The organism is Pseudomonas spartinae (assembly GCF_965197125.1).
Lineage (GTDB): Bacteria > Pseudomonadota > Gammaproteobacteria > Pseudomonadales > Pseudomonadaceae > Aquipseudomonas > Aquipseudomonas composti_A.
This window is the reverse complement of record NZ_CBDAMB010000001.1, coordinates 112534-333835: the sequence shown is the minus strand read 5'-3', so window position 1 is coordinate 333835 and position 221302 is coordinate 112534. Positions and strand designations below refer to the sequence as shown.

The following is a 221302-nucleotide window of genomic DNA, read 5'->3' as shown; positions in this document are numbered from 1 at the left end:
AAGCCGGCTGACGCCGATGACGTGCTGACCGCATTGCTCTCCGAACATGCTGACCTCGACAGCCTGGTGCCGGAAAACCCGATGTCGGTTGATCGCCTGCAGTGGGAGCATATTCAGCGCGTGCTGGCCGAACATGAGGGCAACATCTCTGCGACGGCCCGCGCTCTGGGCATGCACCGCCGAACCCTGCAGCGCAAGCTGCAGAAGCGCCCGGTTCGCCGCTGAATCTCTGCGCGGGGCTTTGTCGCAGCCGACAGAAGCCCCGCACTTGACCCGCCTGCTTTGCCCGTAGCCGGGAAATGCTTAGCCAGCTAACATAGGTCGTCAGACAACCTGCTGGTGTCGCCATGTTCGCCGTCGCTGCACAAACCCTCGCCATCACCGCGCCCGTATTCGCCATGCTGTTTCTCGGTGTGGCACTCAAGCGTGTGCGCTGGATCGATACGCCCTTCATCGATACCGCATCGAGCCTGGTGTTTCGCGGCACCATGCCTACCCTGCTGTTTCTTGGCGTGGTCAAGGCCGACCTGGATTCGGCCATGCAGCCGCAGCTGCTCAGCTACTTCTTTCTGGCCACCGTGGCTTCGTTCTTCGTCGCCTGGGCCTGGGCGATCTGGCGCGTGCCGTTCGAAGATCGCGGCATCTACACCCAGGGCGCCTTTCGCGGCAACAACGGTATCGTCGGTCTGGCTCTGGCCACCAGCCTGTACGGCGACTACGGCCTGTCGGTCGGCTCGTTGCTCGCCGCCTTGGTGATCCTTTGCTACAACGCGCTCTCGGCTGTGGTGCTGGCCATCTACAGCCCGGGGGTGAAGCCTGGTGCCAAAGCCATCGCGCGCAGCATCGTGACCAACCCGATGATCATTGGCGTGCTGCTGGCGGTTCCGGTTGCCTACTGGAAAATCCCGCTGCCGCAGTGGTTTCTCACCTCGGCTGAGTACTTCGCGCAGATGACGCTGCCGCTGGCACTGATCTGCATCGGTGGCACGCTGAGCCTGGCGTCGCTGCGGCGCAGCAGCGGCACGGCGATCGGCTCGGGCATGATGAAAATGATCTGGTTGCCGCTGCTGAGCACCTCTGGCGCCTGGCTATTGGGCTTTCGCGGTGCGGATCTGGCGATCCTGTTTCTGTACTTCGCCAGCCCGACCGCGGCAGCCAGCTTCGTCATGGCCCGCGCGGTAGGGGCCAACCATGAGCTGGCGGCGGCGATCATCGTCATCACCACCCTGGCGGCCGTGGTCACCACCAACATCGGCCTGCTGTTGCTGCAATGGGGCGGCTGGATCTAGGACCGCCGCCCCAGGCTTCATTCGCTCTGGCTCTGATACTCGTCGATCACTTCCTGGGCTGCGCGGAAGGCCTGCATGCACGCCGGTGCACCGGCGTACACCGCGCAGTGCAGCAGGGTTTCGCGGATTTCCTCGACGGTGCAGCCATTGTTCAGGGCCCCGCGCACATGGCCTTTGAGTTCATGCGGGCACTTGAGGGCCGTCAGCGCCGCCAGGGTAATCAGGCTGCGGGTCGCGCGCGGCAAGCCGTCGCGCGTCCACACGCCGCCCCAGGCATGCTCGTTGATGAAGGCCTGCATTGGCTGGCTGAATTCGGGGGCTTCGTTCAGGGCGCGGTCGACGAATGCCTCGCCCATCACCTCACGGCGTACCTGCAAGCCGCTCTCGTGGTTATCGCTCATGTTCAGGCCTCCTGGCCGTGTTGTTTGCGCCAGGCGCGCACGCCGATGATCACCAGGGTGATGGCGGTCAGTGGCAGGGCGTAGCCGATCATTGCGTCACCGAAGCTCTGCGCCAGCGGGCGACCAGTGCTGAACAGCACCAGATAGAGGGTGTAGGCCACGTAGTAGGCGAGAAACAGCAGGCCTTCCCAGCGATTGATGCGGTAGCCGCTGAAGAAGATCGGTAGGCAGGCCACGGCCACCGCGATCATCACCGGGAAGTCGAAGGCCAGCGCATTGGCCGCTACCGGGATGACGGTTGGCGATACCAGCGAAGCCAGGCCCAGCACGCAGAGCAGGTTGAAGATGTTGCTGCCGACGATATTGCCGACGGCGATATCGCGCTCACCCTTGAAGGCCGCGATGATCGAGGTGGCCAGCTCCGGCAGCGAGGTGCCGATGGCGATGACGGTCAGGCCGATAACCAGCTCCGACAGACCCAGCGCACGCGCCAGTTGTACGGCGCCTTCGACCAGAAAGTTGGAGCCCGCCACCAGCAGGACCAGGCCGGCGATGACCAGGCCCAGGTTGATCGCCCAGGCGTAGGGCTTGGGTTGCTCGTCGAGGCCGAATTCCTTGGCGAACTCGTCATCGCCACCCCCCTTGTCCTTGCGCGAGCTGTAGATCAGGAAACCGGTGTAGCTCAGTACGCCGGCGAACAGCAGGGCACCGTCGAGGCGGCTCAAGGCGCCATCCGAGGCCAGTGCATAAACCACCAGGCTGGCGCCGATCATGATCGGCACGTCGAGACGGATCAGCTGGCGCGAGACGATCAGTGGCGCGACCAGGGCGGTCACGCCGAGGATCAGCAGGACGTTGGCGATGTTGCTGCCGATGACGTTACCGATGGCCAGGTCGCCGCTGCCGTTGAACGCCGATTGCACGCTGACTGCGGTTTCCGGCGCGCTGGTGCCGAAGGCTACGACAGTCAGGCCGATTACCAGAGGCGGAATGCCGAACTGTGCGGCCAGTTTGGCGGCACCGCGCACCAGCACTTCGGCGCCGGCGACCAGCAGCACCAGGCCGGCGATCAGGTAGACATAGGTCATCAGGGTCATTGCAAGGTAGCTCCAGAAAAAGTGCGGCTAGTGTAGCGATGGCATTCCTGCCTGCCAGGGGCGTCGGAAAGATTTTGTTGCCAATTGTTCCTCAGTCCAGCGCCTCGACTCGAACCGGCACCACACCTGCGCGCAGCATGTCCAGGCGCACGGCGGCGGCGCGCGAGACGTCGATGACGCGGCCGCGCACGAAGGGGCCGCGATCGTTGATGCGCAGCACCACGCTGCGGTCATTGTTCAGGTTGGTCACCCGCACCCGCGTACCGAAGGGCAGGGTGCGATGCGCGGCGGTCAGTGCGTTCTGATCGAAACGCTCGCCGCTGGCGGTGCGCTTGCCGTGGTGCGCCTGGCCGTAATAGGAGGCCTTGCCGGTCTCGCTGCCGCCGCCACCGCCGAAGGTGGAGCAACCACCGAGCAGGGCGAGCGCGCCGAACAGAGCAAACACCGGCAGCCCGGAGGCAATTCGGGGCGTTGCAGATTCGCGGATTGCATCCAGGCTACGGCTAATCATCGCGGGTTCTCCAGATAGAAAGACGCCGGGCAAGCCCGGCGTCGTTTCGTTGGCTCGAGGTTTCAGCCTTCGAGCTTCTTCTTCAGCAGTTCGTTCACTTGCCCCGGGTTGGCCTTGCCCTTGGAGGCTTTCATGGCCTGACCAACGAAGAAACCGAACATCTTGCCGCGCTTGGCTTCATCGCTGGCGCGGTATTGCTCGACCTGCTCTGCGTTGGCGGCCAGCACTTCGTCGAGCATCTTCTCGATGGCACCGGAGTCGGTGACCTGCTTGAGGCCCTTCTTCTCGATCACTTCATCAGCCGTCGCACCTTCACCGGCAGCCAGGGCTTCGAAGACCATCTTGGCGATCTTGCCGCTGATGGTGTTGTCCTTGATGCGCAGGATCATGCCGCCCAGTTGCTCGGCAGACACTGGCGACTGCTCGATCTCCAGGTTGTCCTTGTTGAGCAGGCTGGACAGCTCGCCCATCACCCAGTTGGCCGCCAGTTTGGCGTCGCCACACACGGCATTGACTGCCTCGAAGTAGTCGGCCAGTTCGCGGCTCGCGGACAGGACGCTGGCATCGTAGGTGGACAGGCCGAACTGGCTCTCGAAACGCTCGCGCTTCTGCGGCGGCAGCTCGGGCAGGCCGGCGCGCAGCTCGTCGAGGAAGCTGCGTTCGATGACCACCGGCAGCAGGTCAGGGCAGGGGAAGTAACGGTAGTCGTTGGCTTCTTCCTTGCTGCGCATGGAGCGGGTCTGATCCTTGTTCGGATCGTACAGGCGGGTTTCCTGCACCACCTTGCCGCCGTCCTCGATCAGCTCGATCTGGCGCTGCACTTCATGGTTGATGGCTTTTTCGATGAAACGGAACGAGTTGACGTTCTTGATCTCGGCGCGCGTGCCGAACTCGGCCTGGCCCTTCGGGCGTACCGAGACGTTGCAGTCGCAACGCAGCGAGCCTTCGGCCATGTTGCCGTCGCAGATGCCCAGGTAACGCACCAGCGCGTGGATCGCCTTCACATAGGCCACGGCTTCCTTGGCCGAACGAATGTCCGGTTCGGAGACGATCTCCAGCAGCGGCGTGCCGGCGCGGTTGAGGTCGATGCCGCTCATGCCCTGGAAGTCTTCGTGCAGGCTCTTGCCGGCGTCTTCTTCCAGGTGCGCACGGGTGATGCCGATGCGCTTGACGGTGCCGTCTTCCAGGGTGATGTCGAGGAAGCCCTTGCCGACGATGGGGTGATCCATCTGGCTGGTCTGGTAGCCCTTGGGCAGGTCCGGGTAGAAGTAGTTCTTGCGCGCGAAAACGTTACGCTCGGCGATCTCGGCGTCGATGGCCAGGCCGAACTGGCAGGCCATGCGCACGGCTTCGGCGTTGAGCACCGGCAGGGTGCCGGGCATGCCGAGGTCGACCAGGCTGGCCTGGGTGTTGGGCTCGGCGCCGAAGGTGGTGGCGCTGGCCGAGAAAATCTTCGATTGGGTGCTGAGCTGAGCGTGAATCTCGAGCCCGATGACGGTTTCCCATTGCATGTTTAGTGTTCCTCGATCCTGTATGGCATGGGCAAGCCCTCTCCCGGCGCTACGCGCCACCCTCTCCCATGAATGGGAGAGGGGAAAAGGCCGCATGGCTGCGCCATGGCCTAGAAGCTGCTCGGTGCTTGTTTGTGCCAGTCGCTGAACTGCTGGTACTGGTGCGCGATGTTGAGCAGACGACCTTCCTGGAAGTAGTTGCCGAGCAACTGCACGCCCACCGGCAGGCCATCGACGAAGCCGGCCGGCATCGACAGGCCGGGGATGCCGGCCAGGTTGGCGGTGATGGTGTAGATGTCTTCCAGGTAGGCGGATACCGGGTCGGCGTTCTTCTCGCCGAGTTTCCAGGCCAGGTTCGGCGTGGTCGGGCCGAGGATCACGTCGACGTCCTTGAAGGCGGCGACGAAGTCGTTCTTGATCAGCCGGCGGATCTGCTGGGCCTTGATGTAGTAGGCATCGTAATAACCAGCCGACAGCGCGTAGGTGCCGACCATGATGCGGCGCTTGACCTCGGCACCGAAGCCTTCGCCACGCGAGCGCTTGTACAGGTCCTGCAGGTCTTTCGGGTTTTCGCAGCGGTAGCCGAAGCGCACGCCGTCGAAACGCGACAGGTTGGAGCTGGCCTCGGCCGGCGCGATCACGTAGTAGGCGGGGATCGCATGCTGCATGTTCGGCAGCGAGATGTCTTTGACGGTGGCGCCGAGCTTTTTCAGCTCCTCGACCACGGCCATGATTTTCTCGCCGATGCGCGCGTCCAGGCCGGCGCCGAAGTATTCCTTGGGCAGGCCGATGCGCAGGCCGGCCAGCGGCTGAGCCAGCGCTGCCAGGTAATCATCGACCGGCTGGTCGACGCTGGTGGAATCCTTGGCGTCGAAGCCGGCCATGGCGCCGAGCAGCAGGGCGCAGTCCTCGGCGGTACGGGCCAGCGGGCCGCCCTGATCGAGACTGGAAGCGTAGGCGATCATGCCCCAACGCGAGACGCGGCCGTAGGTGGGCTTGATGCCGGTGAGGTTGGTCAGCGCGGCCGGCTGGCGGATCGAGCCGCCGGTGTCGGTGCCGGTGGCGGCCGGAATCAGCCGCGCGGCCACGGCTGCAGCGGAACCGCCCGAGGAGCCGCCAGGTACCCGGCTGGTGTCCCAGGGGTTCTTCACCGGGCCGTAGTGGCTGGACTCGTTGGCCGAACCCATGGCGAACTCGTCCATGTTCAGCTTGCCGAGGCTGACGGTGCCGGCGCTCTTGAGCTTGTCGACCACGGTGGCGTCGTAGGGCGCCTTGAAGCCGGTGAGGATCTTCGAGCCGCAGCTGGTCAGCACGCCCTGGGTGCAGAACAGGTCCTTGTGGGCGATCGGTGCGCCGAGCAGCGGGCTGCTTTCGCCAGCGGCGCGGCGCGCGTCGGCGGCCTTGGCCTGCTCCAGGGCCTGCTCGGCGGTGACGGTGATGAAGCTGTTGAGCTGCGGGTCGAGCTGTTCGATGCGGCTCAGCAGACTCTGGGTCAGCTCGGCAGATGAGAATTGCTTGTCGGCGAGTGCGCGGGCGATCTCGGCCAGGGTCATGTGATGCATGGCGGAAGGCTTTCCTTACTCGATGACTTTGGGAACCAGGTACAGGCCACTTTCGACGGCCGGGGCGATGGCCTGATAGGCATCGCGCTGGTTGCTCTCGTTGACCACGTCGGCGCGCAGGCGCTGGGTCGCTTCCAGCGGGTGAGCCAGGGGCTCGATGCCCTGGGTGTCGACGGCCTGCATCTGGTCGATCAGGCCGAGGATGTTGTTCAGGGTCTCGGTGGTTTGCGGAATATCGCCTTCGTTCAGACCCAGGCGGGCCAGGTGGGCGATTTTTTCCACCTCGGAGCGTTCAAGCGCCATCGGGGGTTCTCCAGTGGAAGTGTGACAGAGAGGGCATGGGTGAGCGGCTGCAGGGAACGGATGTCGCGAGCCAGCGGTCAAAGGCCGCGATGTGCAGCTACAAGGCCCGGAAAAACAGGCAATCTACCATATTGCCGCCTTGCTCAAAATCCCTGCCGTTGTTAGAGTTTGCCGCACTTTTTACCTGCGCGTTTTCCGCGCCTGGCCTTCACCCACGCGTTGCCTAGGGTCCCTTCCGAATGTTCAAGAAACTGCGTGGCATGTTTTCCAGCGATCTGTCGATCGACCTGGGCACTGCCAATACCCTTATTTATGTGCGCGAGCGCGGTATCGTCCTGAATGAGCCGTCCGTGGTCGCCATCCGTACCCACGGTAACCAGAAAAGTGTCGTGGCCGTAGGTACCGAAGCCAAACGCATGCTCGGTCGTACGCCTGGCAACATCTCCGCCATTCGCCCGATGAAGGACGGCGTGATCGCCGACTTCAGCGTCTGCGAGAAGATGCTGCAGTACTTCATCAACAAGGTTCACGAGAACAGCTTCCTGCAGCCGTCGCCGCGCGTGCTGATCTGCGTGCCGTGCAAATCGACCCAGGTTGAACGTCGCGCCATTCGCGAATCCGCACTGGGCGCCGGCGCCCGTGAAGTGTTCCTGATCGAAGAGCCGATGGCCGCTGCCATCGGTGCCGGCCTGCCGGTCGAAGAAGCCCGCGGTTCGATGGTCGTCGATATCGGTGGTGGTACCACCGAAATCGCGCTGATCTCCCTGAACGGCGTGGTCTATGCCGAATCCGTCCGCGTTGGCGGCGACCGCTTCGATGAAGCCATCATCACCTACGTGCGCCGCAACTACGGTTCGCTGATCGGTGAAGGCACCGCCGAGCGTATCAAGCAGGAAATCGGCACCGCCTACCCGGGTGGCGAGATTCGCGAAGTCGACGTGCGTGGCCGTAATCTGGCCGAGGGCGTACCGCGCAGCTTCACCCTGAACTCCAACGAAGTGCTCGAAGCGCTGCAGGAATCCCTGGCGACCATCGTCCAGGCGGTCAAAAGCGCTCTGGAGCAGTCGCCGCCCGAGCTGGCCTCGGACATCGCCGAGCGCGGCCTGGTGCTGACCGGTGGTGGTGCACTGCTGCGTGACCTGGACAAGCTGCTGAGCCAGGAAACCGGTCTGCCGGTGATCGTCGCCGAAGACCCGCTGACCTGTGTTGCCCGTGGCGGCGGCAAGGCCCTGGAAATGATGGATCGCCACGCCATGGACCTGCTCTCCACCGAGTAAGGTTGACCTCGCTTGCCTGCCGTGCCGCCTCCGGGCGGCACGCGCATATTCGAGCATTGCAGTACACTCGGCCCAACCTTCGCCTTACCGGTTCGCCTTTCGCATGAATTCGCGTGCTTTTCGCCCCTGTGGCGCACGAGGAGCAGACCATTAAGCCGCTCTTCGCCAAAGGTCCCTCGCTGGGCATTCGTCTGCTGGTATTCACCGTGTTGTCGGTGGTGCTGATGGTGGTCGACGCCCGCTTCGAGACGCTCAAGCCGATGCGCAGCCAGATGGGGCTGGTGCTCACGCCCTTCTATTGGCTGGCGGATGTGCCTGTGCGCTTGTGGGACGGTGCGACCCAGCAGATCTCGTCGCGCAACGAGCTGATGGCCGAGAACGAGAAACTCAAGGCCGAAGCCCTGTTGTTACAGCGTCGCCTGCAGAAGCTGGCAGCGCTGACCGAGCAGAACGTGCGCTTGCGTGAGCTGCTCAACTCCGCCGCGCTGGTGGACGACGAAGTGCTGGTCGGCGAGCTGATCGGCGTCGACCCGAACCCCTATACCCACCGTATTCTGATCGACAAGGGTGAGAAGGACGGCGTGTTCCTCGGTCAGCCGGTGCTCGATGCCCGTGGCCTGATGGGGCAGGTGGTCGAGATCATGCCCTACACCTCGCGCGTGCTACTGCTCACCGACACCACCCACAGCATTCCGGTGCAGGTCAATCGCAACGGTCTGCGTGCCATCGCCGTGGGTACCGGTAATCCGGAGCGCCTGGAGCTGCGTCATGTGGCCGATACCGCCGATATCAAGGAAGGCGACCTGCTGGTCAGCTCCGGCATGGGCCAGCGCTTCCCGGCGGGCTACCCGGTTGCCACGGTCAAGGAAGTGATTCACGACTCCGGCCAGCCCTTCGCCATCGTTCGTGCCGTACCCACCGCCGCCCTCAATCGCAGCCGTTACCTGTTGCTGGTGTTCTCCGACCGGCGCACCCCGGAGCAGCGTGCCAATGACTCCGCCGAGGCCCAGGAAGCTGCCGATCGCGAAGCCGAGCAGGCGCGTGCGAATGCTGAGCAGGTGCCGGCGCAGAATGAGGCGCCGACTGCGGACGCCCCCGCACAGGAGACGAACTGATGGTTGGCGTACAGCCCCGGAACGGCTGGGTGGTCTGGCTGAGCCTGGCGCTCGGCCTGTTGCTCAGTGTTTCGCCGCTGCCCGAGTTCATGCAGGTCGGCCGTCCGCTATGGGTTGCCTTGATCCTCACCTATTGGGTGCTCGCGCTGCCGCACCGCGTCGGCATGACCACCGCCTGGATTCTGGGCCTGGCGCAGGACGTGCTGTTTGGTACGTTGCTGGGGCAGAATGCCCTGATCCTTACCCTGATCACCTTTCTGGTGCTAAGCCTGCATCAGCGCCTGCGCATGTTCCCCATGTGGCAGCAGAGCATGGTGCTGATGGTGGTATTCGGCCTGGCTCAGCTGGTGCAGCTGTGGCTCAATGCGCTGACCGGCAGTCGTCCGCCGACCCTGGCATTCATCCTGCCGGCGTTGGTCAGTGCCTTGCTCTGGCCGTGGATCTGCACCTTCCTGCGCGCGCTTCACCGTCGCCTCAACGTCAACTGAGAACGGCCACGCTTGACGCTTGGCCGGGATTCGTCCGATAGGGAGAATACTCATGGCCACGCTTTTCCTGGCCTCCGCTTCGCCCCGTCGCCGTGAGCTTCTGGCCCAGATCGCTGTGCCCTGTGTCACGCAAATCGCCGCCATAGACGAAACCCCGTTGCCAGGCGAGCGGCCGGACGCTTATGTAGAGCGTCTGGCGCGCGGCAAGGCGCACGCCGGCTTGGCGGCGCTGTCGGATAGTACGGATGGCGTGGTGTTGGGCGCCGATACCGCCGTGGTGCTCGACGGCCAGATTCTTGGTAAACCGCTCGATTTCGAGGATTTTCGCCGCATGCTGGCCGGCCTTTCCGGTCGCAGCCATCAGGTGATGACGGCGGTGGCGCTGGTCAGTCGCCAGGCCGAGGCTGCGCAGGTGGTATGCAGCGATGTGACGTTTCGCCATCTGAGCGAGGCGGAAATTCGCACGTACTGGGCCAGCGGAGAACCCTGCGACAAGGCGGGCGGTTATGGTATTCAGGGGTTGGCGGCGGTGTTCGTCAGCCGTATCGAGGGCAGCTATTCGGCCGTGGTCGGTCTGCCCTTGTGCGAAACGGCGCAGATGCTGGGTGACTTCGGCATTGCCTGTTGGCAGTCGAACGCCGCGCCATAAATTGAAATGGCCGCCGAGGGCGGGCAGCGAATCCATCAGGACGGATGCATGAGCGAAGAGATTCTGATCAATATCACGCCGATGGAATCGCGTGTGGCAGTGGTGGAAAACGGCGTCCTGCAGGAAGTGCATGTGGAGCGCACGCAGAAGCGCGGTATCGTCGGCAACATCTACAAAGGCAAGGTGGTACGCGTACTGCCAGGCATGCAGGCGGCATTCGTCGACATTGGTCTGGAGCGTGCGGCGTTCATCCATGCCTCGGAAATCTCCAGCCGTGAGGGCGCGGCGGTCGAGCCGATCAGCGCCCTGGTCCACGAAGGGCAGAGCCTGGTGGTGCAGGTCACCAAGGACCCCATCGGCAGCAAGGGCGCGCGCCTGACCACGCAGTTGTCCATCCCCTCGCGGTATCTGGTGTACATGCCGCGCACCAGTCACGTCGGCATATCGCTGAAGATCGAAGATGAAGCCGAGCGTGAGCGCCTCAAACAGGTGGTGGCCGATTGCGTCGCCACCGAGGGCATCGAAGAGGCGGGTGGCTTCATCCTGCGCACGGCGGCCGAGGGCGCTGGTGCCGACGAGATCCTGATCGATATCCGCTACCTGCGTCGCCTCTGGGACCAGATCGGCGCGCAGATCCAGAATGCCAAGGCGCCGACGGTGATCTACGAGGATCTGTCCCTGGCGCTGCGGACCCTGCGTGACCTGGTCAGCCCGCGCACCGAGAAGATTCGCGTGGACTCGCGGGAAACCTTCCAGAAGATCACCCAGTTCGTCGCCGAATTGATGCCGGAGATTGCCGACCGCCTGGAGCATTACCCGGGCGAACGGCCGATTTTCGACCTTTATGGCGTCGAGGACGAAATCCAGCGCGCCCTGGAGCGCAAGGTGCCGCTCAAGTCCGGCGGTTACCTGGTGGTCGACCCGGCCGAGGCGATGAGCACCATCGACGTCAATACCGGTGCCTTCGTCGGCCATCGCACCCTCGAGGAAACTATCTTCAAGACCAATCTTGAAGCGGCCACGGCCATTGCCCGGCAACTGCGCCTGCGCAACCTGGGCGGCATCATCATCATTGACTTCATCGACATGGAAGACGAAGAGCACCAGCGCCAGGTGCTGCGTACCCTGGAGAAGCAGCTCGAACGTGACCATGCCAAGACCAACATCATCGGCATCACCGAACTGGGCCTGGTGCAGATGACCCGCAAGCGCACGCGCGAAAGCCTCGAACAGATTCTCTGCGAGCCCTGCAGCGCTTGTCAGGGGCGCGGCAAGCTGAAGACGCCGGAAACCACCTGCTACGAAATCTTCCGCGAAATTCTGCGTGAAGCCCGTGCCTATCAGGCGGAAAGCTATCGTGTGTTGGCCAACCAGAAGGTGGTCGATCGCCTGCTCGACGAAGAGTCGGGCAACGTCGCCGATCTGGAAGCCTTCATCGGACGTACCATTAAATTCCAGGTGGAAACCATGTATTCCCAGGAACAGTACGACGTGGTGCTGCTCTGAGCACGGTCAGCAATGAGGTGAACGTCCTGGCGCGCCTGTTCTCGGTGCTGCTGCGCTGGGGGCTGGGTCTTTGCGCCGCGATGCTGGTGCTGGCCGCGCTGTATGTCAGTCTCGGCCGTGAGCTGGTGCCGCTGGTGGCGGAATATCGGCTCGAACTGGAAGACCGCGCCAGCGCGCAGCTGGGCATGCCGGTGCGCATCGGTCGTCTCGAAGGGCGCTGGCAGGGATTTGCCCCGGTGCTGGTGGCCCATGACGTACGCCTGGGCAAGGAGGGTGAAGGCCTGAGCCTGGAGCGTGTGCAACTGGTGCCGGATGTCGCTGCCAGTCTGCTGGCACGCCAGCCGCGTATCGCCCGCCTGCAGTTCGATGGTTTGCAACTGAACGTGCGGCAGAGCGCCGAGGGTGCCTGGCAGTTGCAGGGTTTACCGCAGCGCAGTGGCCCGGAGCTGGACGTTGGGCGTCTGCTCGAGCAGCTGCAGATGGTGCATCGCATCAGCCTGCTCGATAGCCGTGTGGTGGTGCAGCCCTACGATCAGGAGCCGTTGCTGCTCAGTTACGTCAACTTCAGCCTGCGCTATGGCAATAACAGTCAGCGCCTCGATGGTCGCCTGCTCCTGCCTGATGGTCAACCGGTCGCCCTGCGCCTGCGCACACGCATGCAACCCGAGACCTGGCGCGAGGCGAAGTCCGAGCTCTATCTGAGCCTGCCGCAAAGCGACTGGGCGGCCTGGCTGCCGAAATCGCTGCTTGGTGACTGGCAGGTACAGCGTCTGCAGGCCGGTGGCGAGCTTTGGCTGCAAGGCCACGGCCTGTTCCTGGACAAGGGCGCCCTGCGTCTGCACGCGCCCGAGTTGGTCGGTGGGCAGGCCAAGCAAAAGGTAGTGACGTTCAAGGACCTGGCCTTCAATGCCTTTTTCGCTCAGGACAAGCAGGGCGTGCGGGCGCAGATCGACTCCCTGGCCCTGACCCACGGTGAGCAGCGCATCGGTGAAGTGCACCTGAACCTGAAGCAGAATGACGTGGGCGAAGCTGACGAGCGCTGGGCTCTGAGTACCGACCGCCTCGACCTCGCGGCCTGGGCACCGCTGGTCAAGGCGCTGGTGCCGATGCCCGAGAATGCCCGGGAGGTTCTTGTCGCCCTGGCGCCGCAAGGGGCGGTGAACAACCTGCTGCTCGATTACTACCCGCAGCGTGAAGGCGCCGAACGCCTGCAGTTCGCTGCCAACCTGGACAAGGTCGGCATCCAGGCCTACCACGGTGCGCCGGCTGCCGAGAATGTCAGTGGCAGTGTGTCGGGCAACCTGTTTCAGGGCGAGCTGCGGCTGAACAGCGAGAATTTCGCCCTGCATCTGGACCAACTGTTCCCCAAACCCTGGCACTACCGCCATGCCCAGGCGCGCTTGAGCTGGGACTGGAGCGAAACCGGTCTGACGTTGTACAGCCCCTACATGCGTGTAGAGGGTGAGGAGGGGCAAGTCGCTGGTGACATGCTGATCCGCCTGCTGCGCGACCCTGAAGCCGAAGATTACATGGACCTGCGCGTCGGCATGCGCGACGGCGATGCGTCCTACACCGAGAAGTATCTGCCGAGCCGCGCGCCCGGCATGAGCGCTGAACTCGATCACTGGCTGAAGACGGCGATCCGCGCGGGTCACGTCGAAGAAGGCTATTTCCAGTACCAGGGCTCACTGCACAAGGGGGCAGCACTGGGCGCTCGTAGCATCAGCCTGTTCTTCAAGGTCAAGGATGCCGAGCTGGCCTTCCAGCCAGGCTGGCCTGCGCTACGCGAGGGCGTGGGTGAGGTGTTGATCGAGGACGACGCGGTGCGCGTGCGCTTGCAGAGCGGCCGCTTGCAGGAAAGCCAGGTCAGTGACGTCGTGGCCAATATTCCTCTGCTGCACGACGGCAAACCGCCACGCCTACACCTCGACGGCAAGGTGCAGAGCAGTCTGGGCGATGCCATCAAGCTGCTGCAGGAGGCGCCACTGGGCACTTCGGAGATATTTGCCGGTTGGCAGGGCGAGGGGCCTCTGACCGGTCGCCTGCAACTGGATATTCCGTTGCACAAGGGAGACAAACCCGGTGTCGTGGTGGACTTCGCCACCGAAGGTGCCAGCCTCAAGCTGGCCAACCCCGATCTGCAGTTGCGTAAGGTGCAGGGGGCATTTCGCTTCGACAGCGCCGCCGGGCTGAGCGCGCCGGACGTTCGCGGCGAGGTCTTCGGCCGCCAGGTGCGCGGCAAGATCAGCGCCGAGGGTGCACGCGGCCAGGCGCGTACACTGTTCGATCTGCGTGGACAGGTTCCGGTCGATACCCTCAGCCAGTGGCTGGGTGGGCCGCAGAAACTGCCGGTCAGCGGGTTGCTTCCCTATCGTCTGCGTCTGACGCTCGATGGCGATGACAGCAAGCTGCGCGTCGACTCCGCCTTGCGCGGCGTGGCGGTCAACCTGCCGGCCCCCTTTGGCAAGACGGCGGAGCAGGAGCGCGATACCAGCTGGCGCATGACCCTTTCCGGGCGTGAGCGCCGCTATTGGGCCGATTATGCTGATCTGGCCAGCTTGAGTCTGGCCGCGCCTCCGGGGGCGCTGGCAGATGGCCGTGGCGAATTGTTGCTGGGTGGTGGCGCGGCAGGTTTGCCGCCAGGGCAGGGGCTGCGCGTGCGCGGACACCTGGATGAACTGGACCTGGACGCCTGGAAAAAACTGGCTGCGAAGCATCCGGTCAAGGTGGATGCCGACAGCCAGCGCCTGTTCAAGAGCGCCCGCCTGGATATCGGACGCTTTCGCGGTTTCGGTCAGGAGATCGAGCAACTGACGCTTGGCCTGGCGCGTGAAGGGCAGGCCTGGTCCCTGCAACTCGACAGCGAGCTGGCTGCCGGGCGAGTGCTGCTGGCCGATGCTGACTCTGTGCCCATTCGCATCGAACTGCAGCATGTGCGATTGCCAGCGCCCGATCCTGGGGCCGTGAAGGACGAGGAGGCGCCAGACCCGCTGGCCGATTTCGACCCCAGGCAGATTCCTCCGCTGGATATCAGCATCGAGCGCGTACTGCGCGGTGAAAAGCTACTGGGCAGGTGGTCGCTCAAGGTGCGCCCGGAGGAGCAGGGCGTGCGCTTCGATGAGCTCGATCTCGATCTTCAGGGCCTGAAGATCGGTGGCAGTGCCGGTTGGCGTGGTACCCCAGGCCATATGCGCAGCTGGTACAAGGGGCGTCTGCAGGGCAAGAACCTCAGCGATATTCTCAAGGCCTGGGATTTCGCTCCCAGCGTTACCAGTGAAAGTTTCCGGGTGGACGCCGATGGCGACTGGCCGGGCTCGCCTGCCTGGTTTTCGCTCAAGCGCTTTTCCGGCAATCTCGACCCCTCGTTGCGCAAGGGCCAGTTCGTCGAGGTGCAGGGCTCGGCCCAGGCGCTGCGCGTATTCGGCCTGCTCAACTTCAACTCGATCGGTCGCCGCTTGCGTCTGGACTTCTCCGACCTGCTCGACAAGGGGCTCAGTTATGACCGGGTCAAGGGCAACCTGCAGGCCACCAATGGTCTGTTCGTCACTCGCGAGCCGATCACCCTGACCGGGCCTTCGAGCAATCTGGAGCTCAACGGCAATCTGGACATGCGCAACGAGCGCATCGATGCCAAGTTGCTGGTGACCCTGCCGGTGACCAACAACCTGCCGCTGGCAGCGTTGATCGTCGGGGCTCCGGCAATCGGCGGGGCGCTGTTCGTGGTGGACAAGCTGCTCGGTGACAAGGTCGCACGCTTCGCCAGTGTGCAGTACGACGTCAAGGGGTCGCTGCAGGATCCTGAGCTCAGCTTCGACAAGCCTTTCGAAAAACCGCAATGAGGTTACGTCTTGGCGTAGGCTGTTACACCAAGCCGCAAAGAGTGTCGCCATGAATCTCGCTGTAATCCAGATGGTCAGCCAGGATGACGTGCAAGCCAATCTGCGCCTGGCTCGGCGTCTGCTGGAGCGCGCTGCGCAGGGTGGCGCGCGTCTCGCCGTGTTGCCGGAGAACTTCGCGGCCATGGGCCGCCGGGATCTGGCCGCCATCGGCCGTGCCGAAGCCCTGGGCGAAGGGCCGATCTTGCCCTGGTTGAAAAGAGTCGCGCGTGACCTCAGTTTATGGGTAGTGGCCGGTACCTTGCCGCTGCCGCCGGACGATGATGTCGAGGGCAAGCCGCGCGCCTGTTCGCTGTTGATCGACGATCAGGGAGAGCGTGCCGCCCGTTACGACAAGCTGCACCTGTTCGATGTCGACGTGGCCGACAACCGTGGCCGGTATCGTGAGTCGGACGACTTTGCCCATGGCCAGCGCATCGTGGTGGCGGATACGCCGGTAGGGCGTCTGGGTCTGAGCGTGTGCTACGACCTGCGCTTCCCCGAGTTATTCGGTGCGCTGCGTGAAGCAGGGGCCGAGCTGATCAGCGTACCGGCCGCGTTCACGGCGGTGACTGGCGCCGCTCACTGGCAGGTGCTGACGCGTGCTCGGGCCATCGAAACCCAGTGCTATGTGCTGGCGGCCGGGCAGGGTGGTGAGCACCCGGGGCAGCGCATGACCTTCGGCCATTCGGCGATCATCGACCCCTGGGGCAGCGTCCTGACCGAGCAGGATCAGGGCGAAGCTGCGCTGCTGGCGTCTCGCGATGCCACCGAGCAGGCAGCCATTCGCCAGCGTATGCCGGTGCAGCAGCACCGCCGATTCTTTTTATCGGACGTAGCACGTCCGATCGTTGTGGAGTGACCATGAATACGATGTTGCAATCCGTCAGCGAGCATCTGCTTGCGCCCGGCAACCTGACCCTCGACAGCCTGAGCTCCGTTCTGGGCGAAGTGGCGGGGCCGGGTATTGACGCCGCCGACCTGTACTTTCAGAGCCAGGTCTCGGAAACCTGGGTGCTGGAGGACGGCATCGTCAAGGAAGGCAGTTTCAACCTCGACCAGGGCGTTGGCGTGCGTGCCCAGTCCGGTGAAAAAACCGGTTTCGCCTACAGCAATGCGATCAGCCTCGATGCGCTGACGCAAGCCGCTCAGGCCGCGCGTTCGATCTCACGGGCCGGTCAGCAGGGGCGTGTGCAGGCGTTCGTCAGCCCGCAGGTCACTCAGCTGTATGCCGAGGGCAACCCGCTGGATGTCATGAGCCGCGCCGAGAAGGTCGAGCTGCTGCAGCGCGTCGATCGCGCCACGCGCGCACTGGATCCGCGCATCAAGCAGGTCACCGTGAGTCTGGCCGGTGTCTGGGACCGCATTCTGGTGGCGGCGCACGATGGCAGTCTGAGCGCCGATATCCGTCCGCTGGTGCGCTTCAACGTCAGCGTCATCGTCGAACAGAATGGTCGTCGCGAGCGCGGCGGTCATGGCGGTGGCGGGCGCACCGACTACAGCTATTTCCTCGATGAAGACCGCGCCATGGGCTACGCCCGTGAAGCGCTGCGCCAGGCGCTGGTCAATCTGGAAGCCATCGCGGCCCCGGCTGGCAGCATGCCGGTGGTGATGGGCGCGGGCTGGTCCGGCGTACTCCTGCACGAAGCGGTCGGCCATGGCCTGGAGGGCGACTTCAACCGCAAGGGCAGTTCCGCCTACAGCGGCAAGGTCGGCGAGAAGGTCGCGTCCAGTCTCTGCACCATCGTCGATGACGGCACCCTGGCCGGGCGTCGGGGTTCGCTCAGTGTCGACGACGAAGGCACGCCGACCCAGTGCACCACGCTGATCGAAAACGGCGTGCTCAAGGGCTACATGCAGGACAAGCTCAACGCGCGCCTGATGGGCGTGGCCGCCACCGGCAACGGCCGTCGTGAGTCCTATGCGCACCTGCCGATGCCGCGCATGACCAACACCTACATGCTGGCCGGTGAGAGCGACCCGGAGGAAATCATTCGTTCGGTGAAGAAGGGCATCTACTGCGCCAATCTCGGCGGCGGCCAGGTGGATATCACCAGCGGCAAGTTCGTCTTCTCCACCAGCGAGGCGTACCTGATCGAGGACGGCAAGATCACCGCCCCGGTCAAGGGGGCGACCCTGATCGGCAACGGGCCGGAGGCCATGAGCCGGGTGTCCATGGTCGGCAACGACCTGGCGCTGGACAGTGGTGTCGGCACGTGCGGCAAGGATGGTCAGTCGGTGCCTGTGGGCGTCGGTCAGCCGACGCTGAAGATCGACGCGATCACCGTCGGCGGCACCGGTGCGTGATGCACTGCTGAGTCAGCGCAGGCCGCGCTGGATCTCGTCGAGCTCGCGGATGTACTTGAACACCTTGCGCGCCGCGGCTGGTGGCTTGTTGCGTGCGGCCTCGTGCTGAGCATGACGAACCAGCCCGCGCAGATGCTGGACGTCGGCTTCGGGGTAGAGTTCGACGAAGCTCTCCAGCGCGCTGTCGCCTTCGGCGATCAGACGGTCGCGCCAGCGCTCGAGGGCATGAAAGCGCTCGTTGTACTCGCGGGTGGAGCTGTCCACCTGGTCGAGCATGGCGATGATCGCTTCGACATCCTGTTCACGCATCAGCTTGCCGATGAACTGGATGTGGCGTTTGCGCGCGGCATTGGCGGTATGTTTCGGCGCATCGGTGAGGGCGCGGCGTAGGGCATCGGTCAGCGGCATCTTGGCCAGCAGATCCGCCTTGAGCGTGGTCAGTCGCTCGCCAAGCTCCTGCAGGGCATGCAGTTCGCGTTTGACCTGGGATTTGCTCTTCTCCAGGGAGAAGTCGTCGTAGGAATCAGACATGGGGTGGGTCCAGAGGGAAACGCCGCCATGATAGCAGTAACCGTGACTGCCGGCCTGTGGGCGGGCAGTCGAGAGCAGGCCTTGAGTGTGCGAATGCTGGGCCTGCGCCAAGAGAATCGGGAGTGGTTATGAGTGAAGTAGAACGCATCGGGCCGCAGGCCTTGCCGGCACTGCAGGAGCAGGTTGAGGCCATTCTCGCCGAGGCCAAGCGCCAGGGCGCCAGTGCCTGTGAAGTGGCCGTCTCGGCCGGCCAGGGGCTGTCCACCACGGTGCGCCAGCGTGAGGTGGAAACCGTCGAGTTCAATCGTGACCAGGGTTTTGGTATCACGCTCTACGTCGGTCAGCGCAAGGGCTCGGCCAGTACCTCGGCCACTGGCGCCGAGGCCATTCGCGAAACCGTGGCAGCGGCCCTGGCGATTGCCAAGCATGCGTCCGAGGACGAGTGCGCCGGCCTGGCTGATGCGGCGCTGATGGCGCGCGAGTTACCTGAGCTGGATCTCTATCACCCTTGGTCAATCACTCCAGAGCAGGCCGTCGAGCAGGCGCTGGTGTGTGAGGCGGCGGCTTTCGCTGCCGATCCGCGGATCAAGAACGCCGATGGCACCAGTCTCAATACCCATCAGGGCTGCCGTGTGTATGGCAACAGCCACGGCTTCATCGGCGGTTATGCCAGCACCCGGCACAGCCTGAGCTGCGTGATGATCGCCGAGGGCGAGGGGCAGATGCAGCGCGACTACTGGTACGACGTCAATCGCCAGGGCGAGCTGCTCGCAGGTGCTGAAGGTATCGGCCAGCGCGCCGCCGAGCGTGCGGTCAGTCGCCTCGGGGCGCGTCCGGTGCCGACCTGCGAAGTCCCCGTGCTGTTCGCCGCCGAGCTGGCCGGCGGCCTGTTCAGTCACCTGCTGGCGGCGATCTCTGGCGGTAACCTGTACCGTCAGTCCTCGTTCCTTGAGGGGGCGCTCGGTCAGCGTCTGTTCCCCGAATGGTTGAGCCTCGACGAACGTCCGCATCTGCCGCGCGCACTGGGCAGTGCGACCTTCGATGGTGACGGCCTGGCCACATACGCCAAGCCGTTCGTGGAGAAGGGGGAGCTGGTCTCCTATGTGCTCGGCACCTATTCCGGCCGTAAGCTGGGCCTGCCGAGCACGGCCAACTCCGGCGGCGTGCACAACCTGTTCGTCACCCATGGCGATGAGGACCAGCACGCGCTGATTCGACGCATGGGGCGCGGCTTGCTGGTCACCGAGCTGATGGGCCAGGGGCTGAACCTGGTGACCGGCGATTACTCGCGCGGCGCGGCGGGTTTCTGGGTCGAGAACGGCGAGATCCAGTTCCCGGTGCAGGAAGTCACCATCGCCGGCAATCTGCGCGACATGTTCCGTCAGATCGTCGCGGTCGGTCGTGACCTCGAGCGCCGCGGCAATATCTGCACCGGTTCGGTGCTGATCGAGAAGATGACCGTCGCCGGCAGTTGAGCACGGCGGAACCGGCAGAAACGACAAGGCCACCCGCGGGTGGCCTTGTCGTTTGTCGGGAGGGCTTACTCGCCTTCGTCGAAGTAGTTTTCGATCAGCTCGACCAGGGCGTTCATCGCCTGATCGTCCTGTTCTCCTTCGGTCGCCAGGTGCACGTTGGTGCCCTTGCCGGCAGCCAGCATCATCACCGCCATGATGCTCTTGCCGTCTACCAGGCTTTCGGCGCTGCGCCCGATACGGACCTGGCACGGGTAGGTGCTCGCCACACCGACGAATTTCGCTGCAGCGCGGGCATGCAGGCCGAGTTTGTTGATGATGGTGATTTCACGTGCTGGCATCGCGGCAGGGTTCCTTAGCTGAGGTCGCGGTGACGCACCTGGACGTTCTTCAGCGAATGTTTGAGCGCCTGGCTGAGGCGGTTGGCCAGGTAAACCGAGCGGTGGTGGCCGCCGGTGCAGCCAACTGCAACGGTGACGTAGGCGCGGTTGCTGGCGGCAAAACGTGGCAGCCATTTCTCCAGATAGGCGAGGATGTCCTGATACATTTCCTCGACCTCCGGCTGCGCAGCCAGATAGTCGATCACCGGCTGGTCCTGGCCCGAGTAATCACGCAGCTCCGGCTTCCAGTAGGGGTTGGGCAGGCAGCGTGCATCGAAGACCAGATCGGCATCCACCGGCATGCCACGTTTGAAGCCGAAAGACTCGACGAGAAAGGCGGTGCCAGTCTGAGTCTGGCCTAGCAGGCGTAGCTTGAGTGTGTCGCGCAGTTGATAGAGATTCAGGCGGGTGGTGTCTATCTTGAGGTCTGCACGATCGGTGATCGGCGCCAGAAGCTGGCTCTCATAAGCGATGGCTTCTGCGAGCGAGCGATTGTCGTTGGTCAGCGGATGACGCCTGCGCGTCTCCGAGAAGCGCTTGAGCAGCGTCTCGTCTTCGGCATCCAGATAAAGCACGTCGCAACGAATATTGCGCTTGCGCACTTCATCGAGCAATTCAGGGAAGCGCTTGAGCTGACTCAGCAGATTGCGCGCATCGATGGAGACGGCAACCTGCGGCAGCAGCATGTCGCTGTGCGGCAGGAAGCGCTCGGCCAGGTCCGGCAACAGGCCGGCCGGCAGGTTGTCGATGCAATAGAAGCCGTTGTCCTCAAGTACATCGAGGGCGGTGCTCTTGCCCGAGCCCGAGCGACCGCTGACGATGATCAGGCGCATGTTCAGTGACCGTTCTGAATGTCCACGACAACCTGGTAGAGATCTTCGCCGCTGCTGGCATGGCGTAGACGTTCACGTACATCCTGGCGGTCGAGCATGCTGGCGATCTGGCGCAGGAGCTCCAGGTGCGCATCGGTTGCTGCCTCCGGTACCAGGAGTACGAACAGCAGGTCGACAGGTGCGCCGTCGATGGCGTCGAAGTCGACGGCAGTTTCCAGGTGCAATACAGCGCTGATCGGTGTACTGCAGCCGGCCAGGCGGCAGTGCGGAATGGCGATGCCGTTGCCGAAGCCGGTGGAACCGAGCTTCTCGCGGGCGATAAGGCTTTCGAAGATGTCCTGGGCATCCAGGTCGGGCAGGTCGCGCGCAACCAGATTGGCGATCTGTTCGAGCACGCGCTTCTTACTGCCGCCCGGCACGTTCACCAGGGAACGGCCGGGGGTCAGGATATTTTCAAGTCGGATCATGGATGGGGAATGTTAGCGGGCCGTGGCGCCTTGCAGGCGTTCGAGCTGCTTTTCCTTGTGCTTGATAAGTTGACGGTCGAGTTTGTCGGCCAAGAGGTCGATGGCAGCGTACATATCCTGATGTTCGGCGTTGGCGACGACTTCGCCGCCGGCGACATGCAGGGTGGCTTCGATCTTCTGCTTGAGTTTTTCGACCTCCATGGTCACCTGTACGTTGGTGATCTTGTCGAAGTGGCGTTCCAGTCGGCCGAGTTTCTCGCCGATATAGTCACGCAGGGCGTCGGTCACATCCAGCTGATGTCCACTGATGTTGACTTGCATACCGCTTTCTCCTTGTTGCCTTGTGTAAGAGACGGGTCTGGTTCGACCCGCCACCGGAACACTTTGGCCTGAAGGCTCGAGGCCTTCAGTCGATCTGGCCTACATCAGTCGCTTGCGCTCACTGGAGGGCGCTATGCCGAGGGACTCACGATACTTGGCGACTGTCCGACGGGCGACTTGGATGCCTTGTGCCTCCAGTAAACCAGCGATCTTGCTGTCGCTCAACGGCTTTTTCGCGTTTTCTGCTGCAACCAGTTTTTTGATGATCGCGCGGATCGCGGTGGACGAGCATTCACCGCCTTCGGAGGTGCTGACGTGGCTGGAGAAGAAGTATTTCAGCTCGTAAATACCGCGCGGCGTGTGCATGAACTTTTGCGTGGTGACGCGCGAGATGGTCGACTCGTGCATGCCTACCGCTTCGGCGATGTCGTGCAGCACCAGAGGCTTCATCGCCTCGTCGCCATAGTCGAGAAAGCCGCGTTGATGTTCGACGATCTGCGTTGCCACCTTCATCAGCGTTTCGTTGCGGCTTTGCAGGCTCTTGATGAACCAGCGCGCTTCCTGCAACTGATTGCGCATGAAGGTGTTGTCGGCACTGGAGTCTGCACGTTTGACGAAGCCGGCATACTGCGGGTTGACCCTCAGGCGCGGCATGGCTTCCTGGTTGAGCTCGACCAGCCAGCGGTCGTTGTGCTTGCGCACGATCACGTCGGGTACGACGTATTCCGGTTCGCTGGATTCGATCTGTGAGCCCGGGCGCGGATTCAGACGCTGGATCAGGTCGATGACCTGGCGCAGCTCGTCTTCCTTGAGTTTGGTGCGCCGCATCAGCTGGGCGTAATCGCGGCTGCCGAGCAGCTCCAGGTAGTCGCCCACCACGCGCTGGGTTTCGTTCAGCCAGGGGGTGTTGGCTGGCAACTGGCGCAGTTGCAGCAGCAGGCACTCGCGCAAATCACGGGCACCGATGCCGGCCGGCTCGAACTGCTGGATGCGGTGCAGCACCACTTCCACTTCGTCCTGCTCGATGTCCAGTTCGGGGTCGAAAGACTCGGTCACTTCCTCGAGGGTTTCTTCGAGGTAGCCATCGTTGTTGATGCAGTCGATCAGGGTGGCGGCGATCAGGCGATCCTTGTCCGACATGGGCGCAAGGTTCAGTTGCCAGAGCAGATGGCTGTGCAGGCTCTCGCCAGTCGAGGTGCGGGTGGTGAAGTCCCACTCGTCATCGTCGTTGCTTGGCAGGCTGCTGGCGCTGGTCTGGTAGACGTCCTCCCAGGCGGTATCCACGGGGAGCTCGTTGGGAATGCGTTCGCCCCACTCGCCTTCCTCGAGGTTGTCGACCGTCGGGGTGGTTTCCTGGTAAGTCTCTTCCTTGCTCGGCGCGGGGGCGGCGCTTTCGGCGCCATCGGCCATCGGGTCGCTGTTGTCGAAGTCGTCGCCATCTTCCTGGCGTTCGAGCATGGGATTGGATTCCAGTGCCTCCTGGATCTCCTGCTGCAGGTCCAGGGTCGACAGTTGGAGGAGGCGGATAGCCTGTTGCAGCTGCGGGGTCATCGTCAGCTGCTGGCCCATCTTGAGGACTAGCGATGGTTTCATTGCAGACCTTAATTTACTGGCGAGTTACGCCTTCCACATCAGGGCGCCGAAGCGCCGCCAGGAAGCAAATTATATGCCTGAATTTCTTGTTTTTGCCTAGGGGTTGCAATATTTCTGTAGCGAAATAACAGGCGACCTACAGGCGGAATTCATGGCCAAGGTATACCTCTTTCACCGTCTGGTTGGCGAGGATGGTCTCGGCGTCACCTTCTGCGATCAGCTGCCCGTCGTTGACGATGTAGGCGGTTTCGCAGATGTCCAGGGTTTCACGCACGTTGTGATCGGTGATCAGGATGCCGATGCCCTTGGTCTTGAGGTGATGGATGATCTGCTTGATGTCGCCAACCGAGATCGGGTCGACGCCGGCGAAAGGTTCGTCGAGCAGGATGAACTTGGGGTTGGTCGCCAGGGCGCGGGCAATCTCCACGCGGCGTCGCTCGCCACCGGACAGGCTCATACCGAGGCTGTCGGCGATATGGTGGATATGGAATTCCTGCAGCAGGTTTTCCAGCTCCGCCTGGCGTCCGGCACGGTCCAGATCCTTGCGCGTTTCGAGGATGGCCATGATGTTGTCCGACACCGACAGCTTGCGGAAAATCGAGGCTTCCTGCGGCAGGTAGCCGATGCCGGCGCGCGCGCGACCGTGCATGGGCTGGTGGCTGACGTCCAGGTCGTCGATCAGTACGCGTCCCTGATCGGCGCGCACCAGGCCGACGATCATGTAGAAGCAGGTGGTCTTGCCGGCGCCGTTGGGACCGAGCAGGCCGACGATCTGGCCGCTTTCGATGCTCAGGCTGACGTCACGCACGACCTGGCGGCTCTTGTAGCTTTTCGCCAGATGTTGGGCTTTGAGAGTGGCCATTACTGCTGTTGATCCGCGGGTTTGTTCTTCGGTTGGATGATCATGTCGATACGCGGGCGCGGCGTGCTGACATTGCCACCTGTGGCGCGACCTGCGTTGACGATCTGGCGGCGGGTGTCATAGACGATCTTCTCGCCTTCGAAGGTGTTGCCTTCCTGAATCACCTTGGCCTGGTCGATCAGCACGATACGCTCGTTGCTGGCGAAGTACTGGATGGTCTTGCCGTAGGCCTTGACGATGTCCTTGTCCACGGCAGGCTTCTGCTCGTAGTAGGCCAGGTTGCCGACCGAGGTGAAGACATCGATATCGCCGCTGCTGGTCTGAGTGATGGTCACGGTATCGCCCGTGATCTTCAGAGTGCCCTGGGTGATGACTACATCACCGCGGTAGACGGCTACACCTTGGTTGTCATCCAGTTCTGCACTGTCGGCCTGGATGCGGATCGGTTGATCGCGATCCGATGGCAGTGCCCAGGCAGCCGCGCTTCCCAATGCGGCGCCGAGGCTGAGAATCAGGGGGAGGGTATTAACGAACCTCATGCTGGCCTCTTACGTTGGACTGCAGGAGCATCCTGCCGTCATTCAAGTACGCTTTCATTCCTTGTGCCGTGGTCACCCCGTTGGCCGCGACGATTCTAACGGCTTGCTCGGTCTGCGCATATTCCTTGTCGGGAATAACGGTCATGCGGCTGCTGGTGATGATAGTTGGACGGTTCTTGGCATCGGTGCGGGCGATGCGCACGTCGTCGATCAGTTCTACCTCGACGCCGCCAGGGGAGACTTCGGCACGCTGGCTGGTGACCTTCCATGGCAGCTCGGTGCCGCGATAGAGGTCCAGCTTGGGGGTGTCGATCAGGGTGATGTCGGTGCTCTTGACGTGCTCGAGCTTGTCCGCGGTCATGCGGTAATGCAGTTTGCCGTCATCCTGAAACTGCACGGTGCGCGCGCCGACAGCGTAGAAGTCGACGACATTGTCATTGCTGGCCTGCTGGGTCTGGCGGCCGCTGTCCGGTGCAAGGTTCCAGTAGCCCAGCGCAGCCACTACGACTGCAATCAGGGCAAAGATCAGGGTGTTGAGAAATTTACGCAGCATGCTGTTCTCTACAGATAGGCGGCTTGGGCCGCATCCAGTGTGCCTTGGGCACGCATGATCAGTTCGCAGAACTCCCGTGCCGCGCCGTCACCGCCGCGCGCCTGGGTTACCCCATGCGCGTGCTGGCGGACGAATCCGTCGGCGCTGGCGACGGCCATGCCCAGCCCGACGCGGCGAATGACCGGAAGGTCCGGCAGGTCGTCACCGAGGTAGGCGACCTGCTCATAGCTTAGGCCGAGTTCGGCGAGCAGGCCGCCGAGTACCACGAGTTTGTCCTCGCGGCCCTGAAACAGGTGCTGGATGCCGAGGTTGTTGGCGCGACGCTCGACGACCGGCGTCTTGCGTCCGCTGATGATGGCCGTGCGCACGCCCGAGTTGATCAGCATCTTGATGCCGTGGCCGTCGAGCGTATTGAAAGTCTTGAATTCGCTGCCGTCTTCGAGGAAGTAAAGGCGGCCATCGGTAAGCACGCCATCGACGTCGAAAATCGCCAGTTTCACGGCGCGAGCGCGTTGCAGCAGGTCGTTCATCACATCACTCCTGCGCGCAGCAGGTCGCCGAGGTTGAACGCGCCGACCGGGCGATCATCTCCGTCGACCACCACCAGCGCGCTGATCTTGTTGTCTTCCATGATCTTCAAGGCCTCGGCGGCGAGCATTTCGGCGCGTACGGTCTTGCCATGCAGCGTCATCACTTCGTCGATCTGGGCGTGGCGTACGTCGATGCCCTTGTCCAGTGCGCGGCGAAGGTCACCGTCGGTGAATATCCCGGCCAGATGCCCGTTGTTCTCTATTACCGTTGTCATGCCCAGGCCCTTCTGGGTCATTTCCAGCAGCGCGTCGCGCAGGCTGGTGCCGCGTGTGACCTGGGGCAGGCTTGCGCCGCTGTGCATCACGTTCTCGACCTTGAGCAGCAGGCGGCGGCCCAGCGCGCCACCGGGATGGGAGAAGGCGAAGTCTTCGGCGGTGAAGCCGCGCGCTTCGAGCAGGGCGATGGCCAGGGCGTCGCCGAGCACCAGGCTGGCAGTGGTCGAAGAGGTCGGGGCCAGGTTCAGTGGGCAGGCTTCCTGGGATACGCGTGCATCGAGGTTGACCTCCGCAGCCTTGGCCAGCGTCGACTCGGGGTTGCCGGTCATGCTGATCAGGCGAATGCCCAGGCGTTTGATCAGTGGCAGCAGCGTGACGATCTCGGCGGTGGTGCCGGAGTTGGACAGGGCCAGGACAATGTCATCCTGGGTGATCATGCCCATGTCGCCATGGCTGGCCTCGGCCGGATGTACGAAGAATGCCGTGGTGCCGGTGCTGGCCAGGGTGGCGGCAATCTTGTTGCCGATATGTCCGGACTTGCCCATGCCGACCACCACGACGCGCCCCTTGCAGCCGAGAATCAGCTCGCAGGCCTTGATGAAATCGGCATCGATGCGGGGCAAGAGCTCCTGCACCGCTTCGAGTTCGAGGCGGATCGTGCGCTGTGCGGAGTCAATCAGGTCGCGGGTCTGGTTCATGCTGGGCGGGGCTGTCGGGCCAAAAGACGAGGATTATAAACGTAAAAGGTCCCCGCGCTCACCCTCGCTGCAACGAGGCACTGTCGAAGCTGTCGCAAGTCTGAACGCCGCGCCGCGGTGCTATTGGGCGGCAAGTGTGGCAAATGCTATAGTTCGCGGCCATTTTGGCTCCCTCTGGCTGGCGCGTGTCTTCGCTTCTGGAGGCGGCGTCTGCCAGGAAGGCCTGATTTTCAAGGAGTTCAGATGAGCGCCGAGCACGAGTACGCGATCGAGTTGCAGGGCGTCAGCTTTCAGCGTGGCGCGCGGTCGATTTTCGACAAGGTCGACATCCGCATTCCGCGCGGCAAGGTGACCGGCATCATGGGACCATCCGGTTGTGGCAAGACGACCTTGCTGCGCCTGATCGCCGCCGAGTTGCGTCCGGCGCTGGGCAAGGTCCTGGTCAACGGCGTCAACCTGCCGGAGCTGTCGCGTGACGCGCTGTTCGACATGCGCAAGCAGATGGGCGTGCTGTTTCAGAGTGGAGCGCTGTTCACCGATCTCGATGTGTTCGAGAACGTCGCGTTTCCCTTGCGAGTGCACACCCAACTGCCTGAAGAAATGATTCGTGACATTGTCCTGCTCAAGCTGCAGGCAGTGGGCTTGCGTGGCGCCATCGAACTGATGCCCGATGAGCTGTCCGGTGGCATGAAGCGCCGTGTGGCGCTTGCGCGCGCCATCGCCCTGGATCCCCAGATACTGCTGTACGACGAGCCATTCGTGGGTCAGGACCCCATTGCCATGGGAGTTCTGGTGCGGCTGATCCGTCTGCTCAACGATGCGCTGGGTATTACCAGTGTGCTGGTGTCTCATGACCTGGCGGAAACCGCCAGCATCGCCGATTACCTCTATGTCGTCGGTGATGCGCAAGTGTTGGGGCAGGGCACGCCGGCGGAGTTGATGGAGTCGGATAATCCGCGCATTCGCCAGTTCATGAAAGGCATTCCGGATGGCCCGGTGCCTTTCCATTTTCCAGCGCCGGACTACCGCGAAGATCTGTTGGGGAGAGGTTGATGCGCAGAATTTCACCGCTCGAACGGCTGCGCCTGTTCGGTCGTGCGGGTATCGATGTGGTAGCAACCTTGGGCCGCTCCGTGCTGTTCCTGCTGGGCGCGCTGTTCGGGCGCAGCCGCGCCGGCAAGCCTATGCAACTGCTGATCAAGCAATTGTTCGCCGTCGGGGTCATGTCGCTGGCGATCATCGTCGTGTCCGGCGTCTTTATTGGCATGGTGCTGGCGCTGCAGGGCTACAACATCCTGGTCAGCTACGGCTCCGAGCAGGCGGTCGGGCAGATGGTCGCGCTGACCCTGTTGCGTGAGCTGGGGCCGGTGGTGACCGCTCTGTTGTTCGCGGGGCGCGCCGGCTCTGCGCTGACGGCCGAGATCGGCAACATGAAGTCCACCGAGCAGCTGTCCAGTCTGGAAATGATTGGCGTCGACCCGCTCAAGTACATCGTCGCGCCACGCTTGTGGGCGGGTTTCATTTCGATGCCGCTGCTGTCGATGATCTTCTGCGTGGTCGGTATCTGGGGTGGCGCCATGGTCGCGGTCGACTGGCTGGGTGTCTACGAGGGCTCGTTCTGGGCCAATATGCAGAACAGTGTTTCCTTTCACGACGATGTGCTCAACGGGGTGATCAAGAGCGTCGTCTTCGCCTTCGTGGTGACCTGGATCGCCGTGTTCCAGGGCTATGACTGCGAGCCCACGTCCGAAGGCATCAGTCGTGCGACCACCCGCACCGTGGTGTATGCCTCGCTGGCCGTGCTCGGCCTGGATTTCATTCTGACCGCTTTGATGTTTGGAGACTTCTGATGCAAAACCGCACGCTGGAGATTGGTGTCGGCCTGTTTCTCATGGCCGGTGTACTGGCCCTGCTGCTGCTGGCACTGCGGGTCAGTGGCCTGAGCGTCGGCAGCGCTGGCGACACCTACAAGGTCTACGCCTATTTCGACAATATTGCCGGACTCACCGTGCGCTCCAAGGTGACCATGGCCGGGGTGACCATTGGCAAGGTCACGGCCATCGACCTGGATCGCGACAGCTACATGGGGCGGGTGACTCTGGAGCTCGAGGGTGGCGTCAATAACCTGCCTGAAGATTCCACCGCGTCGATCCTGACCGCTGGCTTGCTCGGCGAAAAATACATCGGTATCAGCGTTGGTGGTGACGAGCAGGTGCTCAAGGACGGCAGTACCATCCACGACACGCAGTCCTCGCTGGTGCTGGAAGACCTGATTGGCAAATTCCTGCTCAATTCGGTCAATAAAGATGAAGCCAATTGATGAGGGCTCCTGACATGTTCAAGACCGTGCGTAATTCCCTGTTGGTGTTGCTGGCTGCCATGCCGCTGCTGGCTGTTGCTGCGCCAAGCGCCCATGAAGTGGTGAAGCAGACCACCGATACTCTGCTGGCTGATCTCAAAGCCAACAAGGACCAGTACCGCAGTGATCCCAATGCGTTCTACGACTCGCTCAACGAGATTCTCGGCCCGGTGGTCGATGTCGAGGGCATCGCCCGCGGCGTGATGACGGTCCGTTACTCGCGCCAGGCCTCGCCCGAGCAGATGACGCGCTTCGAGGAGAACTTCAAGCGCAGTTTGATGCAGTTCTATGGCAATGCCCTGCTCGAATACAACAACCAGGACATTCGCGTGCTGCCGGACAGCGGCAGGGCTGAAGGCGAGCGTACGTCGGTCGGCATGGAAATTCGTGACGGCAAAGGCGTGGTTTACCCGCTGTCCTACACCATGGTGTCGATGAATGGCGTGTGGAAGCTGCGTAATGTGGTGATCAACGGCATCAACGTCGGCAAGCTGTTCCGTGACCAGTTCGCTCAGTCGATGCAGAACAATCGCAATGACCTGGACAAGGTCATCGACACTTGGGCTGATACCGTGGCGCGTGCCCGCCAGGCTCGGGGTAATTCGTGAGTCAGGCAAGCATTACCGAGGGTGCCGCTGGGCGATTGCAGCTCAGCGGTGTGCTGGACTACAGCACCGGCCCGCTGCTGCGCGAGCAGGGCGCACGCCTGATCGCGGGCAGCGGCACGAAGTCTCTGACGCTCGACTGCAGCGCGGTGGAAAAGTCCAGCAGCGTTGGTTTGGCGCTGTTGCTGGCGTTCATGCGCGATGCGCGCAAGGCGGGGCGCGAGCTGTCGATCAGTGCGCTGCCTGACGACATGCGCGAGATCGCCCAGGTCAGCGGTCTGCTGGAGTTGTTGCCGCTGCAAGCGTGACGCACTTCCTGTCGTTCCGTCAGCACCGTCACGGGCGGGGTTCGCAGGCAGGAGGCTTTTTTTGTATGATGGCCGACCCGCGGGCTCAGGTGCCCGAATGCGTCAGTCGAGGTCGAGCATGCAGGCTGCAGAAGTAAAAAGCCTCCTAGAGGAAAAACTCCCGAACACCCAGGTGGAAGTCGAAGGCGAAGGCTGCAACTTCCAGCTCAACCTGATCAGCGACGACTTGGCCGCTCTCAGCCCGGTCAAGCGTCAGCAGCAGATCTATGCCCACCTCAATGCCTGGATCGCCGATGGCAGCATCCACGCCGTGACCATGAAATTCTTCAGCCAGGCCGATTGGGCCGCGCGTTCCTGAGCCTGCGGGCGACGAGATTCCTATGGATAAACTGATCATTACCGGCGGTGCTCGCCTCGATGGCGAAATCCGCATTTCCGGTGCGAAGAACTCTGCTCTGCCGATTCTTGCAGCGACCCTGCTGGGCGACGAGCCTGTCACCATCTGCAACCTGCCGCACCTGCACGACATCACCACCATGATCGAACTGTTCGGTCGCATGGGCATCGAGCCGGTGATCGACGAGAAGCTGGCGGTGGAAGTCGATGCTCGGGCGATCAAGACCCTGATCGCACCCTATGAGCTGGTGAAAACCATGCGCGCCTCGATCCTGGTGCTCGGCCCCATGGTCGCGCGCTTCGGTGAGGCCGAAGTGGCGCTGCCTGGCGGTTGCGCCATCGGTTCGCGTCCGGTCGACCTGCACATCCGTGGCCTCGAGGCCATGGGCGCGATCATCGATGTCGAAGGCGGCTACATCAAGGCCAAGGCGCCGGAAGGCGGCCTGCGCGGTGCGCACTTCTTCTTCGATGTGGTCAGCGTGACCGGCACCGAGAACATCATGATGGCCGCGACCCTGGCCAAGGGCCGCAGCGTGCTGGAAAACGCCGCGCGTGAGCCTGAGGTGGTCGACCTGGCCAACTGCCTGATCGCCATGGGCGCGAAGATCCAGGGCGCTGGTACCGACACCATCATCATCGATGGCGTGGAGCGTCTGCATGGCGCGCGTTTCAACGTCATGCCCGACCGTATCGAAACCGGCACCTACTTGGTTGCCGCCGCCGTCACCGGTGGTCGCGTCAAGGTCAAGGATGCCGATCCTTCGACTCTGGAAGCCGTGCTGGCCAAACTCCAGGAGGCCGGTGCCGAAATCACCACCGGTCCGGACTGGATCGAGCTGGATATGAAGGGCAAGCGTCCGAAGGCGGTCAATCTGCGTACCGCACCCTATCCGGCGTTCCCCACCGACATGCAGGCGCAGTTCATCGCCCTGAACGCGGTGGCCGAAGGTACCGGCACCATCATCGAGACGGTGTTCGAGAACCGCTTCATGCACGTCTACGAGATGCTGCGCATGGGTGCCAACATCCTGGTCGAAGGCAATACCGCCGTCGTCACCGGTGTCGAGGCACTCAAGGGCGCGCCTGTAATGGCCACCGACCTGCGCGCTTCGGCGAGCCTGGTGCTGGCTGCACTGGTGGCCGATGGCGATACGCTGATCGACCGCATCTACCACATCGACCGTGGTTACGAGTGCATCGAAGAAAAGCTGCAGCTGTTGGGCGCCAAGATCCGCCGCGTTCCGGGCTGATCGCCCGCGTCCATTGTCGTAGGGCCGCTCCCTGTCGGAGCGGCCGCTTCCGTTCAAGGAAACCGTTTCATGCTGACCATCGCCCTGTCCAAAGGCCGCATTCTCGATGACACCCTGCCGTTGCTGGCTGCTGCGGGCATCGAGCCGACCGAGAATCCGGACAAGAGCCGCAAGCTGATCATCCCTACCACCCAGGATGACGTGCGCCTGCTGATCGTGCGTGCCACCGATGTGCCGACCTACGTCGAGCATGGCGCAGCCGACCTCGGCGTGGCCGGCAAGGACGTGTTGATGGAGTACGGCGGCCAGGGCATCTACGAGCCGCTGGATCTGCAGATCGCCAAGTGCAAGCTGATGACCGCCGGCAAGGTCGGTGCGCCGGAGCCGAAAGGGCGTCTGCGCGTGGCCACCAAGTTCGTCAACGTCGCCAAGCGTTACTACGCCGAGCAAGGGCGTCAGGTCGACATCATCAAGCTGTACGGCTCGATGGAGCTGGCGCCGTTGGTGGGCCTGGCCGACAAGATCATCGACGTAGTCGACACCGGCAATACCCTGCGTGCCAACGGTCTGGAACCGCAGGAAATGATCGCCACCATCAGCTCGCGGCTGATCGTCAACAAGGCGTCGATGAAGATGCAGCATGCGCGCATCCAGGCCCTGATCGAAACCCTGCGCGGCGCCGTCGAGGCGCGACACCAGGGCTGATTTCTCACCGCGACTTCTGGTCGCGGCAGCCTATCCGTGTCATAGCCAAATTCTCAGGTGCCCGCACGGTGGGCTTGCTACTCTAGCGGCGCCTGAGATTTGCCATTACACGAGGCTTTGCCATGACCGCTCCCATCGCTGTTCGCCGACTCAACGCTGCTGACCAGGACTTCGCCCGACACCTGGATCATCTGCTGAGCTGGGAGAGTGTGTCCGACGATGGCGTCAACCAGCGCGTGCTGGAAATCATCCAGGCCGTGCGCGAGCGCGGCGATGCCGCCCTGGTCGAGTACACCCAGCGTTTCGATGGCCTGAAGGTCGCCTCGATGGCCGAACTGATCCTGCCGCGCGAGCGTCTGGAACTGGCCCTGACCCGCATCAGCGCCGAACAGCGCCAGGCGCTGGAAGTCGCCGCCGAGCGCGTGCGCAGCTACCACGAGAAGCAGAAGCAGGATTCCTGGCGCTACACCGAGGCCGACGGCACGGTGTTGGGGCAAAAGGTCACCCCGCTGGATCGCGCCGGCCTGTACGTGCCAGGCGGCAAGGCATCGTACCCATCCTCGGTGCTGATGAACGCGATTCCGGCCAAGGTCGCCGGTGTGCCGGAAGTGGTGATGGTGGTGCCGACGCCGCGTGGCGAGATCAACGAGATCGTCCTGGCTGCCGCCGCCATCGCCGGTGTCGACCGCGTATTCACCATCGGTGGCGCCCAGGCTGTCGCTGCGCTGGCCTATGGCACCGAGAGCGTGCCGCCGGTGGACAAGATCGTCGGCCCTGGCAACATCTACGTTGCCACAGCCAAACGCCATGTATTCGGCAAGGTCGGCATCGACATGATCGCCGGCCCGTCGGAAATCCTCGTGGTCTGCGACGGCCAGACCGATCCGGACTGGATCGCCATGGACCTGTTTTCCCAGGCCGAGCACGACGAAGATGCCCAGTCGATTCTGGTCAGCCCGGATGCCGACTTCCTCGACCGCGTGGCTGAAAGCATCGCCAAGCTGCTGCCGACCATGGAGCGTGCCGAGATCATCCGCACCTCGCTGGAAGGCCGTGGTGCGCTGATCCAGGTAGCGGACATGGCCCAGGCCATCGAAGTGGCCAACCACATCGCCCCAGAGCACCTGGAGCTGTCGGTGGCCGACCCGGAAGCCTGGCTGCCGCAGATTCGTCATGCCGGTGCGATCTTCATGGGTCGCTACACCGCAGAGGCCCTGGGCGACTACGTGGCTGGCCCGAACCATGTGCTGCCCACTTCCGGCACCGCGCGCTTTTCCTCGCCGCTGGGGGTGTACGACTTCCAGAAGCGTTCGTCGATCATCTTCTGCTCGCCGGATGGCGCGTCGGAGCTGGGCAAGAGCGCTTCGGTGCTGGCCCGTGGCGAGTCGCTGACCGCGCACGCACGCAGCGCCGAGTACCGCATCAAGAGCTAGCGCTTATGTAGGGTGGACAACGTTTTGCTTGTCCACTGCTTTGTCTGGTGGACAGCGCTGCGCGGTTTCCACCCTAAGAGAATCCAAGCATTCGAGGAGAGAAGGGCAGATGAGCAAATTCTGGAGCCCCTTCGTCAAAGACCTGGTGCCCTACGTGCCGGGTGAGCAGCCCAAGCTGAGCAAGCTGGTCAAGCTGAACACCAACGAGAACCCCTACGGCCCGTCGCCCAAGGCCATTGCCGCGATGCAGGCCGAGGTCAACGACAACCTGCGCCTGTACCCCGACCCCAACAGCGATCGCCTGAAGCAGGCGGTGGCTGACTATTACGGCGTGCAGACGGCTCAGGTATTCGTCGGCAACGGCTCCGACGAGGTGCTGGCGCACGCTTTCCATGGCCTGTTCCAGCATGACGCGCCGCTGCTGTTCCCAGACATCAGCTACAGCTTCTATCCGGTCTATTGCGGCCTGTACGGCATCGACCACGAGCAGGTGGCGCTGGACGAGCAGTTCCAGATCCGCGTCGAAGACTATGCCCGGCCCAATGGCGGCATCATCTTCCCCAACCCCAATGCGCCGACTGGCTGCCTGCTGCCGCTCGAGGCCATCGAGCGTCTGCTGCTGGGCAGTCCTGACTCGGTGGTGCTGGTGGACGAGGCCTATATCGACTTCGGTGGCCAGACGGCCATTGCTCTGGTCGACAAGTACCCGAACCTGCTGGTGACCCAGACGCTATCCAAGTCGCGCTCGCTGGCGGGGCTGCGCGTCGGCATCGCGGTCGGCCACCCGGATCTGATCGAGGCGCTGGAGCGGATCAAGAACAGCTTCAACTCCTATCCGCTCGATCGCATGGCCATCGCCGGTGCGGCGGCAGCCTTCGAAGATCGTGCCTACTTCGAGCAGACCTGCCAGCAGGTGATCGACAGTCGCGAGGCGGTGGTCGCTGGCCTGCAGGGGCTGGGCTTCGAGGTACTGCCGTCGGCAGCCAACTTCGTCTTCGCCCGTCATCCGGGCAAGGATGCCGCGACCCTGGCTGCAGGCCTGCGTGAGCAGGGGGTGATCGTGCGTCACTTCAAGCAAGCGCGTATCGCCCAGTTCCTGCGCATCACCATCGGTACGCCGGAGCAGAACCAGGCGTTGCTGGACGCTCTGCAGAGCTTGTGACGGCTTGCTGCAGGCGCGCTCAAAGTCGCGCCTGCAGGGCTCGATCAGTGGTGATGGCCCTGGCCGACGAAGGTCAGGGAGGTGAACAGGCCGCGTGTTTCGATATCGGCATCGTCCTTGACCGGCAGATCGACCTCGGCGGCGATGATGTTGAGGCCCTGGTTGCGCACCATCACCTTGGCGCGGCCCTCTGCATCGGTGGTGGCGCTGACCTCGTCCGGCGCACCCCGGTAGTCGCCTATCAGCTTGACCCCAGCCATCGGCTTGCCGTCTACCAGCACGCGCACCGGCAGAGGTTTCCCCGGGCCAACTTCCAGCGGATCGACCTCCGGCACGATCACCATCTTCAGTTGCTTGAGCTCCGGCAGTTTGGCGCCTTCTTCATAGATCGCCAGGCTGTACTTGTAGGTGTGCAGTGATTGCGTGGAGTTCGGCACCTGGCTGCGCCCCTGGTTGATCCATTGACCGTCCGGGGTCTTCGACCAGGCGCCATTATCCAGCGCGACGGCCATCACTGCCGGCGGCTTGAGCGGTTGCAGGCGAGCGTGGTCGGCCAGCCGCTCGACGGTCACCGGGATCATCTTGCCGGCCGTGTTATAGGCCCAGGCGCCACTGATCTTCTTGGCGTCGAAGGCGTTGTCCTCCTCGCCATGCCCATAGACGACCTCGACATTGCCGCGGCGCTCTTCCGTCCACAGCCCATGGGCCAGGGCGTAGGGGCTAGCGAACAAACTGGTAAGCAACACGCAGGTACTCAGACGCATGAACAATCTCCTTGAAGTCGTGGCACCAATCCCTTGGTGGGTTGGTTGATTTATATGTAATAACGTTTCATTTGTAATTTCAAGCGAACTGGCAGGAACCAGGTCGCAGGATGTCAGTTGGTGGTAACGGGTGGGCGGATACCGATTTCGGCGGTCAGCTCGAGGGGCTCGCCGTTGCGCATCACTTCGATACGGATCTTGTCGCCGGGCTTGGTGCGTGCCACCTGATTCATCGAGCGCCGGCCGTCGCTGGCCGCTTCACCGTCGATGCTGAGAATCAGATCGCCTGGCTGCAGGCCGGCTTTCTGCGCCGGGCCATCGCGATAGACGCCAGCGACGACGATGCCGGGCCGGCCATCGAGGCCGAAGGACTCGGCCAGCTCCGGTGTCAGTGGTTGCACCTCGACGCCGAGGTAGCCGCGAATCACCTGGCCGTGCTCGATGATCGCCTGCATCACTTCCATCGCCAGCTTCACCGGGATGGCGAAGCCGATGCCCTGCGAGCCGCCGGACTTGGAGAAGATCGCGGTGTTGATGCCGACCAGGTTGCCGTGGGCATCGACCAGAGCGCCGCCAGAGTTGCCGGGGTTGATCGCGGCATCGGTCTGGATGAAGTCTTCGTAGGTGTTGAGGCCCAGCTGGTTACGCCCGGTGGCGCTGATGATGCCCATGGTCACGGTCTGGCCGACGCCGAACGGGTTGCCGATGGCCAGGCTGACATCGCCGATGCGGATTCTGTCGGACTGCCCAAGGGTGATCGCCGGGAGATTGGGCAGGTCGATCTTCAATACCGCCAGGTCGGTCTCCGGGTCGCTTCCGATTACCCGCGCCAGGGTTTCACGGCCGTCCTTGAGGGCCACGACGATCTGGTCGGCGCCGCTGACCACATGATTGTTGGTCAGCAGGTAGCCTTCGCGGCTCATCAGCACGGCCGAACCCAGGCTCGACTCCATGCGCTGTTGGCGGGGCAGGTTGTCGCCGAAGAAGCGGCGGAAGGTCGGGTCTTCGAACAGTGGGTGGGCCGGTTTGCTCACCAGCTTGGTGGTGTACAGGTTGGCCACGGCAGGCGAGGCGGTATCGACGGCCTCGGCGTAGGAGACCGGGCCTTCCTGTGCGCGACTGTAGAGCGGTGCCTGCACCAGTTGCACTTCCTGGCGTGGCAAACCGACCCATTGCGGGTAGCGCTGGATCAGCAGGAGTGCGAGCAGCACACCGACCAGCAGGGGCCAACCGAGAAAACGCAGTGCCTGGGGCATCGAGACAATCCTGAGGGTTGCGGGGGCCAAATTCGGCCCTTAAGGTGGCGCATTATAAAGAGGTGCTCGCCAATTAGGCAGCGGCCCGCAACAGCTTGTGAGGAATCTTGATGGCCATTGCCCTGACCACGTTAGTGGAAGAAGCTGACGCCTTTCTTAATGCAGCGCGTATCAGCGATTACTGCCCCAATGGCTTGCAGGTCGAGGGACGCCCGCACGTACGCCGCATCGTCAGCGGTGTGACCGCCAGCCAGGCGCTTATCGAGGCCGCGATCGAGGCCGAGGCCGACGTGCTGCTGGTGCATCATGGTTATTTCTGGAAGGGCGAGAATCCCTGCGTCACCGGCATGAAGCAGCGTCGCCTGAAAGCCTTGCTGGCGCATGACATCAGTCTGCTGGCCTACCACCTGCCGCTGGACGTGCATCCCGAGGTGGGCAACAACGTACAGCTCGCCCGGCAGCTGGGCATCGTCGTCGAGGGACCGCTGGAGCCTGACAACCCGCGCACCGTCGGGTTGGTCGGTTCGTTGGCGGAGGCGATGAGTGCTGCCGACTTTGCTCGTCACGTGCAGCAGGTGCTCGGTCGCGAGCCGCTGCTTGTCGAAGGGCAGGGGCTGATTCGCCGGGTTGGCTGGTGCACCGGTGGCGGGCAGGGCTACATCGATCAGGCGGTAGCCGCCGGCGTCGATCTGTACCTGACCGGCGAAGCCTCCGAGCAGACCTTCCACAGCGCTCGCGAAAATGCCCTGAGCTTCATCGCAGCCGGACACCATGCCACGGAGCGCTACGGCGTGCAGGCGCTGGGCGACTATCTGGCGCGTCGCTTCGCCCTCGAACACCTGTTCATCGACTGCCCCAATCCGATCTGAATCGCCCGTACGGGCAGGTATAACGCTAGATCGTTTCGGTCTAAATGGCGTCCTGAGTATAAGCAGACGCTGTGGTAGAGTGCGCGCTCGTCCACGGCCCGCCGGCCCCATAACAGCAAACCGTGAGTAGCCATGCTCGACAAATTGACCCATCTCAAGCAGCTGGAGGCGGAAAGCATCCACATCATTCGTGAAGTGGCCGCCGAATTCGACAACCCGGTGATGCTCTATTCCATCGGCAAGGATTCAGCCGTGATGCTGCATCTGGCTCGCAAGGCATTCTTCCCTGGCAAGCTGCCATTTCCTGTGATGCACGTCGATACTCGCTGGAAGTTCCAGGAGATGTATCGCTTTCGCGAGAAGATGGTCAGCGAAATGGGCCTGGACCTGATCACCCACATCAACCCCGATGGTGTGGCGCAGGACATGAACCCCTTCACCTACGGCAGTGCCAAGCACACCGACGTGATGAAGACCGAGGGCCTCAAGCAGGCGCTGGACAAGTACGGCTTCGATGCCGCCTTCGGTGGCGCGCGTCGCGACGAAGAGAAGTCGCGTGCCAAGGAGCGCGTGTACTCCTTCCGCGACAGCAAGCACCGCTGGGATCCGAAGAACCAGCGTCCCGAGCTGTGGAACGTGTACAACGGCAAGGTCAAGAAGGGCGAATCGATCCGCGTCTTCCCGCTGTCGAACTGGACCGAACTGGACATCTGGCAGTACATCTATCTGGAGCAGATCCCGATCGTACCGCTGTACTTCGCCGCCGAGCGCGAGGTGATCGAGAAGAACGGCACGCTGATCATGATCGACGACGAGCGCATCCTCGAGCACCTGTCCGATGAAGAGAAGGCGCGCATCACCAAGAAGATGGTGCGTTTCCGTACCCTCGGCTGCTATCCGCTGACCGGGGCCGTGGAGTCCACCGCCACCTCGCTGCCGGAAATCATCCAGGAGATGCTCCTGACCAAGACCAGCGAACGCCAGGGCCGGGTCATCGACCACGACCAGGCTGGTTCGATGGAAGAGAAGAAACGTCAGGGCTATTTCTGAGGATCGCGCACCATGAGTCACCAATCCGATTTGATCAGCCAGGACATTCTCGCGTACCTGGCCCAGCATGAGCGCAAGGAACTGCTGCGCTTTCTCACCTGCGGCAACGTCGATGACGGCAAGAGCACGCTGATCGGCCGCCTGCTGCACGACTCCAAGATGATCTACGAAGATCACCTGGAAGCCATTACCAAGGATTCGAAGAAGGTCGGCACCACCGGCGACGACATCGACCTGGCGCTGCTGGTCGACGGCCTGCAGGCCGAGCGCGAGCAGGGCATCACCATCGATGTGGCCTATCGCTACTTCTCCACCGCCAAGCGCAAGTTCATCATCGCCGACACCCCCGGTCATGAGCAGTACACGCGCAACATGGCCACCGGGGCCTCCACCTGCGACCTGGCGATCATCCTGATCGACGCCCGCTATGGCGTGCAGACCCAGACCCGTCGGCACAGCTTCATTGCCTCCTTGCTGGGCATCAAGCACATCGTCGTCGCCGTCAACAAGATGGATCTGAAGGACTTCGATCAGGGCGTGTTCGAGCAGATCAAGGCCGACTACCTGGCCTTCGCCGAGAAGATCAACCTGCGCCCGACCACCCTGGAGTTCGTGCCGATGTCGGCGCTCAAGGGCGACAACGTGGTCAACAAGTCCGAGCGCTCGCCGTGGTACACCGGCCAGTCGCTGATGGAGATTCTCGAGACCGTCGAAGTCGCCGGCGACCGCAATTTCGACGACCTGCGCTTCCCGGTGCAGTACGTCAACCGCCCGAACCTGAACTTCCGAGGCTTCGCCGGCACCCTGGCCAGCGGCATCGTGCGCAAGGGCGACGAGGTCATGGCGCTGCCCTCGGGCAAGAGCAGCCGGGTCAAGTCCATCGTCACCTTCGAGGGCGAGCTGGAGCATGCCGGCCCGGGCCAGGCCATCACCCTGACCCTGGAAGACGAGATCGACGTGTCGCGCGGCGACATGCTGGTGCATGCCGACAGTCGTCCGCAGGTCACCGACAGCTTCGAGGCCATGCTGGTGTGGATGGGCGAAGAGCCGATGCTGCCGGGCAAGAAGTACGACATCAAGCGCGCCACCAGCTACGTGCCGGGTTCGATCCCGAGCATCGTCCATCGCGTTGACGTGAACACCCTGGAACAGGGCGCGGCCAGCGAGCTGAAGCTCAACGAGATCGGTCGGGTCAAGGTGGCGCTGGATGCCTCGATTGCCCTGGATGGCTACGAGCACAACCGCACCACCGGCTCGTTCATCGTTGTCGACCGTCTGACCAATGGCACCGTAGGTGCCGGCATGATCATCGCTGACCCGGTCAGCCATGGCGGCGGGCAGCATGGTCGTCTGGCGCACGTGTCGACCGAGGAGCGTGCTTCGCGCTTCGGTCAGCAGCCGGCCACCGTGCTGTTCAGCGGCCTGTCCGGTGCTGGCAAGAGCACCCTGGCCTATGCCGTGGAGCGCAAGCTGTTCGATATGGGCCGTGCGGTCTATGTGCTCGACGGACAGAACCTGCGTCACGACCTGAATAAAGGCCTGCCGCAGGATCGCGCCGGGCGTGCCGAGAACTGGCGCCGCGCCGCGCATGTGGCGCGTCAGTTCAACGAGGCGGGGATGATCGCGCTGGCCGCCTTCGTCGCCCCGGATGCCGAAGGCCGCGAGCAGGCCAAGGCGCTGATCGGCAGCGAGCGTGCGTTGACCGTCTACGTCCAGGCCTCGCCGCAGGTCTGCCAGGCGCGTGATCCGCAGGGGCTGTATGCCGCGGCTGGTGACAACATCCCGGGCGAGTCCTTCCCCTACGACGTGCCGCTGGATGCCGATCTGGTGATCGACACCCAGGCGCAGTCGGTCGAGGAGGGCGTCAAGGCGGTGCTGGATCTGCTGCGTAGTCGCGGCGCGATCTAACATTCGCGATGCTGCATGATGAGCCTCGCTTATTAGCGGGGCTTTTTTATTCCCGGCTGCGGGTGGAGTCGACGATCTTTACCTAATAAAAAGGTTCTCCGCATTTTCGCGACGAGGATACGCTTGACGCCGGGCTGGCAAGTTTGTGTGAGCTTTCGATGACTTGGCACTATCCATTACCGCGTCTCCTGAACGTTTGGGTTGCGCCCCTTACGGGCGCCACACCTTTCTTGCTTGCCCAAGAAAGGTGTGCCAAAGAAGGGCACCCCGACATCCGGGTTTCGCTACGCGAAACTCCCCTCGCTCTGGCGCTGCTCCGGTGGCCGGCTTACATGGGCCGTCCCTGGCCCATTAAGCCTCTCGCCGCATCCATGCGGCTCGCTCCCCTACGCAACACCTCTGCTCGGCCTTCTGAAGGGGACCGGGGCGCGAGCTTGCAAGATTTCCACAGGCTCAAGCTCGATGGCGTCTGTTTTTGCTTTTGCTCTTAGGCAGCGATCATGCAGGCGACGCCCAAATTCCCTTCAGGAGGCCGAGTGGAATCACCGTGGAAGGGGTTGAGCGACATGGATGTCGCGAGAGCTGCGATGGGCCAGGGATGGCCCTTCGTGGCGCGCCCCTGGAGCGGTGATGGAACGAGGGAACCCCGGCGTAGCCGGGGCCGGATGTCGGGGTGCCCTTCTCTTTGGTTACTTTCTCTTGGGCAAGCAAGAGAAAGTGACTCGCCCGTAAGGGGCGAAACCCATCAGACCGGGCGGCGTGTGAATGGATAGTGCCAAGTCATCGAAAGCTCACACAAACTTGCCAGTCTGGTATGTCAACCCGCACGTTCTCCAAACTATGCGAGGAAGCATAAAAAAGCCCCGCAATCGCGGGGCTCGGTGTTTCTGGCTAGCGGGTTACTTCTTCAGCCCGTAGCTCTCGTCCAGCATGCCGGGGCCATCGCTTTTCGGCGCATAGTCCTTGGGCATTTCGTGGTTCTTCGGCGGCGTCAGACGCTCGCGCTTTTCGCCAGTTTCGCTGCTGTTCAGAGTGGCCAGCAGGCGCTGACGAGTCAGCTCGTCCAGGGCCAGGCGGTTGGCGCCGTCGGACAGGTGCTCCTGCACGTCCTGATAGCTCTGGGTGAGTTTCTTCACCAGGCTGGCGGTGGTGTTGAAGTGGGTCACCACTTCACTCTGGTAGGCCTCGAAGCGTGCCTGCATTTCATCCATCTGCCGCTGCGTACGGCCCGGTGCAGCATTGGGGGCCAGGCGGGCGAGCACAAAGCCCACGGCGATGCCGACCACCAGGGTCAGGGCGGGTATCAACCAGGCTGTAACGGTCTGTTCCACGAGTCCTTCCTCTCAAAACGGCTTTGCTTTACGTTAGCGGCTTGAGCCTGTGCTGTATACGACCATAGCCTGCTCGGAGTCTACTGCGCGTCGGCGCTGCTGGGTTAAAAACAGGTTCGGAATGCGCATGTACGACAGTACACTTCGCTTTCTCTCCTGTTTTTGCCTTGCATTGCGCGAGCTCTCGAGACGCTGAACAGGTTCATTTGCCACACAGGCAGTTTGCTAGACGAGTCGACCCGTTGCGGGGTCACGGAGTTCAGTGTTGCTCAGTCGCGAAACCCCTCTTTTCATTCAAGGCCCGGTGGGCCAACTCGAATCCCTCCTGCTGGAAGTGCCGGATGCCCGTGGCGTGGCGCTGGTCTGCCACCCCAATCCGGTGCAAGGCGGCACCATGCTCAACAAGGTGGTGAGCACCTTGCAGCGTACCGCACGTGACAGTGGCTACCACACCTTGCGTTTCAATTATCGAGGCGTTGGAGCCAGTGCCGGCAGCCATGACATGGGCACCGGCGAAGTCGACGATGCTGAGGCCGTCGCTGCCTGGCTCAAGCAACAGTACCCGAGCCTGCCGGTCACGCTACTGGGTTTTTCCTTCGGCGGCTTCGTCGCCGCGGCGCTGGGTGCGCGCCTGGAAGCGCAGGGGCAGGTGCCGAGCAAGCTGTTCATGGTCGCTCCGGCGGTGCATCGCCTGACGGCCGATACGCCACCGGCCAGCCAGTGCCCGCTGGTGGTGATCCAGCCCGATGCCGACGAAGTGGTCGAGCCGCAGGCGGTGTACGACTGGTCGGCCAACCTTGGGCGTGCCCACGAGCTGCTGAAAGTGGCAGAATGCGGTCACTTTTTTCACGGCAAGCTGACGGATCTCAAGGATCTGCTGTTACCTCGCCTGTAAGTTTTTCAGCCATTTCTAAGCGAACGCCATGACCACCCGTATCCTTACCGGTATCACCACCACCGGCACGCCGCACCTGGGCAACTATGCCGGCGCCATCCGTCCGGCCATCGCGGCCAGCCGCGACCCGCAGATGGACTCCTTCTATTTTCTCGCTGACTACCATGCGCTGATCAAGTGCGATGATCCGGCGCGCATCCAGCGTTCGCGCCTGGAAATCGCTGCTACCTGGCTGGCGCTGGGTCTGGATACCGACAAGGCGACCTTCTACCGTCAGTCCGATATCCCCGAGATTCCCGAGCTGTGCTGGCTGCTGACTTGCGTCGCTGGCAAGGGCCTGCTCAACCGTGCCCACGCCTACAAGGCCTCGGTGGACAAGAACGTCGAGGCCGGTGAGGACCCGGATGCCGGCGTGAGCATGGGCCTGTTCAGCTACCCGGTGCTGATGGCTGCGGACATCCTCATGTTCAACGCGCAGAAGGTGCCGGTCGGCCGTGACCAGATCCAGCACGTGGAAATGGCCCGCGACATCGGCCAGCGCTTCAATCACCTGTTCGGTAAGGGCAAGGACCTGTTCCTTCTGCCTGAGGTGGTGATCGAGGAAGAAGTGGCGACGCTGCCCGGCCTCGACGGGCGCAAGATGAGCAAGAGCTACGACAACACCATCCCGCTGTTCGGCACGGCCAAGCAGCTCAAGGACGCCGTGGCGCGCATCGTCACCGACTCCAGGTTGCCGGGTGAAGCCAAGGATGTCGAAGGTTCACACCTGTTCACCCTGTACCAGGCCTTTGCCAGCCACGCGCAGCAGGCCGAGTTCCGTGCTGAGCTCGAAGGCGGCCTGGCCTGGGGCGAGGCGAAGAATCGTCTTTACCAGTTGCTCGAAGAGACCCTGGGCGAGGCGCGCGAGCGCTACAACGCGCTGATCGCCAAGCCGGCCGATCTGGAGGACATCCTCCTTGCCGGTGCCACCAAGGCGCGCAAGATCGCTACGCCGTTCCTCGGTGAGCTGCGTGAGGCCGTGGGCCTGCGCTCGTTCCGCGAGCAGGTGCAGGTCGCCGCTGGCGAGAAGAAGAAAACCGCCAAGAGCGCGCGTTTCGTCAGCTTCCGCGATGACGACGGCAGCTTCCGCTTCCGCCTGCTGGATGCCGACGGCGAGCAACTGCTGCTGTCGAAGTCCTTCGCCGATGGCAAGTCGGCCGGCATGATCAACAAGCGCCTGCAGTCTGGCGAACCGCTGGATGTGCGCGCCGAAGGTCTGGCATTCGCGGTCTGGATCGACGGTGAAAACGTGGCGAGCAGCCCCGAGTTCGCTGACGGCCAGGCGCTGGAAGCGGCCATTGCCCGTCTGCGTGAGGCCCTGGCGCCGCAGGAGTGAAGTAGCCCGGATGCAATCCGGGACGAGCATCGCCAGCATTCCCCGATTACATCCGGGCTACGGGCAGATTGCCAATCAACGGGGGCGTCGCTAAAGTGACGCCCCCGTTTTTACTTGCCCGGCTAACGAATCATGACCCCCTTAGAGCGTTATCAGGCCGACCTCAAGCGGCCCGACTTCTTCCATGATGCGGCCCAGGAAAATGCCGTCCGCCATTTGCAGCGTCTATATGACGATCTGATCGCGCGCGATCAGGGCAAATCCGGGCTGATGGGCAAGCTGTTCGGCAAGAAGCCGCAGGCGCCGGTCAAGGGGCTGTATTTCTGGGGCGGCGTCGGGCGCGGCAAGACCTATCTGGTCGACACCTTCTTCGATGCGCTGCCGTTCGAGCAGAAAGTGCGTACTCACTTTCACCGCTTCATGAAGCGCGTGCACGAGGAGATGAAGACCCTCAAGGGTGAGAAGAACCCGCTGACCATCATAGGCAAGCGTTTCGCCGACGAGGCTCGGGTGATCTGCTTCGATGAATTCTTCGTCAGCGACATCACCGACGCGATGATTCTCGCCACCCTGCTCGAAGAGCTGTTCAAGAACGGCGTGTCGCTGGTGGCCACCTCCAACATCGTGCCGGACGGTCTGTACAAGGACGGCCTGCAGCGTGCGCGCTTCCTGCCAGCCATCGCCCTGCTCAAGCAGCACACCGATATCGTCAACGTCGACAGCGGCGTCGACTATCGTCTGCGTGCGCTGGAGCAGGCCGAACTGTTCCACTTCCCGCTCGGCCCGGCTGCGGAAGACAGCCTGCGCAAGAGTTTCCAGAGCCTGCTGCCGGACTGCACCCACATGGTGGAGAACGAGGCGCTGATGATCGAAAATCGTGCCATCAACGCCGTGCGGGTGTGCGAGGACGTGGCCTGGTTCGAGTTTCGCGAACTGTGCGACGGCCCGCGCAGTCAGAACGACTACATCGAGCTGGGCAAGGTCTTCCACGCGGTGATTCTGGCCAACGTCGAGCAGATGAGCGTGGCCAAGGACGATATGGCGCGGCGTTTCATCAACCTGGTGGACGAGTTCTATGATCGCAACGTCAAGCTGATCATCTCCGCCGAGGTGGAGCTCAAGGATCTCTACACCGGCGGCCGTCTGAGCTTCGAGTTCCAGCGTACGCTGAGTCGTCTGCTGGAAATGCAATCGCACGAATTCCTCTCGCGCCCACACCGGCCCTGACGGAAAGCGATATGAAAAAGGCGACCCACAAGGTCGCCTTTTTCATTGGTGCGCGGGCATGCGCTCGGCCTTCAGTGCTGCGCCAGCTTCTGCTGATACTGGCTTAGCAGTTTTCGCGCATGGGCCACTTCCAGTGCCTCCATGGCGCTGATGGGTTTGATCGCAGCGGCGCGCTCGAGGTGGTCGATCACCTTGTTTTCTTCGTCGTCACCGTATACGTAGGTCAGCGCGTTGGCGTATTCGTAATGGCCGATGGGCAGGTCGTCGCGGGCCCGGAAGCTGCGCTGAAAGTAGGTCTCCATCTTGTCGGCGCTGACGCCGTAGGTCATCCGGCCCACCAGTTTGCCGACCTTGCGAATCACCCCCGCTTCGTAGCCGCCGTAGAGCGCCAGAGCGAACGGCTGCTTCGGCTGTTTGGCCAGTAGTTCGTCCAGCTCCTGGGGGATTTGCGAGGTGTAGCCACGCTTGAGCACCACCGGCACCGACAGTTCCTCGCCGAGGCGCGCCTTGGCATAGACGCGGCCGAACTGCGCAACGGTGTCCGCTTGCACCAGTTCACCGGCCTCGTCGGTGTAGGCAATCACTTCCTCGAGCAGGCGATGTTTTTCTGATTGGTCCGGCACCAGAAACATGGCGTAGATCACCTGGGCGAACATCGCCGGGATCTGTCCGCCGACGCCTAGCGCGAGCCCCTGTTCCTTGGCCTGGGCGAAGTCACCCCGGAACATCAGGCGCCAGACGTCTTGCAGTTTCTGCGCGTAAAGCTCGGCTTCTTCCGGCTTGCCGGTAAAGCCGGTGCCGGCGGCGACGGTCTTCTCCAGGGCCTGTGGATGGCTGCTGGCCATGCTCACCACCCAGTCGGCATCGGGGAAGGGGTAGTCGCCGAAGCCGCGCGTCAGTTGCGGCCAGGCCTGGCGCAGCTTGTCGCCGCTGTAGTCATAGGCGCTCTGGTCGAGGGGGAAGGGTTTCCAGTTATCGGCGGCGGCAGCACCGAGGCTGCAGGTGGCAAGCAGGGCAAGCAAGAGACGGCGCATGGCGGTGAACCTGTTGTTGTTATCTTCGTTCACCGATCATAGGGCGCTGCCGTTAGGCGCCAACCTAACCAAGGGTGGGCTGGCTATTTGCCTGAGGCTCGCCGCAACCCGCCCTGATCGGCCGGCGTGCCCGTTCAGGCGTGCGCGTCTTTCTGCTGGAACTGGCGGCGGTACTGGTTCGGCGACAGCTCGGTGTGCTGGCGAAACAGTCGGGCGAAGAAGCTGGCGTCGTCGTAGCCCACTTCGTAGCTGATGGTCTTGATGCTCTTGCGGGTGGAGGAGAGCAGGCTCTTGGCGGTCTCGATGCGCAAGCGTTGCAGGTAGTGCAGGGGCTTGTCGCCGGTAGCGCCCTGAAAGCGGCGCATGAAGTTGCGGATGCTCATGCCGTGCTCACGCGCCACGTCCTCGAAGCGAAACTTGTCGGCGTAGTGCTCCTCGAGCCAGTGCTGGATCTGCAGCACGGTGACGTCCTGATGCAGCTTCTGCCCGCCGAAGCCGATGCGGCCCGGTGTGTAGCTGCGCTGCACCTCGTAGAGGATGTCACGTGCTACGCCCTGGGCCACGCCGGCGCCGCAGTAGCGCTCGATCAGATAGATGTAGAGGTCGCAGGCCGAGGTGGTGCCGCCTGCGCAGTAAAGGTTGTCGGCATCGGACAGGTGCTTGTCCTGGTTCAGTTGCACCTTGGGGAAGCGCTCGGCGAATTCGCGGAAGAAGCGCCAGTAGGTGGTTGCCTCCTTGCCGTCGAGCAGGCCGGCTTCCGCCATCCAGAACACGCCGCTGGCCTCGCCGCAGATCGCCGCGCCGTTGGCATGCTGGCGTTTGAGCCAGTCCAGAACCTGTGGATAGCGGCGACTGAGCGCATCAAAGTCGTCCCAGAAGGCCGGCAGGATGATCACGTCGCAAGCGTCCAGGCCGCTGTCTACTGGCACCCTGACCTTGCTGAAGCTGTTCACCGGCAGCCCGTCGGGGCTGACCAGGTGGATTTCGAACGGTGGCTCGAGACCCAGCCCCTGCTGCTTGGCATAGCGAATGCCGGCCATGTGGAAGAAGTCCTTGGCCTGCAGCAGGGTAGAGGCGAAGACGCCATCGGTGGCGAGGATGCTGACACGGCGCAAGGCTGCGCGCGGCTCTGGGATAACCATGGGTATTTATTCTTGTTCAAGGCTAAGTGGTCATGCAGCGGCTGGATCGTCTTATTTTTTGGCGGTTGTGTCCAGTGTAACCAAGCGTTTGCTTGGCTAAAGTCGAGGCCACGCTTTTTCCCGTCTCGGATACAGGTAACGCCATGATCCCCAGAACGATATTCAGCTCCGACCATGAACTGTTCCGCGACAGCGTGCGCAAGTTTCTCGAGCAGGAGGCGGTGCCTTTCCATCATCAGTGGGAGAAGGATGGGCATATCGACCGGGCTCTGTGGAACAAGGCGGGCGAGGCGGGGATGCTGTGTTCGCATCTCCCTGAAGAATACGGCGGCATGGCGGCCGACTTCCTCTACAGCACCGTGGTGATCGAGGAAATTGGGCGTCTGGGGCTGACCGGCATTGGTTTCTCCCTGCACTCCGATATCGTCGCGCCTTATATCCTGCATTACGGCAGCGAAGCGCAGAAGCAGCATTACCTGCCCAAGCTGGCCAGCGGCGAGATGGTCACCGCCATCGCCATGACCGAGCCGGGTGCTGGCTCCGACCTGCAGGGCGTGAAGACCACCGCGGTGCTCGATGGCGACGAGTACGTGATCAACGGCTCGAAGACCTTCATCACCAACGGTTGGCTGGCCGATCTGGTCGTCGTGGTGGCCAAGACCGATCCGAAGGCCGGCGCCAAGGGCACCAGTCTGTTGCTGGTCGAGGCCAATACACCCGGGTTCTCCAGGGGCAAGCGCCTGGAGAAGGTCGGCATGAAGGCGCAGGACACCTCCGAGCTGTTCTTCCAGGACGTGCGTGTGCCCAAGGAGAACCTGCTGGGGCAGCCGGGCATGGGCTTCGCCTACCTCATGCAGGAGCTGCCGCAGGAGCGCCTGACCGTGGGCGTCGGCGCCCTGGCTTCGGCCGAGGCGGCGCTGCAGTGGACGCTGGACTACACCCGTGAGCGCAAGGCCTTTGGCAAGGCCGTCGCCGACTTCCAGAACACCCGCTTCAAGCTCGCCGAGATGGCGACGGAGATTCAGGTCGGCCGGGTATTCATCGACCGCTGCCTGGAGTTGCACCTCGAGGGCAAGCTGGATGTGCCAACCGCGGCGATGCTCAAGTACTGGGGCACCGACCTGCAGTGCAAGGTGCTCGACGAGTGTGTGCAGTTGCACGGCGGCTACGGTTACATGTGGGAATACCCGGTGGCCCGGGCGTGGGCCGATGCACGGGTGCAGCGCATCTACGCCGGCACCAACGAGATCATGAAGGAGATCATCGCTCGCTCGTTGACCTGACAACCGCGCGGCCAGAAAAAAGCCCGGCATTGCCGGGCTTTTGTGTTTCGCAGCGGATCAGGGCGCCGGGTTGGGTTGCGCCTTGTGGATCGCCTCGATGCCCGCAAGCACTTCTTCGGAAAGCTTCAGCTCGGCGCTGGCCAGGTTGCTGTCCAGCTGCTCCAGGTTGGTGGCGCCGATGATGTTGCTGGTCACGAAAGGCTGCGCCGTAACGAAGGCCAGGGCCATCTGCGCGGGATCCAGGCCGTGTTCGCGGGCCAGGGCAACGTAGCGCGAGCAGGCTGCTTCCGACTGCGGGTTGCTGTAGCGGGCGAAGCGGCTGAACAGGCTGATGCGCGCGCCTGCCGGGCGTGCGCCGCCTTCGTACTTGCCGCTGAGCATGCCGAACGCCAGGGGCGAGTAAGCCAGCAGACCGCACTGTTCGCGAATCGCCACTTCCGCCAGGCCCACTTCGAAGCTGCGGTTGAGCAGGTTGTAGGGGTTCTGGATCGATACGGCGCGCGGCCAGCCACGGCTTTCCGCCAGTTGCAGGAACTTCATGGTGCCCCACGGGGTTTCGTTGGACAGGCCGATATGGCGGATCTTGCCAGCCTTGACCTGCTCGTCGAGCACTTCGAGGGTTTCTTCCAGTGGCGTGAACTCATTGTCCTTGTGCTTGTAATCGAGTTGGCCGAAGAAGTTGGTCGGCCGCTCCGGCCAGTGCAGTTGATACAGGTCGATCCAGTCGGTCTGCAGGCGCTTCAGGCTGGCATCCAGGGCCGCGACGATATGCTGGCGGTTGAATTTCAGCTGGCCGTCACGGATATGGCTGATGCCGTTGCCAGGGCCGGCGATCTTGCTGGCCAGGATCCAGTCGGCGCGATCGCCGTGCTGCTTGAAGTAGCTGCCGATGATCTGCTCGGTCTTGCTGTAGGTTTCGGCGCGCGGCGGTACCGGGTACATCTCCGCGGTATCGATGAAATTGATGCCGCTGGCCTTGGCCCGCTCGATCTGGGCATGGCCTTCGCTCTCGCTGTTCTGCTCGCCCCAGGTCATGGTGCCCAGGCACAGAGCGCTGACGTCGAGATCGGTTCGGCCTAGCTTGCGGTATTCCATGAGGTACTCCTTCGGCAAAAGAGTCATACAAGCAGGTTGAAATTTTTTTCGCAATCAGGATAATTCGGCACCTCTTTCTGCGGTGGAAGTGATGCGCCGCCTGCCGAAGAATCTTGCCGTATTGTGGACGCGCTGACCCGAGCCCCCGATAGCGTCCGTATGCGGCTGCCTTTGACTTGTCAAAGTACGCACTATCCAGTAAGATCCGCCGTCTATTTTTGCTGGGCGGCCCCTGAGGCTATAAAGAATGAAAACTTTTACTGCTAAACCAGAAACAGTAAAACGCGACTGGTTCGTCGTTGATGCTGCTGGTCAGACCCTGGGTCGTCTGGCCACCGAAATCGCGAGCCGTCTGCGTGGCAAGCACAAGCCTGAGTACACCCCGCACGTTGACACCGGCGACTACATCGTCGTTATCAACGCTGAGCAGGTGCGTGTAACTGGTGCCAAAGCCAGCGACAAGAAGTACTACTCCCACTCCGGTTTCCCGGGCGGCATCAAAGAGATCAACTTCGAGAAGCTGATCGCTCGTGCTCCTGAGCGCGTGATCGAGACCGCGGTCAAAGGCATGCTGCCGAAGAACCCGCTGGGTCGCGACATGTACCGTAAGCTGAAGGTGTACAAGGGTGCCGCTCACCCGCACACCGCTCAGCAGCCCCAAGAACTGAAGATTTAACGGAATAGTTCATTATGTCGGCGACTCAAAATTACGGCACTGGCCGTCGCAAGACCGCAACCGCGCGCGTTTTCCTGCGTCCGGGTACTGGTAACATCTCGATCAACAATCGCACCCTGGACACCTTCTTCGGTCGCGAAACCGCTCGCATGGTCGTGCGTCAGCCGCTGGAGCTGACCGAGACCGTCGAGAAGTTCGACATCTTCGTCACCGTTGCTGGTGGTGGTGTCAGTGGTCAAGCTGGTGCCATCCGTCACGGTATCACCCGCGCTCTGATCGAGTATGACGAGACCCTGCGCAGCCCGCTGCGTAAAGCTGGTTACGTCACTCGCGACGCCCGTGAAGTCGAGCGTAAGAAAGTCGGTCTGCGCAAAGCGCGTAAGCGTCCGCAGTACTCGAAGCGTTAATCGCGACTACGCTTCCAAAAGCGCCCAGTTTCCTTACGGAGCTGGGCGTTTTTTATGGGCATGGCAAAATGCTGCGACAACGTGCCGCATACCCGTAAGCCGCAGCCGCCAAGGCTTTCGCCCTTCTCTTCGGGGGTAATTACCTTGTCAGAAAAGGGGCTTTTCTTTACCATTTGGCGAATTTTTTGCGCGGCCCGATTTTTACTTAGTAGAGGCCTGAACAACAGGCCACAAAGCTGATGGGAGACGACTGAATGAGCAATGACGGCGTGAATGCAGGCCGGCGTCGCTTCCTGGTTGCAGCCACCTCCGTGGTGGGTGCTGCAGGGGCGGTAGGTGCTGCGACTCCGTTCGTGGGGTCATGGTTCCCCAGTGCAAGGGCCAAGGCGGCCGGTGCACCGGTGAAGGTGAACGTCAGCAAGATCGAGGCGGGTCAGCAGATGGTTGCTGAGTGGCGCGGCCAGCCGGTGTTCATCGTGCACCGTACTGAGGAGATCCTGGCCAACCTGACCAAGATCGCGGATCGCATGGCCGATCCCGACTCCGCTGCCTCCGTGCAGCCGGAGTACGTGAACAAGGAGAACCGCTCGATCAAGCCCGAGTTGCTGGTGCTGGTTGGTCTGTGCACCCACCTGGGTTGTTCGCCGACCTTCCGTCCGGAAGTGGCGCCGGCCGATCTGGGGCCTGACTGGGTGGGCGGCTACTTCTGCCCTTGCCACGGTTCCCGCTATGACCTCGCTGGGCGTGTCTACAAGGCGCAGCCGGCGCCGTTGAACCTGCCGGTGCCGCCGTACAGCTACGAGACGGATGAGATCATCGTCATCGGTGTGGACCAGGAGAAGGCCTGATGAGTAAATTCATGGAATGGGTGGATGCGCGCTTCCCCGCCACCAAGATGTGGGAAGATCATCTCTCCAAGTACTACGCACCGAAGAACTTCAACTTCTTCTACTTCTTTGGCTCTCTGGCGCTGCTGGTGCTGGTCAATCAGATCGTGACCGGTATCTGGCTGACCATGAGCTTCGAGCCTTCGGCCGAGGGCGCTTTCGCCTCCGTCGAATACATCATGCGTGACGTCGAGTACGGCTGGATCCTGCGCTACCTGCACTCCACCGGCGCTTCCGCGTTCTTCGTGGTGGTCTACCTGCACATGTTCCGCGGTCTGCTCTACGGCTCCTATCAGAAGCCGCGCGAGCTGGTGTGGATCTTCGGCATGCTGATCTACCTGTGCCTGATGGCAGAAGCCTTCATGGGCTACCTGCTGCCGTGGGGCCAGATGTCCTACTGGGGCGCCCAGGTGATCATCTCGCTGTTCGGTGCCATTCCGGTAATCGGCGATGACCTGACTCAGTGGATTCGTGGTGACTACCTGATTTCCGGTATCACCCTGAACCGCTTCTTCGCTCTGCACGTGATCGCGCTGCCGATCGTGCTGCTCGGCCTGGTCGTGCTGCACATCCTGGCGCTGCACGAAGTCGGTTCGAACAACCCGGACGGCGTGGACATCAAGAAGAAGAAGGACGAGAACGGTGTGCCGCTCGACGGTATCGCGTTCCACCCTTACTACACCGTGAAAGACATCGTCGGCGTAGTGGTCTTCCTGTTCGTGTTCTGCTTCGTGGTGTTCTTCTTCCCGGAAATGGGCGGTTACTTCCTCGAGAAGCCGAACTTCGAAGCGGCCAACCCGTTCAAGACGCCTGATCACATCGCTCCGGTTTGGTACTTCACTCCGTTCTACGCGATTCTGCGTGCGGTACCGGACAAGCTGATGGGCGTAATCGCCATGGGCGCTGCCATCGCTGTGCTGTTCGTCCTGCCGTGGCTGGACCGTAGCCCGGTCAAGTCGATGCGCTACAAGGGTTGGTTGAGCAAGATCTGGCTGGTGATCTTCTGCATCTCCTTCGTCATCCTGGGTGTGCTGGGTGTGCTGGCGCCGACTCCGGGTCGTACCCTGCTGTCGCAGGTGTGCACCATCCTGTACTTCGCGTACTTCATCCTGATGCCGTTCTACACCAGGATGGAGAAGACCAAACCGGTTCCGGAAAGGGTGACTGGCTGATGAAAAAGCTCTTTGCTGCATTTGTTTTCGCTGCGCTGCCGGCCCTCAGCTTTGCCGCCGGTGGTCATGATGTGCAACTGGACAAGGTCGACATCGACCTGACCGACAAGGCCGCCATGCAGGACGGCGCGCGTACCTTCGCCAACTACTGCATGGGCTGCCACTCGGCCCAGTACCAGCGTTACGAGCGTGTTGCCGATGACCTCGGCATCCCGCACGAAATCATGCTGGAGAACCTGGTGTTCAACGATGCCAAGATCGGCGACCACATGAAGATCGGCATGAAGCCGGAGGATGCCAAGGCCTGGTTCGGTGCTGCTCCGCCTGATCTGACCCTGGTTGCTCGTGTGCGTGGCAACGACTGGTTGTACACCTACCTGCGTACCTTCTACGCCGACCCGACCCGTCCGCTGGGCGCCAACAACAAGGTGTTCCCGAACGTCGGCATGCCGAACGTACTGGTCGGCCTGCAGGGTAACCAGGTCATCGGTTGCAAGCAGGTTCAGGTGGTCACCGATGGCAAGAAGCAATTCGACCCGCTAACCGGTGCGCCGATCACTCACGAAGCCTGCGACCAGCTCACCATCGAGCCGAACACCGGCAAGCTGAGCGAGGCCGAGTTCGACGAGAAGATCAAGAACCTGGTGACCTTCCTGGCCTATTCGGCCAACCCGGTCAAGCTGAAGTCCCAGCGTATCGGCACCTACGTGCTGCTCTACCTGGCGTTCTTCTTCGTGTTCGCCTACCTGCTCAAGCGTGAGTACTGGAAGGACGTGCATTAAGTCGTTGTCGTTCTCTGCATGCACCTGCGCGCCCTTATGGGCGCGCAGGTTTTTGTGCCCTGCCATTTCAGGTGGCCACCTTGTGGTGCCGTCGCCTGCACATTCAAGAATTGCTCCTGGCAATTTTTCGTGTTTCTGGAAAATCAAAACAAGCGAGGAGGATCGCCATGGCGGTAACCAATAGGTTGACCTGCTACTCCGACCCCGCCGACCACTATTCCCATCGCGTGCGTCTGGTGCTCGCCGAGAAAGGTGTCAGCGTCGAGATCATCGATGTCGAGCAGGGCCGGTGTCCGGCCAGGCTCGCCGAGGTCAATCCCTATGGCAGTGTGCCGACGCTGGTCGATCGCGATCTGGCGTTGTATGAAGCGTCCGTGGTGATGGAGTATCTGGACGAGCGCTACCCGCATCCGCCGTTGTTGCCGGTGTATCCGGTGGCTCGGGCCAATAGTCGTCTGCTGATGCATCGTATTCAGCGTGACTGGTGCGTGCTGGTCGATCGTATTCTCGACAAGCGCAGCAAGGAGGCCGAGCGTCAGTTGGCGCGCAAGGAGTTGCGCGAAAGCCTGACCGGCGTATCACCGCTGTTCGCTGACAAGGCATTCTTTCTCAGTGAGGAGCTGAGTCTGGTGGATTGCTGTTTGCTGCCCATTCTCTGGCGTCTGCCGGTTCTGGGTATCGAGTTGCCACGTCCGGCCAAGCCGCTGCTCGACTACATGGAGCGCCAGTTCGCTCGTGAGGCCTTTCAGGCCAGTCTTTCCGCTGCCGAACGCATGATGCGCTAAGAAGGAGGAAATCATGAATTCCAGTCGTCCCTATCTGGTTCGCGCGCTCTATGAGTGGATCGTCGACAACGATTGCACGCCGCATCTGCTGGTCAATGCCGAGTTCCCTGGCGTGCAGGTGCCGCCAGGCTTCGCCAGTGACGGTCAGATCGTGCTCAACGCCTCGCCCAGTGCGGTGCGTCATCTGCACATGGACAACCAGGCAGTGAGCTTCGAAGGGCGCTTCGGCGGCGTTGCGCACAGTCTGCACATTCCGGCGGCAGCGATCCTGGCGATCTATGCGCGGGAAAACGGCCAGGGCATGGTCTTCGACATGGAGCCGCCGGTTGCGGGCAGCCCTGAAGAGCCGGGGCCGGACGATGATGGTCCGTCTGATGACGAACCGCCGCGTCCGAGCGGCCGACCAAGTCTGAAAGTGGTCAAGTAAGCAATGAAAAGGGCGCCCATGGGCGCCCTTGTCGTTTCTGCGTTCGCAATCAGTTGGTGTATTCGAACAGGCGCACGACCCGCTGTACGCCCGATACGCTCTGTACCACGCGAGTGGCGGCGTTGGCTTCTTCGCGAGTGACCAGGCCAAGCATGTAGACGATGCCGTTCTCGGTGACGACCTTGACGCGTGCGCTGGGGACGCTGCTATCAGCCAGCATCTGCGCCTTGATCTTGGTGGTCAGCAACGAGTCGTTGCTGCGCGCCAGCAGGGATGCAGGCTGTTGCACCTGCAGTTCGTTGTAGACCTTCTTCACGCCCTGCACGCCACGGGCGGTCTGGGCGGCGCGATCCTTGAGCTCGCTGCGCGGGGTCTGGCCGGCCAGCAGAATCACGCCGTTATAGCTGGTGACCACGATGCGCGAGGTCGGGCTGGACAGGTCGGCGTGCGCATTGCTGATGCGCGAGGCGACTTCCGGGCCGAGGAACTGGTCATCGATCTTGTTGCCGATGCTGCGACTGCCGCAGCCTGCGAGGGTCAGGGTAACGGCCAGGGCGGCCAGAATCAGGGCGGAACGCTTCATTCTTCACTCCCAAACAATTGACTATCGATCAGGTCGCACAGGCAGTGGATCGTCAGTAGGTGGACTTCCTGAATGCGTGCGGTGACTTTGGCTGGAACGCGGATCTCGACGTCTTCCGGCAGCAGCAGTGAGGCCATGCCGCCGCCATCGCGACCGGTGAGGGCGACTACGGTCATCTCGCGATCATGTGCAGCCTGAATGGCCTGGATGACATTCGCTGAGTTGCCGCTGGTGGAAATTGCCAGCAGCACGTCGCCAGGCTGGCCGAGTGCGCGGATCTGCTTGGAGAATATTTCGTTGTAGCTGTAGTCGTTGGCGATCGAGGTGATGGTGGAGCTGTCGGTGGTCAGGGCGATGGCCGGCAGGCTCGGACGTTCACGTTCGAAACGATTGAGCAACTCGGAGGAGAAATGCTGGGCGTCGCCGGCGGAGCCGCCGTTGCCGCAGGTGAGAATCTTGCCCTCGTTGAGCAGGGACTGGACCATCACCAGGCTGGCGTGCTCGATGTAGGGTGTCAGGACGTCCATGGCCTGCTGCTTGGTGTCGATGCTGGCTTGGAAGAGCTGGCGGATTCGGGATTGCATGTCCATCGGTTAAACCTTGAATGTACGGCCGTCAGGCATCGAAGGCGTTTTTGATCCAGTCGAGGCGAGTGGTGCCGCCAGTACTGATGGCGACCACGTCGAAGCGGCAGGGGTAGCGGGTCCAGCGTGAGTGTTGCTGGAGGAAGAGTTCGGCGGCGATGACCAGCTTGCCACGCTTGCGCGCATCGATGCTCTCCAGGGCGCCGCCCCAGGCGCTGTGGCGGCGGGCGCGGACTTCGACGAATACTACTGTATCGCCGTCGAGCATGACCAGATCAAGCTCGCCACGCCGACAGCTCCAGTTCTGTTCGATCAGCTGCAGGCCGTTACGTTCCAGATGCTGCCGAGCTGCCTGTTCGGCAGCCCGACCCAGATCGTTGTGTGTGCTCAATTGATGCTGTCAGGGAGGCGTTGAACCTGGCCGTCACGGAACTCGGCCCAGGGCAGCTGACGCTCGATGCGCTGGCTGGCGTTCAGGCTGAGGCTGCCCGACAGGCCGTCGATGCGCGACTCCGGCAGTGCCTTGAGCTGACCCAGGCGTGGTGCCAGGCGGTAGGCGTCGACGCCCATGGCATACAGACGGCCGAGACTGCCACCGGCCTGCGGCCACTGATTGCTGACTTCCTGGCGCAGTGGTGCGTGAGCATCGAGCAGCCAAGGCGTTTCGCAGAAGCGGATGCCTTCGAGATCCTGATACTGGGCCTGGCTGTGGGCGCCGGTGAACAGGTGCGAGGTGGCGTAGACCGGCACGTCGCCGGCGTACTGGAAGGCCAGGGTCGGTTTGATCTGCTGGGCCTGTTGCGGTGTGGCTGCGAGGAAGATGAAGTCGATGTCCTGACGGCGCGCCGGCTGTGCATCCAGATTGGTGCCCAGCGTGCTCTGCAGGCGGCGGGCGCGGGTTTCGCTCTCGCGCAGCTGGAACAGGTCGGCGATCTGGCGAGCCAGCTCTACCGGCTGGTCGACATGCTCGGCGGCGATCAAGGTGCCGCCCTGGGCTTGCCAGCTCTGGCGGAAGGCGTCCAGTACGCGGTCGCCCCAGTCTCCGCGTGGCACCAGGGCCACGGCGCGGCGCATGCCGTCGCTCCAGGCGCGCCGGGCCACTTCCCGAGCTTCGTCCTCGGCGGCCAGGCCAAACTGGAACAGCTGAGCCGGGCCTTCCTGGCCTGCATCGCTGTAATTCAGGGCAAGGGTGGTGATGGGCAGTTGCTCGCGATCACTCAGTTGCTTGACCAGTGGTTTTTCCAGCGGGCCGACCACCAGTTGCACACCGTCGGCCTGGGCTTGCTGGTAGAAGGCGTCCAGCGAGCCGATGCGCGAGCTGTCGTAGAGTTTGATGTCCGGTGGGTTCTGCCCGGCTTGCTGTGCTTCGTAATGTGCGGCGAGGAAGCCATCGCGCAATGCGCGGGCGACATTGGCCAGTTGGCCTTCCTGCGGCAGCAGCAGTGCGACGCGAGTCAGTGGCTGGCTGGCCAGCTCACGCAGCTTTTCCAGCGCTTCGGGCAGCTGTGCGGCGGCCGGGTGCTGCGGGTTCTGGGCGACCCACTGGTCGATGGCGGCCTGCTGCTGCTCCAGCGTGGCGCTGCTTTTGGTCACCTGCGCCAGCGCCAGCCAGCCGGCTAGATCGCTGTCGGCGCCGGCGGAGGTTTGCGCCGGCAGGGTGGAAACCAGTGCCCAGATGTTCTCGTGGTTGTCGTGGGCGGCCTGGCCGCTTAGCAGCGGCGCGATGAACACGCGCTCCCGGGCTGCAGCCAGGGTTTGGCCGTCGGCCTCCAGGGCGCGGGCGCGAACCAGTTGGGTGCGGATCTGTTGCTCGACCGGCAGTTCGCCCAGGCGTTCGAGGCTCGGGTGCTGCAGGGCTTTCAGGGCGCTCTTGGGCTGCTTGCGGGCCATCGCCAGCTCAGCCTTGAGGGTGCTGGCGAAAATCTGCTGGGCGGGCTTCAGGCTGGCGATGTCGACCTGCTCGAGAATGCGGGTGGCGCGGGCCACGTCGTTCTGCTGGTAGCTCTGGTCGGCTGCCGACAGGCGCAGCAGGGCGGCCTGCTCCGGTTTGCTCTCGGTAGCTTGCTGCAGCATCTGCTCGATGCTGGCTTGTGGTGTGCGCGGCAACTGGCCCAGGTTGTTGGAGGGCGAGCTGGCGCAGGCGGCAAGCAGGCCGGCCAGGAAAAGAGCGGAAAGAGGGCGCAGGCTAGCGATCATCGGGTCATCCTGATACTTGAGCAAATCAAGCGGCGATTGTACCCAAGCCCCGAGATCGGTGCGATGCCGCTGGGGCGGAACCGGCTAGAATGAGCGCTCATTCATTTAATGAGGTGTTTCCAGTGAGTCAGCCCGCCGTCGCAAGCGTCCAGCCAGGCACCCTTTATGTGGTCGCCACGCCCATTGGCAATCTGGACGACATCAGTGCGCGGGCTCTGCGAATTCTGCGCGAGGTGGCGCTGATCGCTGCAGAAGACACCCGTCATTCGGCGCGGCTGCTGCAGCATTTTGGCATCCAGACGCCGCTGGCGGCTTGCCATGAGCACAACGAGCGCGATCAGGGCGGGCGCTTTCTCGCCAGGTTGCAGGCGGGTGAGGATGTCGCGTTGATTTCCGATGCGGGCACGCCGTTGATCTCCGATCCCGGTTATCACCTGGTGCGCCAGGCGCGGGCCGCAGGTTTTGCAGTGGTGCCGGTGCCTGGCGCCTGCGCTCTGATCGCCGCGCTGTCGGCGGCCGGGCTGCCGTCGGATCGCTTTATCTTCGAGGGCTTTCTGCCGGCCAAGGCGGCGGGGCGCCGCGCGCGTCTGGAGCAGGTGCGCGAAGAGCCGCGCACGCTGATCTTCTATGAAGCGCCGCACCGTATCCTCGAATGCCTGCAGGACATGCGCGAAGTGTTTGGTGCTGATCGCCCCGCATTGCTGGCGCGTGAGCTGACCAAGACCTTCGAGACTCTGCAGGGGCTGCCGCTGGCCGAGTTGTGTGAGTGGGTGGCCGCAGACAGCAATCAGCAGCGCGGCGAATGTGTGGTGCTGGTGGCGGGCTGGCAGGCGCCGGAAGGTGAGGAGGCTGTCAGTGTCGAAGCCTTGCGCGTGCTCGATCTGTTGTTGGCGGAGATGCCGCTCAAGCGGGCGGCGGCGCTGGCGGCGGAGATCACCGGGGTGCGCAAGAACCTGCTGTACCAGGTCGCGTTGGAGCGCAAGGGCTAACCGGCTGTGGCGATGTGCCTGCGCTGGCATGCTTCTTTCTATGCGTGCACTCGTTCGATGCCGGTGCTGCGGAAAGGCTGTGTTGGTTGGGCCTCCAGAGGTCTGCTGGTCGCCGTGATAGCGCTCTAGCTTGCAGCTTGCCATCACGCCCGGTACCCTTGCAGGCGGAGAGTCGATCGGACAGTCGCTGCCTTCGCAAGAAGGGGGAGGAAAGTCCGGGCTCCATAGGGCGGAGTGCCAGGTAATGCCTGGGAGGCGTGAGCCTACGGAAAGTGCCACAGAAAATAACCGCCTAAGCGTTTCGGCGCCGGTAAGGGTGAAAAGGTGCGGTAAGAGCGCACCGCGCGGCTGGCAACAGTCCGTGGCTAGGTAAACCCCACTCGGAGCAAGACCAAATAGGGTTCCATTGGCGTGGCCCGCGCTGGAACCGGGTAGGTTGCTAAAGGCGTGCAGTGATGTACGCCGTAGAGGAATGACTGTCCTCGACAGAACCCGGCTTACAGATCGACTCTCCTCCCTCCTTTCTCGTTTTTACGCTTCTATTCCCCGCTCGTCTGATACCGAAAAAATCTTACTCTTAACAAATTACTTTAAGTTCGAATTTCAGTTGCCTGGAATGGCTGAAATTTATCCTCCAAAAGCCGGCTCCGGCATCCCTTTTCCCCTCGCTTTTGTGCGCTAAATCTCCGTCCTGTAAGGATTTTTCCTTTCTGGCGCGCCTTGACGGTGGGGCGTACGCGTTCCTATAGTGTGCGCGAGTGGTAAAAAGTGGCATGAAGTGGGTTTTTATGGGCATGGAAAGCTAATTACAGGGGAAGCGCAGCCGTGTTTCGCGGAGCTAACGCCATCAGTCTCGACGCCAAAGGGCGCCTCGCGATGCCGAGTCGGTATCGTGACGAGCTCGTTGCGCGTTGCAGTGGCCAGCTCATCGTGACCATCGACGCCGTCGACCCCTGTCTTTGCGTTTATCCCCTGGCCGAGTGGGAGCTGATCGAAAACAAGTTGCGCGAGCTGGCTTCCTTTCGTGAAGAGAACCGCCGCCTGCAGCGCCTGTTGATCGGTAATGCCGTCGATCTCGAGCTGGATGCCAGTGGCCGCTTCCTGGTGCCGCCGCGCTTGCGCGAATACGCCAAGCTGGACAAGCGAGCGATGCTCGTTGGTCAGCTGAACAAGTTTCAACTCTGGGATGAAGATTCCTGGAATGCCGTAGCCGAAGCCGACCTCGCTGCCATCAAGCAGCCTGGAGCCCTTTCCGATGACCTGCGTGACCTGATCCTGTGACCATGACCGATAGCACCTTCCGCCATATCACCGTGCTGCTCGACGAGGCTGTCGAGGGGCTGGCTGTGCGCGGCGATGGTCGCTACATGGATGGCACCTTCGGGCGCGGTGGACATAGTCGACTCATCTTGCAGCAGCTCGGGCCAGACGGGCGGCTGCTGGGGTTCGACAAAGATCCCCTGGCGATAGCCACCGGGGAAGCATTGGCGGCCGAAGACGGCCGCTTTGTCGTTGTGCAGCGCAGTTTTGCGGAACTTGGTGAGGAAGCTGTTGTCCGCGGCATTTCTGGCCAGGTTTCCGGCATCCTGCTGGACCTTGGTGTGTCCTCGCCGCAGTTGGACGACCCGCAGCGCGGCTTCAGTTTCCTCAATGATGGCCCGCTGGACATGCGCATGAATCCGGATGTCGGCGTCAGTGCTGCTGACTGGATCGCCACGGCGGACGAGGATGAAATCGCGCGCGTGCTCAAGGATTACGGCGAGGAGCGTTTCGCCAAGCGCATGGCGCGAGCCGTGGTGCAGCGCCGTGCCGAACAGCCGTTCACGCGCACTGCCGACCTGGCGAAAGTTCTGACCGAGGCCAACCCGGCCTGGGAAAAGGGCAAGAACCCAGCGACCCGTGCCTTCCAGGGCATCCGTATTTACGTCAACAACGAACTCGGCGATCTCGAGCGCGGCCTCGAAGCGGCGCTGGAGACCCTCGAGGTTGGCGGTCGTCTGGTGGTGATCAGCTTCCACTCGCTGGAAGACCGTATCGTCAAACAGTTCATGAAGCGTCAGGCCAAGGGCGAGGCGGACAAGCTGCCGCGCGACCTGCCGATCATTCCAAAGGCCTTCGAGCCGCGTCTCAAGCTGATCGGCAAGCCGGTCTATGCTGGCGATGCCGAGCTCAAGGTCAACCCGCGCTCGCGCAGCGCGGTGATGCGCATCGCGGAGAAGTTGCGATGAGCCGCCGGCTGATCAAATCCATGCCCGGCGGCAGCTTCCTGATGCTGCTGCTGTTCGTCGCCATTCTGGTCTCGGCCGTGGCGGTGTCCTACAGCGCGCACTGGAATCGTCAACTGCTCAACGAGCTGTATGGCGAACTGAGCGTGCGTGACAAGGCGCAGGCTGAGTGGGGCCGACTGATTCTCGAGCAGAGTACCTGGACTGCGCACAATCGCATCGAAGCGCTAGCCAGCGAACAGCTGAAAATGCATATCCCCGATCCCGCCGCCGTGCGCATGGTGCGTCCATGATCGGTCTCGAAGGCGCACTCTACCCCTGGCGTTTCCGTCTGGTGCTGGCGCTGCTGGCACTGATGGTCGGCGCCATCGCCTGGCGCATGCTCGACCTGCAGGTGCTCGACCATGATTTCCTCAAGGCGCATGGCGACGCACGTAGCGTGCGACATATCCCGATCCCGGCGCACCGTGGCCTGATCACTGATCGTAACGGCGAGCCACTGGCGGTCAGTACGCCGGTGACCACCTTGTGGGCCAACGGCAAGGAACTGCAGGCCGGTCGCGAGCAGTGGCCGGCACTGGCGGCGGCTCTGGGTCAGGAGCCGAAGAGCTTCACCGAGCGTCTGGAGCAGAACAAGGAGCGCGAGTTCATGTATCTGGTGCGCGGCCTGACCCCGGAGAACGGTCAGCGTGTGCTGGATCTGAAAGTGCCGGGCGTCTACGCCATCGAAGAATTCCGTCGTTTCTACCCGGCGGGCGAAGTGGCTGCTCATGTCGTTGGCTTCACCGATATCGACGACCGTGGTCGCGAGGGTATGGAGCTGGCCTACGAAGACTGGCTGGCCGGCGTGCCGGGCAAGCGTCAGGTGCTCAAGGATCGCCGCGGCAAGCTGATCAAGGATGTGCAGGTTGCGCAGAACGCCAAGGCCGGCAAGTCCTTGGCGTTGTCGATTGACCTGCGCCTGCAGTACCTGGCTCATCGTGAGCTGCGCAATGCGCTGCTGGAAAACGATGCCAAGGCCGGTAGCCTGGTGATGGTCGACGTGAAAACCGGCGAAGTGCTGGCGATGGTCAACCATCCCACCTACAACCCCAACAATCGCCGCAACCTGACGCCGGCGGCCATGCGTAACCGCGCGATGATCGATGTGTTCGAGCCTGGCTCGACCATCAAGCCGCTGTCGATGGCTGCTGCCCTGGAAACCGGTCGCTGGAAGCCCAGCGATGTGGTGCAGGTCGGTAATGGCACGCTGCAGATCGGTCGCTACACCATTCGTGACGTGTCCCATACGCAGGGTCCAGCGCTGGATCTGACCGGCATCCTAATCAACTCCAGTAACGTCGGCATGAGCAAGGTCGCCTTCGATGTCGGCGGCGAGCAGCTGCATCAGGTATTCAGCAGTCTGGGCTTTGGCCGTGATACCGGGCTGGGCTTCCCGGGTGAGCGGGTCGGCAACCTGCCCAATCATCGCAAGTGGCGCGAGGCCGAAACGGCCACGCTGTCCTACGGCTACGGTCTCTCGGTAACCGCCGTGCAGCTGGCGCACGCCTATGCGGCGCTGGCCAATGGCGGCAGCATGACGCCGCTGTCGATGATTCGCGTGGATGAGAAGCCTGGTGCGATGCAGGTGGTTCCAGCCGACGTGGCCAAGACCGTGCAAGGCATGCTGCAGCAGGTTATCGAGGCGCCGCGTGGCGTGTTCCGCGCCCAGGTGCCGGGTTACCACGTCGCGGGCAAGAGCGGCACTGCGCGCAAGACCAATGCCGGGGCCAAAGGCTACCGGACCAACGCCTATCGTTCCCTGTTCGCTGGCTTCGCTCCGGCCCAGGACCCGCGTATCGCGCTGGTGGTGGTCATCGACGAGCCAGGCAAGGGCGCCTATTACGGCGGCCTGATTTCCGCGCCGGTGTTCAGCCGTGTGATGGCCGGCTCGCTGCGCTTGATGAATATCGCGCCAGACAATCTGCCGCCGCCCGAGCCGAAAGTGGCTGCCGTCGGTCAGGGAGGGCGTAACTGATGCCCATGTCGCTCAATCAATTACTGCCCGCTGCCGAAGGCGGTGTGCTGATTCGTGAGTTGACCCTCGACAGCCGCAAGGTGCGTCCGGGGGATCTGTTCCTGGCCGTACCTGGCACCCTGCAGGACGGCCGCGTGCATATCGCCGACGCCATCGCCCGCGGTGCGGCGGCGGTCGCCTTCGAGGCCCAGGACGCTCCGCCCATGCACGCAGAGAGTGCCGTGCTGGTTCCGGTAAAAGGTCTGGCCAAGCAGCTTTCCGCCATTGCCGGGCGTTTCTATGGTGAGCCGAGCCGCGCTCTGCATCTGGTCGGGATCACTGGCACCAATGGCAAGACCAGCGTCAGCCAGCTACTGGCGCAGGCGCTGGATCTGCTCGGCCAGCCTTGCGGCATCGTTGGCACGCTGGGCAACGGTTTCCACGGCGCGCTGGAACAGGGCAAGCACACCACGCCCGATCCGGTTGGCGTGCAGGCGACCCTGGCCTCGCTCAAGCAGGCCGGTGCCCGTGCGGTGGCCATGGAGGTTTCTTCCCATGGTCTGGACCAGGGCCGTGTCGCGGCGCTGGAATTCGATATTGCGGTGTTCACCAACCTGTCGCGTGATCACCTCGACTACCACGGCAGCATGGAAGCCTATGGTGCGGCCAAGGCCAAGCTGTTCGCCTGGCCGAATCTGCGCGGCCGGGTGATCAACCTCGATGACGCCTTCGGTCGTGAGCTGGCCGCGCAGAGGCATGAGTCGCGCCTGATCGGTTACAGCCTGAACGACGCCAGCGCCTTCCTTTATTGCAGCGAAGCGCACTTCGACGATCACGGCGTGCGTGCACGCCTGGTCACGCCGCGTGGCGAAGGCATGCTGCGCAGCAATCTGCTCGGCCGCTTCAACCTCAGCAACCTGCTGGCGGTGGTCGGTGCGCTGCTGGGGCTGGACTACGGCCTCGACGAGATTCTCAAGGTGCTGCCACAACTGCAGGGGCCGGCTGGCCGCATGCAGCGCCTCGGTGGCGGCGACAAGCCGCTGTTGGTGGTCGATTACGCACACACCCCAGATGCGCTGGAGAAGGTTCTCGAGGCCATGCGCCCGCACGTCGAAGGACGCCTGCTTTGCCTGTTCGGTTGCGGCGGCGACCGTGATCGCGGCAAGCGCCCGCTGATGGCGGCGGTAGCCGAGCGCCTGGCCGATGCGGTGTGGGTCACCGATGACAACCCTCGCAGCGAGGCGCCGGAGCAGATCGTTGCCGATATCCGCGCTGGCTTCGTAGCGCCGGAGCAGGTGCAGTTCATTCATGGCCGTGGCGATGCCATCGTGCGGCTGGTCGCCCAGGCCGAGGCCGCCGACGTGCTGGTGCTGGCTGGCAAGGGGCATGAGGATTACCAGGAAATCATGGGTGTGCGTCAGCCGTTCTCCGACCTGATCGAAGCGAGCAAGGCCCTGGCGGCCTGGGAGGCGGCTCATGCTTAAGCCCTGGTTGCTCAGCGACGTAGCCGCTGACCTGAACGCCCGCGTGATTGGCGCCGATGTGGCGTTCTCCGCCGTGGGCAGCGACAGCCGCACTATCGCCGCGGGCCAGTTGTTCGTGGCGCTGACCGGGCCGCGTTTCGACGGTCATGACTACCTGGCCGAGGTCGCCGCCAAGGGCGCCGTAGCGGCGCTGGTCGAGCGCGAAGTGGCGAATGCGCCGCTGCCGCAGTTGCTGGTGGCCGACACCCGCATGGCGCTTGGTCAGCTGGGCGCACTGAATCGCCAGGCCTTCAGCGGCCCGCTGGCTGCCGTGACCGGCTCCAGTGGCAAGACCAGCGTCAAGGAAATGCTTGCCGCGATCCTGCGCGCTGGTTTGAACGGCGCGGTACTGGCCACCCGTGGCAACCTCAACAACGATCTCGGTGCGCCACTGACCCTGCTGGAACTGGCGCCGGAGCATCGCGCCGGGGTGATCGAGCTGGGGGCCAACCATGTTGGCGAGATCGCCTACACCGTCAGCCTGACCCGGCCGCAGGTGGCGATCATCACCAATGCCGGTAACGCCCACGTCGGTGAATTCGGTGGTCCGGAAAAGATTGTCGAGGCCAAGGGCGAGATTCTCGAGGGGCTGCCGCATGAGGGTGTGGCCGTGCTCAACCTGGATGACAAGGCCTTCGTCACCTGGCAGCGCCGTGTTGATGGGCGCAAGGTGAGCAGCTTCGCCCTGCGCGATACCCGCGCTGACTTCCATGGCAGCGATCTGGCTCGCGACGAGCGCGGCTGTCAGGGCTTCACCCTGCGCAGCCCGATGGGTAGCGCGCGCATTCAGCTCAATCTGCTGGGCGAGCACAACGTGGCCAATGCACTGGCTGCCTGCGCGGCGGCTCATGCCCTGGGCATGCCGTTGGTCGCCATGGTGCAGGGGCTGGAAAACCTGCAGCCGGTCAAGGGCCGCGCCGTAGCGCAGCTGACGGGCAATGGCGTGCGGGTCATCGATGACAGTTACAACGCCAACCCCGTGTCCATGTGTGCGGCGGTGGATATACTCGCCGGCTTCTCCGGTCGCACCGTTCTGGTGCTGGGGGACATGGGCGAGCTGGGCGAATGGGCCGAACAGGGCCACCGTGATGTCGGCCGCCACGCGGCAGGCAAGGTGGACGCGCTGTATGCCGTTGGCCCGCTTATGCAGCATGCGGTCGAGGAGTTCGGCTCAAAAGGCCGTCACTTTGCCGACCAGGCCGAGCTGATCGAAGCGCTTCGCGCCGAGCAGGCCGGCAGCACACTACTAATCAAGGGTTCACGCAGCGCTGCCATGGACAAGGTCGTGGCGGCGCTGTGCGGCGTATCTGGGGAGAAACACTAAAATGCTGCTGCTGCTGGCGGAGTACCTGCAACAGTTCCACAAGGGCTTCGCGGTCTTTCAGTACCTGACCCTGCGCGGCATCCTCGGCGTGCTCACCGCCCTGGCGCTGTCGCTGTGGCTCGGGCCGTGGATGATCCGCACCCTGCAGATACGTCAGATCGGCCAGTCCGTGCGCAACGATGGTCCGCAGTCGCACCTGTCGAAGAAAGGCACGCCGACCATGGGCGGTGCGCTGATTCTCACCGCCATCGCCGTCAGCACCCTGCTCTGGGCCGACCTGTCCAATCGTTACGTCTGGGTGGTGCTGGCCGTGACCCTGGCATTCGGCGCCATCGGCTGGGTCGATGACTACCGCAAGGTGATCGAGAAGAACTCGCGTGGTCTGCCGAGCCGCTGGAAGTACTTCTGGCAGTCGGTATTCGGTCTGGGCGCCGCCTTCTTCCTTTATATGACTGCGCAAAGCCCGGTGGAGACCACCCTGATCCTGCCGTTGCTCAAGGACGTGAGCATCCCGCTGGGCATCGGCTTCGTGGTGCTGACCTACTTCGTCATCGTCGGCTCGAGCAACGCGGTCAACCTCACCGACGGCCTCGACGGTCTGGCCATTCTGCCGACCGTGATGGTCGGGGGCGCGCTGGGCATCTTCTGCTACCTGTCGGGCAACGTGAATTTCGCCGAGTACCTGCTGATCCCCTACGTGCCGGGCGCCGGTGAGCTGATCGTGTTCTGCGCCGCGCTGGTCGGTGCCGGTCTGGGCTTTCTCTGGTTCAACACCTATCCGGCGCAGGTATTCATGGGGGATGTCGGCGCGCTGGCGCTGGGCGCCGCGCTGGGCACCATCGCCGTGATCGTCCGTCAGGAAATCGTGCTGTTCATCATGGGCGGCGTCTTCGTCATGGAAACCCTGTCGGTGATCATCCAGGTCGCCAGCTTCAAGCTGACCGGCAAGCGCGTGTTCCGCATGGCGCCGATCCACCACCACTTCGAACTCAAGGGCTGGCCCGAGCCGCGCGTGATCGTCCGTTTCTGGATCATCACCGTGATTCTCGTGTTGATCGGCCTTGCCACCCTGAAACTGAGGTAATTGCGCGTGTCGTTGATCGCTTCCGACCAGTTCCGCATCGTTGTCGGCCTCGGCAAGAGCGGCATGTCCCTGGTGCGCTTTCTGGCGCGCCAGGGCGTGCGCTTTGCCGTGGCCGATACGCGCGCGAACCCGCCGGAGCTGGAAACGCTGGCGCGCGAGTACCCGCAGGTGGAAGTACGCTGCGGCGAGCTGGACGTGGATTTCCTCTGTCGCGCCTCGGAGCTGCACGTGAGCCCTGGCCTGGCCGTGGCCACGCCGGCGCTGGCTGAAGCCGCTGCGCGCGGGGTGAAGCTGTCCGGTGATATCGACCTGTTCGCGCGCCATGCCAAGGCGCCGATCATTGCCATTACCGGCTCCAACGCCAAGAGCACCGTCACCACCCTGGTGGGCGAGATGGCTGCTGCGGCCGGCAAGCGCGTCGCCGTCGGTGGCAACCTCGGTACCCCGGCGCTGGATCTGTTGGCCGACGATGTCGAGCTGTACGTGTTGGAACTGTCCAGCTTCCAGCTGGAAACCACTGACCAGCTCAACGCTGAAGTGGCCACCTGCCTGAACATCAGCGAAGACCACATGGACCGCTACAGCGGCCTGCCGGCCTATCATCTGGCCAAGCACCGGATCTTCCGCGGTGCCCGTCAGGTGGTGATCAACCGTGATGACGCACTGTCGCGTCCGCTGATCGCCGACCAGGTGACCAGCTGGGAGTTCGGCCTGGGCAAACCTGATTTCAAGCGCTTCGGCCTGCTCGACGAGAACGCTGAGAAGTCCCTGGCGTTTCGCTTCGAGGCATTGCTGCCGGTGAGCGAGCTGAAGATTCGCGGTGCGCACAACCAGTCCAACGCTCTGGCGGCGCTGGCGCTCGGTCACGCCGTCGGCCTGCCGATGGAGGCCATGCTCGCCACCCTGCGTCAGTTCACCGGTTTGCCGCATCGCTGCCAGTGGGTCGGCGAGCGCGCCGGCGTGAACTATTACGATGATTCCAAGGCCACCAACGTCGGTGCCGCGCTGGCCGCCATCGAAGGCCTCGGCGCGGATATCGCCGGCAAGCTGGTGCTGATCGCCGGCGGCGATGGCAAGGGTGCCGACTTCTCTGCACTTAAGGCTCCGGTCGCACGATTCTGCCGCGCCGTGGTGCTGCTCGGTCGAGATGCCGAGCGCCTGGCCGAGGCTCTGGGCGATGCCACGCCGCTGGTGCGGGTGGCAACGCTCGATGAAGCCGTGCAGCGTTGCAGCGAACTGGCCGAGAGCGGTGATGCCGTCCTGTTGTCGCCAGCGTGCGCCAGTCTCGACATGTTCAAGAACTTCGAAGAGCGCGGGCGCCTGTTCGCCCAGGCTGTGGGAGGGCTGAACTGATGCTGGCCTTCTTGCGCGTTCGCCCCTCGCCGTTGTTCGGTCGCGGCCTGGATCTCGACTTCCCGATGCTCGCTGGCTGCCTGGGCCTGCTTGGTCTGGGGCTGGTGATGATCACCTCGGCGTCGTCGGAAGTGGCTGCGGCGCTGTCCGGCAACCCGCTGTATCACATGATCCGCCATCTGATTTACTTGGTCATCGGTCTGGGCGCAGCCGGCGTGGTGCTGATGATTCCGATGAGCTTCTGGCAGCGCTACGGCTGGATCCTGTTGCTGGCGGCCATCGGCTTGCTGGTGCTGGTGCTGATTCCCGGTATTGGCCGCGAGGTCAACGGTGCGCGACGCTGGATCGGCTTCGGCGCCTTCAACGTACAGCCATCGGAGATCGCCAAGGTCTTCGTGGTGGTTTATCTGGCTGGCTACCTGGTGCGTCGCCAGGAGGAAGTGCGCGAGAGCTGGATGGGCTTCTTCAAACCGTTCGTGGTGTTGCTGCCAATGGCCGGCCTGCTGCTGCTGGAGCCGGACTTCGGTGCCACCGTGGTGATGATGGGCTCGGCCATGGCCATGCTGTTCCTCGGTGGCGTTGGCATGCTGCGTTTCGGCCTGATGGTGGCGCTGGCAGTCGGTGCGGTGTTCGTGCTGGTGCAGACCCAGGAGTATCGCCTGCAGCGTCTGATCACCTTCACCGACCCCTGGGCCGACCAGTACGGTTCCGGCTACCAGTTGACCCAGGCGTTGATCGCCTTCGGCCGTGGCGAATGGTTCGGTGTTGGCCTGGGCAACAGCATCCAGAAGCAGTTCTACCTGCCCGAGGCGCACACCGACTTCGTCTTCTCGGTATTGGCCGAGGAGCTGGGGCTGGTCGGCTCGCTGGCGACCCTGGCGCTGTTCGTGTTCGTCTGCGTGCGCGGCCTGTACATCGGTTTGTGGGCCGAGAAGGCCAAGCAGTACTTCTCCGCCTACGTGGCGTACGGGCTGTCGTTCCTGTGGATTGGCCAGTTCTTGATCAATATCGGCGTGAACACCGGCCTGCTGCCGACCAAGGGCCTGACCTTGCCGTTCCTCAGCTATGGCGGTTCGTCGCTGGTGATCTGCTGCGTCAGTCTGGCAGTGCTGCTGCGTATCGAGTGGGAGCAGCGCAACGTCTTGGGCAACGAGGACATCGAGTTCAGCGAAGACGACTTCGTCGAGCCGAGCCAGGAGGTCGCCCATGCGCGGTAACGTCCTGATCATGGCGGGCGGCACTGGCGGGCACGTGTTCCCGGCGCTGGCCTGCGCGCGCGAATTCCAGGCGCGCGGTTACAGCGTGCACTGGCTGGGGACGCCGCGTGGTATCGAGAACGAGCTGGTGCCGCAAGCCGGCTTGCCTCTGCACCTGATCAACGTCAGCGGTCTGCGCGGCAAGAGCAAGCTGTCGCTGCTCAAGGCGCCGTTCCAGCTGCTGCGTTCGCTGCTGCAGGCACGGCGCATCGTGCGTGAGCTGCAGCCGGTCTGTGTGCTCGGCATGGGCGGTTACGTCACTGGTCCGGGCGGGCTGGCTGCTCACCTGGCGGGTGTGCCGCTGGTGATCCATGAGCAGAACGCCGTCGCCGGCACCGCCAATCGCCTGTTGTCGCGTATCGCCGCGCGCATCTGCGAGGCCTTCCCGAACACCTTCGCCGCGTCCGACAAGCGGCGCACTACCGGTAACCCGGTGCGTGAGGAGTTGTTCCTGGAAACGCCGCGCGAACCGCTGGTTGGCCGCAAGCCGAAATTGCTGGTGCTGGGCGGCAGCCTGGGAGCCGAGCCGCTGAACAAATTGCTTCCGGCCGCACTGGGGAAAATTCCCGCTGACATACGTCCGCAAGTGTTTCATCAGGCCGGTAAGCAGCATGCCGAAATCACTGCGGAGCGTTATCGCGATGTCGCGGTCGAAGCCGAGGTCGCGCCCTTCATCAAGGACATGGCGCGCGCTTATGGCTGGGCCGATCTGGTGGTTTGCCGCGCTGGCGCGCTGACTGTCAGCGAACTGGCCGCAGCGGGTCTGCCATCGTTTCTCGTGCCGTTGCCGCACGCGATCGACGACCACCAGAGCCGCAATGCCGAATATCTGGCGAAGGAGGGCGCAGCTGTCCTTCTTACGCAACATGCCACTGACGCGGACACGCTTGCCGCGCAGCTCACCGAGGTTCTGATGCACCTGGAAAAACTCAATGTCATGGGCGCCACCGCGCGTCGCCTGGCCAAGCCCGATGCAACCCGCACGGTGGTCGACATCTGCCAGGAGGTGGTGCGTGGCTAAGTCTCCTGCTGCGGTCAAGGCTGAAGTGCGGCGCATGCGCCGTATCCGCCGTATCCACTTCGTCGGTATCGGCGGTGTGGGCATGTGCGGTATCGCCGAGGTACTGCTGAACCTGGGTTACGAAGTCTCCGGCTCCGACCTCAAGGCCTCGGCCGTGACCGAGCGCCTGAAGAGCTTCGGCGCGCAGATCTTCATCGGCCACGCGGCCGAGAATGCCGAGAATGCCGACGTGCTGGTGGTCTCCAGTGCGGTCAACACCAGCAACCCGGAAGTCGCCACCGCACTGGAACGCCGTATTCCGGTGGTGCCGCGCGCCGAGATGCTCGCCGAGCTGATGCGCTACCGCCACGGCATCGCCGTGGCCGGTACTCACGGCAAGACCACCACCACCAGCCTGCTGGCCTCGGTATTCGCCGCCGGCGGTCTCGATCCGACCTTCGTCATCGGCGGTCGTCTGAATGCCGCCGGCACCAATGCCCAGCTTGGCTCCAGCCGCTTCCTGATTGCCGAAGCCGACGAGAGTGACGCCAGCTTCCTGCATCTGCAGCCGATGGTTTCGGTGGTCACCAATATCGACGCCGACCATATGAGCACCTACGGCGGCGACTTCAACAAGCTGAAGAAGACCTTCGTCGAATTCCTGCACAACCTGCCTTTCTACGGCCTGGCCGTGCTCTGCGTGGACGACCCGGTGGTGCGCGAGCTGCTGCCGCAGGTAGGCCGGCCTACCATGACCTACGGTTTTGCCGAAGACGCCGACGTGCGTGCGATCAACGTTCGTCAGGAAGGCATGCGTACCCATTTCACCGTGCTGCGCCCTGACTGCGAGCCGCTGGATGTGTCGGTGAACATGCCGGGCAATCACAACGTACTCAACGCGCTGGCGACCATCGCCATCGCCACCGACGAAGGCATCGATGACGCTGCCATCGTAGCCGGCCTGTCGGGCTTCCAGGGCGTTGGCCGGCGCTTCCAGGTGTATGGCGAGCTGCCGGTGGACGGTGGCAGCGTGATGCTGGTCGACGACTACGGTCATCATCCGCGTGAAGTCGCCGCCGTGGTCAAGGCCGTGCGCGGTGGCTGGCCGGAGCGTCGTCTGGTGATGGTCTACCAGCCGCACCGCTACAGCCGCACCCGTGATCTGTACGACGACTTCGTGCAGGTGCTCGGTGAGGCCAATGTGCTGCTGCTGGTGGAGGTCTACCCGGCCGGTGAAGAACCGATTCCGGGTGCCGACAGCCGTCAGCTGTGCCACAGCATCCGTCAACGCGGCCAGCTCGATCCGATCTATGTCGAACGGGGTGTCGACCTGGCGCCGCTGCTGCGGCCGCTGCTGCGTGCCGGCGACATTCTGCTGTGCCAGGGCGCGGGCGATATCGGCTCGGTGGCGCCGCAACTGATCAAGCACCCGCTGTTCGTGGGGGAGTCGAAATGAGTTTGCACAGTACCCTCGATCCCAAGACCTTCGGTCGCGTCGTCGTGCTGTTCGGCGGCAAGAGTGCCGAGCGCGAAGTGTCGCTGAAGTCCGGCAACGCCGTGCTCGGCGCCCTGCAGGCTGCGGGTGTTGACGCCTTCGGCATCGACGTCGGCGACGATTTCCTGGCCCGTTTGAACAGCGAGAAGATCGACCGCGCCTTTATCGTGCTGCACGGGCGCGGTGGCGAGGATGGCTCCATGCAGGGCCTGCTCGAATGCGCCGGCATTCCCTACACCGGCAGCGGCATCCTCGCCTCTGCACTGGCCATGGACAAGCTGCGCACCAAGCAGGTCTGGCACAGCCTCGGCCTGCCGACGCCGCGTCACGCCGTGCTGACTTCGCAGGCCGACTGCCAGGCAGCTGCCACCGAGCTGGGCTTCCCGCTGATCGTCAAACCGGCCCATGAAGGCTCCAGCATCGGCATGGCCAAGGTGGAAAACGTCGAGGCGCTGATCGCTGCCTGGCAGGACGCCGCACGCTACGACAGCCAGGTGCTGGTCGAGCAGTGGATCGCCGGCCCCGAATACACCATCGCCGTGCTGCGTGGCGAAGTGCTGCCGCCCATTGGGCTCGGCACCCCGCACACCTTTTACGACTACGACGCCAAGTACCTGGCCGATGACACCCAGTACCGCATTCCCTGCGGCCTGTCTGCTGACAAGGAAGCCGAGCTGAAGACCCTGACTGCACGCGCCTGCGAGGCCGTGGGCACCCAGGGTTGGGCGCGCGCCGATGTGATGCAGGATGCCAGCGGCCAGTTCTGGTTGCTGGAAGTGAACACCGTACCGGGCATGACCGATCACAGCCTGGTACCGATGGCCGCGCGTGCTGCCGGTCTGGATTTCCAGCAACTGGTGCTGGCGATCCTGGCTGACAGCGTCGAGGCGAGGGGTTAAGCGATGAGCATCGCGCTTCGTCATCAGGACTCGCTGAGGGCTCCGCAACGCGGCAAGCCCGCGCCGCGTGGCGCCAGCCGTCTGGTGGCCAAGGAGCCGATGCGCCTGCGCCTGCCCAAGGCGGATTTCTCTTGGGTCGGTCGCTTGCTCTGGCCGCTGCTGCTGGTCGGTCTGGGCTTTGCCGCCTACGAAGGCGCGCAGCGTCTGTTGCCTTACGCCGATCGCCCGATTGCGCGCATCAGCGTGCAGGGGGATCTGGCTTACGTCAGTCAGCAGGCGGTGCAGCGGCGGATCGCCCCATTTATCGAGGCGAGTTTCTTCAGCGTCGATCTGCGCGGCATGCGCGAAGAGCTGGAGCGCATGCCCTGGATCGCTCACGCCGAAGTGCGTCGCGTCTGGCCGGACCAGATCGACGTGAGCCTGGAAGAACAGCTGCCCATCGCCCGTTGGGGTGACGAGGCTCTGCTCAACAACCAGGGTCAGGCCTTTGCGCCGCAGGAGGTCGACAACTACCAGCATCTGCCGCAGCTGTCCGGTCCCAAGCGTGCGCAGCCCAAGGTGATGCAGCAATACCAGATGCTCAGCCAGTTGCTGCGGCCGATGGGTTTTACCGTGGTCGGCTTGGAGTTGCGTGAGCGCGGCAGCTGGTTCCTCTCGGCGACCGAGAATGCCAGCGGCCAGCGCATCGACATCCTGCTGGGGCGTGATCACGTGGTGGAAAAAATGCGTCGCTTCGCCGCGATCTACGAGCGGGAACTGAAAGAACAGAGCGCGAATATCGCGCGCATCGACCTGCGTTATGCCAACGGCCTGGCCGTGGGCTGGCGTGAGCCGGTGGAGCCGGCTGCGGCCGAGCAGAAAGTGAATTGAGAAGAGGCAGGATGAAATGAGTAGCGCGCAGAGCGGCAAGATGATCGTTGGCCTGGACATCGGCACCTCCAAGGTGGTGGCGCTGGTGGGCGAGGTGACGGCCGACGGCCAGCTGGAAATCGTCGGCATCGGCACCCATCCGTCGCGCGGGCTGAAGAAGGGCGTGGTGGTCAATATCGAGTCGACCGTGGCGTCGATTCAGCGCGCCGTGGAAGAGGCGCAGCTGATGGCCGGTTGCCGTATCCACTCGGCGTTCGTCGGCGTGGCCGGCAATCACATCCGCAGCCTGAACAGCCATGGCATCGTCGCCATTCGTGACCGCGAAGTGAGCCCGGCCGATATCGAGCGCGTGCTCGATGCCGCGCAGGCTGTGGCCATTCCGGCGGATCAACGGGTGCTGCACACCCTGGCGCAGGATTACGTGATCGACAACCAGGAAGGTGTACGCGAGCCGCTGGGCATGTCTGGCGTGCGCCTGGAGGCCAAGGTGCACGTGGTCACCTGCGCGGTGAACGCCGCGCAGAACATCGAAAAATGCGTTCGCCGCTGCGGTCTGGAAGTCGACGACATCATCCTCGAGCAGCTTGCATCCGCGTACTCGGTGCTGACCGAAGACGAGAAGGAATTGGGCGTGTGCCTGGTGGACATCGGCGGTGGCACCACCGATATCGCCATCTTCACCGAGGGTGCGATTCGTCACACCGCGGTGATCCCGATTGCCGGTGACCAGGTTACCAACGACATCGCCATGGCCCTGCGCACGCCGACCCAGTACGCCGAGGAAATCAAGATCCGCTACGCCTGTGCCCTGGCCAAGCTGGCCGGTGCCGGCGAAACCATCAAGGTACCGAGCGTCGGTGATCGCCCGCCGCGCGACCTGTCGCGCCAGTCGCTGGCCGAAGTGGTCGAGCCGCGTTACGACGAGTTGTTCACTCTGGTGCAGGCCGAACTGCGCCGCAGTGGCTACGAAGACCTGATTCCTGCCGGCATCGTCATGACCGGCGGTACGGCGAAGATGGAAGGTGCGGTCGAGCTGGCCGAGGAAATCTTCCATATGCCGGTACGTCTCGGCGTGCCGCATAGCGTCAAGGGCATGGCTGACGTCGTGCGCAACCCGATTTATTCCACCGGTGTGGGCTTGCTGTTGTACGGGCTGCAGAAGCAGAACGACGGCATTTCCATGTCGGTGGGCAGTCCTTACCAGGACGAGAGCAAAACCCCGGTACTCGAACGCATCAAGCGTTGGGTGCAAGGCAATTTCTAAATTTGCAGTAGGCGTTACAACTAGAAAGGAAGGAGAGGGATCATGTTCGAACTAGTAGATAACATTCCGCAAAGCGCGGTCATCAAAGTAATCGGTGTCGGTGGTGGCGGCGGCAACGCAGTCAATCACATGGCGGTCAGCAACATTGAAGGCGTCGAGTTCATCTGCGCCAACACCGATGCGCAGGCGCTGAAGAACATCGGCGCACGTACCGTGCTGCAGCTCGGCCCAGGCGTGACCAAGGGCCTGGGCGCTGGCGCCAATCCGGAAGTCGGTCGTCAGGCCGCGCTGGAAGATCGCGAGCGCATCGCTGAAGTGCTGGCCGGCACTGACATGGTGTTCATCACCACCGGCATGGGCGGTGGTACCGGTACCGGTGCCGCACCGGTCATCGCCGAAGTGGCCAAGGAGCTGGGCATCCTGACCGTGGCCGTGGTCACTCGCCCGTTCCCGTTCGAAGGCAAGAAGCGCATGGTCATCGCCGATGAGGGTATCCGCGCGCTGTCCGAGAGTGTCGACTCGCTGATCACCATTCCCAACGAAAAACTGCTGACCATCCTCGGCAAGGACGCCAGCCTGCTGTCCGCCTTCGCCAAGGCTGACGACGTGCTGGCCGGTGCCGTGCGCGGTATCTCCGACATCATCAAGCGTCCGGGCATGATCAACGTCGACTTCGCCGACGTGAAAACCGTGATGAGCGAAATGGGTATGGCGATGATGGGCACTGGCTGCGCCAGCGGTCCGAACCGTGCACGTGAAGCCACCGAGGCGGCCATCCGCAACCCGCTGCTCGAAGACGTCAACCTGCAGGGCGCCCGTGGCATCCTGGTGAACATCACTGCCGGTCCTGACCTGTCCCTGGGTGAGTACTCCGACGTGGGTAACATCATCGAGCAGTTCGCCTCCGAGCACGCGACCGTCAAGGTCGGCACCGTGATCGACGCCGACATGCGCGACGAGCTGCACGTGACTGTCGTCGCCACCGGTCTCGGCGCGCGCATGGAGAAACCGGTCAAGGTGGTCGACAACACCGTTCAGGTCGCCGTCAGCCAGCCAGTTGCCCAGCAGCCTGCCGCGCAGCCGCGCAGCGAGCAGTCGGTCAACTACAAGGACTACGAGCGTCCGACCGTACAGCGTCAGAGCCACAGCGGCGCGGCCACTGCAGCCAAGCTCAATACCCAGGACGATCTCGATTACCTGGATATTCCGGCTTTCCTGCGTCGCCAGGCCGATTGATGGAATGTATCAGGAGTATATGGGTGATTGGTGTTCAGCAAAGGTCGGTTCTGCTATCATTCCCGACCATTGTTGAAAACAGTTCGCAACTAGCGATATAGCGGCCAAGCCATGATCAGACAACGCACCCTGAAGAACATCATCCGTGCCACCGGCGTTGGCCTGCATTCGGGGGAAAAGGTTTACCTGACCCTGAAGCCGGCTCCGGTGGACACTGGTATCGTGTTTCGTCGTACCGATCTCGACCCTGTCGTGGAAATCCGCGCCTCGGCCGGGAATGTCGGTGAAACCACCATGTCGACTACGTTGATCAATGGTGATGTCAAGGTGGACACGGTAGAGCATCTGCTTTCGGCCATGGCAGGCCTGGGCATCGATAACGCCTACGTCGAGCTCTCCGCGTCCGAAGTGCCGATCATGGATGGCAGTGCCGGTCCCTTCGTATTCCTGATTCAATCCGCTGGCCTGCAGGAGCAGGACGCGCCGAAGAAGTTCATCCGCATCCTGCGTGAGGTGACCGTGGAGGAGGGCGACAAGCGCGCCACCTTCGTGCCTTTCGACGGTTTCAAGGTGAGCTTCGAAATCGACTTCGATCACCCCGTATTCCGCAATCGCACGCAGAGCGCCAGTGTGGATTTCTCCAGCACGTCTTTCGTCAAGGAAGTCAGCCGGGCCCGCACCTTCGGCTTCATGCGTGACATCGAGTTCCTGCGTTCGCAGAACCTGGCGCTCGGTGGCAGTGTGGAAAACGCCATCGTGGTCGACGAATATCGTGTGCTCAATGAAGACGGCCTGCGTTACGAGGACGAATTCGTCAAACACAAGATTCTCGATGCCATCGGCGACCTGTACCTGCTGGGTAACAGCCTGATCGGCGAGTTCAAGGGCTTCAAGTCGGGTCACGCACTGAACAATCGTTTGCTGCGTACGCTGATCGAGCAGACCGATGCCTGGGAAATGGTGACCTTCGAGGACGCCACGCTCGCGCCGATCTCTTACATGCGCCCGGTTGCGGCGGTGTAAGCGAACTCTCTTTCCAGCTTCAATTGAGGCCACCTTCGGGTGGCCTTTTTTATGGCGTGTCGCCCAGTTGCGGGGTGAGTATCTGGAAGATTTCTGACGCCATTTGTCTGGCGAGTGCGAAAAAATGAAGTTTGCCGACGAACGGAGCGAGGGCTTACTCGTCCTTCTGCGTATGACTGGCCAAACGCTTCAGTGCCGCGCGTAGCCTGGGGTCGCTGATGCCTTCGGCCGTCGCCTGGATGCTTTGAGCGGCGCTATTGGACAAGTGCAGGGTGCGACCGGTTCCGCGATTCTGGCCGGCTTGAGGTTGCACCTTGAACAGGATTTTCGTTAAGGTCGCGAATTCTTCGAGTGCCTGCAGTTGGCGTTGCAGTCTTCTTTGCTGATAACGCAGGCGTGTTGCCCAGTGGCCATCGGTCACGATCAATAGCAGACAGCCTTCACGCCAGGACGCTACATGACAGTGTTCTCGGGCGGCAGGTTGTAGCTGGCTTTCTACAAGACGCTGCAGGTGGGTAAGGCGTTGCGCCTGACCGAACAGCGCTTTCAGGGGCTTTGCTTCGCGTAACAGCTTAGCGGGTGCCTGGGCCGGCAAGGGACGAAACGTCATGGCAGGAAGCCTTAAGTTGCAGAGCCGTCATGGTAGCAGAGCGTGCTGCCGGCCTGTGTTCTGCGAAAAGGGGAAGCCATGCATATCATCTTGCTCAATAGTCGTCACGGTTCGGCGCGAACGATCCATCTGGACCTGCGTTGGCTGCTGCTGTCGGCGGCCCTGCTGCTGGTTCTGAGTCTCGGCGCCGGCGCCGCGCTGGGCGCCAAGTGGCTGACCACCGAACCTGTGCTCGACACCTCGCTGGTGAAGGCGCTGGACCAGCAGCGCGAACAGGTCGGTGTGGTACGCCAGGACGCTCAGCGTCAGCTCGACGCCTTCGCCGTGCACGTCGCGGAGTTGCAGGCGCGTCTGACCCGGCTCGATGCCCTGGGTGAGCGTCTCACCGAACTGGCGGAGCTGGATGCGGGCGAATTCGATTTTTCCCTCGGGGTCGGCCAGGGCGGTGCGGAAGACGCGCTGGGTGCTTCGGCCTATGCGCCGCCACCTTTCATGAGTGCGCTTGACGATCTGGCGCTGCGAGTGGACAGCCGCGAGCAGCAGTTGGAAGTGCTGGAGCAGTTGCTTGGCGAGCGTCGCCTGAGCGAGGCTGAAACACTTTCCGGTCGTCCGGTTTTGCAGGGCTATGTGTCGTCACCTTTCGGCCGTCGGGTACACCCGCTGACCGGTCGCGTCAGCGTCCACAAGGGCATCGATTTTGCCTCCAAGCCCGGTAGCGATGTGGTGTCGGTGGCCGCCGGTGTGGTCACGTTTTCTGGCAAGAAGAATGGCTATGGCAACGTGGTGGAAATCAGCCATGCCGACGGTTACGTCACCCTCTACGCCCACAACCAGAGCAACATCGTGCAGATCGGTGATCTGGTGCAGCGCGGCCAGACCATCGCCAAGGTCGGTCGCAGTGGTCGCTCCACCGGTTATCACGTGCATTTCGAAGTCAGCAAGGATGGCCGTCAGGTCAATCCAGCGTTGTACATCGCGCGTGCCAACGGCGTCGAGTAAGCATGCCGCTTTCGTGCTGCCCTTGAATTGCCAGCATGCGACCCTCATATAACGTTTCACGCCGCGCTCCTGATTTGCCGGGGATGCGTGGCCTGCGCCATCACGCGGCAGCAATGGGCTGACAACGTCACTTTCCTCCTCGGTTTTTCCGAGTAGAATGCCCCCTTCGCCCGCAGCCATGCTGGCTGCCAGGTCGCGATTTGCGCCGACCTCCATCCATTCGCCGGAAGATCCTGTCGATATGTTTGCGCCTCTGTTTAAAAAACTTTTCGGAAGCAAGAATGAGCGTGAAGTCAAACGCATGCTCAAGGCGGTGCAGTCCGTCAACGTCCTCGAAGAGCAGATGATCGCCCTCTCGGACGAGCAACTGCGTGGCAAGACCGAAGAGTTCAAGGGCCGTCTGGCCAAGGGCGAAACGCTCGACAAGCTACTTCCCGAAGCCTTTGCCGTGGCCCGTGAGGCCGGCAAGCGGGTGATGGGCATGCGCCATTTCGATGTGCAGCTGATCGGTGGCATGACCCTGCACGAAGGCAAGATTGCCGAGATGCGTACCGGTGAGGGCAAGACGCTGGTCGGTACCCTGGCGGTCTACCTCAATGCACTGTCCGGCAAGGGCGTACACGTGGTCACGGTCAACGAATACCTGGCCCGCCGTGATGCCAACTGGATGCGTCCGCTGTATGAGTTCCTCGGTCTGTCCGTCGGCATCGTCACGCCCTTCCAGCCGCCGGAAGAAAAGCGCGCGGCCTACGCTGCCGACATCACCTACGGTACCAACAACGAATTCGGGTTCGACTACCTGCGCGACAACATGGCCTTCAGCCTGGAAGACAAGTTCCAGCGCGAGCTGAATTTTGCCGTGATCGACGAAGTCGACTCCATCCTCATCGACGAAGCGCGTACCCCGCTGATCATTTCCGGTCAGGCCGAAGACAGCTCCAAGCTGTACATCGAGATCAACAAGCTGATCCCGCGCCTCAAGCAGCACATCGAGGAAGAGGAAGGCGTGGTGACTCAGGAAGGTCACTACAAGGTCGACGAGAAAACCCGTCAGGTCGAACTCAACGAGGCTGGCCACCAGTACGTCGAAGAGATGCTCACTGCTGTCGGCCTGCTGGCCGAAGGTGAAAGCCTCTACTCCGCACACAACCTCGGTCTGCTGACGCATGTGTACGCCGGTCTGCGCGCGCACAAGCTGTTCCATCGCAATGTCGAGTACATCGTGCAGAACGGCCAGGTGATCCTGATCGACGAGCACACCGGGCGCACCATGCCGGGTCGCCGCCTCTCCGAGGGTCTGCATCAGGCCATCGAGGCCAAGGAAGGGGTGAACATCCAGGCCGAGAGCCAGACGCTGGCCTCGACCACCTTCCAGAACTATTTCCGTCTCTACAACAAGCTGTCCGGCATGACCGGTACCGCTGATACCGAGGCCTTCGAATTCCGTCAGATCTATGGTCTGGACGTCATGGTCATCCCGACCAACAAGCCGGTTGCGCGCAAGGACTTCAACGACCTGGTCTACCTGACCCAGGAAGAGAAGTACCAGGCGATCATCGCCGACATCAAGGATTGCCAGGCTCAGGGCCGACCGATCCTGGTGGGTACCGCGACTATCGAAACGTCCGAGTACGTCAGCCAGTTGCTGGACAAGGAAGGCATCGAGCACAAGGTGCTCAACGCCAAGTTCCATGACAAGGAAGCCGAGATCATCGCCCAGGCCGGTCGTCCGGGTGCGCTGACCATCGCCACCAACATGGCCGGTCGTGGTACCGACATCCTGCTGGGCGGTAACTGGGAAGTGGAAGTCGCGGCGCTGGAAAACCCCACCGATGAACAGATCGCGCAGATCAAGACCGAGTGGCAGAAGCGTCACCAGCAGGTGATCGAAGCCGGCGGCCTGCACGTGATTGCCTCCGAGCGCCACGAATCGCGTCGTATCGACAACCAGCTGCGTGGTCGTTCCGGTCGTCAGGGCGACCCGGGTTCCAGCCGTTTCTACCTGTCGCTGGAAGACAACCTGATGCGCATCTTCGCCTCCGATCGGGTGAAGAACTTCATGAAGGCGCTCGGCATGCAATCCGGCGAGGCCATCGAGCACCGCATGGTCACCAACGCCATCGAGAAGGCCCAGCGCAAGGTCGAGGGCCGCAACTTCGACATGCGTAAGCAACTGCTCGAATTCGACGACGTGGCCAACGAGCAGCGCAAGGTGATCTACCACATGCGCAACAGCCTGCTGGCTTCGGAGAACGTCGGCGACACCATCGCCGAGTTCCGCGAAGAGGTGCTGACCGCCGCCATCAACAGCCATATTCCGCCGCAGTCGATGCCGGAACAGTGGGATGTGTCGGGTCTGGAGTCCGCTCTGCAGACTGATTTCGGCATCAATCTGCCGGTCCAGCAATGGCTGGACGAAGACGACAAGCTGTACGAGGAAACCCTGCGCGAGCGCATCCTCGCCGAGCTGCTGGCGGCGTACAACGAGAAGGAAACCCAGGCCAGCGCCGAGGCTCTGCGTACCTTCGAGAAGCAGATTCTGCTGCGCGTGCTGGACGACCTGTGGAAAGACCACCTGTCGACCATGGATCACCTGCGTCACGGTATTCACCTGCGCGGCTATGCGCAGAAGAACCCGAAGCAGGAGTACAAGCGCGAGTCCTTCGCCCTGTTCCAGGAACTGCTGGAGTCGATCAAGCGCGACACCATCCGCGTACTCGGTCATGTGCAGGTTCGCCGCGAAGACCCGGTCGAAGAAGAAGCCCGTCTGCGCCGCGAAGCCGAGGCCTTGGCCGAGCGCATGGAGTTCCAGCACGCTGACGCGTCGGCCTTGGCTGCTGAAGAGGGCAAGGCCGAAGAGGGCGACGTCGCTGTTGCCGCTGCGCCGGTGCGTGCCGAGCAGAAGGTCGGACGTAACGAGCCGTGCCCTTGTGGCTCGGGCAAGAAGTACAAGCACTGCCACGGTCAGATCGGCTGATAGCAGGCGGCGTCCGGCACGGGCGCTTGCAGTAAGGAGGGCTTCGGCTATTCTGTTGCCGCCCTCGATGACGCCGCGACGGCTTTGCCGCTCGCGGCGTTTTACCATCTCATTTCGGTCGCCCGAGGCGATCACCGCATACTTCAAGGAGCGCATCTCATGGCTGTTGGTCTTGGCCCGCTGTCTACCCTGCACCCGGTTCCCGGTTTCGAGCTGGGCATCGCCTCGGCCGGCATCAAGCGCCCGGGGCGCAAGGATGTGGTAGTGATGCGCTGTGCCGAAGGTTCGCGCATCGCCGGTGTGACCACCACCAATGCCTTCTGCGCGGCTCCTGTGCTGATCACCCGCGAGCGCCTGGGCGGCGAAGTGCGCTATCTGCTGACCAACACCGGCAATGCCAACGCCGGCACCGGTGCCGACGGCCTGGCGCGTGCGCGTCGTGCCTGTGCGCGTCTGGCCGAGCTGACCGGCGTAACCGAGGGCGCCGTGCTGCCGTTTTCCACTGGTGTGATCGGCGAGCCGCTGCCGGTGGAGAAGATCGAGTCCGCGCTGCAGGCTGCGCTGGATGATCTGAAGGAAGACAACTGGGTCACCGCCGCCACCGGCATCATGACCACCGACACTCTGCCCAAGGGCGCCAGCCGTCAGTTCCAGCACGACGGCGTGACCATCACCGTCACCGGTATCTCCAAGGGGGCCGGCATGATCCGGCCGAACATGGCCACCATGCTCGGCTACATCGCCACCGACGCCACGGTCGCTCAGGGTGTGCTGCAGGATCTGGTGCGTGATGCGGCGAACAAGTCGTTCAACCGCATCACCATCGACGGCGACACCTCCACCAACGACTGCTGCATGCTGATTGCCACCGGCCAGGCCGCGCTGGCGGAAATCACCGAGGCCTCCGGTGAGCTGTTCGCCAAGCTCAAGCAGGCGGTGTTCGAGGTGTTCATGGAAGTGGCTCAGGCCATCGTCCGTGACGGCGAAGGCGCCACCAAGTTCGTCACCGTGCAGGTCAACGGTGGTGGCAGCCATCAGGAGTGCCTGGACGTGGCTTACGCCGTGGCCCATTCGCCGCTGATCAAGACCGCGCTGTTCGCTTCCGATCCCAACTGGGGGCGAATCCTTGCCGCCGTGGGCTACGCCGGCGTGGCGCAGCTGGACGTGAGCAAGATCGACGTGTTCCTCGGTGAGGTGTGCATCGCCAGCAAGGGTTGCCGCGCGACCAGCTACACCGAAGAGCAGGGGGCCGCGGTGATGGCTCGTGAGGAAATCACCATCCGCATCGAGCTGGGTCGCGGTACCTGCAGCGAGACCATCTGGACCACCGACCTGTCCCACGAGTACGTCAAGATCAACGCTGAATATCGCACCTGATCAGGGGCTGTTGCCGTTTCAGCGTGAGCCGCATTGCCACGCGAAACGCAAACAACCCCTGGTTCTGCTGGTCCCTATTCCCGCGCCTCATGGCCCCATGACGCGCGGGAATTTGCTATTCGCGGGTCGGCCTTTTAACGTCGAGCAACTTCATCCCCGAGGACGCGCGAGATGGCTCTGAAACTGGTGATTGGCGACAAGAACTATTCCTCCTGGTCGTTGCGTGCCGCGTTGGCCGTCGAGCTGGCGGGTGTGGAATATGACGAGGTGCTGGTGCGTCTGTATCAGCCGGACAGCCGGGCGCAGTTGCTGCGCCACTCGCCCACCGGCAAGGTGCCGGTGCTGCTTGCCGAGCACGGGCCGGTGTGGGACTCGCTGGCGATTGCCGAGTATCTCGCCGAGTGCCACCCCGAGGCGCAGCTGTGGCCGCAGCAACGTCAGGCGCGAGCGCTGGCGCGTAGTGTCTGCGCGGAAATGCACAGCGGCTTCAGCGCCCTGCGCAGCCATCTGCCAATGGATCTGGCGCGCGACCAGGCGCTGAGCGAGTTACCCGATGCGGCGCAGGCCGATATCGATCGGATCTGCGCGATCTGGGCCGACTGCCGCGAGCGCTTCGGCAGTACCGGTAACTACCTGTTCGGCCGGCCCTGCATTGCCGATGCCTTCTTCGCACCGGTTGCTGCGCGCCTGCGCAGTTATCATGTGGCGTTGCCGACGGTGGCAGCAGCCTATGTCGAAACCATCTATCGTTGGCCGGCATTCCAACGCTGGTATCAGGCAGCATTGCAGGAGGTAAAGAGGTGAAGCGCGTTCATGTCGCAGCAGCGGTGATTCGGGGTGTGGATGGACGCATCCTGATCGCCAGGCGCTCGCAGGACAAACATCAGGGCGGTCTGTGGGAGTTTCCCGGCGGCAAGGTGGAAGACGGCGAAGCGGTGCGCGTTGCGCTCGACCGTGAGTTGCAGGAAGAGCTTGGCATCGAGCCGCAGGCTGCGCGTGCGCTGATCCAGATTCGCCACGACTACCCGGACAAGCAGGTCCTGCTGGATGTCTGGGAGGTCTCGGCTTTCAGCGGCGAGCCCCATGGCGCAGAAGGCCAGCCACTGGCCTGGGTCAGCGAGCGGCAGCTGCTGGACTATGAATTTCCCGCCGCCAACAAACCCATAGTCGCCGCCGCGCGCCTGCCTGATCGTTACCTGATCACTCCAGATGGCCTCGAACCGAGTGAGCTGCTTGCCGGCATCCGTAGCGCCCTGGCGCAGGGCGTGCGGCTGATCCAGTTGCGTGCACCGAACATGTTCGACCCGCAGTACCGTGATCTGGCTATCGATGTACAGGGTTTGTGCGCCGGCAAGGCGCAGCTGATGCTCAAGGGGCCTTTGGAGTGGCTGGGCGATTTTCCCGCGGCCGGCTGGCACCTGACGGCTGAGCAGTTGCGCAAGTACGCTGCGGGCGGCCGCCCGTTCCCTGATGATCGCTGGTTGGCCGCGTCCTGCCACAGCACTGAAGAACTGGCGCTGGCAACGCAGATGGGCGTGGACTTCGTCACCCTGTCGCCCGTGCAGGCGACCGCAACGCACCCCGAGGCGCAGCCGCTGGGCTGGGAGGCAGCGAGCGAGATGCTAGCGGGCTTCAACCTGCCGGCTTATCTGCTGGGCGGCGTCGGCCCGGCCGATATCCAGCGCGCCTGGCAGGTTGGCGCCCAGGGCGTAGCGGGCATCCGCGCGTTCTGGCCAGACGCCGCCCTGTAGTCGCGGCTCAGGGCTTTTCGGCAGCCTTCCACAGCACTTCGTCGATGCCCTGGCGCTTGGCGATCACGCGGGCAGCGACGAACAGCAGGTCGGACAGGCGGTTGACATAGGCCAGGCCCTCGGCACGTAGCGGTTCCACTGCATTGAGGTGCTGACAGCGGCGTTCGCTGCTGCGCGCCAGGCTGCGGCAAACGTGAGCCTGGGCGATCAGCCTCGAGCCGCCGGGCAGGATGAAGTTTTCCAGCGGCCCGACCTCTTCGTTCCAGCTGTCGATGGCGGCCTCCAGGCGTTGCACTTCCACCTGCTGCAGAGCCTGATACTCGGGCATCGCCAGTTCGCCACCAAGGTCGAACAGTCGATGCTGGCAGGGGCTCAGCACTTCGCTGACCTCCTTGAGGCCTGGCCAGGTCGCGGCTGCCTCGTCCAGTTCGGCGAGCAACAGACCGAGCTGGCTGTTGAGGGTGTCCAGTTCGCCGATGGCCTCGATACGAGGATGATCCTTGCCGACACGGCGGCCGTCGGCCAGCCCGGTTTCGCCCTTGTCGCCGGTGCGGGTGTAGATCTTCGAGAGGCGAAAGCCCATGTCTTAGAGTCCTGTTTGGTCGGGCAGGGAGGCCAGCGGCAGGCGCAGGGTGAAACAGGTGCCGTGGCCGGGGGTGGAGTGCACCTCCATCTGCCCCTTGTGGTTATTGGTGATGATGAAATAGGAGACCGCCAGGCCCAGCCCGGTGCCCTGGCCAACCTCCTTGGTCGTGAAGAACGGCTCGAAGATGCGCTTGCGCACCGCCTCGCTCATGCCGATGCCGTTGTCTTCCACCTGTACTTCGGCCCAGCTGCCAGTTTGCCGCGTGCGCAGGATGATGCGGCCGGGCTCGCTGTCCTCGTCGCGTTGGTGAATGGCCTGGGCTGCGTTCTTCAGCAGGTTCAGCAGGACCTGCTCCAGCTCGTTGGCAGTGCCGGCCACCGGGCCCAGCTGCGGGTCGAACTGGCGCACGATCTCCAGGGTCTTGAAGTCGAAGCTGTCGGCCAGGTCGAAGTCGTTACCGGCGATCTCCAGCGCCTGATCGATCAGCGCCGGCAGATCGCAGGGCGATAGCTGGCGGTCGCTGCGCCGACTGAAACTGAGCATGTGGCTGACGATCTTGGCTGCGCGCTGGCCGGCATGCTGGATACCGTCGAGCAGGCGCGGCACTTCGCGCGCCTCCATGTAATGCTCGATGGCGTCCAGGCTGATGCCGGCCTGCTCGGCCTGCTCGAGGTTCCTTTCCAGCTCAGGAGACAGGCGCCGGCGGATGTTCTGCACGTTGTGCAGGATGGCGCCGAGCGGGTTGTTGATCTCGTGCGCCATGCCGGCGGCCAGGCCGCCGACGGAGAGCATCTTCTCCGACTGCACCATCATTTCCTCGAGGGCCAGACGCTGGGTGATGTCGTCGATACGAATCACCACGCCGCGGCCCGCGCCACCCATCAGTGGGTAGAAGGTCAGTGCGTAGTGGTGGGGTTCCTCGTCCTTGTGCCAGGTCACGCGCTCGATCTTTTCCACCCGGTGTTGCTCGGCGGTGCGCTTGAGCTTTGCGAGAAAGGGTTTCAGCGGCGGGAAGGCGAGGAACACCGGCTGGTTCAGCGCTTCTTCCAGGCGTGTGCCGGAGAGCGCGCTGGCCTCCTGATTCCACTGCGTGACGTAGAGCTGTTCGTCGAGCGCGATCAGCGCCGAGGGCATGGAGTCGATGATGCTGTTGAGGTAGTTCTGAAAACCGGTGAGCTTCTTCTCGATCTTGCTGCGCACCTGTACTTCCAACTCCAGCTTGCGGTTGGAGTGGCGGGTTTCCTCGGCCAGGCTCTGCGCCTGATCGAAGGCTTGCTGGGCGTCGTCGCGGGCGCGCTTGAGCTGCTGCTCGCGCGCTTCCATGCGCATCAGCATGGTGTTGAAGGCATCGGCCAGGCTGCCGATCTCGTCCTGATTGCCTCGATTGGCGCGCAGCGCATAGTTCTCTTCGCGGGTGACCTGACGCGAGAGCTCCTCCAGACGGCGGATCGGCTTGGTCACCAGGCGCTTGATCTGCCTGGCGACCAGCATCCACAGCAGCACGCTGAACGCCAGAATGACCAGGCTGGCGGTCAGCGTGCCGGTGTAGAAGGCGCCAGGGAGCTCGCTGGAGGCCACCAGCAGCAGGGCGCCGGGGCGACCGCTGGGATGTGGCAGGTCGACCAGCAGGTTGGTGCGAAAGGCCGTTTCGCGCCAGTTAGGCAACTGGCTGAGCTTCTGCGGCAGCTGTAGTTTTTCCCCGCGCTGCAATTGCGCCAGGCTATCGCCGTTGCTGTCGTAGATCACTGCGGCACGCAGCGGCGCGTATTCATCCAGGCGTGTGAGCAGGGTTTGCGCCGAGGCTGGCGAGTGCAGCGCCTCCTTGCTGAGTGTCGGGCTGGCGATGAGGCGGCCCAGGGTGTGCAGGGCTTGTGGCGCCATGCTCTCCTGAGTGATCCAGTAGGCCGCGCTGATGAACGCCAGATTGGCCACCAGCATCACTGCGGCGAGCAACACCAGCAGCGCGGCAAGCAGCTTGCGGCCAACCGGCAGGTTTTCGAGGCGCTGACGCAGTCTCATGAGCGTATCGCTGTGGCGAGTGGAAGCGGCAGGTTAGCGCGCCAGGAGGGTCATTGCCACGGCATGGCGCGTTAGTCCACGGGTAGGCCGTGTTCTTGCAGGTGCCGGACCAGGCGCTGTTGCAGGTGCTGCAGGTGGGGCAGGTGCACGCCATGGCGCTGCGCGGCGGCGCAGGCGTAGCCAAGCAGATAGGCGATCTCGGTACGGCGCCCCTGGGCGACGTCCTGGTGCATGGAAGAGTAGTTCGCCGCGGTGGCGGCTATCACCCGCTGCACGTCCTCATGCAGGTTTTCCGCAGCGGCCGGTTGACCGCAACGCTGCAGCAGTTCGCCGAGTTCGGCGCACAGGGTCGCGACTTCAGCCGGGTGCTGGGCCAGCTCACCGTTGCGGCAGTCATGCAGGACGGTGAGCGGGTTGATCGCGCAGTTCAGCGCCAGCTTGCGCCACAGGCGCGCAAGGATGTCAGGGCTCCACAGGTGCGTGATGCCGGCACGCTGCAGGTCTTCCAGCCAGACGGGTGGTCGCGGATCGCTCGGGTCACCTAGCCAGTTTTGCCCATTGCCGGCGAAGACCACCTGAAAGTCCGCAGGGCGAAAGGCGCCCTCGGTGCTAGAGACGAACAGACAGCGCTGTCTGTGCAGTCGCTGGGCGACTTGTTCCTGGCTGCCCAGTCCATTTTGCAACAGCAGCAGCTCGGCGTCGGGTGCCAGGCGTTCGGCGACGCTCGCGGCGGCGCTGGGCGCATCATAGGCCTTGCAGGCCAGCAGCAGGCGATGGATGGGCGTGTCCGCCTGCGGCAACTCGGCCGGGATGGCGTATTGCTGGGGCTGGCCTGCTTCGATCAGCGTCAGCCCACCAGCCTCGCGGTAGGCTTCGAGGCGCTGCCGGTTGCGCAGGATCAGCCTGACGGGCAGACCGGCACGGGCCAGGCGCGTGGCCCACAGACTGCCGAGGCTGCCGGCTCCGAGGACATGCCAGGTCACGGCAGAGGCAGACGCATGGCTGCGACCCGGCCGCTGGCGTAGGACTCGGCCAGCAGTTTCTCCGCATGCTTGATCAGCTGCTCGGGATCGGTGGGCAATGCCTTGGCGTCCAGTCCGACCAGGCTGATACCCGCCTTGAGGGTGATGAAGCCCTCGCTGGTCTTGAAGGCCTTGAGATTGAGGCCTTCGTGCAGGCGCTTGAAGCTGCTCGGCGAGCATTCGTGCAGGTCATCGAGCAGGGTGATCAGGCCGAAGTGGTTGTCGTCCAGGCGGGTCAGCACGTCCAGCGGCCTGACCAGCTGCTGCAGGCGGCGTGCTGCGCCATGCAGCAGTTCGTTGAAGAAACGGTCGCCATACTGGCTGCGCAGCTTGCCGGCTTCCTGCAAACCGATCAGCAGATAGCACACGGCACCGCCGCGCGACTCGATCTGACGCAGGCTGTCGGCCAGCTTCTGGCGCAGGTAGCGCGGGTTGCCCAGGCCGGTGAGCGGGTCGACCAGGTTGCGCCGCTCCAGACTGGCGATGTTCTGCGTCAGCATGCGGTTCTCGTGCAGCAGGCGCTGTAGCGTGTTGCACAGCCGGTCGGCGGCGTAGACGCGCGGCACCAGTTGCTCGTTCATCGCCGCCTTGCTGATGAAGTCGTCGACACCGCGGTCGAAGGCTTCGCCCAGGACGTTTTCGCCTTCCTTGCCGGTCAGCAGGATGACGTAGGTGTAGTGATCGGCGGTCTCGTCCAGCTGGCGTACCCGCGCAGTGAGTTCCAGGCCATCGATCTCGGGCATCAGCCAGTCGGCCAGCAGTACGCTGGCGGGGCGTTGCTCGAGCAGCTGCAGCGCCTCACTGGCGCTGCTGGCGAAACGTACGTCCTGGTAGCCGGCCTGGGTCAGTGCACGACCGATCATGGCGCTGGAGAACTTGGCGTCGTCCACCACCAGGATGCTGAGATGGGGGTTGGGCATGGTGCTGGCTCGCAGGCAAAGAGGAAGGACGCCAAACGGCGTGTATCAGTCTGGTTATAATGGGCCCGCCAAAGTTATCGTCAAGTCAGGCGCGCTCACTCCGTGAAGAGTATCGCGCCGTCCATCAGGAGCCCACTCATGCCTTCGTTCGACGTCGTGTCCGAACTGGACAAACACGAACTGACCAATGCGGTCGATAACGCCATCAAGGAGCTCGACCGCCGTTTCGATCTGCGCGGCAAGTGCAGCATCGAAAGCAAGGACAAGGCGCTTACCTTGACCGCCGAAGCCGAGTTCATGCTCGAGCAGATGCTCGATATCGTGCGCGGCAGCCTGGTCAAGCGCAAGATCGACTGTCAGTGCATGGAAACCAAGGAACCCTACGCATCGGGCAAGGTGATGAAGCAGGAGGTCACTTTCCGCGAGGGGATCGACAAGGAGCTGGCGAAGAAGATCGTCGCTCACATCAAGGACGCCAAGCTGAAAGTGCAGGCGGCCATTCAGGGAGAGCAGGTGCGTGTCACCGGCAAGAAACGCGATGACCTGCAGGAGGCGATCGCCGTGCTGCGCGGTCACGAGTTCGGCATGCCGCTGCAGTACAACAATTTCCGCGATTGAACCTTTGCGGCGCCAAGGCGTCGCACCCTAGGTTGATAGCATTTTGACCGCCATGGCATGCCATGGCGGTTTTGTTTCATGTACGGGAAAACAGGAGCACCCCATGGATATGAACGTCGACGAACTGGTCAAGCTGTCCGAGGCCTGGCTGCCGGTGGTTCTGGAGTACAGCGGCAAGCTGGCTCTGGCCGTGGTCACGCTGCTGATCGGCTGGTGGCTGATCAGCCGTCTCACCTCCACCATCGGTGGCTTGCTCGAAGCGCGCAAGGTCGACCGCGCGCTGAGCAGTTTCATCGGCAGCCTGGTCAGCATCGTGCTGCGCATTCTGCTGTTGATCAGCGTGGCCTCGATGATCGGTGTGGAGACGACTTCCTTCATCGCCATGATCGGTGCGGCGGGTCTGGCCATCGGTCTGGCGTTGCAGGGCAGCCTGGCCAACTTCGCCGGTGGCGTACTGATCATGTTGTTCCGGCCATTTCGCGCGGGCGACTGGATCGAGGCTCAGGGGGTTTCCGGGAGCGTCGACCACATCCAGATCTTCCATACCACGCTGAAGACGGCGGACAACAAGGTGGTGATCGTGCCCAATGGCAGCCTGTCCAATGGTCACATCACCAACTATTCGCGTGAGCCGCGTCGTCGTGCCGATATCAACATCGGTATCGACTACTCCAGCGATATCAAGCGGGCGCGGGAGGTGTTGCTGGAGATCGCCCAGGATCCGCGGGTGCAGGCCGATCCGGCGCCGGTGGTGTTCGTGACCGGGCTGGGTGACAGCGCGGTGAATCTCTCGTTGCGTGTTTGGGTGGCGACCGGCGACTTCTGGCCGGTGACTTTCGCCTTTACCGAGCTGGCCAAGGAGCGTCTGACCGAAGCCGGGATCGGCATTCCGTTTCCGCAGCGCGTGGTGCACCTGGCCAAGGCCGAGTGAGACGCGATGCAACGAAAAAGCCCCGGTCGATCCGGGGCTTTTTTCTGTCTGTCGATCAGGCCTTTTCGGCCGCAGGTGGTGTCGGCTCGAGCAGCGCTTGGCGTTTGTCGCGGCGCCACTGGATGACGATGAGCAGCAGCGTGGGGATGCCCATCAATGCGGTGGCGAGGAAGAAGTGTGCATAACCGAGGTTTTCCACCATTACGCCGGAGTAGCCGCCGATCAGGCGCGGTAGCAGCAGCATGATGGAGCTGAGCAGGGCGTATTGGGTGGCGGAGAACTTCAGGTTGGTCAGGCTCGACAGATAGGCTACGAACGCCGAGGTGGCCAGGCCTGCGCTGAAGTTGTCGCAGCTGATGGTGACGACCAGCATGTTCAGATGCGCGCCCATGCCCACCAGGGCCATGAACAGCAGGTTGGTCGCCGCCGAGGCTGCGGCGCCGATCAGCAGAATCGGCATGATGCCGAAACGCACGATCAGCAGCCCCCCGGCGCCGGCGCCGAGCAGGGTCATCACCAGGCCGAAGACCTTGCTGACGCTGGCGATCTGCTCCTTGGTGAAGCCCTGGTCGATGTAGAAGACGTTGGCCATCACCCCCATCACGGTATCGGACAGGCGATAGGTGGCGATCAGGCTGAGCAACAGCAGCGCCTGCCAGCGATAACGCACGATGAAGTCGTTGATCGGTGTGAGCACCGGCGCCATGCCGCCCCAGAACAGGCTGGATATCGACAGGCTGGTGAGCAAGGTATAGAGCAATGCGCGCAGGAAGGCGCGGTCGTAGTACAGCAGGTCCTGCAGGCTCAGCTGGCCCTGGAAGAACAGGTTGAGGTCGCTTTCGTAGAACTGGGTGACCATCGCTGGAATGGCGATCAGCAGGATGATCAGCAGCAGTACGGACAACAGCTGATGGAAGAAGCCGTACTTCGCCGCCGCGGTTTTCAGCACCGGTGCCAGGCCGCCCCAGAACAAGCCGGACGCGCAGACGCAGGCCAGGGTGCTGTAGAGCATGGCGCGCAGGAAGGCGCGATCGTTGTAGAGCAGTTCCTGCATGCTGACGTCGCCGACCACCATCGCTACCAGATCGCTCTGGTAGAACTGGATGAACATGGTCGGCACGGAGATGACCAGTACGATCACTGCACTGATCGCCAGCAACTGATGGAAGAATCCGTGCTTGGGTGGGGCGGCCTGAATGTGCGGTGGTGCCGGTGGCTCGCGCATCCAGATCGAGGTGAGCAGGCCCGGCAGCATCAGCAGCGCGAACACCAGGTAGGTGCCGGCCCAGGCGCTGAACTGGTAGTCCTTGGCGGTCGAACCGAAACCCTCGGCAAAGTACAGCGCACCGGCGGTGGCCAGCAGTGCGGCGACGCGGTAGCCGGTCATGTAGGCAGCAGCCAGCGCGGCCTGGTGTTCGTCGCCGAGAATCTCCAGGCGATAGGCGTCGACGGCGATGTCCTGGGTGGCCGAGGCGAACGCCACCAGTACGGCCAGGGCGACCAGCGCGGACAGGTGTGTCTGCGGATCGTAGTTGGCCATGCCGATCAGGCCGATGGCGACCAGCCCCTGTGACAACACCAGCCACGAGCGGCGCCGGCCGAGCTTGCCCAGCAGCGGCAGGCGCCACTGGTCGAGCATCGGCGCCCACACCCATTTGAAGGCATAGGCCAGGCCGATGAGGCTGGCGAAACCGATGGTTTCGCGCGCCACACCGGCTTCGCGCAGCCATACCGAGAGCGTCGAGAACACCAGCATGTAGGGCAGGCCGGCGGCGAACCCCAGAAGCAGAAGAGCCAGTGTGGCGGGATTGGCATAGGTGGCGAGGGCTTCTCGCCAGGATTTGCGTGGCATCAGGCTCGAATCTGGGGTGGAAAATGAATAGCGCGCACTCTAACTGCTGTGCTCCATCGGGCGCCAGCCGTGACGACGCATATCCACACGTTCGTTCAGGATGCTGATGCCCTCTGCGCGCAGGCGCGCCCGTTGTTCGGCGCCGGAAGGGCTACCTGCGGCCAGGCTCAGGCGGCCGCCAGCGGCGATCACCCGATGCCAGGGCAGCGTGGTGCCATCCGGCAACTGGCTGAGCGTGCGCCCGACCCAGCGCGCGGCGCGGCCCAGGCCAGCCAGCTGCGCCAGCTCACCGTAGCTGACGACCTTGCCTGGCGGCACTTGCGCCAGCACCAGATACAGCGCTTCACGGCGCGCCTCGAGGCTTGCCGGTGGCGGTGCCGGCCATGCAGACTCTGGCGGTTTCGTCTTGCTCATAGGATGCATCCTTAACATGCGCGTACTGGTCGCCTTGTTCCTCATTGCCCTGGCTGTCCCGGTCTGGGCCGATACCGTCTGGCTGGACAACGGTGATCGTCTCAGCGGTGACATCATTTTGCTCGACGGCGGCAAGCTGGCGCTCAAGACCAAATACGCCGGCCAGGTACTGATCGACTGGAAGGATATCGATACCCTCAGTTCGGACAAGCCTCTGCTGGTGCGCCGCAGCGGTTTCGACAACGAACGCAGCGAAAGGTTGGCCGCCGCCGGCAGCGGCATGGTCCGGGTTCAGGGTGAGCGCGAGTACACCTTGCCGCTGGCGCAGATCAAGCGGCTGGTGCCGCCACGGCCGTTGCTCGAGGACCGCCTCTGGGAAGGCAACCTCGACGCCAAGCTGGACATGAAGCGCAACCAGAACGACGTTGACGAGTGGAAGCTCAAGGGCAACACGCGGGTCGAACATGGGCGTTGGCGGCATGTGCTCAGTGGCGAGCTGGAGCGTGAAACCAAGAACGACAGGAAGGTCGAGGACAACTGGGAGCTGGAGTACGACCTTGATCGCTTTTTCACCGAGCACTGGTTCTGGCGGGTGGGGGCGCAGCAGGCCGAGGATGAGTTCGAGACCGTCGACCGCCAGCGCATCGTCGGCACCGGGCCCGGGTATCGCTTCTGGGACGATGAACTGGGGCGCTTCGATCTGATCGGCCAGTTCAATCGTGTGCGCCTGGAGTCGGACGTCGCCGACCTGGCCTTCAACACCACCTCGCTGGAGCTGGACTACAAACGCCTGCTGTGGGGCACGCGGCTGGAGTTCTATGCCAACGCCGAACTGCAGGTCCCGCACATCGACGAGATCGATTATGTGCTCGATAGCGAGTTCGGCCTGCGCTATCGCCTCAACCAGTGGGCCCGCCTGTCGCTGCTCTATGAGCTGGATCAGCTGCGCGCGCAGGGGCAGACCGTGTCGGACCGGCATTACCTGATCGGTGTGGGCGTCGGCTGGTGAGACCTCTCGGCGCAGCAGCATTCGACAGGGCGCCGCCCGACGGATCGCCGCCCGACGGAAAAAGCTGAACTCTGCGTATCCTGGTCGGTCAGCTGTTGCTCTCGCGCCGGGGTTGCGGATAATGCCCGGCTTTCGCCCACCAACGCCCTTGCCCAACTTATGTCGCGCTCTACATCGCTGTCCCTGCTAGGCCTGAGCATCGCTCTGTGCAGTTCCGCCGCTTTCGCCGATACCGTCTGGTTGAAGAACGGTGACCGTCTCTCCGGCACCATCCGCTTCTTCGATGGCAGCAGACTGCTGCTGGAAACCGACTACGGCGGCTCCATCCCGCTGGACTGGAAGAAAATCGCCACCCTGGAGAGTGACCACGAGTTGCTGGTCAAGCTCGGGCCGGTGGAGGGTGAGCGTGCCAAGTCGCTGCTGGCCGCCGAGCCTGGCAAGGTCACGCTGGCCAATGGCGAGGCGCCGAAGACCATCGAGTTGACGCAGATCGAGCAGATCATGAAGCCCAAGCCGCTGGTGGAGGATTTCACCTGGAAGGGCAACATCGACCTGGGGCTGGACTACAAGCGCGGTGAGCGCGACTCCGATGACTATGACGTCGACATCAAGACCCAGGCCCGTCACGGCCGCTGGCGGCACAACGCGCTCGCCGAGTACAACCGCGAGCTGAAAGATGACGTGGTCAGCACCGACAACTGGAATGCCGAGTACGCACTCGACCGCTTCCTCACGGAAAAGTGGTTCTGGCAGGGGCGGTTCGAGTACAAGCGCGATCGCATCGAGGAGGTGGAGCGTCAGCGCACCCTCGGTACCGGTCCCGGTTATCAGTTCTGGGATGATGAGCTGGGTGCGTTTTCCATCGCCACCCTGGCCAACCGTAGCGATTACCGCTACAGCAATGGCGAGCAGGATCGCTTCTACGCCATGAGCGTGAAGTGGGACTACAACCGCTACCTGGTCGGCAAGACTGTCCAGCTGTTCAGCGTCGGCGAGGTTGGCCGGCCGCTCAGTGGCGCGGCTGACTACAGCCTGGATGCCGAGATCGGCCTGCGCTACAAGGTGACCGACTGGGCCTCGCTGAACATGAAGGCCGAGAAGGACATGGTCAGTGGCGCCGAGGGTGATCTGGATGAAACCCGCTACACCCTGGGTTTCGGCGTTGGCTGGTAAGTTCTGACGTCGTTGCATACGAAAAAGCCCGCGATCATCGCGGGCTTTTTCTTGGGCGGCGAAATCACGCCTCTTCCGTGTCCCGTTTGCGCCAGCCGTCGCCGCCTGGCAGTACCAGGTTGAGCAGCAGGGCGCTGATGGCGCACAGGGAAATGCCCGACAGGGCGAATTCCTTGCCGCCGATGACCATGCCGCCGATGCCGAACACCAGAGTCACCGATACGATGATCAGGTTGCGGGCTTCCGACAGGTCGACCTGATGGCGGATCAGGGTGTTGAGGCCAACCACAGCGATGGAGCCGAACAGCAGGCAGAGAATGCCGCCCATCACTGGTACCGGAATGCTTTGCAGGGCGACACCGAATTTGCCGATGAAGGCCAGGGCGATGGCGAACACCGCTGCCCAGGTCATGATCTTCGGGTTGTAGCTCTTGGTCAGCATCACTGCGCCGGTGACTTCGGCGTAGGTGGTGTTGGGTGGGCCGCCGAACAAACCGGCTGCCGAGGTGGCCAGACCGTCGCCGAGCAGGGTGCGATGCAGGCCGGGCTGCTTGACGAAGTTCTTGCCGGTGACGTTACCGATCGCCACTACGCCGCCGATGTGCTCGATGGCCGGTGCCAGGGCTACCGGCACCATATAGAGGATGGCGCCCCAGTGCAGTTCTGGTGCGATGAACTTCGGCACGGCCAGCCAGGACGCCTGGTGCACGGCGCTGGTGTCGATCACCCCAAGCAGGGCAGCGATGGCGCAGCCGACCGCGATGCCGGCGAGGATCGGCACCAGGCGGAAGATGCCGCGCCCCAGCACCGCGACCAGCAGGGTGGTGATCAGTGCCGGCATCGAAATCATCATCGCGGTGCTGTACGGCACCAGTTCGACGCTGCCGTCCCCGGCCTTGCCCATGGCCATGTTGACCGCCACGGGCGACAGCGCCAGGCCGATGGAAATGATCACGGGGGCGATCACCACTGGCGGCAGCAGGCGGTCGATGAAGCTCGGACCGCGCAGTTTGACCACCATCGACAGCAGGATGTAGACCAGGCCCGCCGCGATGATCCCGCCCATCACGGCCGGTAGGCCGAATTCGCCCTTGGCCGCCAGAATCGGCGCGATGAAGGCGAAGCTGGAGGCCAGGAACACCGGCACCTGACGCTTGGTCACCAGTTGGAACAGGAGGGTGCCGATACCGGCGGTGAACAGGGCGACGTTAGGGTCCATGCCGGTGATCAGCGGCATCAGCACCAGGGCGCCGAAGGCCACGAACAGCATCTGTGCCCCGGAAATGCCCTGGCGCCAAAGCGGATCCTTGAATTCCGTCTGCGACATGTCAGGCGTCCTTCTGCTTGGTGCCGAAGATCTTGTCGCCGGCATCGCCCAGGCCCGGAATGATGTAGCCGTGCTCGTTCAGGCAGTGATCGATGGAGGCGGTGAAGATGGTCACGTCCGGGTGAGCCTGCTCGACGGCCTTGATGCCTTCCGGAGCGGCAACCAGCACCATGGCGCGAATGTCCTTGCAGCCGGCTTTTTTCAGCAGATCGATGGTGGCGACCATCGAGCCGCCGGTGGCCAGCATCGGGTCGATGATCAGTGCCAGGCGCGAGTCGATTTCCGGCGCGAGCTTTTCCAGGTAGGTGTGCGCTTCGAGGGTTTCTTCGTTGCGCGCGACGCCCACGGCGCTGACCTTGGCGCCGGGGATCAGGCTGAGCACGCCGTCGAGCATGCCGATGCCGGCACGCAGGATGGGCACCACGGTGATTTTCTTGCCGGCTATCTTCTCGACCTGCACGGTGCCTGCCCAGCCTTCGATGTCGTAGGTTTCCAATGGCAGGTCGTTGGTGGCTTCATAGGTCAGCAGGGCGCCCACTTCCTGGGCCAGCTCACGGAAATTCTTGGTGCTGATATCGGCGCGGCGCATCAGGCCGATCTTGTGACGGATCAGCGGGTGGCGGATCTCGCGAGTGGGCATGGGCTGGGATCTCCAACGGGGCTCTGGGAAAAATCGCGTTAGATTAAAGCATTGCTCATGCCAAGTGGTGGGTGACTGATGAGTCACAGCGTCCTGCGCTGCGCATCGGCTACGCTGGTCAGGCGATACTTGGCAAGTGCTGCACGGGTCTGTACCTTTGCCCGCTTTTATTTGACGACTCGATCAGCTTTCAGGCTGTTCGCCGCCATTCATCAGTCCGATCAAGAGAGAGCTCATCATGTCCGCCGATCTCGCGCACATTCGCCAAATCATGGCGGAAGCCGACTGCCTGTTCACCGAAGCCGAGGTGGAAGCGGCCATCGACAAGGTCGCCAGCCAGATCAACGCCGAGCTGGCCGAGTGCAATCCGGTGGTGTTCTGCGTAATGAACGGCGGCCTGATCTTCGCCGGCAAGCTGCTGACCAAGCTGAACTTCCCGCTGGAAGCGTCCTACCTGCACGCCACGCGCTACCGCAATGAAACCAGCGGTGGCGAGCTGTTCTGGAAGGCCAAGCCGGAAGTCTCCTTCATCGACCGCGACGTGCTGATCATCGACGACATCCTCGACGAAGGGCACACCCTGGGCGCGATCATCGATTTCTGCCGGCACGCTGGCGCACGTGCCGTGCACACCGCCGTGCTGATCGACAAGGAACATGACCGCAAGGCGCGCCCTGATCTGAAGGCCGATTACATGGGCCTGCAGTGCATCGACCGTTACATCTTCGGTTACGGCATGGACTACAAGGGCTACTGGCGCAACGCCGCTGGCATCTTCGCGGTCAAGGGGCTGTAAGCCTCTTTATCCTGATCCTTGCGTGCGGCGTACTGCGCCCTCTTGTTCGCTGTTTGGCGCACCCTAGTCGGATGGCGTCTCTTGCGCTGCGTCATCCAGCCAGCGCAGGGCTTTCTCCCGCGCCTGCGGCAGATCACGCACATAAGCCAGCTGCCCGGCACGCCGGTGAATGCCGGCGCGGCGCAGCTGCAGCCGGACCTGCGCAGTGGGGCCGCTGAGAATCAGGGCGATGCCCTGCTGGCGATAGTCACGTAGCACGTTGTCCAGTGCTGCCAGGGCGGTCATGTCCAGCAGTGGCACGGCGCTGATGTCGACGATGACGATCCTTACCCCCGGGGTGAAACGTCGCAGCACGCTCAGCGCCTTTTCTGCCGCGCCGAAGAACAGCGGGCCGCGAATGGCGTAGGCCAGCACATGCGCGGGCAGGTCACGCAGGGCTTCTCGCTGTTGACGGCTCAGCGCTGCAGTATCGGTCAGTTCGCTCATGCGCTTGATGAACAGCCCGGCCGCCAGCAGCAGGCCGACGCCGACGGCCAGCACCATGTCGAACAGCACCGTCAGCACCAGGCAGGTCAGCAGTACCAGCACGTCGCTGCGTGGAGCGATGCGCAGGGTATGGACCACATGCTGGGGCTCGCTCATGTTCCACGCCACCATCAGCAGCAGCGCGGCCAGGGCCGCCATGGGCAGATAGCTGAACAATGGGGCGAGCAGCAGAATCGCCGCCAGCACCACGCCTGCATGCACCAGTGCCGCCACGGGAGAAAAGGCGCCTGCCCGCACGTTGGCTGCCGTGCGGGCGATGGCGGCGGTGGCGGTAATGCCGCCAAAGAAAGGAGCGGCCAGGTTGCCCAGGCCCTGGCCGATCAGTTCGGCATTGGGATCATGTTTGCTGCCGGTCATGCCATCGGCGACGACGGCGCACAGCAGTGACTCGATGGCGCCGAGCATGGCGATGGCGAAGGCTGGCGCCAGCAGCTGGCGGATCAGCTCGAATGACAGCACCAGTGGTTGGCCGTCGGCGCCCGGCAGATTCCAGGGCAGCGCCAGGTCCGGCAGGAAAGGCGGGATGCCGGGATACTCGATGCCATCGAGCTGATAGCTGAAGCGCTCGCCCAGCGTCGCCACATGCAGGCCCAGCTGTTCCAGGGCAAGCGCGAGCAGGGCGCCGATCGCCAGGGCGACCAGATGCGCGGGAATCTTCGGCACCAGGCGCGGCCAGATCAACAGTGTTGCCAGGCATGCGACGCCGACCAGGCTGTCGCCAAGCTGCAGGCCGGGCAGGGCGTGAATCAACAGGTTCACCTGCTCCAGCAGGTGCTGGGGAGTGCCGGCCAGGTGCAGGCCGAACAGGTCCTTGATCTGCAGGACGGCGATGACGATGCCGATACCGGCGGTAAAGCCCAGGGTCACCGGATAAGGCACGAACTCGATCAGGCGTCCGGCGCGCAGCAGACCCATGGCGATCAGGATCACGCCGGCCATCAGCGTACACAGCAGCAATCCGCCGAGGCCGTATTGCTGAGTGATCGGCAGCAGGATCACCACGAAGGCGGCGGTGGGGCCGGATATGTTGAAGCGCGAGCCGCCGCATAGCGCGATCAGGGGCGCGGCGATCAGCACGGTGTAGAGGCCGTGCTGCGGCGCCACGCCCACAGCGATGGCCAGTGCCATGGCCAGCGGAATGGCGATGATGCCGACCGTCAGGCCGGCGCTGAGGTCGCCGCGCAGGGCCTTCCAGGAGTAGCCCGCGCGCAGGGTTTGGCGCCAGGCGGCGAACAGCGGTAACGATGGTCGTGACATGCTGGCTTCCTAATGGCTTGGCGCATTATAGGGGCCAGTTTGCACGGCGCGGCATGACCTAGGTCGGCTGTCGTGTCGATTTTTCGCGTGTTAGCCTGCCGGGCTGTGCGTTGAGCCGCGCGCAGCTCGGCGGTACACTGCCGGCCCTCTGTAATGTTGGCGGGAGCGGGCGATGCGTAAAGACAAGAAGCAGGTGATTGGCGAAGAAATCAGCGATGACTCGGTCAAGCTGTTCCTTGCGGTGGAACCGGCGGATGCCACGCCGCCTTCGCTGCATAAGCTGGTCAAGGCTTATCGCGGTCTGCGTGTCGATGACTTCGAGCGTTTTGTGGGTTTCTTCAAAGCCGCAGGCTACGACCTCGCGGCTACTGATGCGCAGGGCCATGACTTTATCGCGTTGATTCAGGATCAGCGCAACGCCGAGCCTTATATCGAAGTGATCAAGGCCGCTCGCGGCTGACCTTCGCCGTATCGAAAATGCCTGCTTCCTTGCGGAGGCGGGCATTTTTTATGGTTCTTCGCGTTCTCGTGGGGACGATACGCTTGACACCGGACTGGCAAGTTTGTGTGCGGATCGCTTACTGACTTAGCACTATCCGTCACCGTGTTTACTGAGCGTTTGGGTTGCGCCCCTTACGGGCGCCACACCTTTCTTGCTTGCCCAAGAAAGGTGTGCCAAAGAAGGGCACCCCGGCATCCGGGTTTCGCTACGCGAAACTTCCCTCGTTCCAGTGCTGCTCCGGGGGGCGGCTTACAAGGGCCGTCCCTGGCCCTTTAAGCCTCTCGCCGCATCCATGCGGCTCGTCCCCCTACGCAACACCTCCACTCGGCCTGCTGAAGGGGACCAGGTCGCGAGCTTGCGACATCTCCGGAAGACCAAAGTCGGCAGCGTTTAGCTTTTGCTCTTGAAGTGCGATCTCACAGACGACGCCCAAGTCCCCCTTCAGGAGGCCGAGTGGAATCACCGTGGAAGGGGTTGAGCGACATGGATGTCGCGAGAGCTGCGATGGGCCAGGGATGGCCCTTCGCAGCGTGCCCCTGGAACGGTTATGGAAGGAGGGAACCCCGGCGCAGCCGGGGCCGTATGCAGGGGTGTGTTTCTTTGCTTACTTTCTTTGCACAAGCAAAGAAAGTAAGTCGCCCGTAAGGGGCGAAACCCATCAGACCAGGCCGCGCGCTAATGGAGAGTGCCAGGTCATCGACAGCTAACACGTAATTGCCAGTCCGGTGTCAGCCCGCACTTTCCCCAAAATATGCGAAGAACCTTTTTTATGGCCTGTCATCCGTGGCGGCCACCTTTGCGCATACGGAATGCAGGGCAATAAAAAACCGGCCTCTAGGGCCGGTTTTTCAAGAACCTGTCGCGATTAGGCGGCAGCAGCTTCGCCCAGCGCCTTGATGTGCGCGTTCAGGCGGCTCTTGTGACGAGCGGCTTTGTTCTTGTGGATGATGCCTTTGTCAGCCATGCGGTCGATGACCGGAACAGCTGCGGTGTAAGCGGTTTTGGCAAGCTCGAGATCTTTGGCAGCAATAGCCTTGACCACGTTCTTGATGTAGGTACGAACCATCGAGCGCAGGCTGGCGTTATGGCTACGGCGCTTCTCAGCCTGTTTGGCGCGTTTTTTGGCAGAAGGTGAGTTGGCCACCGTCAAGCTCCTCGAAAACTGGGGGGTTTACACAAATTAAGGCCGCGAATCATGCCGACATGACTATCAGCTGTCAAGTCCGCGGGTGCTTTTAGCTGCTGGCCTGACCAGCGGTGGCTCGCTACACTCGACGCCCTCGTTGGCGGCGGATTGTCCGCTAATGCACCTCTTTATGGAAGCTGAAATACCCCATGAATCTGCTCAAGTCCCTGGCTGCCGTCAGCTCCCTGACCATGGTGTCTCGCGTGCTGGGGTTCGTGCGCGACACGATCATCGCCCGCACCTTCGGGGCTGGCGTGGCGTCGGATGCCTTCGTGGTGGCGTTCAAGTTGCCCAATCTGCTGCGCCGCATCTTCGCCGAAGGCGCCTTCTCCCAGGCCTTCGTGCCCATTCTGGCCGAATACAAGATGCAGCAGGGCGAGGAGGCGACGCGCACCTTCATTGCCTACGTTTGCGGTTTGCTGACTCTGGTGCTGGCGTTGGTCACGGCGCTTGGCGTGCTGGCCGCTCCCTGGATCGTCTGGGCCACGGCGCCAGGTTTTGCCGATGAGGCGCAGCGCTTCGAGCTGACGGTCGACCTGCTGCGGGTGACCTTTCCTTATATATTGCTGATCTCCCTGTCATCGCTGGCTGGCGCCATCCTCAATACCTGGAACCGCTTCTCGGTGCCGGCATTCGTGCCGACCCTGCTCAACGTCAGCATGATCGTCTTCGCGCTGTTCCTGACGCCTTATTTCGACCCGCCCATCATGGCCCTGGGGTGGGCGGTGCTGGTCGGCGGCCTGGCTCAACTGCTCTGGCAGCTGCCACACCTGAAGAAGATCGGCATGCTGGTGCTGCCGAGGCTGAATTTCGGCGACATGGGCGTCTGGCGAGTACTCAAGCAGATGGGGCCGGCGATCTTCGGGGTGTCGGTGAGTCAGATTTCGCTGATCATCAACACCATCTTCGCCTCCTTCCTGGTGGCGGGCTCGGTGTCCTGGATGTATTACGCCGATCGCCTGATGGAGCTGCCATCGGGCGTGCTGGGCGTGGCGCTGGGTACCATCCTGTTGCCGGCTCTTTCCAAGACCTATGCCAGTCGTGATCGCGAGGAATATCGCCGTCTGCTCGATTGGGGCCTGCGCCTGTGCTTCTTGCTGGTACTGCCCAGTGCGCTGGCGCTGGCGGTGCTGGCCGAGGCGCTGACCGTGTCGCTGTTCCAGTACGGCAAGTTCACTGCCACTGATGCCGTGATGACCCAGCAGGCGCTGATCGCCTACTCCATCGGCCTGCTCGGCATCATTCTGGTGAAGATTCTCGCGCCCGGTTTCTATGCTCAGCAGAACATCAAGACACCGGTAAAGATCGCTGTCGTGACCCTGGTGTTCACCCAGCTGATGAACCTGGTGCTGATCGGTCCGCTGGCTCATGCTGGTCTGGCGCTGGCGATCAGCCTGGCGGCCTGTCTCAACGCCGGCCTGCTCTACTGGCAGCTGCGCCGTGCCGATATCTTCCAGCCGCTGCCGGGCTGGGGCGTGTTCCTGTTCAAGCTGGCGGTGGCGGTGGTAGTGATGGTCGCCGTGCTGCTGGGCCTGCTGCAGATCATGCCGGCCTGGGCGGAAGGGGAGATGTTCGTGCGTCTGCTGCGCCTCGGCGCGCTGGTGGCGGCTGGCCTGGTCGCCTACTTCGGCATGCTGCTGCTGCTGGGCTTCCGTCCTCGCGACTTTGCCCGTCGGGCTTTGTAGGGTTCCTGGCGTCGCGATGCCTGTTGTGCATGGCGCGCTGTGCGTATAATCGGCCACTTTGTGAACAAGAAGCGTGCTATGCAGCTGGTTCGAGGTCTTCATAACCTGCAGCCCCAGGCGCGGGGCTGTGTGGTCACCATCGGTAATTTCGACGGCGTTCATCGTGGGCACCAGGCCATTCTGGCGCGCCTGCGTGAGCGCGCCACGGAATTGGCCGTGCCCAGTTGCGTGGTGATCTTCGAGCCTCAGCCACGTGAGTTCTTCGGCCCGGACACCGCTCCGGCGCGCCTGACTCGTCTGCGCGACAAGCTCGCTCTGCTGGCTGCCGAAGGCGTCGACATGGTGCTGTGCCTGGCGTTCAACCGCCGGCTGCGGGAGTTGTCTGCGGCCGAGTTCGTGCAGCGCGTGCTGGTCGATGGGCTCAAGGTCAAGGACCTGGAGATCGGCGACGATTTCCGCTTCGGTTGCGACCGGGCCGGTGACTTCGAATTTCTCAAGGCGGCTGGAATGCGTCATGGCTTCAGTGTCGATGCCTCGACCACGGTTGAGGTTCGCGGTGGCCGGGTCAGCAGCACCCGTGTGCGCCAGGCGCTGGCTGATGGCGATTTCGACTTGGCCGAAGCCTTGCTCGGCCGGCCGTTTCGCATCGCCGGGCGCGTATTGCACGGGCAGAAGCTCGGCCGCCAGCTCGATGCTCCGACTGCCAATATCCAGCTCAAGCGGCGCAAGGTACCGCTGACCGGCGTCTACCTGGTGAGCTGTGAGATCGATGGCGTGATCCAACCGGGCGTCGCCAATATCGGCGTGCGACCCAGCGTTGCCGGTGACGGCAGTGCCCATCTGGAAGTGCACCTTCTGGATTTTGCCGGCGATCTGTATGGCCGGCGCCTCTCGGTGGCTTTCCACCACAAGCTGCGTGATGAGCAGCGTTTCGCCTCGCTGGAGGCTTTGAAGGCGGCGATTGCCGCCGATATTGCAACTGCCCGTGAATATTGGCAGAGCCACTCGCTGATGAAGAGTCCGACATGACCGATTACAAAGCCACGCTGAACCTGCCCGATACCCCCTTCCCGATGAAGGCTGGCCTGCCGCAACGCGAGCCGCAGACCCTGCAGCGCTGGATTGATATTGGCCTGTACGAGAAGCTGCGCAAGGCCGGCGAAGGCCGCCCGAAATTCGTGCTGCACGATGGCCCGCCCTACGCCAACGGCAGCATTCACATCGGCCACGCGCTGAACAAGATCCTCAAGGACATCATCACCCGCTCCAAGACCATGGCCGGCTTCGATGCGCCGTACGTGCCGGGCTGGGACTGCCATGGCCTGCCGATCGAGCACAAGGTCGAAACCACCTTCGGCAAGAACCAGCCGGCCGATCTGACCCGCGAGCGCTGCCGTGCCTACGCCACCGAACAGGTGGAGGAGCAGAAGGCCGGCTTCATCCGTCTTGGCGTACTGGGTGACTGGGACAACCCGTACCTGACCATGAACTTCGCCAACGAGGCCGGCGAAATCCGTGCCCTGGCGGAAATGGTCAAGAACGGCTTCGTGTTCAAGGGCCTCAAGCCGGTCAACTTCTGCTTCGATTGCGGCTCGGCACTGGCCGAGGCCGAAGTCGAGTACATGGACAAGAAGTCCGAAGCCATCGACGTGGCCTTCCCGGTCGCCGATGCCGACAAGCTGGCCGCCGCCTTCGGTCTGGCCAGCCTGAGCAAGCCCGCATCCATCGTTATCTGGACCACCACGCCCTGGACCATCCCGGCCAACCAGGCGCTGAACGTGCACCCGGAATTCACCTACGCCCTGGTCGACGTTGGTGATCGCCTGCTGCTGCTGGCCGAGGAAATGGTCGAAAGCTGCCTGCAGCGCTATGACCAGCAGGGTGAGGTGGTTGCCACCGCGCCGGGCGCGTCGCTGGACCTGATCAACTTCCGTCACCCGCTGTACGAGCGGCTGTCGCCGATCTACCTGGCCGACTACGTCGAGCTGGGTGCTGGTACCGGTATCGTTCACTCCGCGCCGGCCTACGGCGAAGACGACTTCCGTACCTGCAAGGCGTACGGCATGAGCAACGACGAGATTCTCAACCCGGTGCAGAGCAACGGCGTGTACGCCGAGTCGCTGCCGCTGTTCGGCGGCCAGTTCATCTGGAAGGCCAACCCGGCCATCGTCGCCAAGCTCGAAGAGGTCGGTGCGCTGCTCAAGCACGCCACCATCAGCCACAGCTACATGCACTGCTGGCGCCACAAGACGCCGCTGATCTACCGCGCCACCGCGCAGTGGTTCGTCGGCATGGACAGCCAGCCGAAGGAGGGTGGCACCCTGCGTGAGCGCTCCCTGGCGGCCATCGAGGAAACCAAGTTCGTCCCGGCCTGGGGCCAGGCGCGCCTGCACAGCATGATCGCCGGTCGTCCGGACTGGTGTATCTCGCGTCAGCGCAACTGGGGCGTACCGATCCCGTTCTTCACTCACAAGGAGAGCGGCGAGCTGCACCCGCGTACCGTCGAACTGATGGAGGAGGTGGCGGGGCGCGTCGAGCAGCAAGGCATCGAAGCCTGGTTCAAGCTGGACGCCGCCGAGCTGCTGGGCGCCGAGGCCGATCAGTACGACAAGAGTCGCGACACCCTGGACGTGTGGTTCGACTCCGGCACCACCCACTGGCACGTGCTGCGCGGCTCACACGCTGACCTGGCGCATAGCAGCGGTCCGGTGGCTGACCTCTATCTGGAAGGCTCCGACCAGCACCGTGGCTGGTTCCACTCGTCCCTGCTGACCGGTTGCGCCATCGACGGCCACGCGCCGTACAAGGAACTGCTGACCCACGGCTTCACCGTCGACGAGCAGGGCCGCAAGCAGTCCAAGTCGCTCGGCAACGTGGTTGCGCCGCAGAAGGTCATCGACAGCATGGGAGCCGACATCCTGCGCCTGTGGGTGGCCTCGACCGACTACTCCGGCGAAATGGCCGTCTCCGACCAGATCCTGCAGCGTAGTGCCGATGCCTACCGTCGCATTCGCAACACCGCGCGCTTCATGCTGGCCAACCTCAATGGCTTCAACCCGGCTACCGACCTGCTGCCGGCCGAGCAGATGCTCGATCTGGACCGCTGGGCCGTCGACGCCACCGCGCGCCTGCAGGACGAGCTGACCGAGGCCTACGGCGAGTACCGCTTCTGGAACGTGTATTCCAAGGTGCATAACTTCTGCGTGCAGGAGCTGGGCGGCTTCTACCTGGACATCATCAAGGACCGCCAGTACACCACCGCGCCGGAAAGCATCGCCCGCCGTTCCTGCCAGAGCGCGCTGTTCCACATCTGCGAGGCGCTGGTGCGCTGGGTCGCGCCGATCCTGGCGTTCACCGCCGAGGAAATCTGGCAGTTCCTGCCGGGCGAGCGCGCCGAGTCGGTGATGCTGGCCACCTGGTACGAAAACCTGGCGCGTCTGCCGCAAGGTTTCGAGCTGGACAACGCCTACTGGGAGCGCGTCATGGCGGTCAAGGGCGCGGTCAACAAGGAACTGGAGGCCATGCGTGCGAGCAAGGCCATCGGTGCCAGCCTGCAGGCGGAAGTCACCCTATTCAGTGACGACGCCCTGAGCGGCGATCTGGCCAAGCTCGGCGACGAGCTGCGCTTCGCGCTGATCACCTCGGCTGCTGCCACCGCGCCCCTGGCGGATGCGCCGGCCGATGCCGTCGCTACCGAGGTGCCGGGTTTGAAGCTGAAGATCGTCAAGTCTGCGCATGCCAAGTGCGGTCGTTGCTGGCACCTGCGCGCCGACGTCGGCAGCCACGCCGCGCATCCGGAGCTGTGCAGCCGCTGTGTGAGCAACATCGAGGGTGACGGTGAGGTGCGCAAGCATGCCTGATACCTCGCGCTTCGGGCATTTGCCCTGGCTGTTGCTGAGTGTGCTGATTCTGGTCGTCGACCGCGTCAGCAAGGACTTCTTCGAAGGCAGTCTGAGCATGTACCAGCGTATTCAGGTCATCCCTGATTACTTCGACTGGACCCTGGCCTACAACACCGGCGCGGCATTCAGCTTCCTGGCCGATGCCGATGGTTGGCAGCGTTGGTTCTTCGCCGCCATCGCGGTGGTGGTCAGCGTGGTGCTGGTGGTCTGGCTCAAACGCCTCAAGCGCCACGAGACCCTGTTGGCCGTGGCGTTGGCCATGGTCTTGGGCGGTGCGTTGGGTAATCTGTACGACCGCGTGGTGCTCGGTCACGTGGTCGATTTCATCCTGGTGCACTGGCAGAACCGTTGGTATTTCCCGGCGTTTAATCTCGCCGATAGCTTCATCACCATCGGCGCCATCCTGCTGGCGCTGGATATGTTCAAGAGCGACAAGTCCGCGAAGGAGGCTGCGCAATGACAGACTTACGCATCGGTCCGGACAGGGAAGTGACGCTGCATTTCGCCCTCAAGCTGGAAAACGGCGATGTGGTCGACAGCACATTCGACAAGCAGCCGGCGACCTTCAAGGTTGGCGATGGCAATCTGCTGCCGGGTTTCGAACAGGCGCTGTATGGCTTCAAGGCCGGCGACAAGCGTAGTGTGCAGGTGCAGCCGGAGCAGGGCTTCGGTCAGCCCAACCCGCAGAACGTGCAGATCATGCCGCGCAGCCAGTTCGAGGGCATGGAGCTTTCCGAAGGGTTGCTGGTGATCTTCAACGATGCCGCCAATACCGAGCTACCCGGCGTGGTCAAGGCGTTCGATGACAAGCAGGTCACCATCGACTTCAACCATCCGCTGGCCGGCAAGGTGCTGCAGTTCGATGTGGAAATCATCGAGGTCAAAGCGCTCTGACCTGCACCGCCGCTCCGTAGGAGCGGCTTCAGCCGCGAAGCTCTTCTTGCAGCCTGCACTGATCCCGCGCAGGCTGTATCTTCCGGGATCGACTCCGCATGTCTTTGCGATCCCCGATCAATACCGAGACAGCCAGCATGCATATCAAACTCGCCAATCCCCGCGGTTTCTGCGCCGGCGTTGACCGCGCCATCGAAATCGTCAACCGCGCTCTGGAAGTATTCGGCCCGCCCATCTACGTGCGTCATGAAGTGGTGCACAACAAGTTCGTGGTCGAGGACCTGCGTGCCCGCGGCGCGGTGTTCGTAGAAGAGCTGGACCAGGTGCCGGACGACGTCATCGTCATCTTCAGTGCCCACGGCGTCTCCAAGGCCGTACGCGACGAGGCCGAGCGCCGTGGCCTCAAGGTCTTCGACGCCACCTGTCCGCTAGTCACCAAGGTGCATATGGAAGTGGTGCGCTACAGCCGCGAGGGGCGTGAGTGCATCCTCATCGGTCACGAAGGCCACCCGGAAGTCGAAGGCACCATGGGCCAGTACGACGCCAGCAATGGCGGCGCTATCTATCTGGTGGAAGACGAGGCGGACGTCGCCGAGCTGCAGGTGCGCAACCCTGAGAACCTGGCGTTCGTCACCCAGACCACTCTGTCCATGGATGACACCAGCAAGGTGATCGACGCCCTGCGCGCCAAGTTTCCCGCCATCGGCGGCCCGCGCAAGGACGATATCTGCTACGCCACGCAGAACCGCCAGGACGCGGTCAAACAGCTCGCCAGCGAATGCGACGTGCTGCTGGTGGTCGGCAGCCCCAACAGCTCCAACTCCAACCGCCTGCGTGAGCTGGCCGAGCGTATGGGCACGCCGGCCTATCTGATCGACGGCGCCGAAGACATGCGTGCCGAGTGGTTCGAAGGTATGAAGGGTATTGGCATTACCGCTGGCGCCTCAGCCCCGGAGGTTTTGGTACGCGGCGTGGTGGAACAGCTGCGTGCGTGGGGGGCGGCGGGGGAGACGGAACTGGATGGGCGGCCGGAGAACATTACGTTCTCGATGCCGAAGGAGTTGAGGGTTAAGCACGTTTAGATATTGGTATAGAAACAGCAAAAAACCGGCTAGAAGCCGGTTTTTTATTTTGCTTGTCTACCAGCAGTTTTCAACTGTACCAGTGCCTGTTTCGGTCTTTATACCTTGACTGTTAAGCCCAAGGTTACCGCATTGCGCGTCGGCTGCTTGGGGGCCCACTGCAGTGGCAACAAGCCTCACGCAGCGGGCTAGTGGCGTGCCTGCCGCGCATGCTTCGGCAGCAATACTATACCTCCCTTCATCGCTAACTACTGGAGCGTTAGCTGCAATGCCCGGGAAGGCTAGCCCACCAACGCCTAGGTTGGTGGTATAGCTTTGATTCTGAGAATAGAAGCGCTCCTGAGCCTGCATGATCTGTGTCAGCTTTGCGTGACCGTCTGAGCGGCCTGCCTTGAGCAGGTACTGCTGATAGTTGGGGTAGGCGATGGCGGCTAGTACGCCGATTATCGCCACCACAATCATAAGTTCAATCAGTGTGAAGCCGCGCTGTTGTCGCATCAGTTTTCTCTCCAGTAGGTCGTGGATACTGGTGCGGGATTTTCGCAGAACTCTGTACCCTCCACGCAGCCGTCTGGCCCCGGTTTGTCGCCACCGCCAGCCCCCAAGCCGCCAATTTCCGAGCCGTTAACAATGTTCGGGGTGCCGTCATCGGAGAACACGATTGCTGGAGAGGGTGGAATCCCCGAGCGCACCAAGGCATAACTACGAATTGGCACCTCATTCTTGGTAAAGATCGCGCCGGCGTCGATCAGGCTAAGGGCGTAGGCTCGGCCGCGACCGACGTCTGGACCGCAGGTGGTGACGGTCTCACCTCGTGGACTGAATGTGTTGAACAGTACCGCGCCACGGAAGGACAAGGACGCAGAGAGTATTTTCTCGCCCTTTGGTAGGCGAAGGAACCAGCCCTTGCTATTGGCCAGCAACGATCGGTTAGGTACGTAACTGTTTCCAGGGGTCAGTTGAGCATAGAGAGTATTTATCTGATCGCGCAGTGCCGGCAGGCCATTGGTTTCATCGAGTGTTGCCAGTTGCGCCTGATCAACCAGGAACTGATAGGCTTCGAACTCCGTCAGGTCGTCGCCGTAGATCTCCTTGGCTGCGGCCAGCTGTTCCGGCGTGAGCAACCCTGAGCCTTGGTCATAGGCGGCGCTGGAGATCAGGTTGGCGTTCACCTGCGCTGCGTCAGACTGGGCGCGAAGGTCGTTGCGGGTGTTCTCCAGCTGTGCAATCAGCGCCACATTGCTGGTCAGGTTGGCCGCGTTATTCGCGAGCGCGGTGTTCTTGCTCGCCTCGTCGCGGGCCAGTAGGTCGGCCTCGTTTGGTGCCGGGGAGGCCGATCCGGTCAGGGCCTGCAATTCGGACAGTGCTTGGCTTATCGCGGTGTTGTCCCCTGCACTGATTGCGCTATTGAGCTGCGCTAGAGCGTCTTGCAGGGCAGTGCTGGTTTGGCCGTCATTGAGATCGTTGCGTTGATCCGCCTCGGGGCTAGCGGCATAGCTCTGGTTCAGGCCGTCCAGGTCGGCTTGTAGGTTGGTGATGGTCTCATCACTAGCAGAGGCCGCCTTGGCGTCGAGAAGCGCCTGCTCTTTATCGATAATGGCTTGGTAGAGGGTGCTCAGCCCACTTTGCAGACTGATTAGAGCACCGTAGCTTTCGGCTAGCGACTGGCTATAGGTGGACAGCGCTTGCTGTTTCGCTTCTGACTGATCGCGTGCACTTGAGGCGGCGTCGTAGGCAGTTTGAGCGTCACTAAGCGCCTGCAAGTTCTGTGGAGAGCTATCTGCGTCATAGGCTGCCTGAGCGGCATTACGATTGGCGAGCGCTGTATCGTAGGCGACTTGCTTGCTGGCCAGGTCGGCTTCGGCATCGGTACGCGCCTGCTGCATGGCTTTTAGGGTTTGCTGGCTTTCCAGTAGGCCTTGCTGCAACTTGTTCTGCTCAACGCTTTCGACCGCATGGGGTTGCAGGTAGGGGTCGGCGGCCATGATGGCGTCGATCTGGGCTTGAGTGTCATTGGCGCTACTATTCGCCTGCAGCATCGCGTTGTATGCCGCAGTGAAGCCGGACGAATCCTTGTAGGCGTTGAACACATCTCGAGCTGAGCCTACGGAAGCATTCAAGGCATTGATCTTGGCCTCGAGCTCCGCAATGTCCTCAAGTATCTTCGCAGCCTGGGCGTCTGTCAGGTCGACGCTGGATACGTCCACCAAGTCGCTCTCGGTCATGGTGGTGTAGGTGCTCGGTTTGTTGAAAACATTGGCATCTCGCAGCACGTAGAAACGATCGATGGTGTCCTCGTTGAGTGGGTGAGCGCGGTAGCCCGAACCGAGGGAGATTGTGAAGTAGGTCTTGCCGCCGCGTTCACGGATCAATGCCACGTCCGGCGTGCTGAAAAACCTACGATTACTCAGGGCTGTGTCACCGCCAAGGCTGGCGATACGGCCACCGGTTGCCAGGTTGGCTGCACCGGTGTTGGCATTGTTGATGTCGAAGCGGAAAACCTGCGCCCTGCTATCGGCTGCATACAGAATATCGGCTAGGCCATCTCCGTTGATATCGATGATCACCGGGTCAGCGGGCATGCTATGGGTCATGTTGGGCAGTTGCAGATTGGCTCCAGTTTCTGTTGTGTGGCCGGCTCGCCAGATCAACTTGCCGGTTTCAGCGTTGACGATATACAGGCTGTTGCCATAGCTGTCGTTCGCCAGCGGTGTATTGGGGCTGTCGTTGTCCTGCTGGGGATCGTAGCCGCCGCTGAAGATGAGCACCTTGGTCTTTGTACCGTTGACGTTGATGTCGGCCAGTTTGGGGGTGGACCAGGTCTGACCCAATTTTTCGAAGCCGGGAGTAGTGCCACCTTTGATCACCCATTTCATTGCAGGAGCGCTTATTGTGCCGACATCCAGCGCATAGTAATTGCGGCCCCCGCGGCGCATGCCGGCGTAAAGAATGCTCTTGGCGATATCACGAGTTTTGGTCGCAGTGTTGAGTGCGCCGTATTCAACCCAGAGGTTGAACTGACCGTCCATACCATAGCGCTTGTTCTCGGAGCCCTTGGGGTCGCGGTAATAGGCATCGAGGTTGGGCAGCAGCTCTTTCGGAATGAACGCGAACTGTTCTTCGCCAGTCTTGGGGTCGACGGCATGGATGAAGCCCTCATTGGTGCCGAAGAACATATAGAGCTGTTCGGGGGATGTCGTTTCACCCTTCTTGGCTTTTTCGACGCGCAGGAGGTCCTCATCGGTCTTGTAGGCTACCAGGCGAGGTTCGTTGTGCAGCACATCAGCCAGTTGCTGGCGCGCTTGGTCTCCATCGTCAGGATCCAGACCGCGCCCCCACTTGATGGCGCGCTCTCTTGCGGTGGCGCTAGTGACGCCCATGAGGGCATTGGTAATGGCGTTATTGCCCGTGGTCAGAGCATACGCGCTAGTGCTCAGTAGCACGCTGCCGGTAACCCCCGCGCTGGCCGTCGGGGAGCGGTCGGCAGCTGTCCAGGTGTAGATGTTGCGACTGCTAGGGCTGCTCAGCATACCGGCTACACCGCCCTTGGCCACATCTCTGCCGTCAAGCGATGACCAATAACTGGACGCACTTTCTTTGAAGAAGCCCGTTGCTTCGTCGACTGCCGGTTGACCGTTCTTGTCGACGATCTGTGCTGCAACGGTTTTGCCTTGTGCATCGGTGTTCTCGGGCTTGAGTGTGTAGCGTTTGACGTTGCCGACCCAGCGCGCACCCTCGGCCGGGCGAAACAGCGCGTAATAGAGGTCATTGCGGAAGCCCAGGTTGTTATATGCACTCACCGCGACACTGGGGGTGGCGAAGGTGGTGTTCTCGGCCAGGATTTCCACCAAGATCGACTTGAGCGCCGATACCAGACCGGAGGTGTTGTCTGTGGTGAAATAGCGACCGTTGCCAGCAGTGGCAGTATTCTGCAGTAGCGTCTGGTTGGTGGTGAAACCGATGGTGTAGGTACTGATGGTCTGTTTGCCCGGCTGGCTGCTGCTAACGTCTTGGTTGGCCAGGTGCTCTGCAAGATGAGGCATGCATTGGCCATTACCGCTACCACAGCTGCTCGCGAGATATTGAGAATTCGCTGCGCCAGGAGTGTTGACCAGTGCTCGGATATCCGCGTTGGCAGAGTTATCAGATGTCGGCGCTCCGTCAGTCAGCAGGATGATATTGCTTTTCTGGCAGGAGTATTCAATGGGGGATTTATAATTGTTTCCATTCTTTGATGCAGCTACGCTCGGGTAGCTAGTTCTGTATCCGCCGCTGCCGTTGTCATTCTCAAATGCTGCCCATGTGTTATTTCCAAATTTTGGTCGTAGGCCCTTCATGTATAGGGCTGCTTCATAGTAACTTTCAGAAAGAGGTGTGTTTGAGTATGCGTACAGTCTGTTTAGTTCTGTTTTGAATGCTTGCGCGTTACTGCTGACACGTGCTAGCGGAATAGCAACCATCCCGCCTTCATATGAGTTAGAGGAGTCGAAGTGCATTAGTCCGATGTTTACATCGTCACTTAAGCGCAGTTCTTCTATGAGCTGATTGGTTACATCTTTTACGACCTGAAGGCGTGTCTGCTCGTAAGTTCTATTCCTACCACTGCCTTTGGTAACACAACGGTTTCGAATGTCTCGATCCGCGATGGCACAAGTCGTGCCAGGAACTGCAGAGTCCATGGATCCAGAGTTATCGATGACAAACATCAGGTTGGGGCGAACCTGCTGGTCTTCTGGCAGTTTTCGACTAACGTAGATTTCAGTGTCGTCTGCCAATGCAGTCTGAGCAGTTAGGCCAACATACATGAAGCTGCCGAGGACGAGTGAGAATGAGCGAATGTTCATATTCTATAGTGTCCTGTTACTTGGCGACGATTTCATGGATGGAGTCAATAGGTTTGTTCTGCAGAAAGACGGTCCCTTTCAGGGTTTGGCCATTCTGCAAGCTATCGGCCGTCATTCTTTGACCGTTGATATAAACAAAAGCGCCCGGTGCGAAGGGTAATAGACGAAGGGGGCATTCCGGGCAGGGGCGTAGTTCGCCGTAGGGGTGGCCGCCTGTCATACGAATGGTGGCTTCAATCATCTCTAGTGGGGTATAGCTGTTGATATCTTCCTCAGCATATACGCCAGCGTTCAAGGTCATGCCAATAGGTAGCATAAGAGCGGCTAAAAATTTGTACATATTGAGTCTCCCTAGCCCTTGGTATTCATGAAGACCAGGCCTTGCGACTGATCCGAATAGGCGCCGTTGTTCAGCTGCGAGCGGGTTTGCAATTCATAATCAGTGCATTCGAAGCGTTCGAGGCTTGCACCCGTGCAGAGACTTGGGCGGGTAAACCGCACCACGGTAAAACCGGGGGCAGGGATGGGAGTTTGCGTGTCTACCCCTCTGCCTGCAGTGCTGGCAGGAAGACCGAGCACCTGCAGCTGGGCGGCGGTAAGCGTTTTCGGATATCCGCCATCACCGTCGGAGTAACGGCCCGCGTTCAGCGCTTCCAGCAAAGGCATGCGACCAGAAAGGCTGCTATTGAATACCAGAAGTTCGGAGCGAATCTCGTTCTGGGCCAGCTGGAAAGTTTCGTTACGGAATTGCGAGTTACTGGCCATTCGCTCTTCCAAGGTAGAAAACTGCATGGCGGTAATGCCGGCGATTGTGAGCACGACCAGAAATACCAGTGCAACGATCAGGGTGGCACCGGTCTGACGGGATGGGGCTGTAATATTCATGGCGCCTGACCTCAAAGAGTGTTGCGTAACTTGATAGTGGTGGTGAATATCTGACGGGCTCTGCCGTCATCAAAAACTGCCGTCGGAGCAGCATCCAGCAATACATAGCGGCGCGCCGGGGCGGGCGGGTCTACGCGGTCGATCGAGTTGGCCAGGACGGCGATACGAACCGCTACGACGTCGTTCCAAGCGTTCAATGCGGTAACGCGGTCGGCAGACACATATTGGTTGACGTTATTGCGATCACCGCTGGTGCTGATTCCATACTGGATTTGCAGCGCATCCACCCCATCAATCAGCGGTGAAACACCGGGGCCTGCGACCCATTCGCCGGCGCCTTTGGTGAAGTTCCAAGACCTACAGCCAAGCGCGGAGGGAGCACCGTTGGCTCCAGGGATAATTTCAAAATGGTTGATTATCAGATCCGTATTGGCGGTGGAGCCGGTGAGGGTATTGCCCAGGCAATCTCGACGGGCGCCCTCGAGCATTCGTGGCTGCAATGCAAAACCAATGGTATCTGACGCGTTACCTGCCCCCTGAGAGCTGCAGACGCGTGGAGTATTACAGTTAGCGGCGCCAGGTGTCGCGATAGGGTTAGGTGGCGCGGTTGTTGAGTTGGCTGCTTCTACATAGCCGGCATGGCGTGCACTTTGAGCGATAAACTCCAGTGCAAAACGTCCGTTTTCTTGTAGGCGCGACGCTGCTTCGTTGCTGGCGTAAGTTTGCTTCGAGGAGAAAAATACCTGAATGACGCCAGTCAGCAGCAACATGCTGATGACCACAGCCACCAAGAGTTCGACAATGGAGAAGCCGCACTGCTTGGGGAGCTGAATGGACTCGCGATAGTTCATCGTTCAATCCTCAACTCAGTTGTGGCACCGTCGCTCGTAGCAGCATTGGGGGGGCTTCGGTTGAGCCAGTTCAGGCTCAGGTCGAGGCTGTTTCCGGCAGCAGTAGCGTCAACCAGATTGCCGACTGCTGGAGGAGTTATGAAGTCTCGGCTATTGAAGCGTGCGTCGATGGTGTTGAAGTTAGCAATTGCGGCATAGCTGCACTGTGCCTCCCAGGCATCGAAGGCCGCCATCTGAGAGGCATTACACTCGCTGGCGTTGACTTTAGCCCCGGTGCTTGGGTTGTAGTAGTCTGCACACATACGAGCGGGCAACACTGCACAGTTTTGCGCGGTGGCATATTCGGCTGCGGTACCATCCGGGTTGGCGCGCATGCGCTCGATGAAGTCTTGCATCAGCCAGACCGACTGTGAGCGTTGACCGCTGTCGGCAGTGCTTTGCAGCGAGCTAAGCTGCATGGCAGCGAGCCCCAGAAGGCCGACGGTGAATATCAGTAGAGCGACCAGTACCTCGATTAGCGAAGCGCCGCGCTGCGTGTATGAAGATGAGTTCATATGCATTCCTTGACTGTCAGCAGGCCGCGTCGCGCGTCGTTTTTTCAATTTCCGCTCGGCCGAGTGGGGTCAGCGTAATGCACCGAGCATTGTCGCCAGTAGACTTTAGATTTGGCGATGTCACTTTAAGAAATGCATTAACGTTGTTTGATGCGGCGCCGTTGCGGCGGAGAATCAGAACTGGTGGGTTGCCGATGCCCGAGCTGGTAATGCTCACGCCGTTGGTTGCGGCGAAGACCCGAATAACGTCCGCATGATTACAGTCATTGCCAATGGTGGCGGGGCCTATACACCAGCCATCGCTCCAGCCATTGGCGGTGCCTGTGCGTGGAATGACGCGAACATCTTGATTGAGCTTGAGTGCCTCGCTTCTGGCAAATGCAAGAGAAAGCATCATTTCATTCGCTTTAGAGCTTACGCGTTGTTTGATAGCGAAATCGGTGATAGCCGGCATAGCTATAGCCAGAATGATCCCCAGTATCACCAAGGTGATCATCAACTCGATAAGGGTGAATCCGTGTTGTCGCTTCATCTGGCTGAGTCCTTGCAATGTGCTTCACATCATTGCTGCTCATACCAAGCGCTTCAAGGGCAGTCGGGACGTCTGGTGGCTTTGTGGTGCCGAATGGTCGAGCGGTATGCTCATGGTGGGCAGCGTGCGCCTTCTTCCGATGTTTTTATCCGGCCTTGGCGACTGATTACTAATGCTCCTGCTTTCGCGCCGACTTTGGTCGGGCATAGGCTCATCGTGCCGTTACTGACGAACGTGACTCCCTGGCTGCTGAAATGGATTGAGTTATTCGGCAGCATTCCTCGCCAGTGCAGATTGATGCTGCTGGGCAGGTAGAGTGTGCTGATAATTTCTTCTCCCGGATCCAGGCGACGATTACCATTGCTATCGATAAAAGCGCTGATGCTTCCGCTCCAGCTTTGCCGGCAGATGCCTTGGTCTGATAGAGGGCAGAGAGTGGCCCGGCTCTGGTTGGTCATTGCCGTATAGCGGGCCTTACTGGTCATATGGAATAGTCCAGTTTTCAGGCTGTGCATCTGCTGGCGCTCTCGCCAGGCTGAGGAAGAGGGGACTGCCATGCCCATTAGCAAGCCGAGCACAGCCAGTGTTAGAAGTAGTTCGAGCAGGCTATAGCCCGCAATCTGGTTGGTTCTCATCCTGAGTCCCTTCTATTGCTGTCCCTGACATTTTTTAGATTAGAACAAACCCTAAGTTTTCCCAGTCGATCTGGAGTAATTGAATTTGTTGGATGTAATCGTGCTGGGTGGTGGCGCGCTGGGGCTGTTGTCGGCCCATATGCTGGCTTTGCGCGGTAAACAGGTGCTCCTTCTGGATCGTCAGGGTGTCGGCCGCGAATCCTCCTGGGCCGGTGGCGGTATCGTTTCTCCGCTCTACCCCTGGCGCTACAGCGCAGCGGTGACGGCGCTGGCGCATTGGTCGCAGGATTTCTATCCGGGCTTCGGTCGGCGGTTGCTGGATGAGACCGGGATCGATCCCGAGGTGCATGTCACCGGGTTGTACTGGCTGGATCTGGACGATGAGGCCGAAGCGCTGGCTTGGGCTGAGCGTGAAGGTCGGCCGCTGTTTTCGGTGGATGTGGCTGAGGCGTATCAGCGCGTGCCCGTTCTGGGGGATGGTTTTGCGCGTGCCATTCATATGCCGGGTGTGGCCAATGTGCGTAATCCCAGGTTGGTGAAGGCGCTGCGTGCGGCTTTGGCGGCGATGCCGAATGTGGAGTTGCGTGAGCACTGTCCTGTCACTGGCTTTATTCAGGGGGACGGACAGATCTGTGGTGTAACCACCGCAGAGGGTGAGGTTCGTGCCGAGCGTGTGGTTTTGGCTGCCGGGGCCTGGAGTGGTGAGTTGCTGGGGACGCTTGGTCTGGAATTACCCGTCGAGCCGGTCAAAGGACAGATGATTCTCTACAAGTGCGCCGAGGACTTTCTGCCCAGCATGGTGCTCGCCAAAGGTCGTTACGCGATCCCGCGGCGTGACGGGCATATCCTGATTGGCAGCACGCTGGAGTATGCAGGGTTCGACAAGACGCCGACCGATAACGCGCTGGATAGCTTGAAGGCTTCTGCCGAGGAGCTTTTGCCTGCACTCAAGGATGCCGAAGTGGTGGGGCATTGGGCCGGTTTGCGACCTGGCTCGCCGGAGGGCATTCCCTTTATCGGGGAGCTGCCTGCGCATCCCGGCCTATGGCTGAACTGCGGGCATTTCCGTAATGGACTGGTGCTGGCGCCGGCATCCTGTCAATTGCTGGCCGACCTGATGCTGGGGCGTGAGCCGATCATTGATCCTGCACCGTACGCGCCGGCCGGGCGGCTGGCGCAATAACCCAGCTGCTGGGCGTCAATCGATGCCCAGCTTCTTCAGTCGGTAGCGCATCGAACGGAAGGTCAGGCCGAGGCGCTGGGCGGCGGCCGTGCGGTTCCAGCGCGTCTCCTCCAGTGCCTGCATGATCAGCTTGCGTTCGATGTCTTCGAGGTAATCCTCCAGATTGTCGATCTGCGCCAGGCTGGCTTCGCCGGCTTCGCTGTTCGGGCCGCTGGCGTCGGCCAGGCGCAGGTCGCTGGGGGTGATCTGGTCGTCTTCGCACAGGGTGTAGGCGCGTTCGAGCATATTCTCCAGTTCGCGCACATTGCCCGGGAAGCGGTAGTTTTTCAGTTTCTCCAGCGCGTCGGGGTGCAGCTTGGCGGCGCAAAGGCCAGTGCCTTCGGCCAGGCGCGCGAGCATCACGCTGGCCAGTTGCGCGATGTCTTCACGCCGTTCGCGCAGCGGCGGGACGCGCAGTTCGATGACGTTGAGGCGGTAGTAGAGGTCCTGGCGGAAGCGGCCGGCAGCGACTTCGGCGGCGAGGTCCTTGTGGGTGGCGCAGAGAATGCGCACATCGACCACCACCTCCTGCTGGCCGCCGACGGCCCGCACGGCTTTTTCCTGAATCGCGCGCAGCAGTTTCACTTGCATCGGCAGCGGCAGGTCGGCGACTTCGTCGAGGAACAGCGTGCCGCCATTGGCCGCCTGGAACAGGCCCTGCTTGTCTTCGATGGCGCCGGTGAAGCTGCCTTTCTTGTGGCCGAAGAACTCGCTTTCCATCAGCTCCGAAGGGATCGCGCCGCAGTTGACCGGTACGAATGGCTGTTCCACGCGTGGGCCCTGTTCGTGAATCAGGCGGGCGACCAGTTCCTTGCCGCTGCCTGACTCACCGCTGATGTAGACCGGTGCCTGGCTGCGCGAGAGCTTCTGAATCTGTTTGCGCAGCGACTTCATGGGAGGCGAGTCACCCAGCAGGCGACTGTCTACCGGGGCTTCTTCTCCTTCGGGTGAGCGAATGCGCAGGGCGGTGGCGACCAGTTCGCGCAGGCGGCCCAGGTCCACCGGCTTGGTAAGGAAGTCGAAGGCGCCGGCCTTGAGCGAGTGGATCGCGGTATCCAGGCTGCCGTAGGCAGTGATCATCGCCACGGGAACCTGTGGGTGGCGCTGCTGGATGTGCTGCACCAGATCGAGGCCAGTGCCGTCGGGCAGGCGCATGTCGGTCAGGCACAGGTCGAAGGGTTCACGCGCCAGCCATTCGCGCGCTTCCTTGACGTTGCGGGCGCTGCGGGTGTCCAGCTTCATGCGTCCGAGGGTGATTTCCAGCAGTTCGCGGATATCGGGTTCGTCGTCGACGATCAGGGCTCTCTGACGGTTCATGTTCAGCTCAGTTTGCGCGGATGGGCGAAGGTGATGCGGAAGCAGCTGCCGCCTCCTTCACGAGGTTTATAGTCGAGGCGGGCCTGGTTGCTCTGGCACAGTTCGCGAGAGATATACAGGCCAAGGCCGGTGCCCTTGTTCTCGGTGGTGTAGAAGGGCTCGAAGATGTGCTGCTCCTGCTCGGGGGGCACGCCGGGGCCGTCATCGAGAATCTCCAGCACCGGCAGGTCGCTGGCTTCGTCACGGAACAGTCGCAGCCAGACCTGGCCGACTCGGTGCTTTTGTGCACTGTAGCGTAGGCCGTTCTGCACCAGATTGGTCAGTACCTGGGTCAGTTGGTGCGGGTCCATGCGCGTTTGCAGGCTGCCGCCCTGGGTTTCCAGGTGGATCTGCCGGTCAGTCGGTGCCGAGCTGCGGAACTCGCTGGCGAAGCGGTGCAGCCAGTATTTCAGGTCTAGCAGCTGTGGCTCGGCCTGGCGCCGACGCGAGAGTTGCAGCACGTTCTCGATCACCAGGTTCATACGCTTGGAGTGGTCCTGAATGATCTGCGCCAGGCGTTGATCAGGGCCTTGCAGGTCTTCGGACTCCTGCAGCAACTGGGCGGCGTGGCTGATCGCGCCCAGCGGGTTGCGGATTTCATGGGCGATGCCGGCAGTCAGGCGGCCGAGCGAGGCCAGTTTGAGCTGCTGCGCCTGCTGAGCGATCTGCGAGATGTCGTCGAGAAACACCAGGGTGTGCTGCTGGTCGCCGCGCTGCAGGGAAATGAAGCTGGGCTGCAGCATCGGGCCGTCGACCTGCGCTTGCAGGCTGTCCGGGCGCAGGGTCGGGTTGTGCAGCCACTGTTGCAGGCGTTTGACCAGTTCGGGGCAGTGCGGGTCGATGATTTTGCCGCTGAGTTCGCCACGCCCGAGCAGTTGCGTCGCCCCCTGGTTGGCCAGCAGCACGCGATGCTGGGTGTCGAGCACCAGAATGCCGGTGCGCATGCGTTGCAGGATCTGATCGTTGAGTTCTTCCAGGTTGGCGACATCGGCCGCGCGTTGTTCGGCCAGGCTTTCGCTGACCTGCAGGCGGCGGGTGATGCCCTGGATGAACAGGGCCCCGGCGAAGCACAGGGCACCGAGCGCGCCAGCCTGCACGTACTGCGCGGCCGCGGCGGGACGGCTCAGGCTGAGATAGAAGGTCAGGTAGATCAGTGCCATCGCGGCGATGGCGGCGATCAGCAGGCCGATGCGCCCACGCAGCAGGATGTTGGCGATGGCCACCGCCACCACCAGTAGGTTGCCGATGCCGCTGGGCGTGCCGCCAGCGGCGTAGAACAGCGCTGAGAGGAAGATCACGTCGACCAGCGCCAGGCTGAACAGCTGCATCAGGTGCTTGGGCCTGTGCACCAGTACGGCGATGAAGATATTGAGGATCAGGTAGACCCAGCTGCCGGTACGAAACAGCTCGATGTGCACGACATCCAGCAACTGCGAGTCGAGATTGCTGGAAATCAACAGAATCAGCGCCAGGCCGATGCTCAGGCGATAGAAGTGATAGAGCCTGAGGATGCGCCGTCCCTGAGTACCCGCTTGCAGGCTGAGGTCAGCGGTCACCGGTGTGCGGGCCTTGTTCGAGATGCGCCTGGCTGCAATACCACTGCTGACCCTGGTTCAGCGCCTGTGGCTTGGGCACGTGCACCCCGCAATGTGCGCAACGTACCATGGGGGCCGCGGCATCCTCGATGGGGCGAGTGCTTTTGGGTTTGCTGATGAAGCGGCGCCAGATCCAGATCGCAGCGAATATGATCGCGATCCAGAACAGCAGGCGAAAAAGACCCATGTTGTGCTCTTCTGTTCGTTTAAAGCCGGCAGTTTAGCCAAGCCGAGTGCATCGGCACAGTATCCACATGACAGCCTGTGCGCTGTTTCCTGGCTGCGCGGCTGTACTCGTTGCGATATCCACTCGAAAACGGGCAATAAAAAGGGAGGCCTTGGCCTCCCTTGTTTACTGTCAGCGCAATCAGTCGAACAGACCGAAGGTCAGATAGCTCCAGAACGAGCGCTTCTTGGCGGTTTCGCCGGTCTTGGCGTCCTGCTGCAGTTCGGCAGGAATCTGCTGCTCAGCGTCTTCGTACTGGCGGATCACGTCCTGGCTGGCGCGGGTTTCGCCCGGTGGCAGCGGCGTGTCGGTTTCGATCAGGCCGAGGGTGGCCTTGGCCAGCCAGGAGCGGTTGTCGGATTCTTCCTCGAGCGGGACGAACTCGCCGCTTTCCAGGCTCGGATGATCAGGGTAGTTGAGCTTGAGGGTTTCCAGGCTGGTGGCAGCCAGATCGTCCAGCGACAGGCGCTGATAGGCTTCGGTCATGATCGCCAGGCCGTCACCGACCGACGGAGTTTCCTGAAAGTTTTCCACCACGTAGCGGCCGCGGTTGGCGGCGGCGACATAGGCCTGGCGGGTCAGATAATAGTGGCCAACGTGTATTTCGTAGGCGGCCAGCAGGTTGCGCAGGTAGATCATGCGCTGCTTGGCATCGGGCGCGTAGCGGCTGGTCGGGTAGCGGCTGGTCAGTTGTGCGAACTCGTTGTAGGAGTCGCGCGCGGCGCCCGGATCACGCTTGGTCATGTCCAGTGGCAGGAAGCGCGCCAGCAGGCCACGGTCCTGATCGAAGGACGCCAGGCCCTTGAGGTAATAGGCGTAGTCGACGTTGGCGTGCTGTGGGTGCAGGCGAATGAAGCGCTCGGCGGACGACTTGGTGGCCTCCGGCTCGGCATTCTTGTAGTAGGCGTAGATCAGCTCCAGCTGCGCCTGCTCGGCGTAGCGACCGAACGGATAGCGCGACTCCAGCGCCTTCAGTTTGGCAATGGCCTGGGTGTAGCTGCGGTTGTCCAGGTCGGCCTGGGCCTGCTGGTACAGCTCCACCTCGCTGAGGTTTTCATCGACCTCCGGCTGCTTGGAAGAGCAGGCGGCGGTAAGGGCGAGGATGGCGATCAGCAGCAGGTGTTTCACTTGCATGGCGGCTTGCGTCCCTGTGACGGCCGCGCGGCCGTCCTGTTATGATGAGCGCCCCCGGAAAACCCTGGGGCAAAGACGCCGTATTTAACCACAAGCCTGTCGCCGAAACCAAAGGCCAGGCTCCCGCCGTTGCCGAAGATGACTTCTATAGATAAACAGCTGATCCAACTCCAGGCCATCGTTCCCTTTGAACAAGGCGGTCAACGCCTCGACCAGGTGGCTGCGCAGCTGTTTGGCGAGTACTCGCGTTCGCGGCTTTCCACCTGGATCAAGGACGGTCGCCTGACCGTCGATGGTGCCGTGGCACGCCCGCGCGATACCGTGCATGCCGGCTCGACCCTGGTGCTCGATGCCGAGCAGGAAGCGCAGGGCGAGTGGATCGCACAGGACATCGAGCTGAACATCGTCTACGAAGACGACCACCTGCTGGTAATCGACAAGCCTGCTGGGCTGGTCGTGCACCCGGCTGCCGGACACGCCGACGGCACCCTGCTCAATGCGCTGCTGCATCACGTGCCGGACATCATCAATGTGCCGCGTGCCGGCATCGTCCATCGTCTGGACAAGGACACCACCGGGCTGATGGTGGTGGCCAAGACCCTGCAGGCGCAGACCAATCTGGTCGAGCAACTGCAGAAGCGCAGCGTCAGCCGCATTTATGAATGCATCTGCATCGGTGTGATCACCGCCGGTGGCACCATCGACGCGCCCATTGGTCGCAGCTCCAGCCAGCGTCAGCGCATGGCGGTGACCGACGGCGGCAAGCCGGCGATCAGTCATTACCGCGTACTCGAACGCTATCGCTCGCACACCCATGTGCGGGTCAAGCTGGAAACCGGGCGTACCCACCAGATCCGCGTGCACATGAGTCATGTCGGCTATCCGCTGGTGGGCGATCCGGTTTACGCCGGGCGTTTCCGTATTCCGCCGGCTGCCAGCCAGAGCCTGGTGCAAAGCCTCAAGGAGTTTCCGCGTCAGGCCCTGCATGCGCGCTTTCTCGAGCTGGATCACCCGGCTACCGGTAAGCGCATGAAGTGGGAGTCGGCGCTGCCGGATGATCTGGTCTGGCTGCTGACCCTGCTGCGTCAGGATCGCGAGGCCTTCGTCGGGTGAGTACCCACGACTGGCTGACACCCGACTGGCCTGCGCCAGCCAATGTGCGCGCCTGCGTCACCACGCGTAGCGGCGGCGTCAGCGCTGCGCCGTACGAAAGCTTCAACCTGGGCGACCATGTCGATGACGACCCCGTTGCCGTGGCACGCAACCGTCAGCAGATGATCGATGTCCTGGGTTGCCAGCCGGCCTGGTTGCGCCAGGTGCATGGCATCGTCGTGGCGCCGGCGGACCCGGCGCAGGTCATCGAAGCCGATGGCAACTGGACGGCCACGCCCGGTATCGCCTGCACGGCGATGACTGCCGACTGCCTGCCGGCCTTGTTCTGCGACCGCGCCGGGACGCGCGTGGCGGCGGCCCATGCCGGCTGGCGCGGGCTAGCCGGTGGCGTACTGGAGGCGACCGTGCAGGTGCTGAACGTGGCGCCGCAGGAGCTGCTGGTCTGGCTTGGCCCGGCCATCGGTCCGGCCGCGTTCGAGGTAGGCGGCGAAGTGCGTGAGGCCTTCGTGCAACAGCATGCCGAGGCTGCCAGCGCATTCGTGCCCAGCGTCAATGCCGGCAAGTTCATGACGGATATCTACCAGCTGGCGCGCATTCGCCTGGCTGCCATCGGCGTTACCGCCGTCAGTGGTGGTGGCCTGTGCACCTACAACGACCCGCGGTTCTATTCCTATCGGCGCAGCGCCCGCACCGGGCGTTTCGCCTCGCTGATCTGGTTGCAACCCTGAGCGTAGGGTGGATCACGTTTTGTCGATCCACCAGAACAGCATTCTTCCAGTCCTTGTGTTCGTCCGGAAAATAGCTGGCAGAGCGGCCTGGGCGAGCTGTAGGACCGGCTTCAGCCGCGATGCATTTCGCGGCTAAAGCCGCTCCTACAGGTTTGTGGTTGCTTCATGTTCTGCGACTGGTTTTTTACCTGGTCGATCACGCCCCATAGCTCCCCACCTGGTATCCGCCTCGAAAGACCCGTCCATTCAGGTGTTCCGTTCTAACCCTCAATCACCAATATCAATAGTGCTGTGCCGAGCGAGACGACCGGTCATATGCTCGGCGCCATGAACAGCATTCGACTCGACAAGCGCGACCTGATCCTGAGCAAAGGCTCGGCGGTGATGACCCGGCGCGGCTATCACGGCACCGGCGTGCTGGAGATCGTCCAAGCGGCCGGGATTCCCAAGGGCAGCTTCTATCACTACTTCGCCAGCAAGGAAGACTTCGCCCTGCAGGCGTTGGCTTTCATCTATCGCCCGCGTCTGGCGCGATACGCCCAGGCGCTGAACGACCCAGCGCTGAGCCCGCGTGAGCGCATCCTTGGCTATTACCGTGAGCTGCTGGCGCACTTCGCCCGCCAGGATACGCCGCAGTACCACTGCTTCATCGGCAGCCTGAGTTTCGAAATGAGCGAGATGCTGCCGGCGATCGGCGCCGAAGTCGCGGCCATCCAGCAGGCCTCGGTGGACATCCTGCGCGGCTGCCTGGAGCAGGCGCAGGCCGCCGGTGAACTGCCGGCCGACGAGGACTGCGGCAACCTCGCCACCTTCATCAGCGACGCCTGGCAGGGCGTGCTCGCCCGCCTCAAGGTCGGCCGCAACCTGCAGCCGCTGCAAGCTTTCGTCACCCGCCTGGAGCGTTTGCTGCAGGCCTGATTACCCTTCAACCCCAGAGGAAAGATGATGAGCGCTCCCGTTCAAGCCCTGTTCGCCCCGTTCCGCCTCGGTAACCTGGAGCTGCCGACCCGTGTGGTCATGGCGCCGATGACCCGTTCGTTCTCGCCCGGTGGCGTACCCAATGCCCAGGTCATCGAGTACTACCGTCGCCGCGCGGCTGCGGGCGTGGGCCTGATCGTCACCGAGGGCACCACGGTCGGCCACAAGGCCGCCAATGGCTACCCGAACGTGCCGCGTTTCTACGGCGAAGAGGCCCTGGCCGGCTGGAAGCAGGTGGTCGACGCCGTACATGCCGAAGGCGGCAAGATCGTCCCGCAGCTCTGGCATGTGGGTAATGTGCGCAAGCTGGGCACCGAGCCGGATGCCAGCGTGCCCGGCTATGGGCCGATGGAGAAGGTCAAGGACGGTCAGGTGGTGGTGCATGGCATGACCCAGGCCGATATCGATGAGGTGATCGCCGCCTTCGCCCAGGCTGCGCGCGACGCCAAGGCCATTGGCATGGACGGCGTGGAGATCCACGGCGCCCACGGTTACCTGGTCGACCAGTTCTTCTGGGAAGGCAGCAACCAGCGCACCGATGGCTACGGTGGCGACCTGGCGGCGCGTTCGCGTTTCGCCATCGAGCTGATCCAGGCGGTGCGCGCGGCGGTCGGCCCGGACTTCCCGATCATCCTGCGTTACTCGCAGTGGAAGCAGCAGGACTACACCGCGCGTCTGGTGCAGACCCCGGAGCAGCTGGAAGCCTTCCTCAAGCCGCTGTCCGATGCTGGCGTGGACATTTTCCATTGCTCGACCCGCCGTTTCTGGGAGCCGGAGTTCGAAGGCAGCGACCTCAACCTGGCCGGCTGGACACGTAAGCTCACCGGCAAGCCGACCATCACCGTCGGCAGCGTCGGCCTGGATGGCGAGTTCCTGCAGTTCATGGTCAAGACCGACAAGGTGGCCGAGCCTGCCAGCCTCGAGAATCTGCTCGAGCGCCTGAACAAGCAGGAATTCGACCTGGTAGCGGTGGGGCGCGCGTTGCTGGTCGACCCGGACTGGGCGCTGAAGGTGCGCGAAGGTCGCGAGCAGGACATCCTGCCGTTCAGTCGCGAGGCGTTGACCACGCTGGTCTGAACCTGGCTTTCCAGGGCGCCGCGAGCCGGCGCCTGGTTTTCCCAGCCCCGGCACATCGGGGCTTTTTTATGGCTGCTGGTTGAGGGGGCGCCGTGCTCGGTATCGTGGCTGGTCCCGGTGCGCACGGCGCACCCTATGGGGAATGTATCAGTGCTCCGACGTTTTGCTCGGGATCGCCACCGGGGTGTCGACGTTTACCGGCTGGGTCCGCTCGGGCACCGGCTGCATGGCATTGCGCAGGTGTTGCTCGAACAGCGTGACGATGCCGTCCCAGCTCAGGTGGCTGGCGTGCCGACGGGCGTTGAGGCGGATATGCCGCAACACCTCCGTGTCACCCAGCAGGTCACAGGCCGCTTCGCAGAAGCCGGCCTCGTCTCCGGGGCGGGCGAGCATGCCGTTGTGGCCGTGATGGATATGCTGGGCGGCCGCTGCCTGGTCGTATGCCACCACGCCCAGGCTCGATGCCAGAGCCTCCAGCACCACATTGCCGAAGGTTTCCGAGAGGCTGGGGAACAGGAACAGGTCGCCCGAGGCATAGTGTGTGGCCAGCGCTTCCCCTCGTTGCAGGCCGCAGAAGTGCGCCTCCGGTAGCTGCGCCTGCAGGCTTGCACGCAGCGGCCCATCACCCACCAGGATCAGGCGCATGCGGCGCTGCGGGTGAGTTGCCTGCAGGGCGTGGAAGGCCTTGACCAGCAGACCGAGGTTCTTCTCTGCGGCCAGACGTCCAACATGCAGCACGGCCAGGTCATCGGGCCCCAGACCCCAGCTTTCGCGCAGGGCATCGCTGCGCCTGCGTGGATGGAACAGCTGGCTGTCGACCCCTCGGGCGAGCAGGGCCAGGCGTTCGAAGTCACGACGTTCGAGATCGACCTTCTGGCCGATGCTCGGTACCAGGGTCAGTTGCGTGCGGTTGTGGAACCAGCGCAGGTAGTTGGTCATCGCCCGCGTCAGCAGGCCGATACCGTAGTGCCCGGTGTACTGCTGAAAATTGGTGTGAAAGCCGCTGACCACCGGGATCGCCAGGTGTCTGGCGGCCCGCAGCGCGGACAGCCCCAGCGGACCCTCAGTGGCGATGTAGAGCACGTCCGGGCGTTGCCGTTGCCAGCGTCTGAGCAGCTTGTGCAGCGACGATTGGCCCCACTGCAGGCCGGGGTAGCCGGGGAGCGGCCAGCCACGAGTGAGCAGCAGGTCGTCGTTGCCGTCCTGCTCCTGATCGAGCTCCTGGCGTGGCCGTATCAATTGCACGCGATGGCCGTTGCCTCGCAGGCCATCGACCAGGCGACCGAGGGTGTTGGCCACGCCGTTGATTTCCGGCGGGAAGGTTTCGCTGATCAGCGCGACATGCAGAGAGGATGCGTTCATGTACGCAGTCTCTGCCTGTGCGATGTAAGGTTTGTGACGTTCGCGTTGCGTCTTTGTGACGGGGCGGCTAGCCGCGCTCGCGTACCCAGAACAGCGTGGCCCCGGCCACGGCGGCCGGCATCATCAGGATGTTCAGACCCGGCACCAGCAGTGCGGCGTAAGTGATGCCGCCGAAGCTCAGGCTCTGCCAGCGCTTCTCGCGCAGCCAGGCGAGCATGTCCTGCCAGCTCATCTTGTTGTTGTCGGCCGGGTAGTCGATGTACTGCACGGCCATCATCCATACGCCGAACAGCAGCCACAGTGGTGCGGCAATCAGATTCACCACCGGGATGAAGCTGAGGATCAGCAGGGCGATGGCGCGCGGCAGGAAGTAGGCCAGCTTGCGCATTTCCCGGCCGAGGGTGCGTGGCACCATGGCGGTCAGCTCGGCGATGCTGAAGGGCGGGAAGTGGTCTTCGCCGCGCACTACCACCTCGACCTTCTCGGCGAGGAAACCGTTGAACGGCGCAGCGATGATGTTGGCCAGCAGGGTGAAGGTGAAGAACACCATCAGCAGTACCAGCACCACGAACAAGGGCCAGAGGATGTACTGCAGGAAGCTCAGCCAGTTCGGCAGGTTGGGCATGAAGGTGTCGACCCAACCACTGAACTCGTTGACGGCGAAGCCGATCAGGGCGGCGAACAGGATCAGATTGACCGTCAGTGGCAGGAGCACGAACAGACGCAGGCCGGGGCTGAGCACCAGCTTCAGACCTTCTCGCAGGTATTGCGGGCCAGACAGAACGGGAGCGGCGGGCATGGCGGCCTCCTGAGTGGTTGATGCGCGCGACCATACCGACTTCGTCGCTGCGGCGAAAGTTCAGGCCTGCGGGCAGGTTCAACTTTGCAGCCATAGTCGGACTCTATGCGTGGAATTGGTAATGGATATTTCCTCTGGCTCTGCGCGCTCGATAGCCTTGCCCGCAGCTTTCCTTTTGCGGGGCTCTCATCCTTCCAAGCCTTCCCCTAGCGCTTCGAGAGTCCTTTTTTATTTCGCCAGCCGGCCCTGTAGGCCCGCCAGGAGTTAGCGATGTCCGCTGTTCGTCATGCCCGCGTCATCATCCTGGGCTCCGGCCCCGCCGGGTACAGCGCGGCCGTGTATGCCGCCCGCGCCAACCTGAAACCGCTGCTGATCACCGGCATCCAGGCTGGCGGCCAGCTGACGACGACCACCGAGGTGGACAACTGGCCGGGCGACCCGCATGGCCTGACCGGCCCTGCGCTGATGCAGCGTATGCAGGAGCATGCCGAGCGCTTCGAGACCGAGATCGTGTTCGATCACATCAACGCCGTGGATCTGGCCGGCAAGCCGTTGACCCTGGTCGGTGACAGTGCCACTTACAGTTGCGATGCCCTGATCATCGCCACCGGCGCCAGTGCGCGCTACCTGGGGCTGCCCAGCGAGGAAGCATTCATGGGCCGTGGCGTTTCCGCGTGCGCGACCTGCGACGGCTTCTTCTATCGGGGTCGTGAGGTGGCGGTGGTCGGCGGCGGCAATACGGCGGTCGAAGAGGCGCTTTACCTGGCCAACATCGCCAGCAAGGTGACGCTGGTGCATCGTCGCAATGCCTTTCGTGCCGAGAAGATCCTGCAGAACAAGCTGCAGGAGCGGGTAGCCGAGGGCAAGATCGAGCTGCAGCTCAATGCCGAGGTCGATGAGGTGCTGGGCGACGCCAGCGGCGTCACCGGCGTGCGCCTCAAACAGTACGGCGGCGCTTATCGTGAGCTGAACGTGGATGGCCTGTTCGTCGCCATCGGCCACACGCCCAATACCAGCCTGTTCGAAGGCCAGCTGGAGTTGAAGGATGGCTATCTGGTGGTCAATGGCGGGCGTGAAGGCAATGCCACCGCAACCAGCATCCCCGGCGTGTTCGCCGCCGGGGACGTGGCCGACTCGGTGTACCGGCAGGCGATTACCTCGGCCGGTGCCGGCTGCATGGCGGCGCTGGATGTGGAGCGCTATCTCGACGGCCATTGAGCCCGAGTGCGCCTGCAGGAGCGGCTTCGGCCGCGAAAGCGCTGACCAGTGGGCCCGGATTTGACCCGGACGCAATTGGGTAGGGCGCGCTGTGCATTCTGCAGAACCGCAGTCATGCGTCGATGGCGGGGGGTATTGGCAGCCGCTGTGCGCGGCCTGGGCGACCCGGCGAGACCCTGCGGGCCTGCGGACGACTCAATCCGGCCAGTGCCAGGGCGGCTCGTCCAGCATGCCCTGGCCGCGAATGCAGGTCTGACCGAGCTGCTTGTCCAGCTCCAGAATGTTGCAGTTGGGGCTTTCCTTGAGCGTGGCGATCAGGCGGCTGGCGTGGGACACCACCCATACCTGGGTCTGCCGCGAGGCGGCGATGATCAGGCGCCCGAGTGCCGGCAGCAGGTCCGGGTGCAGGCTGGTTTCCGGCTCGTTGAGCACCATCAGTGACGGTGGTCGCGGCGTAAGCAGGGCGGCGACCAGCAGCAGGTAGCGCAGTGTGCCGTCGGACAGTTCAGCGGCTCCCAGTGGGCGTAGCAATCCTTCCTGATGCAGCTCGACGACGAAGCGCCCACCGGCCTGGAAATCGATGCGCAGGCGGCTGCCGGGGAAGGCGTCTTCGATGGCGGCATCCAGTGCGGCAGGGTCACCGATCTCGCGGATGGTCTGCAGGGCGGCGGCCAGATCACGGCCATCGTGATGCAGCACCGGCGTGCGGGTGCCCAGCTGCGGTTGCCGCGCCGGGGCGTCGGCATCGCTGCGAAAATGATCGTAGAAGCGCCAGCGGCGGATGGTTTCCCGCAGCTGGAAGACTTCCGGGCAGTTGGGGTCATTGCCGATCTGATCGAACAGGCTGTCGTAGTTCGGCACATGCTGGGCCAGTACCTCCCAGCTGCGACCTTCACGCATGCGCACCATAGCTCCAGCGCGATCTACCAGCAGCGACGCCGGCCGGTAGCTGGCGCCCGCCCAGATGCACTCGCGCTTGATCTCCGGGTCGAGGGCGAATGCACTTGGCGTGGTGCGATCCTCACCCGAGTTCGATTCGGGCAGGCCCAGGGCGATGCTGTAGCCGAAATCGTCTCCGGCGAAGCCCAGGCGCAGGCGCATCGCGCCTTGCCGCGGGCCTCCCTGCACCGCTACCTCGCCATTGCGCATGCGCCGCGAAACCTTCTCCGGCCCGGCCCAGAAGCTCGACTCCAGGCCGCCCTCGCGGGCCAGTGCATTGACCACTCCACCTTGCGCGGTTTCCGCCAGCAGGCGTAGGGCACGATAGAGATTGGATTTGCCACTGCCGTTGGCGCCGGTGATCAGGTTGAGCCGACCCAGCGGCAGGATCAGGCGGTTGATCGAGCGGTAGTTGGCGACGGCGAGGGTATGCAGCATGAGTGTCGTCCTGACGAGAGATCAGCGGCCCCAGCGCGGCGAAAAGGCCCACCAGGCCAGCAGCGGGTAGCACAGGTAGTGCAGGCTGAACAGAAACAGGCCCATGGGGCTGGGTGTGTCCTGCATGTACATCATGCCCAGCAGGCCCAGGTAGAGCAGCGCGAGCACACCGCCATAGAGCAGGGTGAAACGCCAGCGCTCGGCACGGCTCGGTGCGCGCCCCTGGCGCCAGTGAAAGACCAGCGCCAGCCCGGCAGCGATGGCGGCGGCGATCAGCAGGGTAGTGAACACGCCGCCCAGGCGCACGAAGGTGCGCAGCAGCAGGTTCAGCACGATGGCCGCGGCGATCCCGGCAGTCGCGTAGTAGCGCAATTGCAGGCCCTGGCTCACAGGCTGCGTACCAGGCCGAAGCGTTTGCGCAGAATGCGCTCGAGCAGCGCCTTGGGCAGCAGCGCGGCGAGCAGTGGCAAGGCGCGGCTGCCGTTGCCCAGGCGCAGCAGGCGCGGGCGTTTGTCGCGTTGCACGGCGGCCAGCAGCTGTGCGGCGAAATCGCTGGCTGGGGTCGGATTGTCCTGCGAGGCGTTGGCGCGCGCCCGGATGCCCTCACGCAGCGGCCACCAGGGCGAATCCTCACGGATCAGCGCCTCGGCCTGCTGGCTGGCGTTGCTGGCGAAGCTGGAGGCGATGGCGCCGGGCTGCACTTCCATGACCTCGATGGCGAAGGGCGCCAGCTCCATGCGCAGTGCATCGCTCAAGGCATGCACGGCGGCCTTGGACGCGCAGTAGGCGCCGGCGAATGGCGTAACCAGTACGCCGGAGACGCTGCCGATATTGACCACCAGACCACGGCTGCGGCGCAGCAGCGGGAACAGCGCGTGGGTCACCCCGACGATGGAGAAGACATTGGTTTCGAACTGCTTGCGCATGGCCTCCACGCCGCCGTCGAGCAGCGGGCCCATGGCGCCATAGCCGGCGTTGTTGATCAGCACATCGAGGCCGCCGATCTCTTCACTCAGGCGAGTTGCCAGCTGCTGCAGCGCCTCACCGTCGTTGACGTCGAGCTGCACGGCATGCAGCCCGGCCTGTTCGAGCGCCGCGAGGTCACTGTCCTTGCGCGCCGTGGCCCAGACCGCGTAGCCGCCCGCCTTGAAGGCGTCGGCCAGGGCGCGGCCGATGCCGCTGGAGCAGCCTGTGATCAGAACGCTGGGTTGGGACATGGCGGAGATTCCCTGAGACGCGAATGGGGCTGCAGCTTAGCAGGCTGGGGATGTTGGGGTAGCGATTGAGGTGGTGGCGAGCTGTCCGCTGGTGCTGCAAGCGGCTGGCGTCCCGGTACACATCGCGCGCTTTCGTAGCCCGGATGAATCCGGGGAACCGTCACAAGCAGCATCCCCGGATTGCATCCGGGCTACGAGGCTGGCGTTGCTGAGTTCGCCCAGCGGGTTAACGGATGAACTTGCCCTGCAGGCGCTCGGCGCGAAACTCCAGGGTGGCGGGGCGATAGCCGCTGCGCAGGTCGGGTAGGGGCATGCAGTCGCTCCAGCTGCCGCCGGGCAGCAGCTCGCCCGGGCCTCTGTAGCGTGGCGATTCGTACAGGCGTTGGGCGAGGTTGGTGGCGTTGCCGGGGCGGTAGGCCGCGACTTCCCAGCGCAGTTCCTGCAGGGCGGCATCGCTGCCGTTCTTCAGGTCGATGGCCAGCGGTTGATCGGCGGGGCAGCGCTGCGGATCGTAGCTCAGGCGCAGTTCGAGATGGGCCAGGTAGCGTTCGTCCTGGCTTTCTTGCCAGATCACCCAGGTGGCCACCAGGCCGATACCGACCAGCGCGGCCATGGACACCGGCAGGGCCTTGGTCGGGTAGCGGATCAGCAGGATCAGCCAGGTAATGACGAGTACGACACCGAACAGCATGAGGACAGCCTTTTGCGAAGTCTGCGCTCATCCTACACAAGCTGTCTGGTCAGGGTAACCGCGAGGGCTGTCGCAGAGTGTGACAGGCCCACAGGTCGGGATGGCGGGTGAGAAGGGCGTAGCCCGCATGCAATCCGGGGGCGAGAGCGACCCCGAGTGCATGCGGGCTACGAACGACTCAATGGGCGGCGACGGCTGCCACCGCATCGCTGCGGCCGTACACGTCTTCCAGACGCTCGATGTCGTCTTCACCCAGGTAGGTGCCGGATTGCACCTCGATGATCTCCAGCGGAATCTTGCCCGGGTTGGCCAGGCGATGCACGGAGGTCATCGGGATGTAGCAGGACTGGTTCTCGGTGAGTAGGAACTCGCGGTCGTCGCAGGTCACCCTGGCCGTGCCGGATACCACGATCCAGTGCTCGGCACGGTGGTGGTGCATCTGCAGCGACAGCTGCGCGCCTGGCTTGACGGTGATGTGCTTGACCTGGAAGCGGCCGCCCATGTCCACCGAGTCGTACGAGCCCCAGGGGCGGTAAACCGCGCAGTGGTTCTGGGTTTCGCTGCGGCCCTGCTCGTCGAGCCTGTTGACCAGTTTCTTGACGTCCTGCACGCGGTCCTTGTGGGCGATCATCGTGGCGTCCTTGGTTTCCACCACGACGATGTCGTCCAGACCGAGCACCGACACCAGCTTGCCGTTGCCGTGCACCAGGCAGTTGCGGCTGTCCTCGAGCAGCACGTCACCGCTGATGACGTTGCCGGCGTCGTCCTTGTCGTGCACGTCCCAGATCGACGACCAGCTGCCGACGTCGTTCCAGCCAGCGCTCAGCGGCACCACGCAGGCGTGGCTGGTCTTCTCCATCACCGCGTAGTCGATGGAGTTGTCCGGGCAGCAGGCGAAGGTAGCCGGATCGATGGCGATTTCGCCGTCCTTGCGCTGGCTGCGCTCCAGCGCCAGCAGGCAGGTGTCGTAGATGTCCACGTCGTGCTGCTTGAGTTCTTCCAGGAAGCGGCTGGCGCGGAACAGGAACATGCCGCTGTTCCAGTAGTAGTCGCCACTTTTCACGTACTCGGTGGCGCGCAGGGCGTCGGGCTTCTCGACGAAGTTGGCGACGCGCGCGACACCCTCGGGCAGGGCACCGTCGGCCTTGCCACGGATGTAGCCGTAGCCGGTTTCCGGGCGGTCGGCCGGCACGCCGAACAGCACCATCTCGCCTTTCTCGGCGGCCACGGTGGCCAGCGCGAGGGCCTGGCGGAAGGCTTGCTGGTCGTCCAGCACGTGGTCGGCTGGCAGCACCAGCATCAGTTCGTCACGGCCCTCGGCCATCAGCTGCAGGGCCGCCATGGCCACGGCCGGCGCGGTGTTGCGGCCGAAGGGTTCGAGCAGTAGCAGTTGGGCCTGCTGGCTTATCTGCTCCAACTGTTCATGGACGATGAAACGGTGCTCCTGGTTGGCCACCAGCACTGGCGGCTGCATGCCTTCGATGGAGAGGCGCTGCAGGGTCTGCTGGAACAGCGTTTGTTCGCCGGTCAGGGCGAGGAATTGCTTGGGGTACAGCTTGCGCGAAAGAGGCCAGAGTCGGGAGCCGCTGCCACCGGAAAGGATGATGGGGGTCATGATGTGTCTCTCCTTAACGTTCATTACGAGATGGATGCCCGTGTCGTGTCGGTGCGGCGTGTACCCGCCGTTTTCCTTGTTCTAGAAAATCCGTTCATCGTCTCAGCCGTCGATGGGGCGCTTGACCCACACGGGCGACAGCTTGCCCTGGCCGCCGGTGACGAACAGGCTGACCACTTCGCCGCGCTCCAGGGTCACCGGTTTCAGATCGGCGACCTTGCGCTCACCGTCGAACAGCGCCAGGCCGACCTTGACCGGGTTGATCTCGCGGTCGCCACGGCCATCGGGCTTGACCTCAGCGACCACGGCGGTCTTGCCGTCGGCGGTCTTCAGGGTGAGGGTGCTGTCGCTCAGGTTCTGCACGCGCAGCAGGGCTTTCTGTCGGCTGGTGAAGGGCGGCTCCTCGACCAGGCGCGGTTTGGCGCCGGTCTGGCTGACCAGGGTGTAGTAGTGCTCGGGCTCCAGATCCACCGGCATCTGCGTGTTGCCGACCTGGGCCTGATAGCTGCCGGCGGGCAGGAATTTGAAGTCGCTCGAACCCAGCGGCGAGATCTGCTTGAGCTGGGTTTGGCCGACGGCGACATCGAGCTCGGCGCTGCTGGCGTTGTAGGCGCGCACGAAGGCCGAGCCTTTCGGTGCCTTGGGCCCGTAGAGGGCGCCGTCGTCGGCGTGCGCCTGGATCATGCCGAGGCCCAGGGCCAGGGCGCAGGCGCCCAGAGTGAAGCGGCGTAGGGTGGTTTGAGTGTTCATCGGATAGTCCTCCTTGGGTGATGAATCAGTGACTGGCGGTAGCCAGCCCCTGGCGCTCGCCGCCGTTTTTCAGCGCGGCGAGCCATTGCGGGTCGAAATCGGTGAAGTCGCTGGTCATCGGCAGGTAGCGCTCGGGGAATTCCCAGATCACCAGCTGCGGTGGGTCGTTCTTCAGTTCCTCGCTTTGCAGGTACTTGAGCATCGGCACCAGCGGGCCGCCGCCTTCCTCGGCGTAGTTGGCGAGATCGCGCTGCAAGTGCTCACGCAGCGCGCCGGCGAAGTTCCACGATGGGTTGGCGCTGTAGCTGGTGCCGACCAGCGCCACCGGCAGGTCGCTGTCGCCGAACAGGTCGTCACCGCCCGCTTCGGCGGCGTGGGTTTCGCGTTGCTGCAGGCGGTCGGCCTGCGGCATCAGGCTTTCGAACAGCGGTGCCAGTGGCAGGAAACGGGTCAGGTCGCCCTGGTGCGAGCGGGTCTGCACGGTCTCGGTGACGAACTGCTGCGGCTCGCCACGCAGCTGCATGGCGCTGTGCACCACGTCGCTCAGGGCGCGGGCGGTCACGTCGGCACCTTCAGGCGTCCAGTGGGTGTCGGTGCGCAGGAACATCGGCGCCTCGCTTTTGGCCGCCTGCAGTGGACCGAGCAGGTCCGGCGCGGCGATGCCGGCATTGCGCACCGCGCGATGGAAGCGCGGGTACAGGCTGCGCTGCAGCGCGCTGGGCTGATGGGCGCCGGTGTGTTCCGGATACAGACGGGTCTTGGCCGGAACGATGGCCAGCAACAGCTGGATATCGCGTTCTGCCAGCTGGCGCTGCACGCCACGGATCAGCGCCAGGTTGTCGCGCAACTGGCGCTGGCCATCGGCCACCGGATCGAATTCCTCGTCCGAGTACAGCCAGCCGTCCTCGCCGACTACCAGGCCGCTGCGGCCTTCGCCGAACGCCAGGTACTCCAGGGCGGCCCAGAGGTTGATACCGGCCTGCTTGAGCGGGAAGTTCTCGTCATAGTGGTGCTCGATGCTCTTGGCCAGGCTGCCATCCAGCACGCTGGGCTTGGCCGGCATGTGGTAGTCGGCGAGCCTGGTCAGGGCCAGCAGGCTGACGGGCAGCAGCAACAGGATGAACAGCACGACGTACAGGGTCTTGATGGGACGACTCATATGCTCGGCCTCCGCTCAGAACTGGAAGTAGAGGAAGGGGGAGTAGCTCTGCGCCGAGAGCTTGAGCAGCGAGGCGCAGAACAGCAGCAGCAGGGCGCCGCGCACGGCCACCAGGCGCAGGTCGATGGCCTGCAGGGCGACACCGGCGCTGGCCAGGGTCAGCGCCGGCTCACGGTTGCGGCTGGCGAGGAACTGGCGGGCGCCGTTGACGGCGATCACCACCCAGGCCAGCACCAGCGTGACCATCTGCAGGCCGGTGATGCTGGCCAGGGTCAGCTCGCTCAGGTGCCAGTCGCTGAAGCTGAACAGGGCGGCGTACATGCGTCCGGCCACGTCCAGGTTCTCGGCGCGGAAGATCACCCAGCCGAGCATCACCAGCAGCAGGGTGAAGGCCCATTTCAGCGGGTTGAACAGCGTCGGTGCGGCCTTCACGCCGAGGGCGCGCTCGATGGCCAGCCAGGTGCCGTGCCAGGCGCCCCAGATCAGGAAGGTCCAGTTGGCGCCGTGCCAGAAACCGCCGAGCAGCATGGTCAGGAACAGGTTGCGGTAGGTGTTGAAGGTGCCGTGACGGTTGCCACCCAGCGGTACGTAGAGATAGTCACGCAGCCAGGTCGACAGGCTGATGTGCCAGCGCCGCCAGAACTCGGTGATCGACTGGCTGATATAGGGCTGGTTGAAGTTCTCCATGAAGCGGAAGCCCATCATCAGGCCCAGGCCGATGGCCATGTCGCTGTAGCCGGAGAAGTCGAAATAGAGCTGCGCGGTGTAGGCGATCATGCCCAGCCAGGCGTCGCCGGTGCTGGGGTTCTGCAGGGCGAAGCAGTGATCGACCAGCGGTGCCAGGCTGTCGGCGATGAACACCTTCTTGACGAAGCCTTGCATGAAGCGCGTGGCGCCTTCGCTGAACTTGTCCAGGCTGTGCGTGCGGTCGGTGAACTGGTCGGCCAGGTCCTTGTAGCGCAGCACCGGGCCGGCGATCAGCTGGGGGAACAGGGCGATGAACGCGGCGAAGTTGATCAGGTTGCGCGTTGGCTCGGTGTCCTTGCGGTACACGTCGATCAGGTAGCTGATCGACTGGAAGATGTAGAAGGAGATACCGATCGGCAGGATCACCGAGGTCAGCACGAAGGGCTCGAGGCCGAAGGATTCGAGCACGGCATTGATGTTGGCCACGCCGAAGTTGGCGTACTTGAAGTAGCCCAGCGTGGCCAGGTTGCCGATCACCCCGGCCACCACCCAGCGGCGTGCGGTCTCGGTGCCGGCATGCGCATGGATACGCAGGCCGAAGATGTAGTTCCACATCGTCACGGCCGCGAACAGCAGGAGGAAATCCACCCGCCACCAGGCATAGAAGGTGTAGCTGCCGATCAGGATCAGCAGGTTGCGCCCGCGATTCGGGCACAGGTAATACAAGCCGAGGAAGATCGGCAGGAACAGGAACAAAAAGACGTTGGATGAAAAGACCATCCGTGCTTCTCCGAAAACAGCCGGGGCAGCGCCCCCCTTTCCCCCCGCGAGCGGAGGGTTTGTTTTGTTACGTCCTGTAGGAGCGGCTGGGCGGCATTCCGCTTCAGCCGCGAAAAAAATCGCGGCTGAAGCCGCTCCTACAAGAGCAGTGCATCAACGCCCGCCGTCGAACACCTGGGTCACCTCGCCACCCAGACGGAAGCTGTTGAACGGCCCCATCTCCTGGTTCAGTTCACGGGTCTGCTCGCTGCAGGCGTAGAGGCTGCAGTAGGGCGCCAGCCAGGCGTACTTGAAGTGCTTGCGCAGCTCGCTCATGTCCTGCTTGGCGCCGGTACGCTGGGCGAACGCTGCCGGGTTGCGCGCGCCCTGCAGCACCCGTTCGGCCAGGCGCTGCAGGGCGCCATGATTCTCGCCACGCAGGTCGACCTGGTTGGCCTCGGCGAACGCGGCGATCATCGCCAGCGGTGGCAGGGCGTAGTTGTGGTAGGCCAGGGCACGTTGGCTGCGGCGCATTTCGTTGGCCAGATAGCCCTCGTTGTCGACCTGATTGGCGGCGATGCGGAACTGGCTGACGGACCAGTCGAACAGGTCGCGACGATCGTCGATCACCGCCACCGCCATGACCGACCAGGCGGCCCAGTAACTGTGGTTGTTGATCTTGCGCAGCGGCAGGTCGCTCCACTCACGTACCGTGTGCTCGGCCAGGCGAGTGAACCAGGCTTCGATGCGGGCGCTCTGCTGCGGGTAAGCGGCCAGTGGCTGCGACTCGGAAAACTTCAGGCGCAGCCAGGCGCCGGCCAGGCTGCCGAGTGCCCATTTGCGCATCGACTTGCCGGTGTGGTTGAACTGATCGGACTCCAGCGCATCGGCGCTGGCCCACTGGTCGAGCCATTCGATGGCGCATTCCAGCCGCTCCGGCTGACCGGTGCGCATGTAGCCGGTGATCATCCGCCCGGCTTCCTTCTCCAGGCGGGTGATGTGCGAGGTCTGCTCGCGGAAGTTCTTCTCCGCCTTGCGGTTGAGGGTGGCGCGTGCCTTGCCGGAACCCTCGTACTTGCTGGTGAACTGCAACTCACCGGTGTACGGCTGCGGCACCGCCGGGCAGGCAGGGGCCTTGCCCTCGCGCTGGCCCACGGCGGCGTAGTAGCCCGTCGGCGGTTGCAGCGCGGCGAAGGCCGGGGCGCTGAGCAGCAGCGCCACAAGGGTGAAGGGTGCGAGTCGTGCAGGCATGGTGGCCTCCTCAGTCGTTCGCGTGATGCTGCGCGACCTGCTGGCCAGGCCCGCTCGGGCGCTGGCACAGGCTGGCCTGGACTTTCAGATCGTCGGCGCTGTCTTCGGGCTTCTGGATTTCCAGGGCGAAGAAGTTCTCGTCGCCCCAGCCCGGCTCGTCGCGCAGCTCCACGGCGAAGCGTCCGTCGGTGTCGACGGTGTTGGGTTTTTCCAGCTTGAGCTGCTCGCGCCGGCCGTTGAGGTACCAGATGGTGGCGTCGACGCGCTTGACCGATGGATCGCTGAAGCGCAGATCGAGCTGGTGGCGGTTGCCGCGCAGGGTCAGCAGCTTGTTCTCGCCGTTGACCAGCACTTCGTTGCTGCCCGGATGCAGGCGTTTTTCGCTGCTCAGCAGCTCGGTCTGGCCGCTGCAGCCGTTGTTCAGGGTGGCCATCAGCTGGCGGTGGATCTTGTCCGAGGCCAGGTCGTAGAGCGGCGAGAATTCCCAGATCAGGACCTTCGGCGGATCGTTCTGGAACGAATCGCTGGCCAGGTATTCGAGCATCGCGCCTTCCAGGCCACCGCCGGGGAAGGCCGCGTTGAGCACGTCGGTGCCCAGGTATTGTTCGAGGAAGCCGCCGAAGTTGTAGTTCTTGCCACTGTGGCTGGTACCGATCAGGGCAATCTGCGGGCTGCTCTCATCGCCGAACAGGGCGTCGCCATCGCTGGCATTCTTCGGTTCGGTGATGAACTGATCGACGTACTGCACCGCATAACCGGTGCCACACAGTTGGCTGGCGACGTTCTGCATGGTGCCGGTCTTGCCCATCAGGCCGACGCGCTCGGTGACGAATTCCTTGTGCGGAATATCTTCGAAGCCGGGGATGCGTTTGACCGTTTCGGCCACCAGGCGCGCGGTGCGCTCGGCACCGTAAGGTGTCCAGTGCTGGTCGCGGCGGAAGTAGAACTCCTTGGCATCCTTTTCGTCGGTAAGCCCGCTCAGATCCGGCACCCAGATACCCAGCTGCTCGAAGCGGCTGAGCGCCTGGCGATAGTTGCGCAGGGCCTTGTCGTAGTCGAAGCGCTCATAGTCGGCCGGGCGCAGCTTGCTGCGATTGACCAGGCCGCGGGTCGGTTGGTAGACCACCACCAGCTCCACGCCACGCTGCTTGAGGCCGTCGCGCAGCTCCTTGAGGCGCTGGTAGCCGACCTCGCTGGTGCCGAACTCGGTGCGCAGGTCCTCGACGCTGCGAAACAGCCAACCCTCGTCGGCATCCATCAGGGTGACGAAGTTCTTCATGTAGCTGGTGGTGTAGCGGCTGGCATCGTGCGCGGCCGGGCACAGCGAGCAGCAGTCTTCGACCTGGTAGTGCGGAGCCTGGCGCTCCTCGGCCTGCAGGTTGCTGCCGAAGGCCGCGCAGGTCACTGCCAGGGCCAGGGTTTTCAGTTTGTATGCGGTCATGGGAGGCCTCGTCAGTTGGTCATCAGCTCGGGCTCGATCGGGTCGATGAGCACGGGCAGGCGCTGGCGCACCATGAGGTCAAGGATTTCGTCCTGCTTCTCGCCGAGGATGCCGGCGAGCTGGATGCCGGCGCTCTTGCGCGGCGCGAGCATCTTCACGCGGTACAGCTCGACCGACAGCGGCGAGTCGATGCTGATCGGGCTGGAGCCGTTTCCGGCCAGGGTGCCGCCGACGATGATCATCGAGATCTTGGCGTCGAACGGGTCGAGCTTGAGGTCGCGGTCGGTGTCGGACAGATCCTTGATGTGGCCGTACACGCCGGTGAGCTGGTTCATCGCCGAGAGGTTGTCGTAGAGGCGGATGTTCTCGCTGTTGCGGATGCGGATGCCGTGGCGCTGGTTGCGCATTACCTGGTTGCCCCACAGCAGGTTGTCGCCGCTCTCGTACAGGGTGATGCCGTCGGAGTGGTTGCCGTGCACGCGGTTGTAGGCGATCAGGTTGCGTTCGCTGTTACGGTCGATGACCACGCCGGAGAGCTTGTTGTCGTAGCTCTCGTTGTTGATGATCCAGCTGTCGTTGACCTCGCGCGAGATGATGATGCCGTGCTTCTTCTTGGTGCCGTACACGGTGTTCTCGGCGATGATCAGGCCGTGCGAGCGGTCGTGCGGGTCGATGCCGTAGACGATGTTGTCGCGGTAGGTGTTGCCCTTGATCACCACGTTCTGCGCTTCGTAGCAGTAGAAGCCGTACCAGTGGTCGACGAACTCGGAGTCGATCAGCCAGCCGGTCGGCTCCGGGCGCTGCAGGCGCTCGTGCATGTTCGGCGTGTACTGGGTGATCGACACGCCATAGGACTTGGAGTTGTCGTAGCCCAGGCTGGTCAGCACGCTACCGGCGATGTACAGCTCGCTGCCGCCCCAGGACACCAGGAACGGGCGGAATTCCTTGCCGTTGTCACGCATGGTCGCCGGTCCGTTGTCGGCCTCGCGCCAGGCGGTGACGCGGGTGTCGGTGAGGAACATCAGGCCATCGTTGACCAGGAACGAACCGCGCTCCTGCGACAGGCGCAGCTCACGGGTTTCCTTGCCTACGTGCAGCGTCGCGCCTTCGGCCACGACGATGGGCAGGCGGGCGATGTATACGCCTGGCTGCTGCTCGGCGAACTGGCTGTCGGGCAGGGCCTTGGCCAGGTCCTGAGGGGTGACCAGGCCACCTTCGATGAAGATCGCCTGGGGCATGCCCTGCTGGCGCTTGATCCATTCACGCAGGCGCTCGTTGCCGCCGGTGAAGTCTTTCAGCGCGTCCTGGCGCAGCATGCGCCGTACCACCACCTGGCCTTTCTCGCCTTGTGGAATCTTCGCCAGCACGGCCTCCTTGGTGTAGCCGGACAGGTCCGGTAGCTTCGGGGCTTCCATGTGCAGCTCGCCGGCCGGCGCGCTGCGCACGCGGTAGTCGAACTGGTGCTGTATCGGGTTGGCCTGGGCCAGCGGCGCCGTGAGGCACAGCGCGCCGAGCAGCAGGGGTAGGGCTAAGCCGTTGGGTTGCATGATCCGATCCCTCAGAAGCGCCAGATGAAGTCGACGAAGGCGCGGTGCATCACCGAGTCGGTGCCGCTGCCGTAGGCGTCGCCCGGCAGGAACACGCCGGCGCGCAGGCGTACCAGGGCCGAACGCTCGTCCAGTTGTTCGGCGACGGCCGCCGGCAGCAGGCCCTGCTTGAAGTAGCGGGTCAGCACCAGGTCGACTTCCTGACCGATGTCTTTTTCGCCAGCTACCAGCGGTGCGGTGATGCCGCTGTCGCCGACATCCTGGTCGCCATCGACGCGCCAGAAGCGGTGGTAGACCAGGCTGGCGTCGTAGTCCTCGTTCAGCTCCCAGGAGCTGAAGGCGCTGGCCACCTGCAGGTTGGAAAGTTCGCCGCGGAAGGCCTCGCCGTAACGGTGCAGGCGCGACTGGACGCCGGTGAAGTTGGCGCGGTTGCTTTCCAGACCGGTCTGCATGAACTGGTGCGATTCGCTTTCATCGCCACCGCCGCTACCACGGGAGTAGGCGGCACCGACCTTCCAGTGCTCGTCGAGTTCGTAGCGCAGGCCCAGATCCACGGCCCAGGCGTCGACGTCCTGGCTGCGCGAGCCGGTGGCCAGACGCTCGTCGCCCACCACCTGCTGTTGCAGTTGGTCGGTGTCGCCCTTGAGCCAGGTGAACTGCGCCCAGTAGGCGAGGCGGTTGCGCGAGTCGCGCTCGAAGAAGCCGCCATCGGCATGCAGACCGAACCAGGTCAGGTCACCGGTGTAGCGTTTGCTCAGCTCGTCGATGCGCTCGCCGGGGTTGGCCAGGTGGCCGTCGTCGCGGCTGTGGTGCAGGTTGGCGCCGATGCGGTGGCCGGGCGTCCACTGGTAGTCGAGGCCGGCGAAGTAGTGACGGCGATCCTCGTCCTCGGGGGCCAGGTCATCGAGGTCGGTGCGGTAGTCGGAGAAGCGCTCGGCGACCCCGGCAGTGGCTTGCAGCAAGGTGGTATCGAACTGCCATTGCACGGCTTCGATATTGCTGTCCCACCAGGCGCCGTCGGTGCTGCGCAGGCGCTGGCGACCCACACGCAGGTGCTCGCCCGGGTAGGCGGTGAGGCCGGCGTAGTCGACCCAGAACTCGCGCATGGCCAGGTAGCTCTTGTCCGGCTGGCGCGCATCGCTGCGCTGCGTGCTGTCTTCGCCGTCGTCCTGCAGCGGGTCGGTTTCGATGGTGTCGGTGGCGGTGACCGCCTGGCCCATGGCGAAGGCGCTCCAGTCACCGCGCTGGCCATAGACCCAGGGGCGCAGATCGAGGCCGATGCCGTTTACGTCGCCACCGTCACGGGTGCCGAGGTCGCGGTCGTCTTCCGATTGCGCGGTGATCTTCACATCCAGGCCGAAGTTCTTCGGCGCATCCGCCGCCCAGGCCGCGCTGGCTGCCAGCAGGCTGGCGCTCAGGCCCAGCTGGCTGACGATCTTGTTCAACTGCATGCGTGAATCCTTGTTCATGGCTGGCTCGCCTGCAGGGCGGCCTGCTGCTGCAGGACGATGCCGCGTGCATCGCGCTCTTCGCGCAGCAGGCGTTGGCCTTCGGCCAGTTGTGCCGGGGTCAGGTTCGCGGTCACCGCGTGGGCCAGCTCGATGGTCGGCGGCGTGTTGCGCGGCAGGGCCAGTTGGCTGAATACGTAGGCGTTGACCGGGTTGGGCTTGACCCCACGGCCCTGGCTGAACATCTGCGCCAGGGCGAAGTCGGCGCTGAGCTGACCGGCGCGCGCGGCACTGAGCAGGTGATCGAGAGCTTTTTGCGCGTAGACCTCGCCGAGGTAGCCGCGCAGGTAGATCTGCCCCAGGTAGTAATTGGCGCTGGGCTCACTCGGCGCCGCCTTGCGCAGGTGCTCTTCGGCTTTCTTCGGCTGCTGCGGCAGCAGCTTGCCTTCGTAGTACAGGCGTCCGAGCAGCAGTTCGGCGCGTGGCAGGGCAGCGTCGCGGCCCTTGTCCAGGTAACCGAGCAGGGTGTCGGTATCGCCCTGTCCCGGATAGTCGTAGAGCAGGCGCGCGAGGCTGACCCAGGCGGCCGGGTAGTTCGGCGCGATGGCTTCGAGCAGGTCCTGCGCCAGCTGCGGTTGCGGCTGGCCCAGCTCAGGATCGCTGAGGACCTGGGCCACGGACTCGACCTGATTGGGCGAAACGTTACCGACGCGATAACCCGCCAGCAGTTGCTCGATCAGTACCTGGCGGTCGTCTTCGCGGTTCTGCTTCTGGTACACCGTGGCCAGTTCGGCGTAGCAGGCGTCGTTGCTGGCCAGGCGAGCCTGGCAGATGCGCTCGATCTCACCCAGGTGCTGGTCGTAGGTGCCATCGGTGCGATACAGAAGAATCTGCGCCAGTTCTGCCTGCGGCAGACCCTGCTGGCGCCAGTCTTGGATACGTTGCGCGAGGTTCATGGCGGGAAAGTCCTGTGGGTAGAACAGGTAGAGTTCGGTCAGCGGCAGCAGCGCGCTCGGCTCGCGAGCCTGCGCTGCACTCTCCAGCAGTTCGGCGGCTTCCTTGCGCTCGGCCAGGGTGCTGCCGGGCTTGCGCGCCAGCAGCTTGCCCAGGCGCGCCTTGGCACGCGGCGAGCCGTCCAGGGCCTGGCGGTAGATGCGCTCGGCCTCATCCAGATCCTGGGTCTGGCCGCCTGCTGCGTAGATGTCGGCCAGGCCGATCTGCGCACCGCTGTAACCCATCTCGGCAAGCTGGCGAAAATGCCACTCGGCCGTCTGCTGGTCGCCACTTTGCAGGGCTTCGCGGGCCAGGCGCTCATCCGGCAGGCCGGCGCAACCGGCCAGCGTGGCGCTGACGGCAAGGCCGAGCAGGGCAGGGCGAAGTAGGGGCATGCTCACGGCGTGATCTCCTTATCGACCTGCCGCGACGGCGCGATCGACCAGCCAGTCCAGCGACGGGCCACGGTCGATGACCACGTCCACCGGTTGCCCGGCGAGGCTGGCCGGCAGGGTTTCCTCGGGCTGGATCACCACGCGGATGTCCGAGCTCAGGCCACCGTCATGCAGCGCGCTGCTGACGATCTCACCACGCCGCGACTGGTCTTCGCCCGCCACCTTGAAGGTCACCGGGGTGCCAGGGCGTGCCTGTTCCAGGTGGCGGTAGGGGAAGCTGGCGCTGACGGTGGCGATGCCGTCCTGCGGCACCAGTTCGAAGATCACGTCGCCCTTGCTGGCGAACTGGCCGTCGGCCACCAGCTGGCGGGAGATCTTGCAGTTGCACGGGCTGGTCAGGGTGCCTTGCATCTCGCGGGCGAACAGCGCTTCGATCTGGCTCGGTTCGAGCTGGTCGTCGCCCAGATGGCCCTTGAGCATTTCCAGCATGCTGGTGGTGAAGGTGGCAATCGGCGCGCCTTTCTCGACGATGCCGTCGGGCTGCGCCAGGCTCTGCACGCTGCCTTCACGCGGCATGGTCACCTGCAGCGCCGGCAGGCTGATCTGCGCCGACTGCGCGTGGGTGACGAAGTACAGGCCGTAGATCGACTTGCCGATGTAACCGAAGGCGGCCAGGCCGATGAGGAAGATGGCGCCGCTGAAGGTCACCGCGCGCAGGCGGCCGAACATACCCATGCCGCCACCGCCGCCGTTCTTGCGCGCCTTGGTGAAGTTGTCGCGCTGCAGGATGTGCAGCACTTCGCCGACGTTGACCAGCTCGCCAGCCAGGTGGCTGCTGATCAGGTGGCGCAGGGCCGCGGTCTCGCGGGCGCCGACGCCATGGAACTGGCAGCCGACGCGGTTGTGCTCGGGCTGCACCGAGTTGACCTGAAATTCCACGTCCAGGCCCAGCACCATGCTGTCGAGCTGGAACTGCAGCTGGCCGCGATGGAAGTCGCCGACCTTGTGCGTGGTCTTTTCGTTGGTGAAGCTGAAGCCGCCGGCAGAGACATCCTGCAGGCGCGCATCGATGCGCTCGCCCTTGGCATTGGTGAAGCGCAGACGCCCCGGCAGTTTGACGCGGGCGTGCTGGCGCTGGGCCTCGGACTCATGGACGACGTTGTGATTGGCGACGGAGTTCATGGTGGCTATTTCCTATTCGAGTACGGTCAAACCAGCGCCAGCAGCGCGGCGATGAAGACACAGGAGGCAGAGAAGGTCATGGCACGCGATGACCAGCTGTTGAACCAATTGGCGAAGCTGGACAGGCCGCGATTGAGCTTGGTGTTCTGGCGCGTCCAGGACTGCTGGTCGAGGCGGAAGAACACGTAGATCTTCACCAGCGCACCGACGATCTGGTTGTAATAGAGCAGCGCCGGGTAGGCCGGGCCGATACGGTGCCCGGAGAGCATCAGCAGCAGGGTCAGGATCAGCCGCGTGCAACCGATCCACAGCAGGTAGATCAGCAGGTACATCAGGCTGTACTTGATGCTGGCGATGATCGCCACGCACAGGCCGAGGATGCAGGTCCACATCGACACACGCTGGTCGAACAGCACCAGGCTGGTGAAGGCGCCGAGGCGACCCATGCCCAGGCGCAGGGCGCGCGAGTTCTGCCGCAGGTTGTTGCCGTACCAGCGGAACATCAGCTTGCGGCTGGCCTTGATGAAGCTCTTCTCCGGCGGGTGCTCGACCGTGTTGATCGCTGCATCCGGCACGTAGAAGGTGTCGAAGCCCAGGCGCATCAGGCTGTACCAGCTGGACTTATCGTCACCGGTGAGGAACTGGAAGCGGCCGAGGCGCCAGTGCTCCAGGTGATCGCTTTCCACGTCGGTGATGAACTCGGGGTTGGTCACCACGCTGGCGCGGAACACCGACATGCGCCCGGTCATGGTCAGCACGCGCTTGGAGAGCGCCATCGAGCACATGTTGAGGTGGCGCTGAGCGAAGCGCAGCTTGTGCCACTCGCTCATGATGTAGCTGCCACGTACCTCGCAGAACTCGTTGGTGGTCAGGCCGCCGACGTTGGGGAAGAGCTTGAACCAGGGCACGCACTTGCGTACTACCTCAGGCTCGAGCACGGTGTCGCCGTCGATCACCGCCACCACCGCATCACGGTCCGGCATCTGCCGGGAGATGGCGCGGAAACCGTGGGCCAGACCGTCACGCTTGCCGGTGCCGGGAATGCGCACGATGTCCAGGCTGACATGCGCCGGCGGCTCGGCCTGGGCCCAGAGGTTCTTGATCAGCAACTCGTCGGACAGCTCGACGATCGAGCACACCACGGTAGTCGGGTAGCCGCAGTCGATCGCTTCGCGGATCACCGAGCGGTAGACCATTGCTGTGGTCAGCGCCTCGATACGGAAGCTGGTGACCATCAGAAAGACATGAGAGGGGTCGGCGTCCTTGCCGAGTTTTTTAACCTTGCGGCGATACCAGGGATAGACCAGGTAAAGGAACAGGCAGCCGCGCACGAAGTGCATGGCCCCCATGGAGTAGCGCCAGATGCCGACGATACCGATGAGCAGGAGGAAGTCCCGCGACTCGGGGTCGAACACTGTGCGTGGCAGGGCCAGTGCCAGAAGCATCAGCAGGCTGAGATAGAGCATCCAGCCGCTGGCTTGGTTGAGGCCGTTCTTGAGCTTATCCATATGCGCCTCCGGGTACCTGCACGCGCGGGGCGTGCAGGTACGCTCGGGTCCTTACCAGCAGATGCCTTCGGTCACGCCATTGCTGGCGTGAGGCATGAAACCGACCAGGTCGATCACCCGTTTGCCGCTCGGCGCCTGCTCGGCCAGCTTGGCGAAGCGCTCGTCGCTGTTGCCCAGGACGATGATGTCGGCCTTGGCCACCACGTCGTCCAGGTCGCTGTTGAGCAGCGAGGAAACGTGCGGGATCTTCGACTCGATATAGTCCTTGTTGGCGCCGTGAACACGGGCGTACTCGACGTTGCGGTCGTAGATGCTCAGGTCGAAACCCTTGCCGATGAGCATTTCCGCCAGTTCCACCTGCGGGCTTTCACGCAGGTCATCGGTGCCGGCCTTGAAGCTCAGGCCGAGCAGGGCGACCTTGCGCGAGTGATGGCTGGCGATGATGTCGAAGGCCTTCTGCACCTGGGCGGCGTTGCTGCGCATCAGCGAGCCGATCAGCGGTGCTTCCACGTCCAGGCTGCCGGCGCGGTAGTTCAGGGCGCGCACGTCCTTGGGCAGGCAGGAGCCGCCGAAGGCGAAGCCGGGCTTCATGTAGTACTTGGAGAGGTTGAGCTTGTGATCCTGGCAGACCACATCCATCACTTCGCGGCCATCGACGCCGACGGCCTTGGCGATGTTGCCGATCTCGTTGGCGAAGGTGACCTTGGCCGCGTGCCAGACGTTGCAGGTGTACTTGATCATCTCGGCGACTTCGATGTCCTTGCGGATGATCGGGGCGTCGAGCTCTTCGTAGATGCTGGCCAGCAGGTCGCCGGAGGCGGTGTCCAGCTCACCGATGACGGTCATCGGCGGGAAGTCGTAGTCCTTGATCGCGGTGCTTTCACGGAGGAACTCGGGGTTCACCGCCAGGCCGAAATCGACGCCGGCCTTCTTGCCCGAGCAGTCTTCGAGAATCGGCAGTACCACGTTCTTGGCAGTGCCCGGCAGCACGGTGCTGCGTACCACCACGGTGTGGCGCTCGCTCTTGTCGCGCATGGCCATGCCGATTTCACGGCAAACGCCTTCGATGTAGTTCAGTTCCAGGTCGCCGTTCTTCTTGCTCGGCGTGCCGACGCAGATAAACGATACATCGCTTTCCAGAACCGCAGCGGCGACGTCGGTGGTGCCACGCAGGCGACCCTGACGCAGACCCTGTTGCAGCAGTTCTTCCAGGCCCGGTTCGACGATGGGCGATTTGCCGTTATTGATCAGGTCGATCTTGTTCGCGGAGATATCCACGCCAATCACATCGTGACCACGTGCCGACAAACAGCCGGCACAGACGGCACCTACATAACCCAAACCGAAGATACTGATTCGCATGGTATTCACCTCGTCCGTTCGATGCAGTTTCAAATACTGGCCATTTGGCCAAAACTAATCCGTGAACTTGCTTTTTTAAGATGAGCAAGTTCATTCAGGCATAAGTAGGTTAGGGCGCCGGAAGTGGCACCAAATGCGGGCCTTTATATAAACAGGTGGCCCTTTGATATGTTTGCTTTGGCCTTGCTTGAGGCCTCTATCTCGGTACTCTGGCGGGTTGCTAAATCTCCCTGTGAAACACGCTAACTTTCGTCGGGGCGAAGCTGTCCGGCGAAAGTTAATTCGCTATTTGGCAGTTTCAGTGGTTGAGAAAGTTATGTATTGAAATGTGTTACGGGCTGTATGAGTGGCGGCCCTTTCGGATAGTTCCTACCGTTCGTCCTGTAGCTGAACCGGAGCTGAACGGCTAAATTGATTGCAATATAATGGCAAGTTGCAAAATGCATGATGGCAATATGTGCATTAATGCGCTTGCAACTATCCGATAACTAAGTAGCGCAATAAGTTCGCAAGGAAATGAAGTTGCGCTGAAACTGTGATGCCAAACAGGTTTTGAGAAGCAAACGCAGCGGCGAGGGAATTTTTGTCAGGCGCAGCGCTCAGGGCGCAACGAAGCGGCAGGGCCGGTAAGGAGGGGATCGGCAAGCGCAGTGGCCGAACCCATGCAGCAGCCGATGAGCGGTGCATGGGCTCGGCGGGATGAGGGGTCAGTCTTGCGCCTGGTCGCGCAGGAAAACCAGGCTGTCGGCCTTGGAGTGCTCGGCCGAGTAGCGGTAGCCCTGGTAGTTGAAGTCCTTCAGGCCTTCGGGGTTGCTCAGGCGCTCCTTGATCACGTAGCGCGCCATCAGGCCACGGGCCTTCTTGGCGTAGAAGCTGATGATCTTGTACTGGCCGTTCTTCAGGTCCTTGAACTCGGTGTCGATGATGCGTGCGTTCAAGGCCTTGCGCTTGACCGCGCCGAAGTACTCGTTGGAGGCCAGGTTGAGCAGCACGTCATCGCCCTGTGCGGCCAGTGCTTCGTTCAGCCAGCCGCTGATGCGCTCGCCCCAGAATGCGTAGAGATCCTTGCCGCGGCCGTTGGCCAGTTTGGTGCCCATCTCCAGGCGATAGGCCTGCATCAGATCGAGCGGGCGCAGTACGCCATACAGGCCGGAGAGCATGCGCAGGTGGGCCTGGGCGAAATCGAAGTCGTCTTCGGAGAAATCCTCGGCATTGAGGCCGGTGTACACGTCGCCCTTGAACGCCAGCAGCGCCTGCTTGGCATTGGATGGGTTGAACGGGCGCTCCCAGCTGCCGAAGCGCGCGGCATTGAGGCCGGCGAGCTTGTCCGACAGGCCCATCAGCTTGGCGATCTGTGCCGGGCTGAAGTCGCGCAGTTGGGCGATCAGTTCCTGGGCATGGTCGAGGTGTTCGGGTTGGGTGAAGCGCGGGGTGGCGGGTGGCGTCTCGTAGTCGAGAGTCTTGGCCGGTGAAATCACCATCAGCATGTGCGGAGTCTCCAGAAAGCGTGACGGCGATTCTAGAGGTCAGGGATCGGCAAGACCACCTATCGGGGCGATTGAGCGCAGCCACTGCACCTGATTGGCGCGCGGTGCTGCAAGTAGGGGCGGGGGGAGGGGCGAATTGCAGCAGGTAGGACTTCCGACTGTAACGGGGTGCTGGCAGCACGCCAAGCACTATCTGTCGCCTTCGCAAATAAACCTGTTTGTCGGAAAAAAAACGTTTTTCTGTCATGTGAATTGGAGTAATAAAAAAGCAAGACCGCCGAAACCTGCAGACAGGTGGCGGCCATTGGCCCTCACCTTGCTTGCCACCTTTCGGCCCCGACCTGAAAAAGTCGGCGGTCTCTGTCCGGCGCAGCACCGCTCAGGTATTGCGTCGCCTGGCTACTACAAGAAGGTGACCGAGTATGGATGACCACGGACGCTCCAAGCCCACCGCTCCAACCCTCTACGCCCTCGACACCAATGTTCTGATCCACGATCCCAACGCCTTGCTCAACTTCGAAGAACACCACGTCGCCATCCCGATGACGGTGTTGGAGGAACTCGACAAACTGAAGTCTGGCAAGCACGGCGTCGCCGCCGAGTGTCGTCAGGCCATCCGCCTGATCGATCAGATTCTCGCAGGTGCCGAACCCGAGGACGTCGAGTACGGGGTACCCATCCAGCGCGGCAAGAGCGGCCCTTGCGGTCGTCTTTCCATTCTCATGAGCAAAAGCGCGGCGCCGGTGACCTGGCTGCCGGAGAACCTCAACGACAACAAGATCATCAACCAGCTGGTAGAGCTGAAAACCCGCAACCCTGGGCTGTCCGTGGTGTTGGTGACCAAGGACATCAACATGCGCCTGAAGGCGCGCGCTTGTGGTATCGACGCCGAGGACTACCACACCGACCAACTGGTCGATGACGTCTCGCTGCTGTCGAAGGGGTATCACGACATGCCCGGCTCGTTCTGGGATCGCGTGAGCAAGGTCGACACCCGTCAGGACCATGGCCGCACCTGGCACCGCGTGCAACTGACCGACAACCTGCCGGCCGTTCACGTCAACGAGTTCATCCTCGACGAGCAAGGCTTCGTTGGCTGGATCAAGGCGATCAAGGGCGACGAGCTGGTGATCCTCGACATGCACCAGGAGCCGCTGCTGCATCAGGAAGCCTGGGGCCTGAAACCGCGCGACATCCATCAGGCGCTGGCGCTGTTCGCGCTGCTCGACCCGGACATCCATCTGGTCAACCTGTCAGGCGCCGCCGGTTCCGGCAAGACCATCCTGGCGCTGGCCGCGGCCATCGAGCAGACCATGGTCAGCAAGCGCTACCGGCGCATCATCGCCACCCGCAGCGTGCAGGGGCTGGATCAGGAAATCGGTTTCCTGCCCGGCACCGAGGCGGAGAAGATGGAGCCCTGGCTCGGCGCGATTACCGACAACCTCGAAGCGCTGCATATGGAGGACGAGAGCACCCACGGCAGCGTCGACTACATCCTGCAGAAGGTGCCGCTGCAGTTCAAATCACTCAACTACATCCGCGGGCGCAGCTTCCAGCAGAGCCTGATCCTCATCGACGAATGCCAGAACCTCACCCCGCACCAGATGAAAACCATCATCACCCGTGCCGGCAACGGCTCGAAGGTGGTGTGCCTGGGCAACCTGGCGCAGATCGACACTCCCTACCTGTCGGCGCCCAGCTCGGGCCTGACCTACCTGACCGAACGCTTCAAGGACTTCCCGCACGGCGTGCACATCACCCTGCAAGGCGTGCCGCGCTCGATCCTCGCGGAGTACGCGGAAACCCATATGTAACCCAACCCTCAGGCGTATAAGCACTCGCGCCCCTGCTCGCAAGAGCAGGGGCGTTTCTGCATCTATATCCGGGTCAATTGTCGTACACCCTGTAGGCGCGGATTTATCCGCGATTATCCCGGCTGAAGCCGCTCCTACAGAAACAAGGTGGGTGTCGGCATGCGCCGCGGTATCTTTTTATGCCTGCCATACCCTGACTCGCGGGTTTACAATCAGCCGATTCCCGCCAGGAGCTTTCCCGTGCTGACCCACCTCGATTCCCAAGGCCGCGCGCACATGGTCGACGTCACCGACAAGGCGACCACCTTCCGCGAAGCCACTGCCGAAGCACGCGTGCGCATGCTGCCGGCCACCCTGCAGATGATCGTTGCCGGCGAGCACCCCAAGGGCGACGTGTTCGCCGTGGCGCGTATCGCCGGCATCCAGGCCGCGAAGAAAACCAGCGATCTGATCCCGCTGTGCCATCCGCTGATGCTCACCGGAGTCAAGGTCGAGCTGCGCGCGGAAGGCGACGATGCCGTGCATATCACCGCGCGCTGCAAACTGTCCGGGCAAACCGGTGTCGAGATGGAGGCACTGACGGCCGCCAGCGTCGCCGCGCTGACCATCTATGACATGTGCAAGGCCGTGGATCGCGGCATGGTCATCGAGCAGGTGCGCTTGCTGGAGAAACTCGGCGGCAAGAGCGGTCATTACAAGCTGGAGGAGCAAGCATGATCCGCGTGCAGTATTTCGCCCGTTACCGTGAAACCCTGGGCCGTGACGACGAACAACTCAGCGGCGACTTCGCCACCCTCGACGACCTGCGCCTGCATCTGGTCGCCCGTGGTGGCGAATGGGAGGTGCTGGGCGAGCAGAACCTGATGTGCGCGCGCAACCAGGAGCTGTGCAGCCTCGACGAGCCGCTGGAAGAAGGCGATGAAGTAGCCTTTTTCCCCACCGTGACCGGTGGTTGATGATGCTGTCAGCCGCTGCTCCGCGTTCGTTGTCGCGGCTCAAGCCCCTCCCACAGATCAGTGACACCGTAGGGTGGGCCGGGCGGCGTTCCGTTTTAGCCCACCGCTCCAAAGCACTACCGAACGGACACATCGCATGACCATCCGCGTCCAGGCCCAACCCTTCGACCCCGGCACCGAACTCAACGCCCTGCATGCCGCCAATCTTGGTATCGGCGCGGTAGTCACCTTCGTCGGCTACGTGCGGGATTTCAATGACGGCCGCGACGTCGGTGGCATGTTCCTCGAGCACTTCCCTGGCATGACCGAAAAGGCCCTGGCCAAGATCGCCGACGATGCGCGTGAGCGCTGGCCGCTGCTGGGCATCGAGATCATCCACCGTATCGGTCGCCTGGAGCCGGGCGAGCCCATCGTCTTCGTCGGCACCAGCAGCGCCCATCGCCAGGCATCGTTCGATGCCTGCAACTTCATCATGGATTACCTGAAGACCCGCGCGCCGTTCTGGAAGAAGGAAGACACCCACGAAGGCCCGCGCTGGGTCGAAGGCCGCAGCAGTGACCAGAGCGCCGCCGAGCGCTGGCAGAAACCCTAGGGCTGTAGTGGCCCGGCGCATCCTGCGTCGGCATGAACTCTGCCTACGCCAGCGCCAGGTGTACCCGCAGCGCTATCGGCACCAGCATCAGCAATACGCCCAGGCCCAGCACGCGGACGCCCCATTCGTGCTCGCGAAAGTTGAAGCCGACGCCCAGCAATAGAAAGCCGCCGATCAGCAGCATCAGCATCAGGTGATAGTGGTCCATGGCTCTTCTCCACTTCGCTGTCCTGATTACAGCCTAGTCCCTCCGTCTGGCTTGGGGGTGATCTGGAGCAATCAATGCCTGACTCGATTAGCGACAAACGGCGTCTCGATTGGTCGCTGTCGGGCGTCATGGCCTGCTCCATACTGTGCGCAGTCATCGTCAAGGACCGTCCATGCGCCTGTTCCCCTCACTCCTGCTCGCCGGCCTGCTGGCCGCCACGCCGCTGGTTGCCGCCGAGCGCAGTTTCACCATCCTGCACAGCAACGACTGGCAGTCGCGCCTGCTCGGTTTCGGCCCCAACAACGAATACACCCCGGGAACGGCGAACGATGACGACACCGTCGGCGGGGTCGCACGCCTGGCCACGTTATTGAAGGCGCGCCGCGCCGCAGCTGGTGAAGAACCTGTGCTGCTGCTCGATGGCGGCGACTTCACCATGGGCACGCTGTTTCACACCATCGCTCGCGAGATGGGCAGCGAACTGCGCCTGATGAGCGAGCTGGGCTATGACGCCGCGGTGATCGGCAACCACGAGTTCGATTTTCGTCCGGCAGGCCTGGCAGCGATGATCAGCGCCGCACACAAGGCCAAGGGCGACGCTCTGGTGCCGTTGCTGTCGAGCAACATGCGCTTCGATCCGGCCAGCAAGGCCGACGACAGTCTTCAGGCGCACGTCGAGGCCGGGCGCATCCTGCCGTACAAGCTGATCGAGCGCGGTGGCATCCGTTTCGGCCTGTTCGGGCTGCTCGGCAACGACGCCATGGCAGTCAGCCCGATGATCAAGCCGCTGACCTTCGCCGACCCGGTCGCCACCGCCAGGGAAACCGTGGCCAAGCTGCGCGAGGAGGGCGCCGAAGTGGTCATCCTGCTGTCGCACATGGGCGTCACCCAGCAGGCCGATGGCAGCTGGCGCGGCGAGGACGTGGAGCTGGTCGAGCAGGTACCGGGCATCGACATCGTCGTCGGCGGTCACTCGCATGTGGCCCTGCCGCAGCCGGTGCTGGTGGGCGGACACACCCCGGTGGTACAGGCCGGTTCGGAAATCCAGTACCTCGGCGAACTGCGCATGATCCTCGGCGACGACGGCGTGCCGCGCGTGCGTGACTACCGCCTGCATCCGGTCAACGACAGTATCGTTGGCGACGCTGTCATCACCACCAGGGTGGAAGGTTTCAAACAGGTGGTCAGCGAGCGCATGCTCACGCCCAAGGGCTACCGTTTCGACCAGCCGCTGGCCAAGGTCGAGCAGAGCCTGGGCCGCGATTTCACCGATCAGACCCTGGCCAACCTGGTGACCGATGCGCTGCGTCATGCGGTGGATGCCGACCTGGCCTTCACCGGCAACGGCACCATTCGCGACGACCTGCTCAAGGGCCGCAATGGCGTGCAGGACGTCTCCGACCTGTTCCGCATCGCCCCGCTGGGCATCGGTGAATTCGACGACGAGCCCGGTTATCCGATGATCAAGGCCTACGTCAGCGCGCGCGAAATCAAATCGCTGCTGGAGGTGCTGCTGCTCGCCTATCAACTGCGCGACAGCCAGAGCTACTACCCGCGGGTTGCCGGCGTGCGTTTCACCTACAACCCCTGGCGCGTGCCGTTCGACCGCGTCAGCCGTATCGAGATTGGTGATGCGGTCAACGGCTATCGCGATCTGGACCTCGACGACACGCGCCTCTACAGCATCGGCGCCACCAGCTATGTCGGCAGCTTCACCTGGCTGGTGCCGGAGTTGACCCAGGGTCTGCTCGACGTAATCCCCAAGGACGCCGAGGGCCGCCCGCTGCCGCGTATCGAAGACGCCATCGTCGACCAGGACCCGGCCAGGGCAGGCGTGCAGGAACTCAAGGAGTGGCAGGCGCTGCTCGACCACATTCGTAGCCTGCCGGATCTCGACGGCGATGGCCTGGCCGACATTCCCACCACCGGCGTGGCGGCCGAAGAGCGCATGATCCGCGCGCCCAGCCTGCATCCGGCCGAGCTGTTCCGTCTGGCCGGGCCGCTGCAGTGGGGCGTCAGTGGGGTGATCTTCGCCTGCGTGCTGCTGATTCTCTGGCTGCTCAGTCGCCGGCTGCGGCGCAGGCGTTAGCGCGCAGCGGCGCCGTGCGCCGGTCCTGCTGCATGGCGGTTGCGCCGTGTACTGAGCTGGGCCGGCGCCCCACGATCATCCACGCCCGCAACCTTGCCAAGCATTGCCTGCCTCCGTATGGTGCAAAGCCGACTGATTCGGAAGCTACGCAATGATCGCTCAGCACTGCCTGCTCGGTGACCGTGCTCAACCGTCCAACCCCCGCTCGGATGAATGCTGCGCCACGGGTGCGGCGCTGCCCCTATGAACGCACTCAATCACTCGCGCCCGCTGGCGCTGTTCGGCCTGCTGCTGGCCAACCTCTGCTGGTCCGGCAACGCCCTGGTGGCGCGCGCCTTCGCCGGTGAGATCGCTCCGTTCACCCTGTCGTTCTGGCGCTGGTGCCTGGCGTTGGCGCTGTTGTTGCCCTTCGTCGCGCTGCCGCTGTGGCGTCATCGCGCAGCCCTCTACCATGCGGGCTGGCGTTTGCTGGTGCTCGGCGGCCTGGGGATCGCCGGCTACAACTCGCTGCTCTATAGCGCAGCGCAGACCACCGCGGCGATCAACATTTCGCTGGTCAACACCTGCTTGCCGCTGGTGACCTTCATCGGCGCCGGGCTGCTGCTCAACGAATGGCCGGCGCGCCGCGCCTGGTGGGGCATGCTGGTGGCCGTGGCGGGTTTGGCTGTGCTGATCAGTCACGGCCAGTGGAGCCGCATCACCAGCCTGTCGTTCAACCAGGGCGACCTGATCATGTTGCTGGCGGTGGTCGACTGGGCGTTGTATTCGCTGCTGCTGCGGCGCTGGGCGGCGTACCTGCAACCGATTCCGCCGCTGGCGCTGCTGGGCGTGTTCATCCTGCTCGGCGTGCCGCTGATCCTGCCCTTCTATCTATATGAGTTGAGCCAGGGCGCGCATCTGGCGCTCAACGTCGCCAACCTCTCGGCCGTCGCCTACACCGCGGTATTCGCCTCGCTGCTGGCCTACCTGGCCTGGAACCACGGCATCCGCGTGATCGGTGCGGCCAAGGCGGCGCTGACCAACTACGTGATGCCGGTATTCACCGCGCTGTTGGGCTGGGTGCTGTTGAACGAGAGTCTGCAGGTCTATCACTGGCTGGGCGCCGCGATGATCTTCGGCGGCCTGCTGCTGGCCACGCGGCCAGGCAAAAGCGCCTAGCCGCGCAGGGTGGATCACGCGTCATCGATCCACCGTCCCCGGCGGATGAAAAGAGCGTCATCCGCCCTACGGCGATCCCTTACTCCGGCTTGAGCATCACGAAGGCTTCACCGCCTTCGCGATCATGCATCAGGATGAACGGCTGCCCGGCGATCATCATCTTCACCGGCACCTTGCGCGGCACCGTGGTGCCGGCATTGATCGCCGCCGCGCTGAGCAACTGCCGAGTCAGGCTGTCATCCTGCTGCGGCTCGCTGGTCACCACGCATTCATGGCTGGCCTTCACCTGAATGCTCAGGCTCTTGTCCGCATTGAAGCCGATGGTGGCAAAGCCCATATCGGTCAACTCGGTGATGCCGTGCTGACGCGCGATGCGATGCGCTTCGGCAAAACTCGGCGCCGTTTGCAGGCAGATATCACGAAAGGCCTGCACCACTGGCGAGGTAACCGGCACCGGTGGCTGCGAGCCCAGGTTGGCACAGGCACCGAGAAGGCCAAAGCTGACAAGCAAGGCGAACTTTTTCATCACATCATTCCTTAATGAAGGGTGTTCAGGGTTGCTGGCAAAGATCATGCCCCAGCAACTGCGAGGCCAGCCCTTTGGCGAGATAGGTCTCCACCACACGGCCATCTCTGCACTCGGTCTTGTGGCTGATGGCAAAACCGATGGAAAGCACGACGAATAGCGCCAGGCCGATATTCTGGATGGGCGTCATGACAGGGCTCGTTTGGTAAACAATGGGGCAGGATGAAGAGGCGGGCAGGGGATGGCAAGTGCCAACCTCCCCAATGCCGACATGGCTGATGCGTGTGAGGTTATGGCAGTGTGATGGCAAGATCGCCCAGCATGAAACGTGCAATGATCATCCAGGCAATTGCGCTGATGATACCCAGCACGCTGTAGCCGACGACGATGCCAATCGCGATCTGCTTCCACAGCCCGGCGAAGCGGTTGGGTTCGTTGCGGTAGTGCGTCGGCATGTCACGCTCGGCCCGCAGATCGTCGAAGTCGTCTCTCGCTCTCAAGGTGTTCTCCTGGTTCATGGGCCAGCGCACGGCGGCGCTGCAGCCTGCTGGAGGCGGATTTTCCGGCATCGCCCGACAGCCCCGCAAGCACCGTTCGAGCCGTTGCGAGGTAAGCCGCAGGCTCAGAAACGAGCGATTCAGCGCATCGCCACCAGGGAGGCCTAACCGCTTGATAAAACGTAAATTTATCGATGAACTGGGGTTGACAGCGGTAGGCGAGGCGCGGACAATGCGCGCCGTTGGCTACATAGCTCAGTCGGTTAGAGCGCAGCATTCATAATGCTGATGTCCCAGGTTCAAGTCCCGGTGTAGCCACCATAAATTTCAAGGGGTTAGCGCAAGCTAGCCCCTTTTTATTTGGGCCGGTGTCCCCTTACTGTCCCTTTCTTGTCCCTGCCTAGGCGATAGGCTTGCCGACACAGCGTTCGAAGATCTCAGTCATTACCCGGTAGTCGCAGATCACTGCGTCTATGTTCGCCTGAATCCATTCCCCTTCTTCGACTGCCCACCAACTGATCTCATAACCCGCGTTGATGACGATGTGCTCGAACAGGATTCGCTGTGCCCGTCCGTTACCTTCGCGGAAAGGGTGGATCATGTTCAGATCGCCATAGAGTTCGGCTGCTGCTGTAACCAGTTCAGCGCGAGACAGGCCCTCAAACCAGTCCGCATCGGCTAGCCGCTTGAACAACTTGGCTGATTCGACCTCAATGCGAGCGAGGTTGCAGAAGTGCGTGCTGCCCTTGGATATATCGACGGTACGTAACTCTCCGGCCCAGTCGTAGACGTCCGCGAAGAGCTGTCGGTGAATCTGTTGGAGATAGGGAAGGTCGTACGGAGGTAGGTCGAAATCGATCTTGCTGGCTGCGATCGCGGAGAGGGTGCGCTCTGCTTCATCGAGCGCTCCGTCATTGGTCAGGCCGAGACGGTTAACGAGAACTGTTGAGCCTGGATAACAGTGAGGGTCCTGGCCTGTGCCGTATTTGTCGCGCATCAGGCCTGCCGGGAACGTAACTCGCTCAGTGCGGCCTCACGGGTTGGGAGCTTGCGCTCAGCATCGGCGGCAGTGACCTGAAAACCTTCCAGGCGCAGGCTGGCGGCATAGTTGGACTGACGTGCCTTGGCGCAATAAGCCTTCTTGGCCTGCAGGGATGGGCTTGGCATGGTGGCTACCTCTCTTGCATGACGTCGCTCATTATAGCGGATGCCCCTAGGTAGCGTCTTGCAGCAACGCCAGCGGCGAATGCGTCAGGGCAGTGGCGAAGTGATCGGGCGCGAGGTGTGAATAGCGCATGGTCATCTTGATGTCGCCGTGGCCCAGGATGCGCTGCAGGGTGACGATGTTCCCGCCTTGCATCATGTAGTGACTGGCGAAGGTGTGGCGCAGTATATGGGTCATCTGCCCTGGCGTATGCAGTCCGGTGCGTTCATAGGCCTTGCGGAAGGCTGACCTGCAGGAGCTGAATAGCTTGCCGTTTCCAGGGTAGCCACGCGACAGAATGAGCTTCTCCAGCTCGGCCGGGATCGGCACCGAACGACTTTTGCCATTCTTGGTACGCACGAAGCGCACTTGGCCATTGGCAACCTGGGGCCGGGGCAGGCTTTCAGCTTCATCCCATCGAGCACCGGTAGCCAGGCAGATTTGGGCGACAGGCAGCGTATGGCTGTTGGTCGAAGCGGCGCATTCCTGCAGGACAAGCCGGCATTCATCCAGGGTGAGAAACGCTCGCTCGGTTTCATCCACCTTGAGCTGACGAAGCATGGCCAGCGGGTTTGTCTCATGCCAGACGCCCAGGCGGATCAGCTCATTGAACACGGCTTTCAGGTAGCGGTGTTCATGGTTCACGGTGGCCGGGGTGCAGTCTTTGAGGCGCTGGGTACGGTAGCGGCCAAAGTCCAGGGCGGTGAAGGTGGCGGCAATAGGGTTGCCCAGGGCATGCGCTATGGCCATCGTCCGACTGTAGCGGTAAGGGTCTTTGAGCGTGGAGCCGTGCAGCTCTTGCCACGTATCGACCAGATCGGACAGGCGTTCGCCCGGATCACGGCCACGTTGGCTGTATTGGCGGCGGGTGTCAGATACCCAGCGTTCGGCCTCGCTCTTGGTGCGAAACCCCCGTTTGCGCTTGCGGATACCGGCAGATTTATCGAGCCAGAAATCGACGTCCCAGCCCTTTGGTCCCTTGGTGATCAAACGGCACGCCCCCAACGAACGCTGCGTTCCTCTAGCAAGGCTTTGAGGTGTTTGTAGAGGCGGTCTTCATCGAGACCCTTGGATGCGTAGTGATCGCGGATCACCGGCCAGCAGTCCCATTCCTTGAGGGTGTAAAAAGCTTTTCTAGCGCCCACTCGCTCCCGTGCCAGCAGGCTTACGAAGTTTCCCAGGAAGAGTTCCACGTTCTTGCCGGAGAAGCCCCGCGAGGTCTTGTAGTAGCGCCTGTAGTCGGTGTCATCGAGCAGGGAATCGACCGGCAGATCGACGCGCACGTCGTCACGGATCAGCGTCCAGATCGGGGCGTAGTAGCCTCGACGGGCAAGGTATTTGAACTGGTTCAGGCCGTAGCGCCAAAGGCCGTCCAGATGGCCCGCGAAGGCCGCAAAGGTACGGGTGTCGATCGCTTGCCCGCTCTGCAGGTCTACCGAACCGCTGGCGAACTGCTGGACGATGGAATGGTGGTAACGCAGCTCAACGCGCCATACATCCTGGGTGGGGTCGTAGTTATCCGGGTCGGTTTCGTCGAAGCTGTCACGGCGACGCCAGACACTTTCCCAGTAGTCGAGCTTGTCGGTGGCCCTGGCTTGTTCGGTCTTGTTGTAGATGCAGAGCTGCAGGCCGTTGGCCGAGCCAAACATCGAGGTTTCACCGCGGCCATACACGCTGGATTTCGTGGCCCAGTGCAGTTCGTTGATGCCGGATACATCCCGGTGCGAGCGGGCACGGCAATGCATGTTGCTGACCAGATCGGCGGGAGGCGTCCAGCCCTGCAGATCGAGGGCAAGATGCACCGCGCATTGATTGACCTCGATGTTCGTCAGCACCTGGGAGGCGTAGTGATCCAGGCGGGCCTGCAGGCGCTCGGGCGACAGGTTGTCGATGGCATGGGGTGACACCTCGATTTTCAGGTGTGGGCCGATGTTCTCGACTTTGGCGTTGAAGTTCTTTACCAGCAGCACAAAGCCCAGGTCAGCGTTCTGCAGCTTGTACTGGTAGCCCGAGTCACGGCTAACCCGGCCCGAGTGCCAGCGCTCACCGGCAAAATCGACAATGGCGCCCGGCTTGTCGAACAGGCCCAGGATGTCAGGGCGCAGAAGGCCCTTGTAGAGCTGGCGGACGGTATCGACGCCACAGCGGAGCAGGCGAACGGCAGACAGATCGACAAAGCCGGTCTTGCCGATGTCCAGGAACAAGCGACCATGAGGGGACTCAAGGCCGGTTTGGTTATCAACGCGGAAGAAGTCTTTAACGGCGTCCATTTGATTTCCTGTTATTGAAGGTTTGTCACTCGTTCAACTGCTTGTTATCTGACGTGTTACAGGGACGTCAGCGGGCCGGCGGCGCGCACCCGCGCTCGTGCCTCGCACGCAACCCCACCGCCGGCCCGCATCCTTCATCTGTCACTGTCCAGGCATACGGCGTTGGCTCTTGTGGGCTTTTCCCGGCCACCCAGGAATTGCCCATGGCCGAGAGGATCAGGAACAGGATCAGCGCCAGGAAGGCCGGCAGGGTGTCGGGTGTAGGCGGGAGGAAGTGCAGGCGGGCGCGCCCAGCGTCTGGCTTTGCGGTAGTGCGGCGTTGGGGCTGCTGGCGGGGCTGCTGGCGGGGCTGGAAGATCAACACCAAGGGCTTTGCCCTTGTCATCCCACTCTTGCCGCCGAGGGCTCGGGAGCGCGGGGTGGTGAAGCTACCCCACACTCCCGTTGTCAGGCTGATATTCATGGTGCGGGGTCAAGGGTGCGCTGCGCCCGTGCTTCCGTTCGCCGGGACGGTGAAGCTGTCCCGACGAGCCGGGAGCGCGGCCCCTGACCCGGCGACATCGGTGGAATGGGTCAGGGTCATGCGGCCCAGTACGTTGCCGGAACCATGCCGGTCGCGGTACCGCATCGCCCTGATATTGCAGATGTCTTCAAAGTAGATTTCGTTGGCATGTCGCTTGTTGGAGGCGATCCCCATGCCCAGGAAGTAGGCCTGCTCTTGCACGCCTTCGACCGGCAGAACCACACCCACGATATGCATGCACTGCCAGAAGGACTCGGTGTCACCTTCCCACATCAGTTCCATGAGCACGGTCTGGCCGATATAGCCGACAGCCGTGGTTGCATCCAGGGTGATTCCGCGCTTAGGCATGGCTGTAGTCCCCCTCTTTGAAGTCTTCCTTACCGCTCAGCAGATCGGCGCGGAGCTTGCCCACGTTGACCATGCGAAAGTCGGCAAACGTCAGGCTGGGTAGGGTTCCGTTGTCCACCAGCTCGGCCACTTCATCAGCAGGAATGCCACTGGCGGTGGCGAAGGTCACGATGCTGCAGACGTCGCCCATGGCGGCGCCCAGCGGGACGACGTTGCCGTGCTCCGGGTTGGCCTTATTCATCGACGTAATCCCCCTGCGCGAAGATGGTTTTGCCCTTGGCCAGATCGGCGCGGATTTGGGCGAGGTGGACAAGGCGAGGGCGGCCCATCTTCACGCTGGGGATGGTGCCGCTCTGCATCCAGGCGATCACGGTGTCGGTGGAAACACCGTTCATGGCAGCGAAGGTTTCCTTGCTGCAGGTGAGGGCGTTACGGCAGTCGAGGTAGATGACGCGTTTGCCGTCTACATCGAAGCTGACATCGAAAGGTGGTTCGTTCAGGTGCTGAGTAGTCATTGCCTATCCCTGCCTATGAAATGCTCATAAACTGTGGTTAATGGGTGATTAGTGATTGGTAAATAGTACCAATCACATGATGCGAATATATCGGTGCTGGCAGATAGTTAGTAGCACTATTTACCAATTTAATAGGCGATTTTTGAATGATCAGAGAGCGGCTTATAGCCATTTGGGACTCGAAGGGATTGACTGCTAAGCGGCTCGAGGAGCTGACAGGCATCGACCGCGAGAAGTGGTATGCCCTCAGAGGTGGCAAGCGCCGGGTCAATGGGGACGACATAGAAGCCATCCTGGGTATTACCCCTGAGTACGCACTGTGGCTCGTTTCGGGGAACATTGCGCCAGAGGCAGGGCAGACCAGCCCGGATTACGTCGAAGCAGACCTAAAATTGGCAGGACAAGAAGCGGGCAGCAGGTAACAGCGGAAGTGGCCCGGCGATGGTTCAGCCGAACAACGTGACTCCAGGGAGAAGGACATGGGAAACATCATCGACATGGCGAGCTTCGAGCACCTGCGCCGATCAAACTCCGATGACCGCTACACGTGCCCGAAGACCAACGTAACGTTCCCCCACATCTACAAAGTGCTGGTGCCGGACGGCGATCTGGTGGACGACGTGCCGGTATTCATCGGCACCTACAGCACCGAGTACCGGCTCAAAGAGCCATCGAGCCTTGAGCAACTTCCAGGCTTCCCGCCTTTGACGGCAACAAAGATCAGCACGCTCGATGCTGCTGATGAAATCTATCTCGACGTAATCCACTTCAACAATAAAGACAGAGCGCTTGGCTTCAGGCAGGCCTGTGGGCATCTAGGACTTGAGCCAGAACACGTCCGCTCGTTCAAAGATGAACAAGGCGTGTTCCTATTGCTGCGAAGGGATGATGCTCCCAAGAAGTTAGGGCACATCATCTATCGAAGTAGTGATGTTCAGTACATCCATGGCCTTGGGGCTAAGATGGAATGTGAGTATGTGGCAGCTTTTAGTGTAGAAGGAAATATTGTGCCGATGAATTGCATTGAAGAGTGTGATTCTTAGTCGGTGGTCTGTTTTTATTTCGTTTCTATACCTTTGTCGTATCCCTTGAGGGAGATGGCTCTTCTATATGGCTAGATTCCTCAGGTTTCTCTTGTTGGGCATATGCCGAAATGTAAAGCATTGCATGAAGGGCGCCGCATAGAAAACTTAATGAGCCTTTAAAGGTTGGCTCTTCTTGTAAATGTTTACTACGATTCTCATTGTTTATTTTGATTATTGTTTCTTTTATTTCTTCTGCTTTGCTATGGCTTGGCTCTAATTCGTGGGCAAGCATGTTTCTAAGTTTGTTTATCTGGTTTAGTGAATTCCAGACCCAGTCAAAGGGTAGGCCCTGAACGAGGGGGCCTAACAGCGACCTTGTAAGTAGCATGGTCTGTTTGAACGTGAGGCGAGCCTCTCTTAAGAATAGAGGGTTAGGAACTACCTCTAAACAAAAATCTCTTAACATTTCCTCAATTAAAAGGTGCGCTTTAAGAAGTGCAGATTCGTCGTCTAGATTTTTTTCAAAATGTTTTCTGAATAAGTCACCATGTTTTTCGGAGAAATCTTGCTTCATGCTGGTGTTAGTCCTTCTTGTTAGGGATTATAGAGATAGGAGTCTAGGGGGGCGTATTTTTTGGTATGAGGCCTTATTCTTTGTAGTACTGTTGCATGTTGCCGGCGTCTTTTCCTCGCAGGGTCACATCAACATAATCCCCTCGCTCAACTTGTGCGCGAAAGCGTTTGCCCAATATTTTTCTAGTTGTAGGCGGTATTTTGAGCCACTCCTCTTGTCCGAAAAGCTGATTCAGTCTAAAGGTTCCTGTTCTACGCAGGTCTAGCAGTTGTTCGATGTATTTGTCATATTGCTCAAGGCCTTCTGGAGGCTCTTCTTCTTCAATAATTTCATTATAATCTTGAGAGATTTCAGCTGATGAGGTTTTGTAAGTATTTTCGAGTTGTAGGCTGAGGCTTGATATTTGATTGTTAAAGTGATCAACCTCTTCTTGATGCTTTGATTGCATTTGAGCTAGGCGGCGATATAGCTCTCTAGATTCCTCTACACTCAATAGTCTTTGGTTTTCTTGCTCCTGTTTAATGCTCATTAGCTCCTTTTGCTTCTTTAAGCTGTGCTCATAGACAGGTTTGGCAAGGAATGGATATATATAGATGTATGAAATGGCAAGGAGGGCGGGAATGAGTGCTCCGTTAAAAAAAGTGCCGTTGATGAATATTTCGTAGTTGCTGATTTTTAAGTTTATATTTTTAAAATGATGGTCAATTAATAAGAATTTTTCTTCTGGGCTGGGTGGGGTGGAGGAGAATAAAATTAGAAAAAAACGGTAATTCCACAACACCCAAGCGGAAAAAAAAGCTCCAGTTAATGGGCTTACAGCGCGGTCGTATAGATAGGCTTTTATTGATGTTAGGATGTCTTGCATTTATTTGCTGAGCTCAATTAGAAAAAAGGGACAGATTTATTTTCTACCAGAGCCATATCAGGGATAGATGCTCTGGAAGTCCGCAACGGTGAATCCGTTCAAGCGCTTGTTTCCGACCAATATGACGGGCACGCCATTGCCGCCAATTGCGTCATAGGCTTTGCGGGCGTTCTGGTTCTTCTCGACGTCGTATTCGACGAAACTGATGCCGTTGCTCCGGAAGTACTGGCGGGCCTGCTTGCAGTAGCCGCACCAGGCGGCGGAATACATGATGACGCGCTTCGATGTCGCGCCCTGAGTGGGCGTGAAGGATTCGTAGCTGACGCTTTCGTAGGAATTGATCTTGATCGAGAGCTGCTCAGCTTGGTCCTTGTCTTTTGGCTTGTCGCCGAAGTGGACGCGCCCGTTCTCATCCGTCCACTTGTAGATTTCCGCAGAGCAGATCAGCGGCAGGATGGCGATCAGGGCAAGGAGGAATCGGGTCATGCGGCAGCTTCCATGCAGGGGAGGGCGTGCTGGCTGATCCAGGAGCGCCACGGTTCAGGCAAAAGAGGTGTCCCCTTTCTGCCTCAAAACACCATGCAATGGATACTAGCCAATAGCCGGCACGGGCGAAAGCCCCGTTTTTACAGGCGTCCAGCTTCTACCGAAGGAGGTGGCGCTTTTTCATAATCCCCAACTCTCGCTAGCCCAACCCAACAACTCCCTCACCCCAAAAACAACAAAACCCCGCTTTCGCGGGGTTCTGTCTATGCGCCGTTAACGATCAAACGTTAAAGCGGAAGTGCATCACGTCGCCGTCTTTGACGATGTAGTCCTTGCCTTCCAGGCGCCATTTGCCGGCTTCCTTGGCACCGGCTTCGCCCTTGTACTGGATGAAGTCGTTGTAGGCGATGACTTCGGCGCGGATGAAGCCTTTTTCGAAGTCGGTGTGGATCGCGGCAGCCGATTGCGGGGCGGTGGCGCCGACTTTGACGGTCCAGGCACGCACTTCCTTCACGCCAGCGGTGAAGTAGGTCTGCAGGTTGAGCAGCGAGTAACCGGCGCGGATTACGCGGTTCAGGCCAGGCTCTTCCATGCCCATGGTTTCGAGGAACATCTGCATTTCTTCGAGATCGTCCAGTTCGGCGATTTCGGCCTCGATCTTGTTGCACACCGGCACGACGATGGCGCCTTCCGCTTCGGCGATGGCGTTGACCACGTCGAGGTGCGGGTTGTTCTCGAAGCCGTCTTCGGCGACGTTGGCGATGTACATCACCGGTTTGGTGGTGAGCAGGTGGAAGGTCTTGGCCAGGCGCTTCTCTTCGTCACCCAGGTCTTTGAGCAGGCTGCGTGCCGGCTTGCCTTCGGTGAGGTGGGGGATGAGCTTTTCCAGCAGGGCCTTCTGCGCCACTGATTCCTTGTCGCCACCCTTGGCGGTGCGGGCAACGCGCTGCAGTTGCTTTTCGCTGCTGTCGAGGTCGGCCATGATCAGTTCGAGGTCGATGATCTCGATGTCACGCTTGGGGTCGACGCTGTTGGCGACGTGAATGACGTTCTCGTCTTCGAAGCAGCGCACGACGTGGGCGATGGCGTCGGTCTCGCGGATGTTGGCGAGGAACTTGTTGCCCAGGCCTTCACCTTTCGACGCACCGGCTACCAGGCCGGCGATGTCGACGAATTCCATGGTGGTGGGGATCACCCGCTCGGGTTTGACGATCTCGGCCAGGGCATCCAGGCGCGGGTCGGGCATGGGCACGATGCCGCTGTTCGGCTCGATGGTGCAGAAGGGGAAGTTCTCTGCGGCGATGCCGGACTTGGTGAGGGCGTTGAACAGGGTGGACTTGCCGACGTTGGGCAGGCCGACGATGCCGCAGTTGAATCCCATGGTGTGTCCCTCGGGGGAAAGGTGGTTACTTGGTGGCCTTCTGGCTATGCAGGTTGCGCATGGCCACGGTCCAGTCGCCGGCGAGTATTTCCGGCAGGACGTCCAAGGCGAAGTCGATGCTCTTGTCGAGCAGTTCCTGTTCGCCGCGTGGGGCGCGCCCGAGCACGTAGCCGGATACCAGGCTGGCGTGCCCCGGGTGGCCAATGCCGAGCCGCAGGCGATGGAAGTTATTCTGGTTGCCGAGCTGGGCGATGATGTCGCGCAGGCCGTTGTGGCCGCCGTGGCCGCCGCCCTGTTTGAGCTTGGCGACGCCGGGTGGCATGTCGAGTTCGTCGTGGGCCACCAGGATCTCTTCGGGTTTGATCTTGAAGAAATTGGCCAATGCCGCCACGGACTGGCCGCTGCGGTTCATGTAGGTGGTGGGGATGAGCAGACGAACTTCGCGCCCCTGGTGGTTGAACTTGCCCACCAGGCCGAAATACTTGCGATCTACGCTGAGGTTGACGCGCTGACTGGCGGCCACGCGCTCAACGAAAAGGGCCCCTGCATTGTGCCGGGTCTGGTCGTATTCGGGGCCAGGGTTACCCAGGCCAACGATCAGTTGTACGGCAGTCATACAGGAGCCCTTTCGAGAACATGGCCCGGCGTGATCGCATGCCGGGCCAGCTACTGACGATTACTCGGCAGTGCCTTCGCCGGCAGCTTCTTCACGAACGCGCGGCAGGTGGATGCTGGCTACCGGCAGGTCACTGCCGTGGGCCAGAGCAACCAGCTCGACGCCTTTCGGCAGTTTGATGTCGGACAGGTGAACGGTCTGGTCAACAGCGACCTTGGCCATGTCGACTTCGATGAATTCCGGCAGGTCTTTCGGCAGGCAGGAAACTTCGACTTCGTTCAGGGCGTGCAGGACTTCGCCGCCGCCTTGCTTGACGCCAACAGCGCTGGCTTCGTTGATGAAGTGCAGCGGTACGTGGGCGCTCAGTTTCTGGCCGGCAACGACGCGAACGAAGTCAGCGTGCAGTACGAAGCCTTTGGCCGGGTGGCGCTGCAGGGCTTTGATCAGGACGCTTTCTTTGGTACCGGCAACGTCCAGGCTCAGAACGTGGCTGAAGGCAGCTTCGTTTTCCAGCAGCTTGGCCAGGTCTTTGGCCAGCAGGCTGATGGATTGCGGGGCTTTTTCGCCGCCGTAGATTACGGCAGGCACCATGGACACGTTACGACGCAGGCGGCGGCTCGCACCTTTCCCCAGGTCGGAACGCACTTCGGCATTCAGGGCAAATTCAACAGTCATTTCACTTCTCCAAAATAACCAAACCGCCGTACGGCTTGCGACCAGCCTCGGGCGGTAGGGCAAAAAGCCCCGCACAAGGCGGGGCGCTTAACGTCAGCGGGTTCCTTAGCGGAACATCGCGCTGATCGATTCTTCGTTGCTGATGCGGCGAACCGCTTCGGCGACGACCGGGGCAATGTCGAGCTGGCGAATGCGCGAGCAGGACTGTGCCGCAGCGGACAGCGGGATGGTGTTGGTCACCACCAGCTCGTCCAGGACGGAATTCTCGATGTTCTCGATGGCGCGGCCGGACAGCACCGGGTGGGTGCAGTAGGCGTAGACCTTGGCGGCACCGCGCTCTTTCAGCGCTTTGGCGGCGTGGCAGAGGGTACCGGCGGTGTCGACCATGTCGTCGACCAGGATGCAGGTACGGCCTTCTACGTCACCGATGATGTGCATCACTTCGGACTGGTTGGCCTTCTCACGACGCTTGTCGATGATCGCCAGGTCGACGCCCAGGCTCTTGGCCACGGCGCGGGCACGAACGACGCCACCGATATCGGGGGAGACGATCATCAGGTTGTCGAAGCGCTGGTCTTCGATGTCGTCGACCAGGACCGGGGAACCGTAGATGTTGTCCACCGGAATGTCGAAGAAGCCCTGGATCTGGTCAGCGTGCAGGTCGACGGTCAGCACGCGGTCGATACCGACCACGGTGAGCATGTCGGCAACCACTTTGGCGCTGATCGCCACGCGTGCGGAACGCGGACGGCGATCCTGGCGGGCGTAACCGAAGTAGGGGATGACCGCAGTGATGCGGGTGGCCGAGGAACGGCGGAAGGCGTCAGCCATCACTACCAGTTCCATCAGGTTGTCGTTGGTGGGCGCACAGGTCGGCTGAATCAGGAAGACGTCCTTACCGCGAACGTTCTCGTTGATTTCGATCATGACTTCGCCGTCGGAGAACTTACCGACCGAAGCATCGCCGAGGGGAATGTGCAGCTGACGAACGATCCGTCGCGCCAGATCGGGGTTTGCGTTCCCCGTGAAGACCATCATCTTGGACACGCGCAGTACCTGCCGGCTGAGGGTATACCTGGATGGGTATGGAAAATGGCAGGGGCGGCTGGATTCGAACCAACGCATGCCAGGATCAAAACCTGGTGCCTTACCGCTTGGCGACGCCCCTATATTCTGTGTCGAACGCTTTTTGAATCGGTTGCCGATGCCTCCCAGAAGAGGTTATGGCAGGGGCGGCTGGATTCGAACCAACGCATGCCAGGATCAAAACCTGGTGCCTTACCGCTTGGCGACGCCCCTGTATCGTATAACCGAATGCTGAGCATTCACTTCTTGGCCAGTGCTTGGAGCTTGCGGTGCAGCATCGAGATGTTGCGACCTTGAGCGACAAAGCTCGGCAGAGTGCCTGGAAGTTGGCGGGCGACTTTATCAGCATCGTCCTGATTTGGGAAGCTCCCAAATACGCAAGCTCCAGTGCCGGTCAATCTAGCTGGAACAAATTTGTTCAGCAAGATCAAAGCGTTACGAACTTCTGGGTAACGCTTCTCTACAACCGGCTGGCAGTCGTTTCGACCACCCCCCGCAAGAAGGCTGCGAACTTTAATGGGCGGCGTATCCCGTGTCAACTCGGGCGAGCCGAAAACTTCTGCTGTGCTTACAAAGACTTGCGGCACGGCGACGAGGAACCAGGGTTCGTCCAGTTGCACCGGGGTCAGATGCTCGCCAACGCCCTCGGCAAAAGCAGCGCGGCCGCGCACGAATACCGGCACGTCGGCGCCCAGCGCCAGGCCCAGTTCGGCCAGGCGATCTTCGCCCAGTTGGGTGTGCCACAGGTGGTCGAGGCCAACCAGGGTGGTGGCGGCATCCGAGCTGCCACCACCGATGCCGCCGCCCATCGGCAGGCGCTTGTCCAGCCAGATATCGGCGCCCAGTGCGGTGCCTGAAGCTTCCTGCAGCCTTTTGGCTGCACGCACGATCAGGTTGCTGTCATGCGGCACGCCTTCGATGGGCGTGTGCAGATGGATTTCGCCATCCTGGCGCACGCTGAAGCCGAGCTCGTCGCCATGTTCGAGAAACTGAAACAGGGTCTGCAGTTCGTGATAGCCGTCGGCGCGGCGGCCGAGGATATGCAGCATCAGGTTGAGCTTGGCAGGGGCGGGCAGGATCAGTTCGGCGTGTGCGGGAATGGCGGTCATGGTCGGGGCAGGGGCGTCGTTGTGAGGCATGTGGCGATTGTATGCGGGAAATGCATCGGCAGGTGGCAGAGGAGCCTCGCGGCTGAAGCCGCTCCTACAAAAAATGCAGCCCTCCCTGTAGGAGCGGCTTTAGCCGCGAAATGTTCGGTTGAAACGCCGGGCCAGCGGGGAGGTTGCCGATGCGTTCGCGGCTGAAGCCCCTCCCACAGGGAATGTGGTCGCCTACTGCCCCAACTGACGCGGCTGCCAGTCCTTGATCACCAGGGTCACTTCCAGGTCCTGGCCGTAGAGCTTCATGCGCTCCGGCAGGGTGTAGCCGTTCTGTTCGGTATAGCGCTGGTATTCGACCTTCCAGCCGTCCTGTTCCAGCTGCGCCAGGTGGCTCTTGCCGTCGAGGGTGATGCGGCTACGGCTTTGCGGAGCAGGTAGGCCGCGAATCCACCAGAGCAGGTTGGAGACCGGCAGGTCCAGGCGCAGTTGCTCGCGTAGCAGGGCTTCCGGCGATTCGGCGCGGTAGCGGCCACGGTTGGCCACTTCCAGCAGGATGTCACCCGGGCGACCGGTCAGGCGTGCGGCACCGCCACCGAGCGGGCCGGACAGGCGAATGTCGTAGTAATCCTGGCGCTGCAGCCAGAACAGCGTGGCACTGCCGGAGTCACGCGGGGCGCGGATGCCGATCTTGCCGTTGATCTGCCAGCCGTCGAGCTTGGCGATCTGCTCTTTGTGGGCTTTCCATGTGGCCGGATCACCCTGGCCTTCCAGCGCTTCGTGCGAGGTCAGGCCGGCGCAACCGGTCAGCAGGGCGATGAGGCTGAATACGAGGAGCTGACGAAGCATCAAAGAGTCTCGGAACCGGTCAGGCGCAACAGGGTGTCGCGCAGGATGGTGCTGTCGGGCGTTGCGTTCAGGGCATCGCGCCAGACGCTGCGGGCTTCACGCTGCTTGCCCTGGGCCCAGAGCACTTCGCCGAGGTGGGCGGCGACTTCGTGGTCGGGGAATTTCTCCAGGGCCTGGCGCAGCAGGCGCTCGGCCTCGTCGAGGTTGCCCAGGCGGTAGTTGACCCAGCCGAGGCTGTCGAGAATCGCCGGGTCGTCCGGGTTGAGCTGGTGCGCCTTGGCGATCAGGTCGCGTGCTTCTGCGTAGCGCGTGGTGCGGTCGGCCAGGGTGTAGCCAAGGGCGTTGAGGGCCATGGCGTGTTCCGGCTCGCGCTCGATGATGTAGCGCAGGTCGGTTTCCAGCTGCGCCAGGTCATCGCGCTTTTCCGCCAGCATGGCGCGGGTGTAGAGCAGGTTCAGGTCGTTGGGATACTGCTCCAGGCCGTCGTTGATCACTTTCCAGGCGGAGTCGATCTGACGGTTGTTGCTCAGGCCTTCGGCTTCGATCAGATACAGCTGGATGGCGTAGTCGGGCTGTGCATCGCGAGCCTGGGCCAGGCGTGCGCTGGCTTCGTCGTTGCGCTGCTGGGCGAACAGCAGCTCGGCCTGGCGTTGCTGGGCCGGCAGGTAGTCGTTGCTCGGGCCGACCAGGTTGTATTCCAGCAGGGCGCTGTCGTTATCGTTCAGCTCTTCGTAAGCGCGGCCCAGGTTGTAGTGCGCGGCATCGACATGGCTGCGGCGTTCGACCAGCTCTTCCAGGTAGACGATGGCTTCTTCCCAGGCTTCGGCTTCCAGGCAGACCAGCGCCAGGGAGAAGCGCAGGTCGTCGTCGTTGGGGTTTTCCTGCACCAGCTTGGAGAACTCGCCCTTGGCGTCGTCGAGGCGATCCTGCTCGACCAGCAGGCGTGCGTAGGTCAGGCGCAGGCGCTTGTCGTCGGGGTTCTTGCGGATGCCCTTCTGCAGCAGCGGCAGGGCCTCGTCGCCACGGCCGAGGCTTTGCAGCAGGCGCGCGCGCAGCAGGATCGGAGAAACCTGGTCGGCACTGGCCGGGCTGTCTTCGAGCAGCTCCAGGGCTTCTTCGGCGCGGCCGTCCTGTTGCAGGAGGATGGCCTTGCCGAACAGCAGTTGGCTGTTGTCCGGGTTCTTGCTGAGCAGGCGGTCGAAGCCTTGCAGCAGGCCGGCGCGGGTGTCCGGGTCGGTTTCCGCAGCGGAGAGGGCGAGGAAGTCGAAGTGCGTATCGCCCTGGCGCTGCAGCACCTGCTCCATGTAGGTCATGGATTCGTCGTAGCGGCCGGCGCGGGCCAGCTGCACGGCGGCGGCACGTTGCGCGTCGATGTTGCTCGGCGCGTTGGTCGCCCAGATCAGCGCGCTTTCCAGTGCCGCTTGCTCGGCGCCGAGGTATTCGGCAATGCGGAAGGCACGCTCGGCGACGCCGGCATCGCCAGTGGCCTGCGCCTGCTGCACGTAGTTGCCGAGGGCGATGTCGAAGCGGTTGCGCTGTCCGGCCAGCTCGGCGGTGAGCAGGGCGAACAGGGTTTCCTGGCTGAACGAGCCGTATTCGCTCGGTTGCAGCTGAGTGGTCTGGTCGGCTTCCTGCACCGGTGGCGTGCCATCCGGCTCGCTGGGGGCGAAGGTTTGGCAGCCGCTGAGAAGAGCAATTGCGGTAACTAACGCGAGGGGTCTGTTCATAGTGCCTTGTCGTGCGTTATTCCGGGGCGAGGGCCGTGCTGGCTCGTGCCCTGCGACGTTCGCGGCATCATGACACAAGCCTTTGAGCAAGCCCACTGGCCAGGACGATGCGGCGAACTGTCTATTGGGACAATAGGTCGCGGGAGTTGTTCTCTCCGGGGCGAAGTAGGACAATTGCCGGCTCTCGTATTGCCCCTCAGCGACCCTGCATGGCCTTTATCGCCCTCGGTATCAACCACAAGACCGCCTCGGTAGAGGTGCGCGAGCGCGTTGCTTTCACTCCGGAGCAACTGGTCGAGGCCCTGCAGCAGCTGTGTCGGCTGACGCCCAGCCGTGAGGCGGCGATCCTCTCTACCTGCAACCGCAGCGAGCTGTACTTGGAGCAGGATCAGCTGAGCAGCGATGAAGTGCTGCAGTGGCTGGCCAACTACCATCGCCTGAGCATCGACGAACTGCGCGCCTGTGCCTACGTGCACAGTGATGACGACGCGGTGCGCCACATGATGCGGGTGGCCTGTGGGCTGGACTCGATGGTCCTCGGCGAGCCGCAGATTCTCGGTCAGCTCAAGTCCGCCTATGCCGTGGCGCGTGAGGCCGGCACCGTGGGGCCGCTGCTCGGGCGTCTGTTCCAGGCCACCTTCAGCACCGCCAAGACCGTGCGCACCGATACCGCCATCGGCGAGAACCCGGTGTCCGTGGCCTTCGCCGCGGTGAGCCTGGCCAAGCAGATCTTCGCTGACCTGCACCGCAGTCAGGCGCTGCTGATCGGCGCCGGCGAAACCATCAGCCTGGTGGCGCGCCATCTGCATGACCAGGGCATCAAGCGCATCGTCGTCGCCAACCGAACGCTGGAGCGCGCCAGCCAGTTGGCCGAGCAGTTCGGCGCGCATGCCGTGCTGCTCTCGGACATTCCCGATGAGTTGGTGCACAGCGACATCGTCATCAGCTCCACCGCCAGCCAGCTGCCGATTCTCGGCAAGGGCGCGGTGGAAAGTGCGCTGAAAAAGCGCAAGCACAAGCCGATCTTCATGGTCGACATCGCCGTGCCGCGCGATATCGAGCCGCAGGTGGGCGAGCTGGATGACGTTTACCTCTATACCGTCGATGACCTGCATGAGGTCATCGAGGAAAACCTCAAGAGCCGCCAGGGCGCGGCGCAGGCCGCCGAAGAGCTGGTGGCCGCCGGCACCGATGGCTTCATGCAGCGCCTGCGCGAACTGGCAGCGGTCGATGTGCTCAAGGCCTACCGTCAGCAGGCCGAGCGCCTGCGTGACGAGGAACTGGCCAAGGCGCAGCGCATGCTGGCCAATGGCAGCAACCCGGATGACGTACTGGCGCAACTGGCGCGGGGCCTGACCAACAAGCTGCTGCATGCACCCAGTGTGCGCATGAAGAAACTCACTGCCGAGGGGCGCGTCGACGCGCTCAGCCTGGCCCAGGAATTGTTCGCCCTCGACGAGAGCGCGCCGCAGGACAAAGGTCTGCAATGAAAGCTTCACTGTTGAACAAGCTGGACAACCTCAGCGACCGCTTCGAGGAATTGACGGCGCTGCTCGGCGATGCCGAGGTGATTTCCAAGCAGACGCAGTTCCGCGCCTACTCCAAGGAGTACGCCGAGATCGAACCGGTGATCGCCACCTTCCGCGAGCTGCGCAAGGTGCAGAGCGACCTCGAAGGTGCCCAGGCGCTGCTCAAGGACAGCGACCCGGATATGCGCGAGATGGCCGAGATGGAGGTGGACCAGGCCAAGGAAGCGCTGGTCGGTCTGGAGGACAGGCTGCAACGCATGCTGCTGCCCAAGGACCCCAACGACGGGCGCAACGTCTACCTGGAGATTCGTGCCGGCACCGGCGGCGATGAGGCGGCGATTTTCTCAGGCGACCTGTTCCGCATGTATTCGCGTTATGCCGAGAAGCAGGGCTGGCGCGTCGAGGTGCTGTCGGCCAATGAGGGCGAACACGGCGGCTTCAAGGAAGTGATCGCCCGCGTCGAAGGCGACAACGTCTTCGCCAAGCTCAAGTTCGAGTCTGGCGCGCATCGTGTGCAGCGCGTGCCGGAAACCGAATCCCAGGGGCGCATTCACACCTCGGCCTGCACCGTGGCGGTGTTGCCGGAGCCGGACGAGCAGGCAGCCATCGAGATCAACCCGGCCGACCTGCGTGTGGACACCTACCGCAGCTCCGGCGCCGGTGGTCAGCACGTCAACACCACCGACTCGGCGATCCGCATCACCCACATTCCTACCGGCACGGTAGTGGAGTGCCAGGAAGAACGCTCGCAGCACAAGAACCGCGCCAAGGCCATGGCCTGGCTGGCGGCCAAGCTGCAGGACCAGCAGGAGGCAGCCGCGCACAAGGAAATTTCCGAGACGCGCAAGCTGCTGGTGGGCTCCGGCGACCGCTCCGAGCGCATCCGCACCTACAACTTCCCGCAAGGCCGGGTGACCGATCACCGCATCAACCTGACTCTGTATTCGCTCAACGAAGTGATCGCTGGCGGCGTGGAAGCGGTGATCGAACCGCTGCTGGCCGAGTACCAGGCCGATCAGTTGGCGGCGCTGGGGGACTAACAGCGCTGTCGGGGGGATGACGCTTTTTTCATCCACCCTCCCGTTGGTGGAGCGATGCAGCATGATCCACCCTACGCCGCTCAAGAACCGTAGCCCGGATGCAATCCGGGGACCGATTTCCCGGATTGCATCCGGGCTACGAGAACACCATGGCCACCATCGAAACCCTGCTCAACAGCGCTGACCTGCCCGACTCGCCCACGCCGCGATTGGATGCGGAGCTGCTGCTGGCCGCTGCGCTGGGCAAGCCGCGCAGCTACCTGCGTACCTGGCCGGAGCGCGAGCTCGATGGCGAGCAACTGGCCCTGTTCCAGACGAATCTGCAACGCCGCCGCCAAGGCGAGCCGGTGGCCTATATCCTCGGCCATCAGGGCTTCTGGAGCCTGGATCTTGAGGTGGCGCCGCATACCCTGATCCCGCGTCCGGACACCGAGCTGCTGGTGGAAGCCGCGCTTGACTTGCTGCCGGCTACGCCGCTTGCCGCGCTGGATCTGGGCACCGGGACTGGCGCCATTGCCCTGGCCCTGGCCTGCGAGCGTCCGGCCTGGCAGGTGACGGGTGTGGACCGTGTCGAGGAGGCGGTGGCCCTGGCCGAGCGCAATCGCCAGCGCCTGAAGCTGGACAACGCGCGCTTCGTGCACAGCCACTGGTTTTCCGCCCTGGCCGGGCAGCGCTATGGCCTGATCCTGAGCAATCCGCCTTATATTCGCGCCGACGACCAGCACCTCGATCAGGGGGATGTGCGTTTCGAGCCGAGCAGCGCCCTGGTCGCCGGCCGCGACGGGCTGGACGATATTCGTGCGATCATCCGGGCCGCGCCGCAGCATCTGCTGGCCGGCGGCTGGTTGTTGCTGGAGCATGGCTTTGACCAGGCCGAGGATGTGCGCAGCTTGCTACGCGACGGCGGTTTCGCCGAGGTCGCGAGCCGGCGTGACCTGGGCGGCCACGAGCGCATCAGTTTGGGACGTTTCGACCGTGAGTGATCAGATGCTGAGCGATGATGAACTGCTGCGTTACAGCCGGCAGATCCTGTTGAAACAGATCGATGTAGAAGGGCAGCTGCGCCTGAAACAGGGCCGCGTGCTGATCGTCGGCGTGGGCGGACTGGGTTCGCCCGTGGCGCTGTACCTGGCGGCGGCCGGTGTCGGCGAGTTGCACCTGGCCGACTTCGATACGGTGGATCTGACCAACCTGCAGCGGCAGATCGCTCACGACACCGCCAGCATCGGCCAGGCCAAGGTGGATTCGGCCATGGCGCGTCTGGCGGCGATCAACCCGCAGGTCAGGTTGGTGCCACACCGCCAGGCGCTGGACGCCGATTCGCTGGCTGCCGCTGTCGCTGGCGTCGACCTGGTGCTGGACTGCTCGGACAATTTCTCCACCCGTGAAGCGGTCAACGCGGCTTGCGTTGCGGCGGGCAAACCGCTGGTTTCCGGTGCGGCGATCCGTCTGGAAGGGCAGCTCTCGGTATTCGATCCGCGCAATGCGGCCAGCCCCTGCTACCACTGCCTCTATGGCCATGGCAGCGAGGCCGAGCTGACCTGCAGCGAGGCCGGCGTGGTCGGCCCGCTGGTGGGGCTGGTGGGCAGCCTGCAGGCGCTGGAGGCGCTCAAGCTGCTGGCGGGATTCGGCGAGCCGCTGGTGGGGCGCCTGCTGTTGATCGACGCACTGGGCACGCGTTTTCGCGAGTTGCGGGTCAAGCGCGACCCGGCCTGCGGTGTTTGTGGCGATGCCCAGTAACGCGCCGGTTGGCGTTTTCGACTCGGGCGTCGGTGGTCTGTCGGTACTGCGCGAGATTCGCCAGCTGCTACCGAGCGAGACACTGCTCTACGTGGCGGACAGCGGCCACGTGCCCTACGGCGAGAAAACCCCGGAATACATTCGCGAGCGCTGCGTGCTGATCACCGAGCACCTGCTGGCGCAGGGCGCCAAGGCATTGGTGCTGGCCTGCAATACCGCGACCGCAGCAGCCGCTGCCGAGTTGCGCGAGCTTTACCCGAGCCTGCCCATCGTCGGCATGGAGCCTGCGGTCAAACCGGCAGCCGCGGCGACCCGCAGTGGCGTGGTTGGCGTGCTGGCGACCACCGGCACGCTCAAGAGCGCCAGGTTCGCCGCGCTGCTCGATCGCTTCGCCAATGATGTGCGGGTGATCACCCAGCCCTGTCCGGGGCTGGTGGAGTGCATCGAGGCCGGCGAGCTGCAGGCGGCGGCGACGCGTGAGCTGCTGCAGGGTTACGTCACGCCACTGTTGGCCGAGGGTTGTGACACGCTGATTCTCGGTTGCACCCACTATCCCTTTCTGCGTCCATTGCTGGGGCAGTTGGTGCCCGCTTCGGTGACCCTCATCGACACCGGCGCGGCCGTGGCGCGTCAGTTGCAGCGCCTGCTCGCACAGCACGACCTGCTGGCCACTGAGACGGCACAGCCGACGCGCTACTGGAGCAGTGGGGAGGTGGCGCAACTTCGTCGAGTATTGCCGATTTTGTTGAATGAAGAGGCCGAAGTTCTTTCTTTATATTGAATTTTTTTCGGATTGCTCTTTCCCAGATAGCGGGTGTTTCTATATTTTGTAACGAGCTTGATAACCCTCTCGCTATTAAAGGAATGACTCATGAAGAAGCTATGCGCCTTCGCTGCAGCAGCTGCCCTTGCGTTTGGAACCATGGGGGCTGCACAGGCTGCGGATGTAACCGCAGCTATTGGTCAGAGTGGCGACTCCACCATGGTTTACCGTCTGGGGGCGCAGTGGGACTGGAACCACAGCTGGCTCGAGAGCAGCTATGGTCGTCTGACCGGCTACTGGGACCTGGGCTACACCTACTGGGATGGCGACAAAACGGCGAGCAATCACAGCGTTTCCTTCGCGCCGGTATTCGTTTACGAGTTCGCCGGGCAGAACGTGCGCCCTTACATCGAAGCCGGTATCGGTGTCGCGGCTTTCTCCAGCACCGAGCTGGAGAGCAACGAACTGGGCTCATCTTTCCAGTTCGAAGATCGCCTCGGCGTAGGCCTGCGCTTCGCGGGTCAGGAGATCGGCCTGCGTGCCGTCCACTACTCCAACGCCGGCATCAAGCAGCCGAACGATGGCGCAGAGGCCTACACCGTGCATTACCGCATGAGCTTTTAAATGAAGAGACCGGGCCAGCCCCGGTCTTTTTCATTGTGCCTCGGGCCTGCGCTTGGCTAGCGATAGGCCTGGGCGATGCCGCGACGCTCTTCCAGGCACTCGCTGGCGCCCAGCTCGAATTCCCGGCAGATCATCGGGCGCACCTCGTAGATGGTGCAGCGCATGCTGTCGCGGTCCAGTGCAGCGCACCAGTTGTCGTCCAGGCGACGCATCACTTCACTGCCCCACTGGTCGGTATCGATGAAGCGTTGCGGCACGCCTTCATCGCCGAACAGCATCACTTCCAGCTGGCAGCAGCAGGCCGCGCAAGTGCTGCAACTGACCTCGGGTTCGGTTGGCAGTTGAGTATGGGGGATGGTCTGGCTCATGGTGCGGCAGTGTACGCCATGCAGGACCGGCGCGGGGTTTGCGCTGACAGGCGTGCGCGCACTAAGCCGCTTGGCGGCTACGCAGGCGTTGTTCGTACTGCGCGCGGTACAGCTTGGCGAACCCGTGCAAGACCGGCATGACCACGGCCCAGACCAGCGCCAGAAGCGCCAGGGTCTGCCAGGTGCCGAGCGGCAGGCTGACGCCGGCGATCTTGGCGCCAGCGTAGTACGACAGCGGTGCGCTCAGCGCCCCCAGCAGGCTGGCGCGCCACCAGGGGCGTGCGGTCCAGGCCAGGCAATGATTGAGGGTGCTGGCCAGCAGCAGCCAGAGCAAGGCCAGCCACAGCGGGATCAGCTGGCGCTCCTCGCCGAAATCGAACACTCCGAGGTTGAGCAGAAAGCTGTCCAGCGCGCTACCGGCGAGAAACACGCTGAGCAGCAGCTTGCCTTCGGCAGCCCAACTGCTAACCCAGAGCAGATGCACAGCGATGATCGCCGCCACCAGCAGCAGCCAGGGGCTGTCGCCTGCGAAGACGCAGACCAGCCAGCCGAGCTGGAACAGGATGGCATTGGCGATCAGCTTAGGCATTGAGGTTTCCTAATAGTGGGGCAGGACGAGCGCCTGGCTTGGCCAGCAGCAGTTGTGCGGTGCCAATGGTGCGTTCGAGGAAGCCGCCTTCGCAATAGCAGAGGTAGAACTCCCACAGGCGATAGAAGTAATCGTCGTACCCCAGCTGTTCGAGGCGCTGCCTAGCCTGGCGCAGGTTGTCGTGCCACAGGCGCAGGGTGCGCGCGTAGTGCAGGCCGAAATCCTCCATGTGATGCAGGTTGAGGTCGGTATGCCGGGTCACGACCTCGAGCATCTTGTGCACCGACGGCAGGGCGCCACCGGGGAAGATGTAGCGCTGGATGAAGTCCACCGACTGGCAGGCCTGCTCGTAGCGCTGGTCACGAATGGTGATGGCTTGCAGCAGCATCAGGCCGTCAGGCTTGAGCAGCCGTGCGCACTGCTCGAAGTAGGTGGGCAGGAAGCGGTGGCCGACCGCCTCGATCATCTCGATGGACACCAGCTTGTCGTACTGGCCTTCGAGATCGCGGTAGTCCTCCAGCAGCAGGGTGACGCGACTCTCCAGGCCCAGTTCGCGAATGCGCCGCTGGGTGTGGTCATATTGCTCGCGTGACAGGGTGGTGGTGGTCACCCGGCAGCCGTAGTGAGTCGCGGCATAGATGGCCATGCTGCCCCAGCCGGTGCCGATTTCCAGCAAATGATCGGTTGGCTGCAGCGCGAGCTTCTGGCAGATGCGTTCGAGCTTGTTCAGTTGCGCCTGTTCCAGGCTGTCGTCCTCGCCCACGAACATGGCCGCCGAATACATCATGGTCGGGTCGAGGAACTGTTCGAACAGGTCGTTGCCCAGGTCGTAGTGCGCGGCGATGTTGCGTCGCGAGCCTTGCCGGGTGTTGCGGTTGAGCCAGTGCAGGCCCTGGATCAGTGGGCGGCCCACACGCGCCAGGCCGCCCTCCATGGCATCGAGCACATCGAGGTTGGCGACGAAGATGCGAATCACCGCAGTCAGATCCGGCGTGCTCCAGTAACCATGGATATAAGCCTCGCCGGAGCCGATCGAACCGTTGCCGGCGACCAGGCCCCACACGGCCGGGTCGTGCACCGTGATCTCGGCGCGCAGGCGGGCCTGCGGCTGGCCAAAGTGCAGGCTTTCGCCGGCTTCATGGACAACCAGCAGGCCATGGCGCAGGTTCTGCAGCTGACGCAGTACGGCGCGGCGCAACAGGCCGGCGCCAATGCCATTGCCACTGCGTACCAGGTTTCTGGTGGAGGTCAGGCTAGAGCTTTTCATGGGGCATGTCCTTCACTTGCGTGCGGGCGACACGGAAGCTGCCTTCCGCTGGCTTGTGGTCGAAAATCGGGATGCGTTTGAACAGCAGGCGCATGGCCTGCCAGTAGATGGCGGCAAGGGTCTTGCCGGTCATCCAGGGGAAACTCAGCAGATAGCGGTGCAGGCTGCTGCGGTCGAGCGCTTCACGGCGCAGACTGAGGCTGGCGTCGAAGACCTTGGTGTCGCCTTGCCAGTCGGCCATGTGCAGACCAAGACGCTCGCCGACGGCGCTGAAACTCATGCGGTATTGCAGCTCGCGCGGCAGAAAGGGCGAGACATGGAAGGCCTTGTTCACGCTGGCCTGCTGGCGGCCTTCGCCATCGGCCGGCAGCACATAGTGATAGCGTTCGCGCCATGGCGTATTGCTGACTTCACAGAGGATCGCCACCAGCCGCTGGTCGGCGTCATGGCAGTAGAAGATGCTCACCGGATTGAACGCCAGCCCCCAACTGCGCGGCTGGGTCAGCACGCAGATGCGACCTTGCGGACGTGTGCCCAGTGCTTCCTCCACGCGATTGCGCACGGCCTCATGCAGCGCCACGCCCTGGCGGGTGGCTTCGGGCAGGTAATCGGTCTCGCGAAAGGCGAACGGCGCGAAGCGGCCGGAGCCGGCCAGCTTGGACAAGGCGAACAGCTGGGCCTGTTCGCTCAGGTCGAGATACAGCAGGCCCATGCGATAGCGAAAGGCATGGGCGCGCGGGGCGAAGCGGCGATGCTGCACCCAGCCGCTGTACAGGGCGCTGTGCATCAGAGTGTCTCACCGAAGGCGCGTGCCACGCGCAGCGCGCTGACCACGCCATCTTCATGAAAGCCATTGGCCCAGTAGGCGCCACAGTAATAGGTGTGCTGGGCGCCGAGCAGTTCTTCCCAGCGCGCCTGCGCCGCCGTGCCGGCCAGGCTGTACTGCGGGTGAGCGTACTGGAAGCGCGCGAGGATCTTGCTCGGCTCGATGGCGGCGGTCTGGTTGAGGCTGACGCAGAAGGTGGTATCGCTGTCGATGCCCTGCAGGATGTTCATGTCATAGGTCACGGCAGCCATCTGTTCACGCGGCCCACCCAGGCGATAGTTCCAGCTGGCCCAGGCCAGCTTGCGCTTGGGCAGCAGGCGCGTATCGGTATGCAGCACCACGTCGTTGTTGGCGTAGGGCAGGGCGCCAAGGATGTCCTGTTCCGCTGCGCTGGCTTGCTCAAGCAGGGCCAGGGCCTGGTCGCTGTGGCAGGCGAAGATCACCTTGTCGAAGCGCTCGCTGCCGGCAGCGCTGTACAGGGTGACGCCGTCCTGATCGCGCACCACGCGGCTGACCGGGCAGTTGAGGCGGATGCGCTCGGCGAAACTGGCGGTCAGCGGCGCCACGTAGCTGCGTGAGCCGCCTTCGATCACCTGCCAGGTCGGGCGGTCGCTGACCGAGAGCAGGCCGTGGTTCTTGCAGAAGCGCACGAAGAATTGCAGCGGGAAGCCGAGCATGTCGGCCAGCGACATCGACCAGATGGCCGAGCCCATCGGCACGATGTAGTGCTCGATGAAGCGGCGGCCATAACCGTTGCTGTCGAGGTACTGGCCGAGCGTGGTGTCGGCGCCGATGCGGTGGTTGGCCAGGTCGTCCTGCGACTGGCGGTTGAAGCGCAGGATATCGCGCAGCATACCCCAGAACGCTGGCGACAGCAGGTTGCTGCGCTGGGCGAACAGGGTGTTGAGGTCGTGGCCGTTGTATTCCACGCCGGTGGCCGGGTCGCTGACCGAGAAGCTCATCTCGGTGGGCTTGAAGGCGACGCCGACCTGCTCCAGCAGACGGATGAAGTTGGGGTAGGTCCAGTCGTTGAAGACGATGAAACCGGTGTCGACAGCATAGCTGCGGCCCTCGACTTCAACGTCGACGGTGTGGGTGTGGCCGCCGATCCAGTCGCTGGCCTCGAACACCTGGATGTCGTGCTGACGGTTGAGCAGGTAGGCACAGGTCAGGCCGGCGATGCCGCTGCCGACGATGGCGATTTTCATGTGTTGTCCTCGTTACGCGCCAGACGGCGACCTATGGCCAGTTGCAGGCTGCTCGGCAGGCTGCCGAGCAGTTTCAGAATGGCGATGAAGGGAGTGGGGAAGGCGATCTCGTGCGGGCGCTTGTCCAGGCGTTCGGCGATATGCCGCGCGGCGCGTTCCACGGGCCAGCGCATGGGCATGGGAAAGTCGTTCTTCTGCGTCAGTGGGGTGTCGACGAAACCCGGGCTGATCAGGGTGACGTCGATCCCTTCGGCGGCCAGGTCGATGCGCAGGCTTTGCAGCAGATAGCGCATGGCCGCCTTGGAGGCGCCGTAGGCTTCGGAGCGCGGCAATGGCAGGAAGGTGACCGAACTGCCGACGCCGACCAGGTGCGGGCGATTGCCCTGGCGCAGCAGGGGCAGGGCGACCTCGATGCAGTAGCTGGCGGCGAACAGGTTGGTGCTGACCACGCGTTCGATCATCGCCGCCTCGAACTGGCGCACTTCGATGTATTCGCAGGTGCCGGCGTTGAGGATCACGCAATCGAGCGCGCCCCACTGGCGAGCGATGCGTTCGCCGATGGCGCGTACCTGCTCGGCGTCGGTCAGGTCGCCCGGCACCACCAGTACCTGCTCGCCGTAGCGTGTGGCGAGGTCCTCAAGCGGGCCACTGCTGCGGGCACTGACGGCCACTTGGTGGCCGGCTTGCAGCAATTGTTCGGCCAGTGCGGCACCGATGCCGCTGCTGGCGCCGGTAAGCCAGATACGTTTCATGCCAGCCTCCGTTTCAGCCAGGCGATTACGCCGCCCAGTACCGGCAAGTGTTCATAGAGCAATGCGCCGGCGTCGAAGTAGTCGCGGTGCTGATAGACGCGGTCACGCCAGCGCAGGTGCGAGCAGCCCTCGACGGCGATTTCCTCGCCGCCACGCAGGCGCGGGTGGCGATAGCGCATGGTCCAGCGCAGATAGCCCTCGCCTTCCGCGACCTCATCGAAACCGTGGAACTCGAAGTGCAGCGTCTCGACATTGGCGTACAGCTCGGCGAAATAGCGCCGCACTGCGCTCAGCCCGTGCACCTCATGCAGCGGATCGCGAAACAGCACGTCGTCGCTGTACAGCTCACCCAGCAGGTCGAGGTTGTCCTTGTTCAGTGCGGTGAAACGCTCGGCGAAGGTTTCCAGGAAGCTGCTCATGCCGGAACCTCCCGCGCAGACAGGTTCTTGAACGCGTCCAAGGCGCGCTGGCGCGAGCGTGACAGGTCGACGATCGGGCGCGGATAGGCGGTGGGCGCGAATAGTCCGCCGAGCGCCGACGGATCATGGATGTCGCGCTTGTTCAGTCCGGCCAGTTCCGGCAACCACTGGCGAATGAACTGGCCATCGGGGTCGAACTTCTGCGACTGGCTGATCGGGTTGAAGATGCGGAAGTAGGGTGCGGCATCGGTGCCGGTGGAGGCGCTCCACTGCCAGCCGCCGTTGTTCGCTGCGAGGTCGCCGTCGATCAGATGGCGCATGAAGAAACGCTCACCCTCACGCCAGTCGATCAGCAGGTTCTTGGTTAGGAACATGGCCACGACCATGCGCAGGCGGTTGTGCATCCAGCCGGTTTCCAGCAGCTGGCGCATCGCCGCATCGATGATCGGCAGGCCGGTGCGGCCTTCCTGCCAGGCGGCCAGCTCCTCCGGTGCGTGGCGCCACGGCAGCGCCTCGGTCTCCAAGCGGAAGGCGCGGTGCCGCGAGACACGCGGGTAGCCAACCAGAATGTGCTTGTAGAACTCGCGCCAGAGCAGCTCGTTGATCCAGGTGACGGCGCCTGGGTTGCCGCTGTCGAACTCGCCCTGATTGGCCGCCAGGGCTGCGTGCAGGCACTGGCGTGGAGAGACCGCGCCAGCGGCCAGGTAAGCCGACAGCTGGCTGGTGCCGGGCTTGGCCGGATAGTCGCGTTCGTCCTTGTAGAAGGCCACCTGTTCGTCGGCGAAGCACTCCAGGCGCTGCTGGGCCACGCGTTCTCCGGCTGGCCAGAGCAGGCGCAGGCTGGCGCTGGGGGGGGCGAAACCTTCGACGCTACCCGGGATGGCGTCGCTGTCGATGGCCAGGGGCGCCTGCGCCTTGGGTGCTGGTATCAGCGCCGGCAGGGCGGTGTGCAGGCGCTCGTAGCACACCTTGCGGAACTGGCTGTAGACCTGGAAGTAGCCGCCGGAGCGGGTCAGCACGCTGCCCGGCTTGAACAACAACTGATCGAGGTGGCTGTGCCAGGCAATATCCTGCTGGCCGAGGTACGCGGCGACCTGCTGATCGCGCAGGCTCTCGTTGCTGCCGTATTCCTCGTTGACGTGCACGGCGCAGATGTCGTGTGCATGGCAGACCTCGGCGATCTGCGCCGGCACCTCGCTCCAGTCGTCACAGTGGCGCACCAGCAGCGGTACGTTGAGCGCGGCCAGGGCCTTGCTCAGTTCGACCAGGTTGCGCAGCCAGAAGTCCACCTTGCTCGGGGCGTCGTCGTGACGCTGCCACTGGCCTGGTGTGACGAGATACAGGGCGACGGTCGCACCACTGCTCATGGCCCGGCTCAGGGCGCTGTTGTCCTGGGTACGCAGATCGCTGCGGAACCACATCAGTTGCTGCATGGGGTTACCTCTTTGGCGCCAATCAGGCCGTGGCGGAGCAGCCAGGCATGGGCGGCGAGCGGGTCGCAGGCCGACTCCAGGCCGGTCAGCGCATCGCGGTGAATGTGGGCGGCAGGGCCAGCGATCAGCAGGGGCACTGGGCACAGTTCGGCCAGGCGCGGCAGGTGGCGGCGCAGCAGGGTGCCGTCCAGTGCTTCTTCGGCGTACAGCAGCACTGCGCGCGGGGCGATGAATTCCAGCGCCGTCAGCAGTTCGTTGGGTGGCAGCGGCCAGTCGAAGACTTCCACCGGGCAGTCGCTGGCGCTGGCCAGCCAGGCGCACAGCCACAGGCCCGGCTCCATCGGCGCCTCGCCGAGGTTCATCAGCAGCAGCGGCGCGCCACCGACCTGGCGATTGCAGTGGTAGAGACGGGTGGCCAGCTTGCTGCGCAGCCAGGACAGGAAGAACACCTGCTCGGCGCGTGCGCCGAACTGGCCTTGCCAGCGTTGCCGCAGGTCGCCCAGGAGCGGCCAGAACAGTTGCTCGGCCAGGGTGCTGGCGGGGTAGAGCGCCAGGGCCGAGTTGAAGCGGTCGTCGAGGCGTCGTTCGTTGAGCTGGATGATGCAGGCGAGCAGTTCGTTGCGCTGGCGCGACCAGTTGTCGGTGCTGGTGGTCTGGGGCACCTGACCGTGGTCGAGCAGCGCCTTGACCTGGCCGACGGCGACGCCGCGCGCCAGCCAGGCGAGGATGGCGTTGATGCGTTCGAGGTTGGCCGGCGAATAGAGGCGGTGCCCCTTGGGCGTGCGGTACGGCACGATCAGCCCATAGCGGCGCTCCCAGGCGCGCAGGGTCACGGCGTTGATGCCGGTGCTGCGCGCCACCTCGCGAATCGGCAGGTAGCCTTCTTCGAGTGCCTGGCGGTAGTCGTGGCCGACTTCTTCGTCGGCGATGGTTTCGCGGCTCATGGCATCACAGCGCATTGCGCAGGCTGAGGGGCTCGGGGTGCGGCTGCAGGTAAGCCTGCTCGGCGATGTAGCGATCCGGGTGACGGCGGAAGTGGTGCTTGAGCAGCGTCAGCGGCACCACCAGCGGCACGATGCCGTCGCGGTACTGGCCGATCAGTTGCTGCATTTCCTGTCTCTCGTCGGCGCTCAGCGCGCGCTTTAGGTAGCCGCTCAGGTGCTGCAGCACGTTGCTGTGGGTGCCGCGCGTCGCACATTTCTTCAGTGCGCTCATCAGCTCGCTGAAATACTGCGGCGCCAGCTCACCAAGATCGTGCTGCGCGAGTTCGCCGAGCAGGCGGCCGAGTGACTTGTAGCGCACCGGGTCGGTGGCCATCAGCAGGTACTTGTAGCGTGAGTGAAAGGCGATCAGCGCGCGGCGCGTCAGGCCCTGCTGCAGCAGGCGTTGCCATGCGGCGTGGGCGTACACGCGGGTGATGAAGTTCTCGCGCAGCACCGGGTCGTTGAGACGGCCGTCTTCTTCCACCGGCAGGTCCGGATGGCGGGCGCAGAAGGCAGCGGCGAAGATGCCGCGGCCCGGCTCGCTCGGGCGCCCACCTTCCTGGTAGACCTTGACCCGCTCCAGGCCGCAGGAGGGTGACTGCTGCATGAAGATGTAGCCGCTGATGCCTTGCAGTTCATTGGCCATGCGTTCGCCGTAGGCGGCCAGTGCATCGGTAACGTCACGTGAACGCTCGACGGTGCCCACGGCGCGCGGCGCCTGCGGATCACCGACCAGGCGAATCGGTTCCCGTGGTATCGGCATACCAATAGCCACCTCGGGACAGACCGGGATGAAGTCGAAGTGTTCGGTCAGGCTGCGACTGCACAGGCGCGACAGCTTGTGGCCGCCGTTGTAGCGGACTTCGGCACCCAGCAGGCAGGCGCTGATACCCAGTTTGGCTTTGCTCGCTTGCATAACCTGACCTCATGAGACCTTGTACATGAAGTGATTCATGTACAACTTGTGTCCACTATAGATGCGCAGTTATACAAGTCAAATGCTTTGTATAGGTTTGGTATTGGTTTTTCTGTGCAGGCAGGCGGCGTCGGCCGAGGGGCCGCCAGGTATCGCGGGAGGGTCAGCGCCAGCCTTGCAGCCAGTGTTCGCTGTCTTGCAGTTGGCGCCAGTCGAGTGGCTGGCTGCGGTGTGTCAGTACGGCCTGAAGCTCGACACCGATGACGTTGTCTGCCTCGTCGCGGATCAGTTCGGTGACCAGAAAGTGGCGCTCGCGGTTCTGCGGCCGCGCCGCCGTCCATTTCGACAGCAGCAGTTTGCGCGGGTTGAGGCGGCGCTTGCCGGGCGTGCTCATTGCAAGTGCTCGAGTAGGCGGCGCGCAGCATCCTGGCCACTGAGCCAGGCCCCTTCGACGCGGCCCGACAGGCACCAGTCGCCGCAGGCATACAGGCCCAGGTCGGCGTCGGCCAACGCGCCCCATTGGTGCGCCTGGGCCGGGCGGGCATAGAGCCAGCGATGGGCAAGCGTGAGACTGGGGGCCGGCACGGCGCAGCCGATCAGCTCGGCGAAAGCGCCGTGCAGTTGCTCGATCACGGCCTCCTTGGGCAGATCCAGATGCTGCCGGCTCCAGGCGCTGCTGGCGTGCAGCACCCAGGTGTCGAAGTGGTTGTCGCGGCCGGGCTTGCTGCGGTTGCGGGCCATCCAGTCGAGCGGGCTGTCCTGTACGAAGCAGCCTTCGACGCGGGTGTCCAGCGGGCGCTCGAAGCCCAGCGCCACTGCCCAGGTCGGATCCATGATCACGCTCGCCGCCGTACCGGCCAGTTTGGGCGCAGCAGCTAGCAAGGCGCTCGCTTGTGGGGCCGGTGTAGCGACGATCACGTGGCTGTAAGGGCCGTGGCTGTTGCCTTCGGCATCCTGCAGACTCCAGTAGCGGTCGCCGCGGAACACTTCGGTGATACGGCAGCTGAACTTGACCGGTAGGGCGCCGAGCATGGCGCGGGTGATGGCGCTCATGCGTGGGCTGCCGACCCAGCGCAGTTGCTCATCGGGAGAGGCGCTGAGCTGGCCGTCCTGAGCGTTGTACAGGCTCGGTTGCCACTCGGCGACCCAGCCACGGGCTTGCCATTGCTGCACGACCTCGATGAAGCGGCGGTCGCGTGCGGTGAAGTACTGAGCGCCGAGATCCAGGCTGCCGGCGTCGCTGCGCTTGCTCGCCATGCGCCCGCCGCTGCCTCGGCTCTTGTCGAACAATTCGATGTCCTGGCCGGCAGCGTGCAGGGCCTGGGCGGCTGAGAGTCCTGCGATGCCGGTGCCAATGATGGCGATGGGTGCGTTCATGGTTACCTCGTCAGCGCTGAATGCTATACAGGCTAAGGTTTGGACAAAAGCTATACAAGAGTGTTTTCATGTACAGCTGATGCCGTTCGAACCTGCTCAAATCCTGCTGCGCGTCGGCTCTGCGGCGTTAAAAACAGGCTCGGACTGCTCATTTACAACTCGTAAACTCCGCGTCCTCGTCTGTTTTTGCCTTGCATAGCTCTAGCTCGCGAGCCTTTGAACAGGTTCTGAGTGGCGCTCCCTTGCTTTAGGTTTAGGACAAACGCGACAGGTGTGCGCGTCATGAACCAGACTAAAGGTGAAGTTTCTTCCATTGCCATGCGAGGACGATGCCATGCATATCCTGCTGACCGGCGGTACCGGTCTGATCGGTCGAGCGCTTTGCGCGCACTGGACCGAGCAGGGCCACCGCCTGACTGTCTGGAGCCGCGAGCCGAGCAAGGTCGCGCACCTTTGCGGTGCTGACGTTCGAGGGGTCGCCCGGCTCGAGGAGCTGGGCGAAGAACCCCTGGACGCCGTGATCAACCTGGCCGGCGCGCCGATTGCCGACAAGCCCTGGAGTAGCAAGCGCAAGGCGCTGTTGTGGTCCAGCCGTATCGGCCTGACCGAACAGTTGCTGAGCTGGCTGCAGGGGCGTACGCAGCGTCCTGCGGTGCTGCTGTCGGGCTCGGCGGTAGGCTGGTACGGCAACGGCGGCGAGCGCGAGCTGAACGAGAGCATGCTTGCGGTAACCGACGATTTCGCCGCGCAACTGTGCGGCGCCTGGGAGGAAACCGCGCTGCGCGCCGAGGAACTGGGGATTCGCGTGGTGCTGATCCGCACCGGCCTGGTGCTGAGCCCTGATGGCGGCATGCTTAAGCGGCTGTTGCTGCCGTTCAGGTTGGGGCTGGGCGGGCGCATCGGCGACGGCCGACAATGGATGCCGTGGATTCATATCGCCGATCAAATCGGCCTGATGGATTTTCTCTTGCAGCAGGGCGACGCCCGCGGTCCTTATAATGCCTGCGCGCCCATGCCGGCGCGCAATGCCGAGTTCAGCAAGGCGCTGGGACAGGCGCTGAGTCGACCGACCCTGTTACCGGCACCGGCCTTCGTCTTGCGCGCTGCACTCGGTGAGATGTCCGAGCTGCTGCTGGGCGGTCAGCGCGCGGTGCCGGCGCGTTTGCTGGAGGCGGGCTTCAGTTTTCGTTTCGCCCATCTGGATGTGGCCCTGGTGGATTTGCTGGGCCATCAATGAGCGCAGGTTGTTGCAAAACTACCTGCGTTGCCATTGCGGCGTTAAAAACAGGCTCGGAATGCTCATTTACAGTACGTAAACTGCGCTTCCTCGCCGGTTTCGCCTTGCACTGGCTGCCTCGCTAACATTTTTCAAAAGCCTGCTGGGATTTCGCATGACCGATCACGCATTGTTGCTGGTTAACCTGGGTTCGCCCGCGTCCACCGAAGTAGCCGATGTTCGCCGTTACCTCAATCAGTTCCTTATGGATCCCTATGTCATCGACCTGCCATGGCCGCTGCGTCGTTTGCTGGTGTCGCTGATTCTGATCAAGCGTCCAGCGGCATCGGCACATGCCTACGCCTCGATCTGGTGGCAGGAGGGTTCGCCGCTGGTGGTGATCAGCCGCCGTCTACAGGAGGCGATGAAGGCGCAGTGGACCCAGGGCCCTGTCGAGCTGGCCATGCGCTATGGCGAGCCCTCCATCGAGTCGACCCTGCAGCGTCTGGCCGCGCAGGGTATTCGTGAAGTGACCCTGGCGCCGCTGTATCCGCAGTTTGCCGACAGCACCACCACCACGGTGATCGAGGAGGTCAAGCGGGTGGTGCGTGAGCGCGGGCTGGACATGCGCCTGTCCACGCTACCGCCGTTCTACGATCAGCCGGAGTACCTCGATGCCCTGGTGGCCAGCGCCAAGCCTTACCTGGAGCAGGATTTCGACCATTTGCTGTTGAGCTTCCACGGCCTGCCGGAACGCCACCTGCACAAGCTCGACCCCAGCGGCCATTGCCTGAAAGGCGACGACTGCTGTCGCAACGCTGCGCCCGAAGTGCTGGCCACCTGTTATCGCGCGCAATGCCTGCGCAGCGCCGAGCTGTTCGCCCAGCGCATGGGCCTGCGCCCGGAGCAGTGGTCGGTGAGCTTCCAGTCGCGCCTGGGCCGCGCCAAGTGGATCGAGCCCTACACCGAGACGCGTCTCGACGAACTGGCGGCGCAGGGCGTGAAGAAGCTGCTGGTGATGTGCCCGGCCTTCGTCGCCGATTGCATCGAGACCCTGGAGGAGATCGGCGACCGTGGCCGCGAGCAGTTCGTCGAAGCCGGTGGCGAAAGCCTGCAGCTGGTGCCCTGCCTGAACGATCATGCTGATTGGGCGGCGGCACTGAAGGTGCTGTGCGAGCGCGCGCCAGTGATGGTCTGAATGTCCGTTGAACGTCGGGGCGAGGCATTCGCCTCGGCGGGTATGAAGCATTCGCCGATCTGATAACACCTTCGAGCGATACTCACCGCTGTTTATATCGTCCTAAGCTGACGGCTCTTTCAACCACCGCGCATCGCGTCAAGGGTGCTTCTAAAAACTATCTGCGTTGTCATCGCTGCGTTAAAAACAGGCTCAAAATGCTCATTTACAGCTCGTAAACTGCGCTTTTTCGCCGGTTTTTGCCTTGCGCTGACTGCCTCGCCTACGTTTTTAAAAGCACCCCCAAGCGGTGCCGAGGAGAGCGTCCGTGCATAACAACAATAACGGCTACCCCTCCAGTGTCCGCGCCTGGGCCACTGTTGCCATCCTGATGGTGGCGTACGTTCTGTCCTTCGTCGATCGGCAGATTCTCAACCTGCTGGTCGAGCCCATCCGCCGTGACCTGGCGATCAACGATACGCAGATGAGTCTGCTGATGGGGCTGTCGTTCGCGTTGTTCTACACCATCTGCGGCATTCCGCTGGGGCGCGTGGCCGATACCCGCAGCCGCCGCGGTTTGATCACCGTGGGCATTCTGTTCTGGAGTGCTGCCACCGCAGCATGTGGCATGGCCAAGCTGTACTGGCAGTTCCTGCTCTGTCGCATCGGCGTGGGCGTGGGCGAGGCGGCGCTGTCGCCGGCGGCCTACTCGCTGATCGCTGACAGCTTTCCTGCCGAGCGCCGTGCCACGGCTATCAGTGTCTATTCGATGGGGGTCTACCTGGGTTCGGGCTTGGCCTTTCTGGTCGGAGGTCTGGTCATCCAGTTCGCCTCCGCGCAGGGTGACGTGACCTTGCCGGTGCTGGGGGAGGTGCGTCCCTGGCAATTGATCTTTCTGATCCTCGGGGTTGCCGGGGTGCTGTTCACCCTGTTGATGCTGGCGGTCAAGGAACCGAGCCGGCGCGGTGCCGGCGCGGGTGTCGCGGTACCGCTCAGCGAGGTGGGACGCTACATTCGCGCCAACCGCCGCACCGTGCTGCTGCACAACTTCGGTTTCGCCGGGCTGGCCTTCGCTGGCTATGGCAGCGCAGCCTGGGTGCCGACCTTCTATATCCGCACCTACGGCTGGGATGCCGGCCAGGTCGGCATCGTCTACGGCAGCATCGTTGCGGTGTTTGGCTGCTTGGGGATCGTCTTTGGTGGACGCCTGGCGGACTGGATGGCCAAGCGCGGGCGCAGCGATGCCAACATGCGTGTCGGCCTCTATGCCGCGCTGGGGGCGCTGCCGCTGGTCGTGTTGTTCCCGCTGATGGACAGCGCGTTCTGGGCCAGTGTGCTAATGGCGCCGACGGTGTTCTGCCTGAGCATGCCGTTCGGTGTGGCGCCGGCGGCGATCCAGGAAATCATGCCCAACTCGATGCGCGGCCAGGCGTCGGCCATCTATCTGTTCGTCATCACCCTGATCGGTCTGGGCGTTGGGCCGACTGCCGTGGCGCTGGTGACTGATTTCGTCTTTGCCGATGACGGTGCTCTGCGCTATTCGCTGCTGATCGTCACCACCCTGGCGGTGTCGATGTCGATCATCCTGCTGAGCAAGAGCTTGAAGCCCTACCGTGAAAGCGTAACGCGGCTGGAGCAATGGGCCGCCAATCCGGCCTGAACAGACGCTTTTTCCTCGCGTGCCGAGCGATGATCGGCACGTTTTATGCGCCAGTGCACGGGCGCTGTGGAATTTTTGCGCTTTACTGATGTTCTGAGTGTTGCGCGCGCCACTGTGGCGCGTGCCAGCCAGGGAACCTTTGCATGGGAGTGAGGCCCGTGTCTGCCGCATGGGGCAGGCCATTCAACAGCTCGGCATTCTGGCTGCGGACAGTGCTGCCCGGGTTGGCCGCGCTGATGCTGCTCAGTGGCTGCAGCGGTCGTCTAGATAACGACTCCATTCTCAATACACGCAGTCCGATCAAGCCCACCGAGGTGCTGCAGACTGACGTCGATCGTATGGCCACCCTGGCCATGCGCAACAATCTCAACAGCCTGTACCGGCTGATGCACAAGCTCTACCAGCGCAACCCGCGCGAATGGCGCAAGAACTCGCTGCCCGATGCCGCCAGTGCAGAGCGCGCCATCCAGTACGCCATCGAGCACAATCAGGACTGGCCAACCCTGGGCGGCAGGCGCGATGTCGCCGCGCTGGATTACTCGCTGAGCCCGGCCTTCCAGGGCGACCGTGTGGCTGCTTTCACCTATGCCATTGGCAGCATGCTGGTGACCGCTCACGGTGGTCGCACCGAGTTCTACCTGACCGACAGCTTCAATGCACAGTTCATCCACAACGCCGCGCGCAATCTGGAGAAGGCCGGCTGGATGCTGTCGCAGCGGCGTGATGCCACGGGTCGGCCGCTGCTGCTATCGAACGAGTTCTCCGAGCAGGGTAACAACCTCAGTTATGCGGTGGAGTTCGGCAAGATGGTGGCGCGTCTCGATCTGCTCACCCATGTGCTGGAAGAGCGCTACCGGCGTATGGGCGCCAATTACGCGCAGAGTCTTTTCCTGCTGAATTTCCTCCCGGTGCAGTAGCGCGTCACTGATTCCAGCGTTGCTGAATTTCGTCCAGCTTGCCCGCGTTGCGCAGGCGCACCAGCGCTTCGGAAAACTGCCGTGCACGTTCGATATCGCCTTTGGCGAAGGCGACGAAACGTGGCATCTGGATCAGCGGGCGAGGGAGCACGCGCACCTGATTCTGCGCGCGCTGTTCGCGAACGAAGTAGAGCAACTGGGTATGGTCGCCGACGATGATGTCGATGCGTCCGGCCAGCAGCATCGACACCAGTTGCCGTGGATTCTGCGCACTGGTGTCACGGGCCAGATCGGCGTGGTCGAAGTTTTCCTCATAGGAGTAACCGCGAACCTGACCGATCACGTACGGCGACAGGTCATGCAGCGTCTTCCAGTCCGTGATGGCAGTCTTGGCCGTGGTCATGAACACCGTCGAGCCACTGCGCAGCGGGCCGACCAGCTCGTATTGCCGTTGACGCTGCGGGGTGCCGGCGAACTGAAAGGCCATCTGCACCTCGCCGCGGTCGAGCATGCGCTTGACCCGCTCCCAGGGATAAAGACGGATTTCGTACGCTACCTTGGCTTCGTCCAGTACCGCGTCGACCAGTTCGACGTCGAGCCCGCGCGGGGTGTCGTCCTCGGCGGTGACGAAGCTGTAGGGGGCGAACTGTTCGTCGCCCACCACCCGCCAGGGCTGTGCTGCCAGCGAATTGGTCAGCGCCACTAGAGCAATTAGCAGATAGCGCATGGCGGTTTCCTCGTGGCTGGCCTGTATCTGAGGCTAGCCAATTTCTGCGAGGAAGGGAGGGCGCTGTGTGACTGAATCAGACCTTGCGCACGAACTCGGACTTGAGCTTCATCGCGCCGATGCCATCGATCTTGCAATCGATGTCGTGATCGCCGTCGACCAGACGAATGTTCTTCACCTTGGTGCCGACCTTGACCACCAGCGACGAGCCCTTGACCTTGAGATCCTTGATCACGGTGATGGTGTCGCCGTCCTGCAGCAGGTTGCCTACCGAATCCTTGATCACCCGTGCGTCATCACCCGCGTCGGCGTTTTCACCGGCTTTCCACTCGTGGGCGCATTCGGGGCAGATCAGCTGATCACCGTCTTCGTAGGTGTATTCGGAGTTGCATTTGGGGCAGGGCGGCAGAGCGGTCAAGGGGTGTCCTCGGTACGGGTGAGAAACCGCAGATTATATAGGGTTTTGTTGAAAAACGCCGCCCTGGGAAGTGGTGCGTCCGAGTGTTTGGGTGTTTTAAATATTGGACTTTTTGCAACGTGGTGGTTTCGCTGGAATGGCAGCTTTTTTCTCCTTAGAGGGCATTAAACGGGGGCTTTGGAGCTGAGGCAGTGCAATGTTTCGGGTTGATTTGTTTGACATATTTTACGGCTCGGGCAGACTGGCTGCAGATTCCGTTGCCGAATCGGGTAATGGGCTGCGTTGCTGCAGCCCCTCTCCAGATGGAGTTGACCCGCTTCGAGCCGCCGTCGGAAGGCGGCACTCAGGCTCAGGATGAGCCTCGGTGCATGGGGTTAGCCAAACAGGCCGCACGTGCTACAGCAGAGGGTTCTGCTGGCCGCCGGCCTGCACAGCAACGATAGGCCCGGCCTGTCCCAAGGTGACTTATGTCCAACAACAAGAACCGCAACAATCCCCGCAAACCCGTCGTGCTGATGTCCATGGGCGCTCAACAGCGCAAGGGCCACGACTATCAGGTAATGACTCACAAATACATCCAGCCCCTGGTCGAGTTTTCCGGTTGCGTGCCGGTGCTGGTGCCCACCTGCTGTGGTATCGAGGACCTCGAGCAGTATCTGGATATGGCCGATGGCGTGTACCTGACCGGCGCCGGCAGCAATATCGACCCGGCGCTTTACGGGCAGGAGAACGAAACGCCGAACAAGGGTCAGGATCGCGACCGCGACCTGTTCGACCTACCGCTGATTCGCGCCGCTATCGCCCGCGGTTTGCCGATCTTCGGTATCTGCCGGGGTATGCAGGAAATCAACGTGGCGCTGGGCGGCGACATTTACCAGAAGGTCTATGCAGAGCCTGGCTTCAACGACCATCGGGAAAATCCCGACGACCCGGTCGAGGTGCAGTACGCCCCCAGCCACAGCGTGCGTCCGCTTCCCGGTAGCTGGTTCGCCGAGCTGATGGGCAAGGACGAGATTCAGGTCAACTCCTTGCACGGCCAGGCCATTCGCAACCTGGGCAAGGGCCTGGAAGTACTGGCCACCGCCGAGGATGGCCTGATCGAGGCGGTTCATGCGCCGACCCTCTCGCCTTTCCTGGTTGCGGTGCAGTGGCACCCGGAATGGCAGGCTGCGCTGAACCCCGATTCGGTGAAGATCTTCCAGGCCTTTGGTGACGCCTGTCAGCGCCGAGTCGCCTCGCGCAATGGTCGTCGCGCTGCCTGAACCTGCCAGCCCCTGCGTCAGTAGGGGCTCGGTGGTTGCGGCCAGTTCAGGGTGCCACTGTCTTTGAAGCGGCGCGTACCAAACAGGCCATCGGCCAGTTTGCCGCTCAGCACATAGGGCACCTCCTGGCCGGGTTGATAGCCGGCCACGCCCCAGGCCTGCCGCATCACCGAAAACGCCGAAATGCTCACCGGCACGCTCAATACCGTTTCGCCGAAGCGTGGCACGCTGCCGCTCTGGTCGCTGACGCCACTGGCCAGCGGCTGGCCGTTGACGTCCAGATCCAGCGCCATGCCGTTGAAGCTTACCGCACTGTCATTGGGGTTCTGCACCCGCAACTTGACTGCGAAACGCACTTCCAGCCCCTGGCCGGGCAAGGGTTCCAGGCCAACCAGATCGACCCGTAGCGGATCACGATTACCCAGGCTGGCGCAGGCACCCAGGGTGGCCGCGAACAGGCTGATCAAGCAAAGACGAAGCAGACGAGGCATGACAATCTTCCCTGGACGTTATGGGGTCAGGATAGAAGACAGCTGTGCGCGCCATTAGCTCCCGGCGCGTTGTCTTGCGCCCAGTACCAGCGCAATGCCGCCGAGCACGGCAACGGCGCTCAAGGTCAGGCGCAGGGACAGCGCTTCGTTGAGCAGCAGGCTGCCACCGAGCGCGGCGAGAATCGGTACGCTCAACTGCACCGTGGCCGCCTGGCTGGCGCGCAGGCCGGGCAGGGCGCTGTACCAGATGGCGTAGCCGACGCCCGAGGTCAGCGCGCCGGACAGCACGGCATAGAAGAGGCCAGGGCCGTCCCAGTCGAGCTTAGGCAGCAGCACCAACGCTAACAGCACGGCCAGGGGAGCCGCTCGCAGAAAGTTGCCGGCGGTCACGGCCAACGGATCACCCTGGCCGCGCCCGAGCAACGAGTACGCGCCCCAGGCGATGCCGGCCAGCAGCATCAGCAAGGCCGCCGGCAACGGTGGTGCGCTGGCGCCGGGCAGCAGCAGCGCCAGCAGGCCGGCCGTGGCCAGCGCCGTACCGAGGCTGGCGACCAGGCCCAGGCGTTCGCCGCGCAGCAAACCCCAGAGCAGCATGCTCAACTGCACCGCGCCGAACAGCAGCAGGGCGCCGATGCCGGTATCCAGCTGCAGATAGGCGAAGGAAAAAGCTGCGGCATAGGTAAACAGCGCCAGTGCCCCAGGCCAGTTGCCGGCCACGGGTTGTCTGGCCTGCCTCAGCTTGAGCAACAGCCAGAGCGTCAGCGCGCCGGCAAGCAGGCGGATGGCGGTGAAGCTGGCCGCATCGATATCGGTTTCACGCAGCGCCAGACGGCACAGCAGCGAGTTGCCGGCGAAGGCCAGCATGGCAAGGCAGGTAAGCAGCAGGATACGCGGTGGCATCGTCCATCCTTGGCTGAAGGTCTGGTGATGCCTGGCAGCTAACCACGTCAGGCTGGGCGATGGCATTGGCAGAAGGTCGCAAGTGGCTGCGACCTTGGCCATTCGGGCGGGGGATTACCGTTAGAAGTGCGCTTTGACCAGCAGGCTGGCGGTGTTCTGGTCGGTCGAGCCCACGAAGTTCTCGCTGACGAAGCCACCATCCTTGATGCCGTACTTGTTCTTCCAGTAGTCGTACTCGATGCCCACGTACAGCTGTTTCTCGCCCCACTTCAGCGCCTTGCCCAGGTCGTACTTGATCTGCGGGTTGAAGTGCAGGTTGGCGTGGTAGTCGCCATGGCGGTTGCTGTCGTTGTCCACCACCCAGTCCATGAAGCCGTCGATGAGAATGTCCGATTCGCCCACCGCGATGGTGTAGCTCCACACCGGGGTGATCTGCCAGACATTGCTGCCGGCGCGGCTGCCGTCAGTGGTGCGCAGGTAGGTGTTGAGCTGAAAGTAATCGAAACCGGGGATGTCCAGGTCGACTGCCGGGCCGATCAGATAGGACTCGACGTCATCTTCGCCGAACTCGTAGGTGGTGGAGATCAGCACGTCCTTGATCGGGCCAAAGGAGAAGTCGGCACCGGTGATCTTGCCCAGCGAGAAGCGTGGGCTGAACTCGCCGTAGAAGGTATGGCCGTCACCTGCGCCATTGGTGGCGTCAGTGTTGTACTTGATGAAATCGGTGAAGAAGAACAGGTCGCCGAAGCTCCAGCCGCTGGCGTGCTCGAAGGTGATGGTCTGCTGGATTTCCGGATCTATCTTGAAGTCCTGGCCGTAGAGATAGGTCAGGCTGTTGTTCTGCCACTGCAGCAGGTCACCGGCGATGGCCTGGCCGCCCGCCAGCAGACCGCCGGCCAGCGCCAGCGAAGAAAGTGTGCGATTCATGAAAGCTCCTGGTGGTTAAGACGTGTCGTTATGATTTTTTGGCCTGGGATATTTGGCGGACACTTTTCGGGTCGCTGCTGAGCGACGTTGAGCAGCGCTCGCGACGGTTTTAAACCTGTCCGCCTGGTCAGGCTGGTGCTGCTAGAGCAAGAACGGCGCCAATTTTCGTGATTGCGCATATCCCTTGCAAATCAATCGTATAAACAGATTTTCAGGATCGTTTCGCTGTATCGGGTGCACTGTTTTCTGACCGATAGGACAAAAAAAGCCATAACTTGGTGCGCAACCGTTTGGCGGCGGCTGCAGCGCTTTCTCAGGGGTGTGCTTGATTAGTTTGATTATGGTCGTAATATAAATATTAAATTATGGCTGTAATTCTATTGGTGGGAGGATGCCCTCTCACTCACCACACCACCCTGGAGACTCATCATGACTGCCCAAGCTACCCCCGGAACCGCCCTGATCACTGGTGCCTCGTCCGGCATCGGCGCCACTTATGCCGAACGCCTGGCACGGCGCGGCTACGACTTGCTGCTGGTCGCGCGTGATGCCCAGCGCCTGGATACACTGGCCAAGCGTCTGGGCGCCGAGTACGGCGTTGCGGTCGAAGTGATGCCGGCGGATCTCACCAGCAAGGCCGATGTGCTCAAGGTGGAAAAGCGCCTGCGGGAGGATGCGTCCCTCGCGCTGCTGGTCAATAACGCGGGCGTTGCCATGAATGGTCCGTTGGCGTCCGCTGATCTGGAGCAGGCCGAGAGCATGATCCAGCTCAACGTCGTGGCGCTGACCCGTCTGGCAGCGGCGGCCGCGGCCAACTTCTCCGCAGTCGGCCGCGGCGGCATCATCAACCTCGGCTCGGTAGTGGCGCTGGCGCCGGAAATGTTCAATGCCATTTACAGCGCGACCAAGGCTTATGTGCTGAGTTTGACCCAGACCCTGGCTGGCGAGCTGCGGGGTTCGGGTGTGCAACTGCAGGCTGTGATGCCGGGCGTGACCCGCACCGAAATCTGGCAGCGCAGCGGCACCGATGCTTCGGCGCTGCCGCCGTCGATGATCATGGAAGTGGGTGAGATGGTCGATGCCGCGCTGGCTGGTTTCGATCAGCAGGAGTTGGTGACCATTCCCTCGTTACCCGACGCCGCCGATTGGGATGCCTTCGTCAAGGCACGTGCGGCGCTGGGGCCGAACCTGTCTCACGACAAGGCCGCAGCGCGCTACAAGTGATGCCAGGCGCAAGGCCGTTACTGGTCTTGCGTCTTTTCGATCAACAGGCGGCGGGTCGTATGCAGCAGGCGGTCGGACAGCTCCGGGTCCTTGACGCTACGCGACAGCAGCAGTGCTCCGATCATGGCCGAGAGCATCAGTACGCTTTCGTCTTCCGCGTTTTCACCTTCCAGGTTCTGCTCGATCAGTGCCAGGCGATTGCGCACCATCGCATCGGTGGTGGCGCTCGGTTCACCGCGCTGGCCCAGTTCGGCAGACATGGTCGGTAGTGGGCAGCCGGCGCCGGGATTGTCACGGTGCAGGTCGGACAGGTAGCGCTGGATGAACAGCGGCAAGGGCGACTCGGCGCTGTGCAGCACTTCGGCCGTGCTGCTTTCCAGGGTCTGCACGGCGTGCTGCAGCGCAGTTTCCACCAAGTCATCCTTGGACTTGAAGTGAGCGTAGAAACCGCCATGGGTCAGGCCCAGCGCCTTCATCAGTGGCTGCAAGCCCGTGGCCCCAACGCCGTCGCGGCGAAAGCGCAGTGCCGCTTCCTCGATGATGCGTTGATGGGTCTTGGCCTTGTGATCTTCCGAATAGCGCATGGCGGGCCTCGTCTATCAAATGTTGCCTGTCATCTTACACCCGCGTCGTTGTTCTGGCGCGGCGCATTCATATCGAGAATCAGGCAAGTGGTGGAGGCGACGGCGTACAGGCGTTCGTCGACGTCATACAGACGGCCTTCGGCCAGTGCGGTGGAGCGGCCGAGGTGGATGATGCGGCCCTCGGCGCGCACCGGGCCGGCCTCGCTGCGCAGGGCGCGGATGTAGCTCACCCGCAAGTCGGCGGTGGTGTAGCCCTGGCCCGGTTTGAGCAGGGTGTGCACGGCGCAGCCCATGCAGGAGTCGAGCAGGGTGGCGATGTAGCCTCCGTGTACGCTGCCCAGCGGATTGTAGTGGCGCTGGTCGGGCATGCCCTGGAAGACGAACAGGCCGCTGGCCCACTGCACCGGGGTGAAGTCGAGCACGGCGTTGATCGGTGGCGACGGCAGCTCGCCACGGCCGATGCCGTCGAAGAAATCCATCGGCGTCATGGCGGCGACTTCCGCCAGGCTGAGGGTGCCGGGCGCGGCCAGCTGGCTGCGTACAGCCTGCTCTTCGGCGATCCAGGCGGCGAGGAGGGCATCTCGGGATAGGGCGGTCATACAGGCTCCAGATAAATATGATGGACGACATTCAATGTTTCATATTATGGTCGAAATATAAATGGCCGCCAGTCGCTGCCCATCGGAGCCTTGTCATGCCACCTTCCCGAGTTCTGCTGATCATCCTGATGCTGCTCACTGCGCTGGGGGAAACCTCCACCCAGTTGCTCATTCCTGCGCTGGGCGAGCTGGAGCGTGGTTTGAATGCCAAGCCGGGTAGCAGCCTGCTGGCGCTGTCGCTGTTCGTCGGCGCCTTTGGCCTTGGCCAGCTGCTGCTCGGGCCGCTGTCGGATCGCCTGGGGCGCCGGCCGGTATTGCTCGTCGGCTTGAGCCTCTACCTGCTGGCGACCCTGGGCATGCTGCTGGCGCCAAACATCGAGGTGCTGATCGGTCTGCGCGTGCTGCAGGGCCTGGGCGCTTGTGCGGCGCTGGTGCTGGCGCGGGCCATCGTCCGCGATGTGTGGCAGGAGCGTGCGGGGCCGGCGCTGGCACTGACGGTGCTGGGCATGTTCGCCGCCATCGTCCTGTCACCGCTGGTCGGTGGCCTGCTGACCCAATACGGCGGCTGGCGCGCACCGCTGCTGGCGACCCTGGTGCTGGGCAGCCTGGCCTTGCTGTCGGTGCTCGGCAGCTACCGCGAGACGCATCTGCAGCGTGATCCGCAGGCCGGCCGGCTCAAGGGCTTGCAGGCCAGCTACCTGCAGGTTTGGCCCAGTTGCCGCGCGCTGGCGCTGACCATCGCCTGCACCTATGGCGCGATGTTCGTCGTGGTGGCCGGCTCGTCGTCGGTGTACATCGGTTTGCTGGGCCTCAGCGCCGCGCAGTATGGCCTGACCTTCGCCCTGATCGTTTCCGGCCTGCTCGGCGGTGCAGTGTTCACCCTGCGCAATGTGCAGCGCCTGGGGCCGCAACGGGTAGTGGGTATCGGTGTCGCGCTGGTGCTGGCCGGATCGCTGCTGACCCTGGTGGTCTATCTGCTGTTCGGCCTGTCGCTGCTGGGGCTGTCACTGCCGCAGGTGCTGGTGACGTTGGGCGGCGGCATGCTGTTGCCGGCTGCCGTGGCTGGCGCGGTGATTCCCAACCCCCAGCGCGCCGGGCTGGCGGCGGGGCTGATGGGCTCCTCGCAGATGGCCGGCGCCACCGTCGCTGGCCTGCTGCTGGGCGCCCTGCAGGATGGCTCGGCTTGGCCTATGGTTGCCTTGAACGCGCTGTTCGCCGTGCTGGCGTTTCTGTTCTTCCATTTCTTGCGCCTGCGCCCGGTCGCCACGACTGCGGCGCTCGGCAAACTCCCCTGATCCGAGGACAAAGTAATGAGCAGCTATGACGTGGTCATCATCGGCGCCGGCCCCGGCGGTTACAACGCCGCCATTCGTGCTGGCCAGTTGGGCCTGAAAGTGGCCTGCGTGGAAGGGCGCGAAACCCTCGGTGGCACCTGCCTGAACGTCGGCTGCATGCCATCCAAGGCGCTGCTGCATGCCTCCGAACTCTACGAGGCGGCTGCCGGCGGAGAGCTGAGTGCGCTGGGGGTGGAGGTCACTCCGACGCTCAACCTGGCGCAGATGATGAAGCAGAAGGCCGATAGCGTCGACGCACTGACCAAGGGGGTGGAATTCCTGTTTCGCAAGAACAAGGTGGAATGGGTCAAGGGCTGGGGGCGCATCGACGGCCCCGGGCGTGTACAGGTCAAACTGAGCGAGGGCGGCGAGCGCCTGCTGGAGACGCAGAACATCGTCATCGCCACCGGCTCCGAGCCGACGCCGTTGCCGGGCGTGGAGATCGACAATGTACGCATCCTCGATTCCACAGGCGCGCTGTCGCTGCCGGAGGTGCCCAAGCATCTGGTGGTAATCGGCGCTGGGGTGATCGGCCTGGAGCTGGGCTCGGTATGGCGTCGCCTGGGTAGCCAGGTGACCGTGGTGGAATACCTCGAGCGCATCTGCCCGGGCCTGGACGGCGAAACCGCCAAGACGCTGCAGCGCACGCTCGGCAAGCAGGGCATGAGCTTCAAGCTGGGCACCAAGGTCACAGGGGCCAAGACCAGCAAGGCGGGCGTCAGTCTGACCCTGGAACCAGCTGCCGGCGGCGCGGCTGAAACCCTGGACGCCGACTACGTGCTGGTGGCCATCGGGCGGCGCCCCTATACCCACGGGCTAGGGCTGGACAGCGTCGGCCTTAACACCGACAAGCGCGGCATGCTCGGCAACGACAAGCACCAGAGCGGCGTACCCGGCGTGTGGGTGATCGGCGACGTCACCTCCGGCCCGATGCTTGCGCACAAGGCCGAGGATGAGGCCGTGGCCTGCATCGAACGCATCGCCGGGCATGCGGCAGAGGTCAACTATGGGGTGATTCCCGGCGTGATCTACACCCGTCCGGAAGTGGCCAGCGTCGGCAAGGGCGAGGAGGAGCTGAAGGCCGAGGGCCGCGCCTACAAGGTCGGCAAGTTCCCCTTCACCGCCAACAGCCGGGCGAAGATCAATCACGAAACCGAAGGCTTCGTGAAGATCCTCGCCGACGCCAACACCGACCAGATTCTCGGCGTGCACATGATCGGTCCGAGCGTGGGCGAGCTGATCGGCGAGTACTGCGTGGCCATGGAGTTTTCCGCTTCGGCCGAGGACATCGCGCTGACCTGCCACCCGCACCCGACTCGTTCGGAGGCCGGGCGTCAGGCGGCGATGGGCGTGCATGGCTGGATGATGCAGGCCTGAGAGGTGCGTGGCTATCGGCCGAGACTGTCGATACTGAGATAGAGCGATAGCCACGGATGCTCGGGTTGGCTGGTTTTGCTTTTTTCGATCAAGGATTGGATGAGTTTGAGCGGCATGGTGTCCGACGCCAGGTCTTCGACTGCGAGGTTCTGCCAACTGCCTGAACCATCCTTGCCAACCACGTAGGCCAGGATGGGTTTGTCCTGGTTATTCAGGTTCTGATACTCCGGCAAGGTTGGCTCCCGGCCGGGGTCGTTGCGTAGCATCGACGCCGCAAAGGCTTCCAGCTCGGTCGCGGGTGGCCAGTTTCGCCAGGCCTTCTCGCCTTCGCTCATGCTGCCGATCAACTGCGCATCTCTGAGATAACTGGTCACCATGAACCAGGGCGCGGAGTCATCCGTTCTTTGCAGTGTCTCACTCAACTCATATGTTTCGTTGCGATGCACCAGATCTCGATTGGTCATTTCCAGAAACGCGACCTGGCGCTCTGCTGTAGTAAACAGTCCTGAGTCATCAAAGGAAATTTTTGAAAGCGTCACTCGATCCAGTGCTGCGAATGGGTTTTCCGCCGAGCGATTGCTATGCAGCTTCTCTTCACCGTAATGATGGCTGAGAAGGTAGTTGGCTGCTTGCTGGGCCAGGACTTGTCGTTCCGGGCTCGGATCCTGGGGAACTTCCTTGAGGAAGTCGGCATTCTTGCCCTGTGCCTTGATCTGCTGGTGGTTGCTTTCCACAAACTCGTCGAAGCCGACCGCCGCGCTGGCCTTGCCCGCGGACTCGTTTTTCAGGAGCAAGGATATCTTCGTGGCGGCGGGCGAGAGGGTTACCTTCACGCCCGTGTCGCTACCGACGGCCTGTGGGCCAGGTGATGACTTGGATGGAGCGGCGTCGCGTTGAATAACGGCGTTAGCCGAGCCCGCCTTGAAGGAGCGGTATGCCAGTAGTCCTTCCACGCTGAAGTGTGTCATGTCCACATCCCTTGGTTTGTGCTGTCCTGCGCGCGCAGCTAGCTGCCGCGCCATGTGATCTAGATCGGCAGTTGGGCGGGCGTCTTGAGGTGCAGTCACTTCTGCAAGCGCTGCTGACGGCGGCAGTCGAGCGGCTTCAGCGATGCGCGCGGGCGCCCTCTGCAGGCGCTGCGTTTGTTCGGATGCAGACGTGTCAGAGCACGTGATTCAGGTTCACCGGCTCGCCCGGCCTGGCGTGCAGCTTGGCGCGAATGTCGGCGAAAATGCGGTCGTACTCCTCGTGACTGCGCATCACCGGGCTGGCCTTGATCGGCAGGCCGTGACGCGCGGCGACGCGGGTGGCGACACTGGCGAAGTTGTAGGCAACATCGCGGTACAGCTCGAATTCTTCCGCGAATGGCTTGCCGTCCACGTCGCCAGCAAGACGCATGTGCAGCATGGGGCCGCGCTCTGGGTCCTGGCGCACGTCATAGTAGAAATCGACCGTGAACGGCGGTGCGTGACGCAGGGAGGCCGGAAGGTCGAGGTTGTCGCGATGCAGATGGCCGGGCGTGAACATGAGTGCATCTCTCAGCGATAGACGATGCAGTTGCAGTCCAGGCTGATGCGTGTGCCGCAATGCCCCTGGACGATGGCCTCGATGTTCTCCAGCGAGCCGATCACCGCGGTGTTGCCGGTATTGCGTGCGAACTCACAGGCGGCCTGCACTTTCGGTCCCATGGAGCCGGCAGCGAAGCCGAGCTTTGCCAGCGCGTCGGGATGGGCTGCAGCAATGGAGTGCTGCGTCGGCTTGCCCCAGTCCATGTAGACGGCGTCGACATCGGTGGCGATCACCAGCAGGTCGGCAGCCAGCTGTTCGGCCAGCAGTGCCGAGCACAGGTCCTTGTCGATCACTGCCTCGACGCCGCGCAACTGCTGGCCGTCGTACATCGTCGGGATGCCACCGCCACCCGCGCAGATCACCACGCTGCCCTTTTCCAGCAGCCATTTGATCGGGCGGATCTCGAAGATGCGCTGCGGCCGTGGGCTGGCCACCACACGGCGGAACTTGTCGCCGTCGGCAGCGATGCTCCAGTCTTTCTCGGCGGCCAGGCGTTGGGCCTGCTCTTTGCTGTAGACCGGGCCGATGGGCTTGCTGGGGTTCTTGAACGCCGGGTCGGCGCCATCCACTTCCACCTGAGTGAGCAGGGTGGCGAAGGGCACTTCGAACGGCAGCAGGTTGCCCAGCTCCTGTTCGATCATATAGCCGATCATGCCTTCGGTCTCGGCGCCGAGTACGTCCAGCGGGTAAGGGTTGGCGGCGTCGAAGGCGTTGCCCTGCAGGGCCAGCAGGCCGACCTGAGGGCCGTTGCCATGGGCGATCACCAGCTCAACGCCTGGCGCCACCTTGGCGATCTGCTGGCAAGCGACGCGCACGTTGTCACGCTGGTTGTCTGCGGTCATGGCTTCGCCGCGACGAAGCAGGGCGTTGCCGCCCAGGGCGATGACGAGTCGCATGTTGTTCTCCTTGGCGTTCGGATTGAATCCGGGGCGTGGTCTGGGCTCGGCGTCGCCGGCCAGACCCTCTCCCCCGGCCCCTCCCCCATTTATGGGAGAGGGGAGACAAGCCCATCCCCGGATTGCATCCGGGCTACGTGAACCTAAATATCAGCCAGAGTGGCCACCAGAATCGCCTTGATGGTGTGCATGCGGTTCTCCGCTTGTTCGAAGGCGATGTTCCAGGGCGACTCGAACACCTCTTCGGTGACCTCGATGCCGTTGGCCAACTGCGGGTGCTTTTCCGCGATCTGTTTGCCAACCTTGGTCTCGCTGTTGTGGAAGGCCGGCAGGCAATGCATGAACTTCACCCGTGGGTTGCCGGCGGCTTTCATGATGTCGGCATTGACCTGGTAGGGCAGCAGTTCCTGGATACGCTCGCCCCAGGCTTCCACCGGCTCGCCCATCGACACCCAGACGTCGGTGTGGACGAAGTCGACGCCCTTGACCGCTTCCTTCGGATCTTCGGTGAACAGCAGGCGCGCGCCGCTTTCCTCGGCGAAGCGCTTGCAGGCGGCGACGTGTTCGTCGCTCGGCCACAGCGCCTTGGGAGCGGCGATGCGCACGTCCATGCCGAGCTTGGCGCCGATCAGCAGCAGCGAGTTGCCCATGTTGTTGCGCGCATCACCGAGGTAGGCGTAGGCGATGTCGTGCAGCGGCTTGTCGCTGTGTTCGCGCATGGTCAGCACGTCGGCGAGCATCTGCGTCGGGTGGTACTCGTCGGTCAGGCCGTTGAACACCGGCACGCCGGCGTAGGTGGCCAGTTCTTCGACGATCTCCTGCTTGAAGCCGCGGTACTCGATGGCGTCGTACATGCGGCCGAGCACGCGGGCGGTGTCCTTCATCGATTCCTTGTGGCCGATCTGCGAGGAGTTGGGGTCGATGTAAGTGACGTTGGCCCCCTGGTCGTAGGCGGCCACCTCGAAGGCGCAGCGGGTGCGGGTGGAGGTCTTCTCGAAGATCAGCGCGATGTTCTTGCGGTGCAGATGTTGCTGCTCGGTGCCGGTGTACTTGGCGCGCTTGAGGTCGCGCGACAGGTCGAGCAGGTAACGCAGCTCGCGGGTGCTGTGGTGCATCAGGCTGAGCAGGTGGCGGTTGTGCATGTTGAACGCCATGGTTCTCTCTCCTTGTGGGCAGTGGAAACACCCCGGCAGCGAGTGACTGCCGGGGTTGGCGGGGTCAGTAATCGATAGGGTCGCGGATGATCGGGCAGGTCATGCAATGGCCGCCGCCACGCCCGCGCCCCAGTTCGCTGGCGCTGATGGTGATGACTTCGACGCCGGCCTTGCGCAGCAGGGTGTTGGTGTAGGTATTGCGGTCGTAGCCGATCACCACCCCCGGCTCCAGGCAGATCACGTTGTTGCCGTCGTCCCACTGCTCGCGCTCGGCCTCGTAGGCGTCACCGCCGGTTTCCACCACGCGCAGCTTGGCCAGGCCGAGCGATTCGGCGACCACCTCGACGAAGGGTTTGTCCTCGCGGCGCACGTCGATGCCGCCGGGGCGGCTCTCGTCCGGGCGCAGGGTGAAGGGCACGATGGAGTTGGCCACTTCCGGGAAGATGGTCACCAGGTCGCGGTCGCAGAAGCTGAACACGGTGTCCAGGTGCATGGCCGCGCGCGAGCGATCGAGGCCGGCGACTATGACCTTGTCCGCCGCGCCCTTGGCGAACAGCGCGCGGGCCACCTGGCCAATGGCCTGGTGCGAGGTGCGTTCGCCCATGCCGATCAGCACGGTGCCGTTGCCGACGGGCATGACGTCGCCGCCTTCCAGCGAGGCCGAGCCGTGATCCTTGTCCGGGTCGCCGTACCAGATCTCGAACTGTTCGCCGGCGAAGTCCGGGTGGAATTTGTAGATGGCGCTGGCCAGCAGGGTTTCCTGGCGGCGCGCCGGCCAGTGCATGGGGTTGAGGGTGACGCCGCCGTAGATCCAGCAGGTGGTGTCACGGGTGAACTGGGTGTTGGGCAGTGGCGGGAAGATGAAGCTGGCTTCGCCCAGGTAGGCGTTGAACATCTTCGCCGCCTCGGATTCCTGGTGCTTGGCCAGGTCGGCGCCGGACACGCCGCCGATGAGGAACTCGGCGATGCGTCGCGGCTCCAGGGACTCGACGAAATCGCGCACTTCCGTGAGCAGGCCGAGGCCGACGCTATTGGCGGTGATCTTGCGGTCGAGGATCCACTGCAGCGCCTGCGGGTCGCGCACCGTCTCCTCGAGCAGGTTGTGCATCTCCACCACCTCGATGCCGCGTTCGCGCATCTTGGTCATGAAGTCGAAGTGATCGCGCTTGGCCTGGGACACCCAGATCACGTCGTCGAACAACAGTTCGTCGCAGTTGGCAGGGGTCAGGCGCAGGTGCGCCAGGCCCGGCGAGCAGACCATCACCTTGTGCAATTTGCCGGCTTCGGAATGAACGCCTAGGGCTTTCTTGGACATGTCGAACTCCTTCTCGTAGAGCGAGTTTTCAGGCTGGCCGGCGCCCCGTCGCGGGCCGCTCATGGCCAGCGGTGTTACAGACTCAGGAAACCGGCATACAGCCCGTAGGCCGCGATGGCGGCGCCGATCAGTACGGCGACGAAAATCAGTTTTTCCAGAGCGGTGAAAACGGGCTGCCCCAGCTCGTGCTTGGCCTTGGCGAAGAGGATCGCGCCGGGGGCGTAGAGCAGCGCCGAGAGCAGCAGGTACTGGATGCCTGCGGCATACAGCAGCCACAGCGCGTACAGGGTGGAGATCAGCGCGATCAGCAGATCCTTGTTGCGCTCGCCGACGGCGCTTGCGTAGGTCTCGCCGCGTATGGCCAGCAGCACCGCATAGGCGCTGGACCAGAAGTACGGCACCAGGATCATCGAAGTGGCCAGGTACAGCAGGCTGAGGTAGGTGGAGGCGCTGAACAGGGTGATGATCAGAAACAGCTGGATCAGCCCGTTGGACAGCCACAGCGCATTGGCCGGAACCTGGTTGGCGTTCTCCTTGCGCAGGAACTCGGGCATGGTGTGGTCGCGGGCGCTGGCGAAGAGAATCTCACCGCACAGCAGCGTCCAGGACAGCAGCGCGCCGGCCAGCGAGACGATCAGGCCGATGGCGATCAGCTGGGCGCCCCAGGGGCCGACCACCTGCTCCAGCACGCTGGCCATGGACGGGTTCTTCAGCCCGGCCAGTTGCGCCTGGGCCAGGATGCCCTGGCTGAGCACGTTGACCAGCACCAGCAGCAGGAGCACGCCGACGAAGCCGATTACCGTGGCCTTGCCGACATCGCTGCGTTTTTCGGCGCGGGCGGAGAAGATGCTCGCACCCTCGATGCCGATGAACACCCAGACGGTGACCAGCATCATGTTGCGCACCTGATCCATCACGCTGCCCAGTTCGGGATTACCAGCGCCCCAGAAGTCCGTGGTGAACACGTCCAGCTTGAAGGCGATGGCGGCGATGATGATGAACAGCGCCAGCGGCAGCATCTTCGCCACCGTGGTCACCGTGTTGATGAAGGCCGCCTCCTTGATCCCACGCAGCACCAGAAAGTGCAGCAGCCAGAGCAGAATCGAGGCGCAGATCACCGCTGGCAGGGTGTTGCCTTCGCCGAATACCGGGAAGAAGTAACCCAGGGTGGAGAACAGCAGCACCAGGTAGCTGACGTTGCCGATCCAGGCGCTGATCCAGTAGCCCCAGGCCGAGGAGAAGCCCATGTAGTCGCCGAAACCGGCCTTGGCATAGGCGTATACGCCGCCGTCGAGTTCGGGCTTGCGGTTGGCCAGGGTCTGGAACACGAATGCCAGAGTCAGCATGCCGACCCCGGTGATCAACCAGCCGATCAGGGTGGCGCCGGCGCTGGCGCTGGCGGCGATATTTTGCGGTAGCGAGAAGATACCGCCGCCAACCATGGAGCCGACGACCAGCGCGACGAGGGCGCCGAGGCGGAGTTTTTGCGTCGAAGCAGACATCTCAATTACCTCCGTGTCACCTGTGGGGACTGAGGTATTGAGCGCGCTTGGCCAGCGCAGCACCCTGATCTGAATCAATGCTCAGGGTTTATCGACACACACCTTTGCGAGCTGCATCGCCGGCTGGGAGTCGTTCGCTGAAGGGGAGGGAGCGGGCGGGGCGGTTGGCCCCGCTCGACGCGCTGGCCGGGTAGGCTGGCGCAGACCCTAAGGTCAAAGGAAGGAGCACGACGCCGGGCGGGTAGCCCCTGCAGGCAGTTGCGTCATGTGGGTACAGCATGCCGTGGAAAGCTTTCAGCCAGCTTTCCACGGCATGACTTATCGATGACCTTGGCGTTTAACCAATGGTCATCAGGCTGGCGTTGCCACCAGCGGCTGCGGTGTTGACGCTCAGGGCGTGTTCCACCAGCAGACGCTCCAGGGCGATGTCGGTCTCGCCCTTGTTCAGGCCGTGCACGCCGATGATCGCGCCCTTGCGCTGCGCCGCTTGTTCGCTCACCGCGCGCAGCTGATCGGAGTCGCCGTGGTGCAGGATGGCGTCCAGCTCCACGTCGACGCTGTTCCAGTCACCCACCAGCCGGATGTGCTTCTGCACCTCCTTCGGCAGTTCGCTGTACAGCGCGCGCTGGCTTTCCAGCCAGATCGCCCGGCTGCCAACGGCCAAGGTGGCAGCCAGCTGCGCCAGCAGATCGCCGCGCTCGTCGGCCAGGTTCAGCACGTGCTCGCGCGGCAGCAGGGTGTAGCTGTTGCGCTCGCCGGTCGGGCCGGTCAGCGTGTGCGCGCTGTAGCTCTGCGACAGGCCGCGATACTGCTCGAACAGCGCGGCGATGGCCGGTTCCTGCTTGCTCGCCCACTCGGCGAAGGCAGCGCGCAGCTTGTCCAGCTCGGTAGGGGCCGGCAGGGCCTGGACCTCGGTCTGTTGCAGGTACTGGGCGACAGCCTCCTGCGGGCGGGTCGAGAGCAGGCGGAACAGGTACAGCGGGCCACCGGCTTTCGGGCCGGTGCCGGACAGACCTTCGCCGCCGAACGGCTGCACGCCGACCACGGCGCCGACCATGTTGCGGTTGACGTACAGGTTGCCGACCTTGGCGGTGCCGACCACCTGGGCGATGGTCTCGTCGATGCGCGTGTGCACGCCGAGGGTCAGGCCATAGCCGCTGTCGTTGATCTGCTGCAGCAGCTTGCCCAGATCGGCGCGCTGGTAGCGCACCACGTGCAGCACCGGGCCGAAGATCTCGCGTTTCATCTCATCGAAGCTGTCCAGCTCGATCAGGGTCGGCACGACGAAGGTGCCGCGCTTGATCTCGTCACCGTTGACGCGCGCCAGTTGGGTGACCTTGCGGCCTTTCTCACGCAGCTTGGCGATATGGGTTTCGATGCCGCTCTTGGCTTCGGCGTCGATCACCGGGCCGATGTCGGTATTGAGGCGCTCCGGGTTGCCGAGGGTGTATTCGGCCATGGCGCCCTTGAGCATGGTCAGCACGCGGTCGGCCACGTCGTCCTGCACGCACAGCACGCGCAGGGCCGAGCAACGCTGGCCGGCGCTGTCGAAGGCGGAGGCGACCACGTCCATCACCACCTGCTCGGTCAGCGCCGAGGAGTCGACGATCATGGCGTTGAGGCCGCCGGTTTCGGCGATCAGCGGAATGGTGCGGCCCTGGGCGTCGAGGCGCCCGGCGATGTTGCGCTGGAGGATGCCGGCCACTTCGGTGGAGCCGGTGAACATCACCCCACGCACGCGCTCGTCACCCACCAGGCGCGCGCCGACGGTTTCGCCACGGCCCGGCAGCAATTGCACGGCACCGGCCGGCACGCCGGCTTCGAGCAGAATGCGCACGGCCTGGGCGGCGATCAGCGGCGTCTGTTCGGCCGGCTTGGCCAGTACGGTGTTGCCGGCGGCCAGTGCGGCGGCCACCTGGCCACTGAAGATCGCCAGGGGAAAGTTCCACGGGCTGATGCACACCACCGGGCCAAGCGGGCGGTGGCTATCGTTGCCGAAGCTGCGTGCCTGGATCGCGTAGTAACGCAGGAAGTCCACCGCCTCGCGCACCTCGGCGATGGCGTTGGCGAAGGTCTTGCCGGACTCGCGCACCAGCAGGCCCATCAATTGCTGCAGCTCGGCTTCCATCAGGTCGGCGGCGCGCTCCAGCACGGCGGCGCGTTCGGCTGGCCGGGTAGATTGCCAGATCTGCCCACTGGCCAGGGCGCAGAGGATGGCGCTGTCGACGTCGGCAATGCTGGCTTCGCGCACGTGGCCGACCAGATCGCGGTGATCGGCCGGGTTGCGCACCGGCTCCGGCTCGCCCGGGTTGGCGCCATCGCAACCGAGCATCGGCTCGGCCAGGTAGTTCAGGTTGGCGGTCGACAGCAACGCCGAGGACAGCGAACCGAGGCGGTGTTCGTTGGCCAGATCCAGGCCGGCGGAGTTGACCCGCTCCTGGCCGTACAGGTCACGCGGCAGGGCGATACGCGGATGCGGCAGGCCAATGCTGCCTTCCTGCGCGGCCATCTGCTCGACCTGTAGCACCGGGTCGAGCACCAGGTCTTTCAGCGAGATGCTGTGGTCGGCGATGCGGTTGACGAAGCTGGTGTTGGCGCCGTTTTCCAGCAGGCGGCGTACCAGGTAGGCCAGCAGGGTTTCGTGGCTGCCGACCGGGGCGTAGATGCGGCACGGACGGTTCAGCTTGCCATCCTTGAGCTTGCCCACCACTTGCTCGTACAGCGGCTCGCCCATGCCGTGCAGGCACTGGAACTCGTACTGGCCCGGGTAGTAGTTCTGCCCGGCCAGGTGGTAGATGGCCGACAGCGAGTGGGCGTTGTGGGTGGCGAACTGCGGGTAGATGGCTTCCGGCGCGGCCAGCAGCTTGCGCGCGCAGGCGATGTAGGAGACATCGGTGTACGGCTTGCGGGTGTACACCGGGTAGCCTTCCAGGCCGTTGACTTGGGCCAGCTTGATTTCGCTGTCCCAGTAGGCGCCTTTCACCAGGCGGATCATCAGGCGGTGACGGCTGCGCTTGGCCAGGTCGATCACATAGTCGATCACGTATGGGCAGCGCTTCTGGTAGGCCTGGATGACGAAACCGATGCCGTTCCAGCCGGCCAGGCTTGGCTCGAAGCACAGGCGTTCGAGCAGATCCAGCGACAGCTCCAGGCGGTCGGCTTCCTCGGCGTCGATGTTGAGGCCGATATCGTACTGCTTGGCCAGTTGGGTCAGGCTCAGCAGGGTCGGGTACAGCTCGTCCATCACCCGCTCGTACTGGGCGCGGCTGTAGCGTGGGTGCAGGGCCGAGAGCTTGATCGAGATGCCCGGGCCTTCGTAGATGCCGCGACCGTGCGAGGCCTTGCCGATGGCGTGGATGGCCTGCTCGTAGGAGGCCAGGTAACGCTTGGCGTCTTCCTCGGTCAGCGCGGCTTCACCGAGCATGTCGTAGGAGTAGCGGAAGCCCCTGGCTTCCAGAGTGGCGGCGTTGGCCAGGGCTTCGGCGATGGTTTCGCCGGTGACGAACTGCTCGCCCATCAGGCGCATGGCCATGTCCACGCCCTTGCGGATCACCGGCTCACCGCTCTTGCCGATGATGCGGTTGAGCGACGAGGTCATGCCGGCCTCGTTGTGGGTGGACACCAGCTTGCCGGTGATCAGCAGGCCCCAGCTCGCCGCGTTGACGAACATCGACGGGCTCTGGCCGAGGTGCTGGCTCCAATTGCCATTGGCGATCTTGTCGCGGATCAGTGCGTCGCGGGTGGCCTTGTCAGGGATGCGCAGCAGGGCTTCGGCCAGGCACATCAGCGCCACGCCTTCCTGCGACGACAGCGAGAACTCCTGCAGCAGACCCTGTACCAGACCCTGGCGGCCGCTGGCGTTCTTCTGATTGCGCAGCTTCTCGGCAATCCCCAGGGCCAGCTTCTGCGAAGCCTCGGCCTGTTCCGGGTTCAGGCGTGCCTGTTCCAGCAGCATCGGCACCACTTCGGTCTCCGGGCGACGGTAGGCACTGGTGATGGCGGCGCGCAGTACCGACTGCGGGAGGATGCTCTCGGCGAAGTCGAGAAACACCTGCAGGCCTTGCTCGGTCAGCGACTCCAGGGCTTCTTCACCGGCTGCGGCAGCCAGGCCGGCATGTTCGGCGGGCGTCAGGCCACTCTCGACTTGCTCCAGATAATTGAAGATCGCCTGCTTGATCATCCAGTGCGGCGTACGGTCGATCTGCGCGGCGGCCTTTTTCAGGCGCTCGCGGGTGGCATCGTCGAGTTTTACGCCAAGCGTGGTAGTAGCCATGGAGAGTCCTACTTATTGTCAGGTTATGCACGGTAGAAAAATTGCCTGGGCAATTTTTGACGTCGCCTGCGACGGCCCGATGCGTTGCCGCCATGATTGGCGGGCAGCAAAAAAGCTGCGGGAGATTAAACCTGCTTTGGTCCTTGGTGCAACTAGGTGCAACCAATTAGATCGTCGCCCCGACGGACGTTCATTCAGCGCTGGATAATGCCGCTCCAGCCCCGGTTTATGCTGGCTTGAGCGGCATGTGGGGTGTTCGCCAGTCTTGACGCGGGCGCTGAGAAACATTCGCCTGATGCGGCGGGTCGATGCGCTGCGCCATGCTGGTGCAACCTCGGTGCTACCCGCGCGCGGTCGCTTGCCAGCGGGATGACCAAGGCGTCGAGCGCTATCGCAACTCGGTAACCTCTATTGAGCATAGACCGCGAGATTGCCGGGGTGTGGTTCCCGGTCGTCGGGCGCGTTGTGCTGGCGTGTTCGTGCAGGGTGGCGGTGACGGTCGGCGGAGGGCGTGATAGAGGCGCAGGGGGGGGCATGCATGCGCCTGGATGGCGGGGGCTTGAACAGCGAATTCGCATAAGTCCGGTAGGCCCTGGATCGCTGGCGCGGCGGCGATCAGGGGCAGGCTGATGCTCAGCGCGGCCGGTGCGGGCGCGGGCAGTAGTCAGTAATCGCAGCCTTCGCCCATGCGCAGGTAGGTCAGTGTGTGCTGCTCACCTTTGGAGTCCAGATAGACCATTTGGGCTTCACCTGTTTCGCAGCCTTGCGGCAAGGTCTGGCTGATGACCTTGGCAATGTCCAGGTGCATGCCGTAGTGGTAATGCTCGGGCGTTTCGGCCTGCGCCAGGGTGGTCGCACAGGCGAGCGCCAATAGATAGACGATACGTTTCATGATGGCCTCGATGTTCGGGAAAAGGGTCGGATCAGCGGCCCGAGGGGCGCCGGTCAGGAGCAGGGCCGGCGCCAGGGAAGCCTGGGTTCAACCGTGCTGATCGGCGTTCTGCGTGCTCGCGGCTTGCGCCTGCTGGGTCGAGGCGCTGTGCGAATGTTGCTGATAGGCCTGCTGGTGGGCGACGAACGCGGGGGACTCTTCGGCGAAGCAGGCTTGAGTGGCGAGCAAGGCGGAAAGGGACAGGGCAGCGGCAGTGATAAGGTTTTTCATGGGGCGATCCTCTTGCGGACTCTTCGTGGGTTCGAAGTCATCCTAGTGAGGCAGCTGAGCCCGAAAAAGCGCGATCCGGGTGAATGACCATTACCTTTTGCGCAACAATCTCTCCGGGCTTGCCCAGTGCTGTGCATCGTCCAGCACCGCCTCGTCGGCGAGCAGCAGCGGTGGCAGTTCGGCCTTGAGAAACTCCACCCAGGTGCGCGTCTTGGCATCGAGGAAGCGTCGCGACGGATACATCGCGTAGATGTTCAGCGCGCGCAGCCGGTGTTGCGGCAGCAGGCGCAGCAGGCGCCCTTCGCGCAGCGGCTGACTGGCGACGAAGGAGGGCAGCAGGCAGAACCCCATGCCGGCCTGGGCCGCCTTGACCAGCGCCTCGGCGACGTTGACCTGGAAGCATTCGGCCGGTAGCGCCTGCAGTGGGTCGTCACTGAAATCCCATTGGCCGCGGTAGAGCGGATCGGTCAGGCGCAGATGGCGATGGCGCTGCAGGTCAGCCGGGTGCTCGGGAATCCCGTATTCAGCCAGGTAGCTGGGGGCTGCGCAGATCACGCTGTGGATCGCCCCCAGGCGCTGCGCGACCAGTTGCGAGTCAGGCAGGTCGCGGGCGAAGGCGATGGTCACGTCATGGCCGTCTTCGAGCAGGTCGGGGGTGCGCTGGGCCAGGGTCAGTTCCACCACGACCTGAGGGTGGTGTTCGGCATAGCGGGCGATCAGTGGGGTGATGTGCTGCAGGCCGAGGCCGGTCATGGTGTGCACGCGCAGGCGGCCGCTGGGTGTCTGGTGGGCGCCGCGGGCTTCGGCGTCGGCCTCGTCGACCTGATCGAGAATCTGCCGGCAGCGTTCCAGGTAGTGCTCGCCGGTTTCGGTCAGGGCCAGGCGTCGCGTGGTGCGTTGCAGCAGGCGTGCCTCAAGGTGCTGCTCCAGGTCGGCGATCAGCCGTGACACCTGCGCGGTGGACAGGTCGAGTGTCTGGGCCGCGGCGGTGAAGCTGCCGCGCTCGACCACCTGAACGAACACGCGCATTGCATGCAAGGTATCCATTGTTGCTCCTGGCGTAATGAGCCAGGCGCATTATGCGCGATTACAGCGCGCCCAGGATCAGTTGCGCGGCCACCGCGAACATCATCGCCGCCACGCCCAGGTCGATCAGGCGCCAGGTCAGCGGTCTGGCCAGCCAGGGCGCAAGCCACGCGGCACCGAGGGCCAGCGCACTGAACCAGAGCAGCGAGGCGCTAGCGGCTCCCGCTGCATAGGCGCCTGGCTCGGGCTGCTGGGCGCCGAGCGAACCGATCAGCAACACGGTATCCAGATAGACATGCGGGTTGAGCAGGGTGACCGCCAGGGCCGCGAGCAGCACGGCGCGCAATGAGCGTGGTTCACTGCCGGCCGCCTGCAACGATTGCGGCCGTGCGGCGCGCAGCAGCGCCTGGCTGCCGTACCAGATCAGAAACGCGGCGCCGCCCCAGCGGGCGATGGCCAGCAAGGTCGGACTCTGCGCCAGCAGCGTGGCCAGGCCGAACACGCCGGCAGCGACCAGAATCGCATCGCAGAGGATGCACAGGGCGGCTACGGGCAGATGGTGTTCACGGCGCAGGCTCTGCGCCAGGACGAAGGCGTTCTGCGCGCCGATGGCCATGATCAGGCCGATGGCGACCAGCAGGCCGTTGCTGTAGCTCTGCCACATCACGCCGGCTCCGGCATGGACGCTGCCGACAGGGCGCGCAGGGTGGACAGCGCCTTTTCGGCGCGCTCGCTGGGGACGAAGAGGTGGTCGTGGTGAAAGCCGGCGACCACGTTGCAGCTGATTCCTGCCTGCGCCAGGGCGGCGGAGAAGGAGGCGGTCAGCCCGACGGCCGCCAGTGACGAGTGCACCTGCAGGGTGATCCAGGCCGCGATGTAGTCATAGTGCAGGCCATGGGCGTCTGCGCTTTCGCGGGTCAGCACCAGGCTCAGGCCTTCGGCTTCGCGCAGGCTGGCGATTGGTTGCAGGGCGCGGCAGTCATGCTCGACCGGGACGCAGCAGAACACGTACTGACCTGGGTTGAGCTGCGGCGTCATGCTGCGCAGCAGGCGCGCGAGGTTGGTTTCGCCGGACATTGCGGGCTCCTGATTGGGCTGAATGCTGGCGAGTCTGCGGCGTCTGGATGTATAAGAGAAACCAATATTGCTGATCACTCATTAGGAAAATCGATTGTTCGATTACAAGCTTCTTGCCGCTCTGGCGGCGGTGGTGGAGCAGGCTGGCTTCGAGCGCGCGGCGCAGGTGCTGGGGCTGTCGCAGTCGGCGGTGTCGCAGCGCATCAAGCTGCTCGAAGCGCGGGTCGGCCAGCCGGTGCTGGTGCGTGCCACGCCACCGGCGCCCACCGAGATCGGGCGGCGCCTGCTCAACCACGTGCAGCAGGTGCGTCTGCTCGAACGCGACCTGCAGGGCCAGGTTCCAGGGTTGGACGAGCAGGCCTTGCCCGAGCGCCTGCGCATCGCCATCAATGCCGACAGCCTGGCGACCTGGTGGGCGGCGGCGACGGCCGCGTTCTGCGCCAGCCAGCAGGTGCTGATGGAACTGGTGGTGGAGGACCAGGAGGTCGGCCTCAAGCGCATGCGCGCGGGCGAAGTAGCTGGCTGCGTGTGTGCTGCCGAGCGTCCGGTGGCGGGGGCGCGCAGCCTGGCGCTGGGCGCGATGCGTTATCGCGCGCTGGCCAGCCCGGTCTTCATCGCCCGGCATTTTGCCGGCGGCGTCACTGCCGAGGCACTGGCACGTGCGCCGGCCATCGTCTACGGCCCGGATGATCAACTGCAGCATCGCTATCTGGCAGGCCTCGGTGTCTCGGGGGCCTTCGCCTATCACCTGTGCCCGTCGTCCGAAGGTTTCGTACGTATGACCGAAGGCGGCCTCGGCTGGGGCCTGGTGCCGGAATTGCAGGTGCGTGAGGAGCGGGCCAGCGGCAGGCTGGTGGACCTGGTACCCGAGCGCTGCATCGATGTGCCGTTGTACTGGCACCACTGGCGCAATGGCGGAGAGTTGCTCAGCGAACTGACCCAACAGCTGCGTCTTCACTCTGCCTCGGTGCTGGTGCCGTTGCACCCATGAGCGGCCCGCAGGGTCGTAGTGATGGCCGCCGCCGACAGCGCGCCACGACGATGGCGCTGCTAGAGTGCGGCAATGACAAGAATCCAGGGTAGGGGATGGCGATGAAGATTCTGGTCACCGGCGCGAG

At 63.0% G+C, this 221302-nt stretch carries 218 protein-coding genes, 3 tRNA genes, 1 other RNA gene and 1 pseudogene (2 of these 223 running past the window's edge); 100 read left to right on the top strand and 123 right to left on the bottom strand.

Annotation, left to right across the window (positions count from 1 at the left end; all coding sequences use genetic code 11):
* Both ACN8M7_RS01620 and ACN8M7_RS01615 read left to right on the top strand, forming a co-directional pair.
* Window positions 1–225, top strand: the end of a protein-coding gene (locus tag ACN8M7_RS01620; protein ID WP_061240558.1) for a response regulator transcription factor. 336 nt of this gene lie to the left of the window's left edge; only the last 225 of its 561 coding nucleotides appear in the window; its start codon lies off the left edge, out of view; its stop codon occupies window positions 223–225.
* A 122-nt stretch (window positions 226–347) separates the two neighbouring features.
* Window positions 348–1289 carry an AEC family transporter gene (locus tag ACN8M7_RS01615; protein ID WP_061240559.1) on the top strand — a complete coding sequence of 314 codons (942 nt, stop codon included), beginning with the start codon at window positions 348–350 and terminating at the stop codon, window positions 1287–1289.
* Between the two features lie 17 nt (window positions 1290–1306).
* On the opposite strand, the gene ACN8M7_RS01610 is transcribed toward ACN8M7_RS01615, so the two are convergent.
* From ACN8M7_RS01610 to gatC, 6 genes are all read right to left on the bottom strand, one after another.
* Window positions 1307–1690 (bottom strand): carboxymuconolactone decarboxylase family protein, encoded by a 384-nt coding sequence (locus ACN8M7_RS01610; protein ID WP_490259543.1) that lies wholly within the window; start codon window positions 1688–1690, stop codon window positions 1307–1309.
* Window positions 1691–1692: 2 nt separating this feature from the next.
* Complete coding sequence (locus ACN8M7_RS01605; RefSeq protein WP_490259542.1) at window positions 1693–2787, bottom strand: calcium/sodium antiporter; 1095 nt, start codon at window positions 2785–2787, stop codon at window positions 1693–1695.
* A gap of 91 nt (window positions 2788–2878) precedes the next feature.
* Complete coding sequence (locus ACN8M7_RS01600) at window positions 2879–3298, bottom strand: septal ring lytic transglycosylase RlpA family protein (protein WP_490259541.1); 420 nt, start codon at window positions 3296–3298, stop codon at window positions 2879–2881.
* A 62-nt stretch (window positions 3299–3360) separates the two neighbouring features.
* Window positions 3361–4809: an Asp-tRNA(Asn)/Glu-tRNA(Gln) amidotransferase subunit GatB gene (gene gatB / locus ACN8M7_RS01595; protein WP_490259540.1), complete on the bottom strand. Its 1449-nt coding sequence runs from the start codon at window positions 4807–4809 to the stop codon at window positions 3361–3363.
* Between the two features lie 110 nt (window positions 4810–4919).
* On the bottom strand, window positions 4920–6371 hold the full coding sequence (gene gatA / locus ACN8M7_RS01590; RefSeq protein ID WP_490259539.1) for an Asp-tRNA(Asn)/Glu-tRNA(Gln) amidotransferase subunit GatA: 1452 nt from the start codon (window positions 6369–6371) through the stop codon (window positions 4920–4922).
* Window positions 6372–6386: 15 nt separating this feature from the next.
* Entirely contained in the window at window positions 6387–6674 is a 288-nt protein-coding gene (gene gatC, locus ACN8M7_RS01585; protein WP_024306969.1) for an Asp-tRNA(Asn)/Glu-tRNA(Gln) amidotransferase subunit GatC, read from the bottom strand.
* Between the two features lie 239 nt (window positions 6675–6913).
* On the opposite strand from gatC, the gene mreB reads away from it, so the two are divergent.
* The 8 genes from mreB (at window position 6914) to tldD (ending at window position 17891) form a co-directional block, all read left to right on the top strand.
* A complete protein-coding gene (gene mreB / locus ACN8M7_RS01580; RefSeq protein WP_013714086.1) occupies window positions 6914–7951 on the top strand; it encodes a rod shape-determining protein MreB in 1038 nt (345 codons plus the stop codon).
* 185 nt (window positions 7952–8136) lie between these two features.
* On the top strand, window positions 8137–9066 hold the full coding sequence (gene mreC / locus ACN8M7_RS01575) for a rod shape-determining protein MreC (RefSeq protein WP_490259816.1): 930 nt from the start codon (window positions 8137–8139) through the stop codon (window positions 9064–9066).
* A complete protein-coding gene (mreD, locus tag ACN8M7_RS01570) occupies window positions 9066–9554 on the top strand; it encodes a rod shape-determining protein MreD (protein WP_061240565.1) in 489 nt (162 codons plus the stop codon). Before mreC ends, mreD begins: the two co-directional genes overlap by 1 nt.
* Window positions 9555–9606: 52 nt before the next feature.
* A complete protein-coding gene (locus ACN8M7_RS01565; protein WP_490259538.1) occupies window positions 9607–10203 on the top strand; it encodes a Maf family protein in 597 nt (198 codons plus the stop codon).
* Between the two features lie 48 nt (window positions 10204–10251).
* Window positions 10252–11709, top strand: coding sequence for a ribonuclease G (gene rng / locus ACN8M7_RS01560; RefSeq protein ID WP_061240567.1), 1458 nt, complete (start codon window positions 10252–10254; stop codon window positions 11707–11709).
* 17 nt (window positions 11710–11726) lie between these two features.
* Window positions 11727–15548, top strand: coding sequence for a YhdP family protein (locus tag ACN8M7_RS01555; protein WP_490259537.1), 3822 nt, complete (start codon window positions 11727–11729; stop codon window positions 15546–15548).
* A 49-nt stretch (window positions 15549–15597) separates the two neighbouring features.
* The gene (locus tag ACN8M7_RS01550; RefSeq protein ID WP_490259536.1) at window positions 15598–16446 is read left to right on the top strand and encodes a carbon-nitrogen hydrolase family protein; all 849 of its coding nucleotides are present in this window, start codon (window positions 15598–15600) and stop codon (window positions 16444–16446) included.
* Window positions 16447–16448: 2 nt separating this feature from the next.
* Window positions 16449–17891 (top strand): metalloprotease TldD, encoded by a 1443-nt coding sequence (gene tldD / locus ACN8M7_RS01545; RefSeq protein ID WP_490259535.1) that lies wholly within the window; start codon window positions 16449–16451, stop codon window positions 17889–17891.
* A gap of 12 nt (window positions 17892–17903) precedes the next feature.
* Here tldD and yjgA read toward each other — a convergent pair whose 3' ends face one another.
* Window positions 17904–18422: a ribosome biogenesis factor YjgA gene (gene yjgA, locus ACN8M7_RS01540; RefSeq protein WP_490259534.1), complete on the bottom strand. Its 519-nt coding sequence runs from the start codon at window positions 18420–18422 to the stop codon at window positions 17904–17906.
* A gap of 128 nt (window positions 18423–18550) precedes the next feature.
* On the opposite strand from yjgA, the gene pmbA reads away from it, so the two are divergent.
* On the top strand, window positions 18551–19897 hold the full coding sequence (gene pmbA, locus ACN8M7_RS01535; RefSeq protein WP_490259533.1) for a metalloprotease PmbA: 1347 nt from the start codon (window positions 18551–18553) through the stop codon (window positions 19895–19897).
* A gap of 65 nt (window positions 19898–19962) precedes the next feature.
* Here the strand turns inward: pmbA and ACN8M7_RS01530 are convergent, their stop codons facing one another.
* The 10 genes from ACN8M7_RS01530 to ACN8M7_RS01485 all read right to left on the bottom strand — a co-directional run bounded on the left by ACN8M7_RS01530 (window position 19963) and on the right by ACN8M7_RS01485 (window position 26946).
* Complete coding sequence (locus ACN8M7_RS01530; RefSeq protein ID WP_061240573.1) at window positions 19963–20235, bottom strand: HPr family phosphocarrier protein; 273 nt, start codon at window positions 20233–20235, stop codon at window positions 19963–19965.
* 14 nt (window positions 20236–20249) lie between these two features.
* A complete protein-coding gene (rapZ, locus tag ACN8M7_RS01525; RefSeq protein WP_061240574.1) occupies window positions 20250–21107 on the bottom strand; it encodes an RNase adapter RapZ in 858 nt (285 codons plus the stop codon).
* Between the two features lie 2 nt (window positions 21108–21109).
* Window positions 21110–21574, bottom strand: a complete 465-nt coding sequence (gene ptsN / locus ACN8M7_RS01520; RefSeq protein WP_490259532.1) for a PTS IIA-like nitrogen regulatory protein PtsN — start codon at window positions 21572–21574, stop codon at window positions 21110–21112.
* 12 nt (window positions 21575–21586) lie between these two features.
* A complete protein-coding gene (gene hpf / locus ACN8M7_RS01515; RefSeq protein WP_003242873.1) occupies window positions 21587–21895 on the bottom strand; it encodes a ribosome hibernation-promoting factor, HPF/YfiA family in 309 nt (102 codons plus the stop codon).
* Window positions 21896–21994: 99 nt separating this feature from the next.
* Window positions 21995–23488 carry an RNA polymerase factor sigma-54 gene (locus ACN8M7_RS01510; protein WP_061240576.1) on the bottom strand — a complete coding sequence of 498 codons (1494 nt, stop codon included), beginning with the start codon at window positions 23486–23488 and terminating at the stop codon, window positions 21995–21997.
* Between the two features lie 136 nt (window positions 23489–23624).
* Window positions 23625–24350, bottom strand: coding sequence for an LPS export ABC transporter ATP-binding protein (lptB, locus tag ACN8M7_RS01505; RefSeq protein ID WP_061240577.1), 726 nt, complete (start codon window positions 24348–24350; stop codon window positions 23625–23627).
* A complete protein-coding gene (gene lptA, locus ACN8M7_RS01500) occupies window positions 24350–24889 on the bottom strand; it encodes a lipopolysaccharide transport periplasmic protein LptA (protein ID WP_490259531.1) in 540 nt (179 codons plus the stop codon). Before lptA ends, lptB begins: the two co-directional genes overlap by 1 nt.
* Window positions 24876–25442 (bottom strand): LPS export ABC transporter periplasmic protein LptC, encoded by a 567-nt coding sequence (gene lptC, locus ACN8M7_RS01495; RefSeq protein WP_061240579.1) that lies wholly within the window; start codon window positions 25440–25442, stop codon window positions 24876–24878. Before lptC ends, lptA begins: the two co-directional genes overlap by 14 nt.
* Window positions 25443–25450: 8 nt before the next feature.
* Window positions 25451–25972, bottom strand: coding sequence for a KdsC family phosphatase (locus tag ACN8M7_RS01490; protein ID WP_490259530.1), 522 nt, complete (start codon window positions 25970–25972; stop codon window positions 25451–25453).
* Complete coding sequence (locus ACN8M7_RS01485) at window positions 25972–26946, bottom strand: KpsF/GutQ family sugar-phosphate isomerase (RefSeq protein ID WP_490259529.1); 975 nt, start codon at window positions 26944–26946, stop codon at window positions 25972–25974. The genes ACN8M7_RS01490 and ACN8M7_RS01485 overlap by 1 nt, the downstream gene beginning before the upstream one ends.
* A 243-nt stretch (window positions 26947–27189) precedes the next feature.
* Here ACN8M7_RS01485 and ACN8M7_RS01480 point away from each other — a divergent pair, with 243 nt between their 5' ends.
* From ACN8M7_RS01480 to hisC, 10 genes are all read left to right on the top strand, one after another.
* On the top strand, window positions 27190–27999 hold the full coding sequence (locus ACN8M7_RS01480; protein ID WP_490259528.1) for an ATP-binding cassette domain-containing protein: 810 nt from the start codon (window positions 27190–27192) through the stop codon (window positions 27997–27999).
* On the top strand, window positions 27999–28796 hold the full coding sequence (mlaE, locus tag ACN8M7_RS01475; protein WP_061240583.1) for a lipid asymmetry maintenance ABC transporter permease subunit MlaE: 798 nt from the start codon (window positions 27999–28001) through the stop codon (window positions 28794–28796). Before ACN8M7_RS01480 ends, mlaE begins: the two co-directional genes overlap by 1 nt.
* Entirely contained in the window at window positions 28796–29266 is a 471-nt protein-coding gene (mlaD, locus tag ACN8M7_RS01470; RefSeq protein ID WP_490259527.1) for an outer membrane lipid asymmetry maintenance protein MlaD, read from the top strand. Before mlaE ends, mlaD begins: the two co-directional genes overlap by 1 nt.
* 14 nt (window positions 29267–29280) lie before the next feature.
* The gene (locus tag ACN8M7_RS01465) at window positions 29281–29913 is read left to right on the top strand and encodes an MlaC/ttg2D family ABC transporter substrate-binding protein (protein WP_490259526.1); all 633 of its coding nucleotides are present in this window, start codon (window positions 29281–29283) and stop codon (window positions 29911–29913) included.
* Window positions 29910–30218: an STAS domain-containing protein gene (locus tag ACN8M7_RS01460; protein ID WP_061240586.1), complete on the top strand. Its 309-nt coding sequence runs from the start codon at window positions 29910–29912 to the stop codon at window positions 30216–30218. Before ACN8M7_RS01465 ends, ACN8M7_RS01460 begins: the two co-directional genes overlap by 4 nt.
* A gap of 118 nt (window positions 30219–30336) precedes the next feature.
* Window positions 30337–30576 (top strand): BolA family protein, encoded by a 240-nt coding sequence (locus tag ACN8M7_RS01455; RefSeq protein WP_017678930.1) that lies wholly within the window; start codon window positions 30337–30339, stop codon window positions 30574–30576.
* 22 nt (window positions 30577–30598) lie between these two features.
* On the top strand, window positions 30599–31864 hold the full coding sequence (gene murA / locus ACN8M7_RS01450) for a UDP-N-acetylglucosamine 1-carboxyvinyltransferase (protein WP_061240587.1): 1266 nt from the start codon (window positions 30599–30601) through the stop codon (window positions 31862–31864).
* 69 nt (window positions 31865–31933) lie between these two features.
* The gene (hisG, locus tag ACN8M7_RS01445; protein ID WP_061240588.1) at window positions 31934–32569 is read left to right on the top strand and encodes an ATP phosphoribosyltransferase; all 636 of its coding nucleotides are present in this window, start codon (window positions 31934–31936) and stop codon (window positions 32567–32569) included.
* A 122-nt stretch (window positions 32570–32691) separates the two neighbouring features.
* Window positions 32692–34002, top strand: a complete 1311-nt coding sequence (gene hisD / locus ACN8M7_RS01440) for a histidinol dehydrogenase (protein ID WP_490259525.1) — start codon at window positions 32692–32694, stop codon at window positions 34000–34002.
* Window positions 34003–34111: 109 nt separating this feature from the next.
* Entirely contained in the window at window positions 34112–35164 is a 1053-nt protein-coding gene (gene hisC, locus ACN8M7_RS01435) for a histidinol-phosphate transaminase (RefSeq protein WP_061240590.1), read from the top strand.
* 44 nt (window positions 35165–35208) lie between these two features.
* On the opposite strand, the gene ACN8M7_RS01430 is transcribed toward hisC, so the two are convergent.
* A complete protein-coding gene (locus ACN8M7_RS01430) occupies window positions 35209–35928 on the bottom strand; it encodes a DUF4198 domain-containing protein (protein WP_490259524.1) in 720 nt (239 codons plus the stop codon).
* Between the two features lie 113 nt (window positions 35929–36041).
* Window positions 36042–37184: a Do family serine endopeptidase AlgW gene (algW, locus tag ACN8M7_RS01425; RefSeq protein ID WP_061240592.1), complete on the bottom strand. Its 1143-nt coding sequence runs from the start codon at window positions 37182–37184 to the stop codon at window positions 36042–36044.
* 110 nt (window positions 37185–37294) lie between these two features.
* On the opposite strand from algW, the gene ACN8M7_RS01420 reads away from it, so the two are divergent.
* The 3 genes from ACN8M7_RS01420 (at window position 37295) to cysN (ending at window position 41011) form a co-directional block, all read left to right on the top strand.
* Entirely contained in the window at window positions 37295–38053 is a 759-nt protein-coding gene (locus ACN8M7_RS01420) for a Nif3-like dinuclear metal center hexameric protein (RefSeq protein ID WP_490259523.1), read from the top strand.
* Between the two features lie 132 nt (window positions 38054–38185).
* Window positions 38186–39103 carry a sulfate adenylyltransferase subunit CysD gene (cysD, locus tag ACN8M7_RS01415; RefSeq protein ID WP_490259522.1) on the top strand — a complete coding sequence of 306 codons (918 nt, stop codon included), beginning with the start codon at window positions 38186–38188 and terminating at the stop codon, window positions 39101–39103.
* 12 nt (window positions 39104–39115) lie between these two features.
* Window positions 39116–41011 carry a sulfate adenylyltransferase subunit CysN gene (gene cysN, locus ACN8M7_RS01410; protein ID WP_490259521.1) on the top strand — a complete coding sequence of 632 codons (1896 nt, stop codon included), beginning with the start codon at window positions 39116–39118 and terminating at the stop codon, window positions 41009–41011.
* Window positions 41012–41910: 899 nt separating this feature from the next.
* On the opposite strand, the gene ACN8M7_RS01405 is transcribed toward cysN, so the two are convergent.
* On the bottom strand, window positions 41911–42342 hold the full coding sequence (locus ACN8M7_RS01405) for a Z-ring associated ZapG family protein (RefSeq protein ID WP_061240595.1): 432 nt from the start codon (window positions 42340–42342) through the stop codon (window positions 41911–41913).
* A gap of 265 nt (window positions 42343–42607) precedes the next feature.
* On the opposite strand from ACN8M7_RS01405, the gene ACN8M7_RS01400 reads away from it, so the two are divergent.
* The 3 genes from ACN8M7_RS01400 (at window position 42608) to zapE (ending at window position 45839) form a co-directional block, all read left to right on the top strand.
* Window positions 42608–43237, top strand: a complete 630-nt coding sequence (locus ACN8M7_RS01400; RefSeq protein WP_490259520.1) for an alpha/beta hydrolase — start codon at window positions 42608–42610, stop codon at window positions 43235–43237.
* A gap of 28 nt (window positions 43238–43265) precedes the next feature.
* A complete protein-coding gene (locus ACN8M7_RS01395; RefSeq protein ID WP_490259519.1) occupies window positions 43266–44612 on the top strand; it encodes a tryptophan--tRNA ligase in 1347 nt (448 codons plus the stop codon).
* A gap of 132 nt (window positions 44613–44744) precedes the next feature.
* A complete protein-coding gene (gene zapE, locus ACN8M7_RS01390) occupies window positions 44745–45839 on the top strand; it encodes a cell division protein ZapE (RefSeq protein WP_061240598.1) in 1095 nt (364 codons plus the stop codon).
* Between the two features lie 71 nt (window positions 45840–45910).
* Here zapE and ACN8M7_RS01385 read toward each other — a convergent pair whose 3' ends face one another.
* Together ACN8M7_RS01385 and ACN8M7_RS01380 are read right to left on the bottom strand one after the other, a co-directional pair.
* A complete protein-coding gene (locus ACN8M7_RS01385; RefSeq protein WP_490259518.1) occupies window positions 45911–46873 on the bottom strand; it encodes a hypothetical protein in 963 nt (320 codons plus the stop codon).
* Between the two features lie 134 nt (window positions 46874–47007).
* Window positions 47008–47913: a GlxA family transcriptional regulator gene (locus tag ACN8M7_RS01380; protein ID WP_197432199.1), complete on the bottom strand. Its 906-nt coding sequence runs from the start codon at window positions 47911–47913 to the stop codon at window positions 47008–47010.
* Window positions 47914–48158: 245 nt separating this feature from the next.
* On the opposite strand from ACN8M7_RS01380, the gene ACN8M7_RS01375 reads away from it, so the two are divergent.
* Window positions 48159–49298 carry an acyl-CoA dehydrogenase family protein gene (locus ACN8M7_RS01375; protein WP_490259517.1) on the top strand — a complete coding sequence of 380 codons (1140 nt, stop codon included), beginning with the start codon at window positions 48159–48161 and terminating at the stop codon, window positions 49296–49298.
* A 57-nt stretch (window positions 49299–49355) separates the two neighbouring features.
* Here the strand turns inward: ACN8M7_RS01375 and ACN8M7_RS01370 are convergent, their stop codons facing one another.
* Window positions 49356–50393: an NADP(H)-dependent aldo-keto reductase gene (locus ACN8M7_RS01370; RefSeq protein WP_490259516.1), complete on the bottom strand. Its 1038-nt coding sequence runs from the start codon at window positions 50391–50393 to the stop codon at window positions 49356–49358.
* 247 nt (window positions 50394–50640) lie between these two features.
* On the opposite strand from ACN8M7_RS01370, the gene rplM reads away from it, so the two are divergent.
* From rplM to ACN8M7_RS01335, 7 genes are all read left to right on the top strand, one after another.
* A complete protein-coding gene (gene rplM / locus ACN8M7_RS01365; RefSeq protein ID WP_003242947.1) occupies window positions 50641–51069 on the top strand; it encodes a 50S ribosomal protein L13 in 429 nt (142 codons plus the stop codon).
* Between the two features lie 14 nt (window positions 51070–51083).
* Window positions 51084–51476, top strand: a complete 393-nt coding sequence (gene rpsI, locus ACN8M7_RS01360; RefSeq protein ID WP_003459292.1) for a 30S ribosomal protein S9 — start codon at window positions 51084–51086, stop codon at window positions 51474–51476.
* A 254-nt stretch (window positions 51477–51730) separates the two neighbouring features.
* Window positions 51731–52324: a ubiquinol-cytochrome c reductase iron-sulfur subunit gene (petA, locus tag ACN8M7_RS01355; protein ID WP_061240602.1), complete on the top strand. Its 594-nt coding sequence runs from the start codon at window positions 51731–51733 to the stop codon at window positions 52322–52324.
* Window positions 52324–53535, top strand: a complete 1212-nt coding sequence (locus ACN8M7_RS01350) for a cytochrome b (protein ID WP_061240603.1) — start codon at window positions 52324–52326, stop codon at window positions 53533–53535. The genes petA and ACN8M7_RS01350 overlap by 1 nt, the downstream gene beginning before the upstream one ends.
* Window positions 53535–54317 (top strand): cytochrome c1, encoded by a 783-nt coding sequence (locus tag ACN8M7_RS01345; RefSeq protein WP_061240604.1) that lies wholly within the window; start codon window positions 53535–53537, stop codon window positions 54315–54317. The genes ACN8M7_RS01350 and ACN8M7_RS01345 overlap by 1 nt, the downstream gene beginning before the upstream one ends.
* 167 nt (window positions 54318–54484) lie before the next feature.
* Window positions 54485–55102, top strand: a complete 618-nt coding sequence (locus ACN8M7_RS01340) for a glutathione S-transferase N-terminal domain-containing protein (RefSeq protein WP_061240605.1) — start codon at window positions 54485–54487, stop codon at window positions 55100–55102.
* Between the two features lie 13 nt (window positions 55103–55115).
* Entirely contained in the window at window positions 55116–55529 is a 414-nt protein-coding gene (locus ACN8M7_RS01335) for a ClpXP protease specificity-enhancing factor (protein WP_061240606.1), read from the top strand.
* A gap of 49 nt (window positions 55530–55578) precedes the next feature.
* On the opposite strand, the gene ACN8M7_RS01330 is transcribed toward ACN8M7_RS01335, so the two are convergent.
* Genes ACN8M7_RS01330 through ACN8M7_RS01315 form a run of 4 tightly spaced genes read right to left on the bottom strand, consistent with a single transcriptional unit; the run spans window position 55579 to window position 58892 of the window.
* Entirely contained in the window at window positions 55579–56112 is a 534-nt protein-coding gene (locus ACN8M7_RS01330; protein ID WP_061240607.1) for a BON domain-containing protein, read from the bottom strand.
* Window positions 56109–56702, bottom strand: coding sequence for a phosphoheptose isomerase (locus tag ACN8M7_RS01325; RefSeq protein ID WP_061240608.1), 594 nt, complete (start codon window positions 56700–56702; stop codon window positions 56109–56111). Before ACN8M7_RS01325 ends, ACN8M7_RS01330 begins: the two co-directional genes overlap by 4 nt.
* A 25-nt stretch (window positions 56703–56727) precedes the next feature.
* Window positions 56728–57087: a YraN family protein gene (locus ACN8M7_RS01320; RefSeq protein WP_490259515.1), complete on the bottom strand. Its 360-nt coding sequence runs from the start codon at window positions 57085–57087 to the stop codon at window positions 56728–56730.
* Window positions 57084–58892 carry a penicillin-binding protein activator gene (locus tag ACN8M7_RS01315; RefSeq protein ID WP_490259514.1) on the bottom strand — a complete coding sequence of 603 codons (1809 nt, stop codon included), beginning with the start codon at window positions 58890–58892 and terminating at the stop codon, window positions 57084–57086. Before ACN8M7_RS01315 ends, ACN8M7_RS01320 begins: the two co-directional genes overlap by 4 nt.
* Before the next feature lie 89 nt (window positions 58893–58981).
* On the opposite strand from ACN8M7_RS01315, the gene rsmI reads away from it, so the two are divergent.
* The 18 genes from rsmI (at window position 58982) to lpxC (ending at window position 78429) form a co-directional block, all read left to right on the top strand.
* Entirely contained in the window at window positions 58982–59881 is a 900-nt protein-coding gene (rsmI, locus tag ACN8M7_RS01310; RefSeq protein WP_490259513.1) for a 16S rRNA (cytidine(1402)-2'-O)-methyltransferase, read from the top strand.
* Window positions 59882–60049: 168 nt separating this feature from the next.
* Window positions 60050–60397, top strand: an RNA gene (gene rnpB, locus ACN8M7_RS01305) — RNase P RNA component class A.
* A gap of 309 nt (window positions 60398–60706) precedes the next feature.
* Window positions 60707–61162 carry a division/cell wall cluster transcriptional repressor MraZ gene (gene mraZ / locus ACN8M7_RS01300; RefSeq protein WP_003459315.1) on the top strand — a complete coding sequence of 152 codons (456 nt, stop codon included), beginning with the start codon at window positions 60707–60709 and terminating at the stop codon, window positions 61160–61162.
* A gap of 2 nt (window positions 61163–61164) precedes the next feature.
* Window positions 61165–62109, top strand: a complete 945-nt coding sequence (gene rsmH, locus ACN8M7_RS01295; RefSeq protein ID WP_490259512.1) for a 16S rRNA (cytosine(1402)-N(4))-methyltransferase RsmH — start codon at window positions 61165–61167, stop codon at window positions 62107–62109.
* Window positions 62106–62399, top strand: coding sequence for a cell division protein FtsL (gene ftsL / locus ACN8M7_RS01290; protein WP_061240612.1), 294 nt, complete (start codon window positions 62106–62108; stop codon window positions 62397–62399). Before rsmH ends, ftsL begins: the two co-directional genes overlap by 4 nt.
* Window positions 62396–64123, top strand: coding sequence for a peptidoglycan D,D-transpeptidase FtsI family protein (locus ACN8M7_RS01285; protein WP_490259511.1), 1728 nt, complete (start codon window positions 62396–62398; stop codon window positions 64121–64123). The genes ftsL and ACN8M7_RS01285 overlap by 4 nt, the downstream gene beginning before the upstream one ends.
* Window positions 64123–65586 (top strand): UDP-N-acetylmuramoyl-L-alanyl-D-glutamate--2,6-diaminopimelate ligase, encoded by a 1464-nt coding sequence (locus ACN8M7_RS01280; protein ID WP_490259510.1) that lies wholly within the window; start codon window positions 64123–64125, stop codon window positions 65584–65586. The genes ACN8M7_RS01285 and ACN8M7_RS01280 overlap by 1 nt, the downstream gene beginning before the upstream one ends.
* Complete coding sequence (locus tag ACN8M7_RS01275) at window positions 65579–66949, top strand: UDP-N-acetylmuramoyl-tripeptide--D-alanyl-D-alanine ligase (RefSeq protein ID WP_061240615.1); 1371 nt, start codon at window positions 65579–65581, stop codon at window positions 66947–66949. Before ACN8M7_RS01280 ends, ACN8M7_RS01275 begins: the two co-directional genes overlap by 8 nt.
* Window position 66950: 1 nt before the next feature.
* On the top strand, window positions 66951–68033 hold the full coding sequence (gene mraY, locus ACN8M7_RS01270) for a phospho-N-acetylmuramoyl-pentapeptide-transferase (RefSeq protein ID WP_061240616.1): 1083 nt from the start codon (window positions 66951–66953) through the stop codon (window positions 68031–68033).
* 6 nt (window positions 68034–68039) lie between these two features.
* Window positions 68040–69386 carry a UDP-N-acetylmuramoyl-L-alanine--D-glutamate ligase gene (murD, locus tag ACN8M7_RS01265; RefSeq protein WP_197432197.1) on the top strand — a complete coding sequence of 449 codons (1347 nt, stop codon included), beginning with the start codon at window positions 68040–68042 and terminating at the stop codon, window positions 69384–69386.
* The gene (ftsW, locus tag ACN8M7_RS01260) at window positions 69386–70603 is read left to right on the top strand and encodes a putative lipid II flippase FtsW (protein ID WP_061240618.1); all 1218 of its coding nucleotides are present in this window, start codon (window positions 69386–69388) and stop codon (window positions 70601–70603) included. The genes murD and ftsW overlap by 1 nt, the downstream gene beginning before the upstream one ends.
* Window positions 70593–71663: an undecaprenyldiphospho-muramoylpentapeptide beta-N-acetylglucosaminyltransferase gene (gene murG, locus ACN8M7_RS01255; protein ID WP_490259509.1), complete on the top strand. Its 1071-nt coding sequence runs from the start codon at window positions 70593–70595 to the stop codon at window positions 71661–71663. The genes ftsW and murG overlap by 11 nt, the downstream gene beginning before the upstream one ends.
* Window positions 71664–71697: 34 nt before the next feature.
* Window positions 71698–73098 carry a UDP-N-acetylmuramate--L-alanine ligase gene (murC, locus tag ACN8M7_RS01250; protein WP_490259815.1) on the top strand — a complete coding sequence of 467 codons (1401 nt, stop codon included), beginning with the start codon at window positions 71698–71700 and terminating at the stop codon, window positions 73096–73098.
* Window positions 73095–74036 carry a D-alanine--D-alanine ligase gene (locus ACN8M7_RS01245; RefSeq protein ID WP_490259508.1) on the top strand — a complete coding sequence of 314 codons (942 nt, stop codon included), beginning with the start codon at window positions 73095–73097 and terminating at the stop codon, window positions 74034–74036. Before murC ends, ACN8M7_RS01245 begins: the two co-directional genes overlap by 4 nt.
* 3 nt (window positions 74037–74039) lie before the next feature.
* Window positions 74040–74906, top strand: coding sequence for a cell division protein FtsQ/DivIB (locus ACN8M7_RS01240; protein WP_061240622.1), 867 nt, complete (start codon window positions 74040–74042; stop codon window positions 74904–74906).
* A 16-nt stretch (window positions 74907–74922) separates the two neighbouring features.
* The gene (gene ftsA, locus ACN8M7_RS01235) at window positions 74923–76170 is read left to right on the top strand and encodes a cell division protein FtsA (RefSeq protein WP_017361319.1); all 1248 of its coding nucleotides are present in this window, start codon (window positions 74923–74925) and stop codon (window positions 76168–76170) included.
* 42 nt (window positions 76171–76212) lie between these two features.
* Window positions 76213–77406, top strand: coding sequence for a cell division protein FtsZ (gene ftsZ / locus ACN8M7_RS01230; RefSeq protein ID WP_061240623.1), 1194 nt, complete (start codon window positions 76213–76215; stop codon window positions 77404–77406).
* 111 nt (window positions 77407–77517) lie between these two features.
* Window positions 77518–78429, top strand: coding sequence for a UDP-3-O-acyl-N-acetylglucosamine deacetylase (gene lpxC, locus ACN8M7_RS01225; protein ID WP_061240624.1), 912 nt, complete (start codon window positions 77518–77520; stop codon window positions 78427–78429).
* Window positions 78430–78583: 154 nt separating this feature from the next.
* Here lpxC and ACN8M7_RS01220 read toward each other — a convergent pair whose 3' ends face one another.
* Window positions 78584–79039 (bottom strand): DUF721 domain-containing protein, encoded by a 456-nt coding sequence (locus ACN8M7_RS01220; RefSeq protein ID WP_490259507.1) that lies wholly within the window; start codon window positions 79037–79039, stop codon window positions 78584–78586.
* A 78-nt stretch (window positions 79040–79117) separates the two neighbouring features.
* On the opposite strand from ACN8M7_RS01220, the gene ACN8M7_RS01215 reads away from it, so the two are divergent.
* The 5 genes from ACN8M7_RS01215 to ACN8M7_RS01195 all read left to right on the top strand — a co-directional run bounded on the left by ACN8M7_RS01215 (window position 79118) and on the right by ACN8M7_RS01195 (window position 86143).
* Window positions 79118–80038, top strand: coding sequence for a M23 family metallopeptidase (locus ACN8M7_RS01215; RefSeq protein ID WP_061240626.1), 921 nt, complete (start codon window positions 79118–79120; stop codon window positions 80036–80038).
* A gap of 241 nt (window positions 80039–80279) precedes the next feature.
* Window positions 80280–83015: a preprotein translocase subunit SecA gene (gene secA / locus ACN8M7_RS01210; RefSeq protein WP_490259506.1), complete on the top strand. Its 2736-nt coding sequence runs from the start codon at window positions 80280–80282 to the stop codon at window positions 83013–83015.
* A gap of 159 nt (window positions 83016–83174) precedes the next feature.
* Entirely contained in the window at window positions 83175–84392 is a 1218-nt protein-coding gene (gene argJ / locus ACN8M7_RS01205; RefSeq protein ID WP_490259505.1) for a bifunctional glutamate N-acetyltransferase/amino-acid acetyltransferase ArgJ, read from the top strand.
* 171 nt (window positions 84393–84563) lie between these two features.
* A complete protein-coding gene (locus ACN8M7_RS01200) occupies window positions 84564–85196 on the top strand; it encodes a glutathione S-transferase family protein (protein ID WP_061240629.1) in 633 nt (210 codons plus the stop codon).
* Entirely contained in the window at window positions 85193–86143 is a 951-nt protein-coding gene (locus ACN8M7_RS01195) for a Nudix family hydrolase (protein WP_490259504.1), read from the top strand. The genes ACN8M7_RS01200 and ACN8M7_RS01195 overlap by 4 nt, the downstream gene beginning before the upstream one ends.
* Before the next feature lie 7 nt (window positions 86144–86150).
* Here ACN8M7_RS01195 and ACN8M7_RS01190 read toward each other — a convergent pair whose 3' ends face one another.
* The 4 genes and pseudogenes from ACN8M7_RS01190 to ACN8M7_RS01175 all read right to left on the bottom strand — a co-directional run.
* Window positions 86151–86726 (bottom strand): cob(I)yrinic acid a,c-diamide adenosyltransferase, encoded by a 576-nt coding sequence (locus ACN8M7_RS01190; RefSeq protein ID WP_490259503.1) that lies wholly within the window; start codon window positions 86724–86726, stop codon window positions 86151–86153.
* Window positions 86727–86729: 3 nt separating this feature from the next.
* A complete protein-coding gene (locus ACN8M7_RS01185; protein WP_061240632.1) occupies window positions 86730–88748 on the bottom strand; it encodes an ATP-binding protein in 2019 nt (672 codons plus the stop codon).
* A 71-nt stretch (window positions 88749–88819) separates the two neighbouring features.
* Window positions 88820–89731: a putative 2-dehydropantoate 2-reductase gene (locus ACN8M7_RS01180; protein ID WP_490259502.1), complete on the bottom strand. Its 912-nt coding sequence runs from the start codon at window positions 89729–89731 to the stop codon at window positions 88820–88822.
* Window positions 89728–90693 (bottom strand): annotated as a pseudogene (locus ACN8M7_RS01175) (GGDEF domain-containing response regulator); the annotation flags it as partial. The gene ACN8M7_RS01180 and the pseudogene ACN8M7_RS01175, both read right to left, overlap by 4 nt.
* Before the next feature lie 135 nt (window positions 90694–90828).
* Between ACN8M7_RS01175 and ACN8M7_RS01170 the strand changes: the two are divergent.
* Both ACN8M7_RS01170 and ACN8M7_RS01165 read left to right on the top strand, forming a co-directional pair.
* Complete coding sequence (locus tag ACN8M7_RS01170) at window positions 90829–91308, top strand: YajQ family cyclic di-GMP-binding protein (protein WP_061240635.1); 480 nt, start codon at window positions 90829–90831, stop codon at window positions 91306–91308.
* A gap of 103 nt (window positions 91309–91411) precedes the next feature.
* Window positions 91412–92239 carry a mechanosensitive ion channel family protein gene (locus tag ACN8M7_RS01165; protein WP_061240636.1) on the top strand — a complete coding sequence of 276 codons (828 nt, stop codon included), beginning with the start codon at window positions 91412–91414 and terminating at the stop codon, window positions 92237–92239.
* Window positions 92240–92294: 55 nt separating this feature from the next.
* Here ACN8M7_RS01165 and ACN8M7_RS01160 read toward each other — a convergent pair whose 3' ends face one another.
* Window positions 92295–94091 (bottom strand): AmpG family muropeptide MFS transporter, encoded by a 1797-nt coding sequence (locus ACN8M7_RS01160; RefSeq protein WP_061240637.1) that lies wholly within the window; start codon window positions 94089–94091, stop codon window positions 92295–92297.
* A 39-nt stretch (window positions 94092–94130) separates the two neighbouring features.
* Entirely contained in the window at window positions 94131–94505 is a 375-nt protein-coding gene (locus ACN8M7_RS01155; protein WP_490259501.1) for an MGMT family protein, read from the bottom strand.
* A gap of 16 nt (window positions 94506–94521) precedes the next feature.
* Between ACN8M7_RS01155 and ACN8M7_RS01150 the strand changes: the two genes are divergently transcribed.
* Together ACN8M7_RS01150 and ACN8M7_RS01145 are read left to right on the top strand one after the other, a co-directional pair.
* Window positions 94522–95514 (top strand): DUF481 domain-containing protein, encoded by a 993-nt coding sequence (locus ACN8M7_RS01150; protein ID WP_061240639.1) that lies wholly within the window; start codon window positions 94522–94524, stop codon window positions 95512–95514.
* A 159-nt stretch (window positions 95515–95673) separates the two neighbouring features.
* Window positions 95674–96687, top strand: a complete 1014-nt coding sequence (locus tag ACN8M7_RS01145; RefSeq protein ID WP_490259500.1) for a DUF481 domain-containing protein — start codon at window positions 95674–95676, stop codon at window positions 96685–96687.
* A 64-nt stretch (window positions 96688–96751) separates the two neighbouring features.
* Here the strand turns inward: ACN8M7_RS01145 and ACN8M7_RS01140 are convergent, their stop codons facing one another.
* A complete protein-coding gene (locus ACN8M7_RS01140) occupies window positions 96752–98014 on the bottom strand; it encodes a uracil-xanthine permease family protein (RefSeq protein ID WP_061240641.1) in 1263 nt (420 codons plus the stop codon).
* A 1-nt stretch (window position 98015) separates the two neighbouring features.
* Window positions 98016–98654: a uracil phosphoribosyltransferase gene (upp, locus tag ACN8M7_RS01135; RefSeq protein ID WP_490259499.1), complete on the bottom strand. Its 639-nt coding sequence runs from the start codon at window positions 98652–98654 to the stop codon at window positions 98016–98018.
* Window positions 98655–98892: 238 nt separating this feature from the next.
* Between upp and ACN8M7_RS01130 the strand changes: the two genes are divergently transcribed.
* Window positions 98893–99450 (top strand): hypoxanthine-guanine phosphoribosyltransferase, encoded by a 558-nt coding sequence (locus ACN8M7_RS01130; RefSeq protein WP_061240642.1) that lies wholly within the window; start codon window positions 98893–98895, stop codon window positions 99448–99450.
* A 63-nt stretch (window positions 99451–99513) separates the two neighbouring features.
* On the opposite strand, the gene dauA is transcribed toward ACN8M7_RS01130, so the two are convergent.
* Window positions 99514–101253, bottom strand: coding sequence for a C4-dicarboxylic acid transporter DauA (dauA, locus tag ACN8M7_RS01125; protein ID WP_490259498.1), 1740 nt, complete (start codon window positions 101251–101253; stop codon window positions 99514–99516).
* A gap of 172 nt (window positions 101254–101425) precedes the next feature.
* Here dauA and ACN8M7_RS01120 point away from each other — a divergent pair, with 172 nt between their 5' ends.
* Window positions 101426–101713 carry a PA4642 family protein gene (locus ACN8M7_RS01120; RefSeq protein WP_061240644.1) on the top strand — a complete coding sequence of 96 codons (288 nt, stop codon included), beginning with the start codon at window positions 101426–101428 and terminating at the stop codon, window positions 101711–101713.
* A 907-nt stretch (window positions 101714–102620) separates the two neighbouring features.
* Here ACN8M7_RS01120 and rpsT read toward each other — a convergent pair.
* Complete coding sequence (gene rpsT / locus ACN8M7_RS01115) at window positions 102621–102899, bottom strand: 30S ribosomal protein S20 (protein ID WP_003243036.1); 279 nt, start codon at window positions 102897–102899, stop codon at window positions 102621–102623.
* 191 nt (window positions 102900–103090) lie between these two features.
* Between rpsT and murJ the strand changes: the two genes are divergently transcribed.
* From murJ to ispH, 6 genes are all read left to right on the top strand, one after another.
* Window positions 103091–104626 carry a murein biosynthesis integral membrane protein MurJ gene (murJ, locus tag ACN8M7_RS01110; RefSeq protein WP_061240646.1) on the top strand — a complete coding sequence of 512 codons (1536 nt, stop codon included), beginning with the start codon at window positions 103091–103093 and terminating at the stop codon, window positions 104624–104626.
* Window positions 104627–104704: 78 nt separating this feature from the next.
* A complete protein-coding gene (ribF, locus tag ACN8M7_RS01105) occupies window positions 104705–105655 on the top strand; it encodes a bifunctional riboflavin kinase/FAD synthetase (protein WP_490259497.1) in 951 nt (316 codons plus the stop codon).
* Entirely contained in the window at window positions 105652–108486 is a 2835-nt protein-coding gene (ileS, locus tag ACN8M7_RS01100) for an isoleucine--tRNA ligase (protein WP_490259496.1), read from the top strand. The genes ribF and ileS overlap by 4 nt, the downstream gene beginning before the upstream one ends.
* The gene (lspA, locus tag ACN8M7_RS01095; RefSeq protein ID WP_061240649.1) at window positions 108479–108988 is read left to right on the top strand and encodes a signal peptidase II; all 510 of its coding nucleotides are present in this window, start codon (window positions 108479–108481) and stop codon (window positions 108986–108988) included. The genes ileS and lspA overlap by 8 nt, the downstream gene beginning before the upstream one ends.
* On the top strand, window positions 108985–109422 hold the full coding sequence (locus ACN8M7_RS01090; RefSeq protein WP_490259495.1) for an FKBP-type peptidyl-prolyl cis-trans isomerase: 438 nt from the start codon (window positions 108985–108987) through the stop codon (window positions 109420–109422). The genes lspA and ACN8M7_RS01090 overlap by 4 nt, the downstream gene beginning before the upstream one ends.
* 137 nt (window positions 109423–109559) lie before the next feature.
* Window positions 109560–110504, top strand: a complete 945-nt coding sequence (gene ispH, locus ACN8M7_RS01085) for a 4-hydroxy-3-methylbut-2-enyl diphosphate reductase (RefSeq protein ID WP_061240651.1) — start codon at window positions 109560–109562, stop codon at window positions 110502–110504.
* Window positions 110505–110561: 57 nt separating this feature from the next.
* Here ispH and ACN8M7_RS01080 read toward each other — a convergent pair whose 3' ends face one another.
* The 8 genes from ACN8M7_RS01080 to ACN8M7_RS01045 all read right to left on the bottom strand — a co-directional run bounded on the left by ACN8M7_RS01080 (window position 110562) and on the right by ACN8M7_RS01045 (window position 118805).
* Window positions 110562–111002: a type IV pilin protein gene (locus ACN8M7_RS01080; protein WP_061240652.1), complete on the bottom strand. Its 441-nt coding sequence runs from the start codon at window positions 111000–111002 to the stop codon at window positions 110562–110564.
* Window positions 111002–115348, bottom strand: a complete 4347-nt coding sequence (locus ACN8M7_RS01075) for a PilC/PilY family type IV pilus protein (RefSeq protein ID WP_490259494.1) — start codon at window positions 115346–115348, stop codon at window positions 111002–111004. Before ACN8M7_RS01075 ends, ACN8M7_RS01080 begins: the two co-directional genes overlap by 1 nt.
* Window positions 115349–115364: 16 nt before the next feature.
* Window positions 115365–115688, bottom strand: a complete 324-nt coding sequence (locus ACN8M7_RS01070) for a hypothetical protein (protein ID WP_061240654.1) — start codon at window positions 115686–115688, stop codon at window positions 115365–115367.
* 11 nt (window positions 115689–115699) lie between these two features.
* A complete protein-coding gene (locus tag ACN8M7_RS01065) occupies window positions 115700–116233 on the bottom strand; it encodes a pilus assembly PilX family protein (protein ID WP_061240655.1) in 534 nt (177 codons plus the stop codon).
* A gap of 11 nt (window positions 116234–116244) precedes the next feature.
* Complete coding sequence (locus ACN8M7_RS01060; RefSeq protein ID WP_061240656.1) at window positions 116245–117084, bottom strand: PilW family protein; 840 nt, start codon at window positions 117082–117084, stop codon at window positions 116245–116247.
* Window positions 117081–117638, bottom strand: a complete 558-nt coding sequence (gene pilV / locus ACN8M7_RS01055; protein WP_490259493.1) for a type IV pilus modification protein PilV — start codon at window positions 117636–117638, stop codon at window positions 117081–117083. The genes ACN8M7_RS01060 and pilV overlap by 4 nt, the downstream gene beginning before the upstream one ends.
* A 16-nt stretch (window positions 117639–117654) precedes the next feature.
* On the bottom strand, window positions 117655–118170 hold the full coding sequence (locus ACN8M7_RS01050; RefSeq protein WP_061240658.1) for a GspH/FimT family pseudopilin: 516 nt from the start codon (window positions 118168–118170) through the stop codon (window positions 117655–117657).
* Window positions 118171–118280: 110 nt separating this feature from the next.
* Window positions 118281–118805, bottom strand: a complete 525-nt coding sequence (locus ACN8M7_RS01045; protein ID WP_082768088.1) for a GspH/FimT family protein — start codon at window positions 118803–118805, stop codon at window positions 118281–118283.
* A gap of 85 nt (window positions 118806–118890) precedes the next feature.
* Between ACN8M7_RS01045 and thiO the strand changes: the two genes are divergently transcribed.
* Window positions 118891–119988, top strand: coding sequence for a glycine oxidase ThiO (gene thiO / locus ACN8M7_RS01040; RefSeq protein ID WP_490259492.1), 1098 nt, complete (start codon window positions 118891–118893; stop codon window positions 119986–119988).
* Window positions 119989–120003: 15 nt separating this feature from the next.
* Here thiO and ACN8M7_RS01035 read toward each other — a convergent pair whose 3' ends face one another.
* The 4 genes from ACN8M7_RS01035 to ACN8M7_RS01020 form a co-directional block, all read right to left on the bottom strand.
* On the bottom strand, window positions 120004–121344 hold the full coding sequence (locus tag ACN8M7_RS01035) for a sigma-54-dependent transcriptional regulator (RefSeq protein ID WP_061240659.1): 1341 nt from the start codon (window positions 121342–121344) through the stop codon (window positions 120004–120006).
* 2 nt (window positions 121345–121346) lie between these two features.
* On the bottom strand, window positions 121347–122939 hold the full coding sequence (locus tag ACN8M7_RS01030; RefSeq protein WP_490259491.1) for a sensor histidine kinase: 1593 nt from the start codon (window positions 122937–122939) through the stop codon (window positions 121347–121349).
* Window positions 122929–123165 carry a PP0621 family protein gene (locus tag ACN8M7_RS01025; protein ID WP_490259490.1) on the bottom strand — a complete coding sequence of 79 codons (237 nt, stop codon included), beginning with the start codon at window positions 123163–123165 and terminating at the stop codon, window positions 122929–122931. The genes ACN8M7_RS01030 and ACN8M7_RS01025 overlap by 11 nt, the downstream gene beginning before the upstream one ends.
* 180 nt (window positions 123166–123345) lie before the next feature.
* The gene (locus ACN8M7_RS01020; protein WP_061240662.1) at window positions 123346–124338 is read right to left on the bottom strand and encodes an outer membrane protein assembly factor BamD; all 993 of its coding nucleotides are present in this window, start codon (window positions 124336–124338) and stop codon (window positions 123346–123348) included.
* Between the two features lie 138 nt (window positions 124339–124476).
* On the opposite strand from ACN8M7_RS01020, the gene rluD reads away from it, so the two are divergent.
* From rluD to ACN8M7_RS01000, 4 genes are all read left to right on the top strand, one after another.
* Window positions 124477–125451: a 23S rRNA pseudouridine(1911/1915/1917) synthase RluD gene (gene rluD / locus ACN8M7_RS01015; protein WP_490259489.1), complete on the top strand. Its 975-nt coding sequence runs from the start codon at window positions 124477–124479 to the stop codon at window positions 125449–125451.
* On the top strand, window positions 125448–126179 hold the full coding sequence (gene pgeF / locus ACN8M7_RS01010; RefSeq protein ID WP_490259488.1) for a peptidoglycan editing factor PgeF: 732 nt from the start codon (window positions 125448–125450) through the stop codon (window positions 126177–126179). Before rluD ends, pgeF begins: the two co-directional genes overlap by 4 nt.
* A 327-nt stretch (window positions 126180–126506) precedes the next feature.
* Window positions 126507–127097, top strand: a complete 591-nt coding sequence (locus ACN8M7_RS01005) for a TetR/AcrR family transcriptional regulator (RefSeq protein ID WP_490259487.1) — start codon at window positions 126507–126509, stop codon at window positions 127095–127097.
* A 27-nt stretch (window positions 127098–127124) separates the two neighbouring features.
* The gene (locus tag ACN8M7_RS01000; RefSeq protein ID WP_490259486.1) at window positions 127125–128234 is read left to right on the top strand and encodes an NADH:flavin oxidoreductase; all 1110 of its coding nucleotides are present in this window, start codon (window positions 127125–127127) and stop codon (window positions 128232–128234) included.
* A 147-nt stretch (window positions 128235–128381) separates the two neighbouring features.
* Here ACN8M7_RS01000 and ACN8M7_RS00995 read toward each other — a convergent pair whose 3' ends face one another.
* Entirely contained in the window at window positions 128382–129596 is a 1215-nt protein-coding gene (locus ACN8M7_RS00995) for a glycosyltransferase family 4 protein (protein ID WP_490259485.1), read from the bottom strand.
* A 67-nt stretch (window positions 129597–129663) separates the two neighbouring features.
* A complete protein-coding gene (gene cysZ, locus ACN8M7_RS00990) occupies window positions 129664–130395 on the bottom strand; it encodes a sulfate transporter CysZ (protein WP_490259484.1) in 732 nt (243 codons plus the stop codon).
* A gap of 270 nt (window positions 130396–130665) precedes the next feature.
* Between cysZ and trxB the strand changes: the two genes are divergently transcribed.
* Window positions 130666–131613: a thioredoxin-disulfide reductase gene (gene trxB / locus ACN8M7_RS00985; RefSeq protein WP_490259483.1), complete on the top strand. Its 948-nt coding sequence runs from the start codon at window positions 130666–130668 to the stop codon at window positions 131611–131613.
* A gap of 195 nt (window positions 131614–131808) precedes the next feature.
* Here the strand turns inward: trxB and ACN8M7_RS00980 are convergent, their stop codons facing one another.
* The 17 genes from ACN8M7_RS00980 to yaaA all read right to left on the bottom strand — a co-directional run bounded on the left by ACN8M7_RS00980 (window position 131809) and on the right by yaaA (window position 152482).
* The gene (locus tag ACN8M7_RS00980; protein ID WP_490259482.1) at window positions 131809–132990 is read right to left on the bottom strand and encodes an AAA family ATPase; all 1182 of its coding nucleotides are present in this window, start codon (window positions 132988–132990) and stop codon (window positions 131809–131811) included.
* A gap of 21 nt (window positions 132991–133011) precedes the next feature.
* Window positions 133012–133380: a hypothetical protein gene (locus tag ACN8M7_RS00975; protein ID WP_061240670.1), complete on the bottom strand. Its 369-nt coding sequence runs from the start codon at window positions 133378–133380 to the stop codon at window positions 133012–133014.
* Entirely contained in the window at window positions 133377–134207 is an 831-nt protein-coding gene (locus ACN8M7_RS00970; RefSeq protein ID WP_490259481.1) for an SDR family oxidoreductase, read from the bottom strand. The genes ACN8M7_RS00975 and ACN8M7_RS00970 overlap by 4 nt, the downstream gene beginning before the upstream one ends.
* A 226-nt stretch (window positions 134208–134433) precedes the next feature.
* Complete coding sequence (locus tag ACN8M7_RS00965; protein WP_490259480.1) at window positions 134434–134898, bottom strand: multidrug transporter; 465 nt, start codon at window positions 134896–134898, stop codon at window positions 134434–134436.
* A gap of 178 nt (window positions 134899–135076) precedes the next feature.
* The gene (locus ACN8M7_RS00960; RefSeq protein WP_490259479.1) at window positions 135077–136513 is read right to left on the bottom strand and encodes a mannose-1-phosphate guanylyltransferase/mannose-6-phosphate isomerase; all 1437 of its coding nucleotides are present in this window, start codon (window positions 136511–136513) and stop codon (window positions 135077–135079) included.
* 102 nt (window positions 136514–136615) lie between these two features.
* Window positions 136616–137263, bottom strand: coding sequence for an alginate O-acetyltransferase AlgF (locus ACN8M7_RS00955; protein WP_490259478.1), 648 nt, complete (start codon window positions 137261–137263; stop codon window positions 136616–136618).
* Window positions 137264–137288: 25 nt separating this feature from the next.
* On the bottom strand, window positions 137289–138422 hold the full coding sequence (locus ACN8M7_RS00950; RefSeq protein WP_490259477.1) for an alginate O-acetyltransferase: 1134 nt from the start codon (window positions 138420–138422) through the stop codon (window positions 137289–137291).
* 15 nt (window positions 138423–138437) lie between these two features.
* On the bottom strand, window positions 138438–139889 hold the full coding sequence (locus ACN8M7_RS00945) for an MBOAT family O-acyltransferase (RefSeq protein ID WP_490259476.1): 1452 nt from the start codon (window positions 139887–139889) through the stop codon (window positions 138438–138440).
* Window positions 139890–140042: 153 nt separating this feature from the next.
* Window positions 140043–141119 carry a mannuronate-specific alginate lyase gene (locus tag ACN8M7_RS00940; protein WP_061240677.1) on the bottom strand — a complete coding sequence of 359 codons (1077 nt, stop codon included), beginning with the start codon at window positions 141117–141119 and terminating at the stop codon, window positions 140043–140045.
* A gap of 10 nt (window positions 141120–141129) precedes the next feature.
* Window positions 141130–142560, bottom strand: coding sequence for an alginate O-acetyltransferase (locus ACN8M7_RS00935; protein WP_490259475.1), 1431 nt, complete (start codon window positions 142558–142560; stop codon window positions 141130–141132).
* Between the two features lie 11 nt (window positions 142561–142571).
* Window positions 142572–144107 carry a mannuronan 5-epimerase AlgG gene (gene algG / locus ACN8M7_RS00930; protein WP_490259474.1) on the bottom strand — a complete coding sequence of 512 codons (1536 nt, stop codon included), beginning with the start codon at window positions 144105–144107 and terminating at the stop codon, window positions 142572–142574.
* Window positions 144108–144118: 11 nt separating this feature from the next.
* Entirely contained in the window at window positions 144119–145558 is a 1440-nt protein-coding gene (locus ACN8M7_RS00925; protein WP_061240710.1) for an alginate export family protein, read from the bottom strand.
* Window positions 145559–145572: 14 nt separating this feature from the next.
* Window positions 145573–146949, bottom strand: coding sequence for an alginate biosynthesis TPR repeat lipoprotein AlgK (algK, locus tag ACN8M7_RS00920; protein WP_490259473.1), 1377 nt, complete (start codon window positions 146947–146949; stop codon window positions 145573–145575).
* 12 nt (window positions 146950–146961) lie between these two features.
* A complete protein-coding gene (locus tag ACN8M7_RS00915) occupies window positions 146962–148125 on the bottom strand; it encodes a PilZ domain-containing protein (RefSeq protein ID WP_490259472.1) in 1164 nt (387 codons plus the stop codon).
* A 26-nt stretch (window positions 148126–148151) separates the two neighbouring features.
* Complete coding sequence (gene alg8, locus ACN8M7_RS00910; protein WP_490259471.1) at window positions 148152–149633, bottom strand: mannuronan synthase; 1482 nt, start codon at window positions 149631–149633, stop codon at window positions 148152–148154.
* Window positions 149634–149684: 51 nt separating this feature from the next.
* Window positions 149685–150995, bottom strand: coding sequence for a GDP-mannose 6-dehydrogenase (algD, locus tag ACN8M7_RS00905; RefSeq protein WP_061240682.1), 1311 nt, complete (start codon window positions 150993–150995; stop codon window positions 149685–149687).
* A 707-nt stretch (window positions 150996–151702) separates the two neighbouring features.
* Window positions 151703–152482, bottom strand: coding sequence for a peroxide stress protein YaaA (gene yaaA / locus ACN8M7_RS00900; RefSeq protein WP_490259470.1), 780 nt, complete (start codon window positions 152480–152482; stop codon window positions 151703–151705).
* 422 nt (window positions 152483–152904) lie between these two features.
* On the opposite strand from yaaA, the gene ACN8M7_RS00895 reads away from it, so the two are divergent.
* From ACN8M7_RS00895 to moaE, 4 genes are all read left to right on the top strand, one after another.
* Window positions 152905–154296, top strand: coding sequence for a PhoH family protein (locus ACN8M7_RS00895; RefSeq protein ID WP_061240684.1), 1392 nt, complete (start codon window positions 152905–152907; stop codon window positions 154294–154296).
* 240 nt (window positions 154297–154536) lie between these two features.
* A complete protein-coding gene (gene moaC / locus ACN8M7_RS00890; RefSeq protein ID WP_119694652.1) occupies window positions 154537–155013 on the top strand; it encodes a cyclic pyranopterin monophosphate synthase MoaC in 477 nt (158 codons plus the stop codon).
* Window positions 155010–155252: a MoaD/ThiS family protein gene (locus tag ACN8M7_RS00885; RefSeq protein WP_061240686.1), complete on the top strand. Its 243-nt coding sequence runs from the start codon at window positions 155010–155012 to the stop codon at window positions 155250–155252. Before moaC ends, ACN8M7_RS00885 begins: the two co-directional genes overlap by 4 nt.
* Window positions 155253–155388: 136 nt before the next feature.
* Window positions 155389–155844, top strand: coding sequence for a molybdopterin synthase catalytic subunit MoaE (gene moaE / locus ACN8M7_RS00880; RefSeq protein WP_490259469.1), 456 nt, complete (start codon window positions 155389–155391; stop codon window positions 155842–155844).
* A 43-nt stretch (window positions 155845–155887) separates the two neighbouring features.
* Here the strand turns inward: moaE and ACN8M7_RS00875 are convergent, their stop codons facing one another.
* A complete protein-coding gene (locus ACN8M7_RS00875; RefSeq protein WP_003459472.1) occupies window positions 155888–156052 on the bottom strand; it encodes a hypothetical protein in 165 nt (54 codons plus the stop codon).
* A 172-nt stretch (window positions 156053–156224) separates the two neighbouring features.
* Between ACN8M7_RS00875 and ACN8M7_RS00870 the strand changes: the two genes are divergently transcribed.
* Entirely contained in the window at window positions 156225–158141 is a 1917-nt protein-coding gene (locus tag ACN8M7_RS00870; protein WP_490259468.1) for a bifunctional metallophosphatase/5'-nucleotidase, read from the top strand.
* A 243-nt stretch (window positions 158142–158384) separates the two neighbouring features.
* A complete protein-coding gene (locus ACN8M7_RS00865) occupies window positions 158385–159299 on the top strand; it encodes a DMT family transporter (protein ID WP_490259467.1) in 915 nt (304 codons plus the stop codon).
* A 79-nt stretch (window positions 159300–159378) separates the two neighbouring features.
* Here ACN8M7_RS00865 and ACN8M7_RS00860 read toward each other — a convergent pair whose 3' ends face one another.
* From ACN8M7_RS00860 to ACN8M7_RS00850, 3 genes are all read right to left on the bottom strand, one after another.
* Window positions 159379–159825 carry a hypothetical protein gene (locus tag ACN8M7_RS00860; RefSeq protein ID WP_490259466.1) on the bottom strand — a complete coding sequence of 149 codons (447 nt, stop codon included), beginning with the start codon at window positions 159823–159825 and terminating at the stop codon, window positions 159379–159381.
* 25 nt (window positions 159826–159850) lie between these two features.
* A complete protein-coding gene (locus ACN8M7_RS00855; protein WP_490259465.1) occupies window positions 159851–160015 on the bottom strand; it encodes a hypothetical protein in 165 nt (54 codons plus the stop codon).
* A 100-nt stretch (window positions 160016–160115) separates the two neighbouring features.
* Window positions 160116–160343: a hypothetical protein gene (locus ACN8M7_RS00850; protein WP_490259464.1), complete on the bottom strand. Its 228-nt coding sequence runs from the start codon at window positions 160341–160343 to the stop codon at window positions 160116–160118.
* A gap of 223 nt (window positions 160344–160566) precedes the next feature.
* Between ACN8M7_RS00850 and ACN8M7_RS00845 the strand changes: the two genes are divergently transcribed.
* Window positions 160567–160643 (top strand) — tRNA-Met (locus tag ACN8M7_RS00845).
* Window positions 160644–160722: 79 nt separating this feature from the next.
* Here ACN8M7_RS00845 and ACN8M7_RS00840 read toward each other — a convergent pair.
* From ACN8M7_RS00840 to ACN8M7_RS00810, 7 genes are all read right to left on the bottom strand, one after another.
* Window positions 160723–161319: a putative adenosine monophosphate-protein transferase Fic gene (locus tag ACN8M7_RS00840; RefSeq protein WP_490259463.1), complete on the bottom strand. Its 597-nt coding sequence runs from the start codon at window positions 161317–161319 to the stop codon at window positions 160723–160725.
* Window positions 161319–161489, bottom strand: coding sequence for a YhfG family protein (locus tag ACN8M7_RS00835; protein ID WP_406668482.1), 171 nt, complete (start codon window positions 161487–161489; stop codon window positions 161319–161321). The genes ACN8M7_RS00840 and ACN8M7_RS00835 overlap by 1 nt, the downstream gene beginning before the upstream one ends.
* A gap of 46 nt (window positions 161490–161535) precedes the next feature.
* Window positions 161536–162516 carry a phage integrase gene (locus tag ACN8M7_RS00830; RefSeq protein ID WP_490259462.1) on the bottom strand — a complete coding sequence of 327 codons (981 nt, stop codon included), beginning with the start codon at window positions 162514–162516 and terminating at the stop codon, window positions 161536–161538.
* On the bottom strand, window positions 162513–163796 hold the full coding sequence (locus ACN8M7_RS00825; protein ID WP_490259461.1) for a hypothetical protein: 1284 nt from the start codon (window positions 163794–163796) through the stop codon (window positions 162513–162515). Before ACN8M7_RS00825 ends, ACN8M7_RS00830 begins: the two co-directional genes overlap by 4 nt.
* A gap of 472 nt (window positions 163797–164268) precedes the next feature.
* Entirely contained in the window at window positions 164269–164667 is a 399-nt protein-coding gene (locus ACN8M7_RS00820; protein ID WP_490259460.1) for a hypothetical protein, read from the bottom strand.
* The gene (locus ACN8M7_RS00815; RefSeq protein ID WP_490259459.1) at window positions 164660–164908 is read right to left on the bottom strand and encodes a hypothetical protein; all 249 of its coding nucleotides are present in this window, start codon (window positions 164906–164908) and stop codon (window positions 164660–164662) included. The genes ACN8M7_RS00820 and ACN8M7_RS00815 overlap by 8 nt, the downstream gene beginning before the upstream one ends.
* Window positions 164901–165182 carry a MerR family transcriptional regulator gene (locus ACN8M7_RS00810; RefSeq protein WP_059390567.1) on the bottom strand — a complete coding sequence of 94 codons (282 nt, stop codon included), beginning with the start codon at window positions 165180–165182 and terminating at the stop codon, window positions 164901–164903. Before ACN8M7_RS00810 ends, ACN8M7_RS00815 begins: the two co-directional genes overlap by 8 nt.
* A gap of 479 nt (window positions 165183–165661) precedes the next feature.
* Here ACN8M7_RS00810 and ACN8M7_RS00805 point away from each other — a divergent pair, with 479 nt between their 5' ends.
* A complete protein-coding gene (locus ACN8M7_RS00805; protein WP_490259458.1) occupies window positions 165662–166225 on the top strand; it encodes a hypothetical protein in 564 nt (187 codons plus the stop codon).
* A gap of 25 nt (window positions 166226–166250) precedes the next feature.
* On the opposite strand, the gene ACN8M7_RS00800 is transcribed toward ACN8M7_RS00805, so the two are convergent.
* From ACN8M7_RS00800 to ACN8M7_RS00745, 12 genes are all read right to left on the bottom strand, one after another.
* The gene (locus tag ACN8M7_RS00800; RefSeq protein ID WP_490259457.1) at window positions 166251–166781 is read right to left on the bottom strand and encodes a hypothetical protein; all 531 of its coding nucleotides are present in this window, start codon (window positions 166779–166781) and stop codon (window positions 166251–166253) included.
* A 73-nt stretch (window positions 166782–166854) separates the two neighbouring features.
* Window positions 166855–167646, bottom strand: coding sequence for a DUF1413 domain-containing protein (locus tag ACN8M7_RS00795; RefSeq protein WP_490259456.1), 792 nt, complete (start codon window positions 167644–167646; stop codon window positions 166855–166857).
* A 57-nt stretch (window positions 167647–167703) separates the two neighbouring features.
* The gene (locus tag ACN8M7_RS00790; RefSeq protein WP_490259455.1) at window positions 167704–168132 is read right to left on the bottom strand and encodes a glutaredoxin domain-containing protein; all 429 of its coding nucleotides are present in this window, start codon (window positions 168130–168132) and stop codon (window positions 167704–167706) included.
* Between the two features lie 280 nt (window positions 168133–168412).
* Window positions 168413–169513, bottom strand: coding sequence for a redox-regulated ATPase YchF (ychF, locus tag ACN8M7_RS00785; protein ID WP_490259454.1), 1101 nt, complete (start codon window positions 169511–169513; stop codon window positions 168413–168415).
* Between the two features lie 25 nt (window positions 169514–169538).
* Window positions 169539–170129: an aminoacyl-tRNA hydrolase gene (pth, locus tag ACN8M7_RS00780; protein ID WP_490259453.1), complete on the bottom strand. Its 591-nt coding sequence runs from the start codon at window positions 170127–170129 to the stop codon at window positions 169539–169541.
* 60 nt (window positions 170130–170189) lie between these two features.
* Window positions 170190–170804, bottom strand: coding sequence for a 50S ribosomal protein L25/general stress protein Ctc (locus ACN8M7_RS00775; RefSeq protein WP_490259452.1), 615 nt, complete (start codon window positions 170802–170804; stop codon window positions 170190–170192).
* A 105-nt stretch (window positions 170805–170909) separates the two neighbouring features.
* Entirely contained in the window at window positions 170910–171851 is a 942-nt protein-coding gene (locus ACN8M7_RS00770) for a ribose-phosphate pyrophosphokinase (RefSeq protein ID WP_003244667.1), read from the bottom strand.
* Window positions 171852–171897: 46 nt separating this feature from the next.
* Window positions 171898–171972: transfer RNA gene (locus tag ACN8M7_RS00765), tRNA-Gln, on the bottom strand.
* 56 nt (window positions 171973–172028) lie between these two features.
* Window positions 172029–172103: transfer RNA gene (locus ACN8M7_RS00760), tRNA-Gln, on the bottom strand.
* Window positions 172104–172129: 26 nt separating this feature from the next.
* On the bottom strand, window positions 172130–172999 hold the full coding sequence (gene ispE, locus ACN8M7_RS00755) for a 4-(cytidine 5'-diphospho)-2-C-methyl-D-erythritol kinase (protein ID WP_490259451.1): 870 nt from the start codon (window positions 172997–172999) through the stop codon (window positions 172130–172132).
* A 222-nt stretch (window positions 173000–173221) separates the two neighbouring features.
* Window positions 173222–173839 (bottom strand): lipoprotein insertase outer membrane protein LolB, encoded by a 618-nt coding sequence (gene lolB, locus ACN8M7_RS00750; RefSeq protein WP_490259450.1) that lies wholly within the window; start codon window positions 173837–173839, stop codon window positions 173222–173224.
* A complete protein-coding gene (locus ACN8M7_RS00745) occupies window positions 173836–175563 on the bottom strand; it encodes a tetratricopeptide repeat protein (protein ID WP_061242101.1) in 1728 nt (575 codons plus the stop codon). The genes lolB and ACN8M7_RS00745 overlap by 4 nt, the downstream gene beginning before the upstream one ends.
* A gap of 209 nt (window positions 175564–175772) precedes the next feature.
* Here ACN8M7_RS00745 and hemA point away from each other — a divergent pair, with 209 nt between their 5' ends.
* From hemA to ACN8M7_RS00715, 6 genes are all read left to right on the top strand, one after another.
* A complete protein-coding gene (gene hemA / locus ACN8M7_RS00740; RefSeq protein ID WP_061242099.1) occupies window positions 175773–177053 on the top strand; it encodes a glutamyl-tRNA reductase in 1281 nt (426 codons plus the stop codon).
* Window positions 177050–178132, top strand: coding sequence for a peptide chain release factor 1 (prfA, locus tag ACN8M7_RS00735; protein ID WP_490259449.1), 1083 nt, complete (start codon window positions 177050–177052; stop codon window positions 178130–178132). Before hemA ends, prfA begins: the two co-directional genes overlap by 4 nt.
* Window positions 178133–178281: 149 nt before the next feature.
* On the top strand, window positions 178282–179115 hold the full coding sequence (prmC, locus tag ACN8M7_RS00730; RefSeq protein WP_490259448.1) for a peptide chain release factor N(5)-glutamine methyltransferase: 834 nt from the start codon (window positions 178282–178284) through the stop codon (window positions 179113–179115).
* A gap of 4 nt (window positions 179116–179119) precedes the next feature.
* Window positions 179120–179872, top strand: coding sequence for a molybdopterin-synthase adenylyltransferase MoeB (locus ACN8M7_RS00725; protein ID WP_490259814.1), 753 nt, complete (start codon window positions 179120–179122; stop codon window positions 179870–179872).
* Window positions 179862–180653, top strand: coding sequence for a glutamate racemase (gene murI / locus ACN8M7_RS00720; protein WP_490259447.1), 792 nt, complete (start codon window positions 179862–179864; stop codon window positions 180651–180653). The genes ACN8M7_RS00725 and murI overlap by 11 nt, the downstream gene beginning before the upstream one ends.
* A gap of 90 nt (window positions 180654–180743) precedes the next feature.
* The gene (locus tag ACN8M7_RS00715; RefSeq protein WP_490259446.1) at window positions 180744–181259 is read left to right on the top strand and encodes an acyloxyacyl hydrolase; all 516 of its coding nucleotides are present in this window, start codon (window positions 180744–180746) and stop codon (window positions 181257–181259) included.
* A gap of 56 nt (window positions 181260–181315) precedes the next feature.
* On the opposite strand, the gene ACN8M7_RS00710 is transcribed toward ACN8M7_RS00715, so the two are convergent.
* The 12 genes from ACN8M7_RS00710 to ACN8M7_RS00655 form a co-directional block, all read right to left on the bottom strand.
* Window positions 181316–181627 (bottom strand): YkgJ family cysteine cluster protein, encoded by a 312-nt coding sequence (locus ACN8M7_RS00710; RefSeq protein WP_061242086.1) that lies wholly within the window; start codon window positions 181625–181627, stop codon window positions 181316–181318.
* 61 nt (window positions 181628–181688) lie between these two features.
* Window positions 181689–182216, bottom strand: coding sequence for a DUF2878 domain-containing protein (locus ACN8M7_RS00705; RefSeq protein ID WP_490259445.1), 528 nt, complete (start codon window positions 182214–182216; stop codon window positions 181689–181691).
* Window positions 182209–183483 carry a class I SAM-dependent methyltransferase gene (locus tag ACN8M7_RS00700; RefSeq protein WP_490259444.1) on the bottom strand — a complete coding sequence of 425 codons (1275 nt, stop codon included), beginning with the start codon at window positions 183481–183483 and terminating at the stop codon, window positions 182209–182211. Before ACN8M7_RS00700 ends, ACN8M7_RS00705 begins: the two co-directional genes overlap by 8 nt.
* Window positions 183470–184270 carry a DUF1365 domain-containing protein gene (locus ACN8M7_RS00695; RefSeq protein ID WP_490259443.1) on the bottom strand — a complete coding sequence of 267 codons (801 nt, stop codon included), beginning with the start codon at window positions 184268–184270 and terminating at the stop codon, window positions 183470–183472. Before ACN8M7_RS00695 ends, ACN8M7_RS00700 begins: the two co-directional genes overlap by 14 nt.
* Window positions 184270–185517, bottom strand: a complete 1248-nt coding sequence (locus ACN8M7_RS00690; protein ID WP_490259442.1) for an NAD(P)/FAD-dependent oxidoreductase — start codon at window positions 185515–185517, stop codon at window positions 184270–184272. The genes ACN8M7_RS00695 and ACN8M7_RS00690 overlap by 1 nt, the downstream gene beginning before the upstream one ends.
* Window positions 185514–186269 carry an SDR family NAD(P)-dependent oxidoreductase gene (locus ACN8M7_RS00685; RefSeq protein ID WP_490259441.1) on the bottom strand — a complete coding sequence of 252 codons (756 nt, stop codon included), beginning with the start codon at window positions 186267–186269 and terminating at the stop codon, window positions 185514–185516. Before ACN8M7_RS00685 ends, ACN8M7_RS00690 begins: the two co-directional genes overlap by 4 nt.
* Complete coding sequence (locus ACN8M7_RS00680; protein ID WP_061242074.1) at window positions 186266–186688, bottom strand: nuclear transport factor 2 family protein; 423 nt, start codon at window positions 186686–186688, stop codon at window positions 186266–186268. The genes ACN8M7_RS00685 and ACN8M7_RS00680 overlap by 4 nt, the downstream gene beginning before the upstream one ends.
* A complete protein-coding gene (gene phrB, locus ACN8M7_RS00675; RefSeq protein WP_490259440.1) occupies window positions 186685–188121 on the bottom strand; it encodes a deoxyribodipyrimidine photo-lyase in 1437 nt (478 codons plus the stop codon). Before phrB ends, ACN8M7_RS00680 begins: the two co-directional genes overlap by 4 nt.
* Window positions 188109–189065: a MerR family transcriptional regulator gene (locus ACN8M7_RS00670; protein ID WP_490259439.1), complete on the bottom strand. Its 957-nt coding sequence runs from the start codon at window positions 189063–189065 to the stop codon at window positions 188109–188111. The genes phrB and ACN8M7_RS00670 overlap by 13 nt, the downstream gene beginning before the upstream one ends.
* A gap of 4 nt (window positions 189066–189069) precedes the next feature.
* Window positions 189070–190020 carry a YbgA family protein gene (locus tag ACN8M7_RS00665; protein ID WP_061242067.1) on the bottom strand — a complete coding sequence of 317 codons (951 nt, stop codon included), beginning with the start codon at window positions 190018–190020 and terminating at the stop codon, window positions 189070–189072.
* A 163-nt stretch (window positions 190021–190183) separates the two neighbouring features.
* Window positions 190184–190414, bottom strand: a complete 231-nt coding sequence (locus tag ACN8M7_RS00660) for a TIGR02450 family Trp-rich protein (RefSeq protein WP_061242065.1) — start codon at window positions 190412–190414, stop codon at window positions 190184–190186.
* Window positions 190411–191397: an NAD(P)/FAD-dependent oxidoreductase gene (locus ACN8M7_RS00655; RefSeq protein WP_061242063.1), complete on the bottom strand. Its 987-nt coding sequence runs from the start codon at window positions 191395–191397 to the stop codon at window positions 190411–190413. The genes ACN8M7_RS00660 and ACN8M7_RS00655 overlap by 4 nt, the downstream gene beginning before the upstream one ends.
* A gap of 334 nt (window positions 191398–191731) precedes the next feature.
* On the opposite strand from ACN8M7_RS00655, the gene ACN8M7_RS00650 reads away from it, so the two are divergent.
* The 4 genes from ACN8M7_RS00650 (at window position 191732) to ACN8M7_RS00635 (ending at window position 196367) form a co-directional block, all read left to right on the top strand.
* Window positions 191732–192634, top strand: a complete 903-nt coding sequence (locus tag ACN8M7_RS00650) for a TIGR01777 family oxidoreductase (protein ID WP_490259438.1) — start codon at window positions 191732–191734, stop codon at window positions 192632–192634.
* Window positions 192635–192788: 154 nt separating this feature from the next.
* Window positions 192789–193811, top strand: coding sequence for a ferrochelatase (gene hemH / locus ACN8M7_RS00645; RefSeq protein ID WP_490259437.1), 1023 nt, complete (start codon window positions 192789–192791; stop codon window positions 193809–193811).
* Between the two features lie 307 nt (window positions 193812–194118).
* The gene (locus ACN8M7_RS00640; RefSeq protein ID WP_061242057.1) at window positions 194119–195450 is read left to right on the top strand and encodes a spinster family MFS transporter; all 1332 of its coding nucleotides are present in this window, start codon (window positions 194119–194121) and stop codon (window positions 195448–195450) included.
* A 236-nt stretch (window positions 195451–195686) separates the two neighbouring features.
* Complete coding sequence (locus ACN8M7_RS00635) at window positions 195687–196367, top strand: hypothetical protein (RefSeq protein WP_156458641.1); 681 nt, start codon at window positions 195687–195689, stop codon at window positions 196365–196367.
* A gap of 4 nt (window positions 196368–196371) precedes the next feature.
* On the opposite strand, the gene ACN8M7_RS00630 is transcribed toward ACN8M7_RS00635, so the two are convergent.
* Together ACN8M7_RS00630 and ACN8M7_RS00625 are read right to left on the bottom strand one after the other, a co-directional pair.
* Window positions 196372–197094, bottom strand: coding sequence for a substrate-binding periplasmic protein (locus ACN8M7_RS00630; RefSeq protein ID WP_490259436.1), 723 nt, complete (start codon window positions 197092–197094; stop codon window positions 196372–196374).
* 76 nt (window positions 197095–197170) lie between these two features.
* Window positions 197171–197512, bottom strand: a complete 342-nt coding sequence (locus ACN8M7_RS00625; protein ID WP_490259435.1) for a zinc ribbon domain-containing protein YjdM — start codon at window positions 197510–197512, stop codon at window positions 197171–197173.
* 467 nt (window positions 197513–197979) lie between these two features.
* On the opposite strand from ACN8M7_RS00625, the gene ACN8M7_RS00620 reads away from it, so the two are divergent.
* Window positions 197980–198774 carry a gamma-glutamyl-gamma-aminobutyrate hydrolase family protein gene (locus ACN8M7_RS00620; protein ID WP_490259434.1) on the top strand — a complete coding sequence of 265 codons (795 nt, stop codon included), beginning with the start codon at window positions 197980–197982 and terminating at the stop codon, window positions 198772–198774.
* Between the two features lie 17 nt (window positions 198775–198791).
* Here the strand turns inward: ACN8M7_RS00620 and ACN8M7_RS00615 are convergent, their stop codons facing one another.
* The 3 genes from ACN8M7_RS00615 to ACN8M7_RS00605 all read right to left on the bottom strand — a co-directional run bounded on the left by ACN8M7_RS00615 (window position 198792) and on the right by ACN8M7_RS00605 (window position 201092).
* Entirely contained in the window at window positions 198792–199265 is a 474-nt protein-coding gene (locus ACN8M7_RS00615; RefSeq protein ID WP_490259433.1) for an LEA/WHy family protein, read from the bottom strand.
* A 54-nt stretch (window positions 199266–199319) separates the two neighbouring features.
* Complete coding sequence (locus ACN8M7_RS00610; protein ID WP_490259432.1) at window positions 199320–200165, bottom strand: EamA family transporter; 846 nt, start codon at window positions 200163–200165, stop codon at window positions 199320–199322.
* Between the two features lie 120 nt (window positions 200166–200285).
* Window positions 200286–201092: an outer membrane protein OmpK gene (locus ACN8M7_RS00605; RefSeq protein ID WP_490259431.1), complete on the bottom strand. Its 807-nt coding sequence runs from the start codon at window positions 201090–201092 to the stop codon at window positions 200286–200288.
* 429 nt (window positions 201093–201521) lie between these two features.
* Between ACN8M7_RS00605 and ACN8M7_RS00600 the strand changes: the two genes are divergently transcribed.
* Window positions 201522–202316 carry an SDR family NAD(P)-dependent oxidoreductase gene (locus ACN8M7_RS00600; RefSeq protein WP_490259430.1) on the top strand — a complete coding sequence of 265 codons (795 nt, stop codon included), beginning with the start codon at window positions 201522–201524 and terminating at the stop codon, window positions 202314–202316.
* Window positions 202317–202333: 17 nt separating this feature from the next.
* Here ACN8M7_RS00600 and ACN8M7_RS00595 read toward each other — a convergent pair whose 3' ends face one another.
* Entirely contained in the window at window positions 202334–202900 is a 567-nt protein-coding gene (locus ACN8M7_RS00595; RefSeq protein WP_061242040.1) for a TetR/AcrR family transcriptional regulator, read from the bottom strand.
* A 29-nt stretch (window positions 202901–202929) separates the two neighbouring features.
* A complete protein-coding gene (locus ACN8M7_RS00590) occupies window positions 202930–203499 on the bottom strand; it encodes a PaaI family thioesterase (protein ID WP_061242038.1) in 570 nt (189 codons plus the stop codon).
* Between the two features lie 95 nt (window positions 203500–203594).
* Between ACN8M7_RS00590 and ACN8M7_RS00585 the strand changes: the two genes are divergently transcribed.
* Window positions 203595–204794 (top strand): Bcr/CflA family efflux MFS transporter, encoded by a 1200-nt coding sequence (locus tag ACN8M7_RS00585; protein WP_490259429.1) that lies wholly within the window; start codon window positions 203595–203597, stop codon window positions 204792–204794.
* Between the two features lie 15 nt (window positions 204795–204809).
* Entirely contained in the window at window positions 204810–206210 is a 1401-nt protein-coding gene (gene lpdA / locus ACN8M7_RS00580) for a dihydrolipoyl dehydrogenase (protein WP_490259428.1), read from the top strand.
* A gap of 11 nt (window positions 206211–206221) precedes the next feature.
* Here lpdA and ACN8M7_RS00575 read toward each other — a convergent pair whose 3' ends face one another.
* From ACN8M7_RS00575 to ACN8M7_RS00520, 12 genes are all read right to left on the bottom strand, one after another.
* Complete coding sequence (locus ACN8M7_RS00575) at window positions 206222–207178, bottom strand: hypothetical protein (RefSeq protein WP_490259427.1); 957 nt, start codon at window positions 207176–207178, stop codon at window positions 206222–206224.
* Between the two features lie 193 nt (window positions 207179–207371).
* Complete coding sequence (locus ACN8M7_RS00570) at window positions 207372–207737, bottom strand: DUF5064 family protein (protein WP_061242030.1); 366 nt, start codon at window positions 207735–207737, stop codon at window positions 207372–207374.
* An 11-nt stretch (window positions 207738–207748) separates the two neighbouring features.
* Entirely contained in the window at window positions 207749–208675 is a 927-nt protein-coding gene (gene arcC / locus ACN8M7_RS00565; RefSeq protein WP_490259426.1) for a carbamate kinase, read from the bottom strand.
* Between the two features lie 143 nt (window positions 208676–208818).
* Window positions 208819–209829 carry an ornithine carbamoyltransferase gene (locus tag ACN8M7_RS00560; RefSeq protein ID WP_490259425.1) on the bottom strand — a complete coding sequence of 337 codons (1011 nt, stop codon included), beginning with the start codon at window positions 209827–209829 and terminating at the stop codon, window positions 208819–208821.
* Window positions 209830–209893: 64 nt separating this feature from the next.
* Entirely contained in the window at window positions 209894–211144 is a 1251-nt protein-coding gene (gene arcA / locus ACN8M7_RS00555; RefSeq protein ID WP_490259424.1) for an arginine deiminase, read from the bottom strand.
* A gap of 74 nt (window positions 211145–211218) precedes the next feature.
* Window positions 211219–212646, bottom strand: coding sequence for an arginine-ornithine antiporter (arcD, locus tag ACN8M7_RS00550; RefSeq protein ID WP_490259423.1), 1428 nt, complete (start codon window positions 212644–212646; stop codon window positions 211219–211221).
* 337 nt (window positions 212647–212983) lie between these two features.
* Window positions 212984–216919 carry a trifunctional transcriptional regulator/proline dehydrogenase/L-glutamate gamma-semialdehyde dehydrogenase gene (putA, locus tag ACN8M7_RS00545; protein WP_490259422.1) on the bottom strand — a complete coding sequence of 1312 codons (3936 nt, stop codon included), beginning with the start codon at window positions 216917–216919 and terminating at the stop codon, window positions 212984–212986.
* Between the two features lie 664 nt (window positions 216920–217583).
* Window positions 217584–217811, bottom strand: a complete 228-nt coding sequence (locus tag ACN8M7_RS00540; protein ID WP_490259421.1) for a DUF2790 domain-containing protein — start codon at window positions 217809–217811, stop codon at window positions 217584–217586.
* 87 nt (window positions 217812–217898) lie between these two features.
* Window positions 217899–218081 (bottom strand): hypothetical protein, encoded by a 183-nt coding sequence (locus ACN8M7_RS00535; RefSeq protein WP_490259420.1) that lies wholly within the window; start codon window positions 218079–218081, stop codon window positions 217899–217901.
* 90 nt (window positions 218082–218171) lie between these two features.
* Entirely contained in the window at window positions 218172–219128 is a 957-nt protein-coding gene (locus ACN8M7_RS00530; protein WP_490259419.1) for a LysR family transcriptional regulator, read from the bottom strand.
* Window positions 219129–219168: 40 nt separating this feature from the next.
* Window positions 219169–219771: a LysE/ArgO family amino acid transporter gene (locus ACN8M7_RS00525; protein WP_490259418.1), complete on the bottom strand. Its 603-nt coding sequence runs from the start codon at window positions 219769–219771 to the stop codon at window positions 219169–219171.
* A complete protein-coding gene (locus ACN8M7_RS00520; RefSeq protein ID WP_490259417.1) occupies window positions 219771–220184 on the bottom strand; it encodes an ACT domain-containing protein in 414 nt (137 codons plus the stop codon). Before ACN8M7_RS00520 ends, ACN8M7_RS00525 begins: the two co-directional genes overlap by 1 nt.
* A gap of 94 nt (window positions 220185–220278) precedes the next feature.
* Here ACN8M7_RS00520 and ACN8M7_RS00515 point away from each other — a divergent pair, with 94 nt between their 5' ends.
* On the top strand, window positions 220279–221175 hold the full coding sequence (locus tag ACN8M7_RS00515) for a LysR family transcriptional regulator ArgP (protein ID WP_490259416.1): 897 nt from the start codon (window positions 220279–220281) through the stop codon (window positions 221173–221175).
* A 101-nt stretch (window positions 221176–221276) separates the two neighbouring features.
* Window positions 221277–221302: the beginning of an NAD-dependent epimerase/dehydratase family protein gene (locus tag ACN8M7_RS00510; RefSeq protein WP_490259415.1), read on the top strand. It continues 973 nt past the right edge of the window; the window shows 26 of its 999 coding nt (coding positions 1–26); it begins with the start codon at window positions 221277–221279; the stop codon falls past the right edge of the window.

What these genes read in the sequence shown, in the direction of transcription:
- ACN8M7_RS01615 (WP_061240559.1), top strand. Translation starts at nt 348, where the DNA reads ATGTTCGCCGTCGCTGCACAAACCCTCGCCATCACCGCGCCCGTATTC.
- ACN8M7_RS01610 (WP_490259543.1), bottom strand. Translation starts at nt 1,690, where the DNA reads ATGAGCGATAACCACGAGAGCGGCTTGCAGGTACGCCGTGAGGTGATG.
- ACN8M7_RS01605 (WP_490259542.1), bottom strand. Translation starts at nt 2,787, where the DNA reads ATGACCCTGATGACCTATGTCTACCTGATCGCCGGCCTGGTGCTGCTG.
- ACN8M7_RS01600 (WP_490259541.1), bottom strand. Translation starts at nt 3,298, where the DNA reads ATGATTAGCCGTAGCCTGGATGCAATCCGCGAATCTGCAACGCCCCGA.
- gatB (WP_490259540.1), bottom strand. Translation starts at nt 4,809, where the DNA reads ATGCAATGGGAAACCGTCATCGGGCTCGAGATTCACGCTCAGCTCAGC.
- gatA (WP_490259539.1), bottom strand. Translation starts at nt 6,371, where the DNA reads ATGCATCACATGACCCTGGCCGAGATCGCCCGCGCACTCGCCGACAAG.
- gatC (WP_024306969.1), bottom strand. Translation starts at nt 6,674, where the DNA reads ATGGCGCTTGAACGCTCCGAGGTGGAAAAAATCGCCCACCTGGCCCGC.
- mreB (WP_013714086.1), top strand. Translation starts at nt 6,914, where the DNA reads ATGTTCAAGAAACTGCGTGGCATGTTTTCCAGCGATCTGTCGATCGAC.
- mreD (WP_061240565.1), top strand. Translation starts at nt 9,066, where the DNA reads ATGGTTGGCGTACAGCCCCGGAACGGCTGGGTGGTCTGGCTGAGCCTG.
- ACN8M7_RS01565 (WP_490259538.1), top strand. Translation starts at nt 9,607, where the DNA reads ATGGCCACGCTTTTCCTGGCCTCCGCTTCGCCCCGTCGCCGTGAGCTT.
- rng (WP_061240567.1), top strand. Translation starts at nt 10,252, where the DNA reads ATGAGCGAAGAGATTCTGATCAATATCACGCCGATGGAATCGCGTGTG.
- ACN8M7_RS01550 (WP_490259536.1), top strand. Translation starts at nt 15,598, where the DNA reads ATGAATCTCGCTGTAATCCAGATGGTCAGCCAGGATGACGTGCAAGCC.
- tldD (WP_490259535.1), top strand. Translation starts at nt 16,449, where the DNA reads ATGAATACGATGTTGCAATCCGTCAGCGAGCATCTGCTTGCGCCCGGC.
- yjgA (WP_490259534.1), bottom strand. Translation starts at nt 18,422, where the DNA reads ATGTCTGATTCCTACGACGACTTCTCCCTGGAGAAGAGCAAATCCCAG.
- pmbA (WP_490259533.1), top strand. Translation starts at nt 18,551, where the DNA reads ATGAGTGAAGTAGAACGCATCGGGCCGCAGGCCTTGCCGGCACTGCAG.
- ACN8M7_RS01530 (WP_061240573.1), bottom strand. Translation starts at nt 20,235, where the DNA reads ATGCCAGCACGTGAAATCACCATCATCAACAAACTCGGCCTGCATGCC.
- rapZ (WP_061240574.1), bottom strand. Translation starts at nt 21,107, where the DNA reads ATGCGCCTGATCATCGTCAGCGGTCGCTCGGGCTCGGGCAAGAGCACC.
- ptsN (WP_490259532.1), bottom strand. Translation starts at nt 21,574, where the DNA reads ATGATCCGACTTGAAAATATCCTGACCCCCGGCCGTTCCCTGGTGAAC.
- hpf (WP_003242873.1), bottom strand. Translation starts at nt 21,895, where the DNA reads ATGCAAGTCAACATCAGTGGACATCAGCTGGATGTGACCGACGCCCTG.
- ACN8M7_RS01510 (WP_061240576.1), bottom strand. Translation starts at nt 23,488, where the DNA reads ATGAAACCATCGCTAGTCCTCAAGATGGGCCAGCAGCTGACGATGACC.
- lptB (WP_061240577.1), bottom strand. Translation starts at nt 24,350, where the DNA reads ATGGCCACTCTCAAAGCCCAACATCTGGCGAAAAGCTACAAGAGCCGC.
- lptA (WP_490259531.1), bottom strand. Translation starts at nt 24,889, where the DNA reads ATGAGGTTCGTTAATACCCTCCCCCTGATTCTCAGCCTCGGCGCCGCA.
- lptC (WP_061240579.1), bottom strand. Translation starts at nt 25,442, where the DNA reads ATGCTGCGTAAATTTCTCAACACCCTGATCTTTGCCCTGATTGCAGTC.
- ACN8M7_RS01490 (WP_490259530.1), bottom strand. Translation starts at nt 25,972, where the DNA reads ATGAACGACCTGCTGCAACGCGCTCGCGCCGTGAAACTGGCGATTTTC.
- ACN8M7_RS01485 (WP_490259529.1), bottom strand. Translation starts at nt 26,946, where the DNA reads ATGAACCAGACCCGCGACCTGATTGACTCCGCACAGCGCACGATCCGC.
- ACN8M7_RS01480 (WP_490259528.1), top strand. Translation starts at nt 27,190, where the DNA reads ATGAGCGCCGAGCACGAGTACGCGATCGAGTTGCAGGGCGTCAGCTTT.
- mlaE (WP_061240583.1), top strand. Translation starts at nt 27,999, where the DNA reads ATGCGCAGAATTTCACCGCTCGAACGGCTGCGCCTGTTCGGTCGTGCG.
- mlaD (WP_490259527.1), top strand. Translation starts at nt 28,796, where the DNA reads ATGCAAAACCGCACGCTGGAGATTGGTGTCGGCCTGTTTCTCATGGCC.
- ACN8M7_RS01465 (WP_490259526.1), top strand. Translation starts at nt 29,281, where the DNA reads ATGTTCAAGACCGTGCGTAATTCCCTGTTGGTGTTGCTGGCTGCCATG.
- ACN8M7_RS01455 (WP_017678930.1), top strand. Translation starts at nt 30,337, where the DNA reads ATGCAGGCTGCAGAAGTAAAAAGCCTCCTAGAGGAAAAACTCCCGAAC.
- murA (WP_061240587.1), top strand. Translation starts at nt 30,599, where the DNA reads ATGGATAAACTGATCATTACCGGCGGTGCTCGCCTCGATGGCGAAATC.
- hisG (WP_061240588.1), top strand. Translation starts at nt 31,934, where the DNA reads ATGCTGACCATCGCCCTGTCCAAAGGCCGCATTCTCGATGACACCCTG.
- hisD (WP_490259525.1), top strand. Translation starts at nt 32,692, where the DNA reads ATGACCGCTCCCATCGCTGTTCGCCGACTCAACGCTGCTGACCAGGAC.
- hisC (WP_061240590.1), top strand. Translation starts at nt 34,112, where the DNA reads ATGAGCAAATTCTGGAGCCCCTTCGTCAAAGACCTGGTGCCCTACGTG.
- ACN8M7_RS01430 (WP_490259524.1), bottom strand. Translation starts at nt 35,928, where the DNA reads ATGCGTCTGAGTACCTGCGTGTTGCTTACCAGTTTGTTCGCTAGCCCC.
- algW (WP_061240592.1), bottom strand. Translation starts at nt 37,184, where the DNA reads ATGCCCCAGGCACTGCGTTTTCTCGGTTGGCCCCTGCTGGTCGGTGTG.
- ACN8M7_RS01420 (WP_490259523.1), top strand. Translation starts at nt 37,295, where the DNA reads ATGGCCATTGCCCTGACCACGTTAGTGGAAGAAGCTGACGCCTTTCTT.
- cysD (WP_490259522.1), top strand. Translation starts at nt 38,186, where the DNA reads ATGCTCGACAAATTGACCCATCTCAAGCAGCTGGAGGCGGAAAGCATC.
- cysN (WP_490259521.1), top strand. Translation starts at nt 39,116, where the DNA reads ATGAGTCACCAATCCGATTTGATCAGCCAGGACATTCTCGCGTACCTG.
- ACN8M7_RS01395 (WP_490259519.1), top strand. Translation starts at nt 43,266, where the DNA reads ATGACCACCCGTATCCTTACCGGTATCACCACCACCGGCACGCCGCAC.
- zapE (WP_061240598.1), top strand. Translation starts at nt 44,745, where the DNA reads ATGACCCCCTTAGAGCGTTATCAGGCCGACCTCAAGCGGCCCGACTTC.
- ACN8M7_RS01385 (WP_490259518.1), bottom strand. Translation starts at nt 46,873, where the DNA reads ATGCGCCGTCTCTTGCTTGCCCTGCTTGCCACCTGCAGCCTCGGTGCT.
- ACN8M7_RS01380 (WP_197432199.1), bottom strand. Translation starts at nt 47,913, where the DNA reads ATGGCCGGCATTCGCTATGCCAAGCAGCAGGGGCTGGGTCTCGAGCCA.
- ACN8M7_RS01375 (WP_490259517.1), top strand. Translation starts at nt 48,159, where the DNA reads ATGATCCCCAGAACGATATTCAGCTCCGACCATGAACTGTTCCGCGAC.
- ACN8M7_RS01370 (WP_490259516.1), bottom strand. Translation starts at nt 50,393, where the DNA reads ATGGAATACCGCAAGCTAGGCCGAACCGATCTCGACGTCAGCGCTCTG.
- rplM (WP_003242947.1), top strand. Translation starts at nt 50,641, where the DNA reads ATGAAAACTTTTACTGCTAAACCAGAAACAGTAAAACGCGACTGGTTC.
- rpsI (WP_003459292.1), top strand. Translation starts at nt 51,084, where the DNA reads ATGTCGGCGACTCAAAATTACGGCACTGGCCGTCGCAAGACCGCAACC.
- petA (WP_061240602.1), top strand. Translation starts at nt 51,731, where the DNA reads ATGAGCAATGACGGCGTGAATGCAGGCCGGCGTCGCTTCCTGGTTGCA.
- ACN8M7_RS01350 (WP_061240603.1), top strand. Translation starts at nt 52,324, where the DNA reads ATGAGTAAATTCATGGAATGGGTGGATGCGCGCTTCCCCGCCACCAAG.
- ACN8M7_RS01345 (WP_061240604.1), top strand. Translation starts at nt 53,535, where the DNA reads ATGAAAAAGCTCTTTGCTGCATTTGTTTTCGCTGCGCTGCCGGCCCTC.
- ACN8M7_RS01340 (WP_061240605.1), top strand. Translation starts at nt 54,485, where the DNA reads ATGGCGGTAACCAATAGGTTGACCTGCTACTCCGACCCCGCCGACCAC.
- ACN8M7_RS01335 (WP_061240606.1), top strand. Translation starts at nt 55,116, where the DNA reads ATGAATTCCAGTCGTCCCTATCTGGTTCGCGCGCTCTATGAGTGGATC.
- ACN8M7_RS01330 (WP_061240607.1), bottom strand. Translation starts at nt 56,112, where the DNA reads ATGAAGCGTTCCGCCCTGATTCTGGCCGCCCTGGCCGTTACCCTGACC.
- ACN8M7_RS01325 (WP_061240608.1), bottom strand. Translation starts at nt 56,702, where the DNA reads ATGGACATGCAATCCCGAATCCGCCAGCTCTTCCAAGCCAGCATCGAC.
- ACN8M7_RS01315 (WP_490259514.1), bottom strand. Translation starts at nt 58,892, where the DNA reads ATGATCGCTAGCCTGCGCCCTCTTTCCGCTCTTTTCCTGGCCGGCCTG.
- rsmI (WP_490259513.1), top strand. Translation starts at nt 58,982, where the DNA reads ATGAGCGCTCATTCATTTAATGAGGTGTTTCCAGTGAGTCAGCCCGCC.
- rsmH (WP_490259512.1), top strand. Translation starts at nt 61,165, where the DNA reads ATGACCGATAGCACCTTCCGCCATATCACCGTGCTGCTCGACGAGGCT.
- ftsL (WP_061240612.1), top strand. Translation starts at nt 62,106, where the DNA reads ATGAGCCGCCGGCTGATCAAATCCATGCCCGGCGGCAGCTTCCTGATG.
- ACN8M7_RS01285 (WP_490259511.1), top strand. Translation starts at nt 62,396, where the DNA reads ATGATCGGTCTCGAAGGCGCACTCTACCCCTGGCGTTTCCGTCTGGTG.
- ACN8M7_RS01280 (WP_490259510.1), top strand. Translation starts at nt 64,123, where the DNA reads ATGCCCATGTCGCTCAATCAATTACTGCCCGCTGCCGAAGGCGGTGTG.
- ACN8M7_RS01275 (WP_061240615.1), top strand. Translation starts at nt 65,579, where the DNA reads ATGCTTAAGCCCTGGTTGCTCAGCGACGTAGCCGCTGACCTGAACGCC.
- mraY (WP_061240616.1), top strand. Translation starts at nt 66,951, where the DNA reads ATGCTGCTGCTGCTGGCGGAGTACCTGCAACAGTTCCACAAGGGCTTC.
- ftsW (WP_061240618.1), top strand. Translation starts at nt 69,386, where the DNA reads ATGCTGGCCTTCTTGCGCGTTCGCCCCTCGCCGTTGTTCGGTCGCGGC.
- murG (WP_490259509.1), top strand. Translation starts at nt 70,593, where the DNA reads ATGCGCGGTAACGTCCTGATCATGGCGGGCGGCACTGGCGGGCACGTG.
- murC (WP_490259815.1), top strand. Translation starts at nt 71,698, where the DNA reads ATGCGCCGTATCCGCCGTATCCACTTCGTCGGTATCGGCGGTGTGGGC.
- ACN8M7_RS01245 (WP_490259508.1), top strand. Translation starts at nt 73,095, where the DNA reads ATGAGTTTGCACAGTACCCTCGATCCCAAGACCTTCGGTCGCGTCGTC.
- ACN8M7_RS01240 (WP_061240622.1), top strand. Translation starts at nt 74,040, where the DNA reads ATGAGCATCGCGCTTCGTCATCAGGACTCGCTGAGGGCTCCGCAACGC.
- ftsA (WP_017361319.1), top strand. Translation starts at nt 74,923, where the DNA reads ATGAGTAGCGCGCAGAGCGGCAAGATGATCGTTGGCCTGGACATCGGC.
- ftsZ (WP_061240623.1), top strand. Translation starts at nt 76,213, where the DNA reads ATGTTCGAACTAGTAGATAACATTCCGCAAAGCGCGGTCATCAAAGTA.
- lpxC (WP_061240624.1), top strand. Translation starts at nt 77,518, where the DNA reads ATGATCAGACAACGCACCCTGAAGAACATCATCCGTGCCACCGGCGTT.
- ACN8M7_RS01220 (WP_490259507.1), bottom strand. Translation starts at nt 79,039, where the DNA reads ATGACGTTTCGTCCCTTGCCGGCCCAGGCACCCGCTAAGCTGTTACGC.
- ACN8M7_RS01215 (WP_061240626.1), top strand. Translation starts at nt 79,118, where the DNA reads ATGCATATCATCTTGCTCAATAGTCGTCACGGTTCGGCGCGAACGATC.
- secA (WP_490259506.1), top strand. Translation starts at nt 80,280, where the DNA reads ATGTTTGCGCCTCTGTTTAAAAAACTTTTCGGAAGCAAGAATGAGCGT.
- argJ (WP_490259505.1), top strand. Translation starts at nt 83,175, where the DNA reads ATGGCTGTTGGTCTTGGCCCGCTGTCTACCCTGCACCCGGTTCCCGGT.
- ACN8M7_RS01200 (WP_061240629.1), top strand. Translation starts at nt 84,564, where the DNA reads ATGGCTCTGAAACTGGTGATTGGCGACAAGAACTATTCCTCCTGGTCG.
- ACN8M7_RS01190 (WP_490259503.1), bottom strand. Translation starts at nt 86,726, where the DNA reads ATGGGCTTTCGCCTCTCGAAGATCTACACCCGCACCGGCGACAAGGGC.
- ACN8M7_RS01185 (WP_061240632.1), bottom strand. Translation starts at nt 88,748, where the DNA reads ATGAGACTGCGTCAGCGCCTCGAAAACCTGCCGGTTGGCCGCAAGCTG.
- ACN8M7_RS01170 (WP_061240635.1), top strand. Translation starts at nt 90,829, where the DNA reads ATGCCTTCGTTCGACGTCGTGTCCGAACTGGACAAACACGAACTGACC.
- ACN8M7_RS01165 (WP_061240636.1), top strand. Translation starts at nt 91,412, where the DNA reads ATGGATATGAACGTCGACGAACTGGTCAAGCTGTCCGAGGCCTGGCTG.
- ACN8M7_RS01160 (WP_061240637.1), bottom strand. Translation starts at nt 94,091, where the DNA reads ATGCCACGCAAATCCTGGCGAGAAGCCCTCGCCACCTATGCCAATCCC.
- ACN8M7_RS01155 (WP_490259501.1), bottom strand. Translation starts at nt 94,505, where the DNA reads ATGAGCAAGACGAAACCGCCAGAGTCTGCATGGCCGGCACCGCCACCG.
- ACN8M7_RS01150 (WP_061240639.1), top strand. Translation starts at nt 94,522, where the DNA reads ATGCGCGTACTGGTCGCCTTGTTCCTCATTGCCCTGGCTGTCCCGGTC.
- ACN8M7_RS01145 (WP_490259500.1), top strand. Translation starts at nt 95,674, where the DNA reads ATGTCGCGCTCTACATCGCTGTCCCTGCTAGGCCTGAGCATCGCTCTG.
- ACN8M7_RS01140 (WP_061240641.1), bottom strand. Translation starts at nt 98,014, where the DNA reads ATGTCGCAGACGGAATTCAAGGATCCGCTTTGGCGCCAGGGCATTTCC.
- upp (WP_490259499.1), bottom strand. Translation starts at nt 98,654, where the DNA reads ATGCCCACTCGCGAGATCCGCCACCCGCTGATCCGTCACAAGATCGGC.
- ACN8M7_RS01130 (WP_061240642.1), top strand. Translation starts at nt 98,893, where the DNA reads ATGTCCGCCGATCTCGCGCACATTCGCCAAATCATGGCGGAAGCCGAC.
- dauA (WP_490259498.1), bottom strand. Translation starts at nt 101,253, where the DNA reads ATGTCACGACCATCGTTACCGCTGTTCGCCGCCTGGCGCCAAACCCTG.
- ACN8M7_RS01120 (WP_061240644.1), top strand. Translation starts at nt 101,426, where the DNA reads ATGCGTAAAGACAAGAAGCAGGTGATTGGCGAAGAAATCAGCGATGAC.
- murJ (WP_061240646.1), top strand. Translation starts at nt 103,091, where the DNA reads ATGAATCTGCTCAAGTCCCTGGCTGCCGTCAGCTCCCTGACCATGGTG.
- ribF (WP_490259497.1), top strand. Translation starts at nt 104,705, where the DNA reads ATGCAGCTGGTTCGAGGTCTTCATAACCTGCAGCCCCAGGCGCGGGGC.
- ileS (WP_490259496.1), top strand. Translation starts at nt 105,652, where the DNA reads ATGACCGATTACAAAGCCACGCTGAACCTGCCCGATACCCCCTTCCCG.
- lspA (WP_061240649.1), top strand. Translation starts at nt 108,479, where the DNA reads ATGCCTGATACCTCGCGCTTCGGGCATTTGCCCTGGCTGTTGCTGAGT.
- ACN8M7_RS01090 (WP_490259495.1), top strand. Translation starts at nt 108,985, where the DNA reads ATGACAGACTTACGCATCGGTCCGGACAGGGAAGTGACGCTGCATTTC.
- ispH (WP_061240651.1), top strand. Translation starts at nt 109,560, where the DNA reads ATGCATATCAAACTCGCCAATCCCCGCGGTTTCTGCGCCGGCGTTGAC.
- ACN8M7_RS01080 (WP_061240652.1), bottom strand. Translation starts at nt 111,002, where the DNA reads ATGCGACAACAGCGCGGCTTCACACTGATTGAACTTATGATTGTGGTG.
- ACN8M7_RS01075 (WP_490259494.1), bottom strand. Translation starts at nt 115,348, where the DNA reads ATGAACATTCGCTCATTCTCACTCGTCCTCGGCAGCTTCATGTATGTT.
- ACN8M7_RS01070 (WP_061240654.1), bottom strand. Translation starts at nt 115,688, where the DNA reads ATGTACAAATTTTTAGCCGCTCTTATGCTACCTATTGGCATGACCTTG.
- ACN8M7_RS01065 (WP_061240655.1), bottom strand. Translation starts at nt 116,233, where the DNA reads ATGAATATTACAGCCCCATCCCGTCAGACCGGTGCCACCCTGATCGTT.
- ACN8M7_RS01060 (WP_061240656.1), bottom strand. Translation starts at nt 117,084, where the DNA reads ATGAACTATCGCGAGTCCATTCAGCTCCCCAAGCAGTGCGGCTTCTCC.
- pilV (WP_490259493.1), bottom strand. Translation starts at nt 117,638, where the DNA reads ATGAACTCATCTTCATACACGCAGCGCGGCGCTTCGCTAATCGAGGTA.
- ACN8M7_RS01050 (WP_061240658.1), bottom strand. Translation starts at nt 118,170, where the DNA reads ATGAAGCGACAACACGGATTCACCCTTATCGAGTTGATGATCACCTTG.
- ACN8M7_RS01045 (WP_082768088.1), bottom strand. Translation starts at nt 118,805, where the DNA reads ATGAGAACCAACCAGATTGCGGGCTATAGCCTGCTCGAACTACTTCTA.
- ACN8M7_RS01035 (WP_061240659.1), bottom strand. Translation starts at nt 121,344, where the DNA reads ATGAACCGTCAGAGAGCCCTGATCGTCGACGACGAACCCGATATCCGC.
- ACN8M7_RS01025 (WP_490259490.1), bottom strand. Translation starts at nt 123,165, where the DNA reads ATGGGTCTTTTTCGCCTGCTGTTCTGGATCGCGATCATATTCGCTGCG.
- ACN8M7_RS01020 (WP_061240662.1), bottom strand. Translation starts at nt 124,338, where the DNA reads ATGCAAGTGAAACACCTGCTGCTGATCGCCATCCTCGCCCTTACCGCC.
- rluD (WP_490259489.1), top strand. Translation starts at nt 124,477, where the DNA reads ATGACTTCTATAGATAAACAGCTGATCCAACTCCAGGCCATCGTTCCC.
- ACN8M7_RS01005 (WP_490259487.1), top strand. Translation starts at nt 126,507, where the DNA reads ATGAACAGCATTCGACTCGACAAGCGCGACCTGATCCTGAGCAAAGGC.
- ACN8M7_RS01000 (WP_490259486.1), top strand. Translation starts at nt 127,125, where the DNA reads ATGAGCGCTCCCGTTCAAGCCCTGTTCGCCCCGTTCCGCCTCGGTAAC.
- ACN8M7_RS00995 (WP_490259485.1), bottom strand. Translation starts at nt 129,596, where the DNA reads ATGAACGCATCCTCTCTGCATGTCGCGCTGATCAGCGAAACCTTCCCG.
- cysZ (WP_490259484.1), bottom strand. Translation starts at nt 130,395, where the DNA reads ATGCCCGCCGCTCCCGTTCTGTCTGGCCCGCAATACCTGCGAGAAGGT.
- trxB (WP_490259483.1), top strand. Translation starts at nt 130,666, where the DNA reads ATGTCCGCTGTTCGTCATGCCCGCGTCATCATCCTGGGCTCCGGCCCC.
- ACN8M7_RS00980 (WP_490259482.1), bottom strand. Translation starts at nt 132,990, where the DNA reads ATGCTGCATACCCTCGCCGTCGCCAACTACCGCTCGATCAACCGCCTG.
- ACN8M7_RS00970 (WP_490259481.1), bottom strand. Translation starts at nt 134,207, where the DNA reads ATGTCCCAACCCAGCGTTCTGATCACAGGCTGCTCCAGCGGCATCGGC.
- ACN8M7_RS00965 (WP_490259480.1), bottom strand. Translation starts at nt 134,898, where the DNA reads ATGCTGTTCGGTGTCGTACTCGTCATTACCTGGCTGATCCTGCTGATC.
- ACN8M7_RS00960 (WP_490259479.1), bottom strand. Translation starts at nt 136,513, where the DNA reads ATGACCCCCATCATCCTTTCCGGTGGCAGCGGCTCCCGACTCTGGCCT.
- ACN8M7_RS00955 (WP_490259478.1), bottom strand. Translation starts at nt 137,263, where the DNA reads ATGAACACTCAAACCACCCTACGCCGCTTCACTCTGGGCGCCTGCGCC.
- ACN8M7_RS00950 (WP_490259477.1), bottom strand. Translation starts at nt 138,422, where the DNA reads ATGAGTCGTCCCATCAAGACCCTGTACGTCGTGCTGTTCATCCTGTTG.
- ACN8M7_RS00945 (WP_490259476.1), bottom strand. Translation starts at nt 139,889, where the DNA reads ATGGTCTTTTCATCCAACGTCTTTTTGTTCCTGTTCCTGCCGATCTTC.
- ACN8M7_RS00940 (WP_061240677.1), bottom strand. Translation starts at nt 141,119, where the DNA reads ATGCCTGCACGACTCGCACCCTTCACCCTTGTGGCGCTGCTGCTCAGC.
- ACN8M7_RS00935 (WP_490259475.1), bottom strand. Translation starts at nt 142,560, where the DNA reads ATGACCGCATACAAACTGAAAACCCTGGCCCTGGCAGTGACCTGCGCG.
- algG (WP_490259474.1), bottom strand. Translation starts at nt 144,107, where the DNA reads ATGCAACCCAACGGCTTAGCCCTACCCCTGCTGCTCGGCGCGCTGTGC.
- ACN8M7_RS00925 (WP_061240710.1), bottom strand. Translation starts at nt 145,558, where the DNA reads ATGCAGTTGAACAAGATCGTCAGCCAGCTGGGCCTGAGCGCCAGCCTG.
- ACN8M7_RS00915 (WP_490259472.1), bottom strand. Translation starts at nt 148,125, where the DNA reads ATGAACTCCGTCGCCAATCACAACGTCGTCCATGAGTCCGAGGCCCAG.
- alg8 (WP_490259471.1), bottom strand. Translation starts at nt 149,633, where the DNA reads ATGGATAAGCTCAAGAACGGCCTCAACCAAGCCAGCGGCTGGATGCTC.
- algD (WP_061240682.1), bottom strand. Translation starts at nt 150,995, where the DNA reads ATGCGAATCAGTATCTTCGGTTTGGGTTATGTAGGTGCCGTCTGTGCC.
- yaaA (WP_490259470.1), bottom strand. Translation starts at nt 152,482, where the DNA reads ATGCTGATGGTGATTTCACCGGCCAAGACTCTCGACTACGAGACGCCA.
- ACN8M7_RS00895 (WP_061240684.1), top strand. Translation starts at nt 152,905, where the DNA reads ATGGATGACCACGGACGCTCCAAGCCCACCGCTCCAACCCTCTACGCC.
- ACN8M7_RS00885 (WP_061240686.1), top strand. Translation starts at nt 155,010, where the DNA reads ATGATCCGCGTGCAGTATTTCGCCCGTTACCGTGAAACCCTGGGCCGT.
- moaE (WP_490259469.1), top strand. Translation starts at nt 155,389, where the DNA reads ATGACCATCCGCGTCCAGGCCCAACCCTTCGACCCCGGCACCGAACTC.
- ACN8M7_RS00875 (WP_003459472.1), bottom strand. Translation starts at nt 156,052, where the DNA reads ATGGACCACTATCACCTGATGCTGATGCTGCTGATCGGCGGCTTTCTA.
- ACN8M7_RS00870 (WP_490259468.1), top strand. Translation starts at nt 156,225, where the DNA reads ATGCGCCTGTTCCCCTCACTCCTGCTCGCCGGCCTGCTGGCCGCCACG.
- ACN8M7_RS00865 (WP_490259467.1), top strand. Translation starts at nt 158,385, where the DNA reads ATGAACGCACTCAATCACTCGCGCCCGCTGGCGCTGTTCGGCCTGCTG.
- ACN8M7_RS00860 (WP_490259466.1), bottom strand. Translation starts at nt 159,825, where the DNA reads ATGAAAAAGTTCGCCTTGCTTGTCAGCTTTGGCCTTCTCGGTGCCTGT.
- ACN8M7_RS00855 (WP_490259465.1), bottom strand. Translation starts at nt 160,015, where the DNA reads ATGACGCCCATCCAGAATATCGGCCTGGCGCTATTCGTCGTGCTTTCC.
- ACN8M7_RS00850 (WP_490259464.1), bottom strand. Translation starts at nt 160,343, where the DNA reads ATGAACCAGGAGAACACCTTGAGAGCGAGAGACGACTTCGACGATCTG.
- ACN8M7_RS00840 (WP_490259463.1), bottom strand. Translation starts at nt 161,319, where the DNA reads ATGCGCGACAAATACGGCACAGGCCAGGACCCTCACTGTTATCCAGGC.
- ACN8M7_RS00835 (WP_406668482.1), bottom strand. Translation starts at nt 161,489, where the DNA reads ATGCCAAGCCCATCCCTGCAGGCCAAGAAGGCTTATTGCGCCAAGGCA.
- ACN8M7_RS00825 (WP_490259461.1), bottom strand. Translation starts at nt 163,796, where the DNA reads ATGGACGCCGTTAAAGACTTCTTCCGCGTTGATAACCAAACCGGCCTT.
- ACN8M7_RS00820 (WP_490259460.1), bottom strand. Translation starts at nt 164,667, where the DNA reads ATGCCTAAGCGCGGAATCACCCTGGATGCAACCACGGCTGTCGGCTAT.
- ACN8M7_RS00815 (WP_490259459.1), bottom strand. Translation starts at nt 164,908, where the DNA reads ATGAATAAGGCCAACCCGGAGCACGGCAACGTCGTCCCGCTGGGCGCC.
- ACN8M7_RS00810 (WP_059390567.1), bottom strand. Translation starts at nt 165,182, where the DNA reads ATGACTACTCAGCACCTGAACGAACCACCTTTCGATGTCAGCTTCGAT.
- ACN8M7_RS00805 (WP_490259458.1), top strand. Translation starts at nt 165,662, where the DNA reads ATGGGAAACATCATCGACATGGCGAGCTTCGAGCACCTGCGCCGATCA.
- ACN8M7_RS00800 (WP_490259457.1), bottom strand. Translation starts at nt 166,781, where the DNA reads ATGAAGCAAGATTTCTCCGAAAAACATGGTGACTTATTCAGAAAACAT.
- ACN8M7_RS00795 (WP_490259456.1), bottom strand. Translation starts at nt 167,646, where the DNA reads ATGCAAGACATCCTAACATCAATAAAAGCCTATCTATACGACCGCGCT.
- ACN8M7_RS00790 (WP_490259455.1), bottom strand. Translation starts at nt 168,132, where the DNA reads ATGACCCGATTCCTCCTTGCCCTGATCGCCATCCTGCCGCTGATCTGC.
- ychF (WP_490259454.1), bottom strand. Translation starts at nt 169,513, where the DNA reads ATGGGATTCAACTGCGGCATCGTCGGCCTGCCCAACGTCGGCAAGTCC.
- pth (WP_490259453.1), bottom strand. Translation starts at nt 170,129, where the DNA reads ATGACTGCCGTACAACTGATCGTTGGCCTGGGTAACCCTGGCCCCGAA.
- ACN8M7_RS00775 (WP_490259452.1), bottom strand. Translation starts at nt 170,804, where the DNA reads ATGACTGTTGAATTTGCCCTGAATGCCGAAGTGCGTTCCGACCTGGGG.
- ispE (WP_490259451.1), bottom strand. Translation starts at nt 172,999, where the DNA reads ATGACCGCCATTCCCGCACACGCCGAACTGATCCTGCCCGCCCCTGCC.
- ACN8M7_RS00745 (WP_061242101.1), bottom strand. Translation starts at nt 175,563, where the DNA reads ATGAACAGACCCCTCGCGTTAGTTACCGCAATTGCTCTTCTCAGCGGC.
- hemA (WP_061242099.1), top strand. Translation starts at nt 175,773, where the DNA reads ATGGCCTTTATCGCCCTCGGTATCAACCACAAGACCGCCTCGGTAGAG.
- prfA (WP_490259449.1), top strand. Translation starts at nt 177,050, where the DNA reads ATGAAAGCTTCACTGTTGAACAAGCTGGACAACCTCAGCGACCGCTTC.
- prmC (WP_490259448.1), top strand. Translation starts at nt 178,282, where the DNA reads ATGGCCACCATCGAAACCCTGCTCAACAGCGCTGACCTGCCCGACTCG.
- ACN8M7_RS00725 (WP_490259814.1), top strand. Translation starts at nt 179,120, where the DNA reads ATGCTGAGCGATGATGAACTGCTGCGTTACAGCCGGCAGATCCTGTTG.
- murI (WP_490259447.1), top strand. Translation starts at nt 179,862, where the DNA reads ATGCCCAGTAACGCGCCGGTTGGCGTTTTCGACTCGGGCGTCGGTGGT.
- ACN8M7_RS00715 (WP_490259446.1), top strand. Translation starts at nt 180,744, where the DNA reads ATGAAGAAGCTATGCGCCTTCGCTGCAGCAGCTGCCCTTGCGTTTGGA.
- ACN8M7_RS00710 (WP_061242086.1), bottom strand. Translation starts at nt 181,627, where the DNA reads ATGAGCCAGACCATCCCCCATACTCAACTGCCAACCGAACCCGAGGTC.
- ACN8M7_RS00705 (WP_490259445.1), bottom strand. Translation starts at nt 182,216, where the DNA reads ATGCCTAAGCTGATCGCCAATGCCATCCTGTTCCAGCTCGGCTGGCTG.
- ACN8M7_RS00700 (WP_490259444.1), bottom strand. Translation starts at nt 183,483, where the DNA reads ATGAAAAGCTCTAGCCTGACCTCCACCAGAAACCTGGTACGCAGTGGC.
- ACN8M7_RS00695 (WP_490259443.1), bottom strand. Translation starts at nt 184,270, where the DNA reads ATGCACAGCGCCCTGTACAGCGGCTGGGTGCAGCATCGCCGCTTCGCC.
- ACN8M7_RS00690 (WP_490259442.1), bottom strand. Translation starts at nt 185,517, where the DNA reads ATGAAAATCGCCATCGTCGGCAGCGGCATCGCCGGCCTGACCTGTGCC.
- ACN8M7_RS00685 (WP_490259441.1), bottom strand. Translation starts at nt 186,269, where the DNA reads ATGAAACGTATCTGGCTTACCGGCGCCAGCAGCGGCATCGGTGCCGCA.
- ACN8M7_RS00680 (WP_061242074.1), bottom strand. Translation starts at nt 186,688, where the DNA reads ATGAGCAGCTTCCTGGAAACCTTCGCCGAGCGTTTCACCGCACTGAAC.
- phrB (WP_490259440.1), bottom strand. Translation starts at nt 188,121, where the DNA reads ATGCAGCAACTGATGTGGTTCCGCAGCGATCTGCGTACCCAGGACAAC.
- ACN8M7_RS00670 (WP_490259439.1), bottom strand. Translation starts at nt 189,065, where the DNA reads ATGAGCCGCGAAACCATCGCCGACGAAGAAGTCGGCCACGACTACCGC.
- ACN8M7_RS00665 (WP_061242067.1), bottom strand. Translation starts at nt 190,020, where the DNA reads ATGCAAGCGAGCAAAGCCAAACTGGGTATCAGCGCCTGCCTGCTGGGT.
- ACN8M7_RS00660 (WP_061242065.1), bottom strand. Translation starts at nt 190,414, where the DNA reads ATGAGCACGCCCGGCAAGCGCCGCCTCAACCCGCGCAAACTGCTGCTG.
- ACN8M7_RS00655 (WP_061242063.1), bottom strand. Translation starts at nt 191,397, where the DNA reads ATGAACGCACCCATCGCCATCATTGGCACCGGCATCGCAGGACTCTCA.
- ACN8M7_RS00650 (WP_490259438.1), top strand. Translation starts at nt 191,732, where the DNA reads ATGCATATCCTGCTGACCGGCGGTACCGGTCTGATCGGTCGAGCGCTT.
- hemH (WP_490259437.1), top strand. Translation starts at nt 192,789, where the DNA reads ATGACCGATCACGCATTGTTGCTGGTTAACCTGGGTTCGCCCGCGTCC.
- ACN8M7_RS00635 (WP_156458641.1), top strand. Translation starts at nt 195,687, where the DNA reads ATGCTGCTCAGTGGCTGCAGCGGTCGTCTAGATAACGACTCCATTCTC.
- ACN8M7_RS00630 (WP_490259436.1), bottom strand. Translation starts at nt 197,094, where the DNA reads ATGCGCTATCTGCTAATTGCTCTAGTGGCGCTGACCAATTCGCTGGCA.
- ACN8M7_RS00620 (WP_490259434.1), top strand. Translation starts at nt 197,980, where the DNA reads ATGTCCAACAACAAGAACCGCAACAATCCCCGCAAACCCGTCGTGCTG.
- ACN8M7_RS00615 (WP_490259433.1), bottom strand. Translation starts at nt 199,265, where the DNA reads ATGCCTCGTCTGCTTCGTCTTTGCTTGATCAGCCTGTTCGCGGCCACC.
- ACN8M7_RS00610 (WP_490259432.1), bottom strand. Translation starts at nt 200,165, where the DNA reads ATGCCACCGCGTATCCTGCTGCTTACCTGCCTTGCCATGCTGGCCTTC.
- ACN8M7_RS00605 (WP_490259431.1), bottom strand. Translation starts at nt 201,092, where the DNA reads ATGAATCGCACACTTTCTTCGCTGGCGCTGGCCGGCGGTCTGCTGGCG.
- ACN8M7_RS00600 (WP_490259430.1), top strand. Translation starts at nt 201,522, where the DNA reads ATGACTGCCCAAGCTACCCCCGGAACCGCCCTGATCACTGGTGCCTCG.
- ACN8M7_RS00595 (WP_061242040.1), bottom strand. Translation starts at nt 202,900, where the DNA reads ATGCGCTATTCGGAAGATCACAAGGCCAAGACCCATCAACGCATCATC.
- ACN8M7_RS00590 (WP_061242038.1), bottom strand. Translation starts at nt 203,499, where the DNA reads ATGACCGCCCTATCCCGAGATGCCCTCCTCGCCGCCTGGATCGCCGAA.
- ACN8M7_RS00585 (WP_490259429.1), top strand. Translation starts at nt 203,595, where the DNA reads ATGCCACCTTCCCGAGTTCTGCTGATCATCCTGATGCTGCTCACTGCG.
- lpdA (WP_490259428.1), top strand. Translation starts at nt 204,810, where the DNA reads ATGAGCAGCTATGACGTGGTCATCATCGGCGCCGGCCCCGGCGGTTAC.
- ACN8M7_RS00575 (WP_490259427.1), bottom strand. Translation starts at nt 207,178, where the DNA reads ATGACACACTTCAGCGTGGAAGGACTACTGGCATACCGCTCCTTCAAG.
- ACN8M7_RS00570 (WP_061242030.1), bottom strand. Translation starts at nt 207,737, where the DNA reads ATGTTCACGCCCGGCCATCTGCATCGCGACAACCTCGACCTTCCGGCC.
- arcC (WP_490259426.1), bottom strand. Translation starts at nt 208,675, where the DNA reads ATGCGACTCGTCATCGCCCTGGGCGGCAACGCCCTGCTTCGTCGCGGC.
- ACN8M7_RS00560 (WP_490259425.1), bottom strand. Translation starts at nt 209,829, where the DNA reads ATGGCGTTCAACATGCACAACCGCCACCTGCTCAGCCTGATGCACCAC.
- arcA (WP_490259424.1), bottom strand. Translation starts at nt 211,144, where the DNA reads ATGTCCAAGAAAGCCCTAGGCGTTCATTCCGAAGCCGGCAAATTGCAC.
- arcD (WP_490259423.1), bottom strand. Translation starts at nt 212,646, where the DNA reads ATGTCTGCTTCGACGCAAAAACTCCGCCTCGGCGCCCTCGTCGCGCTG.
- putA (WP_490259422.1), bottom strand. Translation starts at nt 216,919, where the DNA reads ATGGCTACTACCACGCTTGGCGTAAAACTCGACGATGCCACCCGCGAG.
- ACN8M7_RS00540 (WP_490259421.1), bottom strand. Translation starts at nt 217,811, where the DNA reads ATGAAACGTATCGTCTATCTATTGGCGCTCGCCTGTGCGACCACCCTG.
- ACN8M7_RS00535 (WP_490259420.1), bottom strand. Translation starts at nt 218,081, where the DNA reads ATGAAAAACCTTATCACTGCCGCTGCCCTGTCCCTTTCCGCCTTGCTC.
- ACN8M7_RS00530 (WP_490259419.1), bottom strand. Translation starts at nt 219,128, where the DNA reads ATGGATACCTTGCATGCAATGCGCGTGTTCGTTCAGGTGGTCGAGCGC.
- ACN8M7_RS00525 (WP_490259418.1), bottom strand. Translation starts at nt 219,771, where the DNA reads ATGTGGCAGAGCTACAGCAACGGCCTGCTGGTCGCCATCGGCCTGATC.
- ACN8M7_RS00520 (WP_490259417.1), bottom strand. Translation starts at nt 220,184, where the DNA reads ATGTCCGGCGAAACCAACCTCGCGCGCCTGCTGCGCAGCATGACGCCG.